A 222,726-nucleotide genomic window follows, 5' to 3' on the forward strand; every position below is an offset into this window, starting at 1 on the left:
GGTTGGTCAACAGCAGACGGTAGCGCTCCGGCGAGAACTGCTGCCAGAAGAAGCGGGCGTAGACTTTTTTCTGATCAGACAAGTAGGCGAAGGAGCCGCGGGTCTGATAGGTGCTGAGCTGCTGCACCGCCTGCTCATGGGCGCGCCACTGCGGAGAAGTCGGGCTGGTGGCCGGGCCGGTCGGCTTGGTGGTGGTACAGGCGGCCAGCACCAGGCTGGCCAGCGGGATCAGACGGAGCAAACTAACTTTGCGTATTGGCATAACTTTCTCTTGTCCTTTTGTCCTTGCGGGCATGCGCGACGAAACCCGGATTCAGCGCTCACGCTAACGGGGCGGCGGCGGCGCGTCAATTTTTTGCTGCATCGCGTTGAATCTTGCCGCTTTTACCGGCGCAATGCCAACCCGGTACGCGCATTGGGGCGTCATTAAGATTAACACAATCGTTTCGTGCCGTTGTCCGGGGGCAACAATTTTCGATACGACGGGGTGACCGCCGTTAGCGTTTGGTTGATGTTTGCCTCGGTATGCTGCCGGGGGTTTTTGTTGCGGGAAATAATCGAATGAAGATTGCGGCGCGGATAATCATTTCGCTTCTGTGCTTTGCCGGCGCGGTATTTTTTTATTTTCAGGCCAAGCAGGTTTTTTGCCAGCAGGTCTCTTTTATCCTGGATCCCTCCTACCGTTGCGGCACGCTGGGTTGGTAAACGCGCGGATTATAAGCGGATAACCTGCGGGTTTTACCGAATCCTGTGCGGGAGATCGCATCCTGCGCTAAAATTCAGTATGTTATGTCGTCAAATTATAAATCATCTCACTGTATTTATTAATTATTCATCGATTGATGCCGTCTATGGCAACGATTGAACGGAAGATGCGGTTGTTACTTTTATTGATCCCGCGCATCAAGTAGAATGCCGTTCAACGAGAACCCGTACCAACAGAAGTATTACTCGAAGCAATGACCCTGCTGGCGTTAGGTATAAATCACAAAACCGCTCCGGTTTCTCTGCGTGAAAGGGTGACCTTCTCGCCAGAGTCCATCGATGAGGCGCTGACCAGCTTGCTCCAACAACCGTTGGTGCAGGGCGGCGTCGTGTTGTCCACCTGCAACCGCACCGAGCTGTACCTCAGCGTAGAGCAGCAGGAACACATGCACGAGCAGCTGGTCGCCTGGCTGTGCGCCTACCACAACCTGCGCCCGGAAGAGGTGAAGAAAAGCCTGTACTGGCATCAGGGCAACGACGCGGTCAGCCATTTGATGCGGGTGGCCAGCGGGTTGGACTCATTGGTGCTGGGCGAACCGCAGATCCTCGGGCAGGTCAAAAAGGCCTTCGCCGAGTCGCAACGCGGCCAGTCGCTGTCCGGCGAGCTGGAGCGTCTGTTCCAGAAATCCTTCTCCGTCGCCAAGCGCGTGCGTACCGAAACCGACATCGGTGCCAGCGCGGTCTCCGTGGCTTTTGCCGCCTGTACCCTGGCGCGCCAGATCTTCGAATCGCTGGCCGATCTCAACGTCTTGCTGGTGGGCGCCGGTGAAACCATCGAGCTGGTGGCGCGCCACCTGCGCGAACACAAAGTGCGGCACATGATCATCGCCAACCGCACCCGCGAACGCGCCCAGCTGCTGGCGGACGAGGTCGGCGCGGAGGTGATCACCCTGCCGGAGATCGACGAACGCCTGGCGGACGCCGACATCATCATCAGTTCTACCGCCAGCCCGCTGCCGATCATCGGCAAGGGGATGGTGGAGCGCGCGCTGAAGGCGCGCCGCAACCAGCCGATGCTGCTGGTGGATATCGCCGTACCGCGCGACATCGAACCGGAAGTCGGCAAACTGGCCAACGCCTATCTGTACAGCGTGGACGATCTGCACGCCATCATTCAAAGCAACCTGGCGCAGCGCAAAGCGGCGGCGGTGCAGGCGGAGTCGATCGTGCAGCAGGAAAGCACCAACTTCATGGCCTGGCTGCGCTCGCAGGGCGCGGTGGAAACCATCCGCGACTACCGTTCGCAGGCCGACCAAATTCGCGCAGAGATGGAGGCCAAAGCGCTGGCCGCCATCGCGCAGGGCGCCAACGTGGAGCAGGTTATTCACGAGCTGGCCCATAAACTGACCAACCGTCTTATTCATGCCCCCACCAAATCCCTCCAGCAGGCCGCCGGCGACGGCGACGTGGAGCGGTTGCAGTTATTACGCGACAGCCTCGGGCTGGATCAGCATTAGTTTTCTCTATAACAGGGTTTATTACCACGCATGAAGCCTTCTATTGTTGCCAAACTGGAAGCGTTACAAGAGCGCCATGAAGAAGTGCAGGCGCTGCTCGGCGATGCCGGCGTTATCGCCGACCAAGACCGGTTCCGCGCACTGTCGCGAGAATACGCGCAGCTGACCGACGTCAGCCGCTGCTTCCTGGAATGGCGTCAGGTGCAGGAGGATCTGGAGACGGCGGAAATGATGCTGGACGATCCGGAAATGCGCGAGATGGCGCAGGAAGAGCTGAAACAGGCGCGGGCGGCCAGCGAAGAGCTGGAGCAGCAGCTGCAGGTGTTGCTGCTGCCGAAAGATCCGGACGATGAGCGCAGCTGCTTCCTCGAAGTGCGCGCCGGTACCGGCGGCGATGAGGCAGCGATCTTCGCCGGCGATCTGTTCCGCATGTACAGCCGCTATGCGGAAAGCCGCCGCTGGCGCGTCGAGGTGATGAGCGCCAACGAAGGCGAGCACGGCGGCTTTAAAGAAGTGATCGCCAAAGTCTCCGGCGACGGCGTGTACGGCCAGCTGAAGTTTGAATCCGGCGGCCACCGCGTGCAGCGCGTGCCGGAAACCGAATCCCAGGGGCGCATCCACACCTCTGCCTGCACCGTGGCGGTGATGCCGGAAGTGCCGGAAGCCGAGCTGCCGGACATCAACCCGGGCGATCTGAAAATCGACACCTTCCGCTCCTCCGGCGCCGGTGGCCAGCACGTTAACACCACCGACTCGGCAATCCGCATCACCCACCTGCCGACCGGCATCGTGGTAGAGTGCCAGGACGAGCGTTCACAGCACAAAAACAAAGCCAAGGCGATGTCGGTGCTGGGCGCGCGCATTCGCGCCGCTGAGATGGCCAAGCGCCAGCAGGCCGAGGCGTCCACTCGCCGCAACCTGCTGGGCAGCGGCGACCGTTCCGACCGTAACCGCACCTACAACTTCCCGCAGGGGCGGGTGACCGACCACCGCATCAACCTGACGCTCTACCGCCTGGACGAAGTGATGGAAGGCAAACTGGACATGCTGATCCAGCCGATCGTGCAGGAGTATCAGGCCGATCAGCTGGCTGCGCTGTCCGCCGAGCAAGAGTGATGGACTATCAACACTGGCTGAAAGCCGCCGCCGCGCGTTTGACCCACAGCGACAGCGCCCGGCGCGACGCGGAAATCCTGTTGGGTTTCGTGACCGGCAAGGCCAGAACCTTCCTGATGGCGTTCGGTGAAACCCTGCTGACGCCACCGCAGCAACAGCAGCTGGAGACGCTGCTGGCGCGCCGCGAACGCGGTGAGCCGGTGGCCTATCTGGTGGGCGAGCGCGAATTTTGGTCGCTGCCGCTGTCGGTTTCACCCGCAACGCTGATCCCACGCCCGGATACCGAATGCCTGGTGGAGCTGGCGCTGGCGCGCCTGCCGCCGCAACCCTGCCACTTCCTCGATCTCGGCACCGGCACCGGCGCCATCGCGCTGGCGCTGGCCAGCGAGCGCCCGGACTGTTCGGCTATCGGCGTCGATGTGCAGCCGGAAGCGGTCGCGCTGGCGCAGCACAATGCGCACAAGCTGAAGATCGACAACGTCCGATTTCTACAGGGCAGCTGGTTTGCGCCGGTGGCGGGGCAACGCTTCGCGCTGATCGCCAGCAATCCGCCCTATATCGACGCCGCCGATCCGCATTTGTCGCAGGGCGACGTGCGCTTCGAGCCCGGCAGCGCGCTGGTCGCCGCCGATCGTGGGTTGGCGGATCTGGCCGCCATCGTGCGCCAGGCGCCGCACCATTTGCAGCCCCAGGGCTGGCTGCTGTTGGAACATGGCTGGCAGCAGGGCGAGAGCGTGCGCGCGCTGCTGCAGGCCGCCGGATTTTCCGCTGTCGCCACCCACCGTGATTATGGCGACAACGACCGCGTGACGCTCGGCCAATGGCCGGGATAAGCGCCTCTCATAATAACGACGCCCGAGCCATTTAAGGGAGCATCATGACTGCATACACCGCGTTGAAACATTTCCATTTGCTGACGGTCGCCATCAGTATTACCTTGTTTGTGCTGCGTTTCTTTTGGCAGTGGCGCCGCTCGCCGATCATGGGCCGCCGCTGGGTCAAGGTAGCGCCGCACCTGAACGACACGCTGCTGTTCGTCAGCGGCATCGCGCTGGTGGTGACGTTCGGGTTTTATCCGCTGCTGGGTATGGACTCATGGCTGACCGAGAAGCTGTTTGGCGTTATTATCTATATCCTGCTTGGCTACGTCGCATTGGGCAAGAAGACCAAAAGTCAGCGGCTACGAACCGTGGCGTTCGTGCTGGCGTTGGGCTGCCTGTACCTGATAATTAAACTTGCCACGACGAAAATACCGTTTCTGATGGGATACCTATGAGTAGCATTGCTGATTTTGAATTTAACGCCTCGCCGCTGAGCGAAGGGGTGATCCTGGTGTCGCAGTCGGTGCGGCGCGATTTCCCGGTTGCCGACGTGGAGCGCAAGCTGCAACAGCTGGTGGACGAAGCGCGCGCGGCGGTGCCGGTCGATATCACTCAGGAGCAGCAACTGGATGCGCTCATCGAACTGTTTTACAAGACCTGGGGATTCGGCGGCGCCAGCGGCGTGTACCGCCTGTCGGACGCCATCTGGCTGGACAAGGTGCTGGAAGCGCGGCAGGGCACGCCGGTCTCGCTGGGCACTATCTTCCTGCATATCGCCAACGCGCTGGACCTGCCGCTGCTGCCGGTGATTTTCCCCACTCAGCTGATCCTGCGCGCCGACTGGCTGGACGAAGAGCTGTGGCTGATCAACCCGCTGAACGGCGAAACCCTGAGCGAACACCAGCTGGAAGTGTGGATCAAGGGCAACCTGGGGCTGGGCGCCGAGTTGGAAGACGACGATCTCGACGAGTCGGAGAACATCATGGTGGTGCGCAAGATGCTCGATACGCTGAAGGCCGCCCTGATGGAAGAAAAGCAGCTGGAAATGGCGCTGCGCACCAGCGAAACGGTGCTGTGCTTCGATCCGGAAGACCCGTACGAGATCCGCGACCGCGGGCTGATTTACGCCCAGCTGGAGTGCAACCATATCGCGATTTCCGACCTCAACTATTTTGTCGAGCAGTGTCCTGAAGACCCGGTCAGCGAAGTGATCAAAGTACAGATCCACTCGATTGAGCCGAAACAGGTGACGCTGCATTAATTCAATGACTCCGTGCAGTTTGCAAGGCGACGGTTACAACCTTAACAAAGGCGAAAGCATGAAACAGAAAGTGGTTAGCATTGGCGATATCGACGTAGCAAACGATCTGCCGTTTGTGCTGTTTGGCGGTATGAACGTGCTGGAATCGCGCGATCTGGCGATGAGCATCTGCGAACACTACGTCACCGTGACGCAAAAACTGGGCATCCCTTACGTATTCAAAGCCTCTTTCGACAAGGCCAACCGTTCTTCCATCCACTCGTACCGCGGTCCGGGCCTGGAAGAAGGGATGAAGATCTTCGAAGAGCTGAAAAAAACCTTCGGCGTGAAAATCATCACCGACGTGCATGAAGCGGCGCAGGCGCAGCCGGTTTCCGAAGTGGTTGACGTGATCCAGCTGCCGGCCTTCCTGGCGCGTCAGACCGATCTGGTGGAAGCGATGGCGAAAACCGGCGCGGTGATCAACGTCAAGAAGCCGCAGTTCGTCAGCCCGGGGCAGATGGGCAACATCGTCGACAAGTTCAAAGAAGGCGGCAACGATCAGGTGATCCTGTGCGATCGCGGCAGCAACTTCGGCTATGACAACCTGGTGGTCGACATGCTGGGCATCAACGTGATGAAGAACGTGACCGGCGGCCATCCGGTGATCTTCGACGTGACCCACGCGCTGCAGACCCGCGATCCGTTCGGCGCCGCGTCCGGCGGCCGCCGCGCTCAGGTGGCCGAGCTGGCGCGCGCCGGTATGGCGGTTGGCCTGGCCGGCCTGTTCCTCGAAGCGCACCCGGAACCGAAAAACGCCAAGTGCGACGGCCCGTCCGCGCTGCCGTTGGACAAGCTGGAGCCGTTCCTGGCGCAGATGAAAGCCATCGACGACCTGGTGAAGAGCTTCCCGGAGCTGGATACCAGCAACTAAGCGTTCGTCGCCATAAAAAAAGCCCGACTCGTCGGGCTTTTTTACGTTTAGGCGCCGGTGGCCGCCAGCGCTTCCGGCAGCGTCGGGTAGAACTGCAGGCGGCCCTCGATCGGCTGCACCCGCGCACGCGCCAGGGTTTTCAGCGGCTGGAACGGGACGTCGGTGATCACCAGCTTTTTGTCCGCCGGCAGCACGTCGATAAAGCGCCGCAGGGCGCTCAGGCCGCCGGCATCGAGCACCGGCACCGCATCCCATTGCAGCACGATCGTGCGGTAGCCTTCGCTGCGCGCCAGCAGTTCGGTAAAGATGCGCTCGGCGGCGGCGAAGAACAGAGGGCCGTTCACCCGCAGCACCAGGCGGCCGCCGCCGGCGCTCAGCTCGCTCAGCCGCGTCATGCGGGCGATGCGGCGCATAAACAGCAGCGACGCCAGCACGATGCCCACGGTAATGGCGATCACCATATCGAACAGCACCGTCAGCGACATGCACAGCAGCAGCACCAGAATGTCGTCCTTCGGCGCCCGGCGTAGCAGGTAAATCACCTTGTGCGCCTCGCTCATGTTCCAGGCGACCATCAGCAGCAGTGCCGCCATCGCCGCCAGCGGCAGGTAAGAGAGCCACGGTGCCAATACCAGCAGCGCCAACAGCACCAGCAGCGCGTGGATGATGGCGGACACCGGCGAGGTGGCGCCGGCGCGCACGTTGGCCGCCGAACGGGCAATCGCGGCGGTGGCGGTAATGCCGCCGAAGAACGGCGCGATGATGTTGCCCGCACCCTGGCCGATCAGCTCGCTGTTCGAGTTGTGCTTCTTGCCGGTCATGCCGTCGAGCACCACGGCGCACAGCAGCGATTCGATCGCGCCGAGCATCGCCATCGAAAACGCCGCCGGCAGCAGGGCGGAAACGGTTTGCCAGCTCAGGGTGAACGGCTGCCCGCCGCCGCCCGGCAGATCCCAGGGCAGCAGCAGCTGCGGCAGGATCGGCGGGATGCCCTGGCCGCTGCTGCCGTCGGCCAGCAGGTAGCTGAAGCGCGAGCCGATGGTCGCCACCGGGTGGTCAAACAGCGCCAGCAGACCCATTAGCGCGGTGCCCGCCAGCAGCGCCGGCAGGTGGCCAGGCACCCGCAGGCCGAGCTTGGGCCAGAAGATCAGGATCAGGAGCGTCACCGCGCCGATCAGGGTATCGCCGAAATCCAGCGTTGGCAGCGCCTGCAGTAGGGCGTACAGCTTGCCGACGTAATTTTCCGGCGTGTGCGCCAGCTGCAGGCCGAAGAAGTCCTTGATCTGCATGGTGGCGATGGTGATGGCGATACCGGAGGTAAAGCCGAGCGTCACCGGCAGCGGAATGTACTCGATCAGCCGGCCAAAGCGCGCCAGCCCCATCAGCAGCAGAAACACCCCGGAGATCAGCGTGGCGACCAGCAGGCCGGCCAATCCGAACTGCTGCGAAACCGGATACAGGATCACCACGAAGGCGGCGGTAGGGCCGGAGACGCTGTAGCGCGAACCGCCGCTGACGGCGATGACGATCCCGGCGATGGCGGCGGTATACAGGCCGTACTGCGGCGGCACGCCGCTGGCGATCGCCAGCGCCATCGCCAGCGGGATGGCGATAATACCGACCGTCACCCCGGCGATAGCGTCTTTCAGCAACCGCGCCAGGCTATAAGGTTCCCGCCAGCAGGCGTCTATCAGCGCGCTGAAGGGGCGAATTTTGTTTATTTCATGCGTTTTCATCTACGGTGCGTACCAAATCTTCAAAAGTGAAAGGAATGGCGGGCCCGATGAGGTCCGTCTTGTCACGTGACAGATACCATACGCCTTTTGTTCAGCGGATTACCAGACCTGTGTCAATTTGGCACAGGAAATCAGAGAGTCGCCCTTTTGTTTGGCGCTAAATGCGGATAACAGATAAGTCAGCCGCAGATTCTGCGGCTGAAAAGGAAAGGAATAATCAAGGTTTTAACGGCTAGTGGAGCGCGGGCAGGGATAAGCCGAGAAAGTGGGCTAAAGTGCTTACCAGCAGCTGGTGATCTTCCTTCTGCGGCGCGCCGGAAATGCTGATGCTGCCGATGCAGCCGAGGCCGGTCAGAGTGAGCGGGAAGGCGCCGCCGTGCACCGAATAGTCGCGCACGCTCAGCCCGTAGCGCTCTTCCAGCGACGTTTGCCGCTGCTGCAGGCGCAGGCCGATAGCATAAGAGCTTTTGTGAAAATGATTCACCAGATTGCGCTTGCGCCGCACCCAGTCAGCGATGTCCGGCGTGGCGCCCGGCATGGCGTAATAAAACAGCGTCTGCCCGGCCAGTTGGATCTCGATGGCGATGCTCAGGCCGCGCCGCTCGGCGGCGGTTTTCAGCGCCGCGCCCAGCTCCCAGGCGGTGGCGGCGTCAAAATGGGTAAAGGCCAGCGTCGCTTCCTGTTCGCTGAGCGCCTGCAGTTCATCGTCGATATTCATGCGGTTCTCCCCCGATAACACAAAGCACAGAGTAGCCTGAAGCGCGCATCGTGAGATAGACGGCTTGGCGATAAGATAGAACTGCTACTCTATTAATAGACTGTGTAAAATAGCCGCCGCCGAAGCGGAGACGACAGGGATGCGTTATTCAACGTCTGCATATCAACCCCTGGCGATCCCGAGGAGCCGCTGACTATTTATGACCTACATTGCGTCCATTCCCGCCATTTACAGCGACGCCTGCATCACCTACGCCACGCTGTCGGTAAGCTATTTCGTTCTCAGTAAAAACGCGCCGTTCTCCTATCGCTCTGCGCTGTGGAAGCGCGTCGTATTCGGCCTGTTGGCCGGGGTGGCAGTGCTGTATTTAAGCCAGGACCGGCTGGAGCTGACCGATAAGGTGCACTACAGCTTTTCGATGATTCCGATGATCCTGGTGACTTTTTTCGGCGGCGGTATCAGTGGGCTGGTGAGCTTTTTGTTCGCCATGGCGCTGACCGGCGGTTTCACCGTCGATAACCTGTTTATCGCCTCAATCCTGGTGCCGTTGCTGCTGTCGCGCGTGTGGCTGAAGAAATCCCACTGGGTGTTTTACCTGACGATCGGCGCCATCGCACTGTATCGCATCGCGGTGGTGTGGCTGCTGGTGGACATGAGCGGGCTATGGCTGGACGTGTTGCTGTACCAGGCGGTTTCCGCGCTCTGCCTGGCGATTTGCTACCATGCGCTGAATTTCAAAGAGCGCCACATCTACGCCTATTTCGCGATGCGCGCCCGCGCCACGACCGACAGCCTGACCCATATCAACAACCGCGCCAGCGTCGATTACCACCTGATGCTGCAGCGCGCCGAACGCCGCCCGTGCGGGCTGATGATCCTCGATCTGGATGATTTCAAAAAGATCAATGACACCTACGGCCACCCGGCCGGCGACGTGCTGCTGGCCAGCGTCGGCCGGCTGCTGCAAAACAGCGTGCGCAACGAGGACTTCGTCGGGCGTTACGGCGGCGAGGAGTTTATGGTGATCACCGCCAGCTACGATCCGCTGGTCATCGGTGGGGTGGCGGAGCGCATTCGCAGCGCGGTGGAGAGCTCGACGTTCTTGCTGAATGCCCACGATGAAGCGCACATCACGCTGTCGATCGGCGTGTCGCTGTATCTGCCCGGTATGACGCTGGACAAGGCGATCGCCATGACTGACGAAGCGTTATATGAGGCGAAGCGCAGCGGTAAAAATCGGGTGGTGACCAGCCGCGTGATGCAGCTGGCGCCGCTGGGCGCCGGTTTCCCGCGCGAATAAGCCGCCTCCCGCCGCGCCGGCGGGAGGCGTTGGCTCAGGCCGCCAGCGTGTGTTCGCGGAAGGCGTCCAGCAGATCTTCGGTGAACGTCAGGCGTTTCTGGCGGTCGGCCAAATCGAGCGTGAACTTCAGCTTGCTCGGGCCGTCCAGGCGGTAAACCTGCGGATTGCCCTGCAACAGGCCGATCAGATAACCGGGATCGACGCGGTTGTTGTCGCCGAACTCGATAAAGCCGCCGCGCTCGTTGCTCTCGATGCGTTTGATGCCCAGCTTCTGTGCATGCAGGCGCAGCGCCGCGCACTGCAACAGGTTGCGCACCGCGTCCGGCAACTGGCCGAAGCGGTCGATCAGCTCGACTTTCAGCTCGTCCAGCTCGCCGTCGCTCTTCGCGCTGGCGATACGCTTGTACAGCGACAGACGGGTATTGACGTCGGGAATGAAATCTTCCGGCAGCAGCGCCGGCATGCGCAGTTCCACCTCGGTCTGGCTGCTGGTGAGATCTTCCAGCGACGGTTCGCGGCCGTTTTTCAACGCATCGACGGCGCTTTCCAACAGCTCCATGTAGAGCGAGAAACCGACGGTGGTCATCTGGCCGCTCTGGTCTTCGCCCAGCAGTTCGCCGGCGCCGCGGATCTCCAGATCGTGGGTCGCCAGCGCGAAACCGGCGCCGAGATCTTCCAGCGATGCGATGGCTTCGAGCCGTTTATGGGCGTCGGTGCCCATGGCTTTCGGGTTCGGCGTCAGCAGATAGGCGTAAGCCTGGTGGTGCGAACGCCCGACGCGGCCGCGCAGCTGGTGCAGCTGCGCCAGGCCGAAGCGATCGGCCCGCTCGATGATGATGGTGTTGGCGCTGGGGATATCGATGCCGGTCTCGATGATGGTGGTGCACACCAGCACGTTGAAGCGCTGGTGGTGGAAATCGTTCATCACCCGTTCCAGATCGCGTTCGCGCATCTGGCCGTGGCCGATGGCGATGCGCGCTTCCGGCACCAATTCCGCCAGGCGCTGCGCCGCTTTCTCGATGTTTTCCACGTCGTTGTAGAGGTAGTAAACCTGGCCGCCGCGCAGCACTTCACGCAGGATCGCCTCGCGCACCACCAGGCTGTCGTATTCGCGCACGAAGGTCTTCACCGCCAGCCGGCGCGCCGGCGGGGTGGCGATGATCGACAGATCGCGCATGCCGCTCATCGCCATGTTCAGGGTACGCGGGATCGGCGTGGCGGTCAGCGTCAGGATATCGACGTCGGCGCGCATCGCCTTGATGCGTTCTTTATGGCGCACGCCGAAGCGGTGTTCTTCATCGACGATCAGCAGCCCCAGGTCTTTCCAGCGGAGATCGCTCTGCAGCAGCTTGTGGGTGCCGATGATGATGTCCACTTTGCCTTCGGCCGCGTCGTCCAGCACCTGCTGCTGCTCTTTGGCGCTGCGGAAGCGCGACATCATTTCGATGCGGATCGGCCAGGTGGCAAAGCGATCGCGGAAGTTGTCGAAGTGCTGCTGCGCCAGCAGGGTGGTCGGCACCAGCACCGCCACCTGCTTGCCGTTTTCCACCGCCAGGAAGGCGGCGCGCATCGCCACTTCGGTTTTGCCGAAGCCGACGTCGCCGCACACCAGGCGGTCCATCGCCAGCGGCTGGCACATGTCGCTCAGCACCGCGTTGATCGCCTGTTCCTGATCCGGCGTGGTTTCGAACGGGAAGCTCTGGCAGAACAGCTGATACTGTTCGCGATTGTGTTTGAAGGCGAAACCGGCCTTGGCGGCGCGCTGGGCGTAGATATCCAGCAGCTCCGCCGCCACGTCGCGCACGCGCTCGGCCGCTTTCTGCCGCGCGCGCGTCCAGGCGTCGCCGCCCAGCTTGTGCAGCGGGGCGTTTTCGTCCGCGCCGCCGGCGTAGCGGCTGATCAGATGCAGCGAAGAAACCGGCACGTACAGCTTGTCCTCACCGGCGTAGGAGAGGATCAGGTACTCGGCCTTGATACCGCCGGCCTCCAGCGTGGTCAGGCCGACGTAGCGGCCGACGCCGTGCTCCAGATGCACCACCGGCTGGCCGGGATGCAGCTCCGCCAGGTTGCGGATCAGGGTATCGGTATTGATGGTGCGCCGGTTGTCCTGCCGGCGGCGGCTGACGCGCTCGCCGAGCAGATCGCTTTCGCAGATCAGCGCCCGCTGGCGCAGGCCGTCGAGGAAGCCGTGTTCGGCGGCGCCGACCATCATGTAACGGCCCGCCGTTTCCCCCTGATCGAGGCGCTGAATCAGCGCCGGCGCCAGCTTGATGCGGCCGAGCAGATCCTGCAGCGTTTCACGCCGCCCCTCGCTCTCGACGGAGAAAATCACGCTGCCGTCGAAGCCTTCGATAAAGCGCCGCAGGTTATCCAGCGGGGATTTATGCTGCGCTTGCACCGCCAGATCGGGCAGGGCATGGTAGTCCAGATTGGTATTGCCGGCCTTGGCCGGCAGCTCAGCGGTTTTCAGCGCGATGCGCGGCCAGGCCTTCAGCTCGCCGAACAGCGCGTCGACGCGCAGCCACAGCGTATCCGGCGCCAGCAGCGGGCGCATCGGATCGACGCGGCGGCTTTCGTAACGCTGGTTGACGTCCTGCCAGAAGCGCTCGGCGGCGCCCTCCAGATCGCCGGTGTTGACGATCAGCGTATTGGCCGGCAGGTAGCTGAACAGCGACGGCAGCGGCTGGCTGAAGAACAGCGGCTGCCAGTATTCGATGCCGGCCGGCCAGGCGCTTTTGCTGACTTGCTGATAGATGTGCTCGGCGTCGCGGCGCACCTCAAACTGCTCGCGCCACTGGCTGCGAAACAGCTCGATGGCGTTTTTGTCGGTGGGGAACTCGTGGGCCGGCAACAGATTGATGGCCTCGACTTCGCTCAACGTGCGCTGGGTATCGACGTCGAAGATGCGCAGGCTGTCGATTTCGTCATCGAAGAAGTCGATGCGGTAAGGCTCATCGCTGCCCATCGGGTAAAGATCGAGCAACGCGCCGCGGGTGGCGAATTCGCCGTGCTCCATCACCTGATCGACGCTGCGGTAACCGGCCTGTTCCAGCTGCGCGCGCAGCTTGTCGCGCGACAGGCGCTGGCCTTTCTTCATCACCAGCGCGTGGCCGTGCAGGAACTCGTGCGGGCAGACGCGCTGCATCAGGGTGTTGACCGGCAGAATGATCACGCCGCGCGCCATGGTCGGCAGGTGATACAGGCTTGACAAGCGATCCGAGATGATTTCCTGATGCGGCGAGAAGCTGTCGTACGGCAGGGTTTCCCAGTCGGACAGCGTGGTCACCATCTGGTCGGTGAACTGCTGGATCTCGTCACGCAGCCGCAGGGCGTTCTGCATGTCCGGCGCGATCAGCATCACCGGGCCAGGGTGGCGTTCGACGATCTCGGCGCACTCCACGGCGCAGGCCGCGCCGGTCAGTTGCCCCAGCTGGCGCAGATCGCCCGCGCGATCGGGCAGAGAATAACGGGGGGATGAGGAACGGTTACGGCTATCGGAAGTGCTCATTCAGGTATCTTTAATCAATGTGTTAGAGGGCGTTCCGGCACGGATAACCCAGCGCCTTTATGCTGTTTATAGTAGCCCAGCGGCCGCCAAACTGACACAGCAAAAAGCGCTATACCCTGATGTTCCGCCTGTTATTTAACCGATGCGCCGCGTTAATTTTCGCCGGCCAGGGCGAGATAGTGCGCAATCTTGTCGACGTCAAGGTTGCCGCCGCTGACGATAACGCCGACCTTTTTACCGTGCAGATCGAGCAGGCCGTTCATCGCCGCCGCGGCCGCCAGGCAGCCGGTCGGCTCAACCACCATTTTCATCCGCTCCATAAAGAAGCGCATTTGCCGACACAGCTGGGCGTCGCTGACCGTCAGAATGCCTTCGACATATTCTTGAATGATCGGGAAGGTCAGCCGCCCGACCTGTTGGGTCTGCGCGCCGTCGGCAATGGTTTTCGGCACCGGGATGTGCACCGGTTCACCGCGCTGAAAGGCTTGCTGAACGTCGTTGCCGGCTTCGGGCTCGACGCCGAACACGCGGCAGCCCGGCGACCAGTGATGCGCCGCTACCGCGCTGCCGGCCAGCAGGCCGCCGCCGCCGGTGCACACCAACAGCAGATCCAATGGCCCGGTCTCTTCAAACAGCTCCTTGGCGGCGGTGCCCTGGCCGGCGATCACCTGCGGATAATCGTACGGTGGCACCAGCGTCAGGCCCCGCTCTGCGGCCAGGCGTCGGGTGATTTCTTCACGATCTTCGCTGTGGCGCTGATAGATGACCACGTTGGCGCCGTAGCCGCGCGTCGCCGCCAGCTTGGCCGCAGGGGCGTCATGGGGCATTACGATGGTGGCGCTAACGCCCAATTCGCGCGCCGCCAGCGCCATCGCCTGTGCGTGGTTGCCGGATGAAAAGGCGATTACCCCGGCCCGACGCTGCTCTGCGCTGAGTTGCGCGATGGCGTTATAGGCGCCGCGAAATTTGAAGGCGCCGATGCGCTGAAAATTCTCGCACTTGAAGAACAGCTGCGCGCCGGCGATCTGGTCGGCCTGGCGCGAAGTCATGACCGGCGTGCGCAGGGCATGCCCGGCGATAACGTCGGCGGCGGTGGCAATATCGGTGGCGGTGATGCAGCGTGGGACTGAACTCATGGCGACCTCGCACAGGTAAGTGATGGACGATACATTGCTTGGTGTGGATTTTTAATTTACTCTTTGTAAAGTTATTGTCAAATGGTTAACTTAATGAGCGATCTCAGGCAGGAAAATGCGCTGTTGCTGCGCGAAGCGGAAAAAATTGTTCAGGCGCTGGGCGTGATGTTCGCGCCCGGTTGCGAAGTGGTGCTGCACGATCTGACCCAGCCCGATCGCGCCATTGTCGCCATCGCCAACAATCTGTCCAACCGCCGCATCGGCGACGCCGCGACGGAAATGGGGCTGGAGCGCATCGCGTCGCCGGAGTTTCCAGACGTGGTGCAGAACTACGCCAGCGTGTTTCCGGACGGGCGCCCGGCCAAGAGCACCTCGATCGGCCTGCGCAATAGCCAGGGCCGCTTTGTGGCGGCGATTTGCCTCAATCTGGATGTGTCTATCTTCAACAGCGTCACCGCTATCCTGCAGCAGCTGACGGCGGTGGTGCAAAGCGCCGCGCCGCAGGCGGCGGAGAGTGCACGCTCGCTGTCGGACATCGCCGCGGCGATCAACGCGTTCGCCGCGTCGCATGCCACCCAGCCGCGCGCTTTGTCTTCCGAACAGCGGTTTCAGGTGGTGCAACAGCTGAAGCAGCAAGGGTATTTGCAACTGCGCGGCGCGGCCACCATGGTGGCCGAAGCGCTCGGCATCTCGCGGGTGTCGGTCTATAACCTGCTCAAGCGAGACGCCGGATGAGGGGCCGCCCGGCGCAATAAAAGGCCGCCGGGTGTTCCCTAAACGAGGGAGAGCCTTTATTATCCATGATCACTTTGCTTAAGCCACGGCTATCAAACGGATTTCATGTATCAACCTGTCGCGTTATTCATTGGCCTGCGCTACATGCGCGGGCGAGCCTCAGACCGCTTCGGGCGGTTTGTTTCCTGGCTTTCCACCATCGGCATTACGCTGGGGGTGATGGCGTTGGTCACCGTGCTGTCGGTGATGAACGGTTTCGAAAAGGATCTGGAGAACAACATCCTCGGCCTGATGCCGCAGGCGTTGGTTACCAGTCCGCAAGGATCGGTCAACCCGCAGCAGCTGCCGGCCTCCGAGGTGCAGAAGCTGCAGGGCGTCACGCGCGTCGCACCGCTGACCACCGGTGACGTGGTGCTGCAAAGCGCCCGCAGCGTGGCGGTCGGGGTGATGCTCGGCGTCAATCCCGACGAAGCCGATCCGCTGACCCCGTATCTGGTCAACGTCAAGCAGCAACAGCTGCAGCCGGGCCAATACAACATCATCATCGGCGAACAGCTGGCGGGGCAACTCGGCGTCAAGCGCGGCGATTCGCTGCGCGTGATGGTGCCGAGCGCCAGCCAGTTCACACCGATGGGCCGCATACCCAGCCAGCGCCTGTTCACCCTTATCGGCACCTTCCACGCCAACAGCGAGGTGGACGGCTATCAGCTGCTGGTCAACCAACAGGACGCTTCGCGCCTGATGCGCTACCCGGCGGGCAACATCACCGGCTGGCGCCTGTTCCTGCAGCAGCCGCTGGCGGTCGATACCCTCAGCCAACAGGCGCTGCCGGCGGGCACGGTCTGGAAAGACTGGCGCGATCGCAAGGGCGAGCTGTTCCAGGCGGTGCGCATGGAGAAAAACATGATGGGGCTGCTGCTCAGCCTGATCGTGGCGGTGGCGGCGTTTAACATCATTACGTCGCTCGGCCTGCTGGTGATGGAAAAGCAGGGCGAGGTCGCCATTCTGCAGACCCAGGGGCTGACTCGCCGCCAGATCATGTCGGTGTTTATGGTGCAGGGCGCCAGCGCCGGCATCATCGGTTCGCTGCTCGGCACGCTGCTCGGCGTGCTGCTGGCCACCAACCTGAATAACCTGATGCCGATCCTCGGCGCCTTGATCGACGGCGCTTCGCTGCCGGTGGCGGTCGATCCGCTGCAGGTAACGATCATCGCCGTGGTGGCGATGGCGGTTTCCTTGTTGTCAACGCTTTATCCTTCATGGCGCGCTGCCGCCGTACAACCCGCTGAGGCTTTACGTTATGAGTAACCATCTTTTGCTGCAGTGTGACAACCTGTGCAAGACCTATCAGGAAGGCAATCTGCACACCGACGTGCTGCGCAATGTCAGCTTTGCCATGCAGCAGGGCGAGATGATGGCGATCGTCGGCAGCTCGGGTTCCGGCAAGAGTACCCTGTTGCACCTGCTGGGTGGGTTGGACTCACCGACCTCCGGCGAGGTGATCTTCAAGGGCGAATCGCTGAACGCCATGTCTTCGGCGGCCAAGGCCGAGCTGCGCAACCGCCAGCTGGGCTTCATCTATCAGTTTCACCATTTGCTGCCGGACTTCACCGCGCTGGAAAACGCCGCCATGCCGCTGCTGATCGGCGGCGCCAAGCCGGCGCAGGCGCAGGAGAAGGCGCGGGAGATGCTGGCGGCGGTCGGGCTGGAAAAACGCAGCAAGCACCGCCCGTCCGAGCTCTCTGGCGGCGAGCGTCAGCGCGTGGCGATCGCGCGCGCGCTGGTCAACAACCCGGCGCTGGTGCTGGCGGACGAACCGACCGGTAACCTGGACAAACGCACCGCAGACAGCATCTTCGATCTGCTGGGCGAGCTGAACGTGCGTCAGGGCACCGCTTTTCTGGTGGTGACGCACGATCTGCAGCTGGCCAAGCGCCTGAGCCGCCAGCTGGAAATGGCCGACGGCCACCTGCAGGCGCAGCTGACCCTGATGGGGGCCGAGTAATGGCGGGAGCCTCACTGTCCTTCCTGACGGCCCTGCGTTTCAGCCGCGGCCGTAAACGCGGCGGCATGGTGTCGCTGATCTCGGTCATCTCCACCATCGGCATTGCGCTAGGGGTGGCGGTGCTGATCGTCGGCCTGAGCGCGATGAACGGTTTTGAGCGCGAGCTGAAGAACCGCATTCTGGCGGTGGTGCCGCACGGCGAACTCGAGCCGGTCAATCAGCCGTTCAGCGGCTGGCCGTCGATTCTGCAGCGGGTGGAAAAGGTGCCGGGCATTGTGGCCGCCGCGCCGTACATCAACTTTACCGGCCTGATGGAGAACGGCGCGCAGCTGCGCGCGGTGGAAGTCAAAGGCGTTGATCCGCAGCAGGAGAGCCGACTGAGCGCGCTGCCGCAGTACGTGCAGGGCGACGCCTGGGCCAACTTCAAGCCCGGCGAGCAGCAGGTGATCCTCGGCAAGGGCGTGGCCGACGCGCTGGGCGTCAAGCAGGGCGCCTATGTGACGGTGATGATCCCCAACAGCGACCCGGAAATGAAGCTGCTGCAGCCGAAGCGCATCCGTCTGCACGTGACCGGCATTTTGCAGCTCAGCGGCCAGCTCGATCACAGCCTGGCGCTGGTGCCGCTGGCCGATGCGCAGCAGTATCTCGACATGGGTGACAGCGTCACGGGCATCGCCCTCAAGATGAACGACGTGTTCGCCGCCAATAAACTGGTGCGCGACGCCGGCGAAGTGACCAATTCTTATATCTACATCAAAAGCTGGATCGGCAAGTACGGCTACATGTATCGCGATATCCAGATGATCCGCGCCATTATGTACCTGGCGATGGTGCTGGTGATAGGCGTGGCTTGCTTCAACATCGTGTCCACGCTGGTAATGGCGGTGAAAGACAAAAGCGCCGACATCGCGGTGCTGCGCACCCTGGGCGCCAAAGACGGCTTTATCCGCGCCATCTTCATCTGGTACGGGCTGCTGGCCGGGCTGCTGGGCAGCCTGAGCGGCGTAGTGATCGGGTTGATCGCCTCGCTGCAGCTGACCAACATCATCCGGGGCATCGAGAAACTGGTCGGCCACTCCTTCCTGTCGGGCGATATCTACTTCATCGACTTCCTGCCTTCCGAGCTGCACTGGCTGGACGTGCTGATCGTGCTGGCGACCGCCATCGTGCTGAGCCTGTTGGCCAGTTGGTATCCGGCCAGGCGCGCCAGCCGCATCGACCCGGCGCGGGTGCTGAGCGGACAATAAAACCCACGGGGAGGCAGCGATGCCGCCCCGTTTTTTTAGCCTGGGGATGGGTTATGTACTACGGTTTCGATATGGGCGGCACCAAGATTGAGCTGGGGGTATTCGACGACCACCTGCAGCGTATTTGGCAAAAGCGGGTGCCGACGCCGCGTGAAGATTACCGGCAGCTGCTGGCCACGCTGTGCGATCTGACCCTTGAGGCGGATGCGTTTTGCGGCCGGCGCGGCAGCGTCGGCATCGGCATCCCCGGTCTGCCCAACGACGATGACGGCACGCTGTTTACCGCCAACGTGCCGGCGGCGATGGGGCGGCCGCTGCCGCGCGATCTGGCGGCGCTGATCGGGCGCGAGGTGCGGGTCGATAACGACGCCAACTGCTTTGCGCTGTCGGAGGCCTGGGACGACGAGTTTCGCCGCTACCCGACGGTGCTGGGCATCATCCTCGGCACCGGCGTAGGCGGCGGGCTGGTCGTCGACGGCAAGACGGTGCCTGGGCGTAACTATATTGCCGGCGAGTTCGGCCATTTGCGCCTGCCGGTGGACGCGCTCGAGGTCTTGGGGCGTGATGTGCCTCGCGTTGCCTGCGGGTGCGGCCATCAGGGTTGCATTGAAAATTACATATCGGGCCGCGGTTTCGAATGGATGTACGCCCATTTCTATGGCCGGCACTTGCCTGCCACCGAGATCATTGCGCATTATCAGGCAGGTGAGCCGCAGGCGGTGGCTCACGTCGACCGCTTTATGGACGTGCTGGCGATCTGCCTGGGCAACCTGCTGACGGTGCTGGATCCGCACCTGGTGGTGATCGGCGGCGGGCTGTCGAACTTCGACGCCATTTACCAGGCGTTGCCGCAGCGGCTGCCGGCGCATCTGCTGCGGGTGGCCCGGCTGCCGCGCATCGAGAAGGCGCGCTATGGCGACGCCGGCGGCGTGCGCGGCGCAGCGTTCCTCAATTTGGTAAACAGGGAAAAGTAAGGAGAGAGTTAATGCACACTCGCCATCGGCTGTGTCAGTTTCGCAAGAGTAAGCATGTGCTGCATCAGCGCTTTCGTTCACGCATTTTTCACCGTGACACCATGGCGGCGGCCGAGCTGAAAAAGCCGTTTGTGGTGGTGTTGACCGGCGCCGGCATTTCGGCCGAATCGGGCATTCGCACCTTCCGCGCCGCGGATGGGCTGTGGGAAGAGCACCGGGTGGAGGACGTCGCCACGCCGGAAGGTTTTCAGCGCGATCCGGCGCTGGTGCAGGCGTTTTACAACGAACGCCGCCGCCAGCTGCAGACGGAGGAGATCGCCCCGAACGCCGCGCACCGCGCGCTGGCGGATCTGGAAGAGTGGCTGGGGGACAACTTCCTGCTGGTCACGCAAAACATCGATAACCTGCATGAGCGCGCCGGCAGCAAGCGAGTGCTGCACATGCACGGCGAATTGCTGAAGGTGCGCTGCACCCAGTCGGGCCAGGTGTTCGAATGGCCTGGCGATCTCAGCGTCGACGATCGTTGCCACTGCTGCCAGTTCCCGGCGCCGCTGCGGCCGCACGTAGTGTGGTTCGGCGAGATGCCGCTGGGCATGGACGATATTTATCAGGCGCTGAGCAAGGCCGATTTCTTCGTCGCCATCGGCACCTCCGGCCACGTCTATCCGGCGGCCGGCTTCGTGCATGAGGCGCGGCTGGGCGGCGCCTACGCCATGGAGCTGAATCTGGAGCCGAGCCAGGTGGAGAGCCAGTTCGACGAGAAACACTACGGCCTGGCCAGCGAAGTGGTGCCGCGTTTTGTGCACAAATTCCTGGTGGGCAAGGTGGAGCGGGCCGACAGGCCCTGAGAAAGGCATCAGGGCGCACTGCGCGCCCTGATGGGATGGCGGGGCGTGTTAGCGCCCGGCTTTCAGCTTTTGGAAGTAGCTTTCGTACAGCGTGCTGGCGTCGCCGACGTCGTTTTGCCACTCGCCGTGCTCAATCACCGCCTTATCCGGGTAGAGTGACTTGTCGTTGGCGATCTCCGGCGACAGCAGCTTCTTCGCCGCCAGGTTCGGCGTCGGGTAACCGATGGTTTCCGCCACCTGCACCGCGATTTCCGGCCGCAGCAGGAAGTCGATCAGTTTCAGTGCCCCCTCGACGTTGCGCGCATTGGCCGGAATGGCCAGGCTGTCCATCCAGAAGATCCCGCCTTCCTTCGGCCAGACGATCTCCAGCGGCGTGCCGGCCTGGCGCGCCACGAAGGCCGAACCGTTCCACACCATACCGACGTTGACTTCCCCTTCCATAAACGGGTTGCCCGGGTTGTCGGAGTTGAAGGCCAGCACGTTCGGCATCAATTTCTGCAGTTCGTGATAGGCGGCTTCGATCTCTTTCGGGTCGGTGGTGTTGCCGGAATAGCCCAGCTTGAGCAGCGCCATCTGGAACACTTCGCGCGCGTCGTCGGTCAGCAGCAGGCGGCCTTTGTACTGCGGCTGCCACAGATCGGCCCAGGACGTGACGGTAGAGGGCTCCTGCGCATCGCTGTTAACGCCGATGGCGGTGGCGCCCCAGATATAGGGGATGGAATAGTCGTTGTTAGGATCGAACGGCTTGTTCAGCAGGGCAGGATCGAGATCCTTGAAGTGGCTGAGCTTGCTCTTGTCGATTTTTTGCAGCATGCCTTCCTTGCTCATCTTGGCGATGAAGTAGGTGGAAGGCACCACCAGATCGTACGCGCCGTCTTTATAGGTCTTCAGCTTGGCGTACATGCTTTCGTTGGATTCATAGGTGGAATAGATCACCTTGATGCCGGTTTCCTTGGTGAACTGCTCCAGCAGCCCCGGCGGGACGTATTCAGTCCAGTTATAGAAATACAGCGTTTTGCCGTCAGAGGCGTTTGCAGAGCAGAAACTCAGCGCCATCATCCCGGCTGCGAGCAGATGTGACCACTTTTTCATGCAGCGTATCCTTCAGCAGTAATGAGCCGAACCCGTATGGGCAAACCGTTTGGCGGCCGCGCCATACCCCAGAAAGGGGCCATTATAGGGGCCGGGGCGGGGTGGGTAAAGGCGGTTATCCCAGCGGCAAATCAGCGGGTTAACCGAGCCTGGCCGATCAAAAACGGCCGCAGTCATATCACTGCGGCGAATGAAAGAGTCGGGCGCTGCCGCGCCCGGCGGGAAGGGCTACTCGGCCTTGGGCGAGCGATCGCGCATCACCCACTGGCTGGCGATCACCAGCACCAGCGACAGCAGCAGCAAAATGGTGGCCAGCGCGTTGACCTCCGGCGAGACGCCGACTTTCACCATCGAATAGATCTTCAGCGGCAAGATTTCGTAGCTCGGCCCGGTGACGAAGGAGGAGACGACCACGTCGTCCATCGACAGGGTGAAGCTCAGCAGCCAGCCGGCCGCCACCGCCGGCATCGCCAGCGGCAGGATGATCTTGCGCAGAATGGTGAACTCGCTTGCGCCGAGATCGCGCGCGGCCTCCAGCATCTTCACGTCGAACCCTTTCAGGCGCGCGTAGACGGTCACCACCACGAACGGCAGGCAAAAGGTGATGTGCGAGAACAGCAGCGACCAGAAGCCGAGCGAAATGCCGAGCAGCATGAACAGCACCAGCAACGAGATGGCCATCACGATGTCCGGCGACATCATCACCACGAACAGCATGCCGCCAACGAACGGCTTGCCGCGGAAGCGGTAACGGTACAGCGCCACCGCGGTCAGCGAGCCGATCAGCGTGGCGAAGGTGGCGGAGAGCACCGCCATGGTCAACGAGTGGCCGGCGGCCTGCAGCAGGCTGTCGTTATTCAGCAGCGTGCTGTACCACTTGGTGGTGGCTCCTTGCCAACTGATGCCGAAGCGCGAAGCGTTGAAGGAGTTGACGATCAGGATGACGATCGGGATATACAGGTAGGCGTATACCAGCGTCATAAAGCCGCCGCGCAGCAGACGTCCGATCATGCCAGATCCTCCTTCTTGTTCAGCAGGCGGGCGGCCCGGTAATAGACCAGCAGCAACAGCCCCATCACCAGCGTCAGGCAGATGCTGGTGGCCGCGCCGAACGGCCAGTCGCGGATATTGAGGAACTGGCTTTTAATCACGTTGCCGATCAGCAGATTCTTGGCGCCGCCCATCAGATCGGCGACGAAGAACAGCCCCATCGCCGGTAGCACCACCAGCAGGCAGCCGGCGATAATGCCCGGCATGGTCAGCGGCACGATGATGCGGATAAAGGTCTGCAGCTTGCTGGCGCCGAGATCGCGCGCTGCCTCCAGGCAGGACTTATCGAGTTTTTCGATGCTGGAGTAGAGCGGCATCACCATAAACGGCAGCAGGATATACACCAGGCCGAGGATCACCGCTTCCGAGGTGTACATGATGCGCAGCGGCTTGTCGATGATGCCGATCCACAGCAGCGCGTCGTTGAGATAGCCGCGGGTGCTGAGAAACAGCTTCAGGCCGTAGATGCGGATCAGCGAGTTGGTCCAGAAGGGCACGATCAGCAGAAACAGCAGCAGCGACCGCACCTTCTGCGGCAACCGCGCCAGAATAAAGGCGAACGGATAGCCAATCACCAGGCAGCACAGGGTGGCGATCAGCGCCATGTTCAGCGAGTGCAGCAGCACCTGGGCATACAACGGATCGAACAAGCGCCGATAGTTATCCAGCGTGAACACCATCTGCACCAGATTGGCGTCGTCGCGGGTCAGGAAGCTGGTGGCGATGATCATCAGGTTCGGCATGAACACGAACAACAGCAGCCAGGCGACGACGCCGACGATCACCACATTCTGGAAGACTTTACGCGATTTCTTCATCGGCCAGCACCACCTCCCAGCTTTCAACCCAGGTCACCGCCATCTTCTGGTTGAGCGAGTGGTCGACGTCCGGATCGTCTTCATTGAAGAACTCGCTGACCATCACCGTTTTACCGCTCTCCAGCTCAACCACCGACTCCAGCGTCATGCCTTTGTAGTTGCGTTCGCGCACGTAGCCGATCAGCCCGTCGTGCTGCGCGCTGTCGTTCACTTCTTCTACCCGCAGATCCTCCGGGCGCAGCAGCACCTTCAGCTTTTGGCCCGGCTCTACCGGCAGATCGGCATAGATGTCGCACTCGCGGCCTTCGACGTTGGCGCGCACCCGCTGCGCATCGAGGCGCTGCAAGACCACCGCGTCGAAGATGTTGATCTCGCCGATAAAGCTGGCGACGAACAGGTTCTTCGGCTCTTCGTAGATCTCACGCGGCGTGCCGTCTTGCTCGATGCGGCCTTCACGCATCACCACGATGCGATCCGACATGGTCAGCGCTTCTTCCTGATCGTGGGTGACGAACACGAAGGTGATGCCCAGCTTGCGCTGCAGCGCCTTCAGCTCGTTCTGCATCTGTTTGCGCAGCTTGTAGTCCAGCGCCGACAGCGATTCGTCCAGCAGCAGCACCTTCGGCTTGTTGACCACTGCGCGGGCGATGGCCACGCGCTGCTGTTGGCCGCCGGAGAGCTGGCCCGGCCGCCGCTTGGCGAACGCATCCAGCTGCACCATGCGCAGCGCCTCTTCGACGCGCGGCGTCAGTTCTGCCGCCGGCACCTTTTGCATGCGCAGGCCAAAGGCGACGTTGTCGAACACCGACATGTGCGGAAACAGGGCATAGCTCTGAAACACGGTGTTGACGTGGCGATGTTCGGCCGGAATGGCGGTGATGTCCTGGCCGTCGAGCACGATGCGGCCCCGATCGGCGTCTTCAAGACCGGCGATCAGGCGCAGCACCGTGGTTTTGCCACAGCCGGAGGGGCCGAGAATGGTGAGGAATTCGCCGTGGTTAATCGCCAGTTCGAGATCGGCAATGATGGTTTTGCCATCGAACGCTTTGCTCAGGGCATGCAGTTCAACAAGGGGAGTCAGAGAGGATGTCTCAGTCATTTATCGTATTACTCTATCCCGTGGGCTAATGCAGATAGAACCGCAACTGGAAAAGACTGCCGGAGCTTGCGGAATGCCCGCTGATCAAATGAAGCTCAAACCAGTTGCGCCAATGGAAATTTTTCGAGCGCGCATGATAGACGCTGAATGCCGGAATTGAAAGCCGATCCGGCCCAGATGCCGCGTTTTTCATCATGATAGCGACAAATGACCCTGTGATGACAGTGTTATTTCCCTCAGAAATCATCACAAAGATTAATGATATTGGCGAATTCTGGTTAAAAATGACCTGACGCAATATTTGATCCTGATCGGTTCCGCATAATGAAACGCGATATTCTGAGGGGCCGCTACCATGGACAAATTACTTGACCGCTTTTTCAACTACGTCTCTTTCGACACCCAGTCCAAAGCGAACGTAAAGCATGTGCCGAGCACCGACGGGCAGTTGAAGCTGGCGCGTGCGTTGCAGCAGGAAATGATCGCGCTCGGCTTCGAGCGGGTGTCGCTCAGCGAACACGGCTGCGTGATGGGCACCTGGCCGGGCAACGTCGCCTGGCCGGTGCCGGCGGTCGGTTTTATCGCCCATCTGGATACCTCGCCGGATTTCAGCGGCAAACACGTCAATCCGCAGATCGTCGAGAACTATCGCGGCGGCGACATCGCGCTCGGCATCGGCGATGAGGTGCTGTCGCCGGTGATGTTCCCGATCCTGCACCAGATGCTGGGGCAGACCCTGATCACTACCGACGGCAAAACGCTGCTGGGCGCCGACGACAAGGCCGGCATCGCCGAGATCCTCACCGCCATGGTGCGCCTGCGCGCGCGCAAAATCCCGCACGGCGACATCCGCGTGGCCTTCACCCCGGACGAGGAGGTGGGCAAGGGGGCGCAGCTGTTCGACGTGGCGGCCTTCAATGCCGAATGGGCTTACACCGTGGACGGCGGCGGCGTCGGCGAGCTCGAGTGCGAGAACTTCAACGCCGCCTCGGTGACGATCAAAATCCTCGGCAACAGCGTGCACCCCGGCAGCGCCAAGGGCGTGATGGTCAACGCGCTGTCGCTGGCCACCCGTATTCATCAGGCGTTGCCGGCGGACGAAGCGCCGGAGACCACCGAAGGCTACCAGGGCTTTTATCACCTCAGCAGCATCAAGGGCAGCGTAGAGCGCGCCGAAATGCACTATATCCTGCGCGACTTCGAGCGCGAGGGGTTTGAAGCGCGCAAGCGCAAGATGGTGGACATCGCCCGCGAGGTCGGCAAAGGCCTGCCGCGCGATTGCTATATCGAAGTGAGCATCGAAGACAGCTATTACAACATGCGCGAACAGGTGGCGGAGCACCCGCATGTGATCGCGCTGGCGCAGCAGGCGATGCGCGACTGCGACATCGAACCGGTGATGAAGCCGATCCGCGGCGGCACCGACGGCGCGCAGCTGTCGTTCCGCGGCCTGCCGTGCCCGAACCTGTTCACCGGCGGCTACAACTACCACGGCAAGCACGAATTCGTGACCCTGGAAGGCATGGAGCAAGCGGTGGCGGTGATCATGCGCATCGCGGCGCTGGCCGCCGAGCGGGCGCGGTAAACGGGACGCTTGCGATCGGCATAATCGCTTGCCGTAACAAGGCGTTGCTCATAGTGTGGAAGCCTATTCCCCACGCATAAGGACCGCATGATGAGCACCGAATACCGTATCGCCAGCCCGCATTTGGCGCAGTTCGTTCAGGCGATTTGGCGCCAGGCCGGCAGCACGGCGCGCGAAGCCGAGCTGGTGGCCGATCATCTGGTGCAGGCTAATCTGGCCGGGCACGACTCGCACGGCGTCGGCATGATCCCCAGCTACATGGCGTCGTTGGCGCAGGGGCAATTGCAGCTCAATCAACATGCCGAGGTGGTGCGCGACGCCGGCGCGGTGCTGACGCTCGACGGTGCGCGCGGCTTCGGTCAGGTGGTGGCCAGCGAAGCGATGGCGCTGGGCATTGAACGCGCAGGCAAGCTGGGCCTGGCGGCGGTGGCGCTGCACAACGCGCACCATATCGGCCGCATAGGCCATTGGGCGGAGCAGTGCGCCCGCGCCGGTTTTATCTCGATTCACTTCGTCAACGTGGTGGGCGATCCGATGGTGGCGCCGTTCGGCGGTAGCGATCGTCGCTTCGGCACCAACCCGTTCTGCGCCATTTTCCCGCGGCCGGGCCGCACGCCGCTGCTGTTGGATTTTGCCACCAGCGGTATCGCCTTCGGCAAGACCCGGGTGGCCTATAACAAAGGGCTGTTGGTAGCGCCGGGCTATCTGATCGACGAACACGGGCAGCCGACCACCGAACCGAAAGTGATGCACGAAGCGCCGTTCGGTTCGCTGCTGCCGTTCGGCTTGCACAAAGGCTATGCGCTGGCGGCGATGTGCGAAATCCTCGGCGGCGCGCTCTCCGGCGGCCGCACCACCCACGACGCCACGCTGAAAGCCGACAGCGACGCCATCTTCAACTGCATGACGACCCTGATCCTCGATCCTCAGGCCTTCGACGCCCCGCAAATGCAGGCCGAGGCCGAAGCCTTTATCGGCTGGGTGAAAGCTTCGCCGCCGAGCGGCGAACAGCCGATCGCCGTCCCGGGAGAGTGGGAAGAGGCCAACCGCGCGGCGCGGCTGGAGCAGGGCATCCCGATCGATGCCAATACCTGGCGGCAGATTTGTGCGGCGGCGGAGCAGGCGGGCATGGCGGCGGGGGAACTGGCGGATTACCGCGCACAGGCGCGGCAGGCATAAAAAAAGCCACCCGGCAGGGTGGCTTGTTCGCGTGACCGCAATCAGTCGTTAAAGTACCAATACCCGCTGTTGACCAGCGCGGTCAGCAGCGCCAGGAACGACGGGTCGTCCACCGCGTCGCCGAGCAGGGCGGCATCGACGCTGAAGTTTTGGCACAGGGCGTCTGCGGCCTGCAGCTGGTCGGTGTCGATCAGCTCGCCGTTGACGAAGCAACGATCGCCGACGCGCAGCACGCGCAACCCACCCAGGCGCTGTAGCGCTTCACCCTGTTGCAGCAGCTCGTAGATTTCCCCGGCCTGATACGGTGGCTCCGGCGGCGCCAGATCCAGCTCGTGGCGCGACTGGGAGATGAACTCGCCGAACCAGTGCTGGAAGTGTTCCGGCTGTTGCACCAGATCCAGCATCATCTGCCGTAAGGCGTCCACTTCCTGCGGCAGGATCTCCGCCGGGTGTTCGCGCAGTTTAACGTCCGGATCGCCGTAGCGCTTGCTGCCCAGCTCGCGCGCCAGCACGTAGTCGGCGAAGCCGCTCACCAGCTCGCGGCCGTTCGGTGCGCGGAAGCCCACCGAGTAGTTGAGCGCGTTTTCCAGCGCGTAGCCTTCGTGCGGGAAGCCCGGCGGAATATAGAGAATGTCGCCCGGTTCCATCTCTTCGTCGATGATGGCGTCGAACGGTTCCACCTGCAGCAGATCCGGATGCGGGCAGTGCTGTTTCAGCGGCGTTTTTTCCCCGACGCGCCAGCGGCGGCGGCCGGTGCCCTGAATGATGAACACGTCGTACTGATCGAGGTGCGGGCCGACGCCGCCGCCCGGTACCGAGAAGGAGATCATCAGGTCATCCATCCGCCAGTCCGGCAGCTGGCGGAACGGGCGCATCAGCGCTGCGGAAGGCTCATGCCAGTGGTCCACCGCCTGCACCAGCAGCGACCAGTTGTTTTCGCTCAGGTGGTCGAAGCTCTCGAAGGGGCCGTGCGCAACCTGCCAACGGCCGTCCTGGTGGCTGACCAGGCGGCTGTCCACTTCGTTTTCCATCGCCAGCCCGGCCAGCTCATCCGGGGAGATCGGATCGATAAAGTTTTTGAAGCCGCGCTTCAGAATCACCGGACGCTTTTGCCAATAACGTTGCAAAAAATCGTTCCAGTCCAGGTCTAATTGATAATCCATGTTCTATTCCAGGAGAGAGGAGTGAGCCTGAGTGCGATTATAACGGAAGTTTGGCCCCGTGGATCGGGGCCGCAGAGGCATAATTTACTCGTTGTGGTGGGTGTCGTGCTGGCGGGCGAAGGTGACCTGCATGCGCGCGCCGCCGAGCGGGCTGTCGCTGATGACGATTTCGCCGTCGTACTGCTCGATGATCTCCGCCGCCACCGACAGGCCCAGGCCCTGGCCGGGGCGCAGGGTATCCACCCGCTGGCCGCGCTGGAAGATCAGCTGGCGCTTGCTTTCCGGGATCCCCGGGCCGTCGTCGTCGATGACGATGGTGAGGTTTTTCTCGGAGTGCAGCGAGGTGATCTCAACGAACTCCAGGCAGTATTTGCAGGCGTTTTCCAACACGTTGCCCATCACTTCCATAAAGTCGTTCTTCTCGCCCATAAAGGTCACCTCCGGCGAGATGTCCAGCGTGATCACTACCCCTTTGCGCTGATAAACCTTGTTCAGCGCCACCACCAGGCTGTCGAGCAGCGCCGGCACCGAGTGGATCTCGCGCGTCAGCACCGTCTGGCCGGAGTTGATGCTGGCCCGGTGCAGGTAGTAACCGATCTGCTGCGAGATGCGCCCGATCTGATCCAGCATGATCGGCTCGGCTTCTTCGATGGTGGTCTGTTTGCCGCTGCGCAGCGAACGCAGGGTACTTTGCAGCACCGCCAGCGGCGTTTTCAGGCTGTGGGTCAGATCCGACAGGGTAGTGCGATACTTGGTGTAACGCTGGCGCTCGTTGCGCACCAGAATGTTCAGATTGCGCACCAGCCCGCGCAGTTCACTGGGCGGATTTTCGTCGAGCTGATCGCGCTCGCCGTTCTCCAGCTCGCCCACCTGAGTGACCAGCGCCTTGATCGGCCGCAGGCTCCAGTAGGCCGCCAGCCACAGCAGCGGCACCACCAGCAGCAGGTTGGCCAACAGTACGTAGCTGAACCACTCCCACACCACGTCGGATCGCTGCAGCTCCTGCGGAATGCTGTCGACCACCACGATGGTCAGCGCCGGCAGCCGAGGCGTGGCGGCATAGGTGTTGACCGCCACCGAGTGGGTCAGCGCGTTCTGATCGGTATCGTCGTAATCTTTCAGCTGGTTTTGCGCTTTGGGGTTGTCCCCCAGCACTTCGCTACTGACGCGGGTGTCGGTGTCGATTTCGTAGAAGCCGGACTCCTCCAGCCACTCCTTGTTGATCAGCTTCTCCAGCTCCGGCACTTTGCGCTGGCTCCACAGCAGGTTGCCTTTATCGTCGTAGATAAACACCAGCGTCGGGAAGTTGAGATCGATATCGGGGGGAATGGCGATGGTGAGCTTGTTGTCTTTCCACTGCGCCAGGCTGAAGAACAGGTTGCTCTCGCCGCGCAGCAGGCGGAAGGCGGTCTTGTCGAAGCTGACGATGTAGCCGACGACCGCCACCAAACCGTAAGAGAGCGACAGCGCCAGGATCACCCCGGCGGTCGCCATCAGGAAGCGGGCGCGCAGCGAAAACGGTTTTTTATTCTTGTTGAACATCATGTTCACTTCGCGTCAAAACGATAGCCCTGGCCACGTACCGTGGTGATCACTTCATGCGGGTATTCCGCCTGCACCTTTTTACGCAAGCGGCCCATCAGCACGTCGATGGTGTGGCTTTCGCGCAGTTCGGCGTCCGGGTAGAGTTGCAGCATCAACGAATCCTTGCTCACCACCTTGCCGGCGTTGCGGATCAGGGTCTCGATGATGGTGTATTCAAAAGCGGTCAGCTTGATTTGCTGATCGTTAACGCTCAGTTCGCGGCGCGACAGATCGATCTGGAACGGCGGCAGCACGATCACCTGCGAAGCCAGGCCGCTGTTGCGGCGCATCAGCGCCTGCATGCGGGCGATCACTTCTTCCAGGTGGAACGGCTTGGTGACATAGTCGTCGGCGCCGGCTTCCAGCACCGCCACTTTGTCCTGCCAGCTTTCGCGGGCGGTCAGCACCAGGATCGGCAGCTTGGTCTGGTGCGCGCGCCAGCGGCGGATCAGGCTCAGGCCGTCTTCACCCGGCAGGCCGAGATCGACGATGGCGATATCCGGCGCGTGTTCCTGCAGGAAGTAATCGGCTTCCTTGGCGTCTTCGGCCGCGTCGACCTGATGGCCCATCTCGCGCATCTGAACGGAAAGGTGGTGGCGCAGCAAACCATTATCTTCAACAACCAGTACTCGCATGGCGAACTCCTGTGACTATGCGGGTGAACGTCCTGTCACCCACGCGATAAAAGGGAACACGCTCTGCGGCGTGTCAGGGGATAACGCGGCCACCTGAACCATTTTGGCAAAAAATGCTGAGGTTATGGTAGGTATAACCCGCTCGGCCCGCAAGAGAGCCGAAGCAATGTATTAAAATAAGCGTTATCAATTTGTTCGCCGACATTATCGGCAAGCTCTGATAAACGTCGGATAAACAGCGGCGGGGCAACGTTAAACGCACCTTAAACGCGGTGGGCATTGCCGGCAGGCGGAAGGGTGAACCGGATCGCTTGAAAAGCTTTAAAGGTACTAATAAGGTATTATTGATGTATCGGCACACTTTTCAGGAGCGACGGATGAAGCAGTTAACCCAGGCAGAACGCATAGCGGGCGCACTTTACGGACAGATGCTGGGCGACGCGCTCGGCATGCCTTCCGAGCTGTGGCCGCGCGAGCGGGTTAAGCGCCACTTCGGCTGGATAGACGGCTTTCTCGATGGGCCGAAGGAGAACACCGCCGCCTGCTACTTCAAGGCCGGGCAATATACCGACGATACCGCGATGGCATTGGCGTTGGCCGATGCGTTGCTGGAAGCAGAAGGCGAGGTGGTGCCGGAACTGATTGCCCGCAACGTGATCCGCTGGGTGGACGGTTTTGATGCCTTCAACAAGAACATTCTCGGCCCCAGTTCCAAACTGGCGCTGAGCGAGCAGAAAGCGGGCACGCCGATCGCCGAGTTGGAAAACAACGGCATCACCAACGGTGCGGCGATGCGCATTTCGCCTTTGGGCTGCGTGCTGCCTTCCGCGCCGCTGGAGGATTTCTGCCAGCAGGTGTGGCTGGCCTCCAGCCCGACGCACAAATCCGACATCGCCGTTGCCGGTGCAGTGGCGATCGCCTGGGCCGTCGCGCGGGCGGTGGAGGGGGCGGACTGGGCCTCGATTCGCCTGGCGTTGCCGGAGGTGGCGGAGTATGCCCAGCGCCGGCAGGAGACGACGTTCAGCCCTTCGCTGGCGGCGCGCATCGAACTGGCGTTTCAGGTGGTGGATGAAGCCGCTGACACCGAGCAGGCCTCCGAACGGGTGTATCAGCTGATCGGCGCCGGGGTGAGCACCATCGAGTCGGTGCCCGCTGCGCTGGCGATGGTGCAGCTGGCGCAAACCGATCCTACCCGGTGCGCCGTGCTGTGCGCTAACCTGGGCGGTGACACCGACACCATCGGCGCGATGGCCACCGCGATTTGCGGCGCGCTGCACGGCGCAGAAGCGATCGAACCTGGGTTGCTGGCGGAGTTAAAACGGGTGAATCCGCTGGATATCGAGGCTTACGTTCGGGCGTTCGCGCGTTTTCGCCGCCGCCAACAGGGCGAGGCGTAAGCGACCGCGTGACGCAACGGATCAGCTTTCGCTGGTAAATTCGTACATGTCGCTGCGGCAGAAGCTTTCGCTGTATTCGATCGGCTTTTTATGGTGGTCGAACAGCGTCTGGCGCACGATCAGCAGCGGCATCGGTTCCGAGAGCCGCAGCGCCTGACGGATATCGTCGTCGGCCATCGCCGCGCTGACCTGGCTGCGCAGCGATCCCATCTCAACCTTATTGCGCCGGAAGTAGTCGTACAGCGAAATGCCGATCTCGTCGACGTTGGCAATTGCCGTCACCACCACGTAGGACACCGCCACTGACATTGGCCGCCGATCGATCAAGTGAATGCGTTTGAGTTTGTAGATTGGCGTACCGGCCGCCAGCTGGAGCTTTTCAGCCAGCTCAGCGCCGGCGGCCATCCGTTCGCGGCTGATCCATTGCGTGTCCGGCCGGCGCCCTTGCTGTATCACCTCGCGCGAGAATCCTTTGACGTCTGCCAATGAATAGAACAGCTTCGGCTCGGGCCGTTGCGGTTGGATAAAGGTGCCGTAACCGCGCGAACGGCCGATGATACCGTCCTGCTCGAGGCAGGCCAGCGCTTTGCGCACCGTGATGCGTGAGATGCCGAGCCGTTCGGTGAACAGGCGCTCGCTGGGCAGAAAATCCCCCGAATTCAGCAACCCCTGTTCGATGGCCTGGCGCACCGAGGCGTTGAAGCGCAAATACAGCGGCATCGCGCCCGCACTGGCCAGATCCTGCTGCAGTTTGTCCAGCAGACGCTGGTTGGTCTCCTTGCTCATAGCCGACGGAAGTCCTGTAGCCGCAATGCGATGGCTTATTTAAGGGGATTTCGCCGGGCAGTGCAACTGCCGCCGCCGCCGGGGTGAAATGAGGTAGAGTAGTGCATCGGCCCCAGAGCCAGGAGAAATCCCCTCATGAGCGACACCCCACGACACGCGGACGATGCGGCGATCCTGTCCGCCTTCGCACAGCAGCGCCGGCAAGGCCTGACCCGGCGTTCTGCGCTGCATCAGGCCCTGTTGCAACTGATTGCCGCCGGAGAACTGCCCTGGCGGACGAAGCTGCCGCCAAGCCGTGTGTTGGCGGTCCGGCTGGCGGTGGCGCGCGACACGGTGGAACAGACCTACGCTCGGCTGGAGGCGGAAGGGTTCATCAGCCGAACGGTGGGGCGCGGCAGCTTTGTGCGCTATCGCTGCGACACGCTGCTCGGCCGCGAACTGCTGGCGGCGACGACGGAGCAAGAAGCGCGGCTGGCGGAGCGCGAGCTGAGCGACCGCGGCCGGGCGTTGCTGGCGGTCAGCCATACGCCGCACACCAGCCGCCAGGCTTCGCTGACGCCTTCGCTGGCGGATCTGCGGGCGTTTCCCATCGACCAGTGGCTGCAGCGGGAGAAGCAGGCGCTGCGGCAGCACGGCGAGCGGCTGTTGGGGTATGCCGATCCGCAAGGGTTGCCGGAGCTGCGCGCGGAGATCGCGCACTACTTGCAGCGGGAGCGGGGCGTCAAGGCGACGGCGGAGCAGGTGATCGTAGTGACCAGCTCTCAGCAGGCGCTGGCGCTGTGTACCCAGGTGCTGTTCGATCCCGGCGATGCGGTATTCGTCGAAGAGCCGGGTTACCAGGGGGCGAAAAAGCTGGTGCAGTCGGCGGGGCTGCAGGCGCGGCCGATCGGCATCGACGGGCAGGGGCTGGATGTCGGGCAGCTAATGCAGGCCTCGGGCGGCGGACGGGGCGTTTATATCACGCCGTCCCATCACTATCCGCTGGGGTATTCGCTGAGCCTCGATCGGCGGCTGGCGCTGTTGCAGTGGGCGCAGCGGCAGCGAGCCTGGATCATCGAGGACGATTACGACGCCGAGTTCAACTACGACCGGCAAACCAAGGCGGCGCTGCAGGGGTTGGACGGCGGCGGGCGCACGCTGTACCTCGGCACCTTCAGCAAGACGCTGTTTCCGGGGCTGCGCATCGGTTTCATGATCGCGCCGCCGCAGCTGGTGCGGCCATTGGTCGCCGCTAGGCAGTTTCAGGACGGCTACACGTCGGCGCTGGCGCAGATGACGCTGTTCCACTTCCTGCACGAGGGCGGCTACGCCGAGCATCTGCGTAATATGCGCACGCTGTACAAGGCGCGGCTGGACGCGCTGTACGACGCGGTGCATCGTCACCTGGCGGCCTGGACGCGTCCGGCGCTGCCGCAGGGCGGGCTGCAGCTGGTTTGCCCGTTGGCGGATGCGGCGACGGAGCGGCGGCTGGTGGCGGCGGCCGCCGAGCGAGGGATTCGGCTGTACGGCCTGGCGGACTTCTACACCGGCACGCCGCAGCGCGGGGCGTTGGTGCTCGGTTTCTCGGCCTATACGCCGGATGAGATCGTGCGCTTTATCGCGACGCTGGCGCAGGTGTTCAACGCGCTGTCGGTGGCAAGCGACGGCTAAAATTGGTCTGCTCTGCGTTTTGAATTGGTCCGTATTGCACCGCCGCCGTGCGGTGTATTCTGCCGCTATCCGATTATTTCCCTAATGGAAATAATATCTTACTCCGTGAGGCGCTATGAACCTATCCAACCCTGAAGTGACTATCCGCAGAATCAATGGCGACGACAAAGCGCAATGGCTGGCGCTGTGGCAGGGCTATCTCGATTTTTACCGCGCCGACGTGGCGCCGCAGGTGACCGATCGCACCTTCGAACGCCTGGGGCAGGATGAACAGGTGTACGGGCTGGTGGCAGAGGATGCCGAGGGCCGGCTGCTGGGGCTGATGAACCTGGTGTTCCACCCGTCCACCTGGAGCGCGGTCGGCTATTGTTATATCGAAGATCTCTATGTGTCGCCGCAGGCGCGCGGCCACAAGGTGTCGGAAAAGCTGTTCGAACAGGCATACCGATTGGCAGAGACGCGCGGCAGCGATCGGGTCTACTGGATGACCCAGGAGTACAACGCGCCGGCGCGCTCGCTGTACGACAAAATCGGCAGAAGAAGCTCGTTTATCGTTTATTCCCGTTAATCGCAGGAGGGCGTTTATGGCAATGAATCGTTATGGTCAGCCGGTCGGGGAACCGATGCCGGATTGGCAGCCGGCTCGCCGCCCGGGGGGCGCGACGCTCGGCGGGCGTTTCTGCTCGCTGGCGCCGCTCGAGCCGCAGCGGGATTACGCCGCGTTGTTCGAGGCGTTTCAACTGGCGCCGGACGGCCGCGACTGGACCTATCTGTCTATCGAACGGCCCGATACGCCGGCGGCGATGCTGCAACATCTGGAGACGCTGCAGGCCAACCCGGCGCTGGTCAATCTGACGGTGTTCGACGCCGCCAGCGACGCGCCGGTGGGCACGGTGGCGCTGATGCGCATCGACGAGGCCAACGGCGTGCTGGAGATCGGCCACGTCAGCTGGTCGCCGTTGATGAAACAGCGCTCCAGCGCCACCGAAGCCATCGCGCTGCTGCTGCGCTACGCCTTCGACACGCTGGGCTACCGCCGCTGCGAGTGGAAGTGCGACAGCCATAACGCGCCGTCGCGCCAGGCCGCGCTGCGCTTCGGTTTTCGCTACGAGGGCAACTTCCGCTTCGCGGTGATCGTCAAGGGGCGCAGCCGGGATACCGACTGGTTCGCCATCACCGCCGACCGTTGGCCGGCGGTGCGGCAGGCGCTGGCGCGCTGGCTGAGCGCGGACAACTTCGATGCACAGGGGCGGCAGATAACCAGGCTGCAGGTGTTGCGCGGCGAATGATAAGCAAAAAGGCGGCCCAGGGGCCGCCTTTTTATCGGGCTAAAGCGCTTACTTCAGCTCGTCGACCATGGTGGTGGCGCGGCCGATGTAGTTGGCCGGGGTCATCGCCTTCAGGCGGGTTTTCTCTTCTTCCGGCAGCGCCAGGCCATCGATGAACGCCTGCATGCCGGCGGCGTCCACGCGTTTGCCGCGGGTCAGCTCTTTCAGCTTCTCGTATGGCTTCTCGATACCGTAGCGGCGCATCACGGTCTGGATCGGCTCGGCCAGCACTTCCCAGTTGTGATCCAATTCGTCCAGCAGGTGCGCCTGATTCACTTCCAGCTTGCTGATGCCTTTCAGGGTGGCCTGATAGGCGATCAGCGCGTAGCCCAGGCCCACGCCCAGGTTACGCAGCACGGTGGAGTCGGTCAGGTCGCGCTGCCAGCGGGACACCGGCAGTTTACCCGCCAGGTGGCCCAGCACGGCGTTGGCCAGGCCCAGGTTGCCTTCGGAATTTTCGAAGTCGATCGGGTTGACCTTGTGCGGCATGGTGGAAGAGCCGATTTCGCCGGCGATGGTCTTCTGCTTGAAATGGTTCAGGGCGATGTAGCCCCAGATGTCGCGGTCGAAGTCGATCAGGATGGTGTTGAAACGCGCTACGCAGTCGAACAGCTCGGCGATGTAGTCATGCGGCTCGATCTGGGTGGTGTACGGGTTCCAGGTGATGCCGAGCGAGGTCACGAACGCTTCGCTGAACTGGTGCCAGTCCACTTCCGGGTAAGCGACGATGTGGGCGTTATAGTTGCCGACCGCGCCGTTGATTTTACCCATGATCTCCACGCGCTCCAGCTGACGGTACTGGCGCTCCATGCGGTAAGCCACGTTGGCGAACTCTTTGCCGACGGTCGACGGGGTCGCCGGCTGGCCGTGGGTGCGCGACAGCAGCGGGATATCGCGGTATTCCAGCGCCAACCCTTTCAGCGCGTCGATGATCTTGCGCCAGTAAGGCAGCACCACGTCCTGACGGGCGCTTTGCAGCATCAGCGCGTGCGACAGGTTGTTGATGTCTTCGGAGGTGCAGGCGAAGTGGATGAACTCGGACACCGCGTGCAGCGCAGGCACCGCCGCCACTTTTTCCTTCAGGAAATACTCGACCGCTTTCACGTCGTGGTTGGTGGTGCGCTCGATGGTTTTGATGCGCTGAGCGTCTTCTTCATTGAATTCCGCGACGATTTTGTCGAGGAAAGCGTTTGCGTCGGCGTCAAAAGCGGGAACTTCCTTGATTTCTGCGCAGGCCGCCAGTTTTTGCAGCCAACGTACTTCAACCTGTACGCGGAATTTCAGCAGACCGTATTCGCTGAAAATGGGGCGCAGTGCGCTGACTTTATCACCGTAGCGTCCATCAACGGGGGAAACGGCGGTCAGTGAGGATAATTCCATCGGTAGCAACTCCTGGGATCGATTAACAATGAGCAACGATATTTTGCGCCTGCTTGAACAGACGATTACGGGAAAACATTAACTGCAGGCGGCTGCCGCCGACCTGTTGCCACAGCACGGCGGCGCGAATGCCGGCCAGCAGCGTGGCGCGAACCTTGGCCTGCACCTGCGGGTTCTGCAAGATTGCCGGCGAGCCGGTCACCTGGATGCGCGGCCCGAGCGGGCTGACCACGTCGACGTAAATGCCGGCCAGCGCGCTGATGATGGTGTCCGACTCAAGATCGAAGTGCGCCAGCTGGCGCTCGAGCTGGCCGAGGCGTTCGCCGAGCGTGTTCATCGCCTGTTTGTTGGCGTTGAGCTTGCGCTCCAGCACCATCAGGCTGATGGTGTAGCGGGTCAGTTCCGCACCCAGCCCTTTGTTGTTGGCGTTAAGCACGCCCATCAGGGTTTCGAGGCCGACCATCAAATTGCGCTCTTCACCGCCGAACACCGCCAGCGTGGAGGGCGGGTCCATCTGCAGCAGGCTTTTCAGCGAGGTTTGAAAGGCTTCGCGGTTGCATTGCCCTTCATGGGCCAACTGCTGAACCAAACGCGCCGCCTGGCTGATACCTGCCATGGCCAGCGTGATGTCATAATAATTCTTCGCCACGATGACTCCTGTAAACGCGGTGAACGGTACATGGCTTACTGCATAAGGTTGCGTGTATCGCCAGGGTAACGGCGGCGGCCGCGAACGGGAACGATCGGGCGTGGCTGTAACAACGATGACAACGAATGCCGCGGATCATGCCACAAAATCGAGGGTAAACCCAGCGTCTAATACGCCCGTAACGAGGCGGAGGCGCCGTGCGGCGCAGAATTGTGCAAATAGGCGGCGAAAATCGCCGGCGTGGCGACGCGAACATATTGTTGCGGCGGCAAATAAAGTGCGGCGGCTGCATCTATACTGCCAACGTGAGCCCTCAAATAAAGACCTTTATATGCACGTAAAAAACAAGCAGCCGCTGCCGGCGGTGACGCTGGCGGCCATCGGCGTGGTGTACGGCGATATCGGCACCAGCCCGCTGTACACCCTGCGCGAATGCCTGACGGCAGAGGAGGGCATCACCATGACGCCGGCCTCGATCTACGGCTTTCTGTCGCTGATCTTCTGGCTGCTGACGCTGGTGGTGTCAATTAAATACATTTGTTTCGTGATGCGCGCCGACAACGACGGCGAGGGGGGGATCCTGACGCTGATGTCGCTGGCGATCCGCAACCTGGATGCGCGCTGGGTGCCGGCGGCGGTGCTGATCGGGCTGGTGGGCGGTAGCTTCTTTTATGGCGACGGGGTGATCACCCCGGCCATTTCGGTGCTCTCGGCCATCGAGGGGCTGCAGATTATCGCCCCCGAGCTGGACCGCTTTATCGTGCCGCTCTCGCTGCTGGTGCTGACCGCGCTGTTTGCGATCCAAAAACACGGCACCGGCAGCGTCGGCAAGCTGTTCGCGCCGGCGATGGTGATCTGGTTCCTGACGCTGGCGCTGCTGGGCATCGGCGGCATTTTGCATCACCCCGGCGTGCTGCGGGCGTTGAACCCTTACTGGGCGGTGAATTTTTTCCTCGAGTACAAGGCAGTATCGTTCTTTGCGCTGGGCATGGTGGTGCTGTCGGTGACCGGCGCCGAAGCGCTGTACGCCGATATGGGCCACTTCGGTAAAAAACCGATCCGCCTGGCGTGGTTTACCCTGGTGGCGCCGTCGCTGGTGCTGAACTACTTCGGCCAGGGGGCGCTGCTGCTGGCCAACCCGGCGGCGATCAACAACCCGTTCTTCCTGCTGGCGCCGACCTGGGCGCTGATCCCGTTGCTGGTGATCGCCACGCTGGCGACGGTCATCGCCTCGCAGGCGGTGATCTCCGGCGTGTTCTCGCTGACGCGTCAGGCGGTGCGGCTGGGCTACCTGCCGCCGATGCGCATCATTTATACCTCCGATCAGGAGTCCGGGCAGATTTACATTCCGGTGGTGAACTGGCTGCTGTTCGCGGCGGTACTGATCGTGATTATCAGCTTCAAACACTCCAGCAACCTCGCCTCGGCTTACGGCATCGTGGTGACCGGCACTATGCTGCTGTCGTCGATTTTGCTGAGCATCGTGGCGGTGAAAAACTGGGGTTGGCCGCGCTATCTGGGCGGGCTGATGCTGGTTGTCATGTTGTGCATCGACGTGCCGCTGTTCGGCGCCAACCTGATTAAGCTGGCGACCGGCGGCTGGCTGCCGGTGGCGCTCGGGCTGACCATTCTGCTGATCATGCTGACCTGGAAGACCGAACGTTCGCGCCTGATCCGCAGGCTGCGCGACAATCAGGAGGGGCTGACCGCGCTGATCGAGTCGCTGGAGAAGGCGCCACCGAAGCGGGTGCCGGGCACCGCCGTGTTTATGGAGCGCACGCCGCACGCGGTGCCGCTGGTGCTGTTGCACAACCTGAAGCACAACAAGGTGCTGCATGAGCGCGTGGTGCTGCTGACCATCGTCACCACCGACATGCCGTACGTGCACAACGTGCAGCGGGTGGCGATCGAACAGCTGTCGGCGAGCTTTTGGCGGGTGGTGGCGAGCTACGGCTGGCGCGAAACGCCCAACGTGACGGACATTCTGTACCGTTGTGGGCTGGAAGGGATGAGCTTCACCATGAACGAGACCTCGTTCTTCATGTCGCGCGATACGCTGGTGCTGGGCAAGCGGCCCTGGTATTTGCGCATTCGCGGCAAGGTGTTCCAGCTGTTGCAGCGCAACGCGCTACGGGCGCCGGACCTGTTCGAAATCCCGCCAAACCGGGTGATCGAGCTGGGGGCGCAGGTGGAGTTCTGAATAAAAAAAACGCTGCGGTAAACGCAGCGTTTTTCTTTTGCCGGGTAGTTACGCCAGGCGCTGTTCGATGATGCCGCCGCCGAGGCAGATTTCGCCCTGGTAGAACACCGCCGACTGGCCGGGGGTGACGGCGGAGACCGGCTCGTCGAAACGCACTTCGATGCGTTCATCGTCGAGCGGGGTCACGGTGCAAGGGATATCCTGCTGGCGATAGCGGGTCTTCACCGTGCAGCGGAACGGGCCGCTCAGCGGCAGGCGATCCACCCAGTGCAGCTGCTGCGCGATAAGGCCGATGGACATCAGGCGCGGATGATCGTGCCCCTGCGCGACCACCAGCACGTTGTTGGCCACGTCTTTATCGACCACGTACCACGGATCTTCGCTGCTGTCTTTCATGCCGCCGATGCCCAGCCCTTTGCGCTGGCCCAGGGTGTGATACATCAGGCCCTGGTGTTCGCCGACGGTCTGGCCGTCAACGCTGACGATCGGGCCCGGCTGGGCCGGCAGGTAGCGGCCGAGGAAGTCGCGGAACTTGCGCTCGCCGATAAAGCAGATGCCGGTAGAATCTTTCTTCTTGGCGGTGACCAGCTCCAGCTGCTCGGCGATGCGGCGCACCTCCGGCTTCTCGAGCTCCCCGACCGGGAACAGGCTTTGCGCCACCTGCTCGTGGCTCAGGGTGTAGAGGAAGTAGCTCTGATCTTTGTTGCCGTCGACGCCGCGCAGCAGGCGGCTCTTGCCGTCCACGTCCTGGCGGCGCACGTAGTGGCCGGTGGCGATAAAATCGGCCCCCAGATCTTCGGCGGCGAACTCCAGGAAGGCTTTGAATTTGATCTCTTTATTGCACAGGATGTCCGGGTTCGGCGTGCGGCCGGCCTTGTACTCTTCCAGGAACAGCTCAAACACGTTGTCCCAGTATTCCGCCGCAAAGTTCACCGTGTGCAGTTCGATGCCCAGCTTGTCGCAGACCGCTTGCGCGTCGGCCAGATCGGTCGCGGCGGAGCAGTACTCTTCGTCGTCGTCTTCTTCCCAGTTCTTCATGAACAGCCCAGCGACCTGATAGCCCTGTTGCTGTAACAGATAGGCGGTAACGGAAGAGTCGACGCCGCCGGACATACCGACGATTACTTTTTTCTGGCTGTTGTCTGACATGGGGATCTCACGAACTTGAACACGAACCGTGCTGATAAAAACAAGCGCAGGATTTTACCACGTTGGCCGCGCCGGCGCACTGTTCATCTTGTGCTGCCCGGCGCCCTTAAAACGGCCAGGCGAAGCTGCCGATCAGCGACAGCGGGTAGCGCTCCGGCTGCTGGTAGCTGCGAATGCTCTCCGCCACCAGCGCGGAACGCAGGTTGGGCGCCTGCAGAATCTCGTCGGCGCTCAGCCACAGGCAGCGATCGATGTCGCTGTCGTGCGGCTCGGTCGGCAGCGGCTGCTCCAGCTCGATAACGAAGCAAAAACGCAGGAACGGCGTGCGATCCGGCGCGATCCACTGGTGCAGGCGCAGGAACGCCTGCGGCGTGGCGCGGATGCCGGTCTCTTCCCACAGCTCGCGCTCGGCAGCCTGCACCAGCGTCTCGTCGGCCTCCAGGTGGCCGGCCGGCTGATTCCACAGCGCTTTGCCGTTGATGGTCTCTTCGACCACCAAAAATTTGCCGGCGGCGTGCACTACGCAGGCCACGGTGACGTGCGGTTTGAACATGCGCTCTCCTTTCCTTACAGCGGTTTGTCGATACGCCGGTAGATGTCGTCCAGCTCGGCGATGCGGGTGCGGTAGCTTTGCAGCAGGCAGGCGGTATCGCCGCCGCACCGCTGGCGTTTTGTCAGCCAGGCCTGCTGGCTGTCCTGCATCGCGCCGCGCGCGCCCATGGCGAACAGGCCGCGCAGGAATTGGTATTTGGTGGCCATTTGCACGTCCAGATCGTTCAGCGTGCGGTTGGCGCAGATGGCTTGCTCATCGCGGTTTGCCGCCTTGGCGCAGTCGAAGCTGGCGGCCTGGGTGGCGAACGGGGCCGCCAGAGCGGCGAGCAGCAGCGCGATCGGCGTGTATTTCATGGCGCCTCCATCAGTTATCGGTCTACAGGGAATCGATGCTTTTCCATTCACCAGGCTGCAGTGAACCCAGCGAAAGATTACCCATACTGTAGCGAATCAGGCGCAGGGTAGGGAACCCGATATGCGCCGTCATGCGACGCACCTGGCGGTTTCGCCCTTCATACAGGGTGATTTTCAGCCAGCTGGTGGGGATGGATTTACGTTCGCGGATCGGTGGGTTGCGCGGCCACAGCCACTGCGGCTCGGCCACCAGCTCCACCCCGGCGGGCAGCGTGGGGCCGTCTTTCAGCGTGACGCCGCTGCGCAATGGCGCCAGATCGCTCTCCTGCGGCGCGCCCTCGACCTGCACATAATAGATTTTGCTGGTGCGCTTCCCCGGCTGGGTGAGCTGCGCCTGCAGCTGGCCGTCGTTGGTCAGCACCAGCAGCCCTTCGCTGTCGCGATCCAGGCGCCCGGCGGCGTAAACGTCGGGGAAGGGGATGTACGCTTTCAGCGTGGCGCGGCCGGCTTCGTCGGTGAACTGCGGCAACACGTCGAAGGGCTTGTTGAATAACACAATTCGGCGCGGCCCTTTCGGCGCGGCGGGTTTGGCGGCATTCGGCTTGCTGAATCGTTTAACGTTGTGATTTCTAACAGAGAATTTTTTCATAACAGTTGAGATTACGGATGATAAGCGCATTATAACCGAATCCGTTTCGGATTGGCGCGGACCGAATATTCAAGTAGTATCTACACGCATCTTACAAAGCATTAACAAAATTGCGCTTGAAGGAGAGGTTGATGGAAAGCAAAGTAGTTGTTCCGGCAGAAGGTAAAAAAATCACGGTTGACGCCCAGGGTAAACTGGTTGTTCCTCATAACCCGATCATCCCGTTCATCGAAGGCGACGGCATCGGCGTTGACGTGACTCCTGCCATGATCCACGTGGTTGATGCGGCCGTTAAAAAGGCTTACCACGGCGAACGTAAAATCTCCTGGATGGAAATCTACACCGGCGAAAAATCTACCCACGTTTACGGTAAAGACGTGTGGTTGCCGGACGAAACTCTGGACCTGATCCGCGACTACCGCGTCGCCATCAAAGGCCCCCTGACCACCCCGGTCGGCGGCGGCATCCGTTCTCTGAACGTGGCCCTGCGCCAGCAGCTGGACCTGTACGTGTGCCTGCGCCCGGTGCGTTACTACCAGGGCACCCCAAGCCCGGTGAAACAGCCTGAGCTGACCGACATGGTGATCTTCCGCGAAAACGCCGAAGACATCTACGCCGGCATCGAGTGGAAAGCCGGCTCCGCCGAAGCGGACAAAGTGATCAAATTCCTGCGCGACGAAATGGGCGTGAAGAAAATCCGCTTCCCAGAGCAGTGCGGTATCGGCGTGAAGCCATGCTCCGAAGAAGGGACCAAGCGTCTGGTGCGTGCGGCGATCGAATACGCCATCACCAACGACCGTGACTCCGTGACCCTGGTTCACAAAGGCAACATCATGAAGTTCACCGAAGGTGCCTTCAAGGATTGGGGCTATGAGCTGGCGCGCGAAGAGTTCGGCGGCGAGCTGATCGACGGCGGCCCATGGCTGAAGATCAAGAACCCGAACACCGGCAAAGAGATCGTGGTTAAAGACGTGATCGCCGACGCCTTCCTGCAGCAGATCCTGCTGCGCCCGGCGGAATACGACGTAATCGCCTGTATGAACCTGAACGGCGACTACATCTCCGACGCCCTGGCGGCCCAGGTCGGCGGCATCGGCATCGCGCCGGGCGCCAACATCGGCTCCGACTGCGCGCTGTTCGAAGCGACTCACGGTACTGCGCCGAAGTACGCCGGCCAGGACAAAGTGAACCCAGGCTCCATCATCCTGTCTGCAGAGATGATGCTGCGTCACATGGGCTGGTTCGAAGCGGCTGACCTGATTGTTAAGGGCATGGAAGGCGCAATTGCCGCCAAGACCGTGACCTACGACTTCGAACGCTTGATGGAAGGCGCTAAGTTGCTGAAATGCTCAGAGTTTGGCGACGCCATCGTTAAGCACATGTAAGTGTCTTTTGCGTTGAATGATAACGGGAACCTGATGGTTCCCGTTTTTATTATTCAAATTGCAACCTTTATCAAAGTTTTATCAAAACAAGTTATCAAAACAATGTGATAGATGAAGGGTTGGTTAGGTGATGTTATCCAAATGTTACCATTATTGCTAATGTGGATAATACTGCTTGCAGAGTGCTTGTTGCTGATTTATTTCTTTAAAAATCAATTGATTATTTTTTATGAGCGACATTGGTTGTATGACCCATAGAACAATTTCAATTCAGATTACTCCATTTGCAGAGCATAGGTTATGCTGGTAATCTATAACTAAGAAAAAAACGGATTTTCCGTAAAAAATGGAGGCGAAAATGCTGATTGAATTCTCCGTAGATAACTACAAAGTATTCAACTCATTACAAACTTTATCGATGCTTGCAAAAAAATCGTATAAAGAACATTTGGATACGACTATGGTCCCTAGTAATTTCGATGATCTATTGGTAAATAAGTCAGCAATCATCTACGGGGCAAATGGCGCAGGGAAATCGAGCTTAGTTGAAGCATTGGATCATTTGCAGTCTCTTGTATTGTTTGGTTTTGCTTCACCAAACCGCAAACACGAAGAGCAAGATAGCTTTGCAAATAGGCAGTTGCCAATTTTTAGATTCGATGATGAAGCTAAAGAGAGACCTACAACGTTTGATATTGTTTTTATTGCCGACAATGAAGAACGGTATAATTATCACATTTCAGTAGGAAAGGATAAAATTGAGCGTGAGGCGCTTTGGTCTTACTCCAAAAAAGGAGTTAGGGCAAAAACTATCTTTACGAGATTAAATGAAAAAGATAGGGATTCATTTACTTATTATTGTCCGTCTCTTGATATAGATAGCAGAACTTATGATGTAGCTGTTGATAAAGCGAAAGCTAGCCCGAGATCTCCGTTTTTATCAATTCTTTCTGCATACGAAGTTGAACAAATTAAACCAGTGGTTAATTGGTTCTCCAATAATTTAAGTATCACCTGTAATAAACATGATAATATATTTCGTAGTGCTTCAAGAAATATGTTCTTGGAGGATATCGCATCAAATAATAATGAGGTGAAAAGTAATGTATTGGATTTCTTGAAGGAATTCGATTTCTCTATTACTGATCTGATTGTAAAAAAACTGGATATGGATATACCTGAAAGTCTTCCTGATGAAGTTAAAAAAATATTCTTAAGTGACATAGGTTACAGTGTTCACGTAGAACAAACGACAGGATCTGGTAAAAAGAGCATAATTCATTATGATAATTTGTCATCAGGAACGAAGAAGTTAATAGATATTTCAGCTTTCTTTTTGGACTTTTTCAGTCAAGAGAAAAACGTACTTGTTTTTGATGAGTTTGAGACCTCGCTACATCCATATCTTGTAAGGAAAATCTTTCAAAATATTGTGAAAAATAAAAAAACTACCCATCAAATTATTTTAACTACTCATTCTACTGTGTTATTAGATACGGATGATCTTGTAAGAAGGGATCAGATCTGGTTCCTTGAGAAAAGTTCTGAATTGGATACGGAATTATATCCTCTAAGTGATTTTTCACCGAAAAAAGAAGATTCAATTATTAAAGGTTGGAACTCGGGACGATTTGGTGGTGTACCGTTTTTAGGTTGAGGATAGGGATATGTCTAAAGCTAAAGCTGAATTGTTCAAACCCCCAGCATTAAAAGCTAGGGAGTCTAGAACAATAAAAAGCGCAAGGAAAAAAACGCTGATTGTTTGTGAAGGAACTGTCACCGAACCGAGCTATTTTAAGGATATGGTGAAAGATTTAAAAATATCTAATATGGATGTGGTTATAGAGCCAGGTAAGCACTCTAATCCTACGGCTGTTGTTCAAACTGCAATTGATTTATATGAAAATGACAAGACTTTTGAACTAATATATTGCTTGATCGATACGGATGAATTTGGTAGGCAAATTGCTGACGCAGATAGAAAACTACGGGAGCATACCTTTTCTCGCCGTAAGAAGACTGAGGTTGGGGATAAATTCCCTACTGCGAAAATTCTGCGTTCTAATCCGTGTATTGAGGTTTGGTTTCTTCTGCATTTTGTTAACCTTAGACGAACATTTGTCAAAAATAAAAAATCCGCAGCGATTAACTGCAAAGAACACTTGAAAAAAATGTACATCCAAGATTATAACGAAAGGTACGAGGGGTTGTATATGAAAATTAAAAATCTTGGTAGTAATGCAGTTAAAAATTCTGAATCATTGAAAGCATGGGTAGCTGAGGAGAAAATATTAAATCCGTGGACTCAGATTGATGAGTTATATTTAAAGTTGCAAGATTTGTCTTTTAAAAAATAATGTCATTTTAGTATGTAGTGCAGCAATTTAATTGCTGCACTAGGTTAATGCTATTCTATTATTATCCAGTTTTTTCCACGATCATCATTGTAATATTCTGTCATGTTGAGATTTTTATGACCAAGTAACTTTTTTGTATTGACACCTTGTTTTCTATAAAGTCTTTCAGCTAGCGATCTTTGCTCATGAAAGGTTGCTGGGTTGCCGGAACCCCAATCAATATCAGTTTTATCTCTGGCTTTGCTAAAGTTGGTTGTCAATGTATTGCCAGGCACTTTGGTACCACGTTGGGCCATTGATGTCGAACGAAAGTAATGTACAAGAAACTTACTGACAGCATAATCTCGGCAACGCGAGATGACCTCACGTAAGCAAGTGTTCAAAGCATCGCAACGAAGGGAAAGAGGTAATGCCAATTTTGCACCAGTTTTCTCCTGTACAACATGTAAGTGGTCATCCCAAATATCGCTGAATTTCATTGCTGAAATATCACCCAAACGCTGTCCTGTAACCACAGCCAATAGCATCGCATTGCCCATGTATCGATGCTGTTTATCAGCAATGTCGAAAATCTTCTGCCATTCCTCTAAATTCAAACGCTGCCTGGTAATCTTCCTGCGTGGTTGCTTCGTTGCGAGTGCGGGATTGTAGCCAGGAGGAACTTCACCGACATGTTGAGCCTCTTTAAACACATCGATCAGCACTGAGCGAACAACCTGGCCCATACGTGGCTGTCCGGCGCCTGTGTAATCGTCTAACAACGAAGCGATATCTCTGGCATCAACCTCGGGCAAGGATTTCATTGCACATTTTTGGCGTAGAAGGTCCACAGGTTTACGTTTTTGTTTAAATGTATTGGGCTTGATATCACCGGTGCTCAGGCGTTCCTCCTGTATTTTCCAGTAGCGGTCGAGCCAGGTACTGACAGTTATATCTTTACCCTTAATTTGTGCCACTCGATCGCTAAGTGCTAGGATCTGCCGGCTACGTTGCTCCGCTAGTCGGCTATTAGCTTCTATCGCAATCTCACGAGCTTCCTGCTCATTGTCACCAAGAGCATGGTACTTCCCTGTAACCGGATGACGGTATCGCCAGTAGACCTTATTGGCCTTGCGGCTAAATAGGGGATACAGGTTAGGAATATCAACATTGTTCTTACGCGGTCGGGCTGCCATCGTTCAATATCCTTCGAAGCTTCGGATTATCGTTGTGCTTAATGATCGGAGTGGTGAGTGGGCCAACTAGCTCAGCATCTTCTCGCACGCGCCACAACTTGCCTTCTTTACGTGCGGGCGGGGCGAAGTGCCCCTCTTTAGCGCAACGCCGCAAGGTATTAAGAGAGGGCGGTTTGCTGCGGTATCGCTCCGCAGCCCATTCTTCAAGTGTCAACATCTGTAACATCAAGTACCTCCACACATCACCCGCCGCATTCGGGCATTAATTCAATCGTGACATGTCACACGCTGTTAATTTGGTTTCATGCCATCCGTAGGTTTGCCAGCACTCAGAATCACCAAGGAAATAACAACCTGCTGGGTCACCAGGTAGTTTGTCTTTGCATTTCCCGCAGCACCGTTTATTCCGTGCCGACAGCTGCTTTTTTAATTCGGCGTTATCCTTCCTGATCAGCATGGTGATGTATTCATCCAGGTCGTATGGTTCGCGTTGTGGCCGGCGAGCTGCACAATTCTCTCGTAACATCTCAGCCTCTTGCTGATCTAGCTTGATTTCGACAGGGACAATACCGGCCAGTCGCTGGCGCTCCCGTTGGGCTGCTTTACGCTCTGCATTAGTCTTCGCCATTGATGATCTCCATATATGCATTTATGAAGGTTTGCGCAGCTTCCGCATTGATGGCATTGCCATAGGCGCGCAGTCGTCCCACTCTTGCGGTAATCCCATTAACCAACGGGAATGAGCCGGGTCTAACTGGCCGCCACTTTCCATCCCTGCAGAAAAGCCAGTCAGCATCTCGCCAGAAACCATTAGTCTGGCTTGGGTTCTGGCTCCGTAGGCAGGCCTTGCTGCCTTTTCCCCATCTAATGCCTTCGGCTCTGGCCATTCTGTCAACCACGCCACTCGTCCCAGCAATGAGTTCAGTGGAACATTCAGGCATTCTTTTCCGTCCTTCCAGTCCCTCGTGGTAGGTGTTGGCCACCCAGTATGCGCGGTCACGGATGTGCGGAGAACCGACGCCCGCAGACGGGAACGGGACAATCCCGAAGGCGTAGTCCATTGCTTCCAGGTCAGCTTGTACAAGGTCGAACCAAGCATTTGCGTTGCCGCTTGCAACTTGCTCGCCAAAGACGTGCTTAGGTCGGTACTCGCTAATGAGCCAATGGAAGTGTGGCCACAGGTGCCGCTCGTCAGCAAACCCATCGCCTTTGCCTGCCGCGCTGAAAGGCTGGCACGGGCAAGAACCTGTCCAGACGGGTTTATCGTCAGGCCATCCTGCGTTGCGCAAGGCATATGACCAGACTCCGATTCCAGCGAAGAAATGGCATTGAGTGTAGTTTCGTAGGTCATCAGGTTTCACATCCTCGATCGAGCGTTCATCAACATCACCTGGCGCGATATGGCCGGCGGCTATCAGGTTGCGCAGCCACTCTGCAGCGTATGGATCGATTTCGTTGTAGGTCATCAGGTTTCACATCCTCGATCGAGCGTTCATCAACATCACCTGGCGCGATATGGCCGGCGGCTATCAGGTTGCGCAGCCACTCTGCAGCGTATGGATCGATTTCGTTGTAGTAGGCCACTGGGCGCTCTTTCATTTGGCCTCCCGCAGATTCTTAGCGAATGAGCGAGCGTCATCCGCATAGCTGGAAGCGACAGTATGCTTTGGTTCTGCCGGATTTGATTCTGAGGCGATTTGGTCAAGGTCTGATGCGTACTTCTCCACTCCCTGCGCCTGGATAGCTGCAAGTGCTGCGCCTACCTCTTCAACAATGTCGTCAAGGTAAGCGTGCCAGTTGCTCCACTCTGGAAGCTCTCCGGTCACGGTCTTGTATATTGAGGCCAGCGCAATTCGTGCAGCATCGCGTTCCACAGCCAGCGCATCGCGCTCAGCCTCGAGCGCGCTCACCACCTGCTGGTGGGCATCAAACCGAACTAATTCACCATGCTCAGCTTCACGCGCGAAAGCTTCAAACCGAACCGCATGCATTTTGTAGTCAGGGGTAAACCGTTTGATGGTTGTCATTCGTCGTCTCCCAACACCCAGCGGAGTGCCTGAGCGTAATCACCGCTCGCACCTTCCAAGGCTTTTGTGATTTCTTTTCGGGACTTCATGCGGGGTTTGGCATCACCGATCACCTGGCGCTGCCGGCGTGCCTTTTCATGGCCTTTGGTGCCGGCGGTTGCCGCTTCAACCTCTTTCACTTTTTCGCGCTGTTCGTCGGGTGTGAGGTTCGCCAGCAGGCGCGCCTGGGTAACGGTAATGTCGCCAGATTCAACCGCATCTTTAACGGCCTGAGTGGCATCGAGTAGGGCGAGTGTGGCGCGGATCGTCTGCACACCGACGCCAAACATCAGCGCTAAATCTTTTTCGTCGTGGCCCCGCGTAAGCGCATCAGCCATTTTCTTGGCGCGGCCAAGTGGCGTGTCTGCCTGAAAGATTTCATTGGCACTAATCATCACTTCAGCAACGCTAAACGGCGATCCGCGCCTGACCACTGCCGGCACCAGAAGAGGTTTTTTGCCTTCTTCCCGCAGACGTTTATTTGCTTCGAGGGTGTTTTTAACCCGCTGGCGACCTTCAACTACGCATGAGCGGCCTGTTTCTGGGTCTTTCCAGATAATGATCGGTTCCAGCACCCCCAACTTCATGATGCTAAGCACAGTCGGTTCATGGAGAGGGAGGTGGATGCGTTCGTCGTAAAGCGGGTGCGTTTTATCAGACACCAGGTGCAGATTTTCCGGCTCGAACATCAACACGTTGGTTTTACCGCTGGCGCCGTAGGCTTCCGTTGAGTTTTTGGCCATGCATCAACTCCATACCGCGCCGGCAGTCAGCAGGCACAGGGTAAAAATGAGTAGGTAGAAAAGGTGTTTGCCGTGGTGGCGCTTAGGGGCGAAATCGCCCCCGGTCAGGTCGTGCTTGTGCTGAATACGAGCGTTGAGGCTTACCATGTTGGCCTCCGTTGCTGAGTGTGCAGGCGGCGCTGCAGTGTTCTGATGTTCTGGCGGACGACGTACACCGGCGCGCAGGTATCGGCGCAGACGAGCATTCTCACGGACTTATATCGGCCGTCTTCATAGCGCTGGATGCTCACGGACTGTTTCTCTACATCGCGTGTCTGGCCGCAATGCTCACAGCGTTGGGTGGTGGTTTGCATAACATGTCCTCTCAATGAAATTCACATGGGCAAAGGCGCTGCCTGAGTTGATGCACGCGCTCGGTTTCCCTACGGTTCCAGCACACTGGAGCAGGGCAGCGCCTTTGCTGATGTGAAAAAAAGAGCCCCGACGAGCGGGGCAAAGGATGTGTCAAGGGAAGTGGTACTGAGCAGGCCTGTGATTTCTCACGCACCTGGTGGCGCATCGAGCCGGGGCTTTATACTGTGTAGGTTAAAAGGTGAACCGGAACGATACGCCACCAGATAGGTGAGACGCCGGCGTTAACCGGCGATATAGACGCAGCCCGCTATGGTTACGGCCCACAGGCAAAGGCCAACAGCGACGCTGTAAACCAGCGCCTTCCATCCGTTTAAACTCATGATTGCCTCAGTGCGCCCCGTAGGGCGCGGTGGGTGTTAGTCGGCTTTCTGCCATTCGATATCCGAGATCGGTGCCGACCCATCAACCAAACCAAGAACACCGCGGAGTTGTTCGAGAACGGCTGCCGTGTTGTCATTTTCATCACGAACAAAAGCCACGCTATCGAGCAGAGCAATCGCATTCATGAGGGCTAGCTTTAATGCTGACGAGCATTCTGTTTTTGGGTAAGCGAATGGGGATCCATCAACAATTTCCGCCAACTCTTCAGCATTTGTCTTCTGATAACCCTGTTCATGCAGGATGTCATGGGCATCAGGAGCGCTGATTATGGCTGCGGCCAGTTCGGTGTTTACTTCAGCCCATCCCAGTTCCCGCGCTAACATTTCTAACGCAGAGGTATCGTTCATAACGAAGCCATCAGCGACCCAGATATGGGCAACGTCGAATCGTACTATCCAAGAAAATGGTTTAACTTCTTTCATCGTGTAACCCTCTGCTGTTAGTCGGCCATCTGACGAGCAAACCAGCGTTGCGCGCCTGCTTCGGTTTTGAAACCATCCTGGCTCTTGCTGAACGTCATCGCGGTAAATGTGCCGTCGCCGTTTGGGAAAACGCCGGTCTTTACTGTTTCGTTGTTGCCCATATCGTGAGTAGTGTTCATCGCTAATCCTCAGTGGTTTTATGCCTACCGCCCCACACTGGCAGCGGCAGGGTAAATCCACTTCTTCCCTAAAGAACGTTACCGGTCGATCCCTCTCGGGGCCGGGGAGTGATTGCATCGCTCACCCCTGGGCGTCTTACCTGTGTGGCTTCCTGCCGGTGACGTTGTTGCTGTCGATGAGCTGATTATTATCTATCGGTTAATTTTGGTCAATAACCAATGGTTAATTTAGTTGTGTTAAATCGATAACCAAATGAACCAAAAGAAAATTTAGTTGTGATTTATTTGTGGTAGAGGGGAGTTTTTGAACGGTTTGGAGGTGAAAGGCACAAAAAAAACCCGGCTCGTGGCCGGGTTTGATAGTTACTTGCGGGGTATTACCAGATGGTTGATGTCCAGAAAAGACGACCTATGACTTCAATTTTGTCCAGATCCACCTCTTCGGCAGGGTGCTCCACATCGTTAAAGCTTCTGATGCTAATGCGGTTAGGGCCGACACGATAAAGTATTTTCAACCGTTTCCAGCCGTCCTGGTTTATAGCGTAGATCTTACCATCCACTATTTGCTTATCGTCAGTGTTTACCGCGACGGTGGAACCGTCTGGAATGTTTGGCTCCATGCTGTTACCGCGCGCAGGGAAGCAGAGCACTCCGGTACCATCTGTTCTTGCGCCTATGCGACGCAGCGTGGCTTTGGAGAATCTCAATTTAAACCCGTTATAGTCTTCTTCGTTATAACTTCCGTCCCCAGCGGCGAGTTCAATATCTCGCAAAAACGGCACCTCCACCTCATCCGTAGGAAGAGGGGTGCTGTTATCCCAAGCATCCACGCTTTCCCATTCTTCCTCGGGTGGAATGTTAGCTTCAGGGTTGGCTTTGCCTTGGACATTCTCTTTCATCTCCCCGCGTCCATATTCAAGCCACTCCGGGCGAACATGAAGCCAACGGCTCAATGCAAGAATATTTACGGAGTCAGGAATTGCGGCGGCATTCATCCACTTCCAGATCCCCGGCTCAGTTATGGAAATCCCCTGTTTAGCCAGGGCGTCTTTCATTCGCTTTGGAAGCCCACGTCCACCTACGCCAGCTTCAAGACAAGCAGCGCGCAAGCGTTCTGTGAATTTCTCTTTCAGTTCATCTTTTTTAACCATGCGTTAAGTATCCAAAGAATTGACATAACTGTCAGTTAAGATATATTCTTAACTCGTAGTTAATTTGGTTAATAAAGGACTCCTATGAACCCAGTACAAATTGCAGTAGATGCGGTTGGCGGGCAAACGGCGGCAGCGAAAATCTGCGGTTTATCGGTGGTTGCCGTCCACAAGTGGTACGCCAAGGGCCGATTGCCGCGAACCGAATACACAAAAAAAACGGATTACGCCCAGCGACTTGCTGCGGCATCCAAAGGCAAGTTCAGCGCCGAATGGTTGCTTCACGAAGCCAACCCAGATAGCTGAGACACCATTGCTCACGGGCAATTCAACAAACATCTGTAAGACATGGAAATTGTAAATGGAATCAACCGCAACAACACGCAACGAAGCTCAGGCGATTCAGAGCGACATCATGAGCCGCATTGCAGTAATCGGGGTGACGAGCTTGGCCGGCGCGATCGGCGTCGATAAATCGCAGGTGAGCCGCTGGCAAAGCAAAGGGGGGCTGGTGGAGAAAGCCAGTCTGCTGCTAGCCGCTACAGGGTTTCGGCGTTCGGAAACCATGCTGACGTTCAGGGGCGAGGAAACCGCAGAACTGGCGCGCGGGTTGATGGCGATGCTTGAGCACATCCGGGAGCCAAAGACGGAATAGGGGCTTTATGGCCTGGAGCAAGAAGAAAGCCGAGCAGTTGCAGCTGATCGGCAATCACTTTTCTAACTGGGAGTTCTGCAATGAACAGCCTGATTGTTATCGATATGTCGGCATCTCGTCAAGGGTTGAAAAATGTCCGGCTCGCAAAGCACTGAGCTCGATCGGTATTACACGGACTGGCGGGGTGTGCAGGTTCACGTCATCCGCTGGGATCGCGTTGAGCGCCAGGTCATTTTCACGCGAGAGGGTTATCCGCATGAGTGCATGCAACCCCTTGAGAGGTTCAAAGAGAAATTTAAGCGGGTGGATGTATGAGCATGAACCTGATGGCGCAGGCTATGAGCATCAAAGTGGGCAATCCACTGCGCAAGTTGGTGCTGATCAAGATAGCTGATAACGCGAACGACAAGGGCGAGTGCTGGCCTTCATATCAGCATGTCGCTGACCACTGTGAGTGCAGCAAAAGCGCTGTACGGGAGCACATTGAGGCATTGATTAAGATGGGGTTACTCACCAAAGAGAACCGCCTGGGCGTGAATAACGGCAAGGGTAATACCTCGAATCTCTACTATCTGACCCTGGATAACCCTGTGCCGTCAGAAAGCATAGCCCCCTGTGCCGTCAAAAAGCATAGCCCTATGCCGTCAAAAAGCACAGGGGTGTGCCAGCAGGTGACACAGGGTGTGCCGTCAGAAAGCACACCCCCTATGCCAGCAGATGGCACCAGAACCAGTCACTCTTTTGAACCAGTCATTGAACCAAAAGAAAATCCCCCCAAAGCCCCCCAAGGCGATGCGGTAGCAGAGAACCCATCGGCTGAGGCTGGGGAAGTTCTCGATTTTCTGAATGAAAAAATCAACGGCAGGACGCCAAAGCGTGCCGACACGTTGCGGGAAATTACCGAGCGCCTGGCGGACGGCAACAGCGCCGCCGAACTGAAGCTGGTGGCTGAACACCGCGCAAGTCTGCTGCTGGGCGATCCGAAGATGGGCCACATGCTCAGTGCCAAGATGATTTTCGATGCTGTACGTTTCGGTGGTTATCTGGCAGCCGCCAAAGCCTGGGATCGTCAGCGCAGCCACAAAGCCGCTATGGCCGAAGCAGTCGAACAGCAGCGCCAAGAGCCGGTGGCCGGTGACGCCCCGGAGATTGATTTTGATGAGGCTTTCGATCGCCTGATCCGTGATGCAGCGATGCCAGAAAATGACGCTGAGAAACGCGCGCAGCAGCAGGTACGCAAGAACGGATTTGGAAACGTGGACGAGAGCAAGGCTCGCCAGCAGTGGCGCCCAATTTTAACCAGAGCTTACGCAATGTCAGGAGTTCAGGCATGAGAGCGATAGTCAAAGCAGCGGTACAGCGTGATCTGGGTATTGCCCTGATCCCGGTTGACGAAAAGCTGGCGTTTCACATGACGGGCCGCGTGATGGTTTCCACGCTGCCGAAAGAGTTCAAAGACGCACCTGAAGGCATCCTGCCGGCGGTGGAGCATGAGATCGCCAACGACCCACGGCTACAGGGTTTTTTCACAGATGAGCGCGTCATCAACGCTTGCGGTGGTGTTAACGCGATTGAAGCCTGGGCGACGCAGTTCACGAAATGCCAGTACAGCAAGCACGACCTGCCGGAGACAATTCTGGACACAGAGCGCGTAGGTAATTCGGCTGTTCGCATCTGTCCTGGGTGCTACAAAAAAAGCCTGGGTGTATCGCCGAAACTGGAAAAAATCGCAGCCCGCAACACTGCGCGCTGGGTGGTGGCAACGGCAAAACACCGCCTGAAGTCTGAGGGACAGCTGACAATCCCTGAGCTGATGCTGTGGGCCATGCTGTCCGGCGTATTCGACCTGATCCCCGATGACGTCGCGCGCACCGTCACCGACTTACCGGAGCCAAAGGTGATCACAGGAACCCGCAAGGAATCCGAGATGGATTGCACGCCGGCGGCTACTGAGATTATTTCCAAGCAGGCCCAGAAGTGCTTCAAGGTCGATCCTGAAGTACCAGGCGCCTTTGTGCTGCGTCCGAAGAAAACCCGCGCCGAAGACAGCAAATACACTCGTTGGGTTAAGACTCGCCCCTGTTGCGGTTGCGGAGCGCGCTCAGACGACCCTCACCACATCATCGGCCACGGGCAGGGTGGAATGGGAACCAAGGCTCACGACTTTTTCACTATCCCGCTGTGCCGTAAATGCCACGACGCATTGCACGAGGATATGGCGGCCTGGGAAGCGGAACATGGAAGCCAGGTTGAACTGCTGTTTGAGTTCCTGGATTTCTCCTTTGGCATCGGGGCGATCGCATGAAGACGTATCAGATCACGCCAATCCCTAAACCACGCATGACACAAAAAGACCGGTGGGCCAAGCGCCCGCCAGTTCTCCGCTACCGGGAATTCTGCGATGAGGTGAAATTGAATCGAATTTCGCTGCCTGAGAGCGGCTATCACGTGACGTTTGTTTTACCCATGCCAGATAGCTGGAGCAGGAAGAAACGCGGTGAGATGGCCGGGAAACCGCATCAGCAGAAGCCGGACAAGGACAATCTGGAGAAGGCGTTGCTAGATGCCATTTTTGAGGACGACTGCCGAATATGGGACGGTCGAGTAACAAAGATTTGGGGCGAAGTAGGTCAGATAATCATCGGGAGAATCGAATGAGAGATATCCAGCTAGTTTTAGAGAGATGGGGCGGTTGGGCTTCGGGTGATAACAGTGGTGTTGACTACTCGCCTATAGCTGCCGGCTTCAAGGGACTGCTTCCCCAAACCGGAAAATCGCGGCTTTCCTGCTGTGATGACGACGGATTGATTATAGAAGGGTGCATGGCTCAGTTGAAACGCCGTCGCCCAGATGAGTTTCAGCTCGTGGTGCTTCACTATGTCTGTAACATGCAGAAGCGCGCTATAGCTAGAGCATTCAAGAAGGACGAGAAGCTGATCAGGATAGGGTTGCAGATGGGGGAAAACTTCATAGAAGGGTGCTTGTCGATGTTGGATATCCGCCTGGAGATGGACCTGGAAACTGAGCGGGAAAATATTTATGAGAAAAAGCTAACGCGGTCCGCAAATTGTGTTTTAGTCTGATAAGAGTGGTTACGCAGTTACGTAGCTTATCAACTTTCAAAACCTCGCAGCTGCGGGGTTTTTTGCTATTCAGCAGTGGACAAGGAATCGGCAATGTTGTCCCAAGGCTGTCACAACCCCAATGATTACCCAGAGTTTGAGTCTCAATGTAAAGTCTAGATATCGCCAAGCTGATGGCGATTTCAAACACTTTTCAAGGAGATATGCTCATGCAAGCTGCAGAAATTCACTATCTGGACAACGGTTACACTTTCAACATTCCACCTGCGCCATATCGTCGTCGTATTGCTGTCCCATTGCTTCTGGCTGTGGCTAAAGGCGGTAAGTCGCGCGCAAGCCATAAAGTTTTGTTTAATGGCGTTAATGTGGCTGAAGCTGGAGCAGCAGGCTTTATTTTCCCAGGCGGCCCATCAGTAGGTGATTCTGGTACTACTAGTTGGAATGGGTACATTCAGCCGAATGAGGCTGCATCCATTCAAGCTATTGCTACTACAAATGATGGTGGCCAGACTCCAAAATGCATCACTGTTATGATCGGTGCGGAGTAAGAACGACAAAATTTCAAAGGCTACCTTAGGGTGGCCTTTTGCATTTCAGCCCCAGCCAACGGACGACACACACGGCACCCTCTTACCGGCAGCGTTTACGGCTGGTGGCTGATCCCTATCCATAACCCGAAACCGGGAAATAGCCCCGGAAGGGGGAGGTTATGAAAATGCCCTGGAAGAACGAACCCAACATCCTATCAATGCTGATTGCGTTCGGCATGACCTTGCTGGGAGCTATTGCCAGTTACTCATTCAAGGTGTTGAACGGCGAGGCCTTCAGCTGGCGCACGCTGTTTCTGCAGCTCTTCGTTTCAATTTTCGCCGGCTCAACAATGGTGCTGATTGCCCTGCATTACAGTTGGCCTTCCGAAGTGATGGGTGGCGTGTGTGGAATGGCGGGCTGGTCTGGCGCATCGCTGATTAAGGCGCTGGAGCGGCGTTTCCTCAACAAAGCAGGCGAGAGCAATGAATATAAGTAAAAACGGCATTGAGCTGATCAAACGGTTCGAGGGCTTGGAACTGAAAGCCTATCAGGATTCGGTGGGCGTCTGGACAATTGGCTATGGCTGGACACAGCCCGTAGACGGTAAGAAAGTTGGCCCAGGAATGCAGATTGATCAGGCCACCGCCGGTCGGTTGCTGAAATGCGGCGTTGTGCAGTATGAGCAGGGCGTTAATCAGCTGGTGAAGGTGCGCATCACTCAAGGCCAATTCGATGCGCTTGTGAGCTTTGCGTATAACCTCGGCATGCGCTCGCTGAGTACATCTACACTTCTGCAAAAACTGAACGATGGCGACAAGCAAGGCGCCGCCAACGAGTTCGGCAAGTGGGTAAATGCTGGCGGAAGGCGTCTGGATGGTCTGGTTGCACGTCGTGCAGCAGAGCGCGAGATGTTTATGTCATGAACACCTCATTCAGCTTCCGCACGATGGCGATAGGCCTGTTGCTGGTGGCGCTGATTGTCGCGGGCAGGCTGGCGTTTTACTTCCACAGCAACGCAGTAAAGGCTGCTGAGCAGGTTAAGCAGTTGCAGAGCGATAACAACCTACAAACTGCGACCATTGCTACCCAAGCGCTTCACTTTCAGCGTGCCAACGAAATCAGCAACGCGGCGAACCAGTACGGCATCAACACCGATGCGGCCACCCAGGGGAAAGAAATTGAATACCGGACGATCCTCAAGAAACAGCCGACGTGTGATCTGGCTGTGCCTGCCGCTATTGCTGGTGGGCTGCTCGACTACACGCTCCGTCTACGTTCCCGCGCAATGTCAGCCAATACCGGCGCCGCTGACGCAACCGGTGCTGGCGCCACTGCCTCCGGCACCCTGACATACTGCCAGGCTGTGTTGTGGATTGATCCTCTGCTGGCGGCGCTCGACAAAGCGAATAACCAACTGCTGGCGATACGCCGGCTGGATGGGGAGAGACGAAAGTGGTGAGGCCACTCTGATAAGTATGGTTGATACTGTGAATGTAAAATAAGAGTGGCTAAGGAAAAAGGGCACATAAGTGCCCGATTAAATCAATCACGTGGCATTAAGGGAACCGATTCAAGAACACTTTTGGCATAAGCCGCAATCTCTTGATCAGCATCATTAGCCAGTTTCTCAAGATGAGTTTCTGCGGTTCTTGATATAAATCTCCCTTGAACATTTGAAAAAATGCCAATTGCGGCAAATCTATCAAGTCTATTTCCTGACTCGCTGAGCTGTGTAGCCCTCATTGTTGCTTCTCTAAAACCACTTAATAAAGTAGGATTCATTTTTACCCCTAATTGGTAAGTATTTGCTGTGAAATTAATGTAATTGAATGTATCTCGGTAACTTGCTGAGCTACCAAGTATTACAATTAGCACCAATAAGCATGGAGTTCCATCTGCATTCCTAAAATTGATACTGTTCTTTGACCATCATCACCGAGCAGCTTTTCCAGGCTGCTGCGTGATGATGGATTCCCTGACAAGGAATGAGACCGTGAAGCCATGCAGGAGGTGATCACGTCTTGGTAGCCGGAAAGACGGAAGTGGCGAGGCAACTCCGAGAGGTGTGGCTGATGCTGCGGTTATTAATGAAGCGGTAAATAGTATTGGATGAGATGAAATGCGATGTTAGCGAGTGGTGTAAGCAGCTTGAATAAAGCAGCTGCTGCAATATAAGCCGCTGGCGGATATTTCATAAAGCCTCCTCGTGACGTTTTGTGGCTATATAGGGCACCTAATCACAGCGTGATTGCTGTGTTCTATTGTGTCGGCTATTGCCAATTGTCAGGGTTTAGGCCCACCCCTATAGTGAGTCGCAATTGCTTACATATAGCTGGAGGCTGGCGTATCATCCTCTGAACCAGGAGGATCTCATGTCATACAATCTCGGCAATCTGCCAAAAGAAGAAATGGACAAGGTTAACGTAGACCTTGCGGCATCTGGTGTGGCGTACAAAGAGCGCATGAACATGCCGATCGTACCGGCGCAGGTGGAGGCGGAGCAGCCTGAGCACCTTCGTGAACTTTTCCGCGAGCGTCTGCAGCACTACCGCAGCCAGAGCCACAAATTCCCAGGGCCAAACGACCCGCGATACCAGCAGATGGCTGAGGCCAACGGCAAGAAATGACTGAACCCGCTCCGGCGGGTTTTTTATTGGGAGAAAATCATGGCTAAAACAGCACAGGATGAGAGCCATGAGAGGCGCCCATACCCACCGTTAAGGTTTATCGAAGACCATCAGCTGACGCCTTATATCGGCCTGGTGCCTGCGAATGAGGTGCAGGAGTGGATGAAGCGTCAAATTATTGACGATTCCGGCAACCTGTTTAACCCAGACCACGGACACCTTGCAGACGCCAATCTGCGCTTTATGTGGGCCTCATCAGCATTTGAGAAAAAAGGGCGTCATGTGCTCGGCCAGGCTGAAGAAGTGGCGATGCGCGCCGGCGGCTGGCAGAAGGCCAGGATGGAACAGCAGATGCATGAGTGGTTCGGTGAAGTGCCGAAATTCATCATCACGCTCGCTGCCGACTATTGCTCACAGTGTTCTGATACTGAGTTCTGCGCCCTGGTCGAGCATGAGCTTTACCACATCGCGCAGGCAACAGACGATTTCGGCGCACCAAGATTCAACAATGAAGGCCAGCCGGTGCTGAAGCTGAGTGGCCACGACGTTGAAGAGTTTGTTGGCGTGGTTCGCCGGTATGGCGCCAGCGTGGAAGTTCAGGAACTGGTTGATGCGGCCAACAGGCCTGCGGAGGTGGCACAACTAAACATTGCTAGGGCGTGCGGTAACTGCATGTTGAGGCTGGCGTAAATATTGGACTGTATTGGACGGATGGTGATTTATGGCTGCATTAAAACCAGATGTAAAAGCCTTCATCATTCAGTCGCTTGCGTGCTTTGACACTCCTACGCTTGTGGTGGAGTCCGTCCAAAAAGAGTTTGGGCTAAAAATCACGCGTCAGCAGGTTGAATCTCACGACCCGACAAAGGTTAGCGGCAAGTCGCTGGCTAAGAAGTGGGTAGACCTGTTCTACACGACGCGGGAGCGATTCAAGACTGAAATTTCAGACATTCCGATCGCCAACAAGGCCTACCGGCTGCGCGTGCTTGACCGTATGGCGACGCGAACCGAAACCATGAAGAACTACGCATTGGCCGCTCAGATCGTCGAGCAGGCTGCGAAAGAGTGCGGCGATGCGTATACCAACAAGCAAAAGATTGAAACCCAGCACACCATCGCTGATGAGATGGCTGAGCTACTGAAGGAGATATCTTCTGAGGCGTGATTTATGGCTGATCTCAACAAGCAATTCAGCGAGCTGAAGAAGAATCTTAAAAATCGATTCTGGCGCCTGAACAACCTTTACTTCATTACCGACAAATCGGGGAAGAAGGTTAAGTTCAAGATGACCCCTGAGCAGCTCGAATACTTCGAAGGCGTACACACCAGGAACATAATCCTAAAGGCCAGACAGCTCGGCTTTACGACGCTGGTTTGTATTGTCCAACTTGATGCCGCGTTGTTCGAATCAGCAAAGTGCGCGCTGATCGCCCACACCTTAAACGACGCAAAGCGCCTGTTTAGGGAAAAGGTCAAATATGCCTACGACAACCTGCCGGCGCTGATCAGAAAGGCGAACCCGGCAAAGAACGACGCAGTTGGTGAGCTGGTTTTCAATAATGGCGGCTCTCTCTACGTCAGCACATCATTTCGTGGTGGCACGCTGCGTTACCTGCACGTTTCTGAGTTCGGCAAGATTTGCGCTAAGTACCCGGATAAGGCCCGTGAAATCGTCACTGGCGCCTTTGAGGCAGTATCGACAGATTGTTTTACAACTATTGAGAGTACAGCTGAGGGGCGTGCTGGGTATTTCTTCGATTATTGCCAGACGGCAGAGAAAGCACAGCTGCAGGGCAAAACGTTATCAAACCTCGACTGGAAGTTTTTCTTCTTCACGTGGTGGAAGAATCCTCAGTACGCAATCGAACCGGTAGAAAGTCTCCCAGAGCGCCTGGTTGACTACTTCAACGAACTGGAAGCCAAGCATGGCGTCACGTTAAATGAGCGCCAGAAGGCCTGGTATCTCGCTAAAGAGAAGACTCTTGGCGACGACATGAAGCGTGAGTATCCGAGCATACCCGCTGAAGCCTTCCAACAGTCGGTTGAGGGTGCGTATTACGCCAAGCAGTTCCGCTGGCTGTATACCAACAAGCGGATCGGTTCACTTCCCGACAATTCTCATCTCCCGGTTCACACGTTCTGGGATATCGGCGTAGGTGACTCAACAGCTATCTGGTTCGTTCGTGAGGTTGGTGAAGAGTTTCATATCATCGATTACTACGAGAACTCTGGAGAGGGGTTGAGGCACTACATGAAGGTGCTCAAAGACCGTGGCTATGAGTACGGCGAGCACTGGGGGCCACACGATATTGAAAACCGAGAGTTTGGCTCTGATGCTAAATCACGGAAGGAGCTGGCGCGTGAGGGTTACGAAATCGACGGCCAGGTTTATTCGATGACTTTCAAGGTTGTGCCCAAAGTGGGCGTTGATACCGGTATCGAGTCTGTCCGTGAAATCCTCCCTAAATGCGTCTTTGACGATGAGAAGTGTGCTGAGGGGATATCTCACCTTGAGGGATACCGAAAAGAGTGGGATGACAAACGCGGGTGCTGGAAAGACAGACCTCTTCACGATCACACGTCGCACGGTTCAGATGGTTTCCGCTACTTTGCCGTAGCGAAGAACAACCACAAACAAGTTGGCGCCGTATTCTTCTAAGGAGCTCTCAGTGAGTGAACAAAATAGCGAGGTTGAATTTCTCGTCAATGCCCTCGCTGATGCAGTGGCGATAGGGCGCCAGCGTTCCTTGTACGCGGGACAGATGAATGGCAACACGAAGAGAACAAAACTGTGGGACGAGTTTGGCTACCCAGACACCATAAGCTTTGATCTGCTTCTGCGCGCCTATCGTCGAAACTCAGCGGCTTATTCCGGCGTGCATAAAACGTTGGATAACTGCTGGAGCGACTACCCGACAATTATTGATGGCCCACTGGCTGATAAGTCTACCGCCTCTACAGAATGGGAAAAAACGGTAACCAGGCTGCTGAAAAAACATTGGTCAAAAATCAAGGATGCCGATCGGCGCAACCTGGTGGGCCGCTACTCTGCAATCATTCTTCAGCTCAAAGATAGTAGGGAATGGTCAGAGCCAGTGGATACAGCGCTGGTGGCCAAACTTGGCGAAAATGCTTTAGTGAAGATGATCCCTGTTTGGGAATCGCAGATTAAGCCTGGTAACCATGACGTTGACACGCTGTCACCAACCTATGGCCAGCCTGTGAACTACATCTTCAATGAGCAACCTGTAGGTGATGATGGCACCTATGGCAATGTGAGAAGCGTTACGGTTCACCCCAGCAGGGTGATCATCCTCGCCGAAGGTTCAGAAGATGACAACATGTTGTCTGGCATCCCTCTAAACGAGGCTGGTTACAACGATTTGCTGGACATCGAAAAGACCAAGGGAGGAAGCGCCGAGGGGTTCCTGAAGAACGCGAGCCGCCAGCTTGGTATTCATTTCGACGATAAAACCGACATGAAAACCATCGCGCAGCAGGCGAAAGATGCCGGCTATAAAGACCTTGGCGAGGCAATGAATGAAAAGATCAGGAAGCTCAACCAGGGTACGGATTCTGCGTTGGTAACTCAGTCTGGAACATCATCTGTCCTTTCAGTTGCCGCCGCTGACCCTACACCGTCATGGACAGTATCGGCAAATAGCTATGCCTCAACCATCGGCTGCCCGTTCAATATCCTCTTTGGCAAGCAAACCGGGAATCTTGCTTCTACCGAAGACAGGAAGGAATGGGCTAAAAAAGGGAATGGGCGCCGTGGCGGGTGGCTATCCTGGCTGCTAACTGAGGTCATTCAGAGATGGTGTGACGTCGGCGTAGTATCGCAACCAACGAAAGGCGAGATCACCGTCGATTGGTCTGATTTGCTGGCGCCAGGTGATAGCGAGAAGCTCGAGAACATGAGCAAGATGGCAGATGTTGCCTACAAAACCCAGCAAGCGTTCGGCTCGTCTGCTGTTGAACCAAACGAGGTGCGTGCTGCCGGCGAACTGGAGCCAATCGAGGAACCTAGACAGCCAGACCCGACAAAAAAGCAGGTCGGTAAGGATCCGTTGAATGATGACAACACTGAGGCCTAAAGCCGGGACACCGATAATACCGCGCAATAAAGCAGACCCCACCCAATCCTATCGGCAAGTTAACAAAATGTTCCGGGATATCGAGAACCGATATCTGGGGATAAAAACAACGCTTCGGCAACTTTTCGACCAGCGATTAACTGGTCGGGTGCTGGTGGGTAACTCTCAGCGATCGCATGTTCTTTCAGGTGACACCCTATATCAGGTTAACGCCGGTACGTTTGTCTACGACATGAACGCTCAGCAGTTGGCGGCGCTTCTTGAGGTAATACAAACGATCCTTGATGACTACCTGTTAGAGGGTAACGGTCAGGATATTTGGGCGCTGCAGTATATTTCAGATGAGTATCGGCGCGGCACACTCAATGCCTATACGAACCTGTCTGCTCAGTCCGAGGTATATGCTTCACAGACCACGCTAAGCGCGCTTTTGTCCACACCTGCTTATCAGAACCAGGTGGCCGCAGCTTTCGTGTCGACGTACAGCGATTGGAAGGGGATTAGCGATGCAGCGCGCGCTGACCTTGCCAATATCATAGCCGATGCTGTTGTCCGAGGGGTAAACCCGCGTGAAACCATGAGGGTGATAAGCAAACGTCTTGATGTCTCAATGTCCAAGGCAAAGACGATCGCTCAGACCGAGCAGGTTGGTGCCCTGAGAGAGGCTCAGTGGAACGAAACCACATGGGTGCAGGATAGGTTAGGCCTGCGCACCAAGTTGCTGCATTTATCCGCCCTGAAGCCGACTACGCGCGCCTGGCACGCATCGCGCCACGGCAAGATTTACACGGTCGAAGAAGTGCGTGAGTGGTACTCGAAAGACGGCAACAGGTTCAACTGTTACTGCAGCCAGATCCCAGCCGTCGTTGACGAGAAAGACAATGTAGTAAACATCGGGTTGGCTAGACGCTTGGAAGAAGAGAGGAAATCGTGGCAAGTGGAATTCATCAATGTTGCATAAAGGGTGCAAATTAGCACCCGCAACTTTATTTTACTTCAGTGACCATGATTATTGCGATTAGTGGACTAACCTCGTGATTCCCAGTTCCATGGATATTTATGGAGTCATCAATAGCCGCTGACATCACTTCATAATCATCTACAGTTAATGCTTTATCGCTGGGCATCGTAAAATCCCAGTATGTTCCATTACATTCATACGTAATTTTATAAACAGCCATATTAACTCCTTTTATTAATCTCTATTCAGTGAATTAGCGACGTTACTTCCCACTAATTAGTTAGTCAAGAAACCATAACGAGGACACAGCATGAAGCGCAATCGCGTTAACGTGCTGACCGTCGTCAACTCCGCTTCAAATATCACTACCGAAACCATCGACGGGAAACCACATATCGTGGTTCGCGGCATTACGCCCGTTGTTGACGATATCGTGATGAACCGGAAGTTGTACCCGGCAGCAGAAATTGCCAAGGCCTATAACACCCTTGAGCGCAAACCGATGCCGCTGGGGCATCCCAAAATAGACGGAAAGCATGTATCGGCGGGTGATGTCCGCGCGGTGAACAACTATCACGTTGGCGCCTGGCTTCAAGACGTCCAGCACGTCGATGGGAAGGTAAATGGTGATATGTATGTCGACCGCCGCTATGCCGAAGGCAGTGAAAAGGGTAAGCGGCTGGTAAATCGACTGGATGAAATGATCGCTGGGACAAACGTAGAGCCGATCCACATTTCTACCGGGCTTCTTTACTCAGGCATTGCTGCCAACGGCGAATCGAAGGGTAAGAAATACAACGAAATCGCCACAAACATGGTGTTTGACCATGTGGCTGTTTTACTGGATGAGCCTGGCGCCGGAACGCCAAGCGAAGGCGTGGGCATCTTCGTTAACGCCGACGGCAACGATCAAGAGGTCGAAATCGCAAACCTGTCAGAGGGTATCGACTGTACCCGCGAGGGACTGCTGAATAAGACCAAATTCTTCTTCACCAACGCTTCCAACTTCTCTTTTGACGATATCCGCGAAGCGATCAGCAACAAGCTCCGTGAAGGTCGCTCAGATGATTACTGGCCGTGGCCGGAATCTATCTGGCCCGACACCTTCATCTACCGCGATAAGACCAAACTTTTCCGACAGAAATACCTCATCGATGAGGACGGTAAGGCCGTGTTCGTCGGCGAACCTGTAGAAGTCGTGCGCAAACCCACTGAGTACGAGATTAAAACCAACGGAGAGAAAGATCCGATGAAAGAACTGATTATCAATGCGCTGCAAGCCGCTGGTAAGCCGACTGAAGGCAAGTCCGATGCTGAACTGATGGACGCTTACAACCAATTGGCCGCAGAGAAGGCGACAGCCAAAAAAGAAGGCGGGGAAGAAATCGACCCTGCAACCGGCAAGCCTAAGAAGAAAGAGCAGGCAAGCAACAGCGACGAGGCGCCGGCATGGTTTAAACCATTCGCCGACGATCTCGCAGCTGTTAAGTCTGGCCTTATTGCCAACTCAGACAAAGAGAAAGGCGAGATGCGCGCAGCAGTTAAAGCCAAATTCGGCATGAGCGACGTTGCCGTAAACGCGCTGGATGGTGATCCGTTGAAGGAACTGTTTGCCCAGTGCTCAACCTCTATCGGCCTGAACGGCATGCTGCGTCAGGTTAACTCCTCTCAAACTTTCAGCGAAATGCCGGAGTAAAAAATGGCTAAAGACGGGAAACATGTAATTCACGCAGGCGGTATCTTCGCCAATCCACAACTGCATCGTGAAGGTGCCGCGGCCGCCGACACACCCCCTGGCACGATCGGCTTCTTCGATAACACCACGAAGAAATTTACCGCATCGGTAGATGGCAATGAAGCCGCGATCCTTTACGTAGCCAACTATGACTATCTGCGCTGCAAAACCGTAGATGACGTCATTAAGGCTGGTGATTGGGTTGTTGCATTCCATCCAACCCCTGGCGTTTTCTTCAACGTACCTGCTGCTGCTGGCACCTACACCAAAGGCCAGCCACTTTCTATCGTCAATGGCCGGGTTAAGGCCGCAGCAGAAGGCGAGTCAGTCCGCGCATACGTAGAAGAAGATCGCGCATACACCACGGCTGCAGGCGAACTCCTGCGCGTTGTCATTAAGTAAGGAGCACCGCATGTTTTATTTCTCTACCAAAAAGGCCACAGAAACTCGCAACCTTGAGGCAAACATGTCTCAGTTCAACGAGTTGATGCTTGCCCGTAACTCCAGTGCTCAGGCCGTGGCTGATTTCATTGCGCGTACTCGCGTGCGTGGTGATGCTGCAAATGCTCCTGCGTTGGATGCGGTTAACGCTGTAGATGACATCAAACGCCTCTATCGCGCATACGATCAGACGGTGCTGGCAGAGTTTGAGCCGAATACCGAATTTACTCTGTTGAACGACCTGATGCCGCTTTCTCGCTCTGTTCGTCTGGAAGAGTCAGTTTACGAGTATGCCCGCAAGGGTGGTCGTGGTTGGGCTCATACTTCAATGTCTGGGCAGATCGGTGCGGCGCTGGATGCGAAGTCTTACACCTTCGATGGCACCATGGTGCCTATCCACGACAGCGGCTTTAAATTCAACTGGCGTGATCCGGTGTTCAACAAAGGCTCTGCACTATCCTCCCTGGCTGATGCTCAGGCTGGCTCTGTCGATGACGTTCGCCGGCAGTATGTGGACTACATCTGGGAAGGTTTCCGCGACGCGGCCGGCAACTTCATCAAGTTCGACGACAAGACCTGGAAGGGGCTGCGTCATGATGAGCGTGTGGCGCAGGTTACGTTGACAGTTAACTTCGCGACCAGCACCGATCCAAAAGCGATGCGGGCTGCAGCTATCGCTCTGCGTGACGTGCTGAAGCTGCAAAACTATCAATACGGCCAACAAACCTGGTACGTATCCAGCGAAATCATGTCGAACTGGGAGCAGTATTTTGACGTTAACGCTCTGCGCACCGTTCTGGAAGAGCTGAAAAAGTTGGCTGGCATCTCCGACATTAAAGAGGACGCCGAGCTTTCTGGTAACGAAATCGTGATCATCCCTCTCGCTGCTGGCGTCATCGCCCCGGTCGTAGGTCAGGCGTTTGGCACCGTTGCCGATCCTCGACAGTTCTACAACAGCGATTACGTATGGCGTACTTGGGGCGCCGCCGGCTTGATGGTCAAGCAAGACATCAACGGCCACTTCTCTGTCATTCACGCATCCAGCTAAGGAAAAATCATGGCACTCGTAAAAGTTTTGGTAGCAAACCTCTTTGCCGGTGCCAACTTCCAAAAACTGGAAGTTGGTAAAGTCTACGAAGTAGATGACACGGTTGCAGGGAAGTGGATTGCCGATGGTAAGGCGGAGCAGTCATCAGAAAAGAAAGGCGAGAAGCTGGCATTAGAAGTGGCCACGTCGACCGCCCCAGCCAGCGCCGGTGCATCCGAGCTTCAGACAAAGTTGGACGACGCACTGGAGCAACTGAAGCAGGCCCTGGCAGCTGCAGAGGCGAAGGATAAGGAACATGCCGACGCACTGGAGCAACTGAAGCAGGCCCTGGCAGCAGAACTGGCAGCAGAGAAACAGCGCGCTGATACAGCAGAAGCAGCGCTGGCAGCAGCGACCAAGAAGGACAAGTAATCATGGCAGCGCAGATAACAGCGGCGCAGGTTAAACAGCAGTTGTCTGCGCTGGGTTACTCCATTCCTGACTTCATGATCGATGCCTACCTATGCAAACTGGAAGACATTCGTCAGTGCCTGGAGGCGTCTGGCTACGACGATTGCGATCTGATGCTGATACAGGTCTATGCCGTCACCCTCATGGCGATAACGGCCTTCAGCCAGCGTATCAAGTCACAGTCAGCGCCTTCAGGGGCGTCGCGGTCGTTTGATTACAGCGGCGACATCAAAACCATGAGGAACACACTGGCAGCGTTGGATACCGCCGGATGCACTGCAGGCTTGCCGATCGACGTTGGCACTAGCGTGGGTTTCTTTGACGTTGTGGGAGGATGCTGATGCAGGAAGAGAGAAAAAGCGATGAGGAGAAACCTGATTGCGAAAAATGCCCCAACTGCCCCGACTGTCCTGACCAATATGAGGACTATCTCTCATGAGCGCTGCGGCTAACTGGAGCTATACGGCGGTCGCTACGGTCTGGAAAAAGCTGGGTATGGACGATTACGGAAAATCTTCCTTCGCTGAGCCTATCCAGATCATGTGTGATTATGGTGGTGATGCGACTGCACGGCTTGGCGATATCGGGCTTGAGTTTGTCGTAAAAAACACGCACTGGACTGAGTATGCTGATGCACGCCAGGGTGACTATATCCTGATCGGTGCTTCATCTGAACCAGACCCGAAAAAGGTTGATGGTGCTGATGAGGTTCGCCATATCATCCGGTACGCAGACACGTTCGACCGCATCGCCGACGACTACGCGGTTATCACGGGAGTTTGATATGGGCGTAAAGGTCAAAGGCATCCGAGAGGCGCAGGCAAGACTGGAGCGCATGGTCGGTGATATTAAAGGCAGGAAGGCCGTTAGGGCTATGTATCGTGCATTGCTATTAATCGGCACAGAGTCCGCGACGATGGTTCCTGTAGCAACCTCAACTTTGCTAAACAGCCAGTTCCGGGATGTTGTGGTCAATGGAACCAGGCTAACCGGCAGAGTTGGATACTCGGCGGCTTATGCAGTTTACGTTCATAACGCACCAGGGAAGTATCTTGGCGCCCGTAAACTTCGCTCGGTGAGGAAGGGAGAGAAAAAGGGCTCGATGGGATACATCTGGGATAAAACCGGAGAGCCAAAATTCCTTGATAAAGCCGTTGAAAAAACCAAACGTCAAGTTGACGAGGCCATTCGGCAGGAGATGCAGCTATGACGCCAGCCATGCATCGCCGCGTTCGCGATTACTTTGTCGAGTCAGGACTGACCGCCGGCTTCACTACACAGATGCTGCGCTGGAGGGATACCGGAAAGGGCGAAGTTAAATTCATCGTCTTCCGGCCAAACGGTGGTAGCCCAGTTCGCAACGATCTAGCCAGCGAATATCTGGTACTGGTCGACGTCATTGGCGCCATAGGAGATGATGAGGCGGTCGACAACGCTGTTCAGGCGATTATCAGCCACATCCAGAACAACCCCATGCCAAATGACTGCATCGGCCATATTGAGAACGTCGGCGGCATTCCATCCCCAGTTTCCACAACTGAAGGGCGATTAGTCTATCGCCTGCAATTCGCTTGCCTGTACGGCGAGTAATCAATAATCAAAGAGGTAAGCAATATGCAAGGTTGCTCAACTGACAACAGCAAGTTGTTCGGTCGTGGCATTGTGCTTGAGGTGGCTTTGGGCTGCCCTGATACAGTGCCTGCAGAAAGCGAATGGCAGTCGCTGATCGCCGGTACTTCCAAAGGCTTCGACTTCAGCCCAAACACCGTAACTTCGGATGCGGATGACACCAAGGGCTATGTTGAAAACCTGGTCACTAATTCAGACTTTACCCTGAGCTTTGAAGGCGAAGTGCGTAAGCGCGATAAGCTGGATCAGTTCGGCGTAGCGAAGTTCGTTAAGTATTACAACGATGAGATTCAGGCTGGTCGCCAGCCCACTTTGTGGGTGCGTGAAGAGTATGGCCCGATCACCTTCATCGGTTACATGGTTATCACCGCGCTTAGTTCTGACGGCGGCACTAATGACATCGTTACGCTGTCTACAGAGTTCAAAGTGGCTGACTCCGATACCATCCAGGTTATCGACACTCCGGTTGATGTTGCTGTGACAGGCGTAACCATTTCCCCATCCAGCGGCACGGTCGCCGCCGGCGCGACAACCACTTTTAACGTGATCATTACGCCTGCTAACGCGACAGATAAGACATTCACTCTGGTTTCGTCTGTACCGGCGCGGGCAACTGCAACGGCTAACGGTCTGGTTGTCACCGTATCAGCTCCTTCTGGTGCCACAGCAGGCACAGCAAACATCACTGTAAAAACCAACGATGGGGCTTTTACTGCTGTATACGCAGCTACTGCCACCGCGTAACCAAATGGTCGGGAAACCGACCGCAGATCTGACCAAGACTAGCCCTGCTCATGCGGGGCTTTTTTGTACCTGAAATTCATCGCGCACCGCACGCGCAGTAATCAAACCAAGAACCTTTCAGGATGACCCTTGAGGAACCGGCTGGCTGTCGGAGCCTTCTTGGGGCCGTTTCCTGTGCGACAAGGTTCATCACTAAAAGGTAATCCGAATGAACTACCCAACCGTAGCAGTAAATGGCGTCTCCGTTCGTGTTGATGAAGAAGGTCGCTATAACCTTAATGACCTGCATGCCGCTGCTGTCTCCAATGGAGATGCAACGGAAAATCAGAGACCAAGCCAGTTTATGCGAAGCCGACAGGTTCGAAACTTTGTCGATACTTTGAGCAGAGTGCAAAAATGCACGGCGGTGCAAACGATTAATGGCGGGCTCAATCATGGTGTATGGGCGCTAGAGCTTGTGGCAATCCGCTATGCGGCGTGGCTCAGTGCTGAATTTGAGATTCGTGTCTATCAGACTTTTCAAGCGTTGGTCAGAAAAGGTTTTGATGCCATGTCGCGTCTGAACAAAATAGACCACATCATCAAGACCGAATCCAAGGAAATAAGCCAATGCGCCAGCCAAATGGCGAAGTGGGGTGTCGGCGGTCGAAAGCGCCTTCTTCACACTGCCAGAGAACGTGTTGCTGATGAAGTGCAGATGTACCTTCCTGGCTTTTAACTGAAGATTGGCAGGGATGCCATCGTTTTGAGGTTTGCATGACTCCATTAACTGAAATTGGCGAGATGCTCATATCAGACGCCAGCCGCGACTACTTCTTCAGGCCATCATTCGGAAACATGTCGCGTATAGGCTCTCCAGCGGAGATTGTAGAGCGCTTTGCTGAACTCCATACCAGTGAGGCGCCGAGATTGCTTTCTGCTGCTGTGGCAGCGTATGGCGAGATTCCAGGGTGGTTGCTTGCCTATATCAACTCACCATCATTTAGCAGCTCAGCTACCTTTGCCGGCATGATCGTAATGCAGGCATGCTGCGATGACGACATCAGCGCGCTGGTGGGGGAGCTGCGGCCAAGTAAGCGAGGTAGAAGGGCGTTCGTGTTCCGTCGTGGCAGCTTGCCGGCGAGCGACATTATCATCCTCGGACAGTCGCTGATCACTCACGGCATCATCGGAAAAGCCAAGGTACGTCGTCTCCAGCGGAATGAGACAAACAGCTTTGTCAGTGAATTCAGCGCATTCGAGTACATCAGTGCTGCTCGTAATCACTTCAGCATGCCGCGCGCCGAGGCTGAGCAACTAACCATGACGGAATTTCAGCTGCTGATTAACGCTAAATACCCAGATCAGAAAGGGTTCACCGCTGAAGAGTACGATGCTGTCGCGGATGAATACATGAAGAAGAAAGCACGACGCCTGGCTAAGGCTGCGTAGAAGCGCTGGCAGGCGATGATGAGGGGCGCGTAGCAATAGAAAGGTGTTCCGTTTTGGCATGTGAAAAACCTGTAGACAAAATTTGCTTATGGGCTTGCGCATATGATTGTTAGGCATTATAGTTTGCCGCAATGAAGGTGGGCGGTTCGCTACTATACAAGAGGGGCTTCCCCGCGAACCTAACCCACCAACCCTCTCCCTACTACCTAACATCAAAGTAAACATAATGACCAGAAGCTATGCCATCATGATTGATGCTGGTTTTTTGCGCGCAAAGCTGGGCACAAAAGACAAGCCAATAGACGCTGAAGTAATTAAGTCATTTGTAGAAAAAATAAAAGCTAGAGTGGAGCTTGATGGCTTAATACTTCACCGAGTTTATTATTATGATGCTGAGCCATTAACCGGCATTCAAACCCATCCGATAAGTGGTGAAAAAATAGATTTCTCTGAGACTGATGTTTCGAAGAGGAACAAGATCATGCTGGATGAGCTAAAAAGGACAGCATTCTTTGCAGTTAGGCTAGGGGAAACAAATTTTAGAGGCTGGAAAGTAGATCGTTGGGCTTTAAAAAGTGAAGATCAGAAGACGTCTAAAATAAATTCTGGTAATGTTAAACCTAACGTTCAGCAGAAAGGCGTTGACATGAGAATTGCTCTTGATATGTCATCCATGTCTTTGAAAAAACAAGCTGAAGTTTTCGCTTTGGTAACTGGTGATTCAGACTTTGTTCCTATCATTAAGTTTGCAAGAAAAGAGGGCCGGCAGATCTACCTCTATACATTGGGCCACGGGGTAAAACAAACAATGTATGAACACTCCGATTTGTTGGTTCCTAATCAATATGATCAACTTTGATTCACAATCCACCCAAGAGGTGGGTTTTTGCTTTTGGTCACTAGGTCACCTGCGGTTTTTGGCCTCGTTTTGCTTGCCTTTTTCGTGGTCGATCTTTGGTTTTTGTTGCAACCTTACTTCACAAAAAATCAAATGAGGTAACCATGAAAAAAATCGCAGCATTGTTAACCAATCAAAACTACCTGGCCTGTGTCGTAGCGGCATTGCTCTTCATTGTTACGGCAGATAACATCCATCTGCGTGATAGCATTAGCTATGGGCTACAGGCAGTCTTTGATGCCAAAGGATAATAGTAAACAAACCCACCGATGAGGTGGGTTTTTGCTTTCTGGCCCCAAAAATGAGAGCCATTAATCAGTGAAGTGCTGACTGCATACGGGTTATCTCAAGCCTCCAGTTCAATGGTGGGTTAACCTGCTTGGCTATGTGGCTGCTCTCACGCAGAAGCAGCAAGCCGGCGCTGCGTATAAACCCATCCAGATCGTTGGCGTTTGCATTCACCTTAACTGCTATTGGAAGTCCAAGAGGTGCCAGGGCTTCAGTTATCTTCTGGGTATCCTGTCTTATCAATAGAGCCACGCTCCAGAGGCAAACAAGTTGGTAGAGTTCGCTATCGTCGAATTGTCTGGCTGGCATCTGTAGTTCTATTTGTTTACCCATATATTCGCCATCAAGCACGACGCGGTGAACGTACTCGATAGCCTGCGGGATCTGCTCAGGCGTTAAGTCCTCTATGCTCTCTACGGCGAAGCGCTGGTGGATGATGGAGTAAGCTTCCGGGTACATCAGGTGCTTCTTGCTAACGAGCATATTGACCGCATCGCGCAGTGGCGTTCTTTCATCGACGGTAGTTCCTGGCTTACGGACGGCGGCGCCTTTCGTCCAGTAGTCGTGCAGAACGGTGAAGCATTCTTCCTGATAGGCGATCAGCTTGTCGCGGATGTCGGCGCGCACCTTTGACGGGTTGATGCTGAATAGCCAGCCATTGAGCTTCTTCAGTGGGATGCAGAGCATCTTCTGGATGCCGCCCTTTGAAGGGGTGCTCATATGAGTATACCCATACTTATCACCGCTATTCAACAGTTTGCGATGCTGAGAAGTCCAGCTCATGCCAAGGTTGTCGACAATAGGTTTCATAGCAACGTAGGCAATTCCGGCGGCCATTGCCGTAATGATAGGCTGGCCATGGAACTGGACGGATGAAGTGTTAACTGCTTCAAGAATTGATATACTGGTCATGTCGGTTTCTCGTGAAGTTACTGGCAAATTAGAAGCCCTGGCTGTTCCCGCAGCTGGGGCTTCGCTCTTTGGTGTCAAGTACACCAGGCATAACTTGTTATGTTGAGTATACAAAAGTCATAACTAGTCATGTATGATGATGCTAAAGCCGTTTTGATGAGGTGTCAATACTAACTATGACTAACGATAACTCTGTTGCTTCAAGAATCATTGAGCGTAGAGCGATGATTGGCTGGTCCCAGAATGAGCTGGCGAAGCAATCCGGTGTTGCCGCAGCCCAGATATCAAGATATGAAGCTGGGGTAAATAAACCAAGCAAGCCAGTCGTCGCACGTCTAGCAAATGCTTTGCAGGTTCCCTTCGAGTGGCTGGCTTTCGGAGACACTCTAGACTTTAAAAATGAAAGAAATGAAAGGGGTGAATTGCCTGTTTCAATAGATGTATCTGACGAAGCGTATGCATATATTGAAAAAGAGGCGAAAAGGCTTGGGGTAGACCCTGCTGAGGTTGCTCAAAGCCTGCTCAAGATTGGTCTTGAAGTCTATGAGTTGCAGAAGAAACTAAAGTGACTTTCTACTGTTTTCGTTACCTACTTCGTACCCTTTGCTAAGCTCAGGTCAATCTTTGATTGATGAGGATAGGGATATGACTGAGAAAGAGTGGCTGGATGGCCTAAGACATCTTTCGTATGACCAGATAATTCAGGTTCACTTCGGATTGCAGGAACAAATCAAGGCTCACTATAAGCTTCGTGCTGAAAACAAACATCTTAAGAAAGCTATAGCGCTGTGTGAGCAGCAGATCGCCCTTGCCCCACTGGCGATGAAAGCGCTGAAGGCAAAGCATGAGGCGAATTTGGAAGAGTACCGATCAGTTCTGGGAGACGTTGACCGCGAATTCTATTATCCGGCCCATCATGGCTATCGCCAGTACGCAGTTATACTGCGTCGCCAAAAAGACTTTGATAAGCTTGCGAAGATTGAAGCGAAGAGAAAGTTGGAAGGTTGGGCTGGTTGATATGGGGTATCTATGAAAAAGACTTTATTTTTACTTGCATTGTTTGTTTCTCCATTGGCCATGTCGGCAGAGTATAAAATTTCAATACCTACCGATTCCAAGGCTGTGTATACAGTGTTAGGTAAGGGGGAACGTGATGGTCTGAAAACCATTATTACTAAGCGAGAGGGTAGTTCCGGGGTGTCATACTCTGAGCGTGCTTACGACTGCGTTAATCGCACAGTAAAGTACCTGGGTGATGGCGAGACCCTAGAGCAAATGAAGTTATCCCGCGCTGACCCGAATATGAGCGATATAGTTCCCCAATCAATCGCTGATTATGTAGGTAATGAAGCCTGCAAGTAAAATATTAACCATTAGAAAATAAACCCCGTTCAACCGGGGCTTTTTTATGCCCGGAGATCAGTAAATGGCGGAGCAGGACGGTGGGAGCTTGGTTTACCAAGTTGATATTGAAACTGCAAAGATGGTCACAGGTAGCCGTCAAGCAGCTGTCGTGTTAGGGGAGATGGAAAAACAAGCCAATCGTTCATCTAAAGCCGTTGATGGACTGACATCCTCTGCCGATAGTGCTGGTAGGTCTATGTCTGAGTTTAAATCAGTGTTGAGCGGTGTTGCAAGCGCAATATCAGTTGCTTTGATTATCGATTACGGAAAGGCTTTTTTGACAGTCGCAGATAACATTACGCAACTTCAGTCACGGATCCTCAGGCTATCAACTGATGCCGCAACAGCAATGTCTACGTTTGAAACGTTGACGGCCATAGCATCGACTACTGGCGCTAGCCTCAGGGATACGGCCAAGCTGTGGGAGGCGATGACCTCCGCGCTAAAAGGGACTGGAGCAACCAACACCCAAATACTTGCATTAACTGATACGCTTCAGAAAATAGGGCGAGTTGGCGGCTCTTCTACAGAAGAGATGGCAAATGCATTAAGACAATTCGGCCAGTCTATTTCCTCCGGCACAGTAAGAGCCGAAGAGTTTAACTCCATCCTTGAACAAATGCCTGAACTTGCTAGGCAGATTGGCGCAGGGATGGGGCTATCAATGGGGCAGTTGCGACAAGCAATGCTCGAGGGGAAGTTGAGTGCTCAGGATGCACTTAATGCAATCATGAAGCAGTCATCGGCAGTTAACGATGAATTCTCTAAGCTCCCAAGGACGATGGATCAGGCGAGCAACTCCCTTACGATTTCCCTTCAAAACCTAATTGGGAAAATGAACGAAGCTATGGGCGCTAGCGCAACCATGGTGAAGGTTATTGACTCTATTAGCGCAGCAATAGATAGGCTAAGTGGAAAAACTGAGACGGCATCACAGAAGATTGCAGATCTCACGTCAACTGGCGAAATGTATGCACGAAGAGCAAGAACGTGGTCATGGCTTGGCCTTGATGGCTGGTCAGAACAAAATCAGGCTTTAGCAGCTCTCAGCAACAGAGCTGCCACGCTGATCGGCGACATGAATTCGGTGGCAAAAGCTTCAGAAAATGCAGCCAATGGAACGATTAATTTCAATAACTCAGGCACTACAAACCCTAAGCAAGATGCATTGGTGAAACGTTCTCAGCGACGCATAGAGCTATCGAAACTTGAAGGGGAATCGAGGGCCAGGCTACAGGCAGTATATGATGCTGAAGATGCTGGCATATCTAAGAATGATCCGCGAGTGAAGAAACTCCAAGATCAGTATGCCGAGATAGAGCGAAATACCAAAGCCCAGAAAGAAAGTAATGCGGAGGGCAAGAAATCAGCCAACCAGGCTGAAAGCGTTGCCCAGAAGCTGGCAAACCTGAAGCAGCAGTCTGAGCTTGCTGCGGGCTCAACAAATGAGCTTAGCCGAGAACAGGCGATCCTTACCGCACAGCAATCACTCGGAAAAGGCGCGACGCAAGCACAGGTTACTTTGGCCGGGGAGTATGCCGCTAAAGCATGGGATGCGGCCGCCGCAGCCAAAGGCGTCACTGAGGCGATCAAGGCTATGCCTGAGAAGGCGGAGAATAAATCCTACGCCGAATCCATGCAGAACCTGAAAGTTGCGTTGGACGCAGGGAAGATTGACCTTCAGGAGTACAACACCGCCACCGAAAAAATGGCACTGGAGCACCAGAACAACTTAGCGAAGATTAACGCTCAGGCTGTAGTTAACCCTGTCGCATCTGCACGTGCTGAAGTTGATCCGGTTCAGCAGTTGGCGAATGAGAATGCTCAGAAGCTGGCCCTGATGCAGCAGTATCAACAGCAGGAGCAGGCGATACTGCTGCAGAGTTACCAGCAGGGAAAAATCAGCTATGACCAATTCATCTTGGCTAAACAGGCCACGGATGATCAGTACCTGTCTTTGCGCACAGCCCAAGAGAAGCAATACCAAGAGCAGCAGACGGCGGCGCAATGGCAGCTGTTGAGCCAGCAGAGCCTTGGCTACGACATGCTGACGAGCGCTGTTGATGCTTTCTCTGGTAATGCCTCAAACGCGATTACAGGGCTACTCACCGGCACCATGTCGGCACAAGAGGCGATGCGGTCGCTTGGCAACACCATCCTGAATAGTGTGATAAACAGCATCGTTCAGGTGGGTGTGGAGGCGTTGAAAAACTACATCCTCGGCCAGACGCTTGGCGACGCCTCTGTGGCATCATCTGTGGGTATGGCTGCAACAACGGCGTCAGCCTGGGCGCCGGCGGCCGCAATGGCATCACTGGCAACTCTTGGTGCTAACGCTGCTCCAGCGGCTGCAGGGATAACCTCAACCGTTGGATTGGCTGGTGGGCTAGCTTTGGCTGGAGCGCGTTATAACGGCGGCCCTGTGAGCGCTGGCGCGATGTACCAGGTAGGTGAGCGAGGGAAGCCAGAGATTTACCAAGCGAGCACTGGTAAGCAGTACATGATCCCCGGTGACAACGGCAAGGTGATCAGCAATAAGGACATGCAAGGCGGTGGTGGTATCAACGTGAATGTCAGTATCAACAATACCAACGGTTCATATGTAGATCACCAGGTTAGCAGTGATGGCAATGGCGGAGTCTCGATGGAGATATTTATCGCTGACATGGACAACGGCGGCCCGATGAGCCAAGCCATAAGTCGAAATCATCAGGCCCCTCGTAGGGCAACCCAATAACCCGCTTCGGCGGGTTTTTTATTACCGGGAGAAAACCGTGGCAATACCTTATCCCGACTGGCTATCACTTCCCCAGAAGGCCAACAAGAGCCGCACGATTGATGCCGGGTTCCGCACCGATCAGCCGGCAGTTGGCGCGCCAATCTTCCAGCGCCTGACGGATGACCTTAAAACCACGTGGTCGCTGACGTGGATTTTCACGCTGCAAGAGGATCGGGCATTCGAACAGTGGTATCGCAGCCCTCGTTACCTGGATAACGGCAATCAGTGGTTCACGATGCTTTGCAATCTGGGGGGCTCTGGCCTGCAACTGCAGGAGCTGCATTTTGTGGCACCGCCGGTGCAAACGAGCATCAACGGCAACACGACGACGTGGACGGCGAGCGTAATCACCCGGAAGGTCTACAACCCGGATGACGAGTTCTCGGACGTCATTGTTGAGCTTCCGCCGTATCAGTGGGGGATCATTGATGAAGTGGTTAACCGCGACATGCCGGAGTATTGAATGCCTACCTTACGAGAATTTCAGTCACAGCGGCCCAACCGGATCATCTACGACACGATGACCTTCAGTCATCCGGCGTTTGGCGCTATTCGGCTGGTGGCAAACCAGATATACCCAAAGACGTTCGCCGGCCAGGTGTTTTCAGCCTGCCGGATGGAGGTCGCAGAGAGTCAGCAGAGCAGCACGCCGGTGATCAACTCAACGGTGAAATTCGGGCGCTTGGCACAGGACTTCAAGCAGCAGCTGAAGCTGTGGCGCGCGCACTCACGCATAACGCCTATCTCTGCCACGTATCAGCGTTTCGATGCGGCGGACATGAACACGCCGCTGAAGTCTTGGACGCTCTTTGTGAAAGATGCCTCTCTCGATGAGGCTGACGTAACGTGCTCGCTCACGCTGCAGAACCCGCTAAACAACAACATCGGCTTTCTCTACAACACCACTGAATTCCCAGGACTCGCTAATGCATAAACCTGACTTCATTCACGCCATGGAGGGTAAGCCGTGGCGCGATAGGGCGTGCTCGTTCGACGCAGCTGATTGCTGGGGACTGGTGGTGCTGTATTACCGGCATGTGATCGGCATAGAGATACATCAAACGACGGACTACGAAGCCGGCAGCGACTTTCTGACGTGTTTTTCCGGTGATGTCGTGTTCTGGCATCAGGCCGAGAAAGCGGCCGACGGTAGCATTTTTATCGCGTATTACGGCGGTCAGCCAGCTCACGTCGGTTTGGTCATTGATGGGCAAGCATTCCATAGCCGCGGCGAAGCGGGGCATGTGCGCTTTGACAGGCTGCGGACGCTGGAGCGAGTTTTCACCAAATTGGAGTTTTACGACTATGCCGTTGATCGAAGTTCAGCGCGTGCCGGGGTTGCCTAAAGAACGGCATAACCTTCCCGCCGGCAGCATGTTCTATCCCTGGCTGAAATCGGCCAACCTTCACTGCGATGTTGAAATTCTGCGTAATGGCGTAAAGCTGCAGCCTGATGATGAGCTGAATTTCCCGCTCAACGATGGCGACGTGATCAGCGTGTTCGACCAGCCGAAAAGCGGCACCATTGGGAAGGTTCTCAGCCCAATTTTTGCCCCGATAAAGTTCGTCCAAAAAATCCTGACGTCATTGCTCGGCCAGCCAAGCGCGGGCGTGGCTACAAGCAGCAACGCAAAGACATCACCCAATAACAGCCTGAAAGGGCAAACCAACATTGCGCGAAACGGAGAGGCAAAGCCTGACAACTACGGCCAGGTGCGCGCGTACCCTGACCTGATTCAGGAGTCGCTGTTTGAGTACGACAAGAACATCAAGAAGGTGACCGAGTGGATGAACTTCGGGCTGGGCCGGTATGACGTCACGTCAGTAAGGTACTCAGAATCGAACCTCGGCGCGCTGGCTGGCGCCTCATACCGTATCTACCAGCCAGGCGAGAACCTCCCGCTGATCAATGAAGGGTTCGCTTTCGACGACATCGACGGTCAGGAGCTTCCTGGGCCGAACGAGAGCGGTGATTTCCCAGCAGAAACGGCGACGACGACCACCGACATGGTTTCTGGCGAGTTCATCGCCGGACAGGCAAAGGTGAAAATCAAGCAGAACAGCGATTTCGATTACTTCTATGACCTGCCTAAGCCTCATTCTGTGTCGTTCGTTGTCAACGTCACCTACAACACGGTATCAGGGCCAGTAACGCGCGATATAACGGTATTTGCCGATCTCTTCAGTGCTACGACAACCGACGATGGCGTCCCAGTGAACCCGCAGTATTTCTACGAGTTCACGTTTGTAAATCTGAGCGGCAACGATATCAGCCAGATCCCCGAAGACGCGGTAATCAACACGTCGATATTCACTCTTAACGATAATGAACCTCTGGTAATTGGCCCATCATTCTCTCCGGTTGATGGGACTCAGCTTTGGGTTCATCTGCAGGCGCAATTGGGGCATGGGGACTACGCCAGAACCAGCGTTACATTCTGGAAGGTTGATGATGATAACAACCAGATTCCCGGCACGCTGGAAAGCTACAACATCGGGCTTAACAACGATGATGAGAACGCGGATACAAAATATGGCACGTTCAAATTCACGCCAGTATCTGGTAATGGCCGTTATGCGGTAACGTTCATCCGCACCAACAACAGCAACGATCACTCAATCCTGAAAGTAGAAGCTGTTCACATCGTCAGGACGCGCACCAACGTTGTTTACCCCAATGACACGCTCGTAACCGTTACTGTCACTGCGACAGAGCGCGCAACCAGTGCGAGGGAGCGAAAATATAACGCTCTAATCACCCGTCACGTCATTAGCTACAACCTGGCTACACAGACGGTCGATTACACAGAAAGGCCGTCACGCTCGTTTGCAGACGCGGTATTGCACACCTGGCTAAAGATGGGGGGGCAGCCAGAGTCAAGCATCGACATCTACGAGCTTTACTCTATCGCGGCATCGCTTCCTGAGCCGCGCCTGGGCTACTTCGATTACACCTTCGATGACGAAGACATCTCGCTGGGCTCTCGGGTTCAGACAATCTGTGATGCGGCGACGGTGACCGCATTTTGGGATGGCGGGGTGTTGTCTTTCACTCGCGATGAACGGAAGCCAGGTGCAACGACGGTGTTCAACCGCGCCAACATGAAAGCGGAGGATTACAGCCTTTCCTACGACATGACGCTACCCGGTGGTTTTGATGGGGTAGAGGTCAAGTATCGAAACCCGGTCACGAATAAACAGGCATTCATCCGCTACCGGATCGTCGGCAATGCGATAGAGGAGGGGGAACCGGTAAAGGCGAAGAAGTTCGACATGCTGTTTATCCGCAATTCGTACCAGGCGCGGGATCGGGCATTGAAAGAAGTCCGCCGGCTGCTGTATTCCCGTCAGACGATGTCTATCCGCGCGCTGGCTGATGGTGAATGGGTGAACGTCGGGCAGATGGTGCAGGTAGCCGATATCTACGACGCTAACCAGCAAGATGGTTATATCGTCGCGCGCAACGGCAACAACTTCGACACAAGCGAACGCATCGAATGGGCTGGGGATATGTTTGTCGTCATCACTGATGCGAATGGCACCCCATCAGCGCGCGTTCAGGCATATCCCCGCAGCGATACGACATTCGGTTTTACCGCTGCAGTACCAGCAATAAACCTCAATATATTTGACGGCTACAACGTCCAGTCGCCGTCTCGCTACGTTATTGCCACGCAAATGGAGATGGATGCCACTAAGTGGACGATCACAGAAAAGAAACCGAATGGCGACGGGACAACCTCGTTAACCATGTCTGAATACAACGATGAAATGTATAATTACGAGGTAACTGCATAAATGGCTACCACACCAACTACAAATCCAATACCAAGCGAAGATATTAGGGACTTGAAGTTTAACTCAGGGAAAATAGATGAGTTCACATCATCAATCAATGACTTTTATATTGATAGGTTTGGTGTGAGCAGGCCAACTGCTGTAGGCATTGCTAAAAACGCTTCTATTCTGAAAGAACCATATCTAACGATAGAGCTTGCACAAGCTGATATCAATAGCGGAATTATAAAGAATAACGGTGTTTTTGGTGTTCTTTCTAAAGAATCAAAAAACTCAATTGATATTTACACCAATAATAATGGCGTCCCGGTATTTACAGGGAAAGGTTCTCCAAGTACAGAGTTTGTAAATCACGTAAATAAAATTTCTGTTGATACCGCAGCAAGGACAGATGGTCTAGTTACAGAAAACGGGTCAGCTTATCCATTTGAGGTGGTCGATAAGAAAGGCAAGGGATTGTTGTTCGTTGATAACGAAGGAACATTCAATGCACCTGGTGGAGTAAAATCAAAAAGCATGTCTGTTGAACAGCTCTCTCCGGCAAACATAACTACTCAAAGCATTACTGCAGAATCCGAGCCTGATGATATTTACCCCCTCGCAGAAGTGACACCAGACGGAAGGGTTTTATTTGCTACAGATCCGAAAAGCGGGCGAAAAATCTATCTCGGAGAACCATTGCACAACCACCGAGGCCCCTTGTCCGGTGATTTTTTTGCAATCGGTGATTCTATTACGGCGAATGGGATAAGTGCTTTTGCGACGGTGAATGGGGATACCTACGCAGCCTGCTTCAATGCACTGTCCTGGCACTGCTGGGCAATGCTGCTAACGCTCGGGCGTCTTAAACTCATTGGAGCTTCTGCAACGGGAGGTTATACCGTCTCGCAAATACTTAGTGTCCATCTGCCTAATGCAGTTGCGGCAAAACCGACATTTTGCGTAGTGATGGGTGGGAGAAACGATATTGTTCAAGGGATTGATATCGATACAGTCACTATCCCAGCTTTTAAGAAAATATTTAGAATATTGCGGCAAAAAGGAATAATTCCGGTGGTTTGCACTATGTCAGCACAGGGTAATAGTTCAAATGACACCAGGCGAAGTGCTGAGCATAAGCTCAATGGTTGGCTTCGTGCATATGCCAGAAAATATCGACTTCCACTGGTCGATCTACACCGTTACACAGTTGACCCTCGGACTGGCGACTGGATCTCTGGGTATAACCAAGATGTCTCACACCCTAACGCCATCGGCGCTAAAGCAATGGCAAAGGCGCTTATTGAAGGGTTGCAGGAGTGGACGGCACCAGTATGGCCACCAAGAGCGGATGAACAGGTTAGCATCGGGTTGACCTCTAATTTATTGGCTAACCCCCTGTTTTTGGATAACGACGGTGTAAACCCTAGTGGTTGGACAATTGAAAAAGTGGGCACAGCATCAATCCAGCAGGATGAGGCTATCAAAGGTAACGCATGGAGATTCAGCGGACAAAAAGCATATCACTCTATCTCAGTTATTCCAGGCGCCAAATTAGCCATGGGTTACTTCGTTAATACTGAAGGTTCTCTATTTGAGTGTTACGCCGTGGCAGGAACCAATAGCTCAACGGGATACCTCGCGGGCGTGCGAGGCTGGGACACTAAAGCGGTCACTGATGGGTTTAATTACTTTTATTATGAGTTCGTGGTGCCACAGGACACTGAAATTATCACAATCATTGTGAATTCAGGTTTATCGACAATTTCCCTGGCCCAAATGGGTGTTTTTTCCATTATGGAGTTATAAATGAGAATTATTATTGACGCTGTCATTGATAATGATGATTTGCCGGTTATAAATCCTGCCGCTGGACTTCTTAGTCCTACCCTGCTTGCAGGTTATAAGATGCTAAGCAATCAGGACTTCAGCGGTAATGGCAATCATTTTACGTGGTCTGGTGCATTCGATAGTGTAGGGGCTATTCTGGCAAGTGACGCAAGTCATATAATTACAACTCCAGTGATGGAACGAGATAATATGACGGTGATAATTTGTCAGGAAATCCCGTCAAGCAGTCCTTCTGCATCAATATTAAATAATCTTAATTTAAGTGGTAACCCGTATCAGGGTGTGCGGCTGACAAAATCTGGCGCTGCAGGCTTAACTAATGGTCAGTTTGATGTGGCAAAAAATACCAATGCAATTACTTCTGTAAATGTTGACATTAATAATGGCTGGATGATTAAGGCATACACCTGGAATAATTCAAATCTTCGCATTATTCAACATGCTGGAGGATACACCGATTTTGCTCTAACGAGCAGGACAAAGGGAACTTCTAACCCATTCAGGCTTAATGGCATCCCTTCAAACATTGGCGGTGGTTCTATCACCAGTGGTGCTGCGAGCGGGCATCTTGGGACAGTGTTGTTCTACAACGAGTATATGGATGTCAGCAAGGCAGTGGTATACATGGACATCGTTTCGCAGATCATGGCTGCGCGAGGCGTAACTGGGTTGTAATTATGCGACAGGCAGCGCTAGCGCTGCCTTCTCCAGTCCCACTCAGCATGTAGCCAGATGAGGATCATAGCGCAACTTGATATGAACATGACATCCGGCCAGCGGGTAAAACCGGTTGTGATAGAAGTGACGGATACTAAGGCTGCGATCCGTGTCAGCGCTTTGATGGGCATTGGATTACCAAGCAATGAGAATTAAACCCATATGTTGTAGCTTGGCTATCAATCCATCAAATTGGTTCTGTAGATCAATTTTTCTCTATCGATCGTTAAAATCGATCGCAAAGCTAACTATCACCCTATGACATTCACAAAAACTATCTTTCCTTGCCAATCAATATCCTACCTTTCTACCAAAAATCCGAACTTTCCCCCGTCAAAATCTTGCGCATATACTGTATAAAAACACAGTAACAAGGCAACATTATGACTTTCTTTTATCCAACACCAAACCCATCCAAGCTCAAAATCCCGCTGTTCTCCGACAAGGTGCCGGCGGGGTTTCCCAGTCCTGCAGCAGATTACGTCAGCTCGCGCATCGATCTGAACGAGTACTGCATCAGCCATCCTAATGCGACGTATTTTCTCTATGCGACAGGTGATTCCATGCTTGAGGCCGGAATCACGGAGGGCTCTATGCTTGTGGTTGACCGCAGCATCAGCCCAGCCCATGGCGATATTGTAATTGCCAGCATAGCCGGCGAGTTCACCGTGAAGCGGCTCTGTTTGCATCCTCGCGCGCAATTGGAACCCATGAACCCGAAGTATGAGCCGATTCTGCTTCATGACGGCGGCGACGATCTGGAGGTGATGGGCGTTGTTGTATCTTCGATAACGAGGCTCAAGTGATGTACGCGCTTGCTGATGTGAACAGCTTCTACGCGAGCTGCGAAACGTTGTGGCGCCCAGATCTGCGAGGGCGTCCTGTCGTCGTTTTGTCGAATAACGACGGATGTGTCGTAGCCAGGAGCAAAGAAGCGAAGGCGTTAGGGTTAAAGATGGGAGAGCCCTATTTCAAAATTAAGCGGGAATTTGAGCGCGCAGGGGGCATCGCGTTCAGCAGCAACTATGAGTTATACGCCGACATGTCTCAGCGTGTGATGGCAGTTTTAGAAGAGATGGCGCCACGCGTAGAAGTGTATTCAATCGACGAAAGTTTTCTTGATCTGACTGGCGTTCGTAACTGTATCGATCTGGATACTTTCGGCCGCCAGGTAAGAGCGAAAGTGCTGCGCAATACTGGGCTAACGGTGGGCGTTGGCATTGCCCAAACCAAGACGTTAGCCAAGCTGGCAAATTTCGCGGCAAAGAAGTGGGACAAGACCGGCGGAGTAGTGGATCTATCCAATGAAGGACGCCAGCGCAAATTGATGGGCCTTGTGCCTGTCGATGAGGTTTGGGGTATCGGACGCCGAATTTCGAAAAAACTCAACATGATGGGGATTGAAACGGCACTACAGCTGGCCGACGCGAGCACTACGATGATCCGCAAGCATTTCAGCGTTGTCATTGAGCGAACGGTGCGAGAGTTGCGCGGCCAGCCGTGCCTCGAACTTGAGGAATTTGCGCCGACGAAGCAACAGATCATCTGCAGCCGCAGCTTCGGTGATCGGATCACTGAGTATGACCAGATGCATCAGGCTATTTGCATGTATGCGACGCGTGCCGCTGAGAAGTTGAGGGAGGAGCACCAGTATTGCCGGCATGTCAGCGCGTGGCTCAAAACCAGTCCGTTTTCCATCAATGAGGAATACTACGGCAACACGGCCAGTATAAAACTGAGCACGCCGACGCAGGATACGCGGGACATTATCGCTGCCGCTATGCGCTGTTTGGATGCTATTTGGCAACCCGGCCACCGGTATCAAAAAGGCGGGGTTATGCTGCAGGACTTTTTCAGCCAGGGTGTGGCCCAACTTGGGCTTTTCGATGAATATCAGCCACGGCAGAACAGTGAGCAACTGATGGGTGTGCTTGACCGCATCAATAATTCAGGGAGGGTCCAGCTATGGTTCGCTGGGCAAGGGGCACACCAGTCATGGTCGATGAAGCGCGAGCTACTATCACCAGCATACACAACACGGCTAAGTGATCTTCCACGCGCTCGGGTGTACTAAACCAGTGACAAAATTGCAACTGGCAGTCAACTTTGAGCGAAGAACGGAAATCCGCATTTGTCATTATCGCCAGGATGCAAGGCTAACATTAACATGTGATAATCGTCGGAGAGCAGATCACAAATCATTGCCAAGTAGGTAAAATTTCTTCCCAAAAGATAATTTTAATGATTATGTAGTGAGAGCTAACACTTCTGAAACCAAGCCTTACAAGATGAAAATGTGGAATGGTAGGCGGAAAAACAAGCAGTGGTAGAAGGTGGCCTATGGAAGGCAAAGTGGTTTAAGCTGGTAATTAGTCGGAGAACCTTTCTAGGAAAGGTTTAAATTAATAGGTTTGAGAATGGTGGGGTATGGAATTTTTATACAGAAATGATATTGATACTCACGAAATACAGCAGTGCCCTCCTTTGGATGCACAGCCTGTATCTCTCCTCGCATGGAGGTGGACTTTCGAACCTTATACAGCCAACTGTTTTTCGCCACTAGGCAAAGTGAATCCAAAAAGGATACTCAGCCCTACTATTACTGACAAATGTTCATGCTGGGGCTTATCTATGTATTCTACTCAAGATAAAGCGGAAAGTGTATTCTCTGAGATAGAGAAGAATTTCAAAAAAGCAAGGCAAACCATAGGTACCCACGTCTCTAAAGGGAACCTGGAACCTGAAGATGGTGTAATAACTGAAATTGAAGATAACGGTCATTTTGACTTTCATCCATATACTGGAGTTGATATCAAATTGAAGTTTGAAGTCGTAAGGTGCATTCCATGATTAAGCTAAAAGGCAAGCCAATTAGTACAGGGGATATGCCGAAGTTCAACTGGTATGCAGACCTGATCGACTTTGACGGCCCGTTACTGAGTCTGTTTAAGGGAGAAAGGAACACTGATGCTTTATATATGTGGGTAGATAATGACACGCGTAGAAATAGATGGTGTATTATCCCTGTAGATAGAGTTACTTTAAACGGTTACCTTCAGAAAAAAACCTCGCTAAAAGAAGTTGTGCTTTCAGCCCAAAAAGTGATTTTTTTTAATATGTTTGAAGGGGTTAATGGATTAACAAAAAGATCTTGTATTGAAGTAGCTAGGGATGATTTCCCGGCTGATTATTTTCCCGATGAAGACGCTTACCTTAGCGACATGATTGCAACGCCGGAGGCCATCAGGTTAAGAAATGAAATAACTGAAAATTATATGCTTGGAATTGACAATGAACTTTATACAGACGATCTGTCAACGATCCCTTATATTTTTCAGCAACTATATTCCTTCCACTACGCGCTTGAACACTTAGCAGTAGAATCTGTAAAGAATAGAGTCGTTTCTCTTCTTTCCTCTTGGACTGGAGGAGCATCAGCAGTAAATATTTTCACTGGATTAAGAAGCCTTATTCCAACAATTCACCGGCCACAGGTAAATGCGATCAAGTACAATTCACCTGGGTATATAGAACTAAATCTTCTACCTAAAATAGCCAAAAGTGTTGAATTTTCTATGGATCGCTCCCTTGTTAATTTCAGATTTTACAGGATGGAGAGCTTCTATAATGGCACATATAAATATCTGAAAGAAAATAACATTTCTGGATTTGATTATGAAGGCGTGGACTTGAAAACCATCATAAATGACGATACCGAAAAACATCTGGCTAGACGCGTTTCTATATTTATGAAATTGCTCGGGTGGTCGCAATACCAAAGCACTTTTGACCAGTTAGGAGCGCATCCTCTCCAACAACTCAGAACCATTTTGGCGTACTACCGGCGCTTCAAAAAGTTAAGATACTATGTAGAGCATGATAATCTGTCGATCGGAACATCAAAAATAAAAGACTGACACTGAAAACAAAGCCTATGTCAGAGAACAGCCCTCTCGTTTAATAAGGGTTGTTTTTTTATGTCATCTCCGAAGCTGACATAGTGCTTGTGAACTGCTCTCCATGAGTCAATACAAACTGATGTTAGCAGGGTCCGCTTTTGGCACTGAGCTGCCTGTCAGATTGGCTCTGGGCCTTAGCTGTGTCAGATCAAGTCTGGGCTAATACACTTGAGTCATGGTTGAAATCAGTCATCTGTACTTTCTCACGCTTCCTGCAGCATTTCCTCGATACCCTCTCTGTCGGCTGCTCCATGACGGTGAGCGCAGTCAAAGGCATTATCAAAACCAGATAAAGATTAATTATAATCAAAGGCTTACGAATTACCTAAAATGATACAACCACATAGATTCAATGTGGTTTTTATTATTGCATTCAATTGGTTATGAACTTGACTACAATCTACTGCTGCGCCACATGGGCTGGTTCGAAGCGGCTGACCTGATCGTTAAAGGTATGGAAGGCGCCATCGCCGCCAAGACCGTGACCTATGACTTCGAACGCCTGATGGAAGGCGCTAAGCTGCTGAAATGTTCAGAGTTTGGCGACGCTATCGTTAAACACATGTAAGTGTGTTCAGCGCTTGAATGAGAGCGGGAGCCTTAGGGCTCCCGTTTTTTTATTGTTCAAATATGAGTGAGGTATCGGACAGGCTCAGCGAGCGGCGTTAGCCGATTCACGTACGACCAGCACCGGGCAATTGGCGTGGCGGACGACGGCGGTGGCATTGGAGCCGAGGAGGTAAGTGATCGCAGAAGGGCGGTTGGAACCCATCACGATAATCTCCGCGTTAAGCGCATCAGCGAGTTCCAGGATCTGATCTTTAGGATCGCCGACGGCAACGTGCGTGGTCACTCTATCTTCAGGCACGCTGAATTGTTTTGCCGCTTTTGCCAGCCCCTCGGTCGCTAGCGCAATGGTTTCGTCTTTGGTTTCTATCGCCGCCGTGGCGGCAAAGCCGAAAGCGGCGTAGGTGGCGCGCGACGGGATCACCGCCAGGAAATGGACGTGGGAGTCTTCGAGCCTGGCGAGCGCGTTGACATGCGGGATGACCTGCTGTGTTAATTCCGGCTCGGTAATATCCACGGGAACCAAGATAGTTTTATACATACTCCCTCCTTATCGTTATCAAAAAACTCCACTTTTTGGATTATAGCTGCTTGATGCAGGGAAAGGAGAGATCCCTATGGCAAACCTGAGAACGTTGGCGTTAAATGTCAGGTGGTTATCGACGTTATCGTTAAATTCACGCAAGCACGCCGGTTTTTTCGAGTAGAAAGGGAGCCATTGGCTCCCTTGGTTTTAACTGGCTAAGGTTATCGAAATCTTAATGAGGGATCTCTGAAACCTCTTTGACTTCCGTCTTGTTGATTTGCTGTTTAACGCCATTGGCGTCGGTATAACCGATCAACCCGGCAGCGGTTTCTTTCGGCTTACCGTCACTGATGAGCGTTCGACCGTCGTGGGTATGGATGGCGTAGCTGGTGCGTGTGCAGCCTGACAGTGCGGCGATGGCAACCAGGGCGATCGCGGGAAGAACAAGCGTTTTTTTCATTTGTAGCTCCTTTTAGTTATCCAACTCACTCATGTTTGCAATCTGGTCTCGATTGATCTGTTCCGTTTTGCCCGTTTCTGCATTTCGATAGGAGACTAACCCGGTATCTTTATCGACCTGAGGCTTGCCGTCGGTGACAATGGTCTTGCCATCCGTTGTTTTGATCGCCTGATTGGAAGCGCAGCCCGCTATGAACATCACCGTAGTCGCAGTAAGAAGCGCGGCAAAGAGTCGTTTACTTTTCATACTTACCATCCTGGTTACTTAAATGAATTTAATAGCAGGAAAGTAAGTATAGGCAGGATCTCCAGATTGTTAGCGTTGAAACGCTTTTAATGCGATAAAAAATTAAGAATTTCTTAATTTATTGATGGGGTGATTGATCGTTCGGATAACAAAGTTATCGATAGGTCAGGGCTCGCAGACGTACTGCCCGGCGAGGGCGCTATGGCATCATGCCATCATCGGACCAAGAAACTCCGCATGCCGATGCTTGATACTAACAATGTCTCTGGTGGTTGGATGTTAATTCTGTATAAGTATTCACCGGGGATCTTTTTGAATACAACGTTGATTCATCTGATAATCATCCATAAGGACAGGGATATGAAAATAACGCATTCAGGCTACAAAACCGGCATCGCGATACTATTGGCGGCGATGACCGCGCTGACGTTAACGGGGTGTGCCAAGAGTACTGCCCCCAGCCAAAACGATACGGCGAATAAAGAGGTCGATGATCTTTTCGCCAACCTTGGCGACCCAAAGACGCCGGCGCCGGGAAAAGAGAAATTACATTACATGACTCAGGTGCAAGCTGAGATTCAACGCCATTTAAAAGACGCCGCCACTTACTCAGGCCAACGCTGTACATTGCGTATCACGCTGGCGCCGGACGGCATGCCAGTCGGTGTTCGAACTGAAGGTGGCGATCCGGATCTTTGCCGTGCCGCCATGAAGGCGGTTGCCGATGCGCGTCTGCCTAAGCCGCCAACGCCAGAGGTTCATAATGCGTTCCAAATTATCACGTTGGAATTTCGCCCGTAGTGACAGTAGAAGTTAAAGGGCGGCAACTGGGTTAAACAGAGGTCAGAGGCCGCACTTTCATGCAGCCTCTGACTTTGCGGCTTTACCATGTTCCATATCGCGCTTTCCTATGCTGAACCTGGATTTTTCGGCATTCTTTCACGGCATATGTTGCCAATATCTACCGATACATCATCGCGCTCACGCGCTCGGCCCGATCTTTAAAACCGTTGCTGCGCATCGTTACCACGTAATAGCGGTAGTGATGTTTCTGTGCGTATTCGCGCACCAGATCTTCGGCGAACAGGCCGCTGAAGGTGACGGTGGTGACGAACGTCAGCCCTTTCACTTCGTAGGTGCTGATCTCTTGCGGGGTGCCGATATACGGCGGCGGGAACACGGTTTTGTGGAACTGGCAGCCCGTCAGCAGCAGGGTAAACAGCAGGGCGGCGGAGATTTGCGGTATTCTCATTGGGAAATGCTTTCCTTCCTTGGCGTGGGTTCTAGTAACTCTATAATAGGATTACAAAATTCGGCGGGGATGTAAAAATTATCCCGCTTCGGTTGCCGTTTCGTTGAAGCGGTGTCGCCGCTACCCATAAACATGAGGGGGTAAACATGCCTGTTCGTCTTGCCACTGAAACCGATGCCGCAGCCCTGATCGCCCTCGACAGCGCTGCCGAAGACGAGCCACAACGCGCGGCGCAGATCCGCGCCTGGTGCGGGCAGGGCATCTGTTATCTTGCCGAGGAACACGGCATGGCGATGGGCTACGGCGTGCTGCACTATCACTTCTTCGGCTGCGGCTTTATCGAGATGCTGATGGTTGGCGAGCGCTATCGCCGCCGGGGCGTCGGGCTGGTGCTGATTGCCGCGTTGAAGTCTCACTGTCGGCACCCGAAGCTGTTCACCTCCACCAATCGCTCCAACCTGCCGATGCAGCGGCTGCTGCTGAACGCCGGGTTTGTCGCCAGCGGCCAGATTGACAATCTCGATGACGGCGATCCGGAGCAGGTCTTTTTTATCCAGGCGCGCTAATACAGCCGGACATCGACCGCCTGCTGTTGCAGCCAGGTGCTGACGTAGCCATAAGCGGCATAGAAGGCCAGCAGCGCGAAGAGCAGCACGGAAAGCGAGGCCAAAAACTTGACGTCGCCGTGCTTCGACAGCTGATAAGCGCAATAGAGAAAGGCCATCAGGCACAGCAGAGTGAAAGCGATAGCCAGCGTGGCGTAAAAAATAAGCATAACGAAACCCGTTCTTCCTTGTAAGCACGGCAAGGATACCACAGACAAAAAAGGGGCCCAATTGGGCCCCGGCGTGATTCGCTGCGGGAGGGTTACTCCGCCGCGTCGGGATGGTTTTTGCCTTCCTCGATAAACGCTTCGTCGATCTCTTCGATGTTCTCCTCACTGTCGCGGCCGGACAGGATGTTCCAGCAGGCGATGAACAGCGCGGCGATCAAGGGACCGATGACGAAGCCGTTGATGCCGTAGATCTCCATGCCGCCCAGGGTGGAGATCAGGATCAGGTAGTCCGGCATTTTGGTGTCTTTGCCCACCAGCAGCGGGCGCAGAATATTGTCCACCAGGCCGATCACCACCACGAAGAACACCACCAGGAAAATGGCTTTCCACAGCATGCCGGTGGCGAAGAAGTAGATCACCGCCGGAACCCAGATGATGGCGGAGCCCACGGCCGGAATGATCGACAGGAACGCCATCAGCGCGCCCCACAGCAGGCTGCCGTCGATGCCGGTAAAGTAAAACGCCAGCCCGCCGAGCGCGCCTTGCACCACGGCGACCACCACCGTGCCCTTGACGGTGGCGCGGGAGACGGCGGCGAACTTCACGAACAGGTGGTGCTTCACGTGCTGAGAGAGCGGCAGCGCTTCGAGCGCCAGGTTCACCAGGTAGGGGCCGTCCTTCAGCAGGAAGAACAGCAGGTAGAGCATTACGCCGAAGCCGACGACGAAGTTGAAGGTGCCCTTGCCGATCAGGAAGACGCTGCCCGCCAGGTATTGGCCGCCCTTGAGCGCCACCTCGGAAAGCTGCTTTTGGATCTCGGCGGCGCTGTTGAGGTTATGCTCCGCCAGGAAGCGCTGCGCCCAGCCGGGCAGGTGGCGCATAAAGTCCGCCAGCATGGTCGGCAATTGGCTGTTGTTGGTCTGCAGCTTGGTGTAGATCACGTTGAATTCCATCGCCAGCGACGAGGCGATGATCGCCAACGGCGTGAACACGATCAGGCAGATTAGCGCCACCGTCAGCAGCGACACCACGCCGTTGCGTTCGCCGACGTACTGCTTCAGCTTCTTTTTCACCGGATGGAAAATCACCGCCAGAATAATCGCCCACAGCACCGAGGAGTAGTAAGGCCCCAGCACGTCGAGAAAGGCGGCGGTGACGATAAACAGGATCAGAATAAAGAATCCTTTGGAAATGCCTTTAGACATCATAGTCGTCCCTCAAAAGATGAATTTTCAGCATAGATGAACTGAATGAAAACAACACTATCATCACCTTTGCTTAACCGGTAGGGGATTTTTAGTGGCGTATTCCATAGGGTTATTAAGGGCAAGGCGGGCGCCGCACGGTGGACAGGCGGCGGCGCGAGAAAAGAAAGAGGGCTAAATAATTAACAAAATTTATCGATTGTGTTTCATTTTGTGAGCCGCGCTTGCCGCCTGCGCCAGGCTTTCCTAGTGTTGATGAGGGCGACCGTTCGCCCGATATCACGAAGGAGTATGCAAATGACTGAACACAAACGACTCGGCGTCATCGAGAAAACGCTACTGATCGCCTTTGCCGGCCTGCTGGTGTATTTCGCGGCCACCGGCGCCTTGTCATTATCGGGCCTTGATCATCACTGGCCATATCCTTCGCGATAGGCAGGCACCTGCACCAGGGAAAATTCAGCACCGCTTATAACAAACAGAACGACCTTTCTGCTTATCACCCTGCATTATGCCGCCGGCTGAGAAAAGCCAGCGCCAACAGCGCTCCTGACACCGCTGCCGCCAGCACCAGCCACGCCGGGGCCGCCCAACCGGCCGCGGCCACGATGGCGCTCAGCGCGACCGGGCCGATCACCTGGCCGAGATAGTTCCCCTGCATCACCAGCCCCAGGCTCAGTGGCAGCAGCGTCGGTTCCGGCGTCGCCGCCGGCGTGGCGGCCAGAATGGTGGCGGGCAGTATGCCGGCGGTGGCGCAGAACAGGAAACATAAGGGGATCAGCAGGCCGTTGGGCGTCACCGGCAGGAAAATGCCGATGCCGAAGATGCCAATGACCAGGCTGGTGGCCGCGAGCAGCGTTCTGGCGCGGAGGCCGCGCGACAGCAAGAGCCCGGCGGCGAGGTTACCGATGATGTTCGCCGCCACCGCCGCCGCGCTGATGCCGCCGGCGGCCGCCAGCGACAGGCCGATGCGTTGCATCAGGAAGATCGGCAGGAAGGTCATCACCGAGAAAAACTGCAGGTTGTAAGTGGTGAACATCAGCGCCAGCAACAGCGGCCGGCGCGCCCGCAGCATCGCACCCAGCGCTTGCCGCAGCTGTAACGGCGGAACGTGCGCCCCGGCGGCACGGCGGGAGGTGGTCAACGGCAGCAGCAGGGCAGCCAGCAGCGTCAGCGCCGCACCGGCCTGCCAACTCTGTTGCCAGTCGGCGAGATGGGGGCCGAAAAACAGTGAAATGGCGATGCCCGCCGGCATGAAGGTGCTCCAGATGCCGAACACCAGGCTGCGCTGCGCTGGGGCGACGAGGCGGTTCAGCACCGCCGGCGAGGCGACCACCACGATCACGAAGCCGAGGCCTTCGACAAAGCGGCTGACGATCAACCCGCCGAAGTCGTGCAGCGTGGCGCCGGTAAAGCTGGCGGCGCTGATGATCAGCAGCCCAAGCGCCAGCAGGCGCCGGTCACCCCAGCGGCGCACCAACAGCCCGGCGGCGATGCCGCCGAACACGCCGACGAAGGGAAAGGCCGAAATCACCCAGCTCAGCGCCTCGAGCGAACGGCCGAACTCGGCCTGCAGCGCCGGCAGCGCGATGGTGGCCTTGCCCACGTGCAGCGCCGCGGCGATGCCGGCGAACAGCACGTTGACGACGGCTAACCAGGGCGTGGCGGCGGGAAGAACGCGGTCGATGGCGTCCGGTTTTATCGCGGTCATAACACTCTCCAGTGGCGGTAACGCCATCACTATGTGCTCTTGCAACGGCTGAGGTCGTTCAAATGCTGCGCTATCACGCGGAGAAATTATTCATTTCGAGCTTTATGGATTGCGCGCCTTCGTTGTTTGGTTTGCCAGCGTGCCGCCCGGCGTGGACGCTCGCCTCCCTTCAGCGGTTTACTGTTCCGACACGCAGCAGGCGTGTGATATTCATTTTATAAGGAGCAGTGTATGTCAGAGATGATGAACGAGAGTGGGGCGCCGGCCATTGAATGGAGCTATGGCGGCCGGGGTGATGATATCAGCAGCAGCCTGAGCCTCGACACGGTTGAGGAGCAGCCGCAGGGTTTCCTGATGACGGTCGATCGCCCGGTACAGATCTTTAAAGAGGCACTGTCGCCGATGATGGCCTTTGTCACGCTGCTGCGCCCGCTGTACGCCAGGACGGGCGAGGGCTTCCAGTACGTGCCGGTTTCCAACCCCTGGACCGACGTGCAGCGCCTGCCGGCCAGCGCAGGCTATCTGGGCGTGCAGGTCAACGCCGGGCTGTTCTTCCACGGCGCCAAGCCGACGCACTATAAAGATCGCGACGGCCAGATGAAGCCGATCGACGGCGGCACGCTTTTGCAGAACATCACCGTGCTGCATCAGGTGGCGCAGCCGCTCGGCCCGGGTGAAGGCGCCGTCTGAGTCGGCAGCGTGATCACGGGGCCGGACGCGGCCCCTTATCGCGCCTTGAAACCGTGCGCCGGTTGGGTAAAACTGGCTGCCTATTCAAGGAGAAGAGCATGTACAGCGACAACGAGAAAAAATTTTATATCATCCTCAACCGCAATCACGAACCGGCCACGCTGTTTAACGCTTCCTGCCATCTGACGGCGGGTATCACCGATCTGATCGAGCAGCGCGAGTTTCACCACTATCCGAGCAGCCTCGACGGCGTCAGCGCCAATATGAGCCACTACCCGATCGTCATCCTGCAGGCCAAGAACAGCAGCCAGCTCAGCAACCTGATTCTGAAGTGCAAGGAAGAGGGCGTGTTGTCCAACTTCTTCACCACCACCATGCTGTCGCACTCCGCAGAACAGCAGATCGCCGACACCGCCAGTACCCCTTACGAACAGCTGGATTTCGTGGCGGTGGCGCTCTACGGCGACGCCGAACAGCTTAAGCCGCTGACCAAGAAATTTTCCGTCTACCGCTGAAAACGCGGGATCTCAGACGCTGGCGCCGTCGTAACTGTGGATCTGCAATGCATCAAGCGCAACGTCAGGCACGCAGCGCAGGTTGACGGCGCACATCGCGGCGCCGTCCGGCGCAGTGCCGTAGGCGAAGGGTTGGGCACCGCAGACTCGGCAGAACTGATGGCGGATCTTGTGGTGATTGAAGGTGTAGGTGCTGAGCTGGTCCTGGCCGCTGTTGAGCGTGAAGGCGCTGATGGGGAAGAACGACAGCAGCAGCCCTTTGCGGCGGCAAATGGAACAGTTGCAGCTGAGGGCTTCGGTGGGCAGTTCGGCGTCCACGGAGAAGGTGACGGCGCCGCAGTGGCAGCTTCCCTGGAATGACATGGCGATGATCCTGTAGCAGGAGGGGTGTTTGCCCAGTATAGTGCAATTTATCGCCACTCGGCCGCGCAGGGCCCGGTTTCCTTAGTAAATGCGCGGTTTTCTGGTAGGTTAGAGCTTAACGTCATCAAAAGGAGATCGCGATGTTAGAACACTATTATCCGGCCAATATGGGCGCCGAGCCGGTCACGGACGAACAGCATAAACGGCTGGTGGCGGTGCAGGCGGCGCTGGAATTGATCAAGGCCACGCTGTCGGATACCAACGACGGCAACGGCGTAGACTTCCAGCTGAAGGCGGCGGAAAAGCACATCGGCCCGATGGCCGACGCCATTCAGGAAGCCCTGAAGTAACGGTTCGCCGTCACCTCAACCGCCCGCACCGGGCGGTTTTTTTTTGCGCTGATTACTGCGATTTTTTTAGTGGCGCATTGCCTTTTTCCCGGCTGGTGCCGTGAGCGACGCGACCCTACTCTAGCGATCCGAATCCTTATCAGGGTCATGCTCATGTTCCGCTTCAGCCTCTTTTCTTTCTTATTACAGCGCCGCCGGCGCGTCACCCGGTTGGCCGGCGTCGCGCTGCTTCTCAGCGGCGTCATGCAGGCGCAGGCCGCGCAGCGTATTGAATTCTCGCCGGATGCCGCCGGCGCTTATCCAGAGGGTATCGCCTGGAACCCGCGCGCCGGTGCGTTCCTGGTCTCCTCCCTGCGCGGTGGGCAGCTTGGCCTGGTCTACCCGGATGGCCGCTATCGGCGGTTTTCCATCGGTAAGGGGCTCATCACTACCTCCGGCATGCTGGTGGACGCCGAGCGTAATCGGGTGCTGGTGTGCAACGAAGACGTGGGGGTCTCCCTCAGCTCCGTTCCCGGTACGCGCAATCGCGTGGCGCAGGTGCTGGAGTTCAATCTCGATACCGGCGCGCTGCAGCAGACGTACGATCTCTCATCGTTAAGCCGTGGGCCGACGCTGGCCAACGATCTGGCGCTCGACGCGCAGGGCAATATCTACGTGACCGACAGCTTCCAGCCGCAGATTTACAAGATCGACCGGGCAACGCGCCAGGTATCGATTCTGGTGCGCTCAGCGCGTTTGATGCCGGCCGATGCTCCCGCCGCTGCGCAGGGCACGCAGCCTTATCTCAACGGCATCGTGTCTCACCCGGATGGCTATCTGATTGCGGCGGACTACACCCGCGGGCTGTTGTGGAAGGTGACGCTGGATAGCGCGCCTGCGATAAGTGAAATCAGGCTACCGCAGCGGCTGAAAGGGCCGGACGGGCTGCGGCTCAAAAACGCCCATGAATTGGTGATCGTACAGTCTTTTCCGGGGGCAAAGGGGAGCATGTCCGGCGACGTAACGCTGCTCTCCTCGAACGACGACTGGGCCAGCGCGCATATCACGGCGGTCGCCACGCCGCCGGAATTGGATGGGCCGACCGGCGCCGCGCTGCGCGATGGCGAGGTGTGGGTCGTCAACTCGCGTTATCCCCGTTTGTTTGCCGACGTCGCTCAGGCGGAGAGAACCAGGACGTTCAGCATCGTCAGGGTGGCGTTAGAGCGGAGGCCCGCCGATCGGCGACGGTTGCCAACCCGGCCGGAATAGGATTAAATGCCGCACTGACTGTATAAATAAACAGGTGCGCTGCGATGAGTCTGATGTTGAAGGGTGAAAAGATCGACCGTAACCGCTTTACCGGCGAGAAGATTGAAAACGGCAGCTTTATGCTGTGCGATTTTTCGGGCGCCGATCTGACCGGCACCGAGTTTATCGGCTGCCAGTTTTACGATCGCGACAGCCGACAGGGCGGCAATTTCAGCCGCGCGATACTGAAAGACGCCAGCTTCAGAAGCTGCGATTTGTCGATGGCCGACTTCCGCCACGCCAGCGCCCTGGGGCTGGAGATCCGCGAGTGCCGCGCGCAGGGCGCCGATTTTCGTGGCGCCAGCTTTATGAACATGATCACCAGCCGCACCTGGTTTTGCAGCGCCTATATCACCAAAAGCAATCTGAGCTACGCCAACTTCGCCAAGGTGGTGCTGGAGAAATGCGAGCTGTGGGAAAACCGCTGGCACGGCGCACAGGTGCTCGGCGCCAGCTTCAGCGGTTCCGATCTGTCCGGCGGCGAGTTCTCCGGATTCGACTGGCGCGCCGCCGACGTCACCCAGTGCGATTTGAGCAACGCGGAACTGGGCGAATTGGATTTGCGCACCACCGATCTGCAGGGTGTCAAAATGGACAGCCTGCAGGCCGCGCAGCTGCTGGAGCGGTTAGGGATTGCGGTTATCGGCTAATAAATTGCCCCAGGCCCGTTTTCCACGGTGCCTGGGGGAAATATGTTTACGCGGTTTATGAATATAAATTTAAATATTGCTTGCTTAAATAACTCAGCCGTGTGTAAATAGCGTCATCGGTTTGTAGTACAGACCTTATGAAAGCAGTTTTAGTAAAGCAGTTCTCAGTATTAGCGATATCCCTCAGATACCTCTTCTTCCGCGAATTTTCTTCTCTAGTGCCCCATAAGTTTCCAATAAAAACAGACCTCTATCGCCCTATGGCGTCGCAAAAATAGAAAGGAAATATCTCTATGTCTACTAAAATGACGGGTTTGGTAAAATGGTTTGATGCAGGTAAAGGCTTCGGCTTTATCACCCCGGCAGACGGCGGCAAAGACGTGTTCGTACACTTCTCCGCTATCCAGAGCAACGATTTCAAAACGCTGGACGAAGGCCAACAGGTTGAGTTCACTATCGAAAAGGGTATGAAGGGTCCTTCTGCCGGCAACGTGGTCGCGTTATAATTTTCGGCCAAGGTGCGGTTTCTTACGACAGCGATGAAGGTTTAAGCCGGAGCAGTTAAGAAATAACACCCTCAGCCTGAATAAACTCCGGGTTCGCCCGGAGTCTTTATCGATACGTCATTAGCTCAGCAGGAAGAGCGGCAGCGAAATATTCGTTGGCGGACTGGGGTTCGATTCCTCGATGACGTTCCAATAATTAATTATTATTGGCAACAGAAAAACAGATTTTCGCATAAATAATAATGCCGCTTTCCAGTCTGTTTTCCTGTTGTGAAAAAGTCGCGCTTAGGCTGCGTAATGTTGGAGTGTTGGATGGACGCTTACGCCATAACATGACAGCCGGGAAAGTCACCGGCACATGATTAATAGCCCCGGCTCTGGCCGGGGTTTTTTGTGCCCGCGATCTTAACGCTGCGAGTCCAGCCGTTCGTTGTTTTTCACCACGTCCTGCGCTTTGAGGTAGCTCTCGATCAGCAGCTGATAGGCCGGGAAGATTTTGGTGTAAACCTCGGCCCACTGCTGAGCGTCGGCGCGATTCCAGCTGCCCTGCAGCTCCGAGGCGACGCCGGCGGTGTCGATCGGTACCACGCCGGCCTGCACCACGCGTGCCAGGGTGATTTCCTGCGCCATTTTCGAGTAGGTGCCGGAGGCGTCGATCACCGCGAACACTTTATAGCCTTCGGCCACCGCGCTGATGGACGGGAAGGCCATGCAGACGCTGGTGATGGTGCCGGCGATGATCAAGGTTTTGCGGCCGGTGGCTTTGACCGCCGCCACGAAGTCCGGGTTGTCCCAGGCGTTGATTTCCCCTTTGCGGGCGACGTATTGCGCGTGCGGCGCATTTTGGTGAATTTCCGGGATCAGCGGGCCGTTCGGGCCCTGCGGCACCGAGGCGGTGGTGATCACCGGCAGTTTGCTGAGGGTGGCGATGCTGGCCAGGGCAGCGGCGCGGGCGCGCAGTTCGGTCATCGGCATGTCGGCGACGGTTTGGAACAGGCCGCTCTGGTGGTCGATCAGGAGCATGACTGCGTCATTGGCATCAATAACAGGACGCTGGCCGTTGAAGTTGGCTGGAGTGCTCATGGTGTTTTCCTTTTCTCGTCGTGAGGTCAGTGGGTATCTTCTTTGATTGATAAGGCTGAAACTCAGCACTTGCCTACAGTGTAGGGAGGGGCGAAAAATCCGGTAGACCGTGCAGGCGGGATGCATCGTTCCACAGATGGAACGACGGTGCGGAAGGCGAGCGAACCCGCGCTGGGCTAAACTTAAGATGCATGAGAAACATGCGGCAAGGAGCGCCATCCTGTTTACGGATTACGGAGTTGACGAGGAGGGCCGCCATCATGGCTTACCGGCATATCGTTGTCGCCACGGATCTCAGCGAAGACGCCGAGTTCCTGCTGGGCAAAGGCGCCAGACTGGCCGCCGCGCTCAAGGCCAAACTTTCCCTGATCTATATCGACATTCATCGCGCCGGTTATTACGTCGATCTGGGCGTGGGCGATTACAACTACACCGATCGCACCTTTTCGGAGCGGGTGAAGAATATGCTCAATGCGATCAAAGGGCAGTCGTCCTACCCGGTCGAAGAGGTGATCGTCAGCCGCGGCGCGTTGACGGAAGAGCTGAACCGGGTGGCGAAAGAGAAAGGGTTCGACCTGGTGATCTTCGGCCACCATCACGACGTCTGGAGCCGGCTGGTCTCTGCGGCGCGCCAAGCGATCAACGAACTGAACGTCGATCTGCTGGTTGTCCCCATCGAGAAAAAATAGTCGCGGCCGCCTGCGGGCGGCTGCCGTTTTTGATTCACATCGTTTATCTCTGTGCGGCCATAACCGCATACCTGCAATAGTCTCGCCCGCTGACAATCCGCCAGACAAATAGTGACTCACCGTAATTTTATTTTATCCATCAATATGTTGGCCAAAATCCGATAAAGGTTAATCCAGCGCATTGAAATCACTGACATACCTCCTTTTGGTTAATAAACCGCACGTTTTGACTGGCTCTCAGGGGAGGGGCGTCTTATCCTCGGGGTAATGAGATTTGTATGACTTATATAAATACGTTCACATGGAGGAGGTCTCATGCGTTTTGACAATAAAGTCGTGGTTATCACCGGTGCGGGCAACGGCATGGGGGAAGCGGCGGCGCGGCGTTTCTCCGCCGAGGGCGCCATCGTGGTGCTGGCCGACTGGGCCAAAGAGGCGGTAGATAAGGTTGCCGCTTCGCTGCCGAAGGGCCGGGCGATGGCGGTACATATCGACGTGTCCGATCACGTCGCGGTTGAAAAAATGATGAACGAGGTGGCGGAAAAACTCGGCCGCATCGACGTCCTGCTGAACAACGCCGGCGTACACGTGGCGGGCAGCGTGCTGGAAACCAGCGTCGACGACTGGCGCCGCATCGCCGGGGTCGATATCGACGGCGTGGTGTTCTGCTCCAAATTCGCCTTGCCGCACCTGCTGAAAACCAAGGGCTGCATCGTCAATACCGCGTCGGTGTCCGGCCTGGGCGGCGACTGGGGCGCGGCCTACTACTGCGCGGCGAAAGGCGCGGTGGTCAACCTGACGCGCGCCATGGCGCTGGACCACGGCGGTGACGGCGTGCGTATCAACTCGGTCTGCCCGAGCCTGGTGAAAACCAACATGACCAACGGTTGGCCACAGGAGATCCGTGACAAGTTCAATGAGCGCATCGCGCTGGGCCGCGCGGCGGAGCCGGAAGAAGTGGCGGCGGTGATGGCGTTCCTGGCCAGCGACGACGCCAGCTTTATCAATGGCGCCAACATCCCGGTCGATGGCGGGGCGACCGCCTCGGACGGCCAGCCGAAGATCGTTTAAGCGTTAACGCACAGGCCCGGTCAGGATGACCGGGCCTGCTGTTTTAGACGCCGATGCGGTCGCGCAGCGTGTAGTAGGCCGCGCCGATGGCGGTGAACGGGATCTGCAGATTGCGCCCACCGAAGAACGGCAGGTGCGGCAGCTTGGCGAAGGCGTCGAAGCGTTCGGCGTCGCCGCGCATCAACTCGGCGATCAGCTTGCCCGCCAGATGGGTGCAGGTCACGCCGTGGCCGCTGTAGCCCTGCATGTAGTACACGTTATTCTCCAGCCGGCCGAACTGCGGCATGCGCGACAGCGTCAGCAGGAAGTTACCGGTCCAGCGATAGTCGATACGCACCCCTTTCAGCTGCGGGAAGGTCTTCAGCAATTTTGGCCGGATCAGGTTGTCGATGTCGTCCGGATCGCGCGCGCCGTACACCACGCCGCCGCCGTACAGCAGGCGATGATCGGCGGTGATGCGGTAGTAATCCAGCAGGTAGTTACAGTCTTCCACGCAGTAGTTCTGCGGGATCAGCGCCTGCGCGATCTCCGGCGCCAGCGGCTCGGTGGTCACCACCTGAGTGCCGCACGGCATGCTGCGCTTGGCCAGCCGCGGCTCCAGCTTGTCGCCCAGATAGGCGTTGCCGGCGACGATGACGAAACGCGCCTTCACCTGGCCGTTGGCGGTGCTGATGAGCGCCGGTTCGCCGTGGCGGATGTTCGTCACCGCCGATTGTTCGAAGATGCGCCCGCCCTGCAGGCGAATCGCCTCGGCCTCGCCCAGTGCCAGGTTGAGCGGATGGATGTGGCCGCCGCTGTGATCGAGCAGCGCGCCGACGTAGCGATCGCTGGCAACTTCCTGGCGTACCCGATCCGCATCGAGCAGCTCGAGCTGGGTATTGCCATAGCGTTCCCAGTTGCGTTTCTGCTCGATCAGCGCATGTAACTGCTTGTTGTTCAGCGCGGCGAAGATGCCGCCGGGGCGGTAGTCGCAGTCGATGGCGTAGCGGCTGATGCGGCTGCGGATGATCTCCGCGCCTTCGAACATCATGCTGCCGAGCAGGCGGGCGCTTTCCGCGCCGTAGCGCTCTTCAATCACATCGATGTCGCGGCTGTAGGAGTTGACCAACTGGCCGCCGTTGCGGCCGCTGGCGCCGAAACCGATGCGCGCCGCTTCCAGCACCACCACGTTATAGCCGGCTTCCACCAGAAACAGCGCGGAGGAGAGGCCGGTATAGCCGCCGCCGATCACGCAGACGTCGCACTCGATAGATTCATTCAGTTGCGGATAGGGCTGATGTGCGTTGGCCGTGGCCGCATAGTAGCTTTTTACGTGTTCAGTCATGAGATAAGCCCTTATTCCAGCGAGATCCAGGTGGTTTTCAATTCGGTGAACTTGTCCAGCGCGTGCAGCGATTTATCGCGACCGTTGCCGCTCTGCTTGTAGCCGCCGAACGGCACGGTCATGTCGCCGTCGTTGTAGTTGTTGACGAACACCGTGCCGGCCTTCAGCTGGCGCGCCATGCGGTGCGCACGGGCCAGATCGCGGGTCCAGACCGCGGCGCCGAGGCCGTAGTCGCTGTCGTTGGCCAGCTGCAGCGCCTGTTGCTCGTCGTCGAAGGTGGTCACCGCCAGCACCGGGCCGAAGATTTCATCGCGCGCCACGCTCATGGCGTTGTTCACCTGGGTGAGGATGGTCGGCCCCAGGTAGCCTGCGTGGTCGCCCTGCGGATGGTCGCGCCCGTCGAGGAACAGCGCGGCGCCCTGGCTCAGCCCCCGATCGATATAGCCGGCCACTTTTTCGCAGTGGCCGCTGTCGATCAGCGTGCCCATCACCGTGGCGGGATCGAGCGGATCGCCGGGAACGAAGGCCGCCGCGTGTTTGCGCAGCGCCTGCAGGAATTCTTGCTCAATGCTCGCTTCGACCAGCAGGCGAGTGCCGGCGATGCACACCTGCCCCTGATTATAGAAGATGCCGGCGGCGGCGCTGCGGGCGGCCTGATCCAGATCCGGGCAATCGGCGAAGACGATATTGGCGCTCTTGCCGCCGGCCTCCAGCCAGACGCGTTTCATGTTCGATTCGCCGGCGTAAATCATCAGCTGCTTCGCCACCAGCGTGGAGCCGGTGAAGGTGAGGGCGTCGACGTCGCGGTGCAGCGCCAGCGCCTTGCCGGCGTCGTGGCCATAGCCGGGCACCACGTTCAGCACGCCGTCCGGCAGCCCGGCCTGCTGGGCCAGTTTGCCGAGCAGGATGGCGCTCAGCGGCGATTTTTCGGAGGGTTTGAGCACCACGCTGTTGCCGGCGGCCAGCGCCGGACCGAGTTTCCAGCAGGCCAGCAGCAGCGGAAAGTTCCAGGGCACGATGGCGCCGACCACGCCGATCGGCTCGCGCTCGATCAGCGCCAGCGCATCGCGGCCGGTGGGGGCGATTTCGCCGTACACCTTATCGATCGCTTCGGCGTACCAGCGGATGCAGCGAATGGCGCCCGGCACGTCGTCGCGCAGGCTGTGGCGAATCGGTTTGCCGGTGTCCAGCGTTTCCAGCAGCGCCAGCTCTTCGTGATGCTGCTCCATCAGCTCGGCGAAGCGCAGCAGCGTGGCCTTGCGCTGCGCCGGGGCGGCTTGCGCCCAGTCGCCACGCTCAAAGGCGGCGCGCGCCGCGCTGACCGCCCGATCGATGTCGGCGGCTTCGCCCCGCGCGACCTGCGCCAGCTCACGGCGCCCGGCGGGATCTTCCACGGCGAAACTTTTCCCCGCGGCGGCCGGCTGGTAGCGGCCGTCGATAAACAGCTGGTGCTCAATCTTCAGGGCCTGCGCCCGTTGTTGCCAATACTGCAAATGGTGAAAGTTCATGCCTGGCTCCGTTGATCAGAATGTCGTCGGCGTATGGGCGCTGATAATCCGGCAAATGCGCGCCGACGTGTTGCTGAAACTGTGGGGGATGCCGGTATTGATGGCGTAGCTTTGCCCAGCCAACAGGTGATAGCTCTGGCCGTTGACCTGCAGCACCACTTCACCCTCCAGCAGCGTGCCGATCTCTTCCCCCTGATGCTTGATGCGCTCGCCGGTGGTGGTGCCCGGTTCGTAGGTCTCGATCATCATCGCCAGCGTGCGGTTCGGATCGCCGTTGTGGATAAGCTTCATCGAAACGCCCTGGCTGCCGATTTCGATCAGATCGTCACTGCCGATCACGATCTGCGGCTCCGTCGGTTTTTCCGGCTCGGCGAAAAACGCCGACAGCGACAGACCGTATACCGTCAGCAGCTTTTGCAGCGTGCTGATGGCCGGGCTGACCTTGTCCTGCTCGATAGTGCTGATGGCGCTGTGGGTTAACCCAGACAGTTCGGCGACCCGGCGCTGCGACAACCCTAATTGTTGACGGATCTGCGACAGACGTTTTCCCGGTGCCAAGCTGACGTCGCTCATGGGCGTTTTTCCTTTTGATAGTTCCGACAGGCGGTGATGAAACCATCAAACAACAGGCGCGACAGGGCGTACTCGTCGCTGTTCCACTCCGGGTGCCACTGCACGCCGAGCGCGAAAGGCTGATCGCGCACGCTGATCGCCTCTACCAGCCCGTCGGCGGCGTGCGCCTCGATGCGAACGCTCGCGCCCAGGGTTTTGGCACCCTGGCCGTGCAGCGAGTTCACCCAGAATCTGTTGCAATCCGGTATCAGTTGCGAAAGCAGCCCCCCTTCCTGAACGATGACTTCGTGGGCGGGGGCGTATTGCTGTTCCAGCGGCAGGTCGTGATCTTCACGGTGTTCCTGCAGCTCGGGCAGTTCGTACAGGCGGCGATGCAGGGTACCTTGGGTGGCGACCACCATCTCCTGCATGCCGCGGCAAATGGCGAAAAGGGGAATGCGCCTGTCGAACGCCTGGCGGATCAGCGCCAGGCTCAACGCGTCTCGGCCAGGATCGGCGTCAGGCTCATCGCCGTTTTCACCATAAAGGTGCGGCTGCACATTACTGGGGCTGCCCGGCAGCAAAATGCCGTCGAGGCGCGGCAGCAGTTCCGCCAGCATTTCCGGCTCTGCCAGCGCGTGCGGCAGGGCGATCGGCAAGCCGCCGGCGGTGATAACGGCATTCAGGTACTTTTCTTGCAAGGTCTGTGTGAGGTGCCCGTTTAACCTATACCTGCACATGACGACGCCGATGACTGGTCTGTTAAATATATTGTCCATGCTATCCCCTTGGTACGTTCGAAATTATGAACGATAAGCTTCTCCACCGCCGATTTCGTTCAATATTCTATAAATCTAGCAGTCGATTGGGCAATATTCAAACCAAAAGTAACACTTGCAAAACAAATTTGTTTCATCTACGTTTCATTTATGGGCATTATATTGAACAATACGGTCAATAAACATCGACGACAGCAAAACACAAACGGCGGGTGAACCATGCAGACCAACATCGTAGAAGTGGAAAACTTTGTTCAGCACAGTGAAGAGAGACGAAGTAGCGCGTTCCAGCGCGAAGTGAAGAAGTACCTGGAACGTTATCCGTTAACCCAACATGTCGACGTACTGTTGACCGATCTGAACGGCAGCTTCCGCGGCAAACGCATCCCGGTCGGCGGCCTAAGCAAGCTGGAGAAGGGCTGTTACTTCCCGGCGTCGGTATTTGCGATGGATATTCTCGGCAACGTCGTCGAAGAGGCCGGGCTGGGGCAGGAGCTGGGCGAGCCGGATCACGTGTGCGTGCCGGTGCCGGGCACGCTGACGCCGTCGGCGGCGGATCCGCAATATATTGCGCAGGTGCTGCTCACCATGCTGGATGAAGATGGCACTCCCTTTGACGTTGAACCGCGCAATGTGCTGAACCGAGTGTGGCAGCGTTTGCGTCAGCGCGGGCTTTCCCCCGTGGTAGCGGTAGAGTTGGAGTTCTATCTCATCGATCGTCAACGCGACGCAGAGGGCTATCTGCAGCCGCCGTGCGCGCCGGGCACGCAAGAGCGCAACACCCAAAGCCAGGTGTATTCCGTCGATAACCTGAACCATTTCGCCGACGTGCTGAGCGAGATCGACGAACTGGCTCGTTTGCAGGGCATTCCGGCGGACGGCGCGGTGGCGGAGGCGTCGCCGGGACAGTTCGAAGTCAACCTGCACCATACCGACGACGTGCTGCAGGCCTGCGATCACGCGCTGGCGCTGAAGCGGCTGGTGCGCATGGTGGCCGAGAACCACAACATGCAGGCCACCTTTATGGCCAAGCCGTATGAGGAGCACGCCGGCAGCGGCATGCATGTGCACATCAGCATGCTGAATGCGCAGGGCAACAACGTGTTCGCCGACGACGACGGCGAAGACTCGGCGCTGTTGAAACAGGCGCTGGCGGGCATGATCGCCCTGATGCCGTCTTCGATGGCGCTGCTGGCGCCGAACGTCAACGCCTACCGTCGCTTCCAGCCCGGCATGTACGTGCCGACCCAGGCCTCCTGGGGGCATAACAACCGCACCGTGGCGCTGCGCATTCCCTGCGGCGATCGCGACAACCACCGCGTGGAGTACCGCGTGGCGGGCGCCGACGCCAACCCTTATCTGGTGATGGCGACCATTCTGGCCGGCATCGTCTACGGCCTGGAAAGCGCGCTGCCGCTGCCTGAGCCGGTGACCGGCAACGGGCTGGAGCAGGACGGGCTGCCGTTCCCGATTCGCCAGAGCGACGCGCTGTACGAGTTCGAACATCAGCCGGTGCTCAATGCACTGCTGGGCGAACGCTTCAGCCATGTCTACCTGGCCTGCAAAACCGATGAGCTGGTGCAGTTCGAGCGCCTGATCACCGAAACCGAAATCGAGTGGATGCTGAAAAACGCCTGATCCCGCTCACCCTGCGACGACCGCGCGCGTCCGGCGCATTTCATCGGCTCTCCTGTGGCCGGTGAGGCTGCGCGCTGCGGTACAGAATTTCTTCTATCACGGCGTACAGGACGCCGACGAGGAAATAACCATGACTCAGTCATCTCCCTGCGCAGACGTTTGCCTGTGCCGCAGTGCCTACGGGCCGGTCGCCGGCCGCCCGACAGTGATCCCAACCCGTTTTTCCCGCCGCCTGAGCAGCAGTTTCCCCGCGGCCTCTCTGAATGACGTTGCACGGTTGACAGCAGAGGACCAAGAGGGGAAATGCCATGACGATTAAAGCCATCGACGGCGGCCCGGCGGACAAACCGCAGCTGCGCAAATCCCTCAAGCTGTGGCAGGTGGTGATGATGGGCCTGGCCTATCTGACGCCGATGACGGTGTTCGATACCTTCGGCATCGTCTCCGGCCTCACCGACGGCCATGTGCCGACCTCCTATCTGCTGGCGCTGGCCGGCGTGCTGTTCACCGCCATCAGCTACGGCAAACTGGTGCGCCAGTTTCCTACCGCCGGCTCTGCCTACACCTATGCGCAGAAGGCGATCAACCCGCACGTCGGTTTTCTGGTGGGGTGGTCATCGTTGCTCGATTATCTGTTCCTGCCGATGATCAACACGCTGCTGGCGAAGATTTACCTGACCGCGCTGTTCCCGGAAGTGCCGCCCTGGGTGTGGGTGGTGGGCTTCGTTATCCTGATTACCGCCATCAACCTGAAAAGCGTCAATCTGGTGGCCAACTTCAATACCCTGTTCGTACTGGCGCAGGTGGCGATCATTCTGGTGTTCATCTACCTGGTGGTGCGCGGCCTGCACAACGGCGAGGGGATGGGCACGGTGTGGAGCCTGCGGCCGTTCCTCAGCGAGAATGCGCATCTGCTGCCGATCATTACCGGCGCCACTATCCTGTGCTTCTCGTTCCTCGGCTTCGATGCGGTCACCACGCTGTGTGAAGAGACGCCCGACGCCGCCAAGGTGATCCCGCGCGCCATCTTCCTGACCGCGCTGTACGGCGGGGTGATCTTTATCAGCGTGTCGTTCTTTATTCAGCTGTTTTTCCCGTCCATTCAACGCTTCCACCAGCCCGACGCGGCACTGCCGGAGATCGCGCTGTACGTCGGCGGCAAGCTGTTCCAGTCGATCTTCCTGTGCGTGACCTTCATCAACACGCTGGCCTCCGGCCTGGCGTCGCACGCCAGCGTGTCGCGCCTGCTGTACGTGATGGGGCGCGATAACGTGTTCCCGGAGAAGTTCTTCGGCTACATCCACCCTAAATGGCGCACGCCGGCGCTCAACGTGCTGATGGTCGGGCTGGTGGCGCTGTCTGCGCTGTCGTTCGATCTGGTGACCGCCACGGCGCTGATCAACTTTGGTGCGCTGGTGGCCTTTACCTTCGTCAACCTGTCGGTCATCAGCCACTTCTTCATTCGCGAAGGGCGCAACAAAAGCTGGAAGGATCGCTTCAACTTCCTGTTCCTGCCGCTGGTGGGGGCGCTGACGGTGGGGGTGCTGTGGCTGAACCTGGAGAAGAGCTCGCTGACTATGGGGCTTATCTGGGCGACGCTGGGCTTCGGCTATTTGGCCTGGTTGACCCGGCGTTTTCGCCAGCCGCCGCCGCAGCTCGAGCGGCAGCCGCAGCAATAAAATCACAGGCGGGAGTTTCCCGCCTTTCTTTTTGGCGCGTGCGGCAGTAGAGTGAAAAAACTGATAAAAAATAACCCATTGGATCCGCCTTATGCCCGCTTTGCCCTCGCGTACCCGCGCCACGCTGTTCGGTTTATTGGCCATTGTGCTGTGGAGCAGCGTCGTCGGCCTGATCCGCAGCGTCAGCGAAGGGCTGGGGCCGATCGGCGGCGCGGCGATGATCTACAGCGTCAGCGCGGTGTTTTTGCTGGTGGCGCTCGGCGTGCCGAAATGGCGCAGCTTTCCGCGGCCTTATCTCATCGTCGGCAGCCTGCTGTTCGTCAGCTATGAGATCTGCCTGTCGCTGTCGCTCGGCTACGCCAATACCCGCCTGCAGGCGATAGAAGTGGGCATGATCAACTACCTGTGGCCCTGTTTCACCGTGCTGATGGCGTTGGCGCTCAACGGGCAAAAGGCCAAATGGTGGCTGCTGCCGGGGCTGCTGCTGTCGCTGTTCGGCATCGGCTGGATCATGAGCGGCGAGGGCGGCTGGTCACCGGCGCAAATGCTGGCCAACGTGCGCAGCAATCCGCTCAGCTACGGGCTGGCGTTCAGCGGCGCAGTGATCTGGGCGCTGTACTGCAACCTGACCAAGAAGATCGCCCAGGGCAGCAACGGCGTGGTGCTGTTTATCGTGCTGACCGCGCTGGCGCTGTGGCTTAAATATGCCTTCAGCGCGGAAAGCGGCATGCAGTTCAGCCTCGGCGTGATCGTGACGCTGCTGTGCGCCGGGGTGGCGATGGGGGCGGGGTATGCCGCCTGGAACGTCGGCATTCTGCACGGCAACATGACGCTGCTGGCCACCGTCTCTTATTTTACCCCGGTGCTGTCGGCGGTGTTCGCCGCGCTGGTGTTGCACACCTCGCTAACCGCCAATTTCTGGCAGGGCGTGGCGATGGTGACGCTCGGCTCGCTGATCTGTTGGCGGGCAACCCGTGGAAATTAACGGAAATTATCCGCCGTCGGCGCAATGTTGAACTAGAATTTAACTAGCCATGTTGCCTGAAGGAACGACGACGATGAGAAGCGACATTCAATTTATTCAACAACCCGAAATCGACGCGCATCACTATGAACGCGGCGATACCGTGCGCCTGACCACGGCGAATCTGCGGCATGAATATCAGCTCGACGTTTATATTTTGCGCCGCGACGACAAGCTGATTTACGGTTCCGTCGTTGCGGCGGCGCCCAAGACCGACATACCGGTCGCCAGCTGGGAGGTGAAAAACGGCGAGGAGGTGGCGTTCCGCCAGGAAAACATCGCCAAGGCGGTGCCGGCGGTGAACTGATTTCGCTTTGCGTATTTTCTGTTGATTTTGATGAAGGCCGGCGTTCATGCGTCGGCTTTTTCTTTTCCACGTCGCGATAATGGGCAGGTGACGCCTTGATGACGGTTGGCTCAAAAACTGCGCTAAAAATCGATGTGCATGACTAAAATCACAGCGAATGTGAATTTGCATGAAACATAATTTGACAAATGTGAACGCAATCGATTACCTATTCGCGAAATGCGTAACTGGATCACAGATTCTTACAGTCAGTGGTTTCTATAATGCGCGCGTCATCCGAGTTTCTGTGTGAAGACAACGCCAGGTGTCGGCAGACTCATTGTCATCTTTTCTAAACGGGCAGGAAATGGCCCTTTAAGCATGTGGTAATAAAATGAAAAAAATAGCTCTCGCAGCAGGTGTACTGCTCGCAGCGTCTTACAGTGCATCATCAATGGCTGATAGCAAAGACAGTCAATATGTCTCCGACTGGTGGCACCAGAGCGTCAACGTGGTGGGCAGCTACCACACTCGCTTCGGGCCGCAGCTGAATAACGACGTGTATCTCGAATACGAAGCCTTCGCCAAGAAAGACTGGTTCGATTTCTACGGTTACGTTGACGTGCCGAAGTTCTTCGGCGTGGGCAACACCCCGGATCGCGGCATCTGGAACAAAGGCTCCCCGCTGTTTATGGAGATTGAACCGCGCTTCTCCATCGACAAGCTGACCGGCACCGATCTGAGCTTCGGGCCGTTCAAAGAGTGGTACTTCGCCAACAACTACATCTATGATCTGGGCCACAACGCCGACGGCCGTCAAAACACCTGGTACATGGGTCTGGGCACCGATATCGACACCGGCCTGCCGATGAGTCTGTCGATGAACATCTATGCCAAATACCAGTGGGAAAACTACCAGGCTGCCAACGAGAACAGCTGGGACGGTTACCGCTTCAAGGTGAAATACTTCGTGCCGCTGACCCAGGTGTGGGGCGGCAACCTGAGCTACATCGGCTTCACCAACTTCGACTTTGGTTCCGATCTGGGCAAGGACAGTGGTAACGCGATCAACGGCAAACAGATGCGCACCGGCAACTCGATCGCCTCCAGCCATATTTTGGCGCTGAACTACGATCACTGGCACTATTCTTTCGTGGCGCGTTATTTCCATAACGGCGGCCAGTGGCAGGATGGCGCGGATATCGGCACCCCGCAGGGCCCGATCAAGTCTACCGGTTGGGGTTATTACCTCGTGGTCGGTTATAACTTCTGATTTTCCGTGTTATCAGAAACAGAAAACCCCGCCTGGCGGGGTTTTTTTTCGTCATCACTGGGCTTGTTCGACCGGGAGATGCTTCACCGGCATAAACAGCCTGCCTTTGATCACGTGACATTCATTATTTATCCAACTAATGATTTGTTCACGGCTGACGCCTTCCGACTGCGCGTAACGATGAAGATCGCCGTTAAAGTGTCGAGTGATGTATTCCATGAGGGTCATTTGCACGTCTTTTGCTCCTGAACGCCCACCCGTTGCCAGCCTGGCCACCGCGGGAGGTTGAGGTTTCTCAGACAGCGAATGTAAATTATCGGCAACTAAATCTCAACATAAAGCACCTTATCAGGGCGACGGGGCGGGAAAAAGAATCCCGCACGGAGAGGCGGGAAGTGTTCGCTATTATCATTATGGATGATAAGAATAAGATTTGAGGTGCGACGAAAAAGAGCACGCTAACTCTTTTTTGTTACCTTCCCACGCTAGCGTAAGGCTTATTTTTCTTCAAGAAAAATCTGAGGTAAGTATCGGCATTTTCGAGGCGTTTTGCGTTAAAACAAGATTTTGGCGCGTCTGCCGTCTCGCGCGTCATCATCTCGGAGTTTTCCTTATACTTCGTCCGGGAAAGGCCCGCTATAGTCAATAGAGTCACCCACGCAGGAATACACAACATGAACAAACGTCGTACGACCCTCACGGTGTTGGCGCTGATCGCGTCGCTGGGGTTGTCATCCGCTCCGGCTCTGGCCGATAAGGGCGGCAATGGTAACGGCAACGGTAATGGCCATGGCAACAGCGGCAATAACGGTAACCATGGCAATAACGGTAACAAAGGCAATAAAGACCATTATGATAACGGCGTTTATCGTAACGACGACAATCTGATCACCGTCAACCTCTCGCGCGATCGCGCCCGTGCGCTGGCGCACAACTATGGCCTGACCGGCTACCGTTCGTTGCCGCCGGGCATCGCCAAGAATCTGGCGCGCGGTAAACCGCTGCCGCCGGGCATCGCAAAAAAAATGGTGCCGCGCTCTATGCTGCGTGAGCTGCCGCAGTACCCGGGGTATGAGTGGCGTATCGCCGGCGACGATCTGGTGCTGGTCGCACTCAGCACCGCGATTGTGGCCTCCGTCATCAACGGCGTGTTCGACTAACGCCTGTCGAGCGTTATCGGGCCTCGCTGCGGCGGGGCCTTTTTATTTGCCAGCGCGGGGCGGACGTGGTGAACTTTAGGCCTGACGTTTTCACCGCATCATAAGGGAGGTGCCATGTTCAGGGCGTTATTGATAGCCTGTTTTTTGACCAGTTTTCCGGCGTTGGCGGACGGCGCCGCCGCTCTCGGGGAGCTGGTGAACCAACGGCTGTCGTTGATGAAGGACGTTGCCGGTTACAAGGCCCAGCAGCATTTGCCGATCGAAGACCTGGCGCAGGAGGCGAAGGTGTTGGCCAGTGCGCAGGCGGAGGCGGGGCGTTTGGGGCTTGAGCCCGCGTCGGTGCGGCCTTTTATCGCCGCGCAGATGGACGCCGCCAAGGCGATTCAGTATCGCTATCGCGCCGACTGGCTGGCGAGCCCGGAAACCGGTTGGCAGCCGCGCCCGTTGGCGCAGGTGCGCCCGCAGATTGCGCGGTTGAGCAGCCAGATATTGCAACGGCTGGCGGAGCGGCTGCGCGCCGGCCCGCTTGGCGAGGCGGATCGGGCGGCGTTTATGGCGTCCGTGGATCAGGTGAACCTCAGCGCCGCCGACAAACGGCGGCTGGCGGATGCGCTGCTGGCGGTCAAAACCGGCAGCGCAGGCTGAGCGTCAGTCGCGGCCGACGGTGCTGCGGCGGAAGGTCAGCATCCGGCTGCGGTTGGCGATGAGATCCACGTTGTAACCGCGGAAATAGAGGCAAAAGCGTTTTAACCACGGGCCGTCCTGGCACTCTACCAGCATGCGGCCCTGGCCGAGCGGGCTGAGCGTACCGCTCTGCGCCGCCGGGCCGACGCCGATATGCACCCGATCGCCACGAATTTCAAAGGCGGTGCGATAGTGCGGGTGATACCACAGCCCCTGCACATGCTTCAGGCAGTCGCCGTTGGCCGTGACCGGCAGAAAACGGCGCGCCACATGCCCGACTTCGCCCTCGACCGCTTCGCCGGTCCACTTCAATTTGATTGGCATATGGGCGGACAGCGACACCGCGTACCCGTCCTCGCCCTGATACAGCGGTTCACCGCTGCCCAGATAGGCCAGGTTGCCGTCTTTAACCTCCAGCCAGTGCGGCTCGGCCAGCGTGGCGTAGAGGCCGTCGGGGATCGCCGTGCTGCGCTGCGGCAAAGGTTCGCCCAGCAGCGCCGCCATCACCTGCAAAGCCATACCGAAACTGTCGCAGTCTTCGCGGTTGGCGACCAACGCGACGCCGACCTGGCGATCGGGCGCCAGCAGGAAATAGGTTTTGTAACCGGCGTGGGAACCGCCGTGGCCGAGCAAGCGGCGGCGGCCCAGCGGGGTTTGCGCCAGCCCCAGGCCATAGGCGCTGAGCTGGCCCTGATTGAGGCGGCGCGGGGCGCCGAGTTGTGCCAGCACGCCCTGGCCGGGGCCCTCGTCGGCCAGCAGCGTTTGCAGCCAGCGGGTGAGGGCGTGGAGGCTGCCGGTCAGGCTACCGGAGGCGGAAAGGTGCAGGCCGGCGCTGGCGTGTTGCCAGCCCTGCGGCGCCCGCCAGTAACCCGGCACCAACCCCGGCACCACGTCGAACCAGCTTTCCGGCGCTTGCATCTGCACCTGCAGCGGCCGGGCGATGTGCTGTTGCACCAGTTGGTCGAAATCATACCCTTTGCTACGCAGCGCGGCCTCCAGCAGCCGATAGCCGGTATTGCTGTAGGCGATCTCGCTGCCGGCTTCGTAGTTCAACTTCTCCAGCCCTTCGACAAACTGCATGACCGGCTGCGCCTCGCTGACGGCGTGCAGCGAGATGCCGAGCAAGCCGAGCGTTTCGCGCACGTCGGGCAGGCCGCCGGTCATGTCCAGCGCCTGGCCGACGGTGACGTCCGCCAGCGCAGGCTGCAGGGTGGGCAGCAGTTCGCCCAGGCGCTGTTCGAGCCGAATGGCGCGACCGGTGGCGTTCAGCGCCAGCGCGGCGAAGATATGTTTGGTCACGGAGGCGTAGCGCACCACGCTGTCGACGGTGAAGGGGGTATTCTGCGCCAGATCGGCCAGGCCGGCGCAGGCGGTGGCGCGGAGTTGTTCGGCGTCAAACAGGGTGATGGCGCCGCCGGGTTCGCCACGCCGTTGCCAGCCGGCCAGCAATTGTTCGGCGAGGGCGCCGGCAGCGCGCCAGTTTAACGGTGTTACAGACATAGGGCCTCCAGAGTGATGGTTCGAAACGGGCCAGCTCGGCCACACGCCGCCCGGCGCTGACGATGAGCGCGGGCTTTTCGGCTGATTGTGGCGCAGTGCGTTTTTCGTCGGCCGCTGTTTTGTGCGCTGTTTAGACCAGTCAGTGGGGAATCACGCGAAACTTTGATATAGCGCGCAGATTGCGGCTGACGTTGCGGTTAAAGGCAGGGGGAAAAACAGGCGCCCGGCGGCGCCTGCAGAGGGATCAGTTGAGTTTGGCGGCGCCGTCCAGCAGGCCTTCAATCATCTGCTTGAGCAGGCGCTGCAGTGAGGCGGCGCGCTGCGGTTCGAACGCGTAAGGATACTGTTCGGACATGTAGTTCACCTGCGCCAGTTCGAGCTGGATCGCATGCTGTTGCTGCTGCGGCTGCCCGTAGGCGCGGGTGATGTAACCGCCCTTGAAGCGGCCGTTCAGCACGTGGGTATACTGCTGTTGCTGCTTGCAGCAGGCGACCAGCCGATCGCTCAGCGCCTGGGCGCAGCTTTCGCCGCCGTTGGTGCCGAGGTTGAGATCCGGCAGCTGGCCGTCGAACAGCCGCGGGATCACCGAGGCGATGGAGTGTGCGTCGAACAGCAGCGCATAGCCGTGCCGCGCTTTGAGGCGTGCCAGTTCGTCCTGCAGCTGCTGATGATAAGGCTGCCAAATCTGCTGCAGATAGCCGGCGCGTTCTGCGTCCGTCGGCGCTTTGCCCGGCAGGAAGCTTGGGCGGCCGTCGAACAGCACGTCGGGATACAGGCCGGTGGTGGCGGTGGTGTACAGCGGCTTGTCGTCCGCCGGGCGGTTCAGATCGATGACGAAGCGCGAATAGTTGCCGACCAGCACGCTGGCACCCATCGCCCGTGCGAAGTCGTACAGCTGCGGAATGTGCCAGTCGGTATCGGGCAGCGGGCGGGCGTCGTCGGTCAGCCCGGCCTCGACCGCCGGCGTCAGTTGCGTGCCGGCGTGCGGGATGCTGATCAGCAGCGGCAGGCTGCCGCTCTGGAAGCTAAAAGGATCGCGAATGGTCATTGACGTACTTCTCCTCGGAAAATCACCGTACAGGGCAGCTGGCCGCCCAACCAATAAGCCAGTTCCGCCGGCCGCGACAGCGGCCAGTGAACGAAGTCCGCCACCTTGCCGGTTTCCAACGTGCCGTGGCTGTGTTGCAGCCCCAGCGCTTTGGCGGCGTGGGTGGTAACGCCCGCCAGCGCTTCTTCCGGCGTCAGGCGGAACAGCGTGCAGGCCATGTTGATCATCAGGCGCAGCGACAGCGCCGGCGAGGTGCCGGGGTTGGCGTCGCTGGCGATCGCCATCGCCACGTGGTGCTTGCGGAACAGCTCTACCGGCGGGCACTGGGTTTCGCGCAGCAGGTAATAGGCGCCGGGCAGCAGCACCGCCACGGTGCCGGCATCGCCCATGGCGCGGGCATCTTGTTCGGTGGCGTATTCGAGATGGTCGGCGGAGAGCGCGTGATGGCGCGCCGCCAGCGTGCTGCCGCCGAGGGCGGAGAGCTGCTCGGCGTGCAGCTTGACCGGCAGCCCGGCGGCCTCGGCGGCGGCGAAGACTCGCTCCACCTGCGCCGGTGAGAACGCCAGATGTTCGCAGAAGGCGTCAACCGCATCCGCCAGCCCGGCGGCGGCCGCCTGCGGAATGATGGTATCGCAGACCAGATTGATGTAGTCGTCGGCGCGGTTGGTGTATTCCGGCGGCAGCGCATGGGCCGCCAGACAGGTGGTTTTCACCTCGACCGGCTGCAGCTCGCCCAACTTGCGCGCCACCCGCAGCATCTTCAGTTCGCTCTCCGGGCTGAGGCCGTAACCGGATTTGATCTCCACGCAGGTGACGCCTTCCGCCAGCAGCGGCCGCAGGCGGAACAGCGCCTGCTCCAGCAGCAGCGCCTCGTCGGCCTCGCGGGTGGCTTTCACGGTGGAAATGATGCCGCCGCCCTGCGCGGCAATGTCGGCGTAGCTCACGCCGTTCAGCCGCTGTTCGAACTCGCCGCTGCGGTTGCCGCCGAACACCAGGTGCGTGTGGCAGTCAACAAAGCCGGGGGTAATGATGCCGCCGTCGAATTTCACCGTTTCGTCCGCGATCAGGCCGGGCGGCAGCGCCGCATGTTCGCCAATCCAGACGATCTTGCCGTCGCGTACGGCGATCGCGCCGTCGGTCAGGGTGTGATAGTTGCCGTCGCGCATGGTGACGATATCGGCGCCGTGCCACAGGCTGTCACAGTGAATCTCAGACGTCATTGCTTTCCTCCGCCGGAGCCGCAGCTCCCACATGGTTGTATATACAATCAAAAACAACCTAACGCATTCACCGGGATGTCACAAGAGGCGGGAGAGATTTTGTTATCAGGATGTGATCGACAGCGGAGATGCGGGCGCAGGGCGCGCCCGCCGGGAATCAGACTTCGCTGGTGAAGCGGCCGAACAGTTGATAACGGCTGCCGGGGTACAGCAGCCGGGCCGAGGTCACCACGGTTTTGCCGGACCAGGTGCGGCGATGGATCAGCAGGCCGGGTTCGTGGTCTTCCAGCTGCAGCAGCTCGCGCTCGCGCCGGGTAGGGATCACCGCTTCGACGATGTGTTCGCCGGCGGTCAGCGGCGCGGCCTGCGTCAGATAGGTGTAAGGCGTGACGCGGTCGAAATCCTGCTTCAGGTAATCCGGCGCCACCAGCGGGTTGACGCAGCGGTCTTCCACCTGCACCGGCACATCGTTTTCGTAATGCACGATCTGCGAGTAGAACAGCCGTTGGCCGGGCTGAATGCCCAATGCCGTCGCTTCTTCTTCGCTGGCCGCTCGGGCCTTCAGCTCGAGGATCTTGCTGCTGTGGCGATGGCCGCGCGCGGCGATCTCATCGGCGATGTTGTGCACTTCCAGCAGCGCGGTATGCGCTTTGGCTTCGGCGACGAAGGTGCCGACGCCCTGCATGCGAATCAAAAAACCTTCGCTGGTCAGCTCGCGCAGCGCGCGGTTGATGGTCATGCGGCTGACGCCCAGTTCCGCCACCAGTTCACTTTCGGAGGGCACGCGCTGGTGCGGTTGCCAATGCCCCGCACGGATTTGATTCACGATCGCCTGTTTGACCCGTTGGTAGATCGGGGCGGGGGCATCGCTCATTGCAGCCGCCAGTTGTAACACGGTCTGTTGTTCAGCCACGACGTTAACCTCGTCAAATAAAAAAATAATAACACCAGTTTACTGTTGATGTCGGCGTATGTATATGTATATACAACTAGTGGCCGTCGCGCCAGAAACTTGCCGGCGACTGCCAAAAATTCCTGAATGCGCGCCATCGCCGCGCCTCATTCGCCGTTACACCAACAGTGGAATACTGCCATGCCTGCTTATTTTGCCCCACGCGCTTTGCTCCCTGAGGGCTGGGCGCATAACGTCCGGCTGGACGTCGATGCGCAAGGTTATCTGACTCAAGTTACCGCCGACGCTGAACCGCAAGGCTGCATCCGGCTGCACGGCGATGCGGTGCCGGGCATGCCGAACCTGCACTCCCACGCTTTCCAGCGCGCGATGGCCGGGCTGGCGGAAGTGGCGGGCAACCCGCAGGACAGCTTCTGGACCTGGCGCGATCTGATGTACCGCCTGGTGCAGCGCCTGACGCCGGAGCAGGTGGAGGTGGTCGCCCGTCAACTGTATATCGAAATGCTCAAGGGCGGATACACCCAGGTGGCCGAATTCCACTACCTGCATCACGACGCCGACGGTAAGCCTTACGCCGATCGCGGTGAAATGACCGGCCGCCTCAGCGAAGCCGCGCATCAGGCCGGCATCGGCATGACGATGCTACCGGTGCTGTACAGCTACGCCGGTTTCGGCGCGCAGCCGGCGCAGCCGGGGCAGAAACGTTTTATCCAGGATACCGAAAGCTATCTGCACCAGCAGCAGGTGATTGCCCGCCAGCTGGCGGATCGTCCGTTGCAGAATCAGGGGCTGTGCTTCCATTCGCTGCGAGCGGTGGAGCTGGGCCAGATGCAGCAGATTTTGGCCGCGTCGGATCGCACTTTGCCGGTGCATATTCATATCGCCGAGCAACAAAAAGAGGTGAACGACTGCCTGGCGTGGAGCGGGCAACGCCCGGTGGCCTGGCTGTATGACCATCTGCCGGTCGATCAGCGCTGGTGTCTGGTGCATGCCACCCATCTGGATCGCGATGAGCTGGAAGCGCTGGCGCGTAGCCGCGCGGTGGCCGGCCTGTGCCTGACCACCGAAGCCAACCTCGGCGACGGCATTTTCCCCGGCGACGCTTACCTGCAGCAGCAGGGGCGCTGGGGCATCGGTTCCGACAGCCACGTTTCGCTCAACGTGGTGGAAGAGCTGCGCTGGTTCGAATACGGCCAGCGGCTGCGCGATCAGCGCCGCAACCGTCTGACGACGCCGGAACAGTCGGCGGTGGGCGATGTGCTGTACTCGCAGGCGCTGCAGGGCGGCGCGCAGGCGTGCGGCGCGCCGATCGGCCGGTTGCAGAGCGGCTATCGCGCCGACTGGCTGGTGCTGGACGGCGACGACCCGTATCTGGCGGCGGCGCCGGACGCCTCGATCCTCAACCGCTGGCTGTTCGCCGGCGGCAAAGAGCAAATTCGCGACGTGTTCGTCGGCGGCCGGCAGGTGATCGAGCAGGGGCGGCACGCGCTGCAGCAGCAGAGCAGCGCCGAGTTCCTGCAGGTGTTGAAAACCTTTCAGCAGGAGGCGTAATGAGCCTGACCCGTTTTAGCTTCGCCGCGCTGCCGGTCAGCCCGTGGCGCAACGGCGGTGGGGAAACCCGTGAAATCGTCAGCTGGCCCCCGGGCGCGCAGGATTTTGACTGGCGCGCCAGCATCGCTACCATCGCGCAGGACGGGCCGTTTTCCGCCTTTACGGGCATCGACCGCTCGATCACTTTGCTGGAAGGCGACGGCGTGCGGCTGTTCAGCGCCGGGCATATCGACCATCAATTGGCTCACGTCGGGGAACCGTTCGCGTTCTCCGGCGACGTGGCGCTGGAAGCGACGCTGCTGGGCGGCGCCAGTCAGGATTTCAACATCATGACGCGCCGTGGCCGACAGGCGGCCGAGGTGCGGCGCAGCACGGCACCCGTCACCCTGCCATCCCACCAGGCGGGCGTGCTGTATGTGCTGAGCGGGCTCTGGTCGCTGCCGGGGGGCGGCGAACTGCGGGCGCGCGAGGGCGTCTGGTGGGCGGCGCAGGCGGCGGGCGGTGAAGTGGCGCCGCTGACGGCCGACGGCGCTCTCCTGTGGGCGAACATCACAGCCTGCTAACGCAGAGTAGAGTCCTGCGCCAGGTTATGGGATTATTCACTTTTTCCCATTAATCATCATAAAGAAGGGCGCATGGCTTCGCTGAAAGACGTCGCAAAACTTGCCGGAGTCTCGTTGATGACGGTGTCCCGCGCCATCAATGAACCCGGCAAGCTGCGGCCGGAAACCTACCGCCGCGTCAAACAGGCTATCGACCAGTTGGACTACGTGCCGGATCTGTCGGCGCGGCGTATTCGCGGTGACGGAAATCGCGTACAGACGCTCGGCGTGCTGGCGCTGGACACCGCCACGACGCCGTTCTCGGTGGAAATGATCCTGTCGATTGAGAAAACCGCGCGCGAGCGAGGCTGGAACAGCTTCGTCGTCAACCTGTTTGCCGACGACAACGCCGAACAGACCGTCGATCTGCTGCTGGCGCATCGTCCGGATGGGGTGATCTTCACCACGATGGGGCTGCGTGAGGTGACATTGCCGGCCAAACTGTTGGACAAAAAGCTGGTGCTGGCCAACTGCGTCAGCCCGGCGCATTCGATCGCCAGCTACATTCCTGATGACGAGCAAGGGCAGTATGACGCCACGCGCGCGCTGATCGCCAAAGGCTATCGCGCGCCACTGTGCATTCATTTACCGGCGGATACGCTGGCGGCGGGCCTGCGCCGCCGCGGTCTGGAACGCGCCTGGCGCGAAGCGGGGCGCGATGTTGAACAGCTGCGGCAGTATCATCTCGATCTGAGCGGCGGCGACCAAAGCTATCGCGACTGCGTCGCGCTGCTGGAGCGGCATTTCTCTGCAGGCAGGCGCGATTGCGATGTCGTGGTGTGCGGGAACGATCGGATAGCCTTTCTGGTGTATCAGGTATTGCTGGCACAAGGATGGCGGATACCGCAACAGGTAGCGGTGCTGGGTTACGACAATATGGTCGGCACCGGCGAGCTGTTCCTGCCGGCATTGACGACGGTGCAGCTGCCGCATTACGAGCTGGGCCGCCTTGCGGCGCTGCATGTGATTGAGCAGCGGGAGCAGCGTGAGACAGTGAAAGTGCCTTGCCCGCTGTTGGAGCGTGGTTCGCTGTAAGCGCACCGGGCGCGTCGCTGCGCGCCCGGTGCTCATTCCCATTATCCCCAGAGGCTTGCCAACTGCCATCCCATGATGGGCTCAAACTGTGCCTGGCCGCCTTCGGCGAACAGGCGGAGGCGGCGATCGCCCGCCGTCGGATAAATTCGGCTGGTCAGGCAGGCCTGCCCCTGATTGACGAAGATCTCCAGCGATGAGCGGTCAATGAAGATCCGTAGCGACAGACTGTCATCTTCTGGCAGCGGCACGCTGCGGCAGGTGCACAGGGCGGGGTTTTCATGAAAACGTTCCAGCACCAGCCGGTGCGCCTGATTGTCGACGAACAGCCGCGCCGCACTCCCGATGGCCAGCCCGTAGCGCTCGGCGTCGTTGTCGGCCGGTCTCAACGTCAGGGTGAGTTCCTGCACGTCATCCGTCAGCGGCAGATGCTGATTGGTCAGCGTCTGTGCCAAAAAGGTGTGCGATTCTCGGCGCAGCGCCGTCAGTTCACGCGCCGGGTTCATGCGGACGCTGCCGTCGGCGGCCAGCGTCAGCTCACGCGGCAGGCTGAGGGCGCCGGCCCAACGGTGCGCTTTGCTGGGCATTGGGGATTCCCACATATCCATCCAGGCAAACAGCAGCCGACGGCCGTCGGCGGCGGTGAAGGTCTGCGGCGCATAGAAATCGTGGCCGGCATCCAGCTCGCAGAAGGGTTGGGTCACCCTAAAGTCGCTGTCAGGCCGCCAGTGGCCGAGCAGATAGCCGCTCTGGAAGCGATTGCGGTAGCGGTAGCCCTGTGCCGCCAGCCCCTGCGGCGAGAACAACAACAGGTGTTGTTCCCCCAGCGGGAAGAAATCCGGGCATTCCCACATATACCCTTGATGCGCCGCCTGCGCGCCGGCCAGCACCCGATCGAAGCGCCAGGCGCGCAGATCTGCAGAACGGTACAGGCGCACCTGGCCCAGGCCGTTTTCTTTGGCACCGACCACCAGCCACCATTCGCCGCTCTCGCGCCAGACTTTCGGATCGCGGAAATGCTGAATGCCGTCCGGCGCGGCCAGCACCGGCCCGTGCTTGACGAAGCGTATACCGTCTTCGCTGGTGGCGAGACATTGCACTTCCCGCACCTGGCTGTCGTCGCCGGGCTCGCCCAGCCACACGTGGCCGGTGTAAATCAGCGTCAGCACGCCGTTGTCATCCACGGCACAGCCGGAAAAGCAACCGTCTTTGTCATAGGGCGCATCGGGTGCCAGGGCGATAGGCTGGTGCTGCCAGCGGATCAGATCGCGGCTGATCGCGTGCCCCCAGTGCATGGGGCCCCAGTGCTCGCTATAGGGGTGATGCTGGAAGAAGGCATGATAGACGCCGTCAATACAGATCAGGCCGTTGGGATCGTTGATCCAGCCGGCGGGCGGCGCGAGATGGAACTGCGGGTAGTATTCGTCTCGGCGTTCTGCGCGCAGGGCTTCGACCGCATGGTCGGCTTGAGCTAAGGCAGTGTTCATTGGACAGACTCACTTGATTTAATGGCGGATTGAAAGGGGGCTGCGCTGGCGGAACGTTCGCCGCGCAGCAGGAAACAGGAGACAAGCGTCGTGGCGGCGACCGCGCACCCCATCAGCAGATAGGTGTCGGCAAAGCCGATGCGGTCATAACCGTAGCCCGCCAGCGGCGACAGGAAGCTGGCCATCACCTGGGTGATGAACTGAAAGCCCACCAGGTAAAGCGTTGAGGAGAGGCGACTGTCGAAGCGGCTGGCGATGTATTTGAAGATAGCGATCAGCAGGATCGGCAACTCTACGGCGTGCAGCAGTTTCATGGCGGAGATCATCAATGCGCCGCTGACCAAGCCTGAGCCGAACATGCGCAGCGCCATCACGCCACCGGCCAGCAGCAGCCCCTGTTTGGCGCCGATGCGGTTCACCAGCAGCGGCGCCAGGAACATGCCGCCGGCTTCGAGGAAGACCTGCAGCGAGTTGAGGAAGCCGTACATCTCGTTGCCCTGTTCGCGAGAAGCGAACTGCGAGGCGAAGTAGACCGAAAATTGCTGATCGAAAACGTTGTACACGCTGATACCGAGCACAAACACCACCAGCGCCCAGAAGCCCGGCATACGCAGCAGCGCCAGCGCATCCTGCAGCCGCAGATTTTCCGGTTTGCCGAACGCCAGGCCGGCCATGGCGTTCGGCTTCAGCTCGCGCACCTGGCTGAGCAGCAACAGGAATACCACGGCGGCGGCGGAGGCCAGCCAGAAATTGATGTTCGGATCGATATTGAAGATAAAACCGGCCAAAAAGGTGGCGCTGGCCCAGCCGAGCGATCCCCACATGCGGGCGCGGCCGAATTCGAAACCGCTGATGCGGCTGACTCGCTCGGTATAAGATTCCAGCGCGCCGATGCCGGCGAAGAAGGTGGCGCCGATAAATACCCCGCCGACCAGCGCGCCGAGCGGCAGGCTGCTGGCCAGCAGCGGGGCGTAAACGTAGATAAAGAACGGGCCGGTCAGCAGCAGCATTACGCCGAGAAACTGCAGCAGGTGCTTGCGCAGCCCAAGTTTGTCCTGAATAAACCCGTACAGTGGCTGTGCGCACAGCGCCACCAACGAGATAGCGGAGAAGATCAGGCCGGTCTCGGCGCCTTTCAGGCCGATCTTCTGATTCAGCCACAGTGAGATCAGCGAAAAGCTGGAAGACCAGGTGAAGAAAAAGAAGAACAGCAGGCCGCTGAGCAGCACGTAATATTTTTTAGTTTCGCGGTTCATGGGTAGGGCCCCGGTGAGTGAAGTTAGCTCTATTGTTAACGTTAACTCGCAAGGGGATGAAGCTAGCAGATATCACGCGTGCGATGTTAATCACAAAAGTTAACGTTAACATTTTGGCGTTGTGATCGAGGTCACGAGTTGGTAAGGGGGCGATGTGCCCCCGGAGGATTAACGTTCGTTCAGCGAGCGCAGATGGTCGTCGCGGTGCAGCGTCATCAGCGCAAACAGGCTGACCACCGAGGTGGCGACCACGTAGTAGGCGGGAATGTCGATATTACCGGTCTGTTTGATGAGGCCGGTGATAATCAGCCCGGCCGAGCCGGAAAACACCGCATTGGACAGCGAGTAAGCCAGCCCCAAGCCGGTATAGCGCACCCGGGTCGGGAACATCTCCGCCAGCATCGCCGGGCCGGGGCCGGCCAGCAGGCCGACCACGGCACCGGCGATCATGACCGCCAGCCCTTTGGCCCACAGTGAACTCTGCGCATCCTGCAACAGGTGCAGCAGCGGGAAGGTGAACAGGATCACCGCCGCCACTGCCGTCAGCATCACCGTTTTACGCCCCAGTTTGTCGCTGATGATGCCCGCCGGCAGAATGGTCAGGGCGAAGCCGACGTTGGCCAGCACCGTCGCCACCAGCGCCTGCTGGAAGGTGGCGTGCAATGAAGTTTGCAAATAGGAAGGCATCACCACCAGGAAGGTATAGCCGGCGGCCGACCAGCCCATCATGCGGCCGATGCCGATCAGAATGGTTTTCACCACGCCGCCCAGCTTCGCTTCCGGCGGCGCTGCGGCGTGCTCCGCATGTTGCTGCGCCTGGGTGAACGTGGGCGTTTCCTCGAGCTTGAGCCGCAGCCACAGCGCCATGGCGCCCATCGGCAGCGCCAGCAGGAAGGGAATACGCCAGCCCCAGTCATGCAGCTGCTGCACGCTGAGCAGCGCGGCCAGCAGCGCCACCAGCCCAGCCCCGGCCAGCAGGCCGAGCGCGACGGTCAGCGACTGCCAGGCGCCGAACAGCCCACGCTTGCCCTTCGGGGCGAACTCGGTCATCAGCGACACGGCGCCGCCGAATTCGCCGCCGGCGAACAGCCCCTGAAACATGCGCAGCAGCGTCAGCAGCAGCGGGGCGGCGACGCCGATCGAGGCATAGGTCGGCATGACGCCGATCAGCGCGGTGGCCAGCGTCATCAGCAGCAGAACCGCAATCAGCGTCGGGCGACGGCCGATGCGATCGCCGATGCGGCCGAAGATCACCGCGCCGATCGGCCGACAGAAGAACGCCAGCGCGAAGGCGGCGTAGGTGAGGATCAGGCTGGTGATTTCGTTTTCACCCTGCAGCGTGAAAAAATTGGCGGCGATAACGGTGGCCAGGAACCCGTACACCCCGAACTCGTACCATTCGATAAAGTTGCCGACCGAGCCGGCCAGTAACGCCTGACGCGAGCGGCGCGCGTCGAGAGTCTGTTGATTCATCCCCGTTCCCATACTTTTGAATTATTGTTCGTCAGTTCTAAATTTATACGACAAAACAATCAATTGATTTCAGCGGGAACTGTGAGGCGCTCAGCGCCTGCCGTCGATACGCCACCATTCGGGGCAAACATCGGCGAATGCATGTGAGGTCGGGCGCAGCTCCGGTAGATCGGCCCGATCGAAGCTGCCGGTGGCCAGCGCCACCGTCGGTTCGTCGTCGATCGCCCCCAGCGTGCTGCCGCAGCGCGGGCAAAAGGCGCGGCTGGAATAGGGTGAAGAACGGTAGAGTGTGGGTATGCCGCCCGGGCCGTTCCACTCGATGGCCTGACGCGGAAATTCGACCCAACAGAGCGTCGGCGCGCCGGAGTGGCGGCGGCAAAAATCGCAGGAACAGCTGTGCGGATTGCCAGGCAGGCCGTGCGCCTGAAAGCGAATATGCCCGCACAGGCAGCCGCCGCTATAGCTGGGGTTTTCCATGAGTTCTCCGTCATAAACGCGGGAATGGCGATGAAAATCACTATAGCGGCATCGCGAAAAATTAACAGGTCTCCGCTGACGCATTACCAGAGCAACGGTGCAGGTTCGCGGCCGTTTTCGGCGTAGTACAGCGACGGCAGGAACTGCGCCAGATAGCTGAACTCGTTGTAGCAGTGGCGCATCAGGTTAAAGCCGATGTCGTCCGGCAGCTCGTCGTGGGCGTTGGCGCAGGCTTTGCCCAGCAGGAAGCGGCTGCGCAGCACGCAGCCATAGGGCGTGTCGCGCACCAGGTGCAGCATCTCCCCGTCGCAGGGATCGCCGTTGTCATCCAGCGCCACCTGGTCACCGAAGCCGATGCGCGCGCAAACGGCGGCGGAGAGCGCCTGCGCGTCGCGAGCCTGGCGCAGCGGCTGCGGCGCGAAGAAATCCTCGGCGGCGTGAAACTTGAGGCGCGCCGCGACCGGCGGCAGCTCCGCCAACCACTCGACCGCTTCGATACTGGCGCCGACGTAGCTTTCCCCCTTTTTCCAGTGGCGATCCCAGCCGCGGTGTTCGACGTGATCGTGCGGGTGCCACCAGTTGATATGCTGAGTCGTTTCGAAGAAGGTGAACCACCAGTCCAGCATGCGCCCTTTGCAGCCGTGCAGGTCGGTGCGAACCGCGACGGTCAGCAGGCCGTCGGCGCTGCGGCTCAGTCCCATCTCCAGCCGCAGCGGTTCGGGCCTGAGCAACTCGTTGATATCGTTAACGCCCCACGGCGCCAGCAGGGAAGGATGTGTCATAATGGGTTCCTTTTTTATTTTGGAAACGAATTGTGTTTCCAAAATAAGGCTATGCCGCTATGCTGTGTCTGTCAACGCTTGTGAGGAATAAATATGGCAAACCGGAATGAAGAACCGCTGCGTGCTCGCGGCCGGCCGGCCACGCCGGAAACGGCGCTGCGCGCGGCGCTGGTTCAGGCGACGTTGGCACTGCTGATCGACGGTGGCTATGCCGCGGCGACGGTGGATGCGGTGGCGAAACGCGCCGGGGTGGCTAAAAAAACCCTGTATCGCTTTGCCGCCAACCGCGACGAACTGGTGGCGCAGGCGGTAAGCGGTTGGACCGAGGCGTTTCAGCCGGCCTTCGCCCAGGATGCCGGGCAGCGGGCGGCGGTTGCGCCGCTGTTGGAAAAAGGGCTGCAGGCCATCGCGCAGCAGGTGCTGAGTGCGGAAGCGGTGGGCATGTTCCGGCTGCTGCAAAGCGAATTTCCGGGGCGCGAGGGGCTGCTGGACAGCTACCAGCGCAACGGTATTCAGCGCGGCCGGGCGACGGTGGCGGACTGGCTGCAGCGCCAGCAGCAGTGCGGGTGGCTGCGTGAGCGCGACTGGGCGCAAACCAGCGACCTGCTGTTGGCGATGACCATCGCCGAACCGCTGCGGCAGATGACGCTGGGGCTGTTGCCGCCGGGCAGCGCGATCGACGAGCGCATCGCGGCGGCGGTGGCGCTGGTAATGCCAGGTTTGCTGGAAGAGGAGTGAAAACAAAAAAGGGCCGACGAATCGGCCCTTGAGCGGGAGAATGCCGTTACCGTTTAGGCCCGGCGTTCACCAGTTTTTCGCCCGCCGGGGTGACGGTATATTTGGCGAAGTTATCGATAAAGCGCTGCGCCAGATCCTGCGCCTTCTCCTGCCACAGCGATTCGTCGGCATAGGTTTTGCGCGGATCGAGAATCGACGGATCGACGCCCGGCAGCGCGGTCGGCACTGCCAGCCCGAAGATCGGCAGCGTGAAGGTCTCGGCCTGCTCAATATCGCCATTCAGAATGGCGTCGATGATGCCGCGCGTATCTTTGATCGAGATACGTTTGCCGCTGCCGTTCCAGCCGGTGTTGACCAGGTAAGCCTGGGCGCCGGCGGCCTCCATGCGTTTCACCAGCACTTCGGCATACTGCGTCGGGTGCAGCGTCAGGAACGCGGCGCCGAAGCAGGCGGAGAAGGTCGGCGTCGGCGCGGTGATGCCGCGCTCGGTGCCGGCCAGCTTGGCGGTGAAGCCGGACAGGAAGTGGTACTGGGTCTGCTCAGGCGTCAGGCGCGATACCGGCGGCAGTACGCCGAAGGCGTCGGCGGTCAGGAAGATGATCTTGCGCGCATGGCCGGCTTTGGACACCGGTTTGACGATGTTCTCGATGTGATAAATCGGATAGGAGACGCGGGTGTTCTCGGTTTTGCTGGCGTCGTCGAAGTCGATGCTGCCGTCGGCCAGCACGGTGACGTTTTCCAGCAGCGCATCGCGGCGGATCGCCTGATAGATTTCCGGCTCCGCCTGCGGCGACAGCTTGATGGTCTTGGCGTAGCAGCCGCCTTCGAAGTTGAACACGCCGTCGTCGTCCCAGCCGTGCTCGTCATCGCCGATCAGCTGGCGCTTCGGATCGGTGGAGAGGGTGGTTTTGCCGGTGCCGGACAGGCCGAAGAACACCGCCACGTCGCCTTGCTCGCCGACGTTGGCCGAGCAATGCATCGAGGCGATGCCCTTCAGCGGCAGCAGGTAGTTCATGATCGAGAACAGGCCTTTCTTCATCTCGCCGCCGTACCAGGTGCCGCCGATCAGCTGCATGCGTTCCGTCAGGTTGAAGGCGACGAAGTTCTCCGAATGCAGCCCTTGCTGCTGCCAGTCCGGGTTGGTGCATTTGGCGCCGTTCATCACCACGAAGTCCGGCTCGAAGTCTGCCAGTTCGGCGTCGCTCGGGCGAATAAACATGTTTTTCACGAAGTGCGCCTGCCAGGCCACCTCGGTGATGAAACGCACTTTCAGGCGCGTGTCGGCGTTGGCGCCGCAGAACGCGTCCACCACGAACAGACGCTTGCCGGAGAGCTGGTTGCCCACTAGCGTTTTCAGATGCTGCCAGACTTCCGGGGAGAGCGGCTGGTTGTCGTTCTTGCCGGTGCCGTTGTCCGACCACCAGACGGTATCGCGCGTGGTGTCGTCGCGCACGATGTATTTGTCCTTCGGCGAACGGCCGGTGAATTCACCGGTCGCGACGTTGACCGCGCCCAGCTGGGTGAGGGTGCCGCGTTCCAGCGGCGGCAGGTCGGCGCGGGTCTCTTCGGCGAACAGTAATTCATAGCTGGGGTTATAGACGACGTCGGCGGCCTGATGAATGCCGTAGCGAGCGAGGGTTTGTGGGGTAACAGCGCGTGAAGACATATTCTACTTCCTTATGAGTCATATTATGCCTCTTTCCCGTGCGGTGCCGCGCGCAGGATTAAGGTTCGGATCAAGCTGACCGGATTCAGCTAATGCGTTTCCGGTTCTTTATTAATAAAGCAGGGGGCTTTTTCGCCCTCCTATAGCATAGCAGCGAATTTAAACCCGATTACTTTAATTACAAAATGCTGACGATAATTAATTAAAACTAACCTTGGCGGAGGGTCACAATATTGAATTCCGCGGGCGTAATTTAGTTTTGCATTTTTATTTTTTATCATATCGTCAGAGCTGTCTACTGTTTTATTTCTTATTAGAAAAAGCGAAATCCACAATAGGATTTTTCGTAATCATTTGTTTTTACTTGGCTATGGCAAGATCGTTGCGCCAGGTGAATCTAACCGTACTGTACGCTTGTCAGCAGGGTGAATAATGAAACAGATAAATGCAGAACTGGCCTGTGATAAAAATACGGCATCGTCCGAATCCTCAGGATTAATTAATCAACTTCGTCAAATAGATATCGGTGCGGTACCGATCGCATTGTTTATCACGATTTGCGCGATCGTGGCGATTTCCGCCTATGCCAACTTCCTGCCGAAGAATATGATCGGCGGCCTGGCGGTGATAATGACGCTGGGCTTTGCGCTGGCGCAGTTGGGAAAAAGCATTCCCGTGCTGCGCGATATCGGCGGGCCGGCCATTCTGTGTTTGATGGTGCCGTCGGTGCTGGTCTACTTCAATGTCTTCCAGCCTAACGTCATGAGCACCGTCCATTTGCTGATGAAAGACGCCAACCTGCTGTATTTCGTCATCGCCAGTCTGGTGGTCGGCAGCATTCTCGGCATGAATCGGGTGATCCTGATCCAGGGGATGATTCGCATGTTCGTGCCGTTGGTAGTGGGCACGATCACGGCGGTGATCACCGGGCTGCTGGTGGGCAAGCTGTTCGGTTTTACCTTCTATCACACCTTCTTCTTCATCATCGTGCCGATCATCGGCGGCGGCATCGGCGAGGGGATTTTACCGCTGTCGCTGGCCTATTCGGCGATCCTGGGAGCGACGCCGGACGTCTACGTCGCGCAGCTGGCGCCGGCGGCGGTGCTGGGCAATATCTTCGCCATCGTGACCGCCGGGGTGCTGGCTCGCATCGGCATGCAGCGCAAGGCGCTGAGCGGCGACGGCATGCTGATCCGCTCGGCGCAGGAGAACGCGATGTTCGCCATCAAGGAGCAAAGCGGCAACGTCGATTTCCAACTGATGGGCGGCGGTCTGCTGGTGATCTGCGCCTTCTTTATCGTCGGTGGCCTGTTCGAACACATCGTGCATATTCCCGGCCCGGTGCTGATGATCCTGTTCGCGGTGTTGTGTAAGTACTGCCGGGTGATCCCAGCCTCGATGGAAACCGGCGCGCACAGTTTCTACAAGTTCGTCTCCACGGCGCTGGTGTGGCCGCTGATGATCGGTCTGGGCATGCTGTACGTGCCGCTGGAAAGTGTGGTGGCAGTGTTCTCGGTCGGTTATGTGGTGGTCTGCGGCTCGGTGGTGCTGTCGATGGGGCTGGTCAGTTTCCTGATTGCGCCTTACCTGAAGATGTTCCCGGTGGAAGCGGCGATCGTCACCTGTTGCCACAGCGGCCTGGGCGGCACCGGTGACGTGGCGATCCTGTCGGCGTCGAACCGTATGGGGCTAATGCCGTTCGCCCAAATCGCCACGCGCATCGGCGGCGCTTCCACGGTCATCGGCGCGACGCTGCTGCTCGGTTGGTTAGTCTGAGTCCAGAATTTCTTATGGATAGCCGGGGTTGGATTGCCCCGGTTTTTTTATGCGTTTCTTCCGCTTATCGTGATAATGCTGATGATTACCTTGAAAATCATTCGTATGGTGCAAATGCATAGTCGTACTTTATCTAAGAAAATTCTGTACTCGGCGAAAATGTGTCTATTCTTTTCTCTTAAGGGATTATCGTTCTCATTCAGAGTGCCGAGGGAAGGCGCCACCGCATTACCGATATCCCCGTATTGATTCAACACCGGGCCGCTGCCGTTCAGGCAATCCGCCAGTTGGGGCATCCCCCCGATTGAATTGACGAATATGGAGATAAGGTTATGTCATCAAGCAATGCTTCCGTTAAGGCCGAAGGCGTATTAGCCCTGCTGGGCGCTTATAAACCCGATGAAGACGACACCATTACCGTGCTTCATCCGTCGAAAACGTTCGAAAACGCCGGCCTGGAGCTGGTGCGCGGCGATCGCAGTTGGCACGACAAGGGCGTGACCGACACGCCGGTCTCCCTGACCTTCAGCTTCTGGGAAAAGGCGCCGAGCAACATGTCGAGCATGGGCATCAGCGGCTTCAGCAGCTTTAACGCCGAACAGCGCGAGCAGGCCAAACTGTCGTTGCAGTCATGGTCCGACGTGGCCAACGTCACCTTTACCGAAACCAGCAACACCGCCGCCGCCAACGTCAAATTCGGCCTGTTCGACTACAGCTCGCGCGGCTCCTATGCCTTTGCGTATAACCCGGATACCTCGCCTTCGGTTGCCGGGCAAACCTGGTATAACGCCAAGAACCACACCTTCGTCAACAATCAGATCCATGAGAACGAGTACGGTCGCCAGACCTTCACCCATGAAATCGGCCATGCGCTGGGGCTGCAGCATCCGGGCGACTATAACGCCGCGCCGGGCGTCAGCATCACCTACGGCAAGGACGCAACCTATTTCGAGGACAGCCGCGCCCACAGCGTGATGAGCTATTTCAGCGAAAGCAACACCGGGCAGGACTTTAAAGGCGCGTACTCTTCCGGGCCGCTGCTCAACGACATTACGGCGATCCAGCATTTCTACGGCGCCAACATGAACACCCGCACCGGCGATACGATCTACGGCTTCAATTCCAATACCGATCGCGACTTCCTCACCGCTACCGGCGCGCAGGACAAGATTATTTTCACCGCCTGGGATGCCGGCGGTAACGACACCTTCGACTTCTCCGGCTTTGGCCAGAATCAGCGCATCAACCTGAATGAAAAAGCGTTCTCGGACGTTGGCGGCCTGAAAGGCAACGTGTCCATCGCCGCAGGCGTGATGATTGAAAATGCCATCGGCGGATCGGGCAACGATGTGCTGGTGGGCAACGCCGCCGACAACGTGCTCAAGGGCGGCGCGGGCGATGATGTGCTGTATGGCGGCAAAGGGGCGGATCAGCTGTGGGGCGGCGCCGGCAAGGACACCTTCGTCTATTTCGCGGCGGATGAATCGACGGCGGCGGCACCGGATTGGATCCGCGACTTCGTGCGCGGTGAAGACAAGATCGATCTGACGCTGTTCAACACCGGCAGCGCGGACGGCATTCGCTTCGTCGATCAGTTCAGCGGCAAGGCGGGTGAAGCGATGTTGAGCTATGACGCGCAAAGTCACGTCAGCGACGTGGCGATCAACCTGGGCGGCGCTTTTGACGCCAGCGATTTCCTGGTGAAAGTGGTGGGGCAGCCGCTGGATGCCAGCGATTTCGTGTTGGCGTAATGCTGGCAACAAAAATAGGGCGTTTTGGGTAAAAACCCGACAATTCCTATTAATTCCGTCATATTAGCGTGACATAGTAGCGCGCAGAAGGCCGGGCTTGCATACCTCGGGCTTCTGTCGGATCGCCAACCTTTTCGGTTGGCGATTCATTTTCCGCCTTTCAACATGTTGATGGCGGCGCCGAGCAGGATGCGCCGTTCGATATCGTTGCTGTCCGCCAGCTGCCGCGCCAGATGTTTTTCCAGCGTTTCCACCGACAGCGCTTCGCCACGATGGCGCAGCTGCATCACGCCGTCGCCGATCAGGCGTGCGACCTCATCCCATACGGGTTTAATCTCCTGTTCCGAGAACGTCATGGCCTACCTCGGCTGGTTGATTTTTGCCCAATGTAGCAGCTGAACTGCGGCTTCGCTACCGGCCACCCAAAACAGGAAGCATAAAAAACAAGCCATCAGTATTTCTTCTGGTTTTTACGCTCAATACTGGCGGTGTCGAAAAGCAGGAGAAAACATCATGAACTGGGTCGAAACCTTGGCGGAGTACTACCGCCTCAGCCGCACGGGTGAAACGCAACATTGGCTGTGCCGCCGCTGGTTGCCACAAGGGGAAGCGCGTCTGGCCTATTTGCGGGAGCTGCTGGAGCCGACCGCGCCAGGGCGGCGGTGAGCACGACGCCGGCGCTTGGCCGGCGCCGGTTCGCGAGCTTAACCGAAGGCGATTGCCGCCCAACGCAACAGCAGCAACGCCAGGCAGATCAGCAGCAGCACCACGACCATTTTACTGAGTTTGTTGCCCATGCGTTTTGTTGCCACGTTGCCCCCTTAACTGAAGTACCACCCGCCGACGAGGGTGATGAGGAAAAGCGTCACCAGGGCGACGCCGTTGAGTAAATCGCTGAAGGTATCGTCAGCATCGATGTCGTCTTGCCGCATGTTGCCGCCTGGCGGTTGCCACTGGTTGAATAATGTCCACAGTATGCGCCCGGCAGCGCGACAGGCACAGCGAAGAACGGTAAAAACTCGTAAAGGCGGCGGTGGCGGAACGCGCAGTCGCGCTTGCGACGGATGCAGACGGCCGGCAATACGTTGTACTATCCTGTCTGCATTGATGCATTTTTCCAAAAGGTATAATCATGGCGACGGCAATTCCACAGAAATATGAGCACCTTGAGCGCTGGGCGTTCGGCGATACCGAGCAGCAGGCCGATGAAGTAGTGCAATTGATCCTCAATGGCACCAAAACGGCCACCTGTTCCAACCTGGACGGCGAAGGGATCCCGCAGGCCGGCGATCTGTTCCTGGTGGTGGACGGCAAAGGTGAACCGGTCTGCGCGGTTGAACTGACCGCGGTGGAAATGAAAACTTACGATCAGGTCGATGAAGCGCACGCCTTTGCCGAAGGCGAGGGCGATCGTTCGCTGGCGCATTGGCGCAAAGAGCTGCAGCGTTTCTTCGAAGAGTACGATCTGTTCTCGCCGGACATGACGCTGGTGCTGATGAATTTCAAAGTCGTCGACAAGTTCTAAACGGATGCGCGCCGTTCCCTACGAATGCCAGTGGGCAAGCCCGGAGCTGGCCGCCGATCTGATCGCCGGCCGCATGACGCTGGCGCAAGACGAGAATTGGGCGCGCAGCGGCGCCCGCGATCGGGCGGAGTACGTCGAGTGGGCCAACCACGTATGCGGCATGGCCTGCCTGAAAATGGTGCTGAGCCACCGCGACGGCGAAGCGCCACCGCTGCTGGAGCTGGCGCGGCGCAGCCTGCCTTACGGTGCCTATGTGCGCGAGGGGGAGCGGATAAAAGGGCTGATTTACGCGCCGTTCGTCGAGTACGTGCGCGAGCAGTTTGCGCTGCAAGCGGAGGTGAAGGTGGGGCTGGAGGCCGCCGAGTTATCGGCGCTGCTTAGCCAATACCGCTACTTTATCGCCTCGGTGCACCCCTCCATTCGCCGGCCCGAGAGCCTGCCGCCGCAGCGAGGCGGGCATCTGGTGCTGATCACCGCCGCCGATACGCAAAGCGTGACTTTCCACAACCCTTCGGGCGACAGCTCGGCGACGCGCGAGCGGGTACAGCTGCCGCTCAACCGCTTCACCCCTTTCTTTGCCGGCCGCGGCATCGCCATCGCATAAAAAAACGCGCTGTTTCCGATGAAAGCAGCGCGTCGTCAGCAGGCCCGGCGTATTTTCATGCCAGCCGCATCACCCAGGCGTCCGCCTGCCGATCGTAGTGCTGCTTGTACAGCAGCGACTGTTTGCCGTTGAGGATCGCCGGAATGCTGGTGTGTTCATCCCAGCCGTCGAGCTGCATACACAGGTCCGGATCGGACTTGCAGGGAATGCTCAGGGTGCCGGCGCGGTCGGCGCCGGCGTGAAGATGCGCGTCATCGACCTCGAAGCTGCCAATTTTTACGACGGTTTTGCTCATGGGAACTCCTTGCTCAATGATGTGGTAGGAGGTTAGACCAGTAAGGCCATCGGTATGAGCATAGCCAAATGAGCAAAAAATGCCACATAAAAAATACATTCTGGCAACATTCTTCCTGAGCGGCTAGCGGCCAGGCTAATAGGTCACGACATAGCTGACGTTATCCTGATAGGTACCAACCGGCACTTCGGTCTGCGCCGGATTGATGGCGGCGGTAAAGGGAATGCTTTGCGCCAGGCCGGTGCCGGTGCCGCTTTGCGCGTTGGTGCTGCTCCACACGGTGCTGGTGTTGGGCAGGTAGATCTGATACTGCAGGAAGTTGCTGGTGCCGCTGAGCATTTGCCGCCAACCGGTGATGGGGTTGTTGCCGTTGGTAAAGTAGGAGCTGTATGACTGGGATTTGGTGCAGGTCAGGGTGATGCTCTGGTTGATCGGGTTGAATTGCCCCACCAGCGCCATGCTGCCGAAGTTGACGTTATTGGCGGTATTGATCAGGCAGCTTTTGGTGATGACTGCGGTGATGGTCACGGTGCTGGGTTGGTTGGTGCCGTCCCACCAGATACACAGCCCTATCAGGCCCAGGCCGCAAATATGGTAGTTCCACACCAGATTGATGGTGTCGGTATAGGTGCCGGCGCTGACGTTCGCACCCGCCACCGTTTTGATGTACACCGGAAAGTTGACGTTGGAAGAGATCAGGATCAGCGACAGCAGGTTCAGCGAGCTGTAGTCGATGGTCTGGCCGACGCTGTAGGGGTATTGGTAGTTGGCATCCGGGTAGATGAGATAGGAAATTTTATCGCCGGAGCCGTTGCCGTTCAGCAGGGCCATATTGTTGGTGGTGGAGGCGATTTTGACCGTGACGGTGTTTTGCGTCAACAGATTGAGCCCCAGCCCGGTACAGTTGAGCCCGGCGGTACCCTGGGCGCTGATCTGGCCGTTGTAGACGGCGAAGGAGTTGCTGCTGGGCAGGGTCACCGTGCCGTTGGTGGTGGCGCAGTCCGCCAGCGCGCGTTGCCCGCACAGCAGCAGCAGCGCCGCCAAAAGAATTTTCACTTGCCGAGACATCGTTCTTCTTCTCCGTGTGTTATTGGCAGACGAGGGGACCGACGCGCTGTAGCCCCTGCGGGTTGGCCAGGCTGAAGCTGACCTGGCACGGCGCGCCGCCGTCGGCTGGGATCACGCTCAGCCGGTTGTGTTGCTGCACCGGGTCGATATAGGTCATGCCATCCCACCCGACGTAGCTTTGTTGATTGCTGCCGATCACCGCCACCTGGCTGCCGTTGGCCAGCGGTTTGCCTTGCGTATCGACCAGCTCCACGTCGGCGGCGGAAAGGCGCTGGACGGGGAATTCGACCAGGTAGCCACTGTGATCGCGAATGGCGACGGTTTTTTCTACCGACGGCAAATTGACGTCCGCCGGCAGATTGAGCGGATCAATCTGGAATTTGGCGTGGTAATACGAAGTGACGGTGGGCACCAACAGGTAGCCTTTGTCGTTGGTGACGCCGATGCGCTGGTTCTCGTAGCTGACCGGAATACCGGCGTAGCCGTTGGTCGAAACCAGGGCAAAGGCGTCGTTGATGGTGTTGGTGGCGTATACGCCGCCGTTCATCGCCACCAGCGAACCGCTGACTTCGCCCCAGCGGGTGTAATCGTTACGGTTGCCGTACAGCCCGGCGCGGGTTTCCAACAGCGAGGTGCGCCAGGTCAGGTCTGCCTGGCGGTAATCGCTGTCGCTGCCTTGACCGCCGGCGTAGGCCAGGTTCCAGCCGAAACCGCCGTCGGTCGGCGCGGCGCGGCTGTACGCGACGCGTTCGCTCCAGCGGTTGCCGGCGTCGCGGGCGGTACTGACGTTAGCGGTGCCCCAGGCATCGAACGGAATGCTGATCTGCAGCTGCGAGCTGTAGCCGTCGCCGCCGATCTCGCGATTCGCCGAGGCGTACAGGCTGATATTGCGCCACAGCGTCAGGCTGTACGACAGGTTGACCAGGCGGGTGCGTTGGCCGATGGCGTCGCGCACGTCGAAATAACCGGCGCCCAGGCTGCCGAAGCGGCTCAGGCCGATGCTGCCGGTCAGTTGATCGGTGCGGCGGCTCAGGCGGTAGCTGCTCTTGTAGGTGGAGAGGTCGCCGAAGTCCGCGCTGCGCAGTACCCGTTGGGCATTGAGGCTGAAATATTGGTTGCTGTAGGTATAGCTCAGGCTGGTCTGATCGCCGTGGCGGCCGGTGTACTGATAAACCGGCCCGGCATCCGGTTGCTGTACCGGTTGGCCGGTGATCGGATCGTAATAAAGGGGCGTGACCGGCGGGGCGTTGAAGGCATCGCTGCCCGCCTGGCTGTAGCTGTAGGAGGCGTTGAGGACCCCTAACTGCCCCAGGCGCACGCCCGCGCCGGCGCCGGTGACTGCCAGCTCAGCCGCGCCTTCCGCCCGCCCTTCGAGCGTCAACCAATCAGTGACGCCGTAACGCCCACTGCCGCTGGCCACCCATTGGCCGTAGTCTGCGGAACGGTAGCCGTAATTTTGACGCAGCGCCCCTGCCGACAGGCTGAAATCGCTTAGCCCGGCCTGCAGCAGCGAGCTGGCGACATAGAACGGCACCGTGGTGCTGATCTGGCGGCCGAGCGCGTCGGTGGTGACCACCGTCGCCTGGCCGGCGCCGTTGATGTAAGGCACGGTATTCAGGGTGAACGGGCCGGGGTTCACGCTGACGGAGGTATTCTTGTAGCTGTTGATGTACAGATCGACGCTGCTCGGCACGGCGGCCTGGCCGGAGAACTGCGGCAGCGGATAGGTAATCAGATCCGGCCGCGTGGCGAAGTTGCGCGCCACCTGCAGGCCGCCGATGCGCACCGAACTGGTCCAGGGCAGCGAGCCGGTCGTGAGATCGCCGGCGGTATAGCTGAGCATGGTGTCGTCGTCGCTGTAGCGCCAGCTGCTGTCGTAGCGGATATAGCGATTGTTCTGCTGTGCGGCGGTCTCGCCGTTGAAGCTGCTGCGGAAAATGCCGGTGTTGGCGATAACGCCGAAGCCGTCGAACAGCCGCTGTTCGCTCCAGGCGGAAAAATAACCCGGATTGCCGCGCCCGCCGCTCTGGCTGACGTAGGCGTCGTAATTCAGCAAGAAACCCAGGCTGCTTTGCGCCGGCAGCCGCTGTTCTGGGTTGGCGTCGCCGAGGGTTTGCTTGGGCAGCCAGTCGTTGGGCACCGAGATCAACAGCTGCTGCGTTTCGCCGCTGTAGGTGACGTCGACCTTATCCAATTGATCGACGGCGATCTCTTTCGCTTGCTTGTCCGCCACCGGCAGGCCGGCGTCGCTCAGTTGCTGCGGCGTCAAATAGTAGTGGCCGCCGCGGTAGGTGACCGGCACCACTTTGCCGGTCTGGCGGCCGTTCACCACCGGCTCCAGATACAGCGTGGTGTCCGGCATGCTGATGGCGCTGGGCGGCGGCGGAAGGTCGTCGGCGGCGGCGTGCGGCGGCCACAGCTCCACCGCCATACAAAGTACGGCCAGGGCCAGCGGCTTGAGCTGCATGCCGCGCGTGGCCGGCGACGAGATCCGCTTCACCTGCACCTCAGGCTCAGTAAGACGGAATGGTTACGGGTTGCTTATTGTCATTGACCATCGCCTGCAGCTTGCCGGCGGCGAAACTGCCCGAAGGCGGCAGGGCAAAGCGCATTTGCGAACCCGGCAGCACATAGCCCAGCAGCCCGTTGTTGAGCGGCTTGCCCTGGATGCTGACCTGCGACAGGCGGGCGTGCACGATGCCGTCGTTGCGCACGTCGAGCCAGCGCTGGCTGTTTTGCTGCAGCAGCCGGTAGCTGAGCTTCGGCTGGTTGGCGGTGGCATAGTCGCGCGGGTGTTCGAAGTCTTGCTTGGTCCAGACGCCTTTACCGCTGACGAACAGCGGCACCGAATAACGCATCTGGAATTTCAGCCCCATCTGCGCACCCTTGTCGGGCGCCGCGCCGTCTTTATCCTTGATGGGCACTTCGTCAACCAGTATCCGGTAAGCCCGTTCTTGCCCGGCGGCGACCGGGGTCTGCTTGATCAGGCGAATCAGCTGGCGTTTGCCGGGGAGAATGGTGGCGACCGGCGGGCTGGCGACCACTTCGCTCTGGTTGCGGTAGTCGTCCTTACCGCCGGTTTGTTGCCAGCCGAGCACGCGGATTTGCATATAGACCGGTTTGCTGTCGCGGTTTTCCAGCCACAGGGCCGTCGCCTGCTGGTTGTCTTCAATCGCCGGATCGATAGGCCAAATCAGAATGGAGGCGGCGGCGAAGGCCTGCGGTTGACCGGCTAACAGCAATCCTGCCAGCAGGGGCAGGCGGAGCAGAGTACTACGCATAATGTGATCCTTTTTAAAAGCTCAATAACTCACCGTCACTAAGACCGTATCGTTGTAGGCGCCGCTGGTGGGCAAGGTGCTGCTCGCCATTAAACTGGCGTAGATTTTTATTTCTTGCGTACTGCCGGTGGAGGAGACGGTTTGGACGGCGCCGCCGTTGCCGCCGTCGCCCCACAAAACGGCGTAGTTGGCATCCTGGTAGAGCTGGTAAACCAGCGTTTCCGAGGTCACCGAGTTCAACAGTTTTCGCCCGCCGGCGATGGAGCCGGTGACGTTATTGCCGACGTTCAACCCCAGGGTGACGCTGAGCCCGGGATTGCAGCGGATCAAAATGGAGCCGGCGCCGGCGCTAGAGACGATTTTTATCGGGCTGCTCAAGGACGCAACCTGGCCGAAGCTCATGCTGCCGAACGAGGTAACGTTGGTGACGCCGCTGCCGAGTACGCAGCCTTTGATGATCGAAGCGTTGACCGTGAAGCCCTGGCTGACGGTATCGGCACGGGCCGTCGGGGCGCCGATCAGCGCCGCCAGCAGCAGGGTGCGCAGCGTTCCGTTAATCACCAATTTATCGTCACCTGCACCGTATCCGTATAGTTGCCCGTCGCCGGCGTCGTTTGTACCGGGATCATGCCGTACACTGGCAGCCAGACGCTTTGGCCAGTGGCGGTCTGGGTGACGCCGGTGACGTTATCCCAGACGGTGGCGTAGCTGGCGCTGGTATACAGGTTGTAGTTCACGCGGGCGCCCGCCGCGCTTTGCAGATAGCGTGCGGCGGTATTGCCGCTCTGCCCGCCGCTGAGCAGCACCGTGTAACTGGTGCCGTTGTTGCAGTTGATCTGCAGTGCGCCGGCGTTCGCCTGGCCGGTCACCTTTATCGCCGTATTGAGGAAATAGACCGTGCCGAAGTTAAAGGTGCCGAATGTGGTGTTGCCGCCGCTGGTGGTGCCGGCGACGCAGGACTTGACCAGGGTGGCGCTGACGCCCACCGTCGCGGTGCTGACGTCGGCGCGGCAAACGCCCGCCAACGACAACAGCATGCAGGTGACGGCCAGGCGCGTCATGTTTACCAGGTGACGGTCATGGTGACGGTATCGCTGTACGCACCGGCCGCCGGGGTGGTGCCTGCCGCAGGTACCAGGCCGTAGACGATCAGCGGCACCGCCGAACCGGTGCCGGTGCCGGTCAGCACGCCGGTGGTGCTGTTCCACGGCACGGCGTGGGCGCTGTCCTGGTAGAGGTTATAGCTGATATAGGCCGGTACGCTGCTGGCCATGCGCCGCTGGCTGCCGGTCGCGTTGAGGCCGTTGTCCAGCGCCACGGTGTAGTTGGTGCCGGTGGTGCAGTTCAGCCCCAGCGTGCCGGTGCCGCCGCTGCCGGTGGCGCTGGCGGTGATGACGTTAGCCAGTGAGGAGTAGGTGCCGAAGCTGATGGAGCCGAAGCTGTTGGTGGTGCCGGAGCTGGTGCCGCCGGTGACCACGCAGCCGGCGCCGATGGTCAGGGTGACGCCCAGCGTGCCCTGAATGGTGCCCGCCGCGTAGGAGGTGCCAGAGGCGCACAGCAGAAGCGCTGCCGAGGTTAATGCCGCCAGAGTCTTTTTCATCGTGGTTCCTTGCCGTAGTAGAGAAGCCTGCCAAAAAGCCCGAAAAATGAGTCAAATGCATTAATCTATTTACAGATTAATTAATAGAATAAGAACGTGAGAATGTCGCGCTAAAAGATTAAAAACTTTATTTATTTTTAATCGCTGTCGCAGGTTCGCTGCGGCGGCCGTGTCACCGGGCATGAACACTAAGGGGGGAATGATAAGGTGGGTGGGAATATTATTACTTAATGAATAACGGAGCGCACTGACGGCGCTCCGTTGACGATGAAACTCACCAGGTGACGGTCATGGTGACGGTATCGCTGTAGACGCCGGCCGCCGGAGTCGTTCCCGCGGCAGGCACCAGGCCGTAAACGATCAGCGGCACCGCCGATCCGGTACCGGTGCCGGTCAGCGTGCCGGTGGTGCTGTTCCACGGCAGGGCGTGGGCGCTGTCCTGATAAAGGTTGTAGCTGATGTAGGCCGGCACGCTGCTGGCCATGCGCCGTTGGCTGCCGGAGGCGTTGAGGCCGTTGTCCAGCGCTACGGTATAGTTGGTGCCGGTGGTGCAGTTCAGCCCCAGCGTGCCGGTGCCGCCGCTGCCGGTGGCACTGGCGGTGATGACGTTGGCCAGCGAGGAGTAAGTCCCGAAGCTGATCGAACCAAAGTCGTTGGTGGTGCCGGAACTGTTGCCGCCGGTGACCACACAGCCGGCACCGATGGTGATCGTCACGCCCACCGTGCCCTGAATGGTGCCCGCTGCGTTGGCTGTGCCACTGATGCACAGCAGAGGTGCTACCGAGGTCAAAACCATCAGAGTTTTATTCATCATGATTCCTTGCCGTGTCAGAGAAAGCCCGCAAAAACGCCACCCAGAGCTGAGTTGAACGCATTAATTTACTTACATTTAAATTAATAGGATAAGAACGCGAAATTGTCTTGATCAAAGGCTAAAAACTTTTTTCTTTTCCGGCGGGGAAATACGGGCGGGGAGGTGGAATAGTGCAACTTGGAAATGATTAGAATAATAATGAATGGTGATAGGAATATTATTAGCGTTATTTTGGCGCCGGGGAAGGCGGCTCCCCGGCACCGGAGCGATTACAGGTGAAAATCCAGCGCGCCGTCGCGCACCAGCTCGCGCGGCAGGTTGTTCTTGATGCGGCTGCCGATGCGCTTGGCGATGCCCAGCGGCTGGCCCTGGTAGGTGACGATGCATTCATCGCCGGCCGGCGGCTGCTCCGGGTAGAGATCGCGGCCGTGATACCACTCTTGCGCCAGCGCGGCGTCCAGCTCGAAATGCGTTTTGCCGCCGGTGCCGGCCAGCGCGATCGCCGCCTCGTGCTGCCAGCGGAAACCTTTCGGGAAACGTTCCGCCAGCTTGAGGCCGATACGTGAGAAGCGCACTTTACCGAACAGCGGTTCCAGCTCGGCCGGGAACAGCCAGAGCTCCTTGTCGCGCTCCCACAGCCGGCTGTCATCGCCCCAGGTTAAGCCGGATGCGGCGGCGGCTTGGGCGACCAGCGCCGCCTCTTTGCCGGACAGCGGGCTGAACGGGAACTTCCCGACTTTATAGGTCGGCTTCGCCAACGGCGCTACGGCGCGCTGTTTGCGCAGGCGGGCGACGAAGAAGCCTTCGCTGTCGTAAATCTGCGGGAAGACGTGCAGGAAGCCTTCGGCGGTCAGCGCCTTGTCGGCGCCGGGGAACAGCGCACCCAGCGGCTCGACGCTGACCGCGTCGCCGTAGGTGTCCAGCAGCCAGCGCACCACCTGCTGGTTTTCCTGCGCATTGATCGTGCAGGTGGAGTACACCATCACGCCGCCCGGCGCCAGCGCATGAAACGCGCTGTCGATCAGTTCGCGTTGGGTGGCGGCGATTTCGGCCACGCTCTGTGGCGACCAGTTGCTCATGGCGTCCGGATCCTTGCGCACCACGCCTTCGCCGGAGCAGGGGGCATCGAGCAGAATGGCGTCGAAGCTCTCCGGCAGCGCGGCGCCGAACACCCTGCCGTCGAAGTGGGTCAGCGCGGCGTTCTTCACGCCGCAGCGGCTGATATTGGCGTGCAGCACTTTTACCCGGCTGGCGGAGTATTCGTTGGCGACGATGCCGCCCTGATTGCCCATTAACGCGGCGATTTGGGTGGTTTTGGAGCCTGGTGCCGCCGCCACGTCCAGCACCCGATTCGGCACTGCGCCGCCCGAGAACAGCGCGCTGACCGGCAGCATTGAACTGGCCTCCTGAATGTAGAACAGGCCGCTCAGGTGTTCGGCGGCGCTGCCCAGACGCAGCTCTTCATCGTCGCGCTCGATCCAGAACCCTTCCGCGCACCAGGGGATGGGCTCCAGTCGCCAGTCGTAATCCTGCACCAGCGCCAGGAAGTCGGCGACGCTGATTTTCAGCGTGTTGACGCGCAGGCTGCGGCGCAGCGGGCGCTGGCAGGCGGCGATAAAATCTTCCATCGCCAGCTCGGCGGGCATGATGGCGCGGGTGGCGTCAAGGAAAGCGGGGGGCAGAAAAACGGCGGTGGATTTGGCCACGGGGCGAACTCTCAGGGTGCAATAAAGACAAGGGCGAGAGTTTATCACAAAGCGGAAAAAAACAGGGCCCGACAATGCCGGGCCCTGAGGAAAATGCGAAATTTAATCGCGCGGAATGGCGGTGCCCCAGGTTTTCCAGTCCTTCGGCTCTTCCGGATTCAGCAGGAAGTGTTTGTTAGGCGTCGCTTTCGGCGCCAGCGGAATGGTCGGCGGCGTGGCGAAGGCGATACCGCCGCGGATGAACTGCTGGAAGGTGCCGCTCTTGATCACGCCGCCGGTCAGGCCGAACTGCAGGTTGTACCCCGAAGCCAGCCAGAACACGCTGTTGTTGCGCACCAGATGCTGATACTTCTTGCTGATGCGCAGCGCGACATGAACCCGGTCTGACATGGCGCCAAGGTAGAAGCCGGTGATGGTGCCGACCTCCACGCCGCGGAACAACACCGGCGTGCCGATCTGCAGGGAGCCGGTTTCGGCAGCGTCGAGCACCACGCTCAGGCCGTCGAGATAGCGCGAGTCGGTGATGCTGGCCTGCTGCAGTTCGAAGGTGCGCATCTCGCGGCCGCGCCCCGGCTCCACGTTGATATAAGGCTGGAGCAGGGTATCGAGGTTGCTGACGCCGGCGGCGGAGATCTCCGGCGAGACGATCGAGAAGCGGCTGCCCAGACGCGCGAAGGTCTGCACGTATTCCGGATACAGCACCGCTTTGGCCAACACTTCGTTGCGCTCCGGCGCCAGCTGCAGCGACTCCACCTGGCCGACGTCGATGCCGAGGTAGCGCAGCGGCATGCCCGCCGACAGCTTGCTGGCGTCGTAGGTTTTCAGCGTGATTTGGCTGCCCACCGCGCGAGCGGCGGTTTCGCTGGCGTACAGCACGCGGTTGGCGCCCTTGTTGAGCGTCACGCCCTGCAGGTTGTCGAAGCTGATGGCGCCTTTCAGCGCGCGGTTAAGCGGCGAAGCCTGCACCGTCAGCCCGCTGCCGTTGAGCTGCACCTTGGCGCCGCCTTCGGCCCAGAAGATGCTTTCACGGGTCAGCAGCTTGCGGTATTCCGGGCTGATGTAGACGTCCACCTCAAACTCGTTGGCCTTTGGCCGCACGTTGACGATTTCGCCCACCTGGAATTTGCGATACAGCACCACCGAACCGGCCTGCACGTCCGGCAGGCTGGTGGCGCTGAGGGTCAGGGTGGTGGCCGGGGCGTTGCCGACGATGCCTTCCTCGGCTTTCTCGCTGTTGGCGTACAGCGGGTATTGGCCGCCCGGTTCCCCCTTGCTGCCGGGAATAATGCGCACGCCGCCGTCTACCCACTCCTGGGCGCTGGCGCCGAGCACTTCCATGCCGTCGATGCCCAGCTTGACGTCGAGGCGGCTGTTGACCACGAATTTGCTGTCTTTGTGCAGCAGGCCGCGATATTGGGCGTCGATGGCGGCGGTGAACACCACGCCGCCGGCGGTCAGGGTGCGGCTCAGGATCTGGCCGACTTTCACGCCGTGCACCACCAACGGCTGCCCCACGTCGATGCCGTAGCTTTGCGGCGCATTCAGCGTGACGGTCAGCACGCCAGGCTGTTGCAACAGCGTCTCGCTGCTGTCCAGCACGTTGAAGCGCTGCTGCGGCTCGCCTTCACCCGGCACCAGCTCCAGCGTGGTGCCGGTCAGCAGCTGGCTGAGCTTGGCGTCGTTGAGGCTGATGCGCGGGCTGCGCATCACGATGCGGGTGCCGCTGCGCATCAGATCGACCACCGAAGGATCGATGGTCAGTTCACCGACCACTTTGCTGTCCTGCTGCAACGTCAGCTTGGTCAGGGTGCCGACCTGCAGCCCTTGGTACATCAGCGGCGTGCGGTTTTCACTCAGGTTGTTGCCGCTCGGCAGATCCAGCAGGATATTGACGCCGCGCTGGCTGTGGGCCAGATCGGGATACAGGGCATAGCTCTGGTCGCCCTTGGCCTGCTGGCCATCGGCCGGCGAATCGAAGGCGATGGCGCCGTTGACCAGCGCCGCCAGGCTCTCCATCTGTACCGTCGCGCCGGACAGGCTGAAATCGCCCTTGAAGCCGGAGACGTTCCAGAAGCGGCTGTTGTTTTTCACCAGATGGGCGAAGCGGCGGTCGATAAGTACGTCGATGGTCACGCCCTTATTGCCTTCGCTGATGGTGTAGTCGTACACCTTGCCGACCGGGATTTTACGGTAGTAGACCAGCGAGCCGCTGTTGAGCGAGCCCAGATCGTCGGCGTGCAGATGGATCATCAGCTCGCCGGTGTTCAGGCGGTATTTCGGCTGGGTATCGAGCGCGGCAAAGTGGGTTTGCGCCTTGCCGCTGCCGGGCATCATGCCGATATAGTTGCCGCCGACCAGCGCATCGAGCCCGGAGACCCCGGCCAGCGAAGCCTTGGGGGTCACCAGCCAAAACTGGGTGCCTTCGCGCAGCGAGTCTTCCAGATCGCTTTTGATGCTGGCTTCCACCACGATGCTGCGCAGATCTTTGCTCAGGCTGATCTTCTGCACCGTGCCGACGTCAACGCCCTGGTAGCGCACCGGCGTGCGGCCGGCGACGATGCCCGCCGCCGATTGGAAATCGATGGTGACGGTGGTACCGCGCTCCTGGAAATTGTTATAGACCAGCCACCCGGCGATCAGCAGGGCGATGAACGGCAGTAACCAGAACGGTGAAATGCGGCGCTTGTTCTTGACCCGCGCTTCAGTCGGTGTAGTCGGCGTTTCCTGTTGCATGTGCATCCCAAATCAATCGGCTATCCAGCCACTCAACGGCAAGAATAGTCAAAATGACCGCCGAGCCAAAGTAAAACGCGGCCGGTCCCATAGTAAAAGATAACAGCTGGTCGCGGTTTACCAGCGACATCATCAAGGCGATAACGAACAGATCCAGCATCGACCAGCGGCCGATCCAGGTGACCAGGCGCAGCAGACGAATGCGCGTCTTCAGGCTGTGCGAGGTTTTGAAGTGAATGCTGAACAGCAGCGTGATCAGCACGATCACCTTGGTAAAGGGCACCAGCACGCTGGCGATGAACACGATGGCGGCGATCGGCACGTTGCCGGAGGTGGCCAGCGAGACCACGCCGGAGAAGATGGTGTCTTCGAGCCGCGCGCCGTTGGCGTAAATGATGGAAATCGGCAGCAGGTTGGCCGGTATCAGCAGGATCATCGCCGCGATCAGCGCCGCCCAGGTTTTCTGCAGGCTGTAGGGCTGGCGGTGGCACATCGGCACGTGGCAGCGCGGGCAGCGGCCGCGCGCGTCGGGGTAGCCGGTATAGTGGCAGGACAGGCAAATATGCAGCGCCGCTGGTGGGCCTTTCGGCTGCTCCTGCGGGTAGTAACGCTCCCACAGCTGCTCCAGGTTGGCGTGGATCAGCGTCAGGATGCTGAGCAGGGTGAGCGACAGGTAGGCGATCAGCGCGCTGCCCGCCTGGATGTCGGCATAATCCTGCACCTTGATCGCCGCCACCGCCATGCCGATCAGATAGATGTCCAGCATCACCCACTCTTTCAGCCGCTCCAACATCAGCAGCACCGGGCGCAGGTTCATGCCGAGCGCGTGGCCGAAGCGCAGATACAGCAGCGACAGCGCCAGCGTCAGTGGGGCGCCGAGGGTACAGAACGCCACCATGCTGGCGGTCAGCGGATCGCCCTGACGGCTCATCTGCCAGATGCCCTCCAGCAAACTGGCGTCGATGCGCGTGCCGAGCAGGCGGATGCTGATCAGCGGCTCGGTGAAGGCGAACGGCATCAGCAGCAGCATGGCGATCGCCATGGCGGTCAGGCGCGTCATCGACCAGTCGCGGCCGCTCACCACCTTGGCGTTGCAGCGCGGGCAATAGGCGGCCTGATTGCCGCTGAGCGGCGGCAGCACGAACAGCAGGTCGCACTCGCAGCAGCGCTGGTGGCGCGCTTTGGAAAGGGGGGCGGTGATCGCGTGTATTTTCATTTTTGACAAGTAGCTGCCCTTGAGCCCGCCGGAACTGTCAGCGTAGCTGAAAAATAAACCGGCCGCGTCACCGGCGATCGGGCGCCGGACGGTAAAACGAGGTAAACCGGGATTCTGAGCGGCAAACATACCCCGAGCGGCAGGGTTTTGTGAAGCAACAGATGATTAACCTTGTGGCTATACGCATTTAATGCTTATTTTATAGGGCCTAAGCTTTGGGCTTCTGGCCATCTTCACTGTTTCAATGGTTATCACATGACAAAAGAACAATTCTACGCGGAATTAAAACGTGACCTGAGCGCGTTGCTCGGCGGGGAGACCAACTTTATCGCGGCGCTGTCCAACGCCAGCGCGTTGATCAACGAGCGTCTGGATGACGTGAACTGGGTCGGTTTCTATCTGATGGATGGCGACCAGCTGGTGCTGGGGCCGTTCCAGGGCAAGATCGCCTGCGTGCGCATCCCGGTGGGCAAGGGCGTGTGCGGCACGGCGGTGGCGGAAAATCGCGTGCAGCGCGTCGGCGACGTGCATGCGTTCCCGGGCCATATCGCCTGCGATGCGGCCAGCAATGCGGAAATCGTGCTGCCGTTGGCGGTTGGCGGCCGGGTGATCGGCGTTTTGGATATCGACAGCACGGTTTATCAACGCTTCGACGAACAGGATGAAGCGGGCCTGAAAGCAGTGGTGGCGGGGCTTTGTGAGCAACTGGAACAGTGTGACAGTGCGAAATATGTGACTGTAGCGGCAAGTTGATCGACGGTTAACGTGGCAATTACCGATGGCGTCATTATAATGACGCCTGTTCATGCCTGTGGCTTGTTGGCAATACCGTTGTAATCAGGAAATTTCATGGAAAATCAACCTAAGTTGAACTCTAGTAAAGAAGTCATTGCTTTTCTTGCCGAGCGTTTTCCGCTCTGCTTTAGCGCCGAAGGCGAAGCTCGTCCGCTGAAAATCGGTATTTTTCAGGATTTGGTAGAGCGCGTGCAGGGGGAAGAGAATCTCAGCAAAACGCAATTGCGTTCTGCCCTGCGCCTGTACACCTCAAGCTGGCGTTACCTGTACGGCGTCAAAGTTGGCGCGCAGCGCGTCGACCTGGACGGCAATCCGTGCGGTGAACTGGAGCAGCAGCATGTCGATCATGCTCGCCAGCAGCTTGAAGAAGCCAAAGCGCGCGTTCAGGCACAGCGTGCCGAACAAAACGCCAAAAAACGTGAAGCCGCCGGTGAATCTGCCGATGCCGCGCCACGCCGTCCGCGCCCAGCCGGTAAAAAGCCTGCTGCACGTCGCGAAGGCGGAGCCGCGCCGGAAAACCGCAAGCCGCGCCCACAAACTCGCCCACAGCCAGCTCGTCAACCTCGTGCAGCAAAAGAGGAAAACCAGCCGCGTTATGCGCCAGTCACGGATATCTCTAAACTGCAAATTGGCCAGGAAATCAAAGTCAGAGCAGGCAAGAGCGCGATGGATGCTACCGTACTCGAAATCGCTAAAGATGGCGTACGTGTGCAGCTCTCTTCCGGTCTGGCGATGATTGTGCGCGCAGAACACTTGCAGTTCTGATACGGAGGCCAACCAAGGCATGAACAAATTCGTCAGATTAACAGCGATTGCAGGGCTGCTGTGGGCGGGTGTCAGTTACGGCGCGGAAACAGCCAACATCCGCATCGGCCAACTGCCCCAACTGCAACAGGAACCCCAGCACGCTACGGTGAGTGAGCGCGTGACCTCGCGCTTCACTCGCTCTCATTACCGCCAGTTCGCCCTCGACGCGGAGTTTTCAGGCAAGATCTTCGATCGCTACCTGAACATGCTGGACTACAACCATAACGTGTTGCTGGCCTCCGACGTGGCGCAGTTCGCCGGCAAACGCAATCAGGTTGGCGAAGAGCTAAAAACCGGCAAGCTGGATACCTTCTACGCGCTGTTCAATCTGGCGCAGAAACGCCGTTTCGAGCGTTACACCTATGCGTTGTCGCTGCTGGACAAGCCGATGAACTTCACCGGCAACGGCACTATCGATCTCGACCGCAGCAAAGCGCCGTGGCCGAAAGACAAGGCCGAGCTGGATAGCCTGTGGGATGCGAAAGTCACCTATGACGAGCTGAACCTCAAGCTGACCGGCAAGACCGACAAAGAAATCCGCGACACGCTGACCAAGCGTTATCAGTTCGCCATCAAGCGCCTGACGCAAAGCAACAGCGAAGACGTCTTCCAGCTGGCGATGAATGCCTTTGCGCATGAAATCGACCCGCACACCAACTATCTGTCTCCGCGCAACACCGAGCAGTTCAACACCGAGATGAGCCTGTCGCTGGAAGGCATCGGTGCGGTGCTGCAGATGGATGACGACTACACCCTGATCAACTCGATGGTGCCGGGCGGCCCGGCGGCGAAGAGCAAGGCGATCACCGTGGGCGATCGCATCGTCGGCGTCGGCCAGGCCGGCAAACCGATGGTGGACGTGATCGGCTGGCGCCTGGACGACGTGGTGTCATTGATCAAAGGGCCGAAAGGCAGCAAGGTGCGCCTGGAGATCCTGCCGGCCGGCAAGGGCACCAAAACCCGCGTGGTTACCCTGACCCGCGAGCGCATCCGCCTGGAAGACCGCGCGGTGAAAATGACCATCAAGACCGTCGGCAAAGAGAAGGTGGCGGTGTTCGACATCCCAGGCTTCTACGTCGGTCTGACCGATGACGTGAAAGTGCAGCTGCAGAAGATGGCCAAGCAAAACGTCAAGAGCGTGATCATCGATCTGCGCACCAACGGCGGCGGCGCGCTGACCGAAGCGGTGTCGCTGTCCGGCCTGTTCATTCCGAGCGGCCCGGTGGTGCAGGTGCGCGACAACAACGGCAAAGTGCGTGAAGACGCCGACACCGATGGCGTGACCTACTACAAAGGCCCGCTGGTGGTGCTGGTCGATCGCTTCAGCGCCTCCGCCTCCGAGATCTTCGCGGCGGCGATGCAGGATTACGGCCGCGCGCTGATCGTCGGCGAGCCGACCTTCGGTAAAGGCACCGTGCAGCAGTACCGTTCGCTGAACCGCATCTACGATCAGATGCTGCGCCCTGAGTGGCCGGCGCTGGGGTCGGTGCAGTACACCATTCAGAAGTTCTACCGCGTCAACGGCGGCAGCACCCAGCGCAAAGGGGTGACCCCGGACATTCTGATGCCGACCGGCGTCGATCCGGCGGAAACCGGCGAAGCGTTTGAAGACAACGCCATGCCGTGGGACAGCATCAATGCGGCGACCTACAGCAAGACCGGCGATATGGCGCCGTTCGAGCCGGAGCTGCTGAAAGATCACCAGCAGCGCATCGCGCAGAATCCGGAGTTCCAGTACATCGCGCAGGATATCGCGCATTACAAGGCGCTGAAGGATAAACGCAACATCGTGTCTCTCAATTTGGCGGTACGCGAGAAAGAGAACCATGATGACGATGCGACCCGTCTGAAACGCATCAACGAGCGCCTGGAACGTGCGGGCAAGAAGCTGCTGAAATCGCTCGACGATCTGCCGAAGGATTACCAGGAACCGGATCCGTACCTGGATGAAACCGTGCATATCGCGCTGGACCTGGCTCATCTGGAAAAAGATCAGCCCGCTCAACAGCCAACGCCGGCCAAATAAGGCCGCGTCAGGCAGGATGAAAAACGCACCCTCGGGTGCGTTTTTTTATGGTCGCGTTACGTGCTGCTCAGACGGCTTTCTTGCGGTGGCGCAGCCCGAGCCGGATGCAGGAAACCACCACCAGCAGGCAGCCGATCAGCGACAGCAACAGCGGGACTTCGTGCCAGAACAGCCAGCCCCAGGCAATATTGAAAACGATGCCGATATAGCGCACCACCGAGACCACGATCAGGTTATCGGAGGAAAAGGCCTGGGTTAAGACAACCTGTCCCAACAGCGATACCAGGGCGATGGCGAGCAGGATGGCAAACTGGTAGACGTTGGGCCAGACGAAGGCGTTCCACATCAGCGGCAGCGAGATCAGCGTCGCGATAAACAGGAAATAGAACACGATCTCGTAGTTGTGGTGGCGCTTGCTGAGCTTGTTGACCGACAGATAGGCGATAGCGGCGAACACCGCGCTCATCACGCCGACCAGCGACGCCAGGGTATACGTTGAGAAATGCCACGGCCGCACCAGCAGCACGGCGCCGATGATGACCAGCGCTAGCCAAAATGCGGTGTTGGCGCTGATCCGTTCACGCAGCACCAGCAAGGAAAGCAGAATGGAGAAAAACGGCGACAGGTAGGCCAGCATGCTGGCGTCGGCCAGCGTGAGGTGGGCGATGCTGTAAAAATAACAGATGAGATACAGCCCACCCATAGTGCCTCGTAATACCAGCAGCGGCCGGTCCTCGCGGCTGAAGGCGACGCCGTGGCGATACATCAGCAGCAGAACCAGCAGGCAGCCGATGCTACTGCGAAAGAACACGATTTCCCCGGTGGGGATGTCGTCGGCGATGGTTTTGACCAGCGCATTCATGACGCTGAAAATCAGCGAGGCGAAAATGGCCAGCAGCGCACCCTGATTCATGCTTGCCCCCGCCACTGACGATAGGTGATGGCCGCCTGTTCGTCGCAGGTATCGTCCAGCAACGAATGATGGCAATGCTCGGCGCCGATCCGGGTGACGAAGCTCTGCAGCGCCTGCTGAAAGCGCGCCAACAGGCGCCGGGCGGTGGGCATCTCGACGCCAAGCCGCTCCGCCAGCAAGACCAGCGTGCGGAGTTTTCGCACGTCTTCCAGCGGCACGCGCGGCAGGCACCACAGACCTTGAGCATCCTGAAAGACGCGGGCGACCCTGACGGCGGAAAAATCATAGTAGCGACCCTGCGCGTCCGGTTCGGAATAGGGATCGACCAGCAGCGCGGTATAGCGCGTAAACAGCGCATAGCGTTGTTCCGCCGGCGCGAGCTGCGGGAAATGGTCAATCCAGCGGCGGCTCACCATGCGGGAGGGAACCGGGTAGCTGTCGTCGTTCAAAAAGCGCAGCAGGTTGATCTCCTCGACGCCGAGATGGTTGAGCAGCCTTTTGTAATCCTCCGACAGTTCGAGCATGTCGGCGATCACCTCGGGACAGATGGGGCCCTCGGGGTGGGTTTTATACAGGTATTGCACCGGCGCCTGCGGCTGGAATATCGCCTGCAGCGTGGTGTCGGCCAGCGCCAGCGGCGGATGAACATAGTTGGTGATGCTGAAGCGCTCGGCGGCCAGCAGGCTGTCGCAGCGCCGGGCGTCGATAGCGTGACGCGCCAGCACCGAGCCGATCCAGTCGAGTTCGGCGCCGTCTGACACCGGGCTTTGGGCCGCGAGATAGATTCGCTGTTTAAAGGCCTTGGTATAGGCGCGGTAGGGCTGCGCCGCATCCTGATATTTGGTGTCGGCGTAATAACTGGACAGACTGATGACCCCGACGTGGGATTGGCCAGCCGCCTGCAGCAGGTTTTGCACCATCAGGCCGGAGCCGATGGACGGGGAAAGCAGGATCAACGAACGCAGGTGGGGTAAGGTGGCCCACGGCACCTGCCGCAGCACCTCGTAATAGCGATCGGCGGGCACCGCGAGGATCAGCCGCTGCCAGTCGCCGCCGATGAGCGACAGATCGTCGCAATAACTGTCTACTGCCACCTGCGCATCGCGCTGGGTCTGCCGCGCCTTGCCGACGCCTTCCAGATGCAGACTGGGCGTGTGCGCCAGATGCGCCTTCAGGCGTTGTCCTTTCTCGCTGGGGCGATTGTACAGGCCGATGCGCGTGTCGGCCGTGGCCTGGATATCCACAGCCAATTGGATCGCCGCCGGACCGGCGCCGAGGATCAGGGTAGAAAACGCATTATTCATGGCGATGAGACTCCAAAATCAAGAGATCGTACAGCGGGGTGGCAACCGGTTTACCGCTGACGCGCCAGGGTGAACGGGCAGCCAGATGGTGATAAGGGCAGTTGAAGATCGACTTAAGGCCGTTACCGTAGCGCAGCAGCAGTTTGCCGCGCTGAGGCAGCAAAGGCCGCAGCTGCGTCAGCAAGGTCTGCTTGTCCGCCACCAGAGAGGCGATGATGATGTGATCGATGTCGCGGTCGGTCAGGCCGTTCAATTTATCGATGCAGGGGATTTGCCGTGACAGCCCCAGATGGCGCGTGAGGCGGCGGGCAAAACGCTGGGCCGCCGGGTCGCAATCGTAGCAAATGACGGTGGCGGAGAGCCTGGCGACCAGCGCCAGCGCGGTGGTGGGCAAGGCGCCGCTGCCCACCAGCAACACTCGTTCACCGGGTTTGATGTCGGCGGCGGCGATCTCCAGCTGCAGGGCGCTATCGAAACTGTTCAGGTAGGCGTTGGTCTGCGCCGGCTCCCGGCAGAGCGTGGCGACGCGATGCTTCTCGTAATCGCACAAGGCGGCATTGGCCACCGCTCGCAGCTGGGTGATTTGCGCCGTTATCGAGCGATCGTTTTCCAGCTTGCGGCGATAGGCCTGCAGCTGCGGCAGATCGTTAAAGGCCTGCAGGCGGCTGAAGCGCCGTTCCAGCAGGGAAAAATGGCGCCGATCTTGCCGGGCGGAACGGTGAAGCTGGTGGATTTCCTGTTGCAAGCCGGCGAGTTGCGCCAGCATGTCCGCCTTGGTCAGAGTGTACATGGGGTTTCTCCGTGTGCGTGTAACAGCTGTGTCGGCAGCAGAAAGGGGTAGCCTTGGGGGCTGATGCCGCTTTCGATACCGACGCCAAATACGCGGGACATCATCGGGTGCCCCATCATCTGATGGGTGTCGCCGTGGCAAATGACGCGTCCGTGCTCGAGCAAGGTGAGAGAATGGCAGTAGCGCAGCGCCAGCCCCAGATCGTGGATCACCAGCAGCGTGATGCAGCGATGACGCCGGCTGTAGTCGGCGATCTGATTGAGTACGCGCAGCTGATGGTGGATGTCCAGCGCGCTGGTGGGCTCGTCGAGTAAAATGAGCTGCGGCTGAGAGACGAAGGCCTGCGCCAACATCACCAACTGCCGCTGCCCGCCGCTGAGGCGGTTGAAAGGGCGATCGGCAAGTGCGGAAATGCCGCATTCCGCCAGCGCCTGTTCGACCGCGTCGGCCTGTGCGGCGCTGACGCGCCACCCCAACTGCCGTACCTTGCCCAGCAGCACCATGTCAAACGCGGTCAACGCCGACTCGCTGCGATTGAGTTGCGGCACATAGGCGATGCGGCTGGTTTTCGGATCGAGCGGGCGCTCGCGGTAGGCGATAGCGCCGCTGTGCGGCAGCATGCGATTGATCGCTTTGAGCAGCGTCGATTTGCCGGCGCCGTTGGGCCCGATGATGCCGCCGAGCTTTGCCTCCGGCCAGGCCAATGAAACGTCGGCTAACAGCTGACGTCGATGCAGCGTGACGCCGACGCCGGTGAGGGTCAGTTGAGTCATGGGCGTTTAACCTGTCGGGTGACGAAGTAGAACAGCACCGGCACGCCGATTAAGGCGATAACGATGCCGATGGGCACTACGCCGTTCGGCAGCACCAGTTTGGCGACGATCGACGCGCACAGCAGCAGCAGGCTGCCGCAAAGGGCGGAAATGCAGATCAGATAGCGTTGATCCTCGCCCACCAGAAAACGGGCGAAATGCGGGGCGATCAGCCCGACGAACCCGATGGTGCCGACAAACGAGACCGAGGCGGCCGTCAGTAAGGTCGCCAGCAGAAAGGCCAGCTTGCGCAGCGCGCTGACGTTGATGCCCAGCCCCTGGGCCTGTTCTTCGCCGGCGGACAGTGCGGTCAGGCGCCAGGCCAGCCGCAGGCTGACGACCAGCGCGCAGAACAGGACGCCACCGGTGATCGCCACGCCGTGCATATTGGCTTTGAGCAGGCTGCCGAACAGCCAGAAGACGATTTGCTGCATGGCTTCGGGCGAGGCCAGAAACAGCAGCAGGGATTGCAGCGACTGAAAGAAGAACAGCACCACGATGCCGCTCAGCACCAAAATTTGCGGCGTCATGCCGCGGCGCTGTCCCAGCAGATAGATAGGCACGCAGGCCAACAGCGCCATCAGCGAAGCCAGCAGCGGCGTGCCCAGCGCCAGCGCGCCACCCAGGCTGAATCCGGTGATGATCGACAGCGCCGCGCCAAATCCCGCCGCGGCCGAGATCCCCAGCGTATACGGGCTGGCGAGGGGGTTGGCCAGCACGGTCTGCATCAACAGACCGGCCAGCGCCAGGCTGGCGCCGACGACCAACGCGGTGAGCGTCATCGGCAAGCGAATCGACCAGAAAACCACCTGATGCAGCTCGTTGCCTGGCGCGGAGCCGGGCCAGAGCATGGGCAGGATATCCGAGAGGCTAAGGTGCGCGGCGCCGACGGTCAGATCGACGACGGCGGCCGCCAGCAGCGCGCCGAGCAGCGCCAGCGTCAATAGCCCGCGGCGCAGCCTGCGCCGTTGTAAAAACGCACGTCCTGTGTAGGCCACGGCTACTCTCCTTGCCAGCGTTGCAGGAAGACGCCGTCAGCCTCTATCGGTAAGTATTGGCGGTAGAACCGCGCCAGGTTGCGTGGGGGATCAACGTCGGCAAACGCGGCCGGATAGAGGGCTTTCGCCAGATACTGAACAAAAATAAAATCGTAAATCGTGCGCGCGCCGCCATGGTAGAGCGCATAGAGGCGCTGGTCTTTTATCGCCGGCAGCTGCGGCCAACCGGCTCGCCGGGCGTACTGAGCGAGGCGTGCCTGAAGGGGGGCCGCCTGTGCGCCGTAGCCCATCGGTGCGGCGTTTGGCATGTTTTCCCAGTCGCCACCGGCGAGGAAAATGACGTCCGGCTTTTGGGTCAGTACATAGTCGGCGCGTAAAGGCGCGGGGCTACCGACGACGCCGGCGGCGATATTGCGGGCGCCGGCCAGCTGTAATAGCGGCCCCCAGACGGAGGCGCCATAGCTGCTGCTGTATTCGCCGGGCCCCTTGTCGCCGAGTTCGATATAAGCGGTCGGTGGCGGCAGCTGCGCCTCGCGAATACGCCGTTGAGTATCTTCAAGGCTCTGCCGATACTCGCTGGCCAGCCGTTCTGCCCGCTCGGGGTGGCCCATCGCCTGACCCATGGCCCGAATGCTGGCAAGTTTGACTTCCGCACCCTGGTTGAAGTCGACGACGATATAAGGAATGTTGAGCTGTTGCAGCACCGGCAGGTAGTTGGCGAAGCCGTCGAGCTGCCATTTCGCCAGGATCAGCAGGTCTGGCCGCGTGGTCAGCAGGCGTTCGAAGTCAAAGCTCTGATTGTAGAGCGAACCGACATCGACCAGTTGAGCGAGCCGCGGCAGAGCCGCCTGATAACGCGGCCATTGGCTGGTGCGCAAGGCCCAGTCGCTTTTAGAGAAGGCGGCCACCTGTTGAAAACTGTCCGGGCCGTTCACCGCCAGAAAATCTTCGTAGTAAAAGCCGATATAGGCGCGTTGTGCGGGGGCGGCCAGGGTGACCTGGCGTCCTTCTGCGTCGGTGAGGTGGATTTCAGCTTGCGCGACGTGGCAAAAGAGCAGCCACGCAGTCAGCATACAGACGAGGCGAGGTAACATGATTGACATCCCTTTACGATTAATTGTGATGTTATAATGTAACAATTAATCACGGGATTCAAACTTTCCTGTCAGGCGAGGCGAGCGCTGCGTGAGCGAAGGTGGTGAGAGCCTGGCGGCCATAAAAAGTGTGCGGGCAATTTTTCTCGGCGTCATTTTGCACGGGCCAAGAATTTTTTCTGAGAAATCCCTCCGCCTTGCGCAACAATCGTTTACAATTTGCCAAATCCCGGTCGCGCGTCGTTTTTGTAAAGTTTCGTATTTTTAGTAGGTTAATGACGTGCGACTCTTGAAACTGTGACGAATGCCCATACGATCTAGGGTATCTTAGACAGCGTTTTGTTAACATTTATGAGGAAGTAAACATTTTATGATGCGTATAGCTCTGTTCCTGCTCACCAACCTGGCGGTGATGTTGGTTTTCGGGCTGGTGCTCAGCCTGACAGGAATCCAATCCAGTAGCGTTCAGGGCCTGATGATCATGGCCGGTCTGTTCGGCTTCGGCGGCGCTTTCGTGTCGTTGCTGATGTCCAAGTGGATGGCGCTGCGCTCCGTCGGCGGGGAAGTGATTGAACAACCGCGTAACGAAACCGAAAACTGGCTGCTGGAAACGGTACGCCGTCAGTCGCAGCAGGCGGGCATCGCCATGCCGCAGGTCGCTATCTACCACGCGCCGGACATCAACGCCTTTGCCACCGGCGCGCGCCGCGACGCCTCGCTGGTCGCCGTCAGCACTGGCCTGCTGCAGAGCATGAGCCGCGACGAGGCGGAAGCGGTCATCGCGCACGAAATCAGCCACGTCGCCAACGGCGATATGGTGACCATGACCCTGATTCAGGGCATCGTGAACACCTTCGTCATCTTCATTTCGCGCCTGATCGCGCAGGTCGCCGCCGGCTTCCTGGGCAATCGTGATGGCGAAGGGGAAGGCAACGGCAACCCGATGATTTACTTCGCGGTGTCGATGGTGCTGGAACTGGTGTTCGGCATCCTGGCAAGCATCATCACCATGTGGTTCTCGCGTCACCGCGAGTTCTACGCCGACGCCGGCTCTGCCAAGCTGGTGGGCCGCGAGAAGATGATCGCCGCCTTGCAGCGCCTGAAAACCAGCTACGAACCGCAGGAAGCGGGCAGCATGATGGCGTTCTGCATCAACGGTAAATCCAAGTCGTTCAGCGAGCTGTTCATGTCGCACCCGCCGCTCGACAAGCGTATCGAAGCGCTGCGTTCCGGCCAGTACCTGAAGTAATCGGCTGAATGAAAGGAAAAACCCCGGCTCGCCGGGGTTTTTTTATGTCCGTTATTTCACCTCGCGGCTTGGCTGCGCCGTTGGCGCCGTCGATTGGGTGATGCGCAGGCTGCTGACCGCCGCCGCCAGAGTGGCGAACACGCCGGCCAGGATCAGCGATGCGTGGGTACCAGATGTGGGGAACAGGTTGAACATCAGCGCCACCAGCGCGGCCCCCGAGGTTTGCCCCAGCAGGCGAGCGGTGCCCAGCATGCCGCTGGCGCCACCGCTGCGGTTACGCGGCGCGGCGGAGATGATGGTGTGATTGTTGGGCGACTGGAACAGGCCGAAGCCGGCGCCGCACAGCACCATGCGCCAGATGATGTCCCCATTCGACGGATCCGCGGGCAGCAGCGCCAGCGAGAACAGCCCAAGTGCGAACACCGCCAGCCCAATGCAGCCCAGCAGGCCGGCGTGCACGCGCTCCACCAGCCGGCCGGCGATCGGCGCCATGACTACGATCGCCAGCGGCCACGGCGTCAGCAGCAGCCCGGTCGCCACTTCGTCGCGGCCCAATGCGCTTTGCAGGAAGAACGGCAACGACACCATCGCCAGCATTTGCGCAGCAAACGAGCAGATTGAGGTGCCCATCGACAGGGCGAAGATCGGGATGCGCAGCAGGTCGACCGGCAGCAGCGGAAATTCCTGGCGCAGCTGGCGGCGCACGAACACCGCGCCAATCGCCAGCAGCGCGGCGATCTCGCTGAAGATCAGCGTCAGGCTTTGGCCCTGGGCGAAGCCGCTGATGGCGGTGATCAGCAGGCCGAACGTCAACGCGTTCAGCACGGCGCTGGTGGGATCGAAACGGCGGTTATCGCTTTTTTGGCCGTTGGCTGGCAGGAACTTCATGCCCAGCAGCAGTGCGACGAGGCCGATCGGCAGGTTGATGGCGAACAGCCACTGCCAGGATGCGACCGACAGGATCGCCGCCGCCACCGTTGGCCCGGCCGCCGAGGAGCAGGCGACGATCAGCGAGTTGATGCCCATGCCGCGGCCGAGAAAACGCTGCGGATAGATGATGCGGATCAGCGCGGTGTTGACGCTCATGATGGCGGCGGCACCAAAGCCTTGCAGCACGCGGGCGATGGTCAGCGTAAGCAGCGAGTCGGACAGGGCGCAGAACAGCGAGGTAATGCTGAACACCAGCAACCCGGCCTGATAGATGCGGCGATAGCCGATCAGATCGCCGAGCGACGCCAGCGACAGCAGAGACACGGTGATCGCCAGCTGATAGGCGTTAACCACCCAAATGGAGCTGGCCGGGCTGGCGTTGAGATCGCGCGCGATGGTGGGCAGCGCCACGTTGGCTATCGCGCCGTCGAGCACGGATACGGTAATGCCGAGGGCGATGGCGAGGATCGCCCCATAGCGTTGCGGGACGGGGAGGCCGTCGGAACAAGGACGCATGTTGGTCTCAGCGGTATTTATTCAGGGGAGTATTATCATGCTAATCATATTCGTCTGTGATTGCATGCCCCTTGTCCGCTTTATTGTAAACGGCGGTGAGCGGGCTGGGGTTATCCATTAGGCTTCAATCGCTTAGCGTTCAGCCGCGTTGCGCGCCGCGATCTGTTCCGATTATACTGAAACCCTTGTTTAAATTTCCTGAAACAAAACCGTTAAGTAGGGTATTCACCATGGCTAACGCAGATTCAGACAAGCAACCGGATGCCGTCTCATCCGTGATGAAAGTGTTCGGCATTTTGCAGGCGCTCGGCGATGAGCGCGAGATTGGCATTACCGAACTGTCCCAGCGGGTGATGATGTCCAAAAGCACCGTCTACCGTTTTCTGCAAACCATGAAAGCGCTGGGCTACGTCTCGCAGGAAGGCGAGACGGAAAAGTATGCGCTGACGCTCAAGCTGTTCGAGCTGGGCGCCAAATCGCTGCAGAACGTCGATCTGATCCGCAGCGCCGACGTACAGATGCGCGAGCTGTCGAACCGCACCCGCGAAACCATCCACCTCGGTGCCCTGGACGAGGACGGCATCGTCTATATCCACAAGATTGACGCAATGTACAACCTGCGCATGTATTCGCGCATCGGCCGCCGTAACCCGCTGCACAGCACCGCCATCGGTAAAGTGCTGCTGGCCTGGCGCGATCGGGATGAGGTGGCGCAGATCCTGTCGCAGATTGAATTTACCCGCAGCACCGAGCATACGCTGACTAGCGCCGCCGAACTGTTGCCGGTGCTGGAGCGGGTGCGCGAGCAGGGATACGGCGAAGATGCCGAGGAGCAGGAGGCGGGGATCCGCTGCATCGCGGTGCCGGTCTTCGATCGGTTCGGGGTGGCGATCGCCGGGCTGAGCCTCTCTTTCCCGACGCTGCGTTTTTCCGAAGCGGCGCGGGAGGAGTATGTGGCGCTGCTGCACGTCGCCGCCCGGCGCATCAGTGAACAGCAGGGCTATCACGACTACCCGTTCTAACCCTTCGCTTCGATGAACAAGGCGCGGCCATGGCAGCGCCTTGTTGCTATTTTGCGCCCGGCGTTAGCCGCTGCGCAATCCGCTCCAGCACTAACATCAGCAGCAGCGTGGCCGCCACCAGGATCATGGTCAGCGTCGCGCCGTTGGCGATGCTGCCGCGATCGGTCAGGCTGAAGATAGTGACCGGCAGCGTCGCCCAGCTCGGTGGGTAGATCATCATGGTCGCGCCCAGCTCACCCATCGACAGCGACAGGCTGAGGGCGAAGGCGGAGATCATATAGGGAGCGATCATCGGCAGGGTGACGTGACGCAGGCGAAACAACGGCGAAGCGCCCAGGCTGGCGGCGACGTTTTCGTAGTCGCTCGAAAGCCGGGTTAGCCCGGCCATCACGTTGCCGAAGGTGAAGGCGGAAATCAGCACGAAGTGGGCGATGGGCACGATCAGGAAGGTACCGTTCATCTGCAGCGGCCCCTGGCTGAATGCCACCAGCATGCCTAAACCGATCGACACCGAAGGCACCGCGCTGGGTATGAAGAACAGCGTACTCAGCAGGCGCTGGCCGCGCCCCTGATGGTGGCGCAGCGCCAACGCCGCCCAGGTGCCGCACAGCAGCGCGAACAGGCTGGCGCTGAAACCGATAGCCAGGCTGGCGACCAGCGCGTCCCAGGAGGCGCCGCTGAAGGCCTGGCGGAAATGGCTTAGAGTGAAGCCGCTCGGCAGCACGCCGTTCCACTGTTCGCTCAGGCTGGACATCAGGATCACCGCCAGCGGCAGGCAGAAGAACAGAGCGAACAGCGTGACCGCCAGCGTGCAGGTCAGGGTGCGGCCGGTGCGAGACCAAATCAACATCGTCAGTTCCTCAGCCCGGCGCGCGCCGCGGCGTAGCGGTAAAGGGAGAACAGCCCGAGCGACAGCGCGATATTCACGACGGCGATCGTGCAGGCGACGGCGTAATCCGACTCCAGAATCGCTTTGGAGTAGACCATCATGGGCAGCGTGGTGACGCCCTTGGCACCGATAAACAGCACGATGCCGAATTCATTGGTGGTCAACAGCAAACACAGGCTGCCGCCGGCCAGCAAGGCCGGCAGCGCGGCGGGCAAAATCACCTGGCGCACCACGCGCCCCGGCCGGGCGCCGAGAATGCTGGCGGCCTCGAGCTGGCTGCGATCGATCTGCGACAGCGCCGCCATCAGCGGGCGCATCACCAGCGGCGTAAACACGGTGATTTCCGCCAGGATCACGCCCCAAATGGAGTAAAGAAAGTCCACCGGCGGCAGGGTAAAACCGAAGGCCGCCATCAGCGTGCCGTTCAGCAGGCCGGCGGATCCGTAGATAAAGGTGAAGGCCAGCGTGATCAGGAAGGTCGGCATGGCGATAAAGGTATCGATCACCCTGGCGATCAGCCGGCTGCCGGGGAACGGCGTAAACACCAGCAGCAGCGACAGCAGGGTGCCGAGCACCAGGCAGCCCAGCGTCGCCAGCAGCGCAATCTGCAGCGTGTTGAGCAGGGCGCCGACAAAGCGTCGGGATTCGAACACCTGTTGCAGCGCGGCGGCGCTGAACAGCCCCTGATCGTCGGTAAACGCCTGTTTGACGATCAGCGCCAGCGGATAGAAAAACAGCGTCGCCAGCACCAGCAGCGGCAGCAAGATCCACAGACGGCGCGGCAAGCGCAGCCGCAGAGCCGGGCGAATAAGCGTAGAGTCGGTCATGTCAGTCCTCGATCAGTACCGCGTCGTCGGGGGCGAAATAGAGCGGCACGCGCTCGCCGAGCTGCGGCATCTGGCTGCGATGGGTGGTGACCACGCGCAGCGGATGGCCTTCCGCGTCGAACTGCAGGTGCGTCAACTCCCCCTGCCAGTGAATGTCGCGCAGCGTACCGATGATGCAGTTGCTGCGTTGAGCATCGGCATCGAGCGCAATATGCTGCGGCCGAATGCACAGCAATTTATCGAAGCCGCGTTGTGCGCCGTAGGTGAAGCAGCCGATCACTTTGCCGGCGCAGCTGACGGTGGTCATGCCTTGCCCGGTGGTCGTCTCCAGCGCGGTGGCCGGCAGCAGGTTGGCGCGGCCGAGGAACTCGGCGGCGAAGCGGTTCGTCGGATGATGGTACAGCGCGCGGGTCTCGCCGTGGGCGATCAGGTGGCCGTCGCGCATGATGCCAATCTTGTCCGCCAGCGTCAGCGCTTCGCCCTGATCGTGGGTGACGTACAGGATGGTCAGGTCAGGCAGTTCGCGGTGCAGGCGGGCGATCTCCTCCACCATGCTGTGGCGAATTTGCGCGTCCAGCGCCGACAGCGGCTCATCCAACAGCAGTACTTTGGGGCGCACCGCGATGGCGCGGGCGATCGCCACCCGCTGCTGTTGGCCACCGGAGAGCTGGCTGGGATAGCGCTTGGCGTAGGCGGACATGCCGACGATGGCCAACGCCTCTTCGACGCGCTCGGCGGTGAGGCCGCGTGGCTTGCCTTGGGCGCGCAGGCCGAACGCCACATTGTCTTCGACGCGCATATGCGGAAACAGCGCGTAGTTCTGTACCACCATGCCCAGACCACGCTCATAGGGCGGCACGTCGGTGACATCGACGTCACCGATGGCAATACGCCCGGCGGAGGGCTGCACGAAGCCGGCGATCGCCCGCAGCACGGTGGTTTTACCCGAACCGGAGGGGCCGATCAGCGCCAGCACTTCGCCGGGGGCGATGGTGAGCGTCAGGGGTTTCAGCACCTCGGTGCCGCGATACGACACGCTGACGCGGTCGAGCTGAATGCCCGACGGCCCGGCGATGTCCTGACTGCTATCCCGCGCCTCGGCGCGGGAAGAGAGGGTAGAAGGCATCGTCAGCGTCATTCGGTCACCTGGTGCCAGCGGGAGATATCGGCGGACAGGCTGCTCACCACCTGATTCCAGTCCGGCGCCCAGATCTCAACGCCTTTCAGCGCCGCCTGCGACTGCCTGAAGTTATCGTCGGTCGGGGTGACGTCCTTACGCACCGGCATGCCGTAGGAAATGGCGCTGACGCTGCTCTGGGCTTCTTTGCTCAGCAGGAAGTCGATCAGCTTTTTGCCGTTGGCGCTTTGCGGCGCGCCTTGCACCAGGCCGACATAGTAAGGCAGCACCAGCGTGCTGCGCTTGCCGTCCGGCCCGGCCGGCCAGAACACCTTCACGTTCGGGTTGCTGCGCATCTGCGCCAGGTTCATCTGCAGATCGCCGTTGGCCACCAGCAGCTCGCCTTTATTGACCAGCGCGGTCAGCTTGCCGGTGGAAGCGGAAGGGCCGACGTTGTTGCTTTGCAGTTTGCCGAGGTAGTCGAAACCGGCGTCTTTGCTGCCGAAGCTGTGAAACGCCTGCAGCATCACCGCGGTGCCGTCACCCGCCTGGCCCGGCGTGGAGTACTGCAGCTTGTTGCGGAACTGCGCGTCCAGCAGCTGTTGATAGCTGGCGGGCGCCTGCGGCAACAGCTTGGCGTTATAGATGAAGCTCAGGTAGTTGTTCACCAGCGGCACGAACTGTGGCTGGGCGTCGGCGATCTGCGCCGCATCCTGCGGGGTGAAATCCTGCAGCAGTTTTTCCGCGGCGGCGCGCTGGATGAACGGCGGCAGCGTCACCAGCACGTCGGCCTGCGGGTTGCTGCGCTCTTTCGACAGCCGCTCGACGATGGCGCCGGAACCGCCTTCGACGTACTGCACCTTGATGCCGGTTGCCTGAGTGAAGGCGTCGAACTGGGTTTGATACCAGCTGTGATCGCCGTCGTGCAGCCCATCGGCAGAGTAGACGGTCACCACCGCGTCGGCGGCCCAGGCCGGCGCGGCGCCGAGTGCGATGGCGGTCATCACGACCAGACGAGAAAGTTTCATAGCTTCAGCCTCACTGTTGCGGGTTAATGCGAAACTGGTATACACCAGATATGCGGCCAAGCTAATCGGCGAATATGACAAACAAATGAAAGCGGCAAAATATATTTACCGGCAACGGGGATTGGGCGTGGGAGAGAAAAGGGGGCGGCAGGCGCAGCCCCGTCATGCAGAGGGTTAAAGCGTATCGACTTCGATGCGCAGGCTGTCGTGGCGCCAGTATTCGATATCGAAATCGAGAATGCGGCCGTGCTGATCGTAATTCAACCGGCGCAGCAACAAGGCAGGCAGGCCAACCATGGCGCCGAGCGCGTTGGCGGCGCGGTAAGGCAGGGCCGTCGGATAGAACGACAGATGCATGTTGCTGTAAATCAACGCGTAATGCTGTTGATAGACCTCGGTCAGGCTGCCGTTGAGATCGTGGCTGAGCAGTTCCGGCACCCGCTGCGGCAGGCAGTGGTTTTCGCAATAGCAGATGGCGCGGCCGTCGGCGTAGCGCACGCGGCGCAGCAGATACACCTGATCGAACGGTTCGAGCGCCAGCGGCTGCATCACGTCGAGCGGCACCGTGGTTTTTTCGCCGGACAACAGCGCGGTGCGCGGCGTGCGCCCCTGCTCCTGGCAGAGGCGGTGGAAGTTGGTGTTCTGCGTCGGATCCAGCCACAGCCGCTCCGGCGTGACGAACCAGCCGCGGCGATCGGCGCGGTAGATGGCGCCGGTGGCCTCCAGCTGCGCCAGGCTCTCGCGAATGGTAACGCGGGTGGTGGAGAAGATGGCGCACAGCTCGCGCTCCGAAGGCAGCTTGTCGCCCGCCTGCAGCGCGCCGCGGGTGATACGCGCCTGAAGCTGATCCTTGATCTGCAGGTAGTGGGGCATATCGCCCTGATGTTCTTTCATTTCATCTCGCTATGGCATCGGCCCGACATTCCGGCACGCGCTTATTATACATAGCCAGATGAATTTTTTGTTTCACCGCGCTTTGTCGTTTGACCGGGGAAGGAATTTGCCGCCACAATGCCTGTAATCTGGTATAGACCAAATAGGTGAATAACATGTCCGATCGTAACTACCTGCTGTTGACCCCCGGCCCGTTGACCACGTCGAAAACGGTAAAAGAGGCGATGCTGTTCGACAGCTGCACCTGGGATGAAGATTACAACCTGGGCGTGGTGCAAAGCATCCGCCAGCAGTTGGTGGCGCTGGCGACGCCGTCCGCCGGTTACACCTCGGTGTTGCTGCAGGGCAGCGGCAGTTTTGCGGTGGAAGGCGTGCTGGGGACGGTCATCGGCCCGCAGGACAAGCTGCTGATCGTCAACAACGGCGCCTACGGGGCGCGAATGATCGAAATGGCGCGGCTGATGGACATCGACCACCACGCTTTCGACTGCGGCGAGGTCAATGAGCCGGACGTGGCGGCGATGGAGGCGGTGCTGAAAAGCGATGCGCGCATCAGCCATATCGCCATGGTGCACTGCGAAACCACCACCGGCATGCTCAACCCGCTGCAGAAGGTCGCCGGCCTGGCGGCGCGCAACGGAAAGACCTTTATCGTCGATGCCATGAGCAGCTTCGGCGGCATCCCGCTGGATGTGGACGCGCTGGGCATCGATTTTCTGATCAGCTCCGCCAACAAATGCATTCAGGGCGTGCCGGGCTTCGCTTTCGTCATCGCCCGCCGCAGCGAGCTGGAGAAATGTGCCGGCCGTTCACGCTCGCTGTCGCTGGATCTGTATGCCCAGTGGCGCTGTATGGAAGACCAGGCCGGCAAATGGCGCTTTACGTCGCCGACCCACACCGTGTTGGCCTTTGCACAGGCGCTGAAAGAACTGGAACAAGAGGGCGGCATTGCCGCGCGCCACCGCCGCTATCAGACCAATCAGCGGCGGCTGGTGGCGGGTATGCGCGAGCTGGGCTTTGAGACTCTGCTGGACGATGCGTTGCATTCGCCGATCATCACCGCGTTCTATTCGCCAAAGGCCGACACTTACCGCTTTGCCGAATTTTATCAGCGCCTGAAGCAGCAAGGGTTTGTGATCTATCCCGGCAAAGTGTCGCAGAGCGACTGCTTCCGCATCGGCAACATCGGGGAAATTTATCCGCAGGATATCGAACGTTTGCTGGCGGCCGTCGGGCAGGCGATGTACTGGAATCAATAAGGATTGACCATGAAACAGATCAACGCAGTGATCCTCGACTGGGCCGGCACCACGGTGGACTTCGGCTCCTTTGCGCCAACGCAGATTTTTGTCGAGGCATTCAAACAAACCTTCGATATCGACATCAGCCTGGCGGAGGCGCGCATTCCGATGGGGCTGGGTAAATGGCAGCACATCGAGGCGCTAGGCAAGCTGCCGGCGGTCGACGCGCGCTGGCGGCAGAAGCTGGGCCGTTCGATGACCCATCAGGACATCGACGCGCTGTATCAGGCGTTTATGCCGCTGCAAATCGCCAAAGTGATCGACTTCGCCGATCCCATCGAAGGTGTGCCGCAGGTGATTGCCGGGCTGCGCGAACAGGGCATTAAAATCGGCTCCTGCTCCGGTTATCCGCGTGCGGTGATGGAGGTGCTGGTGCCTGCCGCCGCGCAGCGCGGCTATGCGCCAGATTACTGGGTCGCCACTGACGATCTCGCCGCCGGTGGCCGGCCGGGGCCGTGGATGGCGTTGCAGAACGTTATCGCGCTGGGCATCGATGCGGTGGCGCACTGCGTGAAGGTGGACGACGCGGTGCCGGGCATTGCTGAAGGGCTGAACGCCGGGATGTGGAGCGTCGGATTGGCGCTGTCCGGCAATGAGTTTGGCGCGACCTGGCAGGAGTACCGCCAAATGGCGGAAGGTGAGATAGAGCTGCGCCGTACGGCCGCCGCCGATAAGCTGTACGCGGCGGGCGCGCACTATGTGATAGACACGCTGGCGCACTTGCCGGGCGTGATCGCCGACATCAACCGGCGGCTGACGAACGGCGAGCGGCCGTAACGACCGAGCGCGGGGCATAAAAAAAACCGGGGATTATCCCCGGTTTTTTTCGTTTTGAGACGGCGTTAACGGTGAGCCAATTCGACTTCGTCTTCGCTGTCCATCACGGCTTTGTCGGTTTGCTTCATCAGCTGGCTGGTGATGGTGCCTGCCGCCATGGAGCCGTTGACGTTCAGCGCGGTACGGCCCATGTCGATCAGCGGTTCGACCGAGATCAGCAGCGCGACCAGCGTCACCGGCAGGCCCATCGCCGGTAGCACGATCAGCGCGGCGAAGGTAGCACCGCCGCCCACGCCCGCTACGCCGGCGGAGCTGATGGTGACGATGCCGACCAGGGTGGCGATCCACACCGGATCCAGCGGGTTGATGCCGACGGTCGGCGCAACCATTACCGCCAGCATCGCCGGGTAGAGGCCCGCACAGCCGTTCTGGCCGATGGTGGCACCGAAAGACGCCGAGAAGCTGGCGATGGATTCCGGCACGCCCAGGCGGCGGGTCTGCGCTTCCACGTTCAATGGAATGCTGGCGGCGCTCGAGCGGCTGGTGAAGGCGAAAGTGATCACCGGCCACACCTTGCGGAAGAACTTCATCGGGTTAACGCCGGTGAAGGCCAGCAGCACAGCGTGCACCACGAACATGATGGCCAAGCCGATATACGAGGCCACCACAAAGCTGCCGAGCTTGACGATGTCGTGAATGTTGGAACCGGCGACCACTTTGGTCATCAGCGCCAGCACGCCGTACGGCGTCAGCTTCATGACCAGACGCACCAGCTTCATCACCCAGGCCTGCAGGGTGTCGATAGCCACCAGTACGCGCTCGCCTTTCGGCTTGTCGTCTTTCAGCAGCTGCAGCGATGCCACGCCGAGGAAGGTGGCGAAAATCACCACGCTAATGATCGACGTCGGGCTGGCCCCGGTCAGATCGGCGAACGGGTTTTTCGGGATGAACGACAGCACCATCTGCGGCACGGTCAGGTCGGCCAGTTTACCCACGTAGTTGGTCTGGATCGCCGTCAGGCGCGCGCTTTCCTGCGCGCCCTGCACCAGGCCTTCGGCGGTCAGGCCGAACAGGTTGGTGACCAGCACGCCCACCAGCGCCGAGATCAGCGTGGTGAACAGCAGCGTGCCGATAGTCAGGACGCTGATTTTGCCCAGAGAAGAGGCGTTGTGCAGCTTGGCCACCGCGCTCAGGATCGAGGCGAACACCAGCGGCATGACGATCATTTGCAGCAGCTGCACATAGCCGTTGCCGACGATGTTGAACCAGCTGATGGATTCTTTCAGCACCGGGTTGTCGGAGCCGTACACCAGCTGCAGGCCCAGGCCGAACACCACGCCGACCACCAGGCCGACCAGCACTTTTTTCGCCAGGCTCCATTGCTTGTGGCGGGTTTGCGCCAACAGCAACAGGAGCGCGACAAACACCAGCACGTTAATCACGAGCGGAAGATTCATCCCCAATGTCTCCAATAATCTTTCTTATAAAAACGACTACGCATCACGTATGTCGCGATGTAAATATCGTAACAGTTTGCCGAGTGGCCTACTTATATCCAAATGGAATTTGATATAGCTTTTTGTGTGTTTTTGTTCGTTTTATATACATGAAGGTGATGGGTTGAGCGGATTTTTGTGATCAGAGTCTGATATTTCTGATTTGCTCGACATAGGATTGCACCGGCAGGGTGAAATCACCTTGCCAACAGATGGCAAACGCCACCAGGCACAGACACAGCACGCGCTCGAGCTGATTGCCTTTTTGCGAGTTGAGCAGCGGCAGGCGAAAACGCCAGCGGCATGGCCACAGCAGCGGAACGCCGGCGGGAGTGAGCATATCGGCCAGCAGATGGCTGAAGTAACCGATGATCATGGCGTGCAGCGCGTCGGCCGGGATCGGCCAGCTGCGCGGCACGTCCAGCTGGAACAGCGCCATGCCGCCGGCGATCGCCAGCAGGCTGTGGGTGAAGCCGCGGTGGCCGAAGGCGCGGGCGATGGGCAGGGCAATCCAGCGCAGACGCTGGCCCAGTACTGACTTGGGGTGATCGATGTCCGGCAGCAGCGAGGTCAGCAGCGCGGCGGGTATGATGTGCCACCAGTCGCCGGTAGCCAGCTCTGGCGTCACTTCCGCCTTCTTGGCGAAGATCGCGCAAGCGACAGAGAATATAAGGTGTCCTTCCGCGGTCATGCTGTTGCGATTCCGGCTGGTAAACTGTTAATTTATCCAGTATATGGGAAAATTCCCAGTAGTGGAAGCAGTTACCCTGTAACCAATTGTTTATTTTTCCCGGTTTTACAACGGCTTGTTACGGCAATGCGTAACAAATCATCGCTTTTGACGGACGTGAACAAAAAGCGGGCAATGGGCGGTGCGGAACGGAGAGAAATAAGGGCGGTTTTCAGCACGCAGCGGCGGGAGGAAGCGGCGGCCGCGAAGAGCGCTGCGTGGCAGTGACAACGTTTCGCGGACCGTCGCTTTCCCTGCCGCCCAGCATAATAACAACAGCATGCCGATTCAATAATAATGAAACGCTGTTTCGTTTGTTTTGCGGCACGGATCCCTTTTATGGCGCTGAGCGGAAAGCCAGGGCGCCGGTGGCCGGCGCCGCAGGTCAGGCAAAGTGGGCGGGGGTGAGCTGTTCCAGGGTCTCCAGCTGGTGGTCTGCCAGCGCCCAGCGCGGATCGTGGCGGTATTCGGCGGCCGGGATCACGATGGAGCGCATGCGCGCGGCCTTGGTGGCGATCATGCCGTTAAAGGAGTCTTCCAGCGTGATGCAGCGCAGCGGATCGCTGCCCAGCCGTTCGGCGGCGATCAGGTAGACCTCCGGGTGCGGTTTGCTGTACGGCAGGTATTCGGCGGAAACCAGCTGATCGAAGTAGCCCTCAAGATCGAACATCTTCAGCACCTGCTGTTGCATGTGCAGCGGCGAGGCGGAGGCGAGACCGATGTTCAGCCCCTGCTCGCGGCACAGTTCCAGCGCCTGCCGGACGCCCGGCAGCAGCGGGCGGGTCTCGTGCACCAGCTCGATGGCGCGTTCGATAATCCGTGCCGACACCTCATCGAGCGAAACCCCTTGCCACGGCATCGCCTGGTACCACATTTTCACCACCAGATCGATGCGCAGCCCCAGGGTGTCCGGCAGTTTGTGGCGATCGGACAGATCCAGACCCAGCGCGCCGAAGATATCCAGCTCGGCCTGCAGCCACAGCGGTTCCGAATCGATCAACAAGCCGTCCATATCAAAAATTGCGGTTTCAATGCGTTGCGAATAAGCCATTAACGGTTAACTCCTGCCAGCGCGGGTGAATGTGCCCGACACTCTATCATCGCCGACGGCGAGACTAAAATCTTTGCCTGCGCGTTTGGCTTTTGCCAAAGCGAAGGATATTCCACATCTCGCGCAACTTTAGCCACCAGCGTTGGTGTTGGCGCTCGGTAACCTGTTGCAACATGCGCGCATAGTCCAGCACCAACCCCGGCGTCCAGGTCATGCTTTCGCCACGGCTGCGCAGTACCGCCAGCATCCACAGATTGGGATCCAGCACCAATAACAGAAAACGGCGCCACAGATGTTTATCGCCCAGCACGCCCTCCAGCGCACTGTCGAGCGCGCCGATGACCGTGGTGGAGCAGTTACGCCGGGTCAGGTTGTAAGTCGCATCCTGTCGGTAGCGTAACCAGAATGCGCGCAGCGCCGCCGGGTTATAGCGATAGAACTGAATTTTTTTGTCCGGGGGGCACCAGGCGGCGATCTCGCCCGACAGGTCGGGCAGGAAACGTCCGTCGACGTTGTTCTGTTCGCCGGCATGCAACAACTGGCGGAAATCCTGAACGGAATGGCTGATGTCGTTGAGCGGGTAGTGACTGATATACACATCCGGCGCGAGCGCCAGGGCGGCATGGCCGGTGGAGATATTGCCGCCGTTGTCGACCGCCGCGATGTATCGGTCGACAATGTAACGCCGGCGCGGATCTTTAGCCGCACCAATCGGTGTCCAGACATACACCGTGAGCGGCGCAGTCTCATCCGCCGGGGGCGGTGGCTGCCGGGTTGGGTGCTGATTCAGAGAAAAGCTTGTCAGTCTCCGGGCGATGCGCAATAAAGCCCAGCCGGAAAGCACCATCATCACGCCGAGGCAAAAGGGCACCGTCATGCGATGCGGCGCCGGCCAGCCGACAAAAATCATCAACGAAAGCAGGATTTCGCCGCCGCCCGCCAGCGCCACGGCTTTCCATCGGCTGTGTTGAATCACCGTGGAGGACGCGATGCGCACGGCGCCGTCAAGCAGCAGCGCGCTGCCAAACACCACGGTGGCGACGATGTTATCGTCTGCGGGCACGTCCAACATTAAAAAGGCCATAAACACGAAGCCCAGCCCCTTAAGCAGCACCGGCCGGCTGGCCGAAGAGCCGATCACCAGCGCGGCGGATATCGCCACCAGCCCCTCCAGCGCCAGGATGACCGCCAGCGCATCCAGCGCCAGCACAGACCGGCCATCCTGCAGGATGTCGAACAGCATCAGCGCCCCTGCGGCTATCCACAGCCAACCGAACAGCACCAGCAGGCGGCGCTGGCCGTGCAGCGCCTGCGCGCCCAGCAATAAGATAATCAGTCGAATCATGACGGCCTCTGATTAAACGGGTAACGTTATCTCTTCAATGATAGTGCGCGAACGTCGTTAAGCAGTTGATTTCGGCGAATTCGGCTAAGCTTGTAGCACAGCGGGAATGAAGAAAACGGTGGGCGAGTTTCGCCAACTGCAGGTAGACTTAGCCGATTCGGTTACGTCGCTAACAAGGGGAACACATGACGTATCAACAGGCCGGGCGTATCGCCATTTTGAAACGCATTCTCGGATGGGTGGTTTTTATCCCGGCGTTGCTGTCGACGCTGATTTCCGTGCTGGGCTTCATCTATCAGCACAGTGAAAAAACCAAGGGCATCAACGCGGTGATGCTGGATTTTGTTCACGTGATGGTGGACATGGTGCGTTTCAATACACCGTTCCTGAACCTTTTCTGGTACAACTCGCCGGTGCCTGACGTGGATAAAAGCCTGTTCAGCGGCGCCAATCTGATGTTCATCATTATCTACATACTGATCTTCGTCGGGCTGGCGCTGCAGGCTTCCGGCGCACGCATGTCGCGCCAGGTCAAGTTCATCCGCGAAGGGTTGGAGGACCAGATGATCCTGGAGCAGGCCAAGGGCAGCGAAGGGCACACGCGCCAGCAGCTGGAGGCGCGCATCACGCTGCCGCACCACACCATCTTTCTGCAGTACTTCCCGCTGTATATCCTGCCGATCGTGATTGCGGTGATCGCCTGGTTCGTGATCCGCCTGTTGGGGCAGCTGGCCGGCGCGGCCTGAACCATGAACGGGGCGCCGAGTGGCGCCCCGGAACGTTATGACGCCTCGGGCTGCAGCAGCGCCTCCACCGCGCGTTGCGCAGCCACCAGATGCTGGCCGCCGAACAGGTTGCTGCGGTTGAGCAGGTAGTACAGCTGATACAGCGGCTGGCGCTCGATAAATCCCGCCCCCAGCGGCCATACGCTCTGATAACCGTCGTAGATCTGCGGCGGCAGCTCGGGGTACAGCGGCAGCATCGCCAAATCGCACTCCCGGTCGCCCCAGTAGCTGGCCGGATCGAACAGAATCGGCCCGTGGGCGGTCATCGCGCAGTTGCCCGGCCACAGGTTGCCGTGCAGCAGCGAAGGCTGCGGCTGGTGGTGCTGCAAGCGCAGATACACCCGATCGACGATGTCGTCGATGTCACCGAAGGTCATGCCTTTCTCGGCCGCCAGCTGCAGCTGCCAGCCGATGCGCTGTTCGGCGAAGAATTCCGACCAGCGGCGCTGCCAGGCGTTGGGTTGCGGGGTGGTGGTCAGATCGCTGTCGAAGTCGAGGCCGAACTGCGGTTGCTCGCTCCACTGGTGCAGGTGCGCCAGCTGCTGGCCCAGACAGTAGGCGCCGTGGGCGTCGAGGGGTTTCAGCTGCTGATACTCCAGCAGCAGGAAGCTGTAGTCGCGATCGCTGCCGACGCCGTACACTTCCGGCACCCGCACGCTTTTGCTGCGCGCCAGCAACGCCAGCTGATCGGCCTCGGCGGTGAATATCGGCAGTTGTTCACGGGCGTCGCATTTCACGAACACCTCGTTGTCACCGTAACTCACGCGCCACGCCGGGTGAATGTCGCCCCCGGGCAGTTCAATCCTTTCGCGTATCTCTGCGCTGCCAAGATGTTCACTTAACAGACGGCTAACGGCTTGCCACATGGTATTTCCCCCTCTGTGCTGCCTGATAATTCATTAGGTTAGCGTCTTTCCCGTGGTGAAAACACGACGCGGCGCACAGCCGGCGTCAAAGGCGGCGATTTTTTCAGCGCCTCGCCAGCTCAAAGTATATACCCTATTGATTAATTTAAGCGCAATACCGATTGCAACTTGATGACAACGACGCGATGGGCGGGGGAAGGTGATGCGGCGAGCAGAGGGCATCGCCGCATCGGTAAGTTAACCGCCGGTGAGGGCGCTTTGGTTACGCTGTAACGGACGCAGCTTGCTGTACAACAAGGCGATAACGAACAGCACGGCCTGCACGATGACGATGCAGGGCCCGGTGGCGCCGTCGATGTGGAAGCTGATCAGGGTGCCGAGCACGCAGGAGAACACCGATACTATCGTCGCCACCATCAGCATGCGGTCGAAGCGGCGGCACAGCATAAAGGCGATGATGCCAGGGGCGATCAGCATGGCGATCACCAGGATCACCCCCACGGCCTGTAGCGAGGCGACGATGGTCATCGCCAGCAGGCACAGCAGCCCGTAGTGCAGCAGCTTGACCGGCAGGCCAATCACCCGCGCATGATGCGGATCGAAGCAGTACAGCATGAAGTCTTTACGCTTGAGCAGCACCACCGCCAAGGTGATGCCGGCGATCAGCAGGGTTTGCTTCAGCTCGCCGTCGGTAATGCCCAGCATGTTGCCGAACAGAATGTGGCTCAGGTGCTGGTCGGTATCGATGCGCGAGAACAGCACCAGGCCGAAGGCGAACATGCCGGAAAAGACGATGCCCATCACCGTGTCTTCTTTCACCCGGCTGTTCTCTTTCAGGTAGCCGGTGGCTACCGCGCAAAAGATGCCGGAGAGGAACGCGCCGATCGCCAGCGGGATGCCGACCACGAACGCTACCACGATGCCGGGCAGCACCGCGTGCGAGATGGCGTCGCCCATCAGCGACCAGCCTTTGAGCACCAGATAGCAGGAGAGCACGGCGCACACTACGCCGGTGACGATGGCGGCGACGATCGCCCGCTGCATGAACGGGTAGGCGAAGGGTTCGCTGAGCAGTTGATACAGGGTGTCCATCAGCGGCCTCCGGTTTGCGAATGCGCCACGCGGCGCCGGGACGCCAGCAGGCCGTGTTTCGGCGCGAAGAAGAACGCCGCCAGGAACACCAGCGTTTGCAGGGTGACAATCACGCCCCCGGTGGCACCGTCGAGGAAGAAACTCAGGTAGGCGCCGACGCCGCTGGTCAGCGAACCGATGATGATGGCGATGATCACCAGCCGGCTGAAGCGATCGGTCAGCAGGTAGGCGGTGGCGCCCGGCGTGATCACCATGGCGATCACCAAAATGGCGCCGACGGTTTGCAGCGCGGCGACGGTGCAGGCGCTGAGCAGGGTGAAGAACAGGATCTTCAGCTTTAGCGGCGACAGGCCGATCGACAGCGCGTGGCTTTCGTCGAAGAACACCGCCAGCAGGTCTTTCCACACCAGGCACAGGATCAGCAGCGAAACGCCGATGATGATTTCCACCTGCAGCACGTCTTCGTCGGCGATGCCGAGGATATTGCCGAAGATGATCGACTGTACGTTGACCGAGGTGGGGTTGAGCGACACGATCAGCAGGCCGACGGCGAAGAAGGTGGAGAAGATAAAGCCGATGATGGCGTCTTCGCGCAGCCGGGTGATGTGGCGCACCAGCGTCATCGCCAGCGCCGCCAGCATGCCGGTGAAGAAGGCGCCGGCGGCGTAGGGCAGGCCGAGGGCGTAGGCGCCGGCTACGCCGGGCACCACCGAGTGCGACAGCGCGTCGCCCATCAGCGACCACCCTTTCAACATCAGGTAGGCGGAGAGGAACGCGCAGGCGGCGCCGACGATGGCGCTGACCCAGATGGCTTTCACCATGTAGTTATAACTGAAAGGTTGCAGCAGAAGGTCCAGCATCAGGATTGTTTCTCCCTGGCCTGGCTGTTGGCCGGCGGATCGCTCTTGGTGTGGCCGTAGAACACCGCGGGGCGTTCATCGTCGGTCAACACCGTAACGGTGCGCGGATCGTTGTCGTCGTGCAGATCCGGGCCGGAGAGGTTGATATGGCGCAGCACGCCGCCGAACGCCTGTTCCAGGTTGCTCTGGGTGAAGGTGGTCTCGGTCGGGCCGGCGGCCAGCACCGTGCGGTTGATGAGGATCACCCGATCGCAAAACTCCGGCACGCTGCCGAGGTTATGGGTGGAGACCAGGATCAGGTGCCCCTCGTCGCGCAGCGCGCGCAGCAGCTCGATAATGGCGTTCTCGGTTTTTACATCCACGCCGGTGAACGGCTCGTCCAGCAGCAGTACCGTGCCCTGTTGCGCCAGCGCACGCGCCAGAAACACGCGTTTTTTCTGGCCGCCGGACAGCTCGCCGATCTGCCGGCTGCGCAGCTCGCTCAGGCCGACGCGTTCCAGCGCCTTGTCGACCCGCAGCCGGTCTTCGCGCGACGGGATGCGCAGGAAGTTCATCTTGCCGTAACGGCCCATCATCACCACGTCTTCCACCAGCACCGGGAAGTTCCAGTCGACGTCTTCGGTCTGCGGCACGTAGGCGATCAGGTTCTTTTTCAGCGCGTCCGCCACCGGTTTGTCGCTCAGCGACACCTGGCCGGCAGTGGGCCTGACCAGGCCCATGATACTTTTGAACAGCGTCGATTTGCCGCTGCCGTTGACGCCGACCAGCGCACAGATCGAACCGCCGCTCAGGGTAAAGCTGGCGTTATGAATGGCGGTGTGCCCGTTGTTGTAGGTTACGGTGACGTCGTCCACGTTCAATTCAGGGCGGACAAACGGTTCATGGGTCATTGATCGAATCCTTTGGCGATGGTTTGCACGGTGGTGTTGAGCAGGTCGATATAGGTCGGCACCGGGCCATCGCGGGTGGACAGCGAATCCACATACAGCACGCCGCCGTATTTGGCGCCGGTCTCTTTCGCCACCTGCTTGGCCGGCTTGTCGGAAATGGTGCTCTCGCTGAACACCACAGGAATATGGTGGGCGCGCACCGCGTCGATCACCCGGCGCACCTGCTGCGGCGAGCCTTGCTCATCGGCGTTGATCGGCCAAAGATAAACTTCTTTCAGCTGGTAGTCCTGCGCCAGATAGCTGAAGGCGCCTTCGCTGGTCACCAGCCAACGCTGTGCGGCAGGAATGCGCGCCAGGCGTTCGCGCAGCGGGGCGTCCAGCGCGCCGATCTTCTCTGCGTAGGCCTTGGCGTTGCGGTTGTAGGTTTCTGCATGGGCCGGATCGTGCTCTACCAGCGCCTTACGGATGTTCTCGATGTACACCAGCGCGTTGCTCGGCGACATCCAGGCATGCGGGTTCGGGTTGCCGTTATACGGCCCTTCGCGGATCGGCAGTGGGGTGATGCCTTCGGTCACGACCGCCGCCGGCACCTGCTTGATGTTCTCGAAGAAGCGCTGGAACCAGCGTTCCAGGTTCATGCCGTTCCACAGGATCAGATCGGCGTGCTGCGCCTTGACGATGTCGCGCGGGGTAGGTTGATAGTCGTGGATCTCGGCACCCGGTTTGGTGATGGATTCTACCACGGCGGCGTCACCCGCCACGTTCTGGGCGATGTCCTGAATGATGGTAAAGGTGGTCACCACGCGCAGCTTCTTTTCCGCCAGCGCGTGTGGGCTGGCCATAGCGGCGCCGAGCAGCAGGCAGGCGAGCGTGAAAGGGCGTAACAGTGCGGCAGCGCGGGGAAGGCGACTACGGCGAAAAGCGCAACTTATCAATGGCATGATGACGTCTCCTGGTTCAAATGAAAATGATTATCAATATCAATTGAAGCGAAGTCAAGCGTCACTTGCCCACCGCCGGCGGGGTATTTCTCCAACTGAAAAAATAATACCGTCCGGGGAGTTATAGCATTTTATGTATCAGTATGTAACCGCTGAAGGTAGTCCTTACAGCTGCATATAGTCACCTCAGGCTGTTTTCCCAAGGCCAACTGCCCGAACCCCTGCGCCAGCCGCTGTACATCCTCTTGATCCAGCACGGTTATAAACGCAAAACTGTTGCTGCCGAGTTCGTGGTGAACGCCATTCTCGTCTGTCACCGACGTGACAAAACCCTCCCGCGTCAATTGCCCGGTCAGCTTCGCCAGGTCGGTCAATCCTTCTTCCTGATAGCGAAAAGTCACCACAAAGCAGCTTGTTGCAGATTGACTCATAAATCACCTCTTGGTATATGGATAGCTTGAGATTAGTCCAAAAAATTACTGCAGGTGTCCTTACAAGTTGTATATGCTACGCAACTCATTGAAAGGAGTGAGGGATTCTGTGAAAACAAAAATAGGTTGCCTTACGGCAATTTTACTTTTGTCGGGGTGCGCCAAAGACCCGCAAACGGCAAGCAATATTTCAGGCAGTGGCACAACACGCGGCGGTTGGTTAAAACCCCCTCCGCAGGCACCGGTAAATCGCACAGGCACGCCGGTTGTTTATAACGATTACATTCGTCAGGCCGCCAGCAACTATGGCGTCGACGAAACGCTGATTAAAGCGATTATTCAGGTGGAGTCCGGGTTTAACCCGAACGTGGTCAGCACCTCGAACGCAGTGGGATTGATGCAGCTTAAGGCTTCTACCGCCGGCCGCGACGCCTATCGCATGAAAGGACGAAGCGGGCAACCCAGCTCGCGAGAGCTGAAGGATCCGGCGGTCAATATTGATCTGGGAACGGCCTATATCAATATTCTTCAAAGCCAGCAGCTAGCCGGGATCAACAACCCACAGACTTTGCGTTATGCCACCATCGTTTCGTACGTGAACGGGGCGGGCGCCATGTTGCGCACCTTCTCCTCGGACAAGCGCGTGGCGGTCAATCGCATCAATCAGATGAGCCCGGATGAGTTTTATCAGCACATCCAGAAAAAGCACCCGGCACCGCAGGCGCCGCGCTATTTGTGGAAGGTGACCACCGCCTACCAGGCGATGTCGCCGTAGCCTGCCATCCTTCTTCAAATCGGCCGCTGAACGCGGCCGATTTTGTTTCCGGCGCCGTTCCAGTGCGCGACCTACTTCTCATTTTTCGTTATTTCCTCTCCGCTTATCGGAAAAACCGCACAAAAAGTTAAATTTACGTTAGCAGATAAATCTTTACGTTCATTCAATAAGTTACCGGTAACATTTTTGCTTTTGCGCGCATTGTGACCTTCAATAAATATACAAATAAGTAACAAATTATTTTAAAAACCCGTATCGATCGCAAGGTTGCGGTTAAATAGTTGTGACTATCTTTGGATGGAATGTGACATGTCGAACCATAAAACCAACAATTCGCGGCGCGATTTCTTGTTGAAATCGATGACCTTAATTCCTGCGGCGGTAATTGGTGGCAGCGGCGTTGGCGCGCTGACGGCACCGACACCGGCGGTCGCGGCCTCGAACACCACAACGCAGAACGATTACCAACCGACCTTTTTCACCCCGGAAGAGTGGGCCTTCATCAAGGCCGCCGTTGCGCGCCTGATCCCGGCCGACGAACGCGGCCCCGGCGCACTGGAAGCCGGCGTGCCGGAGTTTATCGATCGCCAGATGAATACCCCGTACGCCACCGGCTCCATCTGGTACATGCAGGGGCCGTTCAACCCCGATGTGCCGAAGGAGATGGGCTATCAGCTGCCGCTGGTGCCCAAGCAAATCTACAACCTCGGCATCAGTGACGCCGACGCCTACAGCAAGAAAACCGCCGGCAAGCCTTTCGCCGAACTGGATGGCGCGCAGCAAGACGCCATGCTGCAAAAGTTCGAGTCCGGCGAGGCGGAGTTCCAGCAGCTGCCGTCGAAACTGTTCTTCTCCTATTTGCTGCAAAACACCCGCGAAGGTTTCTTCAGCGATCCTATCCATGGCGGCAACAAAGACATGGTGGGTTGGAAGCTGATTAATTTTCCGGGCGCGCGCGCCGATTTTATGGACTGGGTTGAGCGAGGGGAGCGTTATCCCTTCCCGCCGGTCTCGATTCGTGGGGAGAGGGGCTAATCATGGCAACGGTAATGAAAAAAGTAGATGCGGTGATCGTCGGCTTCGGCTGGGTGGGCGCGATCATGGCCAAAGAGCTGACCGAGGCCGGCCTCAACGTGGTGGCGCTAGAGCGCGGCCCGATGCGCGACACCTATCCGGACGGGTCTTATCCGCAGGTGATCGATGAGCTGACCTATAACATCCGCCGCAAGCTGTTCCAGGATCTGTCGAAAAGCACCGTCACCATTCGTCACAACAGCAGCCAGACCGCGGTGCCTTACCGCCAGTTGGCGGCGTTCCTGCCGGGCACTGGCGTCGGCGGCGCCGGCCTGCACTGGTCGGGCGTGCATTTCCGCGTCGATCCGATCGAACTGCGCATGCGCAGCCACTATGAAGAGCGCTACGGCAAAAACTTCATTCCGAAGGACATGACCATCCAGGACTTCGGCGTGACCTACGACGAGCTGGAACCGTTCTTCGACAAAGCGGAGAAAGTGTTCGGCACCTCCGGCACCGCCTGGACCATCAAAGGGCAGAAAGTGGCGCAGAAGGGCGGCAACCGCTTTGCGGCAGATCGCTCCAGCGACTTCCCGCTGCCGGCGCAGAAAAATACCTACTCCGCCCAGCTGTTCGAGAAAGCGGCGCTGGAGGTGGGTTACCACCCTTACAACCTGCCGTCCGCCAACACCTCGGACTCTTACACCAACCCGTACGGCGCGCAGATGGGCCCGTGCAACTTCTGTGGTTTCTGCAGCGGCTACGCCTGCTACATGTATTCCAAAGCTTCGCCGAACGTCAACATTCTGCCGGCGCTGCGCATGGAAAAACGCTTCGAGCTGCGCACCAACGCCAACGTGCTGAAGGTCAACCTGACCGACGACAAGTCCCGCGCTACCGGCGTGAACTACGTCGATGCGCAGGGCCGCGAGATTGAACAGCCAGCCGATCTGGTGATCCTGGGCGCGTTCCAGTTCCACAACGTGCACCTGATGCTGCTGTCCGGCATCGGCAAGCCTTACGATCCGGTGACCGGCGAAGGCGTGGTCGGGCGCAACTTCGCCTACCAGAACATGACCACCATCAAGGCGTTCTTCGATAAAGACGTGTTTACCAACCCGTTCATCGGCGCCGGCGGCAACGGCGTGGGCGTGGACGACTTTAACGCCGATAACTTCGACCACGCTAAAGAAGGCTTCGTCGGCGGTTCGCCGTTCTGGGTCAACCAGGCGGGCACCAAGCCGATCTCCGGCCTGCCGACCCCTCCGGGCACCCCGGCCTGGGGCAGCAAGTGGAAAGCGGCGGTGGCGGATGCCTACACCCACCACGTTTCGATGGACGCCCACGGCGCGCACCAGTCGTACCGCAATAACTATCTGGATCTCGATCCCAACTACAAGAACGTCTTTGGCCAGCCGCTGCTGCGCATGACGTTCGACTGGCAGGAAAACGATATCAAGATGGCGCAGTTCATGTACGACAAGATGGCGCCGATCGCCAAGGCGATGAACCCGAAACTGATCGCCGGCAGCCCGAAAAACGCCAACAGCCACTTCGATACCACCAGCTACCAGACCACCCACATGAACGGCGGCGCGGTAATGGGGGAAGATCCGAAGACCAGCGCGGTCAACCGCTATCTGCAGAGCTGGGACGTGCACAACGTGTTCTCGATCGGCGCCTCGGCCTTCCCGCAGGGGCTGGGCTACAACCCGACCGGCACCGTGGCGGCGCTGGCTTACTGGTCTGCCCGCGCTATTCGCGAGCAGTATCTGAAAAACCCAGGCCCATTGGTGCAGGCATAAGGACGGCGAACGATGAAAGCATTTGTACCGGCACTGGTTCTCAGTGCAGTGAGTTTTTCCGTTTGGGCGCAGGACGCCACCGTCAGCGGCGAGCTTATCAAGCGCGGTGAATACCTGGCGCGCGCCGGCGACTGCGTGGCCTGCCACACCGACGGCAAGAGCGGCAAAACCTTCGCCGGCGGTCTGGCTATGGAGACGCCGATCGGCACCATCTACTCCACCAACATCACGCCGGACAAGAAAACCGGCATCGGCGATTACAGCTTCGAAGATTTCGACAACGCGGTGCGTAAGGGCGTAGCCAAAAACGGCAGTACCCTGTACCCAGCGATGCCGTACCCGTCGTTCGCGCTGGTGAAAGAGGAAGACATGCGCGCCATGTATGCCTATTTCATGCACGGCGTGCAGCCGGTGGAGCAGGCCAACAAGGATTCCGACATCCCGTGGCCGCTGTCGATGCGCTGGCCGCTGAGCATCTGGCGCGGCATGTTTGCGCCGTCGCCGGCGGACTTCGTGGCTGACGCCAAAGCCGATCCGGTGATTGAACGCGGTCGTTATCTGGTGGAAGGCCTGGGCCACTGCGGCGCTTGCCATACCCCGCGCAGCATCACCATGCAGGAAAAAGCGTTGAGCAACAGCGAAAGCGACGACTATCTGTCCGGCAGCAACGCGCCGATCGACGGCTGGGTGGCTTCCAGCCTGCGCAGCGACCGTAAGGATGGCCTGGGCAGCTGGAGCGAAGCCGAGCTGACCGAGTTCCTGAAAACCGGCCGTAACGACAAGGCGATCGTGTTTGGCGGCATGAGCGACGTGGTGGAGCACAGCCTGCAATACCTGAGCGACGACGATCTGACCGCCATCGCACGCTACCTGAAATCGCTGCCGCCGAAAGACGGCAAACAGCAGGCGGCGCCGGTCGAAGACAGCGTGGCCAAGGATCTGTGGCGCGGCGACGACAGCAAGCCCGGCGCGGCGCTGTATGTCGATAACTGCGCGGCCTGCCACCGCACCGACGGCGTGGGCTACAAGCGCGCCTTCCCGTCGCTGAAGGGCAACCCGGTGGTGCAGACCGAGGACGCGACCTCGCTGATCCACATCGTGCTGACCGGCAACACTACGCCGGCGGTGCAGGGGGCAGTGTCCAACATCACCATGCCGCCGTTCGGCTGGCGTCTGAACGATCAGCAGGTGGCGGACGTGGTGAACTTCATCCGTACCAGCTGGGGCAACAGCGCCAAACCGGTGAGCGCCTCCGACGTGGCCGACGTGCGTAAAGACCGCTCGATGATCCGCGACGAGAAGGAGATGGGCAGCGCCGAGGTGCCGGACCATCCGGACGCGAAGAAGTAAACCGCTTAAGGGCTCCGCAAGGGGCCCTTAGTTTTTTCTGTGCATGCCGGTTTTTTCAGCATTTCCTGTTCGCAAATTGCCCGCTCGGCCGATAAAACATAGACCCGCAGGGGATTTTTCATTATCCTTTGCCGTCCTTTCATCAGGCGTAAGTATGAAATATCGCTTTAATTCACTGATTACTATTAAAAAGTTCGCGGAGAAGGATATCCCGTTAGGCGCAATCGTTGGCGCCGCAGATTAAGGTAGACTGTCTCATGAGTACGATTTCTCCCGATTCAGGCACGCTGACGGCCGCTCAGCCAGCCAAATGGAACAAAACCGACACCGTCTGGATGTTTGGTCTTTATGCCACCGCGGTGGGTGCCGGCACGCTGTTCTTGCCGATCAACGCCGGTTTGAACGGCCCGCTGGTGCTGCTGTTGATGGCGCTGTTCGCTTTCCCGCTGACCTATTTGCCGCACCGCGCGCTCAGCCGCTTCGTGCTGTCCGGCTCCAGCCGCGACGGCAATATTCACGATGTGGTGGTGGAACACTTCGGCGTGCTGGCCGGCAAAATCATCATGATGCTGTATCTGATGGCGTTCTTCCCGATCGTGCTGGTGTACAGCATTTCGATCACCAACGCGCTGGACAGCTTCCTGATCCATCAGTTCCACGTGGCGCCGCTGCCGCGCATCTGGCTGAGCCTGGCGGTGGTGGTGGTGCTCAATCTGGTGCTGCTGCGCGGCAAAGACAGCATCGTGGCGGCGATGGGCATGCTGGTGTTCCCGCTGCTGGTGTTCCTGATGGGCATTTCGCTGTACCTGATGCCGAGCTGGAATACCGCCAACTTCGTTAATGGCCTGGCCGCCACCCGCTTCGACACGCCGGGGCTGTGGCATTCGCTGTGGCTGGCGGTGCCGGTGATGGTGTTCTCCTTCAGCCATGCGCCGATCATCTCTTCCTTCGCCTCGACGCAGAAGAGCCTGTATGGCGATAAGGCGGAACGCCGCTGCGCGCGCATCATGCGCTACAGCTATGTGCTGATCTGCGTCACCGTGCTGTTTTTCGTGTTCAGCTGCGTGCTGAGCCTGTCCCATGAAGACATGCAGCAGGCGAAAGACCAGAACATCACGGTGCTGACCACGCTGGCCAACAAGTTCTCCAACCCGCTGATCGCCTATCTCGGCCCGGTGATGGCGATGTTGGCAATGGCCAAATCCTATCTCGGCACCTCGCTGGGGGTGACGGAAGGGGCGACCAGCCTGATCGACGGCGTCACGCGCGCGGTCGGCAAACCGCTCAGTTCGCGTATGACGCACCGCATCTCGGCGGTGTCGCTGTTCCTGCTCACCTGGGCGGCGACGGTGTGGAACCCCAGCGCGCTGCACATCATTGAAACCATCAGCGGCCCGCTGATTGCCGCCATCCTGTTCATTCTGCCGATGTACGCGGTGCGCGCGGTGCCGGCAATGCGTAAATACCGAGCGGCGAGCAACGTATTCGTACTGGTGATGGGCCTGATTGCGCTGTCGGCGCTGATCTACGGCCTGGTGTGATCCTCAGGGCGCGCCGCTTCCGGCGCGCCTCTTCATCCCGCATTACACATCCCTTTGCAATTAATCGCCGGGCAACGCGGCGTGACCTTTGATAATGCTAGCCATTCTCATTACTATTCCCTGGTTGAATTGTTTACCAAGGAGCTTTTCGTGCACCGTCGAATTACTCTGTCGGCGCTGGTTTGCGCCGCCGTGCTTTCCGCCCCGGCGATGGCCACTACCTATCCGCTGACCCTGACCGACACTTCCGGCCAGACGCTCACCCTCCAGCAAGAGCCAAAACGCATCGTGGTGCAGGACGGGCGCGATATTCTCACGCTGGCGCTGCTCGATCGCGCCAACCCGTTCGATCGGCTGGTGGCCTGGAACAACCTGCTGAAGAAAAGCGATGCGGCGACCTGGGACATCTTGCAAAGCAAATGGCCGGCGGCGAAAAACATCATCGATATGGGGTTCAGCGACAAGGGCGAAGTCAATCTGGAAAGCGTGATCGCCAAACGCCCCGATCTGATGATCGCCCAGCTGCGTTCCAAACCTTCGCTGAGCCAAACCGGCGTGCTGGATAAGCTGAAGGCGTTGAACGTGCCGGTGTTGTTTATCGACACCATGCTCAAGCCGGTGGAAAACACGCCGAAAAGCGTGACGCTGCTGGGGGAAACCCTCAACCGCGAAAGCGAAGCCAAGCAATATACCGATTATTATCAGCAGCACTATCAGGCCATTCTGGCCAAGACGCAGGCGGTGGAACCCAAGCCGCTGGTGTTCTTTGAAGCCAAGGCCGGCCTGAACGGGCTGGAGTCCTGCTGCTATACCCACGCCCACGTCGGCTGGGGCGCGCTGGTGGAAGCGGTCGGCGCGCGCAATATCGGCTCTGCGCTGCTGCCGGGCGCCACCGGCGACGTGGCGCTGGAAAAAGTGATCGCCATGAAGCCGGACGCCTACATCGTTTCCGGTTCGCAGTGGGCCAGCAAGACCAACGCCGCGGTGCCGTTTGGCTATGGCGTGACGCAGCAGCAGGTGGATGAGGCTTTCAACCGGATGAAGCAGCGCCCGGGGTTCGCTCAGGTGTCGGCGGTGAAGGAAGGGCGGTTCTACGGCATCTACCATAACTTCTACAACCACCCGTACAACATCGTCGGGCTGGAGTATCTGGCGAAGTTTATCTATCCGGCGCAGTTCCCGGATCTGGATCCGGCCAAGACCTACAGCGAGATCCTCAGCCGCTTTACCGAAGTGCCGGAAGGCAAGGGCATTTGGGGCGCGCAGGCGCCGGCGGGGAAATAACGGCAACGGGCGCGACGATCATCGCGCCCGTTTTTTATCGTCAGGCGGTCGGCGTATAGGTGGAGATAATCTCCAGTACGCCGTTGATGATGAACTGCACGCCCATGCACACCAGCAGGAAGCCCATCAGGCGAGAGATCGCCTCGATGCCGCTTTTCCCCACCAAGCGCATGATGGCGCCGGAACTGAGCAGGCAGCCCCACAGGATCACCGCGACCGTCAGGAAGATGGCGACCGGCGCCACGGCCAGTACCCAGGGTTCAAAACCCAGCGTGTTCGCTTTGACGCTCGACGCCGAGCTGATGATCATCGCGATGGTACCCGGCCCGGCGGTGCTCGGCATGGCCAACGGCACGAAGGCGATGTTGGCCGACGTCTTATGGCGCAGCTCGTGCGACTTGCTTTCTACCTCCGGTGCCTCTTCAGGGCTCTGCTGGGGGAACAACATGCGAAAACCGATGAAGGCGACGATCAGCCCGCCGGCGATGCGCAGGCCGGGGATCGAAATGCCGAAGGTGTTCATCACCACCTGCCCGGCGTAAAACGCCACCGTCATGATGCAGAACACATAAACCGAGGCCATCAGCGACTGCTGGTTACGCTCTTCGCGCGTCATATTGCCGGACAACCCGAGCAGCAACGCCACCGTGGTCAGCGGGTTGGCCAGCGGCAACAGCAGCACCAAACCCAGTCCGATGGCCTGGAATAACTGCAAAATACCCGTCATAAAAAACTCCCTGTGCAACGTTCAAGCCGCCAGGCGGCGGCCCATGAGCTGAACAGCCTAGCCTGCCGTGTCTCTGGCGGCAATGGGGATAGCTCGGAAGGTTAATTAACCGTCGGCCGGCGTTTCCTCTTCACCATTGCACTCGGCGGCGAGCTCCGGTTCATCCTCACACCCCAGCGGCGCTTCATTGACCGCAATCGCTCGCGGCACTGAACGCGCGCCAAAATGCACCAGCCCATACAGCGTCGCTAATACCGCGCATAGCACGACGAGGACTGCGAGTAACCGGTTCATATTATGAGCTCAAGACCTGTTCACCAGTGAATAACGTAAGGATAGTGATGCCAAGACGCTCTGTCAGCGTGTTGTCGCCGAGAGTAGGCACGTCCGTGCTGTAATTATTATTAATTATTTTTAACTGTTTTTACCATTTAAGCGCTTAAGAGATTAAACACTTCTATACTGGTAAGGCTTTGTGGCATTTCTTTATAATCGAAAAGCTTAAAAGGAGTTTTACTATGGAAGTGGCAAAAGAATGGGTAGCGGCGAAAAAAATCTCCTGGGGCAGCGTCATTGGTGGTGTTATCACCGTATTGGCTGTTTCACTGTTGCTGTCGACGTTGGGTACCAGCCTTGGATTTTCCATCGTGGATCCGACGTCAGACGATCCAATCAATGGAGCCGGTACCACCGTAGTGATTTGGTCCGCTGTTTCAATCATTATTAGCTTGGCTGCCGGCGCTTTTATTGCCGGACGTTTGGCTGCTAATGACGGCCTTATTCATGGCTTCCTGGTATGGGCTACGTCACTGATTGTGGCGGCGGTGCTGGGCGGGATGCTGGTCGGGTCTGCAGTGAAGGCCACCGGCAATGCGCTGGGTGCTATCGCTTCGACCTCTGGCAGCTTGCTCTCCGGTGCCGGTTCAGCGATTGGCAAAGGGGCAGCCGGGTTAGCGGACGTGGGTGGCAAGGTGTTTGACAAGTTGGGTATAGACACCACGTTGGAACCTGAACAGCTGCATGGTGATGTGGTTACGGCGCTTAAAAAAAGTGGTATTCCGTCATTGCAGCCTGAATTCATGCAGCAACAGTTGAATGCGGCCAAGACTGATTTGGCAGACGCAGTAAAAGCCCTGGCACTTCAGCCCGACAATAGCGATGCGATTATTAAGCAACTGGTCGACAAGCTTAAAAAACATGGTGAGGCCATCTCGCAAGATGTGGATCAAGACACACTGAAAAAAGCGCTGGTTGAAAATACCAATATGACGCCGCAGGAAGTAGACCAGACTGTGAAGAATTTGGTCGACGCCAAAAATAAAACTGCGCAGCTGGTTAATCAGCGTTTGGATGAAGCCGAAGCAAAAATCAATCAGGCAAAACAGGAGTATGCTGAGCTGAAACAGAAAGCGCGCGAACAGGCTGCCGCGGCTGCGGACGAATTGTCTCGGGCTGCCCTGTGGTCATTCTTTGCATTGTTGATTGGCGCAGTGGTCAGTGCATTGGCAGGCTTGTGGGGCGTTAACACCAACGCCCGGCGTGTCACCGTATCATCTCCGCAGGCGTAATTTCCAGGCTCGTTTGCGCGTCTCGATGATAGAGGGATGAGAGCCTGAAATACTGACGGTGATGAAATGACAGCCAGGAAAGACTGGCGTTTCCCCCGGCCATGTGCCGGGGTTTTTATTGTTTGCGGCGTGATTAATGACCACCTTTATCGCTGTGTACGGTATTAGGCATCAATTGCCACGATCCCTGAGAACAGGTGGATAACATAGATGCGCTGTAAATAATAATGAGTGTGATTATGAAACAAGAGCTGAATATTTTGCTGGGGAAGGCCGTTGCCTTTCTATTCTACGGCGCTTTTTTAGCGGCCTTGGTCGGCCTGGTGTTTATCGACGTACACTGGCTGCATAATTTCGTGCATGAAACCTCGCTGACCGAAGTGGCGCAGGAACTGTTGCTGTTCGCCATCGCCGGTGGTTTTTTCGCCGCGGCCTGGCGACAGGCTGAACGCCGCTCCGCCTGGATGCTGGTCGGCGGCTTCTTTCTCTGCATGTTGATCCGCGAGATGGACTTCGCCTTCGATGCGCTGTGGCACGGCGCGTGGGTGTGGTTCGCGCTGGCGATCGCCTTGGTTTGCCTGTGGCATGCCGCCAGGCACATCGCGGCGACGGTGCGCGGCCTGGCCGATTTCGTAACGCATCCCGGCTACGGCATGATGTGCGCGGGCCTGCTGTGCATTCTGGTGTTTTCCCGCCTGTTCGGCATGAGCGCGCTGTGGCAAACGCTGATGTTGGACGGCTATAACCGGGTAGTGAAAAACATGGTGGAAGAGGGCTGCGAACTGCTGGGCTACGGCCTGTGCCTGCTGGCCACCCTGAGCTACATGAAAACCGTTTTTGCGCCGGATGACGCGAAAGCGTGAGGGCGGCGCTTTATTTATCCGGAACAATTTTAGTGATACTATTCGCTTAGCCGAATGCGGCTGAGAAGGTATGCGTTCCATTCTGTATACCCAGTGAGGTTTCAATCTGGCAATTGTGGGCGAGATCTGAAACCTGGCTGACCAAACCCAAAACCCAATTTTCGTACTGCATGTGATCTGTCGTGTGGGTCACCACTGTAGATAAGGAATTATTAATGCCTGTTATTACTCTTCCTGACGGTAGTCAGCGTCATTTCGACCACCCCGTTTCCCCGATGGATGTCGCGCGCGATATCGGCCCTGGCCTGGCGAAAGCCTGTATCGCCGGCCGAGTCAACGGCGAGCTGGTTGATGCCGGCGATCTGATCGAATCAGATGCGCAGCTGGCCATCATCACCATCAAAGATGAAGACGGTCTGGAAATCATGCGCCACTCCTGCGCGCACCTGCTGGGTCATGCGATCAAGCAGCTGTGGCCGGATACCAAAATGGCGATCGGTCCGGTGATCGACAACGGTTTCTATTATGACGTGGATATCGACCGCACCCTGACGCAGGAAGACCTGGATCTGCTGGAAAAGCGGATGCACGAGTTGGCCGATAAGGATTACGACGTCATCAAGAAGAAGGTCAGCTGGCAAGAAGCCCGCGACACCTTCGCTGAGCGCGGCGAAATCTACAAAGTGGCGATCCTGGATGAGAACATCAGCCATGACGATCGTCCTGGCCTGTATCACCACGAAGAATACGTCGACATGTGCCGCGGTCCGCACGTGCCAAACATGCGTTTCTGTCACCATTTCAAGCTGCAGAAAACCTCCGGCGCTTACTGGCGCGGCGACAGCAAAAACAAAATGCTGCAGCGTATCTACGGCACCGCCTGGGCAGACAAGAAGCAGCTGAACGCCTACCTGCAGCGCCTGGAAGAAGCGGCCAAGCGCGATCACCGCAAGATCGGCAAACAGCTCGACCTGTATCACATGCAGGAAGAAGCGCCGGGCATGGTGTTCTGGCACAACGACGGTTGGACGATTTTCCGCGAGCTGGAAGCCTTCGTGCGCATGAAGCTCAAAGAGTATCAGTACCAGGAAGTGAAAGGTCCGTTCATGATGGACCGCGTGCTGTGGGAAAAAACCGGCCACTGGGAAAACTACAAAGACGCCATGTTCACCACCGCGTCGGAAAACCGCGAATACTGCATCAAGCCGATGAACTGCCCGGGTCACGTGCAGATCTTCAACCAGGGCCTGAAGTCGTACCGCGATTTGCCGCTGCGCATGGGCGAGTTCGGCAGCTGCCACCGCAACGAGCCATCGGGCTCCCTGCACGGCCTGATGCGCGTGCGTGGCTTCACTCAGGATGACGCACACATCTTCTGTACCGAAGAGCAGGTGCGTGCCGAAGTGAACGAATGCATTCGCATGGTCTATGACGTGTACGGCACTTTCGGCTTCGACAAGATCGCCGTCAAGCTGTCTACGCGTCCGGAAAAACGCATCGGCACCGACGACATGTGGACCCGTGCGGAAGAAGACCTGGCCGCCGCGCTGACCGAGAACGGCATTCCGTTTGAATATCAGCCGGGTGAGGGTGCCTTCTACGGACCGAAAATTGAATTTACCCTGCATGATTGTTTGGATCGCGCATGGCAATGTGGTACCGTGCAGCTCGATTTCTTCTTGCCGGGCCGTTTGGGCGCCTCGTACGTTGGCGAAAACAACGATCGCGTCGTGCCGGTAATGATTCACCGCGCCATTTTGGGCTCCATGGAACGCTTCATCGGTATCCTGACCGAAGAATACGCCGGGTTCTACCCGACCTGGATCGCCCCGGTGCAGGTGGTGGTGATGAATATCACCGACAGCCAGTCTGATTACGTCCAGCAATTAACCAAAAAACTGCAGGATGCAGGTATTCGCGTGAAAGCGGACTTGAGAAATGAGAAGATTGGCTTTAAAATTCGCGAACATACTTTACGTCGAGTCCCTTACATGTTGGTGTGCGGCGACAAAGAGGTCGAAGCAGGCAAAGTTGCCGTTCGTACCCGCCGTGGCAAAGACTTGGGAAGCCTGGACGTAAACGAAGTCGTAGACAAGCTGCTGAAAGAGATTCGCAGCCGTAGTCTTCATCAACTGGAGGAATAAAGTATTAAAGGCGGAAAACGAGTTCAACCGGCGCGTCCTAATCGCATTAACAGAGAAATTCGCGCGCAAGAAGTTCGCCTAACCGGCGTCGATGGCGAGCAGATTGGTATTGTCAGTCTGAATGAAGCTCTTGAAAAAGCTGAGGAAGCGGGCGTTGATTTAGTAGAAATCAGCCCAAATGCCGAACCGCCAGTTTGCCGAATCATGGATTACGGCAAATTCCTCTACGAGAAGAGCAAGTCGACGAAAGAACAGAAGAAGAAGCAAAAAGTTATCCAGGTTAAGGAAATCAAATTCCGTCCTGGCACCGATGATGGCGACTATCAGGTCAAACTACGCAACCTGATTCGCTTTCTGGAAGATGGCGATAAAGCCAAAATCACCCTGCGTTTCCGTGGGCGTGAGATGGCGCACCAGCAGATCGGTATGGAAGTGCTTAACCGCGTCCGTAAAGACCTGTGTGAAGATATGGATCTGGCAGTGGTCGAATCCTTCCCTACGAAGATCGAAGGCCGCCAGATGATTATGGTGCTCGCTCCTAAGAAGAAACAGTAAGGCTTACAAGTAATGGAACCCGCGCGGCGCTTGCGCTGTGTGGGTTTTATTCGCCCAACTGATTCGTTGTTTAACAATGCGAAGTGGATTTAATTAAAATGCCAAAGATTAAAACTGTACGTGGTGCAGCCAAGCGCTTCAAAAAAACCGGCAGCGGTGGTTTTAAGCGTAAACATGCCAACCTGCGTCATATTCTGACCAAAAAAGCAACCAAGCGTAAACGTCACCTGCGTCCGAAAGGCATGGTGTCTAAAAACGATCTGGTCCTGGTTACCGCGTGCCTGCCGTACGCATAAGCCATTTTTTTTGAATTTAGAATAAGACTTTAGGAGAGAGCATATGGCTCGCGTAAAACGTGGTGTAATTGCACGCGCACGTCACAAGAAAATTATGAAGCAGGCGAAAGGTTACTACGGTGCCCGTTCGCGCGTATATCGTGTTGCCTTCCAGGCAGTAATCAAAGCAGGCCAGTATGCTTACCGTGACCGTCGTCAACGTAAGCGTCAGTTCCGTCAGCTGTGGATTGCACGTATCAACGCAGCTGCTCGTCAGAACGGTCTGTCTTACAGCAAGTTCATCAACGGCTTGAAAAAAGCGTCGATCGAAATTGACCGTAAGATCCTGGCTGACATCGCAGTCTTCGACAAAGTGGCCTTCGGCGCACTGGTTGAGAAAGCGAAAGCAGCTCTGGCGTAAGTCAGTAGAAGAGGGAGCTTGCTCCCTCTTTTAATCTTTGTTTTCAGCGACAAATATTGACTTTTATTGGCCGCCGCTATATCACTGGTGGGCAATCATCGACAAGGTACCGCAATCATGCACGCAGCTATTTTTCGTTTCTTTTTTTACTTTAGCGCCTGATTTCAGGAGGCTTTGCGCGTAAGAAAAGAAACGAAAAGTAGCGCCTAAGCCTCCCTCGTGGAGGCTTTTTTGTTTTTGGCCATCGTCCCGCCTTGCAAAGCGTTGCGGTGAGAGCGGCAGGCGTTGAGCGAGCCTTGTGCCTCGCTGGTGAGTCGCCTGGCCGGCAACGTATTGAAAAGTCTTTGAAGATTGCTCAAAGGCGTGTTCGAATAATAGATAACAATTACTTAGGGCCATCCCGGCCAGAGGAAGAGGAAAGCAATGCCACATCTCGCAGAGCTGGTTGCCAATGCCAAGGCAGCCGTAGAAGATGCCCAGGATGTTGCCGCGTTAGATTTGGTACGCGTCGAATATTTTGGCAAGAAAGGTCATTTCACCTTGCAGATGCAGTCTCTGCGCGACGTACCGGCGGAAGACCGTCCGGCGGCCGGCGCGGTGATCAACCAGGCCAAGCAAGAGGTGCAAGACGCGCTGAACGCGCGTAAGAACGCACTGGAAAGCGCCGCGCTGAACGCGCGCCTGGCGGCAGAAACCATCGACGTGTCCTTGCCGGGCCGTCGCATGGAGAACGGTGGCCTGCATCCGGTGACCCGCACCATCGACCGTATCGAAACCTTCTTCGGCGAGCTGGGCTTCTCCGTTGCCACCGGCCCGGAAATTGAAGACGATTACCATAACTTCGACGCGCTGAACATTCCAGGGCATCACCCGGCGCGCGCCGACCACGACACCTTCTGGTTCGACGCCACGCGCCTGCTGCGCACCCAGACTTCAGGCGTGCAGATCCGCACCATGAAGAACCAGCAGCCGCCGATCCGCATCATTGCGCCGGGCCGCGTTTATCGTAACGACTACGATCAGACGCACACCCCGATGTTCCACCAGATGGAAGGGCTGATCGTCGATAAAGACATCAGCTTCACCAACCTGAAGGGCACGCTGCACGATTTCCTGAACAACTTCTTTGAAGAAGACCTGCAGGTTCGTTTCCGTCCGTCCTACTTCCCGTTCACCGAGCCGTCCGCTGAAGTGGACGTGATGGGCAAGAACGGCAAGTGGCTGGAAGTGCTGGGCTGCGGCATGGTGCATCCGAACGTGCTGCGCAACGTGGGCATCGATCCGGAAGTTTACTCCGGCTTCGCCTTCGGCATGGGCATGGAGCGCCTGACGATGCTGCGTTACGGCGTCACCGACCTGCGCGCATTCTTCGAAAACGATCTGCGTTTCCTCAAACAGTTTAAGTAAGGCGGGAATATCACATGAAATTCAGTGAACTCTGGTTGCGCGAGTGGGTAAACCCGGCCATCAGCAGCGAAGCATTATCCGATCAAATCACCATGGCCGGCCTGGAAGTGGACGGCGTGGATCCGGTTGCCGGCGCGTTTAACGGCGTCGTCGTGGGCGAGGTGGTCGAGTGCGGCCAGCACCCGAACGCCGACAAACTGCGCGTCACCAAGGTTAACGTAGGCGGCGATCGCCTGCTCGACATCGTCTGCGGCGCGCCAAACTGCCGTACCGGCCTGAAAGTGGCGGTCGCCACCGTGGGCGCGGTGCTGCCGGGCGATTTCAAAATCAAGGCCGCCAAGCTGCGCGGCGAACCTTCGGAAGGCATGCTGTGCTCGTTCTCCGAGCTGGGCATTTCCGACGATCATGACGGTATCATTGAGCTGCCGCTGGATGCGCCGATCGGCACCGACATCCGCGACTATCTGAAACTGAACGACAACACCATCGAGATCAGCGTCACGCCGAACCGCGCCGACTGCTTGGGCATCATCGGCGTTGCGCGCGACGTGGGCGTACTGAACCAGGTTGCGCTGACCGAGCCGGACATGAGCCCGGTAGCCGCCACCATCGACGCCACGCTGCCGATCCGCGTTGACGCGGCGCAGGCGTGCCCACGCTATCTGGGCCGCGTAGTGAAAGGCATCGACGTCAAGGCGCCAACCCCGCTGTGGATGCGTGAAAAACTGCGTCGCTGCGGTATCCGTTCTATCGATGCCGTGGTTGACGTCACCAACTATGTGCTGCTGGAGCTTGGCCAACCGATGCACGCCTTCGATCTGAGCCGCATCGACGGCGGCATCGTGGTGCGCATGGCGGAAGAAGGGGAAACCTTGACACTGCTGGACGGCAACGAAGCCAAACTGAACGCCGACACCTTAGTGATCGCCGATCATCAAAAAGCGCTGGCGATGGGTGGTATCTTCGGCGGCGAGCATTCCGGCGTCAACGGGGAAACTCAGGACGTGCTGCTGGAGTGCGCCTTCTTCAGCCCGCTGTCGATCACCGGTCGCGCACGCCGTCACGGCCTGCACACCGATGCTTCTCACCGCTATGAGCGCGGCGTCGATCCGGCGCTGCAGTACAAAGCGATGGAGCGCGCCACGCGCCTGCTGCTCGACATCTGCGGCGGTCAGGCCGGCCCGGTTATCGACGTGACCAATGAAAACGAACTGCCGAAGCGCGCTACCATCACGCTGCGCCGCGAGAAGCTGGATCGCCTGATCGGCCACGTGGTGCCGAGCGAGCAGGTTAGCGACATTCTGCGCCGCCTGGGTTGCCAGGTAACCGAACAGGGCGACAGCTGGCAAGCGGTCGCGCCGAGCTGGCGTTTCGATATGGAGATCGAAGAGGACCTGGTGGAAGAAGTGGCGCGCATTTACGGCTACGACAACATCCCGGATGTGCCGGTTCGTGCCGATCTGGTGATGACCCAGCATCGCGAAGCCGATCTGACGCTCAAGCGCGTGAAGACCATGCTGGTCGATCACGGCTACCAGGAAGCGATCACCTACAGCTTCGTCGATCCGAAAGTGCAGGCATTGCTGCATCCGAATGAAGAAGCGCTGATCCTGCCGAGCCCGATTTCGGTCGAGATGTCGGCGATGCGTCTGTCGCTGTGGACCGGCCTGCTGTCTGCGGTGGTGTATAACCAGAACCGCCAGCAGACGCGCCTGCGCCTGTTCGAAAGCGGCCTGCGCTTTGTGCCTGATAGTGCGGCAGATCTGGGTATCCGTCAGGATGTCATGCTGGCAGGCGTGATCGCTGGCCATACGCACGATGAGCATTGGGATCTGGCGCGCAAGCCCGTCGACTTCTATGATTTAAAAGGGGATCTGGAGTCTGTCCTCGAGCTGACCGGTAAATTATCCGAAATTCAGTTCCGGGCGGAAGCCAATCCGGCCCTGCATCCAGGGCAAAGTGCGGCGATTTATTTGCACGGCGAACGCGTAGGTTTCATTGGTGTGGTTCACCCGGAACTTGAACGTAAACTGGATCTTAACGGCCGCACCGTGGTGTTTGAACTGGAGTGGAACAAGCTTGCGAGCCGCGCCGTGCCTCAGGCGCGGGAGATTTCGCGCTTCCCGGCAAACCGCCGTGATATCGCCGTTGTGGTGGCTGAAAACGTCCCCGCAGAAGATATTTTGGCCGAGTGTAAGAAAGTTGGCGCAAATCAGGTAGTTGGCGTAAACTTGTTTGACGTGTACCGTGGCAAGGGCGTGGCAGAAGGTGACAAGAGCCTGGCTATCAGTCTGGTATTGCAGGATACCGCTCGTACACTGGAAGAAGAGGAGATAGCCGCTACCGTTGCAAAATGCGTAGAGGCTCTAAAACAGCGATTCCAAGCATCCTTGAGGGATTGAACCTATGGCGCTTACTAAAGCTGAAATGTCAGAACACCTGTTTGAGAAGCTTGGGCTTAGCAAACGGGACGCCAAAGACCTGGTGGAACTGTTCTTTGAAGAGGTCCGTCGGGCCCTTGAGAATGGCGAACAGGTAAAACTGTCGGGTTTTGGCAACTTTGATCTGCGTGACAAGAACCAACGTCCGGGGCGTAACCCGAAGACCGGCGAAGACATTCCGATTACGGCGCGCCGCGTGGTGACCTTCCGTCCGGGGCAGAAGCTGAAAAGCCGGGTAGAAAACGCTAGCCCGAAAGGGTGAGTGACGTGACATCAAAAAAGGCCGCTTGCGCGGCCTTTTTCTTTTTTTTGGGAAAATTCAGTTTATTCCTAATGGGCAATGTAAGAATTAAATTTATTCATTAAAGCACTACGGCGAAAATTTATTTAATCTTATTTGCGGAATATTCTTATATCTTATTTCATTTGATGGGTGGCCTTATTTGTCATTTCAATAACGGCCATAATAATGGCCTGGGCCGTCGCCGCGGTGGCCTCCGCCCCAGTGCGGGCCCCAGCAGCAGGCGCTGAGGCTTGAGGCCAGGGCCACAACGGCCAGCAACATACCGATACGTTTAATCATCTTATTATCCTCCGGTGGGAATCCATTTAATTATAATTGTCTTGCGGTCTGAGAGACGTCAGTTATTCGTTAAACCTTGTCAGTGGTTATGATAATTAAAGGCGGCGGCAAACAGTGTAGGGATTGTGTAAGGCCGTCGAAAACGATCTGAAAATAGGCATCGATGAGATAGTCGTTAAATAAGCACGCTGATATAACCACTGCAGCAAGAAAAATAGAGTGAGAAGGTAAAATGAAAAAGATCCTGTTGCTGGTGTGTTTCCCGCTGTTGCTGCCGCTGGCGGCGCAGGCCGATGTGTCCGTCGATATCAACGTGCCGGGCGTTTCCCTGCATCTGGGGGATCAGGACCGTCGCGGCTACTACTGGGATGGCTACGACTGGCGTCCACCGCAGTGGTGGCATGCGCACCAGGGCCGCGGTCTGGGTGAGCGCAATGCGCGCGGTTTGTACTGGGACGGCGGACGCTGGCAACCTTCGCCGCCGCGTGGTTATGAGCATCGCGAGCCGGAGCGCAGCGGCAATCCGTTCCATGGCGATCGCGATAATCGCGACCGCCGTCATGACGATCGGGGTGACCATGACCGGCGCGATGACGGCCGCGGTCAGCCTTATCCACCGGGCAACGCCGGCCCGCATCGTTAATCCCTGAGTTTATCGGCGGCTGGTTTTGCCATCATCATGGTGATGACGGGCAGGGCCAGCCGCTGCTTTCCTGCGCCATCGCCTACGCAAGGCTTCCCCTTGCGGCGTTAACCCCCTAATATTCGACTCAGACGTCAATTATCCGGCCACGACAGCGGCCGGCAGGGAACCGCCGCGCCATGCCAACCAGCCGTACTTTCACCTTACTGTTGCAACATCAGCGCTACCGCGATAAGCGCCAGGTCACTCTGCTGGCGCTGGGCGTGGCGGTGGCGTTGCTGTTCAGCCTCTGCGCCGGTGACCAATGGATATGGCCGTCAGCGTGGTTCAGCGATCGGGCGCAGCTGTTCGTTTGGCAACTGCGTTTACCGCGCGCGCTGGCGGTGATGCTGGTCGGCGCCGCCCTGGCGGTGGCGGGCGCGGTGATGCAGGCGCTGTTTGAAAACCCGCTGGCGGAGCCCGGTCTGCTGGGGGTGGCTAACGGCGCCGGCGTCGCGCTGGTGTTGACGGTGCTGTTAGGGCACGGTTTGTTGCCGGTGGCGCTGATGAGCGCCGCCGCGATAGCCGGTGCGCTGGCGATGACCTTTTTGCTGCTGGGCTTCGCTCGGCGCCGGCGCCTGACCAATGCACGGCTGTTGCTGGTTGGCGTGGCGCTGGGCATTGTGTGCAGCGCGCTGATGACCTGGGCGGTCTATTTCAGCACCAGCCTCGATCTGCGGCAGCTGATGTATTGGATGATGGGCGGTTTCGGCGGCGTCGATTGGCGGCAAAAGTGGCTGGTGCTGGCGCTGCTGCCGGTGCTTTTGTGGCTGTGCGGCCAGGGCAGAGCGCTCAACCTGATGGCGCTGGGCGAGGTGCAGGCGCGGCAACTTGGGCTGTCGCTGCATCTGTGGCGTAATTTGCTGGTGCTGGCGATCGGCTGGCTGGTCGGCGTCAGCGTGGCGCTCGCCGGAGTGATTGGCTTTGTTGGGTTGGTGATCCCGCATATTTTGCGGCTCACCGGCCTGACCGACCAGCGCTATCTGCTGCCGGCCTGCGCGCTGGCGGGAGCCGGGGTGTTGCTGGTGGCCGATGTGATCGCCCGCGTTGCGCTGCTGGCGGCCGAGCTGCCGATCGGCGTGGTGACCGCCACGCTGGGGGCGCCGCTATTTATCTGGTTACTGACCCGAACAAAGGGCGTAAGGTAGTTTTCTTCATTCACCTGCCATTAAAAAACCAAAGGATGACAACCGATGAGCAAGCCAATCTACAACCTGCCGTTACACACCATCGAAAATCAGGCGACCACGCTGGGCGCCTATCAGGGTAAGGTGCTGCTGGTGGTCAACGTGGCCTCGGAGTGCGGCCTGACCAAGCAATATGAAGGGCTGGAGGCGCTGTACGAAACCTATCGCGATCGGGGGCTGGAAGTTTTGGGGTTCCCGTCCAATGAATTCCTGGGCCAGGAGCCGGGCAGCAACGAAGAGATCCTGGCGTTTTGCCGCGGCACCTTCGGCGTGCAATTCCCGATGTTCGCCAAGATTGAGGTGAACGGCGAACATCGGCATCCGCTGTACCAGGCGCTGATTGCCGCGCAGCCGGATGCTGTCGCACCGCAGGGCAGCGAGTTCCTGGCGCGAATGACCAGCAAAGGGCGTGCGCCGAAGCACGCCGGCGATATTCTGTGGAACTTCGAGAAATTCCTCATCGCGCGCGACGGCACGGTGATCCAACGCTTCTCGCCTGACACCACGCCGGAAGATCCGGCGCTGGTGGCGGCGGTAAAACAAGCGCTGGCAGGATAAGACGGATGCTGCAACTCGTCGAGGTTGGGGTGGCGGGGCGCCTGGCGCCTTTTTCGGCACAGATTGAAGGCGGGTTGCAGGTTCATCTGATCGGCCCAAACGGCGCTGGGAAGAGCACCTTGCTGGCGCGGGTGGCCGGCATGCTGCAGGGGCTGGGCGAGGTTCGCCTGGACGGGCGCGCGCTGGCCGATTATCCGGGTAACGCGCTGGCATGCCGGCGCGGCTATCTCAGCCAGCAACAGCCGCCGGTGTCGCTGATGCCGGTGTTCCAGTATTTGGCCTTGCACCGGCCAGCGGCAGCGGCGCAAACCGATGTGGAACACGCCATTCTCTATTTGTGCCAGCGGCTGAAGCTGGTGGATAAGCTGTCACGCATGCTGACGCAGCTCTCCGGTGGCGAATGGCAGCGGGTGCGGCTGGCGGCGGTGTTGCTGCAGGTGTGGCCCAGCGTCAATCCGCACAGTCGGCTGTTGTTGCTGGATGAGCCGACCAACAGCCTGGACGTGGCTCAGAAAGTCGCGCTGGATCGCCTGCTGCGGGAATTTTGCCAGAGCGGGCGCAGCGCGCTGGTGTGCGCGCACGATCTGAATCATACCTTACAGCAGGCCGATCGGGTTTGGTTGCTGCACGCCGGGCGGCTGGTGGCACAGGGGGCCACGCGTGAGGTGATGGCACCCGCGCTGCTGTCGCAGATCTATGAAGTGGACTTCCACCTGCAATGGGTGGGGGACCAGCGTTGGATCATGACCCGCACGGCTTGAGTCGCGGCGACGGCGGGGCGCAACGTAAACGAAAACTAAACGTAGTGAATATAAATAGCCGGGTAATCATCGGTTAATATTGGGCTGCCTCTCACTTTCTTATCGATTTTCTTGAAAAACGTCGATGACGTGCTACGCTTGATTCGGCAAAAATAAAATACGTAAATAATTATTAATAAATATAAGAAATTGATTTTAATAATAATTTTAAATAGATGATGGCGGCACCCACCAATCAGTTGACCCACTGATGACAAGTCTCGTCTTAAGGTTTAGTTAAGCTTGCGGCCTTACATTGGCAGTTAATCCACGGAAATGATTCTTCTCTGGCGTTTAATATCCGTTAAACGAAAGGGATTTACAGTGTCATCAAAAGCAGTTCGATACGTTTGGGGTTAACTATGGATCAATTTTTGCCTTTCTCTCGTCCGGCCATCGGCGATGAAGAAATCGCCGCGGTAGAGAAAGTGTTGCGTTCCGGTTGGATCACCACCGGGCCGCAAAACCAGCAGCTGGAAAGCGACTTCTGTTCCACCTTCGGCTGTAAGCATGCGATCGCCGTCAGTTCCGCCACGGCTGGCATGCACATCACGCTGATGGCGCTGGGCATCGGCCCCGGCGACGAAGTCATCACCCCTTCGCAAACCTGGGTTTCCACCCTCAACATGATCGAGCTGCTGGGCGCCACGCCGGTCATGATCGACGTTGACCGTGATACGTTGATGGTCAGCGCCGCCGATGTCGAGGCTGCCATCACCCCGAAAACCAAAGCGATTGTTCCGGTGCACTACGCCGGCGCTCCTCTTCAGATGGACGCGCTGCGCGCCGTGGCCGAACGCCACGGTCTGCCTTTGATCGAAGACGCCGCCCATGCGGTCGGTACGCGCTACAACGGCGAATGGGTCGGCGCGCGTGGCACGGCGATTTTCTCGTTCCACGCCATTAAAAACGTGACCTGCGCCGAGGGCGGCCTGATCGCCACCGACGACGATGCGCTGGCGGATCGCCTGCGTTGCCTGAAGTTCCACGGTCTGGCCGTCGATGCCTTCGATCGTCAGCAGCTTGGCCGCAAACCGCAGGCCGAAGTGGTGGAGCCGGGTTACAAATACAACCTGTCCGACATTCACGCGGCGATCGCCGTGGTGCAGCTGTCGCGCTTCGCTGAGCTGAACGCGCGCCGCAAGGCGCTGGCACAGCGCTACCTGAGCGCGCTGGAAGGCTCGCCGTTCCAACCGTTGGGCGTGCCGGATTACCCGCATGACCACGCCTGGCATCTGTTTATGGTGCGCGTCGACCCTGAGCGTTGCGGCATCGATCGCGATCGGTTGATGGAGCGTCTGAAAGAGGTTGGCGTCGGCACCGGGCTGCATTTCCGCGCCGCGCATACCCAGAAATTCTACCGTGAGCGTTATCCGCAGCTTTCCTTGCCGAATACCGAATGGAACTCGGCGCGGCTGTGCACTTTACCGCTATTCCCTGATATGACCGACGCCGACGTGGATCGCGTGGTCAATGCCTTGTCTTCTGTTGTGGAGTCTTTACGTGTCTCGCGTTGAACCGATTAAAAAAGTGTCGATAGTCATCCCGGTATACAACGAGCAGGAAAGTCTGCCGGCGTTGCTGGAGCGTACTACCGCCGCTTGCAAGCAGTTATCTCAACCTTATGAAATCATCCTCGTCGACGATGGCAGCAGCGACAACTCCGCGGACATGCTGACCGCGGCGGCGGAAAAACCGGACAGCCACGTCATCGCCGTTTTGCTGAACCGCAACTATGGCCAGCACTCGGCGATCATGGCCGGTTTCAACCAGGTGACCGGCGATCTGGTGATTACGCTGGACGCCGATCTGCAGAACCCGCCGGAGGAGATCCCTCGTCTGGTCAGCGTGGCGGAAGAGGGCTATGACGTGGTGGGCACCGTGCGCGCCAACCGTCAAGACTCCTGGTTCCGCAAAAGCGCTTCGCGCGTGATCAACATGATGATTCAACGCGCCACCGGCAAGTCGATGGGAGACTACGGCTGCATGCTGCGCGCCTACCGTCGTCACATCGTTGAGGCGATGCTGCACTGCCACGAGCGCAGCACCTTTATCCCGATTCTGGCGAACACCTTCGCCCGTCGCACGACCGAGATCGACGTGCGTCACGCCGAGCGCGAGTTTGGCGATTCCAAGTACAGCCTGATGAAGCTGATCAACCTGATGTACGACCTGATCACCTGCCTGACCACCACCCCGCTGCGTTTGCTCAGCGTGGTCGGCAGCATCGTGGCGCTGTCCGGGTTTGTGTTGGCGCTGGTGCTGATTGCGCTGCGTCTGCTGCTCGGCCCTGAATGGGCCGCCGGCGGCGTGTTCACCCTCTTCGCCGTGCTGTTCACCTTTATCGGCGCCCAGTTTGTTGGCATGGGGCTACTGGGTGAATACATCGGCCGCATCTATACCGACGTGCGCGCACGTCCTCGCTATTTTGTTCAGAAAGTGGTCGGCGTACAGCAGGACCACAATACTCAGGAAGAAGAATGATGAAAGCTATTGTATTTGCTTACCATGATATTGGCTGCGCAGGTCTGAAAGCGCTGACTGAGGCGGGTTATGACGTGCAGGCCGTATTCACGCACACCGACGACCCTGGTGAGAACAACTTCTTCTCCTCCGTGGCCCGTTTGGGCGCCGAATTGGATCTGCCGGTCTATGCGCCGGAAGACGTGAACCACCCGCTGTGGGTTGACCGCATTCGCGACCTGCAGCCGGACGTGATCTTTTCGTTCTACTACCGCCATATGCTGAGCGACGAGATCCTCTCGCTGGCGCCGCAGGGCGGCTTCAACCTGCACGGTTCGCTGCTGCCGCATTACCGTGGCCGCGCCCCGGTGAACTGGGCGCTGGTGAACGGCGAAACCGAAACCGGCGCCACGCTGCACAAGATGGTGAAACGCCCGGACGCCGGCGACATCGTCGGTCAGCAGAAAGTGACCATCGCCGACAGCGACACTGCGCTGACGCTGCACAAAAAAGTGCTGGAAGCCGCGCAGGCCGTATTGAAAGAGCAGTTGCCGAAGCTGAAGAACGGCACCGCCACCTTCACCAAGCAGGATGAGTCTCAGGCCAGCTACTTCGGCCGTCGCACCGCGGCGGACGGCGAGATCCTGTGGCACAAGTCCGCCAAAGAGATCAACAACCTGGTACGTGCCGTCACGGAACCGTACCCGGGTGCCTTCAGCTACCTCGGCCAGCGCAAGCTGATCGTCTGGCGCTCTCGCGTGCTGGATACCCAACACGACAAGCAGCCGGGCACCGTACTGAGCACCTCGCCGCTGGTCATCGCCTGTGGCGAAGGCGCGCTGGAGATCGTTGCCGGTCAGAACGACAGCGGCCTGTACGTGCAGGGCAGCCGCCTGGCGCAGGAAATGGGCATCGTCACCGACGTGCGCTTGGCCGCCAAGCCGAACGCCGTAATGAAACGCCGCACTCGCGTGCTGATCCTCGGGGTCAACGGCTTCATCGGTAACCACCTGACCGAGCGCCTGCTGCGTGACGATCGCTACGACATCTACGGCCTGGATATCGGTTCTGACGCCATCAGCCGTTTCCTCGACAACCCGCGTTTCCACTTCGTGGAAGGCGACATCAGCATCCACTCCGAGTGGATCGAGTATCACATCAAGAAATGCGACGTGGTGCTGCCGCTGGTGGCGATCGCGACGCCGATCGAATACACCCGTAACCCGCTGCGCGTGTTCGAGCTGGATTTCGAAGAGAACCTGAAGATCGTTCGCGACTGCGTGAAATACAACAAGCGCATCATCTTCCCGTCCACCTCAGAAGTGTACGGCATGTGCGACGACAAAGAGTTCGACGAAGACCATTCGCGCCTGATCGTCGGGCCAATCAACAAACAGCGCTGGATCTACTCGGTCTCCAAACAGCTGCTGGATCGGGTGATCTGGGCTTACGGCGCTAAAGAAGGCCTGAAGTTCACGCTGTTCCGTCCATTCAACTGGATGGGGCCGCGCCTGGATAACCTGGACGCTGCGCGTATCGGCTCTTCCCGTGCCATCACCCAGCTGATCCTCAACCTGGTGGAAGGTTCGCCGATCAAACTGATGGACGGCGGCGCGCAGAAACGTTGCTTCACCGACATCAACGACGGCATCGAAGCGCTGTTCCGCATCATCGAGAACCGCGACGGCCTGTGCGACGGCCAGATCGTCAACATCGGCAACCCGACCAACGAAGCGAGCATCCGCGAGCTGGCGGAAATGCTGCTGGAAAGCTTCAACAACCACCCGCTGCGCGACCGCTTCCCGCCGTTTGCCGGCTTCAAGGACGTTGAGAGCAGCAGCTACTACGGTAAAGGTTACCAGGACGTCGAGCACCGCACGCCGAGCATCAAGAACGCTCACCGCCTGCTGGGCTGGCAGCCGACCATCGAGATGAAGCAAACCGTCGCCGATACGCTGGACTACTTCCTGCGCACTACCGTTCAGGAAGGGAACGATGCATGAAGAAAGTCGGTCTGCGGGTTGATGTAGATACCTTCAGCGGCACCCGTGAAGGGGTGCCGCAGTTGCTGGACCTGTTCGACAAGTACGACATTCAGGCCAGCTTCTTCTTCAGCGTGGGACCGGACAACATGGGGCGCCATCTTTGGCGCCTTTTGCGTCCGAAATTTCTGTGGAAAATGCTGCGTTCGAACGCCGCCTCGCTGTACGGCCTGGACATTCTGCTGGCCGGCACCGCCTGGCCGGGGCGCAACATTTCACGCGCGTTGGGGCCGCTGATGAAGCGCACCGCCGAAGCCGGCCATGAAGTCGGGCTGCACGCCTGGGATCACCAGGGGTGGCAGGCCAAGGTCGGCAAGTGGAGCGAGGCGCAGCTGACCGAACAGGTGCAGCTGGGCGTCGATGCCCTGAGCGCCAGCACCGGCCAACCGGTGAAATGCTCCGCCGTGGCGGGCTGGCGTGCCGATACGCGCGTGCTGGAGGTCAAGCAACGCTTCGGCTTCCATTACAACAGCGATTGCCGCGGCACCCATCCATTCCGTCCGGTGCTGAGCGACGGGCGTCACGGCACGGTGCAGATCCCGGTGACGTTGCCGACCTTCGACGAAGTGATCGGCAGCGAAGTCAGCATGGCCGACTTCAACGACTACATTCTGCGCGCCATCGAGAACGATCGCGGCGTGCCGGTGTACACCATTCACACCGAAGTGGAAGGCATGTCGCAAGCGGCGATGTTCGAACAGTTATTGCAACGCGCACGGCAGCAGGGCATCGAATTCTGTCCGCTTAGCGCGCTGTTACCACAAGATTTGGCGTCACTGCCGTTGGGCCGCATCAAGCGTGCTCCTTTCCCCGGCCGCGAAGGTTGGCTGGGCTGTCAAACCGATGTGAAGGACGTTACATGAAGGCGCTAAAAGGATCCTGGGCCATTCTGCTGGCCGTTTTTTTTGCTCTGGTTTACCTGATCCCACTTAACGGCCGCCTGCTGTGGCAGCCGGACGAGACGCGTTATGCCGAGATCAGCCGTGAAATGCTGCAGCGCGGCGATTGGGTTGTGCCGCACCTGCTGGGGCTACGCTACTTCGAAAAGCCGGTGGCGGGTTACTGGTTCAATAACATCAGCCAGTGGCTGTTCGGCGAAAACAACTTTGCGGTGCGCTTCGGCTCGGTGTTCAGCACCGGCATGACCGCACTGCTGGTGTTCGCGCTGGCGATGCTGATGTGGCGCAATGCGCGCCGCGCCAGCCTGGCGGCGCTGATTTTCCTGTCGATGGTGCTGGTGTTCAGCATCGGCACCTACAGCGTGCTGGATCCGATGATCTCGCTGTGGCTGGCGGCGGCGATGGTCAGCTACTACCTGACGCTGAAAGCCACTTCGGTCAAAGGCAAGCTGGGCGCCTACGCGCTGCTGGGCTTGGCCTGCGGCATGGGCTTTATGACCAAGGGCTTCCTGGCGCTGGCGGTGCCGGTGATCGCGGTGATCCCGATCGTCATCCAGCAACGTCGCATCAAGGATCTGCTGTGCTACGGCCCGGTGGCGATCGTGACCGCTACGTTGCTCAGCCTGCCGTGGGCGCTGGCGATCGCGCAACGCGAACCCGATTTCTGGAATTACTTCTTCTGGGTCGAACATATTCAGCGTTTCGCCGAAGATAACGCCCAGCACAAGGCGCCGTTCTGGTATTACCTGCCGATCCTGCTGGCGGCGGTGCTGCCGTGGCTGGCGCTGCTGCCCGGTGCGCTGCTCAAGGGCTGGCGCGAACGCGTACAGCGCCCGGAGCTGTTCTTCCTGCTGAGCTGGGCGATGATGCCGCTGATCTTCTTCAGCATCGCCAAAGGCAAGCTGCCGACCTACATTCTGCCGTGCATGGCGCCGCTGGCGCTGCTGATGACCGCCTATGCGGAAGACTACGCCGCCACCCTGCGCGCCAGACTGTTCAAGGCCAATGCCTGGCTGAACGGCCTGTTCGGGCTGATCGGCATCGTGGCGCTGGTGGTGTTGAGCGCCGGCCTGCTGCCGAAAGCCCATCTGTTTACCGCGCAAGAGTGGCCGAAGGTGGTGCTCGGCCTGATCGCCTTCGGCGGCTGGCTCCTGTTCGCGCTGGTTTCCGCACGCGATAACGGCCGTCAATGGCGCTGGGCGGCGGCCTGCCCGGTATTGCTGTGCCTGGTGATCGGCTACGCCATCCCGCAACAGGTGACCGATTCCAAGCTGCCGCAGAACTTCGCGCGCGCCACGATGGCCGAGCTGGGCGACAGCCGTTACGTGCTGACCGACAGCGTCGGGGTAGCGGCCGGTTTGGCCTGGGAACTGAAGCGTAGCGACGTGCTGATGTACAGCCAGAAAGGCGAGGTAGCTTATGGTCTGGAGTATCCGGACGCCAAAGGCCACCTGATCAGCGACGCCGACTTCCCGCAGTGGCTGGCGCAGGCGCGCAAACAGGGGAACGTGTCGCTGGTGCTGCAGCTGTCCCGTGGCGAAGCGCTGCCGCAGGAACTGCCTGCCGCAGACAAGGTAGATCGTATGAATCGCCTGGTGCTGATGTGGTATAAACAGCAACCATGATGGGTTTTCTGTTGGTGATTGTGGTCAGCCTGCTCACCTGCGGTGGGCAGCTGTGCCAGAAGCAGGCGGCGCACTGTTGGGAGCGGGCGGACGAAGCGCGGCTGAAGCAGACGCTGCGTTGGCTGGCGCTGGCGGTGCTGCTGCTGGGGCTGGGCATGGCGGTGTGGCTCAATGTGCTGCAACGCCTGCCGCTCAGCCTGGCTTACCCGATGCTCAGCCTGAACTTCGTGATGGTGACGCTGGCGGCGCGCTGGCTGTTTCATGAGCCGACGACCGTGCGCCACTGGTGTGGCGTAGCGTCGATTATGTTGGGGATCCTGCTGATGAGCGTGCATTCATGAGGGGCTATGCCTGGGGCGCCGCCAGCGTGTTGCTGGTGACGCTGGCGCAGTTGCTGATGAAGTGGGGCATGGTGCAAATCCCGCTGATGTCGTTCGCCGACGTCTCGTTGGCGTTGATCGGCGACTACTGGCTGCCGCTGCTGGCGGTGGGCGGCGGCATCTTCGGTTATGCGCTGTCGATGCTGTGTTGGTTCTTTGCGCTGCGCCACCTGCCGTTAAACCGCGCTTATCCTCTGCTGAGCGTCAGCTACGCGCTGGTCTATCTGGCGGCGGTGATCCTGCCGTGGTTTAACGAATCCGCTACGCTGCTGAAAACGTTGGGCACGCTGTTTATTCTGTTCGGCGTCTGGCTGATTAACAGCAAATCCGAGACAAAATCGCCGGAATAGGGTCAAAACCGGCGATCCTGCTATTATCTCCCTCATGGCGCTTGCCTTTTTCCCCGTGCGGGAGATAAATTAACGCCAAATAGCGCTCTCCTTACGTGGTGCCGGCTTCGCCTCGCAGGCGGTGGTGGTGTGCCGATTGGCATAATGCGGCAGCGTGTTCAATGAAGGAATATTATGCGGATGCGTGTGTGGTTTTTATTAGCCAGTTTGATCCTCGCCGGCTGCAGCAGCCATGCGCCGCCGCCGAGCGGCCGCCTGGCGGACTCTATCGTGGTGGTGGCCCAGCTCAACGAGCAACTGCGTCAGTGGTACGGTACGCCATACCGTTACGGCGGCCTGGATCGCGGCGGCGTAGATTGTTCCGGCTTTGTTTACCGCACGTTCCGCGATCGTTTCGACATGCAGCTGCCGCGTTCGACCGAAGAGCAAACCTCGCTGGGCACCAAGGTTTCGCGTGATGAGCTGATGCCGGGCGACCTGGTGTTTTTCAAAACCGGCGGCGGTGAGAACGGCCTGCACGTCGGCATTTACGATACCAACGACCAATTTATCCACGCTTCGACCAGCCGCGGAGTGATCCGCTCCTCGCTCGATAACGTCTACTGGAAGCGGGTGTACTGGCAGGCGCGACGCATTTAGCCTTAACCTATTGATTTGGTGTATCATGGCGGTATCACGTGTTTTGAACGGTGCCTGCCATGAACAGCCTGCGTTTACTGATCTCCGATTCCTACGATCCCTGGTTTAACCTGGCGGTGGAAGAATGCATCTTCCGCGAGATGACCACGCAAAAAATCCTCTTTCTGTGGCGCAATGCCGAAACGGTGGTGATTGGCCAGTCGCAGAACCCCTGGAAGGAGTGCAACACCCGGCGCATGGAGCAGGACGGCATTCGGCTGGCGCGGCGCAGCAGCGGCGGTGGGGCGGTATTTCACGACCTGGGCAACACCTGTTTCACCTTTATGGCCGGCAAACCGGGTTACGACAAAAGCGTCTCGACCGACATCATTCTGCAAGCGCTGCGGCAGCTGGGCGTCACGGCCGGCGCGTCGGGGCGCAACGATCTGGTGATGGAAACCGCCGACGGGCCGCGCAAAATATCCGGCTCGGCCTATCGAGAAACCCAGGACCGTGGTTTCCACCACGGCACGCTGCTGCTGAACGCCGATCTGGAGCGGCTGGCAGACTACCTCAATCCCGATCCCAAAAAGCTGCAGGCCAAGGGCATCACCTCGGTGCGTTCGCGCGTCGCCAATTTGGCGGAGTTTTTGCCGGGTATCAGCCATGAACAGGTGTGCGAAGCCATCGTGCAGGCCTTTTTTGCCCACTATGGCGAGACGGCCGAGCCGGAGATCATTTCGCCGGACGTATTCCCTGATTTGCCCGATTTTGCCGCGCAGTTCGCCAAACAGAGCAGTTGGGAATGGAATTTCGGCAAGGCGCCGGCGTTCAGCCATCTGCTTAACGAACGCTTCGTCTGGGGCGGCGTGGATCTGTTCTTCGACGTGGAGAAGGGAACGATTGTTCGCGCGCAGGTGTTCACCGACAGCCTGAATCCCGCCCCGCTGCAACGGCTGGCGGAAGCGCTGGTGGGCTGCGCGTATCGCAGCGAGCCCGTTGCCGCTTGCTGCGATCGGCTGATGGCGGATTATCCGCAACAGGCGGCGGAATTGACCGAACTGCGGCAATGGCTGAGCGAAACGATCCGTTAGCCGGTATGGGATGGTGAAGGGGATGAGCGTGCTCATCCCTTTTTTTATCGCTGAAATCGACGTTTCGCAGGGGCGTAGCGCAGATTTTCTGAAAATCAAGGTGGGCATTTTTTTACGTTTTCAATGCTGAGAATAACGGGCGGAATTGATGTGTTATTAAATTTAATCAGTCATCGTTAACGGCAGGAAAAATCGGCGTTACGGCAGAAAGATTATTTTACTTTATTTAAGATTTTTCTTAAATAAAACAACGGAGATAAGTCAAATTTAGCCCGTCATCCAATCCACTTAAGCCAAATACCTTTTCATATCACGCGTTAGGCGAGAAAGGTGGCATAAGTTCAGCTGCTTTTCTTTTGCGCCTTTCGCGATTGTCGTATAGCTTTAATCTATCAATTAAATGATATTTCATGGGTATTTGCATTGATGTTTCCGATTAATCCCAGAAGGATTGATCGATAAAATATATTGATATACGATGATACGCTAGCCATTCATCCTGTGGCATTAAAATGAACATCCAACTCGAAGCTGACTTTATTAGTAGCTATGTTTTTCAACCTGTTTACTCAATGGAGGGCAGGCTGTTGGCGGTGGAAATGTTGAGCCGTTTCAACAGTCTCGACGGTGATTTAGCCATGCCGGCCGAAATTGGGATTAATTTATTGGCGCCTGAACAAAGGATTGAGTTATTTAATGAGCAATTGAAACTTGCGGAGCGGCACGCGGGCTGGTTTACCGGTAACAGCGTGCAGTTGACCATCAATATCGAAGAAACCATCGTCGAACTTATTCTTTCCGATCCGGCATTGTGCCAATGGATCAGGCAATATCCTTTTATTGCATTCGAAATGAGTGAGAGTTTTCCGAATCTTTCGGCCGGGAAGAACAACCCGAACGTGCAGCGATTAAGCGAAATGTTTACGCTGTGGCTCGATGATTTCGGTTCCGGTAAAGCCACCTTGACCGCGCTGTATGATGGTTTGTTTGACTATGTAAAGATAGACAAGCGTTTTTACTGGCAGCTGTTTACCCATCAGGGGTATGACGTGGTCATCGACTCGTTGTTAAAGAATATCAACCTGTTGTGTAAAGGCGTGATCGTCGGAGGAATAGAGAAAAAAGAGTACTTTAATAAACTCAGATACGCCGGTGTTTTAGGCCTGCAAGGTTTTTTATGGCCCAGCGTTGGTGTGGATAATCTGCAAACTTTGCTGGCGAAGCCCAGCGAGTTCAATAATTAAGAAGTGATATAAAAAACTACACACAATGAGGTAAATAATGCGCGGGGTGATGTTTGCCGTGATTCCGTCGCCGTTATTCGCCATCGTTTTTTGGCTGATGACACCGTTTTGTCAGCCCGCGTTAAACCGCGTTTCCTCCGCCAGGTGGAAACGCCAAACTCCCCGCATCCGTCCTGGCGACAGGCGGATGCGTTCTCCCTGCATTCCTTCGGTGTTAATCCGCCCGTCCAGGCTCTACACTACGCTGAAACGGAGGGCCTATGCCGCAGTTCGATAACGCTTACTACCAACAGTTACCCGGTTTCTACACCGCCCTGAACCCGACGCCGCTCAAGGATGCGCGCCTGCTGTACCACAGCGAGCCGCTGGCGCGCGAGCTGGGGCTGGATGAAAGTTGGTTTACCCAGGATAAAACCCCCATTTGGGCGGGAGAAACGCTGCTGCCCGGCATGCAGCCGTTGGCGCAGGTGTACAGTGGCCACCAGTTTGGCGTCTGGGCCGGGCAGCTGGGGGATGGCCGCGGCATTTTACTGGGCGAACAGGTCCTGGCGGACGGCAGCCACCGCGACTGGCACCTGAAGGGCGCCGGGCTGACGCCATATTCGCGTATGGGGGACGGCCGCGCGGTGCTGCGCTCGGTGATCCGCGAGTTTCTGGCCTCCGAGGCGCTGCATCATCTGGGGATCCCGACCACCCGGGCGTTGACCATCGTGACCAGCCGGCAGCCGGTGTTCCGCGAGCAGCCGGAACGCGGCGCCATGCTGATGCGGGTGGCGGAAAGCCACGTGCGCTTCGGCCACTTCGAGCACTTTTACTACCGCAAACAGCCGGAGCAGGTGCGGCAGCTGGCGGATTTCGTCATTGCCCGTCACTGGCCGCAGCTGCAGGATCAGGCTGAACGTTACCTGCTGTGGTTTACCGACGTGGTGGAACGGACGGCGCGCCTGATCGCCCATTGGCAAACCGTCGGTTTCGCTCACGGCGTGATGAACACCGACAACATGTCGATTCTCGGCATCACCATTGACTACGGCCCTTACGGCTTCCTCGATGACTATCAGCCCGGTTATATCTGCAATCACTCCGACCATCAGGGGCGTTACGCCTTCGACAATCAGCCGGCGGTGGCGCTGTGGAACCTGCATCGCCTGGCGCAGACCCTGTCGGGGCTGATGACCACTGAACAGCTGCAGCAGGCGCTGGCGGCGTATGAACCGGCGCTGATGCGCGCCTACGGCGAACAGATGCGCGCTAAACTCGGCTTCTTCACGCCGACGGCGCAGGACAATGACGTGCTCACCGGGCTGTTGAGCCTGATGGCGCAGGAAGGGCGGGACTATACCCGCACGTTCCGCCTGTTGAGCGACACTGAACAGCAACAGGCGCAGTCGCCGCTGCGCGACGAGTTTATCGACCGCGCGGCGTTCGATTCCTGGTATCAGCAGTATCGTCAGCGTTTGCAGCAGGAGCAGGTGAGCGATGAGGAACGGCAACGGGCGATGAAGGCGGTGAACCCGCGCCTGATCCTGCGCAACTATCTGGCGCAGCAGGCGATTGAAGACGCGGAGCAAGACGACGTGGGCCGTTTGCAGCGGTTGCATCAGGCCCTGCTGCGGCCGTTCGACGATGCGCCGGAATATGACGATCTCGCCGTGCTGCCGCCGGACTGGGGCAAACATCTGGAGATTTCCTGCTCCAGCTGAGATGAAAAAAGGGCGCTTAATGGCGCCCTTGACGTTATTGACGCAGGTAGACCTGCGGCAGCGACACTTCGGGATGATGCACCACGCCGAGATCGGCCTGATACCAGCGGGTGAGGATCTCCGTCTGCAACACCTCCTGCGGCGTGCCGCTCGCCACCAGACGCCCCTGATGCAGCAGCAGGATCCTATCGGCGTACAGCGCGGCCAGATTAAGATCGTGCAGCACGCAGCAGACGCCCAGCGGCTGTTGGCGCGTCAGCGAGCGCAGCAGGCGCAGGGTGTGCTGCTGGTGGTACAGATCCAGCGCCGAGGTCGGCTCGTCGAGAAATAGCCAGGCGGGAGACGGCTGCGGTTGCCACAGCTGCGCCAACACCCGCGCCAGCTGTACCCGCTGCTGTTCGCCGCCGGACAGTTGGCGGTAGTCGCGCTGCGCCAGCGCCAGACAATCGGTCTGCGCCATCACCTGTTGGATCGCCTGATGCTCGTCGCGTTTGCCGTGCGGCGCCCGCCCCATGCTGACCACTTCCTCCACGCTGAACGGAAACGCCAGATCGCTGTACTGGCGCATCACGGCTCGGACTTTGGCCAACTGCTGCGGCGCCCACTGTTCCAGCGGGCGATCAAGCAGGCGACATTCGCCGCAGTCCGGCGTCAAATAGCCGGTCAGCAAGCGCAGCAGCGTCGATTTGCCGGCGCCGTTAGGGCCGATAATCGCCACCATTTCGCCGCCGGCGAGGCTGAGCGAAACGTCGTTGATCAAGCGGCGCGCACCGAGGCTGTAGCGCAGCTCTCGGGCCGTCAGGCAGGCGGCGTTATCCACCGGTTCGCTCCCGCTGGCGCATCACCAGCCACAAGAAGTAAGGACCGCCGATCAGGCTGGTCATCAACCCCACCGGCATTTCGGCCGGCGCCACCAGCGTGCGCGCCAGCGTATCGCTGACCAGCAGCAGACAGGCGCCGCCCAGCGCGGAGCAGGGCAGCAGCCAGCGGTGATCGCCGCCGAGGCGCATGCGCACCAGATGCGGCACCACCAAACCGACAAAGCCGATCACGCCGCTCATCGCTACCGCCGCGCCGATCAGCAAGGCGCTCAGCAACAGCAGCTGCAGCTTGGCGCGCTGGACGTTCACCCCGAGGTAGTGGGCCTCTTCGTCCCCCAGCTGCAACAGGTTCAGCCGGCGCGCCTGCAGCAGCGTCAGCAGCGCCGTAGGCAGGATCAGCGAGGCGGAAACCGCCAGCGTCGGCCACTGTGACTGGCTGAGGCTGCCCATCATCCACAGCGAGAACTGGCGCAGCTGTTGATCGCTGCTGACGTAAGAGAGCACGCCGATGGCCGCCATGCACAGGGCGTTGATGGCGATGCCCGCCAGCAGCAGCCGCGACAGATTGCCGTGCCCGCTGCGGCTGATGCCGTAGATCAATAGCGATACCAGCAGGCTGCCGAGGAACGCCGCCAGCATATGGCCGTACAGTGCGATCGTCACCGGCAACGCCAGCGGCATCACGATGAACAGAGCGACAAACAGCGCGCCGCCGCTGCTGATGCCCAGCAGGCTCGGATCCGCCAGCGGGTTGCGGAACAGCCCCTGCATCACCGCACCGGATACCGCCAGCGCGCAGCCGATCACCACCGCCAGCAGCACGCGCGGCAGGCGGATGTTCAACCAGATGTGCCAGGCGGCATCGCTGAAAGGTTCGCGCCACAGGGTGCGAAACGACAGCGTCAGCGCGCCCAGGTTGGCGGCGACCAGCGCCAGCAGCGTCAGCAACACCAGCAGACCGATGATGGCCAGCTGAGGCGAGGTGCGACAGCGCATTACTTTTGCTCCGCCGCGTGGCGCAGTTTGGCCAGCGCCGCCGGCGTTTCCAGACCGAAGCCCAGCAGCGCCATGTCATCGACGATCAGCACGCGGCGTTGCTTGCCTGCCGGTGTCAACGCCAGGCCCGGCAGCGTCCACAGCTGCTGTTCGCCGCCGAGGGTGCGCACGCCGTCGGTAGTGACCAGCAACAGATCCGGCGCGCTGGCGATGACGCCTTCCTGCGACAGCGGACGGTAGCGGTCAAAGCCCTGCATGGCGTTTTTCAGGCCGGCGGCGGCAATCACCGCGTCGGCGGCGGTGTGTTGCCCGGCGGCCATCGGCGTGATGCCGCCGTGGCTCATCACGAACAGCACCTTGACCGGCAGCGGGGAGGTATCGACCGCCGCCAGCTGTTGTCGATAGCGCTCGCTCAGCTGTTTGCCTTGCTCAACGCGCTGCAGCGCAGCGGCAATCGTAGCGATTTTCTGCGGCACCGCCTGCAGGGTGGTGTCACCCGGCACGCTGACCACGTTGACGCCGCTGTCCGCCAGCTGTTTGAGCACCAGCGCCGGCTGTGCCAGCTCGGTCGTCAGTACCAGCGTCGGCTTCAGCGCCAAAATGCCTTCGGCGTTCAGCTGGCGCATATAGCCGACGTCCGGCAGCTTTTTCACCGCTTCCGGATGCAGACTGGTGCTGTCGCGGGCGATCACCTCGTCGCCGGCGCCGAGCGCGAAGGCGATTTCCGTCACGTCGCCGCCGATCGAGACGATGCGCTGCGCCGCCGCAGCGGTGAGCGGCAGCGCCAGCGACATCATCAACGCCAGGCGGCGGATCAAGGAAGATTTCATGCGGCGATGTCCTTGGCGGCGAGCGCGGCAACCTGCTCGCGCCACTGGGTTTGTTCCGGCTGCCCTTCGGTACGCTGGCCATACAGCTGCGCAATCTGCGTGCCATCGGCGGCGAACAGCTCCAGGCTGGTGACGATGCCGTCTTTGGTCGGTTTGCGGGTGATCCAGCTTTCGGCGATGGCGTCTTCGATCAGGTGCAGCGTGAAGCGGCGGTTGAACACGTTGATCCAGCCTTCCTGCGGCATCAAACGTTCGATCTGGCCGGTGAAGATCTGCACGCAGCCGCGGTTGCCGACGAAGATCATGATCTCGTTCTGCTGCTGCTGCGCTGCTTCCAGCAGCTGCGACAGCGCGCTGTTGTCCACCTGATAGGCCAGATCGTCGCCGACGGCGCGGAACGCCTGCTGGCGCGTCAGTTTGTTGCGGCTGAGCAGCTGGAAGAACTGGTGAACGTCGGTCATCGCGCGCCATTCACCGTCGATTTTTGCATGATCTTGCGTCGTTTCATCCGCAGTGCTCGCCTCGGCGGGCTGCAGCGCCAGCGCCGGATTTTCTTCGCTCAGGTGGCGTTCCACCAGTGCCATCCAGGCCGGCAGATCGGTCTCTTCGGTGGTGTAGACCTTGTGCAGCGCATCGCCCTGTTGGTCGAAGAACTGGATGCTGTGGCGCACGCCGCGCTTGTTGGTTTCGCTCATGGCGAAAACGCTGGTCCAGTGGTTGAGGAACAGGCGCAGATCCAGCTCGCGCGGGTTGAGGATCAGCCCGGCGTGGCCGTTGAGGTGCTGGTTGCGGTAGCGGCCCATCTGCTCATGCACCGCATAGCTGTTGCGGGTGATGGACTTGGTGACGCCGACCTGCTCAAGCTCGGTCAGCAGGGTGCGCGCGTCGGCCTGCAGGCGGCGAGTGTCGTGGCCGACGCGGGCGTGCGTTAGCTCCGCTTCGCTGACGCCGAGGATCGCCGCCAGATCGCGGGCGTATTTGCCGGGGTGATCGATTTTAGCCTGTTGGTAGCGTTCGTATAGGGTATTGCTCATGCGGGATTCTCCTGCGCTGTAATGCGAACGGCGGACAACCGGGTTGTCCGCCAGATAGTCAAATGATTACCACTGGTAGCTGACCAGCAGTTTGGCGTTGCGGCCATCCTGCGGGACGCCCTGCGGCGAGTAATATTCTTTGTCGAAAGCGTTGCCCAGCACCACGGTGGTGGTCATGCCCTGCAGCCGATCGCGACCCTTGTAGCTCAGATAGAAGTCGTTGACGCCATAGCCGGCTTGTTCGGCCGTGCCGGTCTCCACGCGCGTCGCGCGTTCGGCGAAGGTGGCGACCCAGCCGGCGGACAGACCGGTTTCGCCCAGCGGCACGTCCAGCGAGCTGGTGACAGTGTCTGGATTGATGCTGCTTAACCAGTCACCGGTCGCTTCATTTTTGCCACGGGTGCGGTTATAAGCCAAATCCCAGCCGAACCACGGTGTTTTATAGCTGAGCGTAGCATCCCATCCCCAGATTTTGGCGCGATCGATATTGGTCGAGAATGTGGTGCAACTGATGCAATAAGGACCTCGCGGACCGCGTCCCAGTTCCATCGTGACATCGGTGGTGATGTAGTCCTTGGCTTTGGTATCGAAATAGCTGGCTTTGAACTGCAGGCTATCATCGGCCAGCATCAAATCATCGAAACGCAGACCAAACCCGTACTCTTGGGTTTCGTTGGTTTCCGGTTTCAAACTCGGGTTAGGCACCCAATAGTTGGTGATGGTGGTTGGCCCCATTGGAATTGAGAAGTGTTTGGAGTCGTTGTACATCTCACCCATCGTCGGCGCGCGGAACGCCTGAGAATAGGAGCCGAACAGCATCAACCAGTCGGTAGGCGTAATGCTGACCGCACCGCGAGAGGACCATTTGTCCGCATCCACATCGGCATAACCGTCGCTTGAGCCCTTGTAATTGTCATAGCGGGTGCCGGCGAGCAGAGTGACAGGCAGATCGCGCAGCGTGATTTCATCTTGCAGCCAGCCTGAAGCGAAATTGATTTTTGCTTGCGGGAAACTTTCGGTAGCGCCGCCCGGCGTTTGTTCCTGTTTGTAAGCCTCGGTGCCGTAGGTCAGCAGGTGAGAGGCGAAAGTATCCGCAAACAGGCGCGTTCGGTTTTCGAGTTTGGCGCCTTTCGTGGTTTGTTTGCGTGCTTCATCTTCGCTGCCATTGGCGTGAGCGTTAATTTTTACGTCTGAATAATACACTTTCGCTTCTGCATCCAGCCAATCTTGGCCGGCCGGTTTCAGTTTGTAACTCAGTGCCGCGTCGCGTTGAATCGTCGAACGATCGGTCATTAAGTTTCCACTGGAGCTGGCTGGAGTTTGCGGGTTTTTCGGCTCCTGGGCGCTGTTGTTGTAGTAACGCAAGTTGCCGCTCAGCGACTGGCTATCGTCGATCTTCCAGGTGCCTTTGGCCAGCACATTGCTGATGGTTTCGTCGTTAGGCGCATCGAAGCCGTTGCCCTGACGAAGATCGCCGACGTCGCGAGTGCCGAACGACAGCAGGCCGTCGAGGTTATCGGTCTTGCCGTAGGCGCTGGCGCCCATGCCCAGGCTGTGATCGCCGGTGCCGGCGGTGCCGTAGACGCGGAACCCGGTATCGTGGCCCGGCAGCAGCAGATCGGCGGCATCGACGGTCTCATAAGACACTACGCCGCCCAACGCGCCGCTGCCGTACAGCAACGCGGAGGGGCCGCGCACGATTTCAATGCGTTTCACTAACGCAGGATCCAAAAATGTGCCGTTAATATGGCCGGTATCGGTCCCCTGGCGGATGCCGTCAACCAACGTCAGCACGCCGCGTCGGTCGTAACCGCGCATCATGAGATCTTGCCCATTGCTGCGCCCGGAACCCGTGACGGTAATGCCCGGCACGCGGCGCAGCATATCGGCGGCGGTGCCTGCAGTTTGGCTTTCCGGCGAGTTGCCTTCGATCACCGTGACCATCATCGGCGCTTCAAAGCTGCTGCGCTGGTTGCCGGTGGCGACCACGGTCATGGTCTCGTCGGCGGTTTTGGCTTTTTTAGCCGGCGCCGCGTTGGAAGAGGATGTTGTGCTGGTGTTTTGGGCCAAGGCCACCGTAGGCAGAGCGCAGGCAATCGCCAGACTCAAAGCGGAAAAACGCAGCCGGGTGGAAAATGTCAGAGGCATGGTGCAACTCTCCGTATGTAATAAAACATATCAATAGATTTGCTGGCTGCCTGGATCAAAAGATCGGGGTGGCTGGCGTTTGAGGATTCTGTGGTTATTTGGTCAGGATCAATTTCCCGGCTTTGGTCTGCCGTAGCTGATAGCGCTGGCCCTGATGGGTAATGAACGCGATGCCGTCGGCGCCGAGCAGCTGTGCGCTGTCGTAGCTGGGCGGCGCGTTTGCGCTGTGCTCGGTCGGGGCCGCGGCGGCGGGGGTAGGCGTGTTGGCAATATCCATCATCATTGTGCTTATAAAACAGACCATTAAATGGTAATTAATATCAAACTGAGAATCATTATCATGTGAAGGAAAGGTTACATCAAGGAAAATTTTCTTACCGTTGGAACCTTTTTGTCGAACGGACATCCGGCGGCGGGCCGAGCGCACTCGGCCCGTAAAAAAGGGGCGTTATTTCAGCAGGGTTTCGATGCGGTCAAACAGACGTTCAGGCTTGGTGATCGGCGCAAAGCGCGTGACGCGCTGGCCGTCGGCGGTGAGCAGAAACTTGGTGAAATTCCACTTGATGCGGCGGCTACCCAAAATGCCGGGCGCCAGGCGTTTCAGCTCATTGAACAGCGGGTGCGCGCCGGGGCCGTTAACGTCTATCTTGCTGAACAGCGGGAAACTGACGCCGTAGTTGAGGCTGCAAAAGTTGGCGATCTCCAGCGGGCTGCCCGGCTCCTGAGAACCAAACTGGTTGCAGGGGAAGCCGAGCACCACCAAGCCGCGTTCGCGATAGTATTGCCACAAATTTTCCAGCCCGCGGTATTGCGGGGTGAAGCCGCACTTGCTGGCGGTGTTGACCACCAGGTAAGCGCGCGCCGGGAAATCGCCCAGCGTTTTTTGCTCGCCCTGCAGCGTGACGCAGGGGATGGATAACAGAGAGTGAATCATGCCGGGGCTCCAGGTGCGTTTCGGCGGGTGCAAAGAGGTTGCGATCAGTATAGATGAGCGGGGCGGGAGGGATAAAGCCGGGGCGAAGCCCCGGCCCAGGTTGCGTCAGAAACGGCTATCGACCGCATCCGCCAGCATCGCCAGCAGCTGTTCGCTGTCGGACCAGCTCAGGCAAGGATCGGTGATCGACTGGCCATAGGTCAGCGGCTGGCCGGCGACGATTTTCTGCGTGCCTTCCACCAGGAAGCTTTCCGCCATCACGCCGGTGATGGCGGCGGAGCCGGCGCGGATCTGTTGGCAGACGTTGTCGGCCACTTCCAGCTGGCGGCGGTGCATCTTCTGGCAGTTGCCGTGGCTGAAGTCGATCACCAGGTGCTCCGGCAGATCGAACTCGCGCAGGCTGTCGCAGGCGGTAGCGATGTCGCTGGCGTGGTAGTTCGGCGTTTTGCCACCGCGCATGATGATGTGGCCATACGGGTTGCCGCTGGTCTGGTAGATGGTCATCTGGCCATGTTTGTCCGGCGACAGGAACATGTGCCCGGCGCGCGCCGCACGAATGGCGTCGATGGCGATGCGGGTGTTGCCGTCGGTGCCGTTTTTGAAGCCGACCGGGCAGGAGAGCGCCGAGGCCATTTCACGGTGGATCTGGCTTTCGGTGGTGCGTGCGCCGATGGCACCCCAGCTGATGAGATCGGCGATGTATTGGCCGACCACCATGTCCAGGAATTCGGTGGCGGTCGGCAGGCCGAGCTGGTTCACTTCCAGCAGCAGGCGGCGCGCCATTTCGATGCCGCGGTTGACCTGGAAGGTGCCGTCCAGCGCCGGATCGGAGATCAGGCCTTTCCAGCCGACGACGGTGCGCGGTTTTTCGAAGTAGGTGCGCATCACGATTTCCAGACGATCCTGGTAGCGTTCGCGCAGGGCGTTCAGCCGGCCGGCGTAATCGACGGCGGCGTCGAGATCGTGGATGGAGCAGGGGCCGATCACCACCAACAGGCGGCGGTCTTCACCGGTGAGGATTTTTTCAATGCGTTTTCGTGACGCTGTCACGTTATCGGCGACGGCCGCCGAGATCGGCAGCTTGTCTGCCAACGCTTGCGGCGTGACGAGGCTGTCGATGCGCGCGGTCCGCAGTTCATCTGTTTTGTACATGTTGTTCCCTGGAAACTGTTCTTCTCTGCGGCAGGAGTGCCGGGAAGTGATGGCGATCACAATAACGCAAAAAGCGCTGAATTCAACCGTAGAGATTGCGTTCTGTTGATCAAAGCCGCGAAAAAAAGCACAAAAAAATCAGCTGCTGCTGAAATAAACGGCAGGCGGCGGGGCGCGACGGCCCCGCGAGGAAAAGATCAGAACATGCGGCGGCTCATGCCGAGGATATCGAGGATTTTGGTGGAGATCTCTTCGACCGAATAGTTGGTGGTATTGAGATAGCGGATCTGGTTTTTGCGGAACAGCGCCTCGACCTCGGCGATCTCCATGCGGCACTGGCGCAATGAGGCGTAGCGGCTGTTTTCGCGCCTCTCTTCGCGGATCGCCGCCAGGCGCTCCGGATCGATGGTCAGGCCGAATAATTTATGCTGAAACGGTTTCAGCGAAGCCGGCAGGTGCAAATTGTCCATATCGTCGGCGATAAACGGATAGTTGGCGGCGCGGATGCCGAACTGCATCGCCAGATAGAGGCTGGTGGGGGTTTTGCCGCAGCGCGACACGCCGAGCAGGATCACCTGCGCCTGATCGAGGTTGCGCAGCGAAATGCCGTCATCGTGCGCCAGGGTATAGTCGATGGCGGCGATGCGCGCATCATACTTGCCGAGGTTGCTGGCGGTCAGGCCGTGGGTGCGGTTCGGCACCGGCGTCGGTTCTACGTCCAGCTCGCCCTGCAGCGGGCCG

236 protein-coding genes, 3 pseudogenes and 1 other annotated feature (2 of these 240 only partly in view) are annotated in these 222,726 nt (G+C 58.4%); of the genes and pseudogenes, 136 read left to right on the forward strand and 103 right to left on the reverse strand.

Annotated features, from left to right (window positions below; translation table 11 throughout):
• Positions 1–262, reverse strand: partial view of a lipoprotein insertase outer membrane protein LolB gene (gene lolB, locus EKL15_RS04125; protein ID WP_100396284.1) — the start only. Its footprint begins 362 nt before the window's first position; the window shows 262 of its 624 coding nt (coding positions 1–262); its start codon is at positions 260–262; the stop codon falls past the left edge of the window.
• Between the two features lie 299 nt (positions 263–561).
• Between lolB and EKL15_RS04130 the strand changes: the two genes are divergently transcribed.
• The 7 genes from EKL15_RS04130 (at position 562) to kdsA (ending at position 6,333) form a co-directional block, all read left to right on the forward strand.
• Positions 562–705, forward strand: coding sequence for a hypothetical protein (locus EKL15_RS04130; protein ID WP_154618166.1), 144 nt, complete (start codon positions 562–564; stop codon positions 703–705).
• A gap of 254 nt (positions 706–959) precedes the next feature.
• Entirely contained in the window at positions 960–2,222 is a 1,263-nt protein-coding gene (hemA, locus tag EKL15_RS04135; RefSeq protein WP_033638164.1) for a glutamyl-tRNA reductase, read from the forward strand.
• Between the two features lie 30 nt (positions 2,223–2,252).
• Positions 2,253–3,338 carry a peptide chain release factor 1 gene (gene prfA, locus EKL15_RS04140; protein ID WP_033638166.1) on the forward strand — a complete coding sequence of 362 codons (1,086 nt, stop codon included), beginning with the start codon at positions 2,253–2,255 and terminating at the stop codon, positions 3,336–3,338.
• Positions 3,338–4,171 (forward strand): peptide chain release factor N(5)-glutamine methyltransferase, encoded by an 834-nt coding sequence (gene prmC, locus EKL15_RS04145; RefSeq protein ID WP_060419374.1) that lies wholly within the window; start codon positions 3,338–3,340, stop codon positions 4,169–4,171. Before prfA ends, prmC begins: the two co-directional genes overlap by 1 nt.
• Before the next feature lie 41 nt (positions 4,172–4,212).
• The gene (locus EKL15_RS04150; RefSeq protein ID WP_170310367.1) at positions 4,213–4,614 is read left to right on the forward strand and encodes a SirB2 family protein; all 402 of its coding nucleotides are present in this window, start codon (positions 4,213–4,215) and stop codon (positions 4,612–4,614) included.
• Entirely contained in the window at positions 4,611–5,420 is an 810-nt protein-coding gene (gene sirB1, locus EKL15_RS04155) for an invasion regulator SirB1 (RefSeq protein ID WP_038872030.1), read from the forward strand. Before EKL15_RS04150 ends, sirB1 begins: the two co-directional genes overlap by 4 nt.
• 58 nt (positions 5,421–5,478) lie before the next feature.
• Entirely contained in the window at positions 5,479–6,333 is an 855-nt protein-coding gene (gene kdsA, locus EKL15_RS04160) for a 3-deoxy-8-phosphooctulonate synthase (protein ID WP_100396368.1), read from the forward strand.
• Between the two features lie 47 nt (positions 6,334–6,380).
• On the opposite strand, the gene dauA is transcribed toward kdsA, so the two are convergent.
• Both dauA and EKL15_RS04170 read right to left on the reverse strand, forming a co-directional pair.
• Positions 6,381–8,069, reverse strand: a complete 1,689-nt coding sequence (dauA, locus tag EKL15_RS04165; RefSeq protein ID WP_203088861.1) for a C4-dicarboxylic acid transporter DauA — start codon at positions 8,067–8,069, stop codon at positions 6,381–6,383.
• Between the two features lie 232 nt (positions 8,070–8,301).
• On the reverse strand, positions 8,302–8,787 hold the full coding sequence (locus tag EKL15_RS04170; protein ID WP_060440173.1) for a heme-degrading domain-containing protein: 486 nt from the start codon (positions 8,785–8,787) through the stop codon (positions 8,302–8,304).
• Positions 8,788–8,986: 199 nt separating this feature from the next.
• Here EKL15_RS04170 and EKL15_RS04175 point away from each other — a divergent pair, with 199 nt between their 5' ends.
• Positions 8,987–10,087, forward strand: coding sequence for a GGDEF domain-containing protein (locus EKL15_RS04175; RefSeq protein ID WP_049202546.1), 1,101 nt, complete (start codon positions 8,987–8,989; stop codon positions 10,085–10,087).
• A 34-nt stretch (positions 10,088–10,121) separates the two neighbouring features.
• Here the strand turns inward: EKL15_RS04175 and mfd are convergent, their stop codons facing one another.
• Both mfd and EKL15_RS04185 read right to left on the reverse strand, forming a co-directional pair.
• Positions 10,122–13,595, reverse strand: a complete 3,474-nt coding sequence (gene mfd, locus EKL15_RS04180; protein WP_100396286.1) for a transcription-repair coupling factor — start codon at positions 13,593–13,595, stop codon at positions 10,122–10,124.
• Between the two features lie 152 nt (positions 13,596–13,747).
• Positions 13,748–14,731, reverse strand: a complete 984-nt coding sequence (locus EKL15_RS04185; protein ID WP_193158988.1) for a threo-3-hydroxy-L-aspartate ammonia-lyase — start codon at positions 14,729–14,731, stop codon at positions 13,748–13,750.
• A 93-nt stretch (positions 14,732–14,824) separates the two neighbouring features.
• Here EKL15_RS04185 and EKL15_RS04190 point away from each other — a divergent pair, with 93 nt between their 5' ends.
• From EKL15_RS04190 to cobB, 6 genes are all read left to right on the forward strand, one after another.
• Positions 14,825–15,466, forward strand: coding sequence for a transcriptional regulator (locus tag EKL15_RS04190; protein ID WP_038877816.1), 642 nt, complete (start codon positions 14,825–14,827; stop codon positions 15,464–15,466).
• Positions 15,467–15,571: 105 nt separating this feature from the next.
• Positions 15,572–16,774, forward strand: a complete 1,203-nt coding sequence (gene lolC, locus EKL15_RS04195) for a lipoprotein-releasing ABC transporter permease subunit LolC (RefSeq protein ID WP_038877815.1) — start codon at positions 15,572–15,574, stop codon at positions 16,772–16,774.
• A complete protein-coding gene (lolD, locus tag EKL15_RS04200; RefSeq protein WP_004941120.1) occupies positions 16,767–17,471 on the forward strand; it encodes a lipoprotein-releasing ABC transporter ATP-binding protein LolD in 705 nt (234 codons plus the stop codon). The genes lolC and lolD overlap by 8 nt, the downstream gene beginning before the upstream one ends.
• Complete coding sequence (gene lolE, locus EKL15_RS04205) at positions 17,471–18,718, forward strand: lipoprotein-releasing ABC transporter permease subunit LolE (protein ID WP_089185859.1); 1,248 nt, start codon at positions 17,471–17,473, stop codon at positions 18,716–18,718. Before lolD ends, lolE begins: the two co-directional genes overlap by 1 nt.
• A 53-nt stretch (positions 18,719–18,771) precedes the next feature.
• Entirely contained in the window at positions 18,772–19,692 is a 921-nt protein-coding gene (gene nagK, locus EKL15_RS04210; protein WP_084826366.1) for an N-acetylglucosamine kinase, read from the forward strand.
• Positions 19,693–19,703: 11 nt separating this feature from the next.
• Positions 19,704–20,540 (forward strand): Sir2 family NAD+-dependent deacetylase, encoded by an 837-nt coding sequence (gene cobB, locus EKL15_RS04215; RefSeq protein WP_089185860.1) that lies wholly within the window; start codon positions 19,704–19,706, stop codon positions 20,538–20,540.
• Between the two features lie 48 nt (positions 20,541–20,588).
• Here the strand turns inward: cobB and potD are convergent, their stop codons facing one another.
• The 5 genes from potD to EKL15_RS04240 all read right to left on the reverse strand — a co-directional run bounded on the left by potD (position 20,589) and on the right by EKL15_RS04240 (position 24,897).
• On the reverse strand, positions 20,589–21,632 hold the full coding sequence (potD, locus tag EKL15_RS04220) for a spermidine/putrescine ABC transporter substrate-binding protein PotD (RefSeq protein ID WP_060419358.1): 1,044 nt from the start codon (positions 21,630–21,632) through the stop codon (positions 20,589–20,591).
• Positions 21,633–21,860: 228 nt separating this feature from the next.
• Entirely contained in the window at positions 21,861–22,643 is a 783-nt protein-coding gene (gene potC, locus EKL15_RS04225) for a spermidine/putrescine ABC transporter permease PotC (RefSeq protein ID WP_047727722.1), read from the reverse strand.
• Positions 22,640–23,500: a spermidine/putrescine ABC transporter permease PotB gene (potB, locus tag EKL15_RS04230; RefSeq protein WP_089185861.1), complete on the reverse strand. Its 861-nt coding sequence runs from the start codon at positions 23,498–23,500 to the stop codon at positions 22,640–22,642. Before potB ends, potC begins: the two co-directional genes overlap by 4 nt.
• Positions 23,484–24,599, reverse strand: coding sequence for a spermidine/putrescine ABC transporter ATP-binding protein PotA (gene potA, locus EKL15_RS04235; RefSeq protein ID WP_060419354.1), 1,116 nt, complete (start codon positions 24,597–24,599; stop codon positions 23,484–23,486). The genes potB and potA overlap by 17 nt, the downstream gene beginning before the upstream one ends.
• 25 nt (positions 24,600–24,624) lie before the next feature.
• Positions 24,625–24,897 carry a hypothetical protein gene (locus EKL15_RS04240; protein WP_126179550.1) on the reverse strand — a complete coding sequence of 91 codons (273 nt, stop codon included), beginning with the start codon at positions 24,895–24,897 and terminating at the stop codon, positions 24,625–24,627.
• Positions 24,898–24,954: 57 nt separating this feature from the next.
• Between EKL15_RS04240 and pepT the strand changes: the two genes are divergently transcribed.
• The gene (gene pepT / locus EKL15_RS04245; RefSeq protein WP_004941154.1) at positions 24,955–26,184 is read left to right on the forward strand and encodes a peptidase T; all 1,230 of its coding nucleotides are present in this window, start codon (positions 24,955–24,957) and stop codon (positions 26,182–26,184) included.
• Positions 26,185–26,274: 90 nt separating this feature from the next.
• Positions 26,275–27,363, forward strand: a complete 1,089-nt coding sequence (locus tag EKL15_RS04250; protein WP_060440163.1) for a malate/lactate/ureidoglycolate dehydrogenase — start codon at positions 26,275–26,277, stop codon at positions 27,361–27,363.
• 41 nt (positions 27,364–27,404) lie between these two features.
• Here EKL15_RS04250 and EKL15_RS04255 read toward each other — a convergent pair whose 3' ends face one another.
• The 3 genes from EKL15_RS04255 to phoP all read right to left on the reverse strand — a co-directional run bounded on the left by EKL15_RS04255 (position 27,405) and on the right by phoP (position 30,745).
• Positions 27,405–28,526, reverse strand: coding sequence for a cupin domain-containing protein (locus tag EKL15_RS04255; protein ID WP_033638200.1), 1,122 nt, complete (start codon positions 28,524–28,526; stop codon positions 27,405–27,407).
• A gap of 84 nt (positions 28,527–28,610) precedes the next feature.
• Positions 28,611–30,068: a two-component system sensor histidine kinase PhoQ gene (gene phoQ / locus EKL15_RS04260; protein WP_060440708.1), complete on the reverse strand. Its 1,458-nt coding sequence runs from the start codon at positions 30,066–30,068 to the stop codon at positions 28,611–28,613.
• 5 nt (positions 30,069–30,073) lie between these two features.
• Positions 30,074–30,745 carry a two-component system response regulator PhoP gene (gene phoP / locus EKL15_RS04265; protein ID WP_004941169.1) on the reverse strand — a complete coding sequence of 224 codons (672 nt, stop codon included), beginning with the start codon at positions 30,743–30,745 and terminating at the stop codon, positions 30,074–30,076.
• 377 nt (positions 30,746–31,122) lie between these two features.
• Here phoP and EKL15_RS04270 point away from each other — a divergent pair, with 377 nt between their 5' ends.
• Positions 31,123–32,142 (forward strand): ADP-ribosylglycohydrolase family protein, encoded by a 1,020-nt coding sequence (locus EKL15_RS04270; RefSeq protein WP_203088863.1) that lies wholly within the window; start codon positions 31,123–31,125, stop codon positions 32,140–32,142.
• A 21-nt stretch (positions 32,143–32,163) separates the two neighbouring features.
• On the opposite strand, the gene EKL15_RS04275 is transcribed toward EKL15_RS04270, so the two are convergent.
• On the reverse strand, positions 32,164–32,928 hold the full coding sequence (locus EKL15_RS04275; RefSeq protein ID WP_194572122.1) for a GntR family transcriptional regulator: 765 nt from the start codon (positions 32,926–32,928) through the stop codon (positions 32,164–32,166).
• A gap of 135 nt (positions 32,929–33,063) precedes the next feature.
• On the opposite strand from EKL15_RS04275, the gene EKL15_RS04280 reads away from it, so the two are divergent.
• From EKL15_RS04280 to EKL15_RS04290, 3 genes are all read left to right on the forward strand, one after another.
• Positions 33,064–34,578, forward strand: a complete 1,515-nt coding sequence (locus EKL15_RS04280; RefSeq protein WP_203088865.1) for a PLP-dependent aminotransferase family protein — start codon at positions 33,064–33,066, stop codon at positions 34,576–34,578.
• Between the two features lie 115 nt (positions 34,579–34,693).
• Positions 34,694–35,146 (forward strand): GNAT family N-acetyltransferase, encoded by a 453-nt coding sequence (locus tag EKL15_RS04285; protein ID WP_049202749.1) that lies wholly within the window; start codon positions 34,694–34,696, stop codon positions 35,144–35,146.
• Between the two features lie 16 nt (positions 35,147–35,162).
• Positions 35,163–35,867, forward strand: coding sequence for a GNAT family N-acetyltransferase (locus EKL15_RS04290; protein WP_089185863.1), 705 nt, complete (start codon positions 35,163–35,165; stop codon positions 35,865–35,867).
• 48 nt (positions 35,868–35,915) lie between these two features.
• Here the strand turns inward: EKL15_RS04290 and purB are convergent, their stop codons facing one another.
• Positions 35,916–37,286, reverse strand: coding sequence for an adenylosuccinate lyase (gene purB, locus EKL15_RS04295; RefSeq protein ID WP_033638215.1), 1,371 nt, complete (start codon positions 37,284–37,286; stop codon positions 35,916–35,918).
• Between the two features lie 22 nt (positions 37,287–37,308).
• On the reverse strand, positions 37,309–37,935 hold the full coding sequence (hflD, locus tag EKL15_RS04300) for a high frequency lysogenization protein HflD (RefSeq protein ID WP_087763547.1): 627 nt from the start codon (positions 37,933–37,935) through the stop codon (positions 37,309–37,311).
• Between the two features lie 331 nt (positions 37,936–38,266).
• On the opposite strand from hflD, the gene kup reads away from it, so the two are divergent.
• A complete protein-coding gene (gene kup / locus EKL15_RS04305; RefSeq protein WP_159317925.1) occupies positions 38,267–40,135 on the forward strand; it encodes a low affinity potassium transporter Kup in 1,869 nt (622 codons plus the stop codon).
• 48 nt (positions 40,136–40,183) lie between these two features.
• On the opposite strand, the gene mnmA is transcribed toward kup, so the two are convergent.
• From mnmA to rluE, 4 genes are all read right to left on the reverse strand, one after another.
• Positions 40,184–41,284 carry a tRNA 2-thiouridine(34) synthase MnmA gene (mnmA, locus tag EKL15_RS04310; RefSeq protein WP_203088867.1) on the reverse strand — a complete coding sequence of 367 codons (1,101 nt, stop codon included), beginning with the start codon at positions 41,282–41,284 and terminating at the stop codon, positions 40,184–40,186.
• 106 nt (positions 41,285–41,390) lie between these two features.
• A complete protein-coding gene (locus EKL15_RS04315) occupies positions 41,391–41,837 on the reverse strand; it encodes an NUDIX hydrolase (RefSeq protein ID WP_060659631.1) in 447 nt (148 codons plus the stop codon).
• 14 nt (positions 41,838–41,851) lie between these two features.
• On the reverse strand, positions 41,852–42,190 hold the full coding sequence (locus EKL15_RS04320; RefSeq protein WP_060440157.1) for a lysozyme inhibitor LprI family protein: 339 nt from the start codon (positions 42,188–42,190) through the stop codon (positions 41,852–41,854).
• Positions 42,191–42,212: 22 nt separating this feature from the next.
• Positions 42,213–42,839: a 23S rRNA pseudouridine(2457) synthase RluE gene (rluE, locus tag EKL15_RS04325; RefSeq protein WP_203088869.1), complete on the reverse strand. Its 627-nt coding sequence runs from the start codon at positions 42,837–42,839 to the stop codon at positions 42,213–42,215.
• A gap of 131 nt (positions 42,840–42,970) precedes the next feature.
• Between rluE and icd the strand changes: the two genes are divergently transcribed.
• The 3 genes from icd to EKL15_RS04340 all read left to right on the forward strand — a co-directional run bounded on the left by icd (position 42,971) and on the right by EKL15_RS04340 (position 46,581).
• Positions 42,971–44,224, forward strand: a complete 1,254-nt coding sequence (gene icd / locus EKL15_RS04330) for an NADP-dependent isocitrate dehydrogenase (protein ID WP_015377612.1) — start codon at positions 42,971–42,973, stop codon at positions 44,222–44,224.
• Positions 44,225–44,582: 358 nt separating this feature from the next.
• On the forward strand, positions 44,583–45,881 hold the full coding sequence (locus tag EKL15_RS04335) for an ATP/GTP-binding protein (protein WP_203088871.1): 1,299 nt from the start codon (positions 44,583–44,585) through the stop codon (positions 45,879–45,881).
• Between the two features lie 10 nt (positions 45,882–45,891).
• Complete coding sequence (locus EKL15_RS04340) at positions 45,892–46,581, forward strand: RloB family protein (RefSeq protein ID WP_203088873.1); 690 nt, start codon at positions 45,892–45,894, stop codon at positions 46,579–46,581.
• A 50-nt stretch (positions 46,582–46,631) separates the two neighbouring features.
• Here the strand turns inward: EKL15_RS04340 and EKL15_RS04345 are convergent, their stop codons facing one another.
• From EKL15_RS04345 to EKL15_RS04390, 10 genes are all read right to left on the reverse strand, one after another.
• Positions 46,632–47,756 carry a phage integrase Arm DNA-binding domain-containing protein gene (locus EKL15_RS04345; RefSeq protein ID WP_203088875.1) on the reverse strand — a complete coding sequence of 375 codons (1,125 nt, stop codon included), beginning with the start codon at positions 47,754–47,756 and terminating at the stop codon, positions 46,632–46,634.
• Positions 47,737–47,982, reverse strand: coding sequence for an excisionase (locus EKL15_RS04350; protein ID WP_203088877.1), 246 nt, complete (start codon positions 47,980–47,982; stop codon positions 47,737–47,739). Before EKL15_RS04350 ends, EKL15_RS04345 begins: the two co-directional genes overlap by 20 nt.
• Positions 47,983–48,018: 36 nt before the next feature.
• Positions 48,019–48,384, reverse strand: a complete 366-nt coding sequence (locus EKL15_RS04355; protein ID WP_203088879.1) for a hypothetical protein — start codon at positions 48,382–48,384, stop codon at positions 48,019–48,021.
• Complete coding sequence (locus EKL15_RS04360) at positions 48,371–49,222, reverse strand: DNA cytosine methyltransferase (protein WP_203088881.1); 852 nt, start codon at positions 49,220–49,222, stop codon at positions 48,371–48,373. The genes EKL15_RS04355 and EKL15_RS04360 overlap by 14 nt, the downstream gene beginning before the upstream one ends.
• A 129-nt stretch (positions 49,223–49,351) precedes the next feature.
• A complete protein-coding gene (locus EKL15_RS04365; RefSeq protein ID WP_203088883.1) occupies positions 49,352–49,783 on the reverse strand; it encodes a hypothetical protein in 432 nt (143 codons plus the stop codon).
• Positions 49,780–50,565: a hypothetical protein gene (locus EKL15_RS04370; RefSeq protein WP_203088886.1), complete on the reverse strand. Its 786-nt coding sequence runs from the start codon at positions 50,563–50,565 to the stop codon at positions 49,780–49,782. The genes EKL15_RS04365 and EKL15_RS04370 overlap by 4 nt, the downstream gene beginning before the upstream one ends.
• A 3-nt stretch (positions 50,566–50,568) precedes the next feature.
• Positions 50,569–50,712: a hypothetical protein gene (locus tag EKL15_RS04375; RefSeq protein ID WP_197797532.1), complete on the reverse strand. Its 144-nt coding sequence runs from the start codon at positions 50,710–50,712 to the stop codon at positions 50,569–50,571.
• Between the two features lie 623 nt (positions 50,713–51,335).
• On the reverse strand, positions 51,336–51,782 hold the full coding sequence (locus EKL15_RS04380) for a hypothetical protein (protein WP_203088888.1): 447 nt from the start codon (positions 51,780–51,782) through the stop codon (positions 51,336–51,338).
• 17 nt (positions 51,783–51,799) lie between these two features.
• Positions 51,800–51,961: a DUF1391 family protein gene (locus tag EKL15_RS04385; protein WP_197830723.1), complete on the reverse strand. Its 162-nt coding sequence runs from the start codon at positions 51,959–51,961 to the stop codon at positions 51,800–51,802.
• Between the two features lie 377 nt (positions 51,962–52,338).
• Positions 52,339–53,112, reverse strand: a complete 774-nt coding sequence (locus tag EKL15_RS04390) for a helix-turn-helix transcriptional regulator (RefSeq protein ID WP_197830724.1) — start codon at positions 53,110–53,112, stop codon at positions 52,339–52,341.
• Between the two features lie 84 nt (positions 53,113–53,196).
• On the opposite strand from EKL15_RS04390, the gene EKL15_RS04395 reads away from it, so the two are divergent.
• The 11 genes and pseudogenes from EKL15_RS04395 (at position 53,197) to EKL15_RS04445 (ending at position 58,840) form a co-directional block, all read left to right on the forward strand.
• Entirely contained in the window at positions 53,197–53,418 is a 222-nt protein-coding gene (locus EKL15_RS04395) for a hypothetical protein (RefSeq protein ID WP_071845069.1), read from the forward strand.
• 55 nt (positions 53,419–53,473) lie between these two features.
• Positions 53,474–53,767 (forward strand): CII family transcriptional regulator, encoded by a 294-nt coding sequence (locus EKL15_RS04400; protein WP_203088890.1) that lies wholly within the window; start codon positions 53,474–53,476, stop codon positions 53,765–53,767.
• Between the two features lie 132 nt (positions 53,768–53,899).
• Positions 53,900–54,082: a DUF4222 domain-containing protein gene (locus EKL15_RS04405; protein ID WP_060452900.1), complete on the forward strand. Its 183-nt coding sequence runs from the start codon at positions 53,900–53,902 to the stop codon at positions 54,080–54,082.
• A pseudogene (locus EKL15_RS24815) lies at positions 54,079–54,528 on the forward strand (helix-turn-helix domain-containing protein); the annotation flags it as partial. The gene EKL15_RS04405 and the pseudogene EKL15_RS24815, both read left to right, overlap by 4 nt.
• Positions 54,529–55,097: 569 nt before the next feature.
• On the forward strand, positions 55,098–56,072 hold the full coding sequence (locus tag EKL15_RS04415) for a DUF968 domain-containing protein (RefSeq protein WP_203088894.1): 975 nt from the start codon (positions 55,098–55,100) through the stop codon (positions 56,070–56,072).
• On the forward strand, positions 56,069–56,425 hold the full coding sequence (locus EKL15_RS04420) for a RusA family crossover junction endodeoxyribonuclease (protein ID WP_197830728.1): 357 nt from the start codon (positions 56,069–56,071) through the stop codon (positions 56,423–56,425). The genes EKL15_RS04415 and EKL15_RS04420 overlap by 4 nt, the downstream gene beginning before the upstream one ends.
• Positions 56,422–56,850 carry an antiterminator Q family protein gene (locus EKL15_RS04425; RefSeq protein ID WP_197830729.1) on the forward strand — a complete coding sequence of 143 codons (429 nt, stop codon included), beginning with the start codon at positions 56,422–56,424 and terminating at the stop codon, positions 56,848–56,850. The genes EKL15_RS04420 and EKL15_RS04425 overlap by 4 nt, the downstream gene beginning before the upstream one ends.
• A gap of 209 nt (positions 56,851–57,059) precedes the next feature.
• Positions 57,060–57,398, forward strand: a complete 339-nt coding sequence (locus EKL15_RS04430; RefSeq protein ID WP_154632689.1) for a hypothetical protein — start codon at positions 57,060–57,062, stop codon at positions 57,396–57,398.
• 161 nt (positions 57,399–57,559) lie between these two features.
• A complete protein-coding gene (locus EKL15_RS04435; RefSeq protein WP_203088896.1) occupies positions 57,560–57,877 on the forward strand; it encodes a phage holin family protein in 318 nt (105 codons plus the stop codon).
• The gene (locus EKL15_RS04440; RefSeq protein ID WP_203088898.1) at positions 57,864–58,304 is read left to right on the forward strand and encodes a lysozyme; all 441 of its coding nucleotides are present in this window, start codon (positions 57,864–57,866) and stop codon (positions 58,302–58,304) included. The genes EKL15_RS04435 and EKL15_RS04440 overlap by 14 nt, the downstream gene beginning before the upstream one ends.
• Positions 58,301–58,840: a hypothetical protein gene (locus EKL15_RS04445; protein ID WP_203088900.1), complete on the forward strand. Its 540-nt coding sequence runs from the start codon at positions 58,301–58,303 to the stop codon at positions 58,838–58,840. The genes EKL15_RS04440 and EKL15_RS04445 overlap by 4 nt, the downstream gene beginning before the upstream one ends.
• Positions 58,841–58,923: 83 nt before the next feature.
• On the opposite strand, the gene EKL15_RS04450 is transcribed toward EKL15_RS04445, so the two are convergent.
• On the reverse strand, positions 58,924–59,163 hold the full coding sequence (locus EKL15_RS04450; protein ID WP_203088902.1) for a hypothetical protein: 240 nt from the start codon (positions 59,161–59,163) through the stop codon (positions 58,924–58,926).
• A gap of 590 nt (positions 59,164–59,753) precedes the next feature.
• Here EKL15_RS04450 and EKL15_RS04455 point away from each other — a divergent pair.
• From EKL15_RS04455 to EKL15_RS04480, 6 genes are read left to right on the forward strand one after another with little or no spacing between them, the layout of a single operon-like run.
• Positions 59,754–60,008 carry a DNA polymerase III subunit theta gene (locus EKL15_RS04455; protein ID WP_033646503.1) on the forward strand — a complete coding sequence of 85 codons (255 nt, stop codon included), beginning with the start codon at positions 59,754–59,756 and terminating at the stop codon, positions 60,006–60,008.
• 39 nt (positions 60,009–60,047) lie between these two features.
• On the forward strand, positions 60,048–60,698 hold the full coding sequence (locus tag EKL15_RS04460; protein ID WP_203088904.1) for a putative metallopeptidase: 651 nt from the start codon (positions 60,048–60,050) through the stop codon (positions 60,696–60,698).
• A gap of 31 nt (positions 60,699–60,729) precedes the next feature.
• Positions 60,730–61,173 (forward strand): DUF2280 domain-containing protein, encoded by a 444-nt coding sequence (locus tag EKL15_RS04465; protein WP_060431653.1) that lies wholly within the window; start codon positions 60,730–60,732, stop codon positions 61,171–61,173.
• Positions 61,174–61,176: 3 nt separating this feature from the next.
• Positions 61,177–62,667 (forward strand): terminase, encoded by a 1,491-nt coding sequence (locus tag EKL15_RS04470; protein ID WP_203088906.1) that lies wholly within the window; start codon positions 61,177–61,179, stop codon positions 62,665–62,667.
• A 10-nt stretch (positions 62,668–62,677) separates the two neighbouring features.
• Positions 62,678–64,105, forward strand: coding sequence for an anti-CBASS protein Acb1 family protein (locus EKL15_RS04475; protein ID WP_203088908.1), 1,428 nt, complete (start codon positions 62,678–62,680; stop codon positions 64,103–64,105).
• The gene (locus tag EKL15_RS04480; RefSeq protein WP_238423618.1) at positions 64,083–65,066 is read left to right on the forward strand and encodes a phage minor head protein; all 984 of its coding nucleotides are present in this window, start codon (positions 64,083–64,085) and stop codon (positions 65,064–65,066) included. The genes EKL15_RS04475 and EKL15_RS04480 overlap by 23 nt, the downstream gene beginning before the upstream one ends.
• 25 nt (positions 65,067–65,091) lie before the next feature.
• Here the strand turns inward: EKL15_RS04480 and EKL15_RS04485 are convergent, their stop codons facing one another.
• On the reverse strand, positions 65,092–65,286 hold the full coding sequence (locus tag EKL15_RS04485; protein ID WP_203088910.1) for a hypothetical protein: 195 nt from the start codon (positions 65,284–65,286) through the stop codon (positions 65,092–65,094).
• A 90-nt stretch (positions 65,287–65,376) separates the two neighbouring features.
• Between EKL15_RS04485 and EKL15_RS04490 the strand changes: the two genes are divergently transcribed.
• The 13 genes from EKL15_RS04490 to EKL15_RS04550 all read left to right on the forward strand — a co-directional run bounded on the left by EKL15_RS04490 (position 65,377) and on the right by EKL15_RS04550 (position 73,693).
• The gene (locus EKL15_RS04490; protein ID WP_203088912.1) at positions 65,377–66,762 is read left to right on the forward strand and encodes a DUF2213 domain-containing protein; all 1,386 of its coding nucleotides are present in this window, start codon (positions 65,377–65,379) and stop codon (positions 66,760–66,762) included.
• Between the two features lie 3 nt (positions 66,763–66,765).
• Positions 66,766–67,203 carry a hypothetical protein gene (locus EKL15_RS04495; protein ID WP_060431658.1) on the forward strand — a complete coding sequence of 146 codons (438 nt, stop codon included), beginning with the start codon at positions 66,766–66,768 and terminating at the stop codon, positions 67,201–67,203.
• A 10-nt stretch (positions 67,204–67,213) separates the two neighbouring features.
• On the forward strand, positions 67,214–68,290 hold the full coding sequence (locus EKL15_RS04500) for a major capsid protein (protein ID WP_203088914.1): 1,077 nt from the start codon (positions 67,214–67,216) through the stop codon (positions 68,288–68,290).
• Between the two features lie 9 nt (positions 68,291–68,299).
• Positions 68,300–68,701 carry a hypothetical protein gene (locus tag EKL15_RS04505; protein WP_203088916.1) on the forward strand — a complete coding sequence of 134 codons (402 nt, stop codon included), beginning with the start codon at positions 68,300–68,302 and terminating at the stop codon, positions 68,699–68,701.
• Positions 68,702–68,703: 2 nt separating this feature from the next.
• Positions 68,704–69,081 (forward strand): hypothetical protein, encoded by a 378-nt coding sequence (locus EKL15_RS04510; RefSeq protein WP_203088918.1) that lies wholly within the window; start codon positions 68,704–68,706, stop codon positions 69,079–69,081.
• Between the two features lie 94 nt (positions 69,082–69,175).
• A complete protein-coding gene (locus EKL15_RS04515) occupies positions 69,176–69,523 on the forward strand; it encodes a hypothetical protein (RefSeq protein WP_197797556.1) in 348 nt (115 codons plus the stop codon).
• A 1-nt stretch (position 69,524) separates the two neighbouring features.
• Entirely contained in the window at positions 69,525–69,950 is a 426-nt protein-coding gene (locus tag EKL15_RS04520; RefSeq protein WP_060440127.1) for a hypothetical protein, read from the forward strand.
• The gene (locus tag EKL15_RS04525; RefSeq protein WP_197797557.1) at positions 69,947–70,330 is read left to right on the forward strand and encodes a hypothetical protein; all 384 of its coding nucleotides are present in this window, start codon (positions 69,947–69,949) and stop codon (positions 70,328–70,330) included. The genes EKL15_RS04520 and EKL15_RS04525 overlap by 4 nt, the downstream gene beginning before the upstream one ends.
• 24 nt (positions 70,331–70,354) lie before the next feature.
• Positions 70,355–71,113 (forward strand): Ig-like domain-containing protein, encoded by a 759-nt coding sequence (locus EKL15_RS04530; protein ID WP_203088920.1) that lies wholly within the window; start codon positions 70,355–70,357, stop codon positions 71,111–71,113.
• Positions 71,114–71,321: 208 nt separating this feature from the next.
• A complete protein-coding gene (locus EKL15_RS04535; protein WP_203088922.1) occupies positions 71,322–71,831 on the forward strand; it encodes a KilA-N domain-containing protein in 510 nt (169 codons plus the stop codon).
• A gap of 38 nt (positions 71,832–71,869) precedes the next feature.
• Entirely contained in the window at positions 71,870–72,544 is a 675-nt protein-coding gene (locus EKL15_RS04540) for a DUF6246 family protein (RefSeq protein ID WP_203088924.1), read from the forward strand.
• A gap of 226 nt (positions 72,545–72,770) precedes the next feature.
• Complete coding sequence (locus EKL15_RS04545; RefSeq protein ID WP_089194598.1) at positions 72,771–73,403, forward strand: NYN domain-containing protein; 633 nt, start codon at positions 72,771–72,773, stop codon at positions 73,401–73,403.
• A 143-nt stretch (positions 73,404–73,546) separates the two neighbouring features.
• Positions 73,547–73,693, forward strand: a complete 147-nt coding sequence (locus EKL15_RS04550) for a hypothetical protein (RefSeq protein ID WP_203088926.1) — start codon at positions 73,547–73,549, stop codon at positions 73,691–73,693.
• A gap of 64 nt (positions 73,694–73,757) precedes the next feature.
• Here the strand turns inward: EKL15_RS04550 and EKL15_RS04555 are convergent, their stop codons facing one another.
• Positions 73,758–74,642 (reverse strand): phage antirepressor N-terminal domain-containing protein, encoded by an 885-nt coding sequence (locus EKL15_RS04555; protein WP_203088935.1) that lies wholly within the window; start codon positions 74,640–74,642, stop codon positions 73,758–73,760.
• 176 nt (positions 74,643–74,818) lie between these two features.
• Here EKL15_RS04555 and EKL15_RS04560 point away from each other — a divergent pair, with 176 nt between their 5' ends.
• The 15 genes and pseudogenes from EKL15_RS04560 to EKL15_RS04630 form a co-directional block, all read left to right on the forward strand.
• Positions 74,819–75,211 (forward strand): helix-turn-helix domain-containing protein, encoded by a 393-nt coding sequence (locus EKL15_RS04560; RefSeq protein WP_180548523.1) that lies wholly within the window; start codon positions 74,819–74,821, stop codon positions 75,209–75,211.
• Positions 75,212–75,287: 76 nt separating this feature from the next.
• Positions 75,288–75,659: a hypothetical protein gene (locus EKL15_RS04565; RefSeq protein WP_203088938.1), complete on the forward strand. Its 372-nt coding sequence runs from the start codon at positions 75,288–75,290 to the stop codon at positions 75,657–75,659.
• Between the two features lie 12 nt (positions 75,660–75,671).
• Positions 75,672–76,004 (forward strand): hypothetical protein, encoded by a 333-nt coding sequence (locus EKL15_RS04570; RefSeq protein ID WP_075205906.1) that lies wholly within the window; start codon positions 75,672–75,674, stop codon positions 76,002–76,004.
• Between the two features lie 64 nt (positions 76,005–76,068).
• Positions 76,069–78,783: a tape measure protein gene (locus tag EKL15_RS04575; protein ID WP_203088940.1), complete on the forward strand. Its 2,715-nt coding sequence runs from the start codon at positions 76,069–76,071 to the stop codon at positions 78,781–78,783.
• A 37-nt stretch (positions 78,784–78,820) separates the two neighbouring features.
• A complete protein-coding gene (locus EKL15_RS04580; RefSeq protein WP_046688430.1) occupies positions 78,821–79,288 on the forward strand; it encodes a hypothetical protein in 468 nt (155 codons plus the stop codon).
• Positions 79,289–79,759 carry a DUF1833 family protein gene (locus tag EKL15_RS04585; RefSeq protein ID WP_197797564.1) on the forward strand — a complete coding sequence of 157 codons (471 nt, stop codon included), beginning with the start codon at positions 79,289–79,291 and terminating at the stop codon, positions 79,757–79,759. It begins immediately after the preceding gene.
• Positions 79,752–80,171, forward strand: a complete 420-nt coding sequence (locus EKL15_RS04590) for an NlpC/P60 family protein (protein ID WP_238423620.1) — start codon at positions 79,752–79,754, stop codon at positions 80,169–80,171. The genes EKL15_RS04585 and EKL15_RS04590 overlap by 8 nt, the downstream gene beginning before the upstream one ends.
• Complete coding sequence (locus EKL15_RS04595) at positions 80,131–82,623, forward strand: host specificity factor TipJ family phage tail protein (protein WP_197830748.1); 2,493 nt, start codon at positions 80,131–80,133, stop codon at positions 82,621–82,623. Before EKL15_RS04590 ends, EKL15_RS04595 begins: the two co-directional genes overlap by 41 nt.
• A complete protein-coding gene (locus EKL15_RS04600; protein WP_203088942.1) occupies positions 82,624–84,411 on the forward strand; it encodes an SGNH/GDSL hydrolase family protein in 1,788 nt (595 codons plus the stop codon).
• Positions 84,412–85,128, forward strand: a complete 717-nt coding sequence (locus EKL15_RS04605; RefSeq protein ID WP_203088944.1) for a hypothetical protein — start codon at positions 84,412–84,414, stop codon at positions 85,126–85,128. It begins immediately after the preceding gene.
• A 425-nt stretch (positions 85,129–85,553) separates the two neighbouring features.
• A complete protein-coding gene (umuD, locus tag EKL15_RS04610; RefSeq protein WP_203088946.1) occupies positions 85,554–85,976 on the forward strand; it encodes a translesion error-prone DNA polymerase V autoproteolytic subunit in 423 nt (140 codons plus the stop codon).
• Complete coding sequence (umuC, locus tag EKL15_RS04615; RefSeq protein WP_203088955.1) at positions 85,976–87,244, forward strand: translesion error-prone DNA polymerase V subunit UmuC; 1,269 nt, start codon at positions 85,976–85,978, stop codon at positions 87,242–87,244. The genes umuD and umuC overlap by 1 nt, the downstream gene beginning before the upstream one ends.
• Positions 87,245–87,597: 353 nt before the next feature.
• On the forward strand, positions 87,598–88,020 hold the full coding sequence (locus EKL15_RS04620; RefSeq protein ID WP_203088957.1) for a hypothetical protein: 423 nt from the start codon (positions 87,598–87,600) through the stop codon (positions 88,018–88,020).
• Positions 88,017–89,087 (forward strand): hypothetical protein, encoded by a 1,071-nt coding sequence (locus EKL15_RS24660; RefSeq protein WP_238423622.1) that lies wholly within the window; start codon positions 88,017–88,019, stop codon positions 89,085–89,087. The genes EKL15_RS04620 and EKL15_RS24660 overlap by 4 nt, the downstream gene beginning before the upstream one ends.
• 445 nt (positions 89,088–89,532) lie before the next feature.
• Positions 89,533–89,697: pseudogene (locus EKL15_RS04630) on the forward strand (NADP-dependent isocitrate dehydrogenase); the annotation flags it as partial.
• A gap of 84 nt (positions 89,698–89,781) precedes the next feature.
• Here the strand turns inward: EKL15_RS04630 and uspF are convergent.
• From uspF to EKL15_RS04645, 3 genes are all read right to left on the reverse strand, one after another.
• Positions 89,782–90,237, reverse strand: a complete 456-nt coding sequence (uspF, locus tag EKL15_RS04635; RefSeq protein WP_060419331.1) for a universal stress protein UspF — start codon at positions 90,235–90,237, stop codon at positions 89,782–89,784.
• A 217-nt stretch (positions 90,238–90,454) separates the two neighbouring features.
• Entirely contained in the window at positions 90,455–90,682 is a 228-nt protein-coding gene (locus tag EKL15_RS04640) for a YgdI/YgdR family lipoprotein (protein ID WP_038877767.1), read from the reverse strand.
• A gap of 12 nt (positions 90,683–90,694) precedes the next feature.
• Positions 90,695–90,928 (reverse strand): YgdI/YgdR family lipoprotein, encoded by a 234-nt coding sequence (locus EKL15_RS04645; protein ID WP_038877765.1) that lies wholly within the window; start codon positions 90,926–90,928, stop codon positions 90,695–90,697.
• A 237-nt stretch (positions 90,929–91,165) separates the two neighbouring features.
• On the opposite strand from EKL15_RS04645, the gene tolA reads away from it, so the two are divergent.
• Complete coding sequence (tolA, locus tag EKL15_RS04650; RefSeq protein WP_226908248.1) at positions 91,166–91,729, forward strand: cell envelope integrity protein TolA; 564 nt, start codon at positions 91,166–91,168, stop codon at positions 91,727–91,729.
• A gap of 160 nt (positions 91,730–91,889) precedes the next feature.
• Here the strand turns inward: tolA and EKL15_RS04655 are convergent, their stop codons facing one another.
• Complete coding sequence (locus EKL15_RS04655; RefSeq protein WP_084826358.1) at positions 91,890–92,180, reverse strand: hypothetical protein; 291 nt, start codon at positions 92,178–92,180, stop codon at positions 91,890–91,892.
• Positions 92,181–92,326: 146 nt separating this feature from the next.
• Here EKL15_RS04655 and EKL15_RS04660 point away from each other — a divergent pair, with 146 nt between their 5' ends.
• Complete coding sequence (locus EKL15_RS04660; RefSeq protein WP_084826357.1) at positions 92,327–92,746, forward strand: GNAT family N-acetyltransferase; 420 nt, start codon at positions 92,327–92,329, stop codon at positions 92,744–92,746.
• Here EKL15_RS04660 and EKL15_RS04665 read toward each other — a convergent pair.
• The gene (locus tag EKL15_RS04665; RefSeq protein WP_033638232.1) at positions 92,743–92,955 is read right to left on the reverse strand and encodes a hypothetical protein; all 213 of its coding nucleotides are present in this window, start codon (positions 92,953–92,955) and stop codon (positions 92,743–92,745) included. The genes EKL15_RS04660 and EKL15_RS04665 overlap by 4 nt on opposite strands.
• Positions 92,956–93,047: 92 nt before the next feature.
• Positions 93,048–94,163 (reverse strand): AI-2E family transporter, encoded by a 1,116-nt coding sequence (locus tag EKL15_RS04670; protein ID WP_084826356.1) that lies wholly within the window; start codon positions 94,161–94,163, stop codon positions 93,048–93,050.
• 294 nt (positions 94,164–94,457) lie between these two features.
• On the opposite strand from EKL15_RS04670, the gene EKL15_RS04675 reads away from it, so the two are divergent.
• Positions 94,458–94,595, forward strand: a complete 138-nt coding sequence (locus EKL15_RS04675; RefSeq protein ID WP_162837928.1) for a hypothetical protein — start codon at positions 94,458–94,460, stop codon at positions 94,593–94,595.
• Positions 94,596–94,659: 64 nt separating this feature from the next.
• On the opposite strand, the gene EKL15_RS04680 is transcribed toward EKL15_RS04675, so the two are convergent.
• Complete coding sequence (locus tag EKL15_RS04680; protein ID WP_203088959.1) at positions 94,660–95,871, reverse strand: CynX/NimT family MFS transporter; 1,212 nt, start codon at positions 95,869–95,871, stop codon at positions 94,660–94,662.
• Between the two features lie 231 nt (positions 95,872–96,102).
• Between EKL15_RS04680 and EKL15_RS04685 the strand changes: the two genes are divergently transcribed.
• The gene (locus EKL15_RS04685) at positions 96,103–96,561 is read left to right on the forward strand and encodes a hypothetical protein (RefSeq protein WP_060440108.1); all 459 of its coding nucleotides are present in this window, start codon (positions 96,103–96,105) and stop codon (positions 96,559–96,561) included.
• Between the two features lie 98 nt (positions 96,562–96,659).
• Entirely contained in the window at positions 96,660–97,076 is a 417-nt protein-coding gene (locus tag EKL15_RS04690; protein WP_060440107.1) for a DUF2000 domain-containing protein, read from the forward strand.
• Positions 97,077–97,088: 12 nt separating this feature from the next.
• Here the strand turns inward: EKL15_RS04690 and EKL15_RS04695 are convergent, their stop codons facing one another.
• A complete protein-coding gene (locus EKL15_RS04695; protein WP_049202725.1) occupies positions 97,089–97,439 on the reverse strand; it encodes a GFA family protein in 351 nt (116 codons plus the stop codon).
• Positions 97,440–97,579: 140 nt separating this feature from the next.
• Between EKL15_RS04695 and EKL15_RS04700 the strand changes: the two genes are divergently transcribed.
• The 5 genes and pseudogenes from EKL15_RS04700 (at position 97,580) to EKL15_RS04720 (ending at position 100,424) form a co-directional block, all read left to right on the forward strand.
• A complete protein-coding gene (locus EKL15_RS04700; protein ID WP_004941260.1) occupies positions 97,580–97,789 on the forward strand; it encodes a hypothetical protein in 210 nt (69 codons plus the stop codon).
• A 153-nt stretch (positions 97,790–97,942) separates the two neighbouring features.
• Positions 97,943–99,037: an SMP-30/gluconolactonase/LRE family protein gene (locus tag EKL15_RS04705; RefSeq protein ID WP_238423623.1), complete on the forward strand. Its 1,095-nt coding sequence runs from the start codon at positions 97,943–97,945 to the stop codon at positions 99,035–99,037.
• A 44-nt stretch (positions 99,038–99,081) separates the two neighbouring features.
• Positions 99,082–99,726 carry a Qnr family pentapeptide repeat protein gene (locus tag EKL15_RS04710; RefSeq protein WP_060419314.1) on the forward strand — a complete coding sequence of 215 codons (645 nt, stop codon included), beginning with the start codon at positions 99,082–99,084 and terminating at the stop codon, positions 99,724–99,726.
• 293 nt (positions 99,727–100,019) lie between these two features.
• Positions 100,020–100,232, forward strand: a complete 213-nt coding sequence (gene cspA / locus EKL15_RS04715; RefSeq protein ID WP_025302547.1) for an RNA chaperone/antiterminator CspA — start codon at positions 100,020–100,022, stop codon at positions 100,230–100,232.
• 114 nt (positions 100,233–100,346) lie between these two features.
• Positions 100,347–100,424 (forward strand): annotated as a pseudogene (locus tag EKL15_RS04720).
• 213 nt (positions 100,425–100,637) lie between these two features.
• Here EKL15_RS04720 and EKL15_RS04725 read toward each other — a convergent pair.
• Positions 100,638–101,315 carry an isochorismatase family protein gene (locus tag EKL15_RS04725; protein WP_038877740.1) on the reverse strand — a complete coding sequence of 226 codons (678 nt, stop codon included), beginning with the start codon at positions 101,313–101,315 and terminating at the stop codon, positions 100,638–100,640.
• A gap of 260 nt (positions 101,316–101,575) precedes the next feature.
• Between EKL15_RS04725 and EKL15_RS04730 the strand changes: the two genes are divergently transcribed.
• Together EKL15_RS04730 and EKL15_RS04735 are read left to right on the forward strand one after the other, a co-directional pair.
• On the forward strand, positions 101,576–102,004 hold the full coding sequence (locus EKL15_RS04730) for a universal stress protein (RefSeq protein ID WP_060440104.1): 429 nt from the start codon (positions 101,576–101,578) through the stop codon (positions 102,002–102,004).
• A gap of 315 nt (positions 102,005–102,319) precedes the next feature.
• Positions 102,320–103,075 carry an SDR family NAD(P)-dependent oxidoreductase gene (locus EKL15_RS04735; protein ID WP_025302549.1) on the forward strand — a complete coding sequence of 252 codons (756 nt, stop codon included), beginning with the start codon at positions 102,320–102,322 and terminating at the stop codon, positions 103,073–103,075.
• Between the two features lie 43 nt (positions 103,076–103,118).
• On the opposite strand, the gene EKL15_RS04740 is transcribed toward EKL15_RS04735, so the two are convergent.
• From EKL15_RS04740 to puuD, 4 genes are read right to left on the reverse strand one after another with little or no spacing between them, the layout of a single operon-like run.
• Entirely contained in the window at positions 103,119–104,399 is a 1,281-nt protein-coding gene (locus EKL15_RS04740) for an FAD-binding oxidoreductase (protein WP_203088963.1), read from the reverse strand.
• An 11-nt stretch (positions 104,400–104,410) separates the two neighbouring features.
• The gene (gene puuC, locus EKL15_RS04745) at positions 104,411–105,907 is read right to left on the reverse strand and encodes an aldehyde dehydrogenase PuuC (protein WP_060424244.1); all 1,497 of its coding nucleotides are present in this window, start codon (positions 105,905–105,907) and stop codon (positions 104,411–104,413) included.
• 15 nt (positions 105,908–105,922) lie between these two features.
• Entirely contained in the window at positions 105,923–106,480 is a 558-nt protein-coding gene (puuR, locus tag EKL15_RS04750) for an HTH-type transcriptional regulator PuuR (protein ID WP_049288046.1), read from the reverse strand.
• A complete protein-coding gene (gene puuD, locus EKL15_RS04755) occupies positions 106,477–107,238 on the reverse strand; it encodes a gamma-glutamyl-gamma-aminobutyrate hydrolase (protein ID WP_038877729.1) in 762 nt (253 codons plus the stop codon). Before puuD ends, puuR begins: the two co-directional genes overlap by 4 nt.
• A 219-nt stretch (positions 107,239–107,457) precedes the next feature.
• Between puuD and EKL15_RS04760 the strand changes: the two genes are divergently transcribed.
• From EKL15_RS04760 to EKL15_RS04780, 5 genes are all read left to right on the forward strand, one after another.
• A complete protein-coding gene (locus EKL15_RS04760; protein WP_049296669.1) occupies positions 107,458–108,876 on the forward strand; it encodes a glutamine synthetase family protein in 1,419 nt (472 codons plus the stop codon).
• A gap of 308 nt (positions 108,877–109,184) precedes the next feature.
• Positions 109,185–110,555 carry an APC family permease gene (locus EKL15_RS04765; protein ID WP_203088965.1) on the forward strand — a complete coding sequence of 457 codons (1,371 nt, stop codon included), beginning with the start codon at positions 109,185–109,187 and terminating at the stop codon, positions 110,553–110,555.
• Between the two features lie 91 nt (positions 110,556–110,646).
• Positions 110,647–111,540: an aromatic amino acid DMT transporter YddG gene (yddG, locus tag EKL15_RS04770; protein ID WP_060419307.1), complete on the forward strand. Its 894-nt coding sequence runs from the start codon at positions 110,647–110,649 to the stop codon at positions 111,538–111,540.
• A gap of 73 nt (positions 111,541–111,613) precedes the next feature.
• Positions 111,614–111,886: a hypothetical protein gene (locus EKL15_RS04775; RefSeq protein WP_049272745.1), complete on the forward strand. Its 273-nt coding sequence runs from the start codon at positions 111,614–111,616 to the stop codon at positions 111,884–111,886.
• Between the two features lie 373 nt (positions 111,887–112,259).
• The gene (locus EKL15_RS04780; protein WP_203088974.1) at positions 112,260–113,138 is read left to right on the forward strand and encodes a nucleoside-specific channel-forming protein Tsx; all 879 of its coding nucleotides are present in this window, start codon (positions 112,260–112,262) and stop codon (positions 113,136–113,138) included.
• 54 nt (positions 113,139–113,192) lie between these two features.
• Here EKL15_RS04780 and EKL15_RS04785 read toward each other — a convergent pair whose 3' ends face one another.
• On the reverse strand, positions 113,193–113,372 hold the full coding sequence (locus EKL15_RS04785; protein ID WP_025160261.1) for a hypothetical protein: 180 nt from the start codon (positions 113,370–113,372) through the stop codon (positions 113,193–113,195).
• 440 nt (positions 113,373–113,812) lie between these two features.
• Here EKL15_RS04785 and EKL15_RS04790 point away from each other — a divergent pair, with 440 nt between their 5' ends.
• Entirely contained in the window at positions 113,813–114,298 is a 486-nt protein-coding gene (locus EKL15_RS04790; protein ID WP_203088976.1) for an anti-virulence regulator CigR family protein, read from the forward strand.
• Between the two features lie 114 nt (positions 114,299–114,412).
• Positions 114,413–114,943, forward strand: a complete 531-nt coding sequence (locus tag EKL15_RS04795; protein WP_203088978.1) for a chorismate mutase — start codon at positions 114,413–114,415, stop codon at positions 114,941–114,943.
• A 3-nt stretch (positions 114,944–114,946) separates the two neighbouring features.
• Here the strand turns inward: EKL15_RS04795 and EKL15_RS04800 are convergent, their stop codons facing one another.
• The 4 genes from EKL15_RS04800 to hutC all read right to left on the reverse strand — a co-directional run bounded on the left by EKL15_RS04800 (position 114,947) and on the right by hutC (position 119,663).
• Positions 114,947–116,482, reverse strand: coding sequence for a serine hydrolase (locus EKL15_RS04800; protein WP_102984796.1), 1,536 nt, complete (start codon positions 116,480–116,482; stop codon positions 114,947–114,949).
• A 244-nt stretch (positions 116,483–116,726) separates the two neighbouring features.
• The gene (gene hutG, locus EKL15_RS04805) at positions 116,727–117,530 is read right to left on the reverse strand and encodes an N-formylglutamate deformylase (protein WP_100396304.1); all 804 of its coding nucleotides are present in this window, start codon (positions 117,528–117,530) and stop codon (positions 116,727–116,729) included.
• Positions 117,527–118,750: an imidazolonepropionase gene (hutI, locus tag EKL15_RS04810; protein ID WP_100396305.1), complete on the reverse strand. Its 1,224-nt coding sequence runs from the start codon at positions 118,748–118,750 to the stop codon at positions 117,527–117,529. The genes hutG and hutI overlap by 4 nt, the downstream gene beginning before the upstream one ends.
• A 157-nt stretch (positions 118,751–118,907) precedes the next feature.
• Positions 118,908–119,663: a histidine utilization repressor gene (hutC, locus tag EKL15_RS04815; protein ID WP_033646346.1), complete on the reverse strand. Its 756-nt coding sequence runs from the start codon at positions 119,661–119,663 to the stop codon at positions 118,908–118,910.
• A gap of 180 nt (positions 119,664–119,843) precedes the next feature.
• Here hutC and EKL15_RS04820 point away from each other — a divergent pair, with 180 nt between their 5' ends.
• The 3 genes from EKL15_RS04820 (at position 119,844) to EKL15_RS04830 (ending at position 122,851) form a co-directional block, all read left to right on the forward strand.
• Positions 119,844–121,214, forward strand: coding sequence for a formimidoylglutamate deiminase (locus tag EKL15_RS04820; protein WP_197756465.1), 1,371 nt, complete (start codon positions 119,844–119,846; stop codon positions 121,212–121,214).
• Positions 121,214–121,777 (forward strand): HutD family protein, encoded by a 564-nt coding sequence (locus EKL15_RS04825; protein WP_203088987.1) that lies wholly within the window; start codon positions 121,214–121,216, stop codon positions 121,775–121,777. Before EKL15_RS04820 ends, EKL15_RS04825 begins: the two co-directional genes overlap by 1 nt.
• A 72-nt stretch (positions 121,778–121,849) precedes the next feature.
• Entirely contained in the window at positions 121,850–122,851 is a 1,002-nt protein-coding gene (locus EKL15_RS04830) for a LacI family DNA-binding transcriptional regulator (RefSeq protein ID WP_049200376.1), read from the forward strand.
• Between the two features lie 41 nt (positions 122,852–122,892).
• On the opposite strand, the gene EKL15_RS04835 is transcribed toward EKL15_RS04830, so the two are convergent.
• The 5 genes from EKL15_RS04835 to EKL15_RS04855 all read right to left on the reverse strand — a co-directional run bounded on the left by EKL15_RS04835 (position 122,893) and on the right by EKL15_RS04855 (position 128,323).
• On the reverse strand, positions 122,893–124,335 hold the full coding sequence (locus EKL15_RS04835; protein WP_087763527.1) for a glycoside hydrolase family 32 protein: 1,443 nt from the start codon (positions 124,333–124,335) through the stop codon (positions 122,893–122,895).
• Positions 124,332–125,591 carry an MFS transporter gene (locus tag EKL15_RS04840; RefSeq protein WP_060419292.1) on the reverse strand — a complete coding sequence of 420 codons (1,260 nt, stop codon included), beginning with the start codon at positions 125,589–125,591 and terminating at the stop codon, positions 124,332–124,334. Before EKL15_RS04840 ends, EKL15_RS04835 begins: the two co-directional genes overlap by 4 nt.
• A 168-nt stretch (positions 125,592–125,759) precedes the next feature.
• A complete protein-coding gene (locus EKL15_RS04845) occupies positions 125,760–127,064 on the reverse strand; it encodes an MFS transporter (RefSeq protein WP_087763526.1) in 1,305 nt (434 codons plus the stop codon).
• 90 nt (positions 127,065–127,154) lie between these two features.
• Complete coding sequence (locus tag EKL15_RS04850; protein ID WP_049200385.1) at positions 127,155–127,541, reverse strand: GFA family protein; 387 nt, start codon at positions 127,539–127,541, stop codon at positions 127,155–127,157.
• An 83-nt stretch (positions 127,542–127,624) separates the two neighbouring features.
• Positions 127,625–128,323, reverse strand: coding sequence for a DAPG hydrolase family protein (locus tag EKL15_RS04855; RefSeq protein WP_033638266.1), 699 nt, complete (start codon positions 128,321–128,323; stop codon positions 127,625–127,627).
• Positions 128,324–128,416: 93 nt separating this feature from the next.
• Here EKL15_RS04855 and EKL15_RS04860 point away from each other — a divergent pair, with 93 nt between their 5' ends.
• Complete coding sequence (locus EKL15_RS04860) at positions 128,417–129,061, forward strand: TetR/AcrR family transcriptional regulator (RefSeq protein WP_203088989.1); 645 nt, start codon at positions 128,417–128,419, stop codon at positions 129,059–129,061.
• Positions 129,062–129,107: 46 nt separating this feature from the next.
• On the opposite strand, the gene pckA is transcribed toward EKL15_RS04860, so the two are convergent.
• The gene (gene pckA, locus EKL15_RS04865; RefSeq protein WP_087763523.1) at positions 129,108–130,727 is read right to left on the reverse strand and encodes a phosphoenolpyruvate carboxykinase (ATP); all 1,620 of its coding nucleotides are present in this window, start codon (positions 130,725–130,727) and stop codon (positions 129,108–129,110) included.
• Positions 130,728–131,159: 432 nt separating this feature from the next.
• On the opposite strand from pckA, the gene EKL15_RS04870 reads away from it, so the two are divergent.
• Both EKL15_RS04870 and EKL15_RS04875 read left to right on the forward strand, forming a co-directional pair.
• On the forward strand, positions 131,160–132,503 hold the full coding sequence (locus EKL15_RS04870; protein ID WP_100396310.1) for a 2-hydroxycarboxylate transporter family protein: 1,344 nt from the start codon (positions 131,160–131,162) through the stop codon (positions 132,501–132,503).
• Positions 132,504–132,835: 332 nt separating this feature from the next.
• Complete coding sequence (locus EKL15_RS04875) at positions 132,836–134,254, forward strand: serralysin family metalloprotease (RefSeq protein WP_100396312.1); 1,419 nt, start codon at positions 132,836–132,838, stop codon at positions 134,252–134,254.
• 146 nt (positions 134,255–134,400) lie between these two features.
• Here the strand turns inward: EKL15_RS04875 and EKL15_RS04880 are convergent, their stop codons facing one another.
• Entirely contained in the window at positions 134,401–134,610 is a 210-nt protein-coding gene (locus tag EKL15_RS04880) for a hypothetical protein (RefSeq protein WP_004931526.1), read from the reverse strand.
• Positions 134,611–134,767: 157 nt separating this feature from the next.
• On the opposite strand from EKL15_RS04880, the gene EKL15_RS04885 reads away from it, so the two are divergent.
• Positions 134,768–134,920, forward strand: a complete 153-nt coding sequence (locus EKL15_RS04885; protein ID WP_169318360.1) for a hypothetical protein — start codon at positions 134,768–134,770, stop codon at positions 134,918–134,920.
• Between the two features lie 38 nt (positions 134,921–134,958).
• On the opposite strand, the gene yniD is transcribed toward EKL15_RS04885, so the two are convergent.
• Complete coding sequence (gene yniD, locus EKL15_RS24665; RefSeq protein ID WP_016928013.1) at positions 134,959–135,051, reverse strand: small membrane protein YniD; 93 nt, start codon at positions 135,049–135,051, stop codon at positions 134,959–134,961.
• A gap of 335 nt (positions 135,052–135,386) precedes the next feature.
• Here yniD and EKL15_RS04890 point away from each other — a divergent pair, with 335 nt between their 5' ends.
• Positions 135,387–135,779: an ASCH domain-containing protein gene (locus EKL15_RS04890; RefSeq protein ID WP_004931522.1), complete on the forward strand. Its 393-nt coding sequence runs from the start codon at positions 135,387–135,389 to the stop codon at positions 135,777–135,779.
• Between the two features lie 4 nt (positions 135,780–135,783).
• On the forward strand, positions 135,784–136,383 hold the full coding sequence (locus EKL15_RS04895; RefSeq protein ID WP_087763520.1) for a C39 family peptidase: 600 nt from the start codon (positions 135,784–135,786) through the stop codon (positions 136,381–136,383).
• A 55-nt stretch (positions 136,384–136,438) separates the two neighbouring features.
• On the opposite strand, the gene EKL15_RS04900 is transcribed toward EKL15_RS04895, so the two are convergent.
• The 11 genes from EKL15_RS04900 to yebS form a co-directional block, all read right to left on the reverse strand.
• Positions 136,439–136,678 carry a YebV family protein gene (locus tag EKL15_RS04900; protein ID WP_100396313.1) on the reverse strand — a complete coding sequence of 80 codons (240 nt, stop codon included), beginning with the start codon at positions 136,676–136,678 and terminating at the stop codon, positions 136,439–136,441.
• Positions 136,679–136,813: 135 nt separating this feature from the next.
• Positions 136,814–137,746, reverse strand: coding sequence for a spore coat protein U domain-containing protein (locus tag EKL15_RS04905; RefSeq protein ID WP_060419273.1), 933 nt, complete (start codon positions 137,744–137,746; stop codon positions 136,814–136,816).
• A gap of 19 nt (positions 137,747–137,765) precedes the next feature.
• A complete protein-coding gene (locus EKL15_RS04910) occupies positions 137,766–140,213 on the reverse strand; it encodes a fimbria/pilus outer membrane usher protein (protein WP_369819284.1) in 2,448 nt (815 codons plus the stop codon).
• Positions 140,214–140,259: 46 nt separating this feature from the next.
• A complete protein-coding gene (locus EKL15_RS04915) occupies positions 140,260–141,027 on the reverse strand; it encodes a molecular chaperone (protein ID WP_049201714.1) in 768 nt (255 codons plus the stop codon).
• A 21-nt stretch (positions 141,028–141,048) separates the two neighbouring features.
• On the reverse strand, positions 141,049–141,564 hold the full coding sequence (locus tag EKL15_RS04920) for a spore coat U domain-containing protein (protein ID WP_370592962.1): 516 nt from the start codon (positions 141,562–141,564) through the stop codon (positions 141,049–141,051).
• 20 nt (positions 141,565–141,584) lie between these two features.
• Entirely contained in the window at positions 141,585–142,088 is a 504-nt protein-coding gene (locus tag EKL15_RS04925; RefSeq protein ID WP_038877669.1) for a spore coat U domain-containing protein, read from the reverse strand.
• 2 nt (positions 142,089–142,090) lie between these two features.
• Positions 142,091–142,627, reverse strand: a complete 537-nt coding sequence (locus tag EKL15_RS04930) for a spore coat protein U domain-containing protein (protein WP_060440090.1) — start codon at positions 142,625–142,627, stop codon at positions 142,091–142,093.
• A gap of 274 nt (positions 142,628–142,901) precedes the next feature.
• On the reverse strand, positions 142,902–143,438 hold the full coding sequence (locus EKL15_RS04935; protein WP_084826342.1) for a spore coat protein U domain-containing protein: 537 nt from the start codon (positions 143,436–143,438) through the stop codon (positions 142,902–142,904).
• A 272-nt stretch (positions 143,439–143,710) separates the two neighbouring features.
• A complete protein-coding gene (gene rsmF / locus EKL15_RS04940; RefSeq protein ID WP_100396315.1) occupies positions 143,711–145,147 on the reverse strand; it encodes a 16S rRNA (cytosine(1407)-C(5))-methyltransferase RsmF in 1,437 nt (478 codons plus the stop codon).
• A gap of 102 nt (positions 145,148–145,249) precedes the next feature.
• Complete coding sequence (locus EKL15_RS04945; protein ID WP_060440703.1) at positions 145,250–147,880, reverse strand: PqiB family protein; 2,631 nt, start codon at positions 147,878–147,880, stop codon at positions 145,250–145,252.
• Entirely contained in the window at positions 147,849–149,096 is a 1,248-nt protein-coding gene (gene yebS / locus EKL15_RS04950) for a membrane integrity lipid transport subunit YebS (RefSeq protein ID WP_197785439.1), read from the reverse strand. Before yebS ends, EKL15_RS04945 begins: the two co-directional genes overlap by 32 nt.
• 255 nt (positions 149,097–149,351) lie before the next feature.
• On the opposite strand from yebS, the gene EKL15_RS04955 reads away from it, so the two are divergent.
• The 3 genes from EKL15_RS04955 (at position 149,352) to prc (ending at position 152,724) form a co-directional block, all read left to right on the forward strand.
• The gene (locus EKL15_RS04955) at positions 149,352–149,849 is read left to right on the forward strand and encodes a GAF domain-containing protein (RefSeq protein ID WP_060440088.1); all 498 of its coding nucleotides are present in this window, start codon (positions 149,352–149,354) and stop codon (positions 149,847–149,849) included.
• 96 nt (positions 149,850–149,945) lie between these two features.
• Positions 149,946–150,656: an RNA chaperone ProQ gene (gene proQ, locus EKL15_RS04960; protein WP_033638287.1), complete on the forward strand. Its 711-nt coding sequence runs from the start codon at positions 149,946–149,948 to the stop codon at positions 150,654–150,656.
• Between the two features lie 19 nt (positions 150,657–150,675).
• Positions 150,676–152,724, forward strand: a complete 2,049-nt coding sequence (gene prc / locus EKL15_RS04965; protein ID WP_100396317.1) for a carboxy terminal-processing peptidase — start codon at positions 150,676–150,678, stop codon at positions 152,722–152,724.
• A gap of 67 nt (positions 152,725–152,791) precedes the next feature.
• Here prc and EKL15_RS04970 read toward each other — a convergent pair whose 3' ends face one another.
• The 6 genes from EKL15_RS04970 to EKL15_RS04995 are packed head-to-tail and all read right to left on the reverse strand — an operon-like array spanning position 152,792 to position 158,635.
• A complete protein-coding gene (locus tag EKL15_RS04970; RefSeq protein ID WP_038877656.1) occupies positions 152,792–153,637 on the reverse strand; it encodes a DMT family transporter in 846 nt (281 codons plus the stop codon).
• A complete protein-coding gene (locus EKL15_RS04975) occupies positions 153,634–154,941 on the reverse strand; it encodes an opine metallophore biosynthesis dehydrogenase (protein WP_100396318.1) in 1,308 nt (435 codons plus the stop codon). The genes EKL15_RS04970 and EKL15_RS04975 overlap by 4 nt, the downstream gene beginning before the upstream one ends.
• Complete coding sequence (locus EKL15_RS04980) at positions 154,934–155,731, reverse strand: cyclopropane-fatty-acyl-phospholipid synthase family protein (RefSeq protein WP_060440085.1); 798 nt, start codon at positions 155,729–155,731, stop codon at positions 154,934–154,936. The genes EKL15_RS04975 and EKL15_RS04980 overlap by 8 nt, the downstream gene beginning before the upstream one ends.
• The gene (locus tag EKL15_RS04985; protein WP_087763515.1) at positions 155,719–156,504 is read right to left on the reverse strand and encodes an ABC transporter ATP-binding protein; all 786 of its coding nucleotides are present in this window, start codon (positions 156,502–156,504) and stop codon (positions 155,719–155,721) included. The genes EKL15_RS04980 and EKL15_RS04985 overlap by 13 nt, the downstream gene beginning before the upstream one ends.
• Positions 156,501–157,541 carry an iron ABC transporter permease gene (locus tag EKL15_RS04990; RefSeq protein ID WP_084826338.1) on the reverse strand — a complete coding sequence of 347 codons (1,041 nt, stop codon included), beginning with the start codon at positions 157,539–157,541 and terminating at the stop codon, positions 156,501–156,503. The genes EKL15_RS04985 and EKL15_RS04990 overlap by 4 nt, the downstream gene beginning before the upstream one ends.
• A 2-nt stretch (positions 157,542–157,543) precedes the next feature.
• Positions 157,544–158,635 carry an ABC transporter substrate-binding protein gene (locus EKL15_RS04995; protein WP_203088993.1) on the reverse strand — a complete coding sequence of 364 codons (1,092 nt, stop codon included), beginning with the start codon at positions 158,633–158,635 and terminating at the stop codon, positions 157,544–157,546.
• Positions 158,636–159,005: 370 nt separating this feature from the next.
• Here EKL15_RS04995 and htpX point away from each other — a divergent pair, with 370 nt between their 5' ends.
• Entirely contained in the window at positions 159,006–159,884 is an 879-nt protein-coding gene (htpX, locus tag EKL15_RS05000; RefSeq protein ID WP_033638291.1) for a protease HtpX, read from the forward strand.
• A 51-nt stretch (positions 159,885–159,935) separates the two neighbouring features.
• On the opposite strand, the gene EKL15_RS05005 is transcribed toward htpX, so the two are convergent.
• Positions 159,936–161,330, reverse strand: coding sequence for an MFS transporter (locus EKL15_RS05005; protein ID WP_060419252.1), 1,395 nt, complete (start codon positions 161,328–161,330; stop codon positions 159,936–159,938).
• A 230-nt stretch (positions 161,331–161,560) separates the two neighbouring features.
• On the opposite strand from EKL15_RS05005, the gene kdgR reads away from it, so the two are divergent.
• A complete protein-coding gene (kdgR, locus tag EKL15_RS05010; protein ID WP_038877637.1) occupies positions 161,561–162,352 on the forward strand; it encodes a DNA-binding transcriptional regulator KdgR in 792 nt (263 codons plus the stop codon).
• A 46-nt stretch (positions 162,353–162,398) separates the two neighbouring features.
• Here kdgR and EKL15_RS05015 read toward each other — a convergent pair whose 3' ends face one another.
• From EKL15_RS05015 to phnR, 5 genes are all read right to left on the reverse strand, one after another.
• Positions 162,399–163,202 (reverse strand): ABC transporter permease, encoded by an 804-nt coding sequence (locus EKL15_RS05015; RefSeq protein ID WP_089185887.1) that lies wholly within the window; start codon positions 163,200–163,202, stop codon positions 162,399–162,401.
• 2 nt (positions 163,203–163,204) lie between these two features.
• Positions 163,205–164,068 (reverse strand): 2-aminoethylphosphonate ABC transporter permease subunit, encoded by an 864-nt coding sequence (gene phnU, locus EKL15_RS05020; RefSeq protein WP_060419249.1) that lies wholly within the window; start codon positions 164,066–164,068, stop codon positions 163,205–163,207.
• Position 164,069: 1 nt separating this feature from the next.
• Positions 164,070–165,194 (reverse strand): 2-aminoethylphosphonate ABC transport system ATP-binding subunit PhnT, encoded by a 1,125-nt coding sequence (phnT, locus tag EKL15_RS05025; protein ID WP_232094122.1) that lies wholly within the window; start codon positions 165,192–165,194, stop codon positions 164,070–164,072.
• An 8-nt stretch (positions 165,195–165,202) separates the two neighbouring features.
• Positions 165,203–166,213, reverse strand: a complete 1,011-nt coding sequence (locus EKL15_RS05030; protein WP_203089014.1) for a 2-aminoethylphosphonate ABC transporter substrate-binding protein — start codon at positions 166,211–166,213, stop codon at positions 165,203–165,205.
• A 174-nt stretch (positions 166,214–166,387) separates the two neighbouring features.
• Entirely contained in the window at positions 166,388–167,107 is a 720-nt protein-coding gene (gene phnR, locus EKL15_RS05035) for a phosphonate utilization transcriptional regulator PhnR (RefSeq protein WP_049198574.1), read from the reverse strand.
• 155 nt (positions 167,108–167,262) lie between these two features.
• On the opposite strand from phnR, the gene phnW reads away from it, so the two are divergent.
• On the forward strand, positions 167,263–168,366 hold the full coding sequence (phnW, locus tag EKL15_RS05040; RefSeq protein ID WP_060419242.1) for a 2-aminoethylphosphonate--pyruvate transaminase: 1,104 nt from the start codon (positions 167,263–167,265) through the stop codon (positions 168,364–168,366).
• A gap of 9 nt (positions 168,367–168,375) precedes the next feature.
• The gene (phnX, locus tag EKL15_RS05045; protein WP_203089016.1) at positions 168,376–169,185 is read left to right on the forward strand and encodes a phosphonoacetaldehyde hydrolase; all 810 of its coding nucleotides are present in this window, start codon (positions 168,376–168,378) and stop codon (positions 169,183–169,185) included.
• A gap of 65 nt (positions 169,186–169,250) precedes the next feature.
• On the opposite strand, the gene EKL15_RS05050 is transcribed toward phnX, so the two are convergent.
• The 4 genes from EKL15_RS05050 to EKL15_RS05065 all read right to left on the reverse strand — a co-directional run bounded on the left by EKL15_RS05050 (position 169,251) and on the right by EKL15_RS05065 (position 173,807).
• Positions 169,251–170,642: an L-cystine transporter gene (locus EKL15_RS05050; protein ID WP_038877619.1), complete on the reverse strand. Its 1,392-nt coding sequence runs from the start codon at positions 170,640–170,642 to the stop codon at positions 169,251–169,253.
• A gap of 181 nt (positions 170,643–170,823) precedes the next feature.
• Entirely contained in the window at positions 170,824–171,372 is a 549-nt protein-coding gene (locus tag EKL15_RS05055) for a metal-dependent hydrolase (RefSeq protein ID WP_004931456.1), read from the reverse strand.
• Positions 171,373–171,796: 424 nt separating this feature from the next.
• Positions 171,797–172,462, reverse strand: coding sequence for a hexitol phosphatase HxpB (hxpB, locus tag EKL15_RS05060; RefSeq protein WP_049198577.1), 666 nt, complete (start codon positions 172,460–172,462; stop codon positions 171,797–171,799).
• Between the two features lie 64 nt (positions 172,463–172,526).
• Positions 172,527–173,807, reverse strand: coding sequence for an HdeD family acid-resistance protein (locus EKL15_RS05065; protein ID WP_060419239.1), 1,281 nt, complete (start codon positions 173,805–173,807; stop codon positions 172,527–172,529).
• Positions 173,808–173,992: 185 nt separating this feature from the next.
• Here EKL15_RS05065 and EKL15_RS05070 point away from each other — a divergent pair, with 185 nt between their 5' ends.
• Positions 173,993–174,553, forward strand: coding sequence for a YniB family protein (locus EKL15_RS05070; RefSeq protein WP_038877612.1), 561 nt, complete (start codon positions 173,993–173,995; stop codon positions 174,551–174,553).
• Positions 174,554–174,588: 35 nt separating this feature from the next.
• Here EKL15_RS05070 and EKL15_RS05075 read toward each other — a convergent pair whose 3' ends face one another.
• From EKL15_RS05075 to ghoS, 6 genes are all read right to left on the reverse strand, one after another.
• On the reverse strand, positions 174,589–175,458 hold the full coding sequence (locus EKL15_RS05075; RefSeq protein ID WP_004931452.1) for a fructosamine kinase family protein: 870 nt from the start codon (positions 175,456–175,458) through the stop codon (positions 174,589–174,591).
• 237 nt (positions 175,459–175,695) lie between these two features.
• Complete coding sequence (locus tag EKL15_RS05080; protein WP_038877608.1) at positions 175,696–176,550, reverse strand: metal ABC transporter permease; 855 nt, start codon at positions 176,548–176,550, stop codon at positions 175,696–175,698.
• Positions 176,550–177,410, reverse strand: a complete 861-nt coding sequence (yfeC, locus tag EKL15_RS05085) for an iron/manganese ABC transporter permease subunit YfeC (RefSeq protein ID WP_203089018.1) — start codon at positions 177,408–177,410, stop codon at positions 176,550–176,552. The genes EKL15_RS05080 and yfeC overlap by 1 nt, the downstream gene beginning before the upstream one ends.
• On the reverse strand, positions 177,410–178,300 hold the full coding sequence (locus tag EKL15_RS05090) for a manganese/iron ABC transporter ATP-binding protein (protein ID WP_047727680.1): 891 nt from the start codon (positions 178,298–178,300) through the stop codon (positions 177,410–177,412). Before EKL15_RS05090 ends, yfeC begins: the two co-directional genes overlap by 1 nt.
• Positions 178,297–179,241 carry a metal ABC transporter substrate-binding protein gene (locus EKL15_RS05095; protein WP_060419234.1) on the reverse strand — a complete coding sequence of 315 codons (945 nt, stop codon included), beginning with the start codon at positions 179,239–179,241 and terminating at the stop codon, positions 178,297–178,299. The genes EKL15_RS05090 and EKL15_RS05095 overlap by 4 nt, the downstream gene beginning before the upstream one ends.
• A gap of 131 nt (positions 179,242–179,372) precedes the next feature.
• A complete protein-coding gene (gene ghoS, locus EKL15_RS05100) occupies positions 179,373–179,672 on the reverse strand; it encodes a type V toxin-antitoxin system endoribonuclease antitoxin GhoS (protein WP_060419232.1) in 300 nt (99 codons plus the stop codon).
• 109 nt (positions 179,673–179,781) lie between these two features.
• On the opposite strand from ghoS, the gene EKL15_RS05105 reads away from it, so the two are divergent.
• The 6 genes from EKL15_RS05105 to EKL15_RS05130 all read left to right on the forward strand — a co-directional run bounded on the left by EKL15_RS05105 (position 179,782) and on the right by EKL15_RS05130 (position 187,441).
• Complete coding sequence (locus EKL15_RS05105) at positions 179,782–180,447, forward strand: transglycosylase SLT domain-containing protein (protein ID WP_049295470.1); 666 nt, start codon at positions 179,782–179,784, stop codon at positions 180,445–180,447.
• 309 nt (positions 180,448–180,756) lie between these two features.
• Positions 180,757–181,482, forward strand: a complete 726-nt coding sequence (locus EKL15_RS05110) for a gluconate 2-dehydrogenase subunit 3 family protein (RefSeq protein WP_038877597.1) — start codon at positions 180,757–180,759, stop codon at positions 181,480–181,482.
• 2 nt (positions 181,483–181,484) lie between these two features.
• Positions 181,485–183,266, forward strand: a complete 1,782-nt coding sequence (locus tag EKL15_RS05115) for a GMC family oxidoreductase (protein WP_025302609.1) — start codon at positions 181,485–181,487, stop codon at positions 183,264–183,266.
• 12 nt (positions 183,267–183,278) lie between these two features.
• On the forward strand, positions 183,279–184,616 hold the full coding sequence (locus EKL15_RS05120; protein WP_197794521.1) for a cytochrome c: 1,338 nt from the start codon (positions 183,279–183,281) through the stop codon (positions 184,614–184,616).
• Positions 184,617–184,873: 257 nt separating this feature from the next.
• A complete protein-coding gene (locus EKL15_RS05125; protein WP_049274104.1) occupies positions 184,874–186,157 on the forward strand; it encodes a serine/threonine protein kinase in 1,284 nt (427 codons plus the stop codon).
• 150 nt (positions 186,158–186,307) lie between these two features.
• Positions 186,308–187,441 (forward strand): ABC transporter substrate-binding protein, encoded by a 1,134-nt coding sequence (locus EKL15_RS05130; protein ID WP_203089020.1) that lies wholly within the window; start codon positions 186,308–186,310, stop codon positions 187,439–187,441.
• Between the two features lie 40 nt (positions 187,442–187,481).
• On the opposite strand, the gene EKL15_RS05135 is transcribed toward EKL15_RS05130, so the two are convergent.
• Both EKL15_RS05135 and EKL15_RS05140 read right to left on the reverse strand, forming a co-directional pair.
• Complete coding sequence (locus tag EKL15_RS05135; RefSeq protein ID WP_238423626.1) at positions 187,482–188,168, reverse strand: MarC family NAAT transporter; 687 nt, start codon at positions 188,166–188,168, stop codon at positions 187,482–187,484.
• A 105-nt stretch (positions 188,169–188,273) separates the two neighbouring features.
• Entirely contained in the window at positions 188,274–188,462 is a 189-nt protein-coding gene (locus tag EKL15_RS05140; protein ID WP_060440075.1) for a hypothetical protein, read from the reverse strand.
• Positions 188,463–188,686: 224 nt separating this feature from the next.
• Between EKL15_RS05140 and EKL15_RS05145 the strand changes: the two genes are divergently transcribed.
• From EKL15_RS05145 to EKL15_RS05265, 25 genes are all read left to right on the forward strand, one after another.
• Entirely contained in the window at positions 188,687–189,736 is a 1,050-nt protein-coding gene (locus EKL15_RS05145) for a CAP-Gly protein (RefSeq protein WP_060419224.1), read from the forward strand.
• Between the two features lie 239 nt (positions 189,737–189,975).
• Positions 189,976–190,599: a hypothetical protein gene (locus tag EKL15_RS05150; protein ID WP_203089022.1), complete on the forward strand. Its 624-nt coding sequence runs from the start codon at positions 189,976–189,978 to the stop codon at positions 190,597–190,599.
• A gap of 215 nt (positions 190,600–190,814) precedes the next feature.
• The gene (gene thrS / locus EKL15_RS05155; protein ID WP_025159696.1) at positions 190,815–192,743 is read left to right on the forward strand and encodes a threonine--tRNA ligase; all 1,929 of its coding nucleotides are present in this window, start codon (positions 190,815–190,817) and stop codon (positions 192,741–192,743) included.
• A 3-nt stretch (positions 192,744–192,746) separates the two neighbouring features.
• On the forward strand, positions 192,747–193,298 hold the full coding sequence (infC, locus tag EKL15_RS05160; RefSeq protein ID WP_048233542.1) for a translation initiation factor IF-3: 552 nt from the start codon (positions 192,747–192,749) through the stop codon (positions 193,296–193,298).
• A 98-nt stretch (positions 193,299–193,396) separates the two neighbouring features.
• Entirely contained in the window at positions 193,397–193,594 is a 198-nt protein-coding gene (gene rpmI, locus EKL15_RS05165; protein ID WP_004931418.1) for a 50S ribosomal protein L35, read from the forward strand.
• A gap of 43 nt (positions 193,595–193,637) precedes the next feature.
• A complete protein-coding gene (gene rplT / locus EKL15_RS05170; protein WP_004931417.1) occupies positions 193,638–193,994 on the forward strand; it encodes a 50S ribosomal protein L20 in 357 nt (118 codons plus the stop codon).
• A 113-nt stretch (positions 193,995–194,107) separates the two neighbouring features.
• Positions 194,108–194,230, forward strand: a sequence feature (Phe leader region).
• Positions 194,112–194,156: a pheST operon leader peptide PheM gene (gene pheM / locus EKL15_RS05175; protein WP_121626058.1), complete on the forward strand. Its 45-nt coding sequence runs from the start codon at positions 194,112–194,114 to the stop codon at positions 194,154–194,156. (Overlaps the previous feature by 45 nt.)
• Before the next feature lie 187 nt (positions 194,231–194,417).
• On the forward strand, positions 194,418–195,401 hold the full coding sequence (gene pheS, locus EKL15_RS05180) for a phenylalanine--tRNA ligase subunit alpha (RefSeq protein ID WP_004931416.1): 984 nt from the start codon (positions 194,418–194,420) through the stop codon (positions 195,399–195,401).
• Positions 195,402–195,415: 14 nt separating this feature from the next.
• Complete coding sequence (pheT, locus tag EKL15_RS05185) at positions 195,416–197,803, forward strand: phenylalanine--tRNA ligase subunit beta (protein WP_060440073.1); 2,388 nt, start codon at positions 195,416–195,418, stop codon at positions 197,801–197,803.
• Positions 197,804–197,807: 4 nt separating this feature from the next.
• Positions 197,808–198,104 (forward strand): integration host factor subunit alpha, encoded by a 297-nt coding sequence (gene ihfA, locus EKL15_RS05190; RefSeq protein WP_004931414.1) that lies wholly within the window; start codon positions 197,808–197,810, stop codon positions 198,102–198,104.
• Between the two features lie 553 nt (positions 198,105–198,657).
• Positions 198,658–199,068 (forward strand): DUF2502 domain-containing protein, encoded by a 411-nt coding sequence (locus EKL15_RS05195; RefSeq protein WP_038871079.1) that lies wholly within the window; start codon positions 198,658–198,660, stop codon positions 199,066–199,068.
• Positions 199,069–199,247: 179 nt separating this feature from the next.
• Positions 199,248–200,255, forward strand: coding sequence for a vitamin B12 ABC transporter permease BtuC (btuC, locus tag EKL15_RS05200; RefSeq protein ID WP_060419220.1), 1,008 nt, complete (start codon positions 199,248–199,250; stop codon positions 200,253–200,255).
• 45 nt (positions 200,256–200,300) lie between these two features.
• Entirely contained in the window at positions 200,301–200,852 is a 552-nt protein-coding gene (locus EKL15_RS05205; protein WP_100396326.1) for a glutathione peroxidase, read from the forward strand.
• A 5-nt stretch (positions 200,853–200,857) separates the two neighbouring features.
• Complete coding sequence (gene btuD, locus EKL15_RS05210) at positions 200,858–201,613, forward strand: vitamin B12 ABC transporter ATP-binding protein BtuD (RefSeq protein ID WP_100396327.1); 756 nt, start codon at positions 200,858–200,860, stop codon at positions 201,611–201,613.
• Positions 201,614–202,014: 401 nt separating this feature from the next.
• Complete coding sequence (arnB, locus tag EKL15_RS05215) at positions 202,015–203,169, forward strand: UDP-4-amino-4-deoxy-L-arabinose aminotransferase (protein ID WP_089185898.1); 1,155 nt, start codon at positions 202,015–202,017, stop codon at positions 203,167–203,169.
• Positions 203,156–204,136 carry an undecaprenyl-phosphate 4-deoxy-4-formamido-L-arabinose transferase gene (arnC, locus tag EKL15_RS05220; RefSeq protein WP_033642884.1) on the forward strand — a complete coding sequence of 327 codons (981 nt, stop codon included), beginning with the start codon at positions 203,156–203,158 and terminating at the stop codon, positions 204,134–204,136. Before arnB ends, arnC begins: the two co-directional genes overlap by 14 nt.
• Positions 204,136–206,118: a bifunctional UDP-4-amino-4-deoxy-L-arabinose formyltransferase/UDP-glucuronic acid oxidase ArnA gene (gene arnA / locus EKL15_RS05225; RefSeq protein ID WP_060419724.1), complete on the forward strand. Its 1,983-nt coding sequence runs from the start codon at positions 204,136–204,138 to the stop codon at positions 206,116–206,118. Before arnC ends, arnA begins: the two co-directional genes overlap by 1 nt.
• Positions 206,115–207,020 carry a 4-deoxy-4-formamido-L-arabinose-phosphoundecaprenol deformylase gene (gene arnD / locus EKL15_RS05230; RefSeq protein ID WP_047727670.1) on the forward strand — a complete coding sequence of 302 codons (906 nt, stop codon included), beginning with the start codon at positions 206,115–206,117 and terminating at the stop codon, positions 207,018–207,020. The genes arnA and arnD overlap by 4 nt, the downstream gene beginning before the upstream one ends.
• Entirely contained in the window at positions 207,017–208,681 is a 1,665-nt protein-coding gene (gene arnT / locus EKL15_RS05235) for a lipid IV(A) 4-amino-4-deoxy-L-arabinosyltransferase (RefSeq protein WP_070914902.1), read from the forward strand. Before arnD ends, arnT begins: the two co-directional genes overlap by 4 nt.
• A complete protein-coding gene (arnE, locus tag EKL15_RS05240) occupies positions 208,678–209,022 on the forward strand; it encodes a 4-amino-4-deoxy-L-arabinose-phosphoundecaprenol flippase subunit ArnE (protein ID WP_060419210.1) in 345 nt (114 codons plus the stop codon). Before arnT ends, arnE begins: the two co-directional genes overlap by 4 nt.
• The gene (arnF, locus tag EKL15_RS05245; RefSeq protein ID WP_019456018.1) at positions 209,019–209,411 is read left to right on the forward strand and encodes a 4-amino-4-deoxy-L-arabinose-phosphoundecaprenol flippase subunit ArnF; all 393 of its coding nucleotides are present in this window, start codon (positions 209,019–209,021) and stop codon (positions 209,409–209,411) included. Before arnE ends, arnF begins: the two co-directional genes overlap by 4 nt.
• 174 nt (positions 209,412–209,585) lie before the next feature.
• Positions 209,586–210,050 (forward strand): NlpC/P60 family protein, encoded by a 465-nt coding sequence (locus EKL15_RS05250; protein ID WP_016927954.1) that lies wholly within the window; start codon positions 209,586–209,588, stop codon positions 210,048–210,050.
• Positions 210,051–210,109: 59 nt separating this feature from the next.
• A complete protein-coding gene (locus tag EKL15_RS05255) occupies positions 210,110–211,123 on the forward strand; it encodes a lipoate--protein ligase A (protein ID WP_060419209.1) in 1,014 nt (337 codons plus the stop codon).
• A 512-nt stretch (positions 211,124–211,635) separates the two neighbouring features.
• Positions 211,636–212,367, forward strand: a complete 732-nt coding sequence (locus tag EKL15_RS05260; RefSeq protein ID WP_087763499.1) for an EAL domain-containing protein — start codon at positions 211,636–211,638, stop codon at positions 212,365–212,367.
• A gap of 260 nt (positions 212,368–212,627) precedes the next feature.
• Entirely contained in the window at positions 212,628–214,070 is a 1,443-nt protein-coding gene (locus tag EKL15_RS05265; RefSeq protein ID WP_060440068.1) for a protein adenylyltransferase SelO, read from the forward strand.
• Positions 214,071–214,104: 34 nt separating this feature from the next.
• Here the strand turns inward: EKL15_RS05265 and EKL15_RS05270 are convergent, their stop codons facing one another.
• The 9 genes from EKL15_RS05270 to EKL15_RS05310 all read right to left on the reverse strand — a co-directional run.
• The gene (locus tag EKL15_RS05270) at positions 214,105–214,890 is read right to left on the reverse strand and encodes a heme ABC transporter ATP-binding protein (protein WP_049198604.1); all 786 of its coding nucleotides are present in this window, start codon (positions 214,888–214,890) and stop codon (positions 214,105–214,107) included.
• On the reverse strand, positions 214,883–215,887 hold the full coding sequence (locus EKL15_RS05275; RefSeq protein WP_016927948.1) for an iron ABC transporter permease: 1,005 nt from the start codon (positions 215,885–215,887) through the stop codon (positions 214,883–214,885). Before EKL15_RS05275 ends, EKL15_RS05270 begins: the two co-directional genes overlap by 8 nt.
• Complete coding sequence (locus EKL15_RS05280; protein ID WP_033638352.1) at positions 215,887–216,717, reverse strand: hemin ABC transporter substrate-binding protein; 831 nt, start codon at positions 216,715–216,717, stop codon at positions 215,887–215,889. The genes EKL15_RS05275 and EKL15_RS05280 overlap by 1 nt, the downstream gene beginning before the upstream one ends.
• Positions 216,714–217,751, reverse strand: coding sequence for a hemin-degrading factor (locus tag EKL15_RS05285; protein ID WP_049271968.1), 1,038 nt, complete (start codon positions 217,749–217,751; stop codon positions 216,714–216,716). Before EKL15_RS05285 ends, EKL15_RS05280 begins: the two co-directional genes overlap by 4 nt.
• A 66-nt stretch (positions 217,752–217,817) precedes the next feature.
• Positions 217,818–219,899, reverse strand: coding sequence for a TonB-dependent hemoglobin/transferrin/lactoferrin family receptor (locus EKL15_RS05290; RefSeq protein ID WP_197658806.1), 2,082 nt, complete (start codon positions 219,897–219,899; stop codon positions 217,818–217,820).
• Positions 219,900–219,993: 94 nt separating this feature from the next.
• Positions 219,994–220,176, reverse strand: a complete 183-nt coding sequence (gene hemP, locus EKL15_RS05295; RefSeq protein WP_070914906.1) for a hemin uptake protein HemP — start codon at positions 220,174–220,176, stop codon at positions 219,994–219,996.
• 171 nt (positions 220,177–220,347) lie between these two features.
• Positions 220,348–220,833 (reverse strand): glutathione peroxidase, encoded by a 486-nt coding sequence (locus tag EKL15_RS05300; protein ID WP_038871031.1) that lies wholly within the window; start codon positions 220,831–220,833, stop codon positions 220,348–220,350.
• A 105-nt stretch (positions 220,834–220,938) separates the two neighbouring features.
• A complete protein-coding gene (locus EKL15_RS05305; RefSeq protein ID WP_038871025.1) occupies positions 220,939–221,985 on the reverse strand; it encodes a 3-deoxy-7-phosphoheptulonate synthase in 1,047 nt (348 codons plus the stop codon).
• A 197-nt stretch (positions 221,986–222,182) separates the two neighbouring features.
• Positions 222,183–222,726, reverse strand: the 3' portion of a protein-coding gene (locus EKL15_RS05310; RefSeq protein WP_162215433.1) for a pyruvate, water dikinase regulatory protein. 317 nt of this gene lie beyond the right edge of the window; 544 of the gene's 861 nt are visible here — the last part of the coding sequence; its start codon lies off the right edge, out of view — the gene reads right to left on this strand; the stop codon is at positions 222,183–222,185.

This window comes from Serratia sp. 4542 (assembly GCF_016805595.1).
Lineage (GTDB): Bacteria > Pseudomonadota > Gammaproteobacteria > Enterobacterales > Enterobacteriaceae > Serratia > Serratia nevei.

Excerpts from the sequence above, each read along its gene's own strand:
- arnA (WP_060419724.1), top strand. The coding sequence starts at position 204,136 with ATGAAAGCTATTGTATTTGCTTACCATGATATTGGCTGCGCAGGTCTG.
- EKL15_RS04175 (WP_049202546.1), top strand. The coding sequence starts at position 8,987 with ATGACCTACATTGCGTCCATTCCCGCCATTTACAGCGACGCCTGCATC.
- EKL15_RS04340 (WP_203088873.1), top strand. The coding sequence starts at position 45,892 with ATGTCTAAAGCTAAAGCTGAATTGTTCAAACCCCCAGCATTAAAAGCT.
- EKL15_RS04890 (WP_004931522.1), top strand. The coding sequence starts at position 135,387 with ATGGCGACGGCAATTCCACAGAAATATGAGCACCTTGAGCGCTGGGCG.
- phnW (WP_060419242.1), top strand. The coding sequence starts at position 167,263 with ATGTCCGATCGTAACTACCTGCTGTTGACCCCCGGCCCGTTGACCACG.
- EKL15_RS05015 (WP_089185887.1), bottom strand. The coding sequence starts at position 163,202 with ATGTTGATTTGGTCTCGCACCGGCCGCACCCTGACCTGCACGCTGGCG.
- EKL15_RS04700 (WP_004941260.1), top strand. The coding sequence starts at position 97,580 with ATGTTAGAACACTATTATCCGGCCAATATGGGCGCCGAGCCGGTCACG.
- yebS (WP_197785439.1), bottom strand. The coding sequence starts at position 149,096 with ATGAAAATACACGCGATCACCGCCCCCCTTTCCAAAGCGCGCCACCAG.
- phnU (WP_060419249.1), bottom strand. The coding sequence starts at position 164,068 with ATGACCGACTCTACGCTTATTCGCCCGGCTCTGCGGCTGCGCTTGCCG.
- EKL15_RS05110 (WP_038877597.1), top strand. The coding sequence starts at position 180,757 with ATGTCGAACCATAAAACCAACAATTCGCGGCGCGATTTCTTGTTGAAA.
- EKL15_RS04560 (WP_180548523.1), top strand. The coding sequence starts at position 74,819 with ATGACTAACGATAACTCTGTTGCTTCAAGAATCATTGAGCGTAGAGCG.
- EKL15_RS04605 (WP_203088944.1), top strand. The coding sequence starts at position 84,412 with ATGAGAATTATTATTGACGCTGTCATTGATAATGATGATTTGCCGGTT.
- EKL15_RS04695 (WP_049202725.1), bottom strand. The coding sequence starts at position 97,439 with ATGTCATTCCAGGGAAGCTGCCACTGCGGCGCCGTCACCTTCTCCGTG.
- mfd (WP_100396286.1), bottom strand. The coding sequence starts at position 13,595 with ATGAGCACTTCCGATAGCCGTAACCGTTCCTCATCCCCCCGTTATTCT.
- EKL15_RS04800 (WP_102984796.1), bottom strand. The coding sequence starts at position 116,482 with ATGTCTGTAACACCGTTAAACTGGCGCGCTGCCGGCGCCCTCGCCGAA.
- EKL15_RS04955 (WP_060440088.1), top strand. The coding sequence starts at position 149,352 with ATGACAAAAGAACAATTCTACGCGGAATTAAAACGTGACCTGAGCGCG.
- EKL15_RS04385 (WP_197830723.1), bottom strand. The coding sequence starts at position 51,961 with ATGAACACTACTCACGATATGGGCAACAACGAAACAGTAAAGACCGGC.
- rluE (WP_203088869.1), bottom strand. The coding sequence starts at position 42,839 with ATGAAAAAATTCTCTGTTAGAAATCACAACGTTAAACGATTCAGCAAG.
- EKL15_RS04570 (WP_075205906.1), top strand. The coding sequence starts at position 75,672 with ATGAAAAAGACTTTATTTTTACTTGCATTGTTTGTTTCTCCATTGGCC.
- EKL15_RS04840 (WP_060419292.1), bottom strand. The coding sequence starts at position 125,591 with ATGAACCGCGAAACTAAAAAATATTACGTGCTGCTCAGCGGCCTGCTG.
- EKL15_RS04550 (WP_203088926.1), top strand. The coding sequence starts at position 73,547 with ATGAAAAAAATCGCAGCATTGTTAACCAATCAAAACTACCTGGCCTGT.
- EKL15_RS04345 (WP_203088875.1), bottom strand. The coding sequence starts at position 47,756 with ATGGCAGCCCGACCGCGTAAGAACAATGTTGATATTCCTAACCTGTAT.
- EKL15_RS04450 (WP_203088902.1), bottom strand. The coding sequence starts at position 59,163 with ATGAATCCTACTTTATTAAGTGGTTTTAGAGAAGCAACAATGAGGGCT.
- EKL15_RS04845 (WP_087763526.1), bottom strand. The coding sequence starts at position 127,064 with ATGAATCAACAGACTCTCGACGCGCGCCGCTCGCGTCAGGCGTTACTG.
- EKL15_RS05285 (WP_049271968.1), bottom strand. The coding sequence starts at position 217,751 with ATGAGCAATACCCTATACGAACGCTACCAACAGGCTAAAATCGATCAC.
- EKL15_RS24660 (WP_238423622.1), top strand. The coding sequence starts at position 88,017 with ATGATTAAGCTAAAAGGCAAGCCAATTAGTACAGGGGATATGCCGAAG.
- ihfA (WP_004931414.1), top strand. The coding sequence starts at position 197,808 with ATGGCGCTTACTAAAGCTGAAATGTCAGAACACCTGTTTGAGAAGCTT.
- lolD (WP_004941120.1), top strand. The coding sequence starts at position 16,767 with ATGAGTAACCATCTTTTGCTGCAGTGTGACAACCTGTGCAAGACCTAT.
- EKL15_RS04535 (WP_203088922.1), top strand. The coding sequence starts at position 71,322 with ATGAACTACCCAACCGTAGCAGTAAATGGCGTCTCCGTTCGTGTTGAT.
- EKL15_RS05030 (WP_203089014.1), bottom strand. The coding sequence starts at position 166,213 with ATGAAACTTTCTCGTCTGGTCGTGATGACCGCCATCGCACTCGGCGCC.
- hemA (WP_033638164.1), top strand. The coding sequence starts at position 960 with ATGACCCTGCTGGCGTTAGGTATAAATCACAAAACCGCTCCGGTTTCT.
- EKL15_RS04520 (WP_060440127.1), top strand. The coding sequence starts at position 69,525 with ATGGGCGTAAAGGTCAAAGGCATCCGAGAGGCGCAGGCAAGACTGGAG.
- EKL15_RS04670 (WP_084826356.1), bottom strand. The coding sequence starts at position 94,163 with ATGATGTCTAAAGGCATTTCCAAAGGATTCTTTATTCTGATCCTGTTT.
- hutG (WP_100396304.1), bottom strand. The coding sequence starts at position 117,530 with ATGACCATTCGCGATCCTTTTAGCTTCCAGAGCGGCAGCCTGCCGCTG.
- EKL15_RS04290 (WP_089185863.1), top strand. The coding sequence starts at position 35,163 with ATGGCAATGAATCGTTATGGTCAGCCGGTCGGGGAACCGATGCCGGAT.
- EKL15_RS04995 (WP_203088993.1), bottom strand. The coding sequence starts at position 158,635 with ATGTTACCTCGCCTCGTCTGTATGCTGACTGCGTGGCTGCTCTTTTGC.
- EKL15_RS04980 (WP_060440085.1), bottom strand. The coding sequence starts at position 155,731 with ATGTACACTCTGACCAAGGCGGACATGCTGGCGCAACTCGCCGGCTTG.
- EKL15_RS04435 (WP_203088896.1), top strand. The coding sequence starts at position 57,560 with ATGAAAATGCCCTGGAAGAACGAACCCAACATCCTATCAATGCTGATT.
- EKL15_RS04900 (WP_100396313.1), bottom strand. The coding sequence starts at position 136,678 with ATGAGCAAAACCGTCGTAAAAATTGGCAGCTTCGAGGTCGATGACGCG.
- lolE (WP_089185859.1), top strand. The coding sequence starts at position 17,471 with ATGGCGGGAGCCTCACTGTCCTTCCTGACGGCCCTGCGTTTCAGCCGC.
- puuC (WP_060424244.1), bottom strand. The coding sequence starts at position 105,907 with ATGAACTTTCACCATTTGCAGTATTGGCAACAACGGGCGCAGGCCCTG.
- EKL15_RS05290 (WP_197658806.1), bottom strand. The coding sequence starts at position 219,899 with ATGCCTCTGACATTTTCCACCCGGCTGCGTTTTTCCGCTTTGAGTCTG.
- proQ (WP_033638287.1), top strand. The coding sequence starts at position 149,946 with ATGGAAAATCAACCTAAGTTGAACTCTAGTAAAGAAGTCATTGCTTTT.
- EKL15_RS04490 (WP_203088912.1), top strand. The coding sequence starts at position 65,377 with ATGAAGCGCAATCGCGTTAACGTGCTGACCGTCGTCAACTCCGCTTCA.
- EKL15_RS05095 (WP_060419234.1), bottom strand. The coding sequence starts at position 179,241 with ATGCCATTGATAAGTTGCGCTTTTCGCCGTAGTCGCCTTCCCCGCGCT.
- EKL15_RS04915 (WP_049201714.1), bottom strand. The coding sequence starts at position 141,027 with ATGCGTAGTACTCTGCTCCGCCTGCCCCTGCTGGCAGGATTGCTGTTA.
- EKL15_RS04380 (WP_203088888.1), bottom strand. The coding sequence starts at position 51,782 with ATGAAAGAAGTTAAACCATTTTCTTGGATAGTACGATTCGACGTTGCC.
- EKL15_RS05135 (WP_238423626.1), bottom strand. The coding sequence starts at position 188,168 with ATGACGGGTATTTTGCAGTTATTCCAGGCCATCGGACTGGGTTTGGTG.
- EKL15_RS04850 (WP_049200385.1), bottom strand. The coding sequence starts at position 127,541 with ATGGAAAACCCCAGCTATAGCGGCGGCTGCCTGTGCGGGCATATTCGC.
- EKL15_RS04780 (WP_203088974.1), top strand. The coding sequence starts at position 112,260 with ATGAAAAAAATAGCTCTCGCAGCAGGTGTACTGCTCGCAGCGTCTTAC.
- EKL15_RS04675 (WP_162837928.1), top strand. The coding sequence starts at position 94,458 with ATGACTGAACACAAACGACTCGGCGTCATCGAGAAAACGCTACTGATC.
- EKL15_RS05255 (WP_060419209.1), top strand. The coding sequence starts at position 210,110 with ATGAACAGCCTGCGTTTACTGATCTCCGATTCCTACGATCCCTGGTTT.
- EKL15_RS04250 (WP_060440163.1), top strand. The coding sequence starts at position 26,275 with ATGAGCACCGAATACCGTATCGCCAGCCCGCATTTGGCGCAGTTCGTT.
- EKL15_RS04985 (WP_087763515.1), bottom strand. The coding sequence starts at position 156,504 with ATGACTCAACTGACCCTCACCGGCGTCGGCGTCACGCTGCATCGACGT.
- EKL15_RS04480 (WP_238423618.1), top strand. The coding sequence starts at position 64,083 with ATGATGACAACACTGAGGCCTAAAGCCGGGACACCGATAATACCGCGC.
- EKL15_RS04365 (WP_203088883.1), bottom strand. The coding sequence starts at position 49,783 with ATGACAACCATCAAACGGTTTACCCCTGACTACAAAATGCATGCGGTT.
- EKL15_RS04455 (WP_033646503.1), top strand. The coding sequence starts at position 59,754 with ATGTCATACAATCTCGGCAATCTGCCAAAAGAAGAAATGGACAAGGTT.
- EKL15_RS04655 (WP_084826358.1), bottom strand. The coding sequence starts at position 92,180 with ATGAGAATACCGCAAATCTCCGCCGCCCTGCTGTTTACCCTGCTGCTG.
- EKL15_RS04795 (WP_203088978.1), top strand. The coding sequence starts at position 114,413 with ATGTTCAGGGCGTTATTGATAGCCTGTTTTTTGACCAGTTTTCCGGCG.
- EKL15_RS04590 (WP_238423620.1), top strand. The coding sequence starts at position 79,752 with ATGCATAAACCTGACTTCATTCACGCCATGGAGGGTAAGCCGTGGCGC.
- EKL15_RS04595 (WP_197830748.1), top strand. The coding sequence starts at position 80,131 with ATGCCGTTGATCGAAGTTCAGCGCGTGCCGGGGTTGCCTAAAGAACGG.
- EKL15_RS05275 (WP_016927948.1), bottom strand. The coding sequence starts at position 215,887 with ATGCGCTGTCGCACCTCGCCTCAGCTGGCCATCATCGGTCTGCTGGTG.
- EKL15_RS04465 (WP_060431653.1), top strand. The coding sequence starts at position 60,730 with ATGGCTGCATTAAAACCAGATGTAAAAGCCTTCATCATTCAGTCGCTT.
- EKL15_RS05115 (WP_025302609.1), top strand. The coding sequence starts at position 181,485 with ATGGCAACGGTAATGAAAAAAGTAGATGCGGTGATCGTCGGCTTCGGC.
- pckA (WP_087763523.1), bottom strand. The coding sequence starts at position 130,727 with ATGTCTTCACGCGCTGTTACCCCACAAACCCTCGCTCGCTACGGCATT.
- EKL15_RS05050 (WP_038877619.1), bottom strand. The coding sequence starts at position 170,642 with ATGAATCTTCCGCTCGTGATTAACGTGCTGGTGTTTGTCGCGCTCCTG.
- ghoS (WP_060419232.1), bottom strand. The coding sequence starts at position 179,672 with ATGAGTCAATCTGCAACAAGCTGCTTTGTGGTGACTTTTCGCTATCAG.
- EKL15_RS04775 (WP_049272745.1), top strand. The coding sequence starts at position 111,614 with ATGAGAAGCGACATTCAATTTATTCAACAACCCGAAATCGACGCGCAT.
- potA (WP_060419354.1), bottom strand. The coding sequence starts at position 24,599 with ATGACTGAGACATCCTCTCTGACTCCCCTTGTTGAACTGCATGCCCTG.
- EKL15_RS04855 (WP_033638266.1), bottom strand. The coding sequence starts at position 128,323 with ATGACACATCCTTCCCTGCTGGCGCCGTGGGGCGTTAACGATATCAAC.
- EKL15_RS04925 (WP_038877669.1), bottom strand. The coding sequence starts at position 142,088 with ATGACGCGCCTGGCCGTCACCTGCATGCTGTTGTCGTTGGCGGGCGTT.
- EKL15_RS04320 (WP_060440157.1), bottom strand. The coding sequence starts at position 42,190 with ATGAAATACACGCCGATCGCGCTGCTGCTCGCCGCTCTGGCGGCCCCG.
- EKL15_RS04730 (WP_060440104.1), top strand. The coding sequence starts at position 101,576 with ATGGCTTACCGGCATATCGTTGTCGCCACGGATCTCAGCGAAGACGCC.
- EKL15_RS04905 (WP_060419273.1), bottom strand. The coding sequence starts at position 137,746 with ATGTCTCGGCAAGTGAAAATTCTTTTGGCGGCGCTGCTGCTGCTGTGC.
- EKL15_RS05125 (WP_049274104.1), top strand. The coding sequence starts at position 184,874 with ATGAGTACGATTTCTCCCGATTCAGGCACGCTGACGGCCGCTCAGCCA.
- EKL15_RS05055 (WP_004931456.1), bottom strand. The coding sequence starts at position 171,372 with ATGACCGCGGAAGGACACCTTATATTCTCTGTCGCTTGCGCGATCTTC.
- EKL15_RS04875 (WP_100396312.1), top strand. The coding sequence starts at position 132,836 with ATGTCATCAAGCAATGCTTCCGTTAAGGCCGAAGGCGTATTAGCCCTG.
- EKL15_RS04470 (WP_203088906.1), top strand. The coding sequence starts at position 61,177 with ATGGCTGATCTCAACAAGCAATTCAGCGAGCTGAAGAAGAATCTTAAA.
- EKL15_RS04405 (WP_060452900.1), top strand. The coding sequence starts at position 53,900 with ATGTCCGGCTCGCAAAGCACTGAGCTCGATCGGTATTACACGGACTGG.
- umuC (WP_203088955.1), top strand. The coding sequence starts at position 85,976 with ATGTACGCGCTTGCTGATGTGAACAGCTTCTACGCGAGCTGCGAAACG.
- phnT (WP_232094122.1), bottom strand. The coding sequence starts at position 165,194 with ATGCCTTCTACCCTCTCTTCCCGCGCCGAGGCGCGGGATAGCAGTCAG.
- EKL15_RS04530 (WP_203088920.1), top strand. The coding sequence starts at position 70,355 with ATGCAAGGTTGCTCAACTGACAACAGCAAGTTGTTCGGTCGTGGCATT.
- EKL15_RS04680 (WP_203088959.1), bottom strand. The coding sequence starts at position 95,871 with ATGACCGCGATAAAACCGGACGCCATCGACCGCGTTCTTCCCGCCGCC.
- EKL15_RS04665 (WP_033638232.1), bottom strand. The coding sequence starts at position 92,955 with ATGCTTATTTTTTACGCCACGCTGGCTATCGCTTTCACTCTGCTGTGC.
- EKL15_RS04760 (WP_049296669.1), top strand. The coding sequence starts at position 107,458 with ATGCAGACCAACATCGTAGAAGTGGAAAACTTTGTTCAGCACAGTGAA.
- htpX (WP_033638291.1), top strand. The coding sequence starts at position 159,006 with ATGATGCGTATAGCTCTGTTCCTGCTCACCAACCTGGCGGTGATGTTG.
- EKL15_RS04620 (WP_203088957.1), top strand. The coding sequence starts at position 87,598 with ATGGAATTTTTATACAGAAATGATATTGATACTCACGAAATACAGCAG.
- EKL15_RS04395 (WP_071845069.1), top strand. The coding sequence starts at position 53,197 with ATGAACCCAGTACAAATTGCAGTAGATGCGGTTGGCGGGCAAACGGCG.
- uspF (WP_060419331.1), bottom strand. The coding sequence starts at position 90,237 with ATGTATAAAACTATCTTGGTTCCCGTGGATATTACCGAGCCGGAATTA.
- EKL15_RS04275 (WP_194572122.1), bottom strand. The coding sequence starts at position 32,928 with ATGAGCAAGGAGACCAACCAGCGTCTGCTGGACAAACTGCAGCAGGAT.
- EKL15_RS05250 (WP_016927954.1), top strand. The coding sequence starts at position 209,586 with ATGCGGATGCGTGTGTGGTTTTTATTAGCCAGTTTGATCCTCGCCGGC.
- EKL15_RS04885 (WP_169318360.1), top strand. The coding sequence starts at position 134,768 with ATGAACTGGGTCGAAACCTTGGCGGAGTACTACCGCCTCAGCCGCACG.
- hutI (WP_100396305.1), bottom strand. The coding sequence starts at position 118,750 with ATGACGTCTGAGATTCACTGTGACAGCCTGTGGCACGGCGCCGATATC.
- EKL15_RS04710 (WP_060419314.1), top strand. The coding sequence starts at position 99,082 with ATGAGTCTGATGTTGAAGGGTGAAAAGATCGACCGTAACCGCTTTACC.
- yniD (WP_016928013.1), bottom strand. The coding sequence starts at position 135,051 with ATGGGCAACAAACTCAGTAAAATGGTCGTGGTGCTGCTGCTGATCTGC.
- EKL15_RS04390 (WP_197830724.1), bottom strand. The coding sequence starts at position 53,112 with ATGGTTAAAAAAGATGAACTGAAAGAGAAATTCACAGAACGCTTGCGC.
- EKL15_RS04485 (WP_203088910.1), bottom strand. The coding sequence starts at position 65,286 with ATGGCTGTTTATAAAATTACGTATGAATGTAATGGAACATACTGGGAT.
- EKL15_RS04825 (WP_203088987.1), top strand. The coding sequence starts at position 121,214 with ATGAGCCTGACCCGTTTTAGCTTCGCCGCGCTGCCGGTCAGCCCGTGG.
- EKL15_RS04975 (WP_100396318.1), bottom strand. The coding sequence starts at position 154,941 with ATGAATAATGCGTTTTCTACCCTGATCCTCGGCGCCGGTCCGGCGGCG.
- EKL15_RS04575 (WP_203088940.1), top strand. The coding sequence starts at position 76,069 with ATGGCGGAGCAGGACGGTGGGAGCTTGGTTTACCAAGTTGATATTGAA.
- sirB1 (WP_038872030.1), top strand. The coding sequence starts at position 4,611 with ATGAGTAGCATTGCTGATTTTGAATTTAACGCCTCGCCGCTGAGCGAA.
- EKL15_RS05260 (WP_087763499.1), top strand. The coding sequence starts at position 211,636 with ATGAACATCCAACTCGAAGCTGACTTTATTAGTAGCTATGTTTTTCAA.
- EKL15_RS05120 (WP_197794521.1), top strand. The coding sequence starts at position 183,279 with ATGAAAGCATTTGTACCGGCACTGGTTCTCAGTGCAGTGAGTTTTTCC.
- rplT (WP_004931417.1), top strand. The coding sequence starts at position 193,638 with ATGGCTCGCGTAAAACGTGGTGTAATTGCACGCGCACGTCACAAGAAA.
- EKL15_RS04495 (WP_060431658.1), top strand. The coding sequence starts at position 66,766 with ATGGCTAAAGACGGGAAACATGTAATTCACGCAGGCGGTATCTTCGCC.
- EKL15_RS04830 (WP_049200376.1), top strand. The coding sequence starts at position 121,850 with ATGGCTTCGCTGAAAGACGTCGCAAAACTTGCCGGAGTCTCGTTGATG.
- phoQ (WP_060440708.1), bottom strand. The coding sequence starts at position 30,068 with ATGTTCAACAAGAATAAAAAACCGTTTTCGCTGCGCGCCCGCTTCCTG.
- nagK (WP_084826366.1), top strand. The coding sequence starts at position 18,772 with ATGTACTACGGTTTCGATATGGGCGGCACCAAGATTGAGCTGGGGGTA.
- EKL15_RS04835 (WP_087763527.1), bottom strand. The coding sequence starts at position 124,335 with ATGAACACTGCCTTAGCTCAAGCCGACCATGCGGTCGAAGCCCTGCGC.
- EKL15_RS05075 (WP_004931452.1), bottom strand. The coding sequence starts at position 175,458 with ATGTGGCAAGCCGTTAGCCGTCTGTTAAGTGAACATCTTGGCAGCGCA.
- EKL15_RS05145 (WP_060419224.1), top strand. The coding sequence starts at position 188,687 with ATGGAAGTGGCAAAAGAATGGGTAGCGGCGAAAAAAATCTCCTGGGGC.
- EKL15_RS05280 (WP_033638352.1), bottom strand. The coding sequence starts at position 216,717 with ATGAAATCTTCCTTGATCCGCCGCCTGGCGTTGATGATGTCGCTGGCG.
- pepT (WP_004941154.1), top strand. The coding sequence starts at position 24,955 with ATGGACAAATTACTTGACCGCTTTTTCAACTACGTCTCTTTCGACACC.
- tolA (WP_226908248.1), top strand. The coding sequence starts at position 91,166 with ATGCCGATGCTTGATACTAACAATGTCTCTGGTGGTTGGATGTTAATT.
- EKL15_RS05080 (WP_038877608.1), bottom strand. The coding sequence starts at position 176,550 with ATGGACACCCTGTATCAACTGCTCAGCGAACCCTTCGCCTACCCGTTC.
- thrS (WP_025159696.1), top strand. The coding sequence starts at position 190,815 with ATGCCTGTTATTACTCTTCCTGACGGTAGTCAGCGTCATTTCGACCAC.
- kup (WP_159317925.1), top strand. The coding sequence starts at position 38,267 with ATGCACGTAAAAAACAAGCAGCCGCTGCCGGCGGTGACGCTGGCGGCC.
- EKL15_RS04355 (WP_203088879.1), bottom strand. The coding sequence starts at position 48,384 with ATGGCGAAGACTAATGCAGAGCGTAAAGCAGCCCAACGGGAGCGCCAG.
- EKL15_RS04190 (WP_038877816.1), top strand. The coding sequence starts at position 14,825 with ATGAGCGATCTCAGGCAGGAAAATGCGCTGTTGCTGCGCGAAGCGGAA.
- arnT (WP_070914902.1), top strand. The coding sequence starts at position 207,017 with ATGAAGGCGCTAAAAGGATCCTGGGCCATTCTGCTGGCCGTTTTTTTT.
- kdgR (WP_038877637.1), top strand. The coding sequence starts at position 161,561 with ATGGCTAACGCAGATTCAGACAAGCAACCGGATGCCGTCTCATCCGTG.
- EKL15_RS04280 (WP_203088865.1), top strand. The coding sequence starts at position 33,064 with ATGAGCGACACCCCACGACACGCGGACGATGCGGCGATCCTGTCCGCC.
- EKL15_RS04705 (WP_238423623.1), top strand. The coding sequence starts at position 97,943 with ATGTTCCGCTTCAGCCTCTTTTCTTTCTTATTACAGCGCCGCCGGCGC.
- EKL15_RS04870 (WP_100396310.1), top strand. The coding sequence starts at position 131,160 with ATGAAACAGATAAATGCAGAACTGGCCTGTGATAAAAATACGGCATCG.
- dauA (WP_203088861.1), bottom strand. The coding sequence starts at position 8,069 with ATGAAAACGCATGAAATAAACAAAATTCGCCCCTTCAGCGCGCTGATA.
- phnX (WP_203089016.1), top strand. The coding sequence starts at position 168,376 with ATGAAACAGATCAACGCAGTGATCCTCGACTGGGCCGGCACCACGGTG.
- EKL15_RS04790 (WP_203088976.1), top strand. The coding sequence starts at position 113,813 with ATGAACAAACGTCGTACGACCCTCACGGTGTTGGCGCTGATCGCGTCG.
- EKL15_RS05065 (WP_060419239.1), bottom strand. The coding sequence starts at position 173,807 with ATGATTCGACTGATTATCTTATTGCTGGGCGCGCAGGCGCTGCACGGC.
- yddG (WP_060419307.1), top strand. The coding sequence starts at position 110,647 with ATGCCCGCTTTGCCCTCGCGTACCCGCGCCACGCTGTTCGGTTTATTG.
- EKL15_RS04540 (WP_203088924.1), top strand. The coding sequence starts at position 71,870 with ATGACTCCATTAACTGAAATTGGCGAGATGCTCATATCAGACGCCAGC.
- EKL15_RS04600 (WP_203088942.1), top strand. The coding sequence starts at position 82,624 with ATGGCTACCACACCAACTACAAATCCAATACCAAGCGAAGATATTAGG.
- potD (WP_060419358.1), bottom strand. The coding sequence starts at position 21,632 with ATGAAAAAGTGGTCACATCTGCTCGCAGCCGGGATGATGGCGCTGAGT.
- EKL15_RS04945 (WP_060440703.1), bottom strand. The coding sequence starts at position 147,880 with ATGCAACAGGAAACGCCGACTACACCGACTGAAGCGCGGGTCAAGAAC.
- hxpB (WP_049198577.1), bottom strand. The coding sequence starts at position 172,462 with ATGGCTTATTCGCAACGCATTGAAACCGCAATTTTTGATATGGACGGC.
- EKL15_RS04185 (WP_193158988.1), bottom strand. The coding sequence starts at position 14,731 with ATGAGTTCAGTCCCACGCTGCATCACCGCCACCGATATTGCCACCGCC.
- EKL15_RS05265 (WP_060440068.1), top strand. The coding sequence starts at position 212,628 with ATGCCGCAGTTCGATAACGCTTACTACCAACAGTTACCCGGTTTCTAC.
- EKL15_RS04425 (WP_197830729.1), top strand. The coding sequence starts at position 56,422 with ATGAGAGATATCCAGCTAGTTTTAGAGAGATGGGGCGGTTGGGCTTCG.
- EKL15_RS04430 (WP_154632689.1), top strand. The coding sequence starts at position 57,060 with ATGCAAGCTGCAGAAATTCACTATCTGGACAACGGTTACACTTTCAAC.
- EKL15_RS04415 (WP_203088894.1), top strand. The coding sequence starts at position 55,098 with ATGAGAGCGATAGTCAAAGCAGCGGTACAGCGTGATCTGGGTATTGCC.
- potB (WP_089185861.1), bottom strand. The coding sequence starts at position 23,500 with ATGAAGAAATCGCGTAAAGTCTTCCAGAATGTGGTGATCGTCGGCGTC.
- EKL15_RS04660 (WP_084826357.1), top strand. The coding sequence starts at position 92,327 with ATGCCTGTTCGTCTTGCCACTGAAACCGATGCCGCAGCCCTGATCGCC.
- EKL15_RS04685 (WP_060440108.1), top strand. The coding sequence starts at position 96,103 with ATGTCAGAGATGATGAACGAGAGTGGGGCGCCGGCCATTGAATGGAGC.
- EKL15_RS04930 (WP_060440090.1), bottom strand. The coding sequence starts at position 142,627 with ATGAAAAAGACTCTGGCGGCATTAACCTCGGCAGCGCTTCTGCTGTGC.
- EKL15_RS04935 (WP_084826342.1), bottom strand. The coding sequence starts at position 143,438 with ATGAATAAAACTCTGATGGTTTTGACCTCGGTAGCACCTCTGCTGTGC.
- EKL15_RS05305 (WP_038871025.1), bottom strand. The coding sequence starts at position 221,985 with ATGTACAAAACAGATGAACTGCGGACCGCGCGCATCGACAGCCTCGTC.
- EKL15_RS04645 (WP_038877765.1), bottom strand. The coding sequence starts at position 90,928 with ATGAAAAGTAAACGACTCTTTGCCGCGCTTCTTACTGCGACTACGGTG.
- hemP (WP_070914906.1), bottom strand. The coding sequence starts at position 220,176 with ATGGATATTGCCAACACGCCTACCCCCGCCGCCGCGGCCCCGACCGAG.
- icd (WP_015377612.1), top strand. The coding sequence starts at position 42,971 with ATGGAAAGCAAAGTAGTTGTTCCGGCAGAAGGTAAAAAAATCACGGTT.
- EKL15_RS05090 (WP_047727680.1), bottom strand. The coding sequence starts at position 178,300 with ATGACCCATGAACCGTTTGTCCGCCCTGAATTGAACGTGGACGACGTC.
- EKL15_RS04370 (WP_203088886.1), bottom strand. The coding sequence starts at position 50,565 with ATGGCCAAAAACTCAACGGAAGCCTACGGCGCCAGCGGTAAAACCAAC.
- EKL15_RS04880 (WP_004931526.1), bottom strand. The coding sequence starts at position 134,610 with ATGACGTTCTCGGAACAGGAGATTAAACCCGTATGGGATGAGGTCGCA.
- EKL15_RS04690 (WP_060440107.1), top strand. The coding sequence starts at position 96,660 with ATGTACAGCGACAACGAGAAAAAATTTTATATCATCCTCAACCGCAAT.
- pheT (WP_060440073.1), top strand. The coding sequence starts at position 195,416 with ATGAAATTCAGTGAACTCTGGTTGCGCGAGTGGGTAAACCCGGCCATC.
- EKL15_RS04860 (WP_203088989.1), top strand. The coding sequence starts at position 128,417 with ATGGCAAACCGGAATGAAGAACCGCTGCGTGCTCGCGGCCGGCCGGCC.
- EKL15_RS04460 (WP_203088904.1), top strand. The coding sequence starts at position 60,048 with ATGGCTAAAACAGCACAGGATGAGAGCCATGAGAGGCGCCCATACCCA.
- EKL15_RS04285 (WP_049202749.1), top strand. The coding sequence starts at position 34,694 with ATGAACCTATCCAACCCTGAAGTGACTATCCGCAGAATCAATGGCGAC.
- EKL15_RS04555 (WP_203088935.1), bottom strand. The coding sequence starts at position 74,642 with ATGACCAGTATATCAATTCTTGAAGCAGTTAACACTTCATCCGTCCAG.
- EKL15_RS04820 (WP_197756465.1), top strand. The coding sequence starts at position 119,844 with ATGCCTGCTTATTTTGCCCCACGCGCTTTGCTCCCTGAGGGCTGGGCG.
- EKL15_RS04130 (WP_154618166.1), top strand. The coding sequence starts at position 562 with ATGAAGATTGCGGCGCGGATAATCATTTCGCTTCTGTGCTTTGCCGGC.
- yfeC (WP_203089018.1), bottom strand. The coding sequence starts at position 177,410 with ATGCTGGACCTTCTGCTGCAACCTTTCAGTTATAACTACATGGTGAAA.
- potC (WP_047727722.1), bottom strand. The coding sequence starts at position 22,643 with ATGATCGGACGTCTGCTGCGCGGCGGCTTTATGACGCTGGTATACGCC.
- EKL15_RS05150 (WP_203089022.1), top strand. The coding sequence starts at position 189,976 with ATGAAACAAGAGCTGAATATTTTGCTGGGGAAGGCCGTTGCCTTTCTA.
- cobB (WP_089185860.1), top strand. The coding sequence starts at position 19,704 with ATGCACACTCGCCATCGGCTGTGTCAGTTTCGCAAGAGTAAGCATGTG.
- phoP (WP_004941169.1), bottom strand. The coding sequence starts at position 30,745 with ATGCGAGTACTGGTTGTTGAAGATAATGGTTTGCTGCGCCACCACCTT.
- puuR (WP_049288046.1), bottom strand. The coding sequence starts at position 106,480 with ATGAGCGACGTCAGCTTGGCACCGGGAAAACGTCTGTCGCAGATCCGT.
- EKL15_RS05070 (WP_038877612.1), top strand. The coding sequence starts at position 173,993 with ATGACGTATCAACAGGCCGGGCGTATCGCCATTTTGAAACGCATTCTC.
- EKL15_RS04585 (WP_197797564.1), top strand. The coding sequence starts at position 79,289 with ATGCCTACCTTACGAGAATTTCAGTCACAGCGGCCCAACCGGATCATC.
- prfA (WP_033638166.1), top strand. The coding sequence starts at position 2,253 with ATGAAGCCTTCTATTGTTGCCAAACTGGAAGCGTTACAAGAGCGCCAT.
- btuD (WP_100396327.1), top strand. The coding sequence starts at position 200,858 with ATGCTGCAACTCGTCGAGGTTGGGGTGGCGGGGCGCCTGGCGCCTTTT.
- EKL15_RS04335 (WP_203088871.1), top strand. The coding sequence starts at position 44,583 with ATGCTGATTGAATTCTCCGTAGATAACTACAAAGTATTCAACTCATTA.
- rpmI (WP_004931418.1), top strand. The coding sequence starts at position 193,397 with ATGCCAAAGATTAAAACTGTACGTGGTGCAGCCAAGCGCTTCAAAAAA.
- EKL15_RS04765 (WP_203088965.1), top strand. The coding sequence starts at position 109,185 with ATGACGATTAAAGCCATCGACGGCGGCCCGGCGGACAAACCGCAGCTG.
- EKL15_RS04640 (WP_038877767.1), bottom strand. The coding sequence starts at position 90,682 with ATGAAAAAAACGCTTGTTCTTCCCGCGATCGCCCTGGTTGCCATCGCC.
- puuD (WP_038877729.1), bottom strand. The coding sequence starts at position 107,238 with ATGGACAATATATTTAACAGACCAGTCATCGGCGTCGTCATGTGCAGG.
- prc (WP_100396317.1), top strand. The coding sequence starts at position 150,676 with ATGAACAAATTCGTCAGATTAACAGCGATTGCAGGGCTGCTGTGGGCG.
- EKL15_RS04315 (WP_060659631.1), bottom strand. The coding sequence starts at position 41,837 with ATGTTCAAACCGCACGTCACCGTGGCCTGCGTAGTGCACGCCGCCGGC.
- EKL15_RS04360 (WP_203088881.1), bottom strand. The coding sequence starts at position 49,222 with ATGACCTACAACGAAATCGATCCATACGCTGCAGAGTGGCTGCGCAAC.
- purB (WP_033638215.1), bottom strand. The coding sequence starts at position 37,286 with ATGGAATTATCCTCACTGACCGCCGTTTCCCCCGTTGATGGACGCTAC.
- EKL15_RS04170 (WP_060440173.1), bottom strand. The coding sequence starts at position 8,787 with ATGAATATCGACGATGAACTGCAGGCGCTCAGCGAACAGGAAGCGACG.
- EKL15_RS05140 (WP_060440075.1), bottom strand. The coding sequence starts at position 188,462 with ATGAACCGGTTACTCGCAGTCCTCGTCGTGCTATGCGCGGTATTAGCG.
- EKL15_RS04735 (WP_025302549.1), top strand. The coding sequence starts at position 102,320 with ATGCGTTTTGACAATAAAGTCGTGGTTATCACCGGTGCGGGCAACGGC.
- EKL15_RS04510 (WP_203088918.1), top strand. The coding sequence starts at position 68,704 with ATGGCAGCGCAGATAACAGCGGCGCAGGTTAAACAGCAGTTGTCTGCG.
- kdsA (WP_100396368.1), top strand. The coding sequence starts at position 5,479 with ATGAAACAGAAAGTGGTTAGCATTGGCGATATCGACGTAGCAAACGAT.
- EKL15_RS05300 (WP_038871031.1), bottom strand. The coding sequence starts at position 220,833 with ATGATTCACTCTCTGTTATCCATCCCCTGCGTCACGCTGCAGGGCGAG.
- arnF (WP_019456018.1), top strand. The coding sequence starts at position 209,019 with ATGAGGGGCTATGCCTGGGGCGCCGCCAGCGTGTTGCTGGTGACGCTG.
- btuC (WP_060419220.1), top strand. The coding sequence starts at position 199,248 with ATGCCAACCAGCCGTACTTTCACCTTACTGTTGCAACATCAGCGCTAC.
- EKL15_RS04445 (WP_203088900.1), top strand. The coding sequence starts at position 58,301 with ATGAACACCTCATTCAGCTTCCGCACGATGGCGATAGGCCTGTTGCTG.
- EKL15_RS05195 (WP_038871079.1), top strand. The coding sequence starts at position 198,658 with ATGAAAAAGATCCTGTTGCTGGTGTGTTTCCCGCTGTTGCTGCCGCTG.
- phnR (WP_049198574.1), bottom strand. The coding sequence starts at position 167,107 with ATGAAAGAACATCAGGGCGATATGCCCCACTACCTGCAGATCAAGGAT.
- lolC (WP_038877815.1), top strand. The coding sequence starts at position 15,572 with ATGTATCAACCTGTCGCGTTATTCATTGGCCTGCGCTACATGCGCGGG.
- EKL15_RS04350 (WP_203088877.1), bottom strand. The coding sequence starts at position 47,982 with ATGTTACAGATGTTGACACTTGAAGAATGGGCTGCGGAGCGATACCGC.
- arnB (WP_089185898.1), top strand. The coding sequence starts at position 202,015 with ATGGATCAATTTTTGCCTTTCTCTCGTCCGGCCATCGGCGATGAAGAA.
- EKL15_RS04970 (WP_038877656.1), bottom strand. The coding sequence starts at position 153,637 with ATGAATCAGGGTGCGCTGCTGGCCATTTTCGCCTCGCTGATTTTCAGC.
- arnE (WP_060419210.1), top strand. The coding sequence starts at position 208,678 with ATGATGGGTTTTCTGTTGGTGATTGTGGTCAGCCTGCTCACCTGCGGT.
- EKL15_RS04505 (WP_203088916.1), top strand. The coding sequence starts at position 68,300 with ATGGCACTCGTAAAAGTTTTGGTAGCAAACCTCTTTGCCGGTGCCAAC.
- EKL15_RS04515 (WP_197797556.1), top strand. The coding sequence starts at position 69,176 with ATGAGCGCTGCGGCTAACTGGAGCTATACGGCGGTCGCTACGGTCTGG.
- EKL15_RS04565 (WP_203088938.1), top strand. The coding sequence starts at position 75,288 with ATGACTGAGAAAGAGTGGCTGGATGGCCTAAGACATCTTTCGTATGAC.
- pheS (WP_004931416.1), top strand. The coding sequence starts at position 194,418 with ATGCCACATCTCGCAGAGCTGGTTGCCAATGCCAAGGCAGCCGTAGAA.
- EKL15_RS05005 (WP_060419252.1), bottom strand. The coding sequence starts at position 161,330 with ATGCGTCCTTGTTCCGACGGCCTCCCCGTCCCGCAACGCTATGGGGCG.
- EKL15_RS04500 (WP_203088914.1), top strand. The coding sequence starts at position 67,214 with ATGTTTTATTTCTCTACCAAAAAGGCCACAGAAACTCGCAACCTTGAG.
- EKL15_RS04740 (WP_203088963.1), bottom strand. The coding sequence starts at position 104,399 with ATGACTGAACACGTAAAAAGCTACTATGCGGCCACGGCCAACGCACAT.
- EKL15_RS04255 (WP_033638200.1), bottom strand. The coding sequence starts at position 28,526 with ATGGATTATCAATTAGACCTGGACTGGAACGATTTTTTGCAACGTTAT.
- cspA (WP_025302547.1), top strand. The coding sequence starts at position 100,020 with ATGTCTACTAAAATGACGGGTTTGGTAAAATGGTTTGATGCAGGTAAA.
- umuD (WP_203088946.1), top strand. The coding sequence starts at position 85,554 with ATGACTTTCTTTTATCCAACACCAAACCCATCCAAGCTCAAAATCCCG.
- EKL15_RS04270 (WP_203088863.1), top strand. The coding sequence starts at position 31,123 with ATGAAGCAGTTAACCCAGGCAGAACGCATAGCGGGCGCACTTTACGGA.
- EKL15_RS04545 (WP_089194598.1), top strand. The coding sequence starts at position 72,771 with ATGACCAGAAGCTATGCCATCATGATTGATGCTGGTTTTTTGCGCGCA.
- mnmA (WP_203088867.1), bottom strand. The coding sequence starts at position 41,284 with ATGTCAGACAACAGCCAGAAAAAAGTAATCGTCGGTATGTCCGGCGGC.
- EKL15_RS04400 (WP_203088890.1), top strand. The coding sequence starts at position 53,474 with ATGGAATCAACCGCAACAACACGCAACGAAGCTCAGGCGATTCAGAGC.
- EKL15_RS04725 (WP_038877740.1), bottom strand. The coding sequence starts at position 101,315 with ATGAGCACTCCAGCCAACTTCAACGGCCAGCGTCCTGTTATTGATGCC.
- arnD (WP_047727670.1), top strand. The coding sequence starts at position 206,115 with ATGAAGAAAGTCGGTCTGCGGGTTGATGTAGATACCTTCAGCGGCACC.
- EKL15_RS04895 (WP_087763520.1), top strand. The coding sequence starts at position 135,784 with ATGCGCGCCGTTCCCTACGAATGCCAGTGGGCAAGCCCGGAGCTGGCC.
- EKL15_RS04420 (WP_197830728.1), top strand. The coding sequence starts at position 56,069 with ATGAAGACGTATCAGATCACGCCAATCCCTAAACCACGCATGACACAA.
- EKL15_RS04440 (WP_203088898.1), top strand. The coding sequence starts at position 57,864 with ATGAATATAAGTAAAAACGGCATTGAGCTGATCAAACGGTTCGAGGGC.
- EKL15_RS04375 (WP_197797532.1), bottom strand. The coding sequence starts at position 50,712 with ATGGTAAGCCTCAACGCTCGTATTCAGCACAAGCACGACCTGACCGGG.
- EKL15_RS04525 (WP_197797557.1), top strand. The coding sequence starts at position 69,947 with ATGACGCCAGCCATGCATCGCCGCGTTCGCGATTACTTTGTCGAGTCA.
- EKL15_RS05205 (WP_100396326.1), top strand. The coding sequence starts at position 200,301 with ATGAGCAAGCCAATCTACAACCTGCCGTTACACACCATCGAAAATCAG.
- EKL15_RS04910 (WP_369819284.1), bottom strand. The coding sequence starts at position 140,213 with ATGCAGCTCAAGCCGCTGGCCCTGGCCGTACTTTGTATGGCGGTGGAG.
- prmC (WP_060419374.1), top strand. The coding sequence starts at position 3,338 with ATGGACTATCAACACTGGCTGAAAGCCGCCGCCGCGCGTTTGACCCAC.